Raw genomic sequence first — 230,686 nt, 5'->3', positions numbered from 1 at the left:
GACCCGGCTCAACCCGCTGATGCGGATCTCGCAGCACTTCGAGGAAGCGCTGCGCGCCCACCACAAGGGCCTGCCCAAGCAGGAGATCAAGGCCCGCGCGCTGACCGCGCTGCGCGGCATGGGCATCCCCGAGAGCCGCTACAGCAGCTACCCGCACGAGTTCTCCGGCGGTATGCGGCAGCGCATCATGATCGCGCTCGCCCTGGTGCTGCGGCCCGCGTTCATCGTCGCCGACGAGCCCACCACCGCCCTCGACGTGCTGGTCGAGGCGCAGATCATCAAGATCCTCGCCGATCTGCGGAAGAACTTCGACACCTCGCTGGTGCTCATCACCCACAACCTCGGTATCGTCGCCGAGGCGTGCGACCGGGTCGCGGTGATGTACGCGGGCCACATCGTGGAGCAGGGCGACGCCCGCGAGGTCTTCGCCCACCCGCAGCACCCGTACACCAAGGAACTGCTCCGCTCCACCATCTCGCTGGCCACCACGGGACTGCACTTCATCCCCGGCAGCCCCCCCGACCTGGTGGAACCCCCCGAGGGCTGCCGCTTCCACCCGCGCTGCCCGGTCGCGATGCGCGGCTGCGCCACGGTGGAGCCGCCCGAGGTGCTGCTGCCGACCGGCGTGGTCAGCGCCTGCTGGCATCAGGCGCTCGAGGCGGAACCGTCGCTGGTGGACGAGCTGGGACCCGACGGGCGTGAACCGCTCGCCGCTGTAGAGGAGATCAGCGTTGCTGACGAAGCCTGACATCGAACCGTCCGGCGAGCACGAGGGCGCCCCGGTGGGCGACGCGCTCGTCGAGGCCGCGGGGCTCGAAGTGCACTTCGGCCTGCGCGGCGGCCTGCTCGGCCGCCTCTCCGGCCGCGCGGCCGGCGCGGTCCGCGCCGTCGACGGCATCGACCTCACCGTGCGCAAGGGCGAAGTGCTCGGCCTGGTCGGCGAGTCCGGCTCGGGCAAGACCACCCTGGGCCGCACCCTGATCGGCCTGACCAGGGCCACCGGCGGCACCGTCCGCTACCGCGGGCAGGACATCACCGAGCTCGGCGAGCGCGCCCTGCGCCCGCTGCGCCGCCAGCTCCAGATGGTCTTCCAGGACCCGCACGCCTCGCTCAACCCGGCGATGGACATCCGCACCGCCGTCGGCCACCCGCTGCGCATCCACAACCTCGTGGCCGACGAGCAGGAGTACGAGGCCAAGGTCGTGGACGCGCTGGAGCGGGTCGGCCTGACCCCGCCGGAGCGCTACCTCGGCAAGTTCCCCGGCGACCTGTCCGGCGGCCAGAAGCAGCGGGCCGTGCTGGCACGGGCGATCATCGCGGAGCCCGACCTGCTGGTCGCCGACGAGCCGATCTCCATGCTGGACATGAGCGTCCGCGCCAAGATCCTCCAGCTGATGCTGGACCTCAAGCGCGACCTCGACCTGACCTACGTGTACGTCACCCACGACCTGGCCAGCGCGAAGTTCTTCTGCGACACCATCGCGATCATGTACCTCGGCCGGATCGTGGAGTACGGGCCCACCGAGCAGGTCTTCGCCGACCCGCAGCACCCGTACACCGAGGCGCTGCTGGCCGCGATCCCCGAGCCCGACCCGGAGCGCGCGCTGCCCCGCGAACTGCCGCGCGGCGAGATCCCCGACGCGGCCAGGCCGCCGATGGGCTGCGCCTTCCACCCCCGCTGCCCGGTCGCCGTGGCCGAGTGCGGCTGGGAGGCCCGTGACCTGCGGACGCTGCTGGAGAACCGCTGGCTGGAGCTCGCCCCCGAGGCGTCAGCCCGGGAGAAATCGCTCTTCGCGGACGTCGAGTCGCTTGCCGCCGCGGACTTGACGACCGTCGCAATCGCACCCGGCCGAGGCCACTCTCCCGAAGATGTGTTGGAATACCTCCGGCACCTGCGCGAGGAAGCATCGGAAGCCGAACCGCGTGAACCGTTCTGGCGCGGGGTGGTCACGATGCATGCCGAAAACGGCCGGGCCGTGGTGGAGTTCGCGCCGCCGCGGGATCCGCGCCTCAGCCTGATCCCGGCCACCGGCGTGCAAGTGGCCTGCCACCTGCGCGAGCCCGTCGCGAGCGCCACCGGAACATGAGCAGGAACAAGAGGAGAACGACGACGATGAACCGCAAGCTTCTGGTGCTGCCCGCCCTGCTGGGCGTGATGACACCCCTGCTCACCGGGTGCGGCGGTTCCGGCGGGGGGAGCGGCGGCGGCAAGGCCATCGTCGTCGGCACCACCGACAGCATCGAGCTGACGAAGGACAACCCTGCGCCGCTCGACCCCGCCACCTCGTACGACAGCGCCACCTGGAACATCTTCTACAACACCTTCCAGATGCTGCTGACCTACCAGCGGGGCAGCACCACCCCGAGCCCGGACGCGGCCAAGGACTGCCACTACACGGACGTCAGCGTGCTGACGTACCAGTGCACGATGCGGGAGGACCAGAAGTTCTCCAACGGCGACCCGATGACCGCGCAGGACGTGAAGTTCTCGATCGACCGGATGCAGAAGATCAACTGGCCGACCGGTCCCGCCTCGCTGATATCCGGCGTCAAGTCGGTGGAGGCGCCGGACGAGAAGACGGTGGTCTTCCACCTCAAGGCGCCGGACGCGACCTTCCCCGCCAAGCTCGCCACGCCGGCCGCCGCGATCGTCGACCACAAGGTCTACGCGGCGGAGAAGCCCTACAACGGCTTCCACCTGGTCGGCTCGGGCCCGTACACGCTGGACTCCTTCGTGGAGGCCAAGCAGGGCGAGTTCTCCAAGAACGCGCACTACGGCGGCACGCTGAAGGTCAACAACAGCGCGATCGAGCTCAAGCTGTTCGCCGACTCGAACAAGATGGAGTCCGCGCTGCGGGCCGGCAGCATCGACGTGATGGCCCGCACCCTGAGCCCGGACCAGATCGGCAAGCTGCTCGGCAGCACCGACCCCAACGTCAAGCTCACCGAGTCCCCCGGCGGCGAGGCGCGCTACCTGTTCCTCAACACCGAGTCGCCGACGCTCAAGACCCTCGCGGTCCGCAAGGCGATGGCCCAGCTCATCGACCGGCAGGCCATCACACGCGACGTCTACAAGCGCACGGCCGACCCGCTGTACTCGATCATCCCGCAGGGCATCACCACGCACACCAACTCCTTCTACAACAAGTACAGGGACCCCTCGATCCCGCAGGCCAAGTCCTTCCTGCGCGACGCCGACATCACCGGCAAGGTCGCGGTGACCATCAACTTCCGCCGTGACACCGGCGGCACGATGAACCAGGCCGAGGCCCAGGAGATCGCCAGGCAGCTCAACGCGAGCGGGCTGTTCAACGCCACGACCAAGGACGAGCAGTGGAACACCTTCCTGAAGAAGGCGTCCCAGCGCGAGTACGACGTCTTCGCCATCAGCTGGCTGCCGGACTTCCCTGACCCGGACAACTACATCGCGCCCTTCTTCGACAAGGACAACTTCCTCAACCTGGCCTACGCCAACAAGACGATCCAGAACACCCTGCTGCCGGCCACCCGCAAGCAGGCCGAACGCGGCGCGACCACCACGGACTTCACCAAGGCGCAGAACCTGATCGCCGACGACGTCCCGATGCTGCCGCTGTGGCAGGGCAAGCAGTACATCGCCGCCCGCGCCGACATCACCGGTGTCGAGTGGGCGCTGAACTCCTCCACCACCACGCAGTTCTGGGAGCTGGGCCGCGGCAAGAGCTGACCGCGGCGCCGTGTGGGCCGCCGGCACCGGCGGGTGGACGAGGGAGAACGTCGAGGATGTTGCGCAAGCTGTTCGCGGTGCCGGCCGTCATCGGCCTCGCCGCCCCGCTGCTGCTGGCCGGATGCGACTCCGGCAGCGGCGGCGGGGACGCCGGCAGGGCCCTGGTGGTCGGCACCACGGACACCGTCAGCGCCTCGGCGCGCAACCCCGCCCCGCTGGACCCGGCGGCCGGCTACGACGTCGGCAGCTGGACCGTGCTGGGCAACACCTACCAGACGCTGGTCAGGCTGCCCCGCACCGGAACCGACCCGCAGCCCGACGCGGCCCGGGAGTGCGGTTTCACCGACACCCTCGGCGAGCAGTACCGCTGCACGCTGCGCAGCGGCCTGACCTTCTCCGACGGCCACCCGCTGACCTCGCGCGACGTGAAGTTCTCGGTCGACCGGATGCTGGCGATCGACGAGCCGGGCGGGCCCGCGGCGCTGCTCGCGGACATCGACAAGGTCGAGACCCCCGACGCCGGCACGGTGGTCTTCCACCTCAAGGACCCCGACGCGACCTTCCCGCTCAAGCTGACCACCCCGGCCGCCGCGATCGTCGACAGCAGGCAGTACGCGGCGGACAAGCTGCACCCCGGTTACCGGGTGGCCGGCTCCGGCCCGTACACCCTGGAGTCGCTCGTCCCCGGCGACCGGGCCGTGCTGGTGGCCAACCCGCGCTACAAGGGCTCGGCCACGCTGCACAACAGCCGGGTGGAGCTGCGGTTCTTCCCCTCGTCCGCGGCGATGGAGAAGGCACTCAAGGCCGGCACCATCGACGTGATGAGCCGGACCATGGCCCCCGGGCAGATCAGCCGCTACAGCCAGGACGCCGATCCGCACGTGAAGCTGACCGAGGCCGCGGGCACCGAGACCGGTCTCCTGGTCTTCGACCTCGCCGACCCGGTCGCGGGGCAGCTCGCCGTCCGGCGGGCCGCCGCCGCGCTGGTGGACCGCCAGGCGCTCATCAGGGACGTCTACAAGCGCACGGCGGACGCGTTGTACTCCGTCGTGCCGCAGGGCATCACAGGGCACACCAACGCCTTCTACGACCCCGCGCTGCCGGACTCCCGGCGCGCCCGGCAACTGGTCACCGCCGCACACCTCACCACACCGGTGCCGCTGACCCTCAGCTACAGCACCGGCCACTACGGCGAGGCCACCGCCGCGGAGTTCGCCGCGCTCAAGCGGCAGCTGGAGAACGGCGGCGTCTTCCGGGTCGACCTCCAGGGGGTGCCCGACTGGAACACCTACCGGGCCGGCTACGAGGCGCACCGCTACCAGGTCTACGGCCTCGGCTGGTTCCCCGACTTCCCCGACCCCGACAACTACCTGGCACCCTTCTTCGGCCCCGGCGGCGCCCTCGGCCCGGCCGCCACCACCCCGCAGCTCCAGCAGCTGATCGCCGACGGCAGGCAGCAGCCGAAGCGCGCCGACGCGGTGGCGCCCCTCCAGCAGGCGCAGCGGATCATCGCCGAAGGCGCCGCGGTGCTGCCGCTGTGGCAGGGCAAGCAGTACCTGGCCGCCCGGGACGGCATCAGCGGCGCCGAGTGGGCCCTGAACGCCTCGTCCGTCACCCAGTTCTGGGAGCTGGGCCGCGGCCCGGCCGACTGACCCGGGGTCCGTCCCGCGGATCCCGGCGGATCAGCCCGCCCCTGGGCGCACCAGGCCGCTCTCGTACGCGTACACCGCGGCCTGCACCCGGTCGCGCAGCCCCAGCTTGGTCAGCACGTGCCCGACATGCGTCTTCACGGTGGTCTCCGAGACGAACAGCTCGGCGGCGATCTCCGCGTTGGACAGGCCGCGGGCCACCAGCTTGAGCACCTCGACCTCGCGCTCGGTCAGCGCGTGCAGCGGCTGCGGCACCGACTCGTCGCCCGACGGCAGCCGGCCGGCGTACTTGTCCAGCAGCCGCCGGGTGATGCTCGGCGCGAGCATCGCCTCGCCCGCGGCCACCACCCTGATCGCCTGCACCAGCTCCGCCGCCGGCGCGTCCTTGAGCAGGAAGCCGCTGGCACCGGCCCGCAGTGCCTCGATCACGTACTCGTCGAGGTCGAAGGTGGTCAGCACCAGCACCTTCGCGGGCCCCGAGCGGTCGGGGCCGGTGATCTGCCGGGTGGCCTCCACCCCGTCCATCCGCGGCATCCGGATGTCCATCAGCACCACATCGGGCTGCAGCGCCCGCACCTGGTCCAGCGCCTGCTGGCCGTCCCCGGCCTCACCGACCACCACGAGGTCGGGCTCGGCCTCCAGGATCATCCGGAAACCGGTACGCAGCAGGGGCTGATCGTCCACAAGCAGGACGCGGATCGCCACGGGTACTCCTCCGTCTTCGCTAGACCGGGCCATTCTCGCCCACGAGGGACGGCGCGCCCGCCGTCGCCCCCAGCGGGTAGGGCGGCGGAGTCCCGCCGAACTCCGGGCAGAAGGCCTGGTGGTCGCACCAGCCGCACAGCGGTGTGCGGCGCGGCCGCCAGTCGCCGCTGACGGTCGCCGCCCTGATCGCCTCCCACAGGGCCAGCAGCTTGCGCTCGGTCCGCAGCAGGTCGGCCTGTGTCGGGTCGTACGTCAGCACGTCGCCGCTGCCCAGATAGACCAGCTGGAGCCGCCGCGGCACCACCCCGCGCAGCCGCCACAGCACCAGCGCGTAGAAGGACATCTGGAACATCGGCTCGTCCGCGTACTCCGGGCGCGGGGCCTTGCCCGTCTTGTAGTCCACCACCCGCAGATCGCCGGTGGCGGGCGCCACGTCCAGCCGGTCGACGTAGCCGCGCAACGTCAGCCCGGACTCCAGCACGGTCTCCACGTACAGCTCGCGCTCGGCCGGTTCGAGGCGCGTCGGGTCCTCCAGGGTGAACCAGCGGTCCACCAGCGCGCGGGCGCTGTCCAGCCACTCGGCGAGCGCGCCGGGGTCCGCCGAGTCGAACAGCACGGACAGCTCGGGGCGGGCGGCCAGCAGCCGCTCCCACTCGCCCGGCACCAGATCCCTGGCCCGCCCGGCGGTACGGTCGGCGGCCGGGACGTCGAAAAGTCGTTCGAGGACGGCGTGCACCACGGTGCCGCGGGTGGCGGCCGGCGTCGGCTTCTCCGGCAGCCGGTCGATCACCCGCAGCCGGTACAGCAGCGGGCAGCGCATGAAGTCGGCCGCGCGCGACGGCGACAACGACGACGGCGGGCGCGGCGGAATGCTCTCGATGCTGGTCCCCATGGGGGACGACCCTACGGCCTGGCACCGACAAGCCGGTGCCCGTCGGGCGTAACGGCGCAATAGCATGGCAGCAGAGGCCTCGACCCGTGAGAGCGGTGAGGGGCCCGGATCCGAACGAGGGGAAGCAGTGAGCGAGAGCGGTCGGCCGCCGTCCCGGAAGAGCGACGCCCCTGCCCAGAACGGCGCCCCCGGCAAGTCTCCGCGAGGGCCCGGCGGCGGAATCCTGATGGGCCGCTTCTTCGGCGTGCCCATCTACGTGGCGCCCAGCTGGTTCCTGGTGGCGGCCCTGATCACCTGGGTCTTCGGCGACCAGCTCGACACCGTCCTGCCCGAGCTCGGCGGGGTGCGCTACCTGGTGTCGCTGTTCTTCGCGGTGGCCTTCTACGGCTCGGTGCTGATCCACGAGCTGGCCCACACGGTGGCCGCGCTGCGCTTCAAGCTGCCCGTGCGGCGGATCCAGCTGCAGTTCTTCGGCGGCGTCTCGGAGATCGAGAAGGAGTCCGACACACCGGGCAGGGAGTTCATGCTGGCCTTCGTCGGGCCGCTGCTCTCGCTGGTGCTCGCCGGGGTCTTCTTCGGCGGGATGCAGCTCGTGGAGTCCGGCACGGTGCCGGGGGTGCTGCTTGCCGGACTCATGATCAGCAACCTGATCGTTGCGATCTTCAACTTCCTGCCCGGCCTGCCGCTGGACGGCGGCCGGATGCTGCGGGCCGTGGTCTGGAAGATCAGCGGCAAGGCGATGACCGGCACGGTGGCCGCGGCCTGGGTCGGCCGCGGGCTCGCGCTCGCCGTGCTCATCGGGCTGCCGATGCTGTCCTACGCCCGCAACGGCGACGACGGCGGCACCGGCTTCGACTCGCTCACCGACGCGCTGCTCGCCGCGATCCTGGCGGCCATCATCTGGACCGGCGCGGGCAACAGCCTGCGGATGGCCAGGCTGCGCGAGCGGCTGCCCGACCTGCGCGCCCGCACCCTGACCCGCAGGGCGGTCCCCGTCTCCTCCGACACCCCGCTGTCCGAGGCGCTGCGACGGGCCCACGAAGCCGGCGCCAGGGCGCTGGTCGTCGTCGACGGCCGCGGCGACCCCACGGCGCTGGTGCGCGAATCCTCGATCGTCACCGTCCCCGAGCACCGGCGTCCCTGGGTCGCGGTCAGCGGCCTCGCCCAGGACCTCACCCCCGGCATGCGGGTCTCCGCGGAACTCGCCGGCGAAGCCCTGCTCGACACCCTCAAGGCCACCCCGTCCACCGAATACCTGGTGGTCGAGCCCACCGGCGAGATCTACGGCGTCCTGGCCACCGCCGACGTCGAGAAGGCCTTCCTCGCGGCGATGTCACGGCCGTCTTGATCTTCGGGGCGCTCGGTTCGCCTCCGGGGTGCTTGAGGCGGTGTCGACGGTCGATCGTGCTCGGTCGCTCGTTCCTCGCGACCTCCGCGCGTTCTCCCTTTCGACACCACCCGCACCCCTTCGGCTCACTCGGCCCGCACGCCTGCGGCTCGGTCGCCGACCTTCGGGGGTTCGGTGGGGGGCGGGCTTGCCGGTCAGGGGTGGGCGGAAAGCCCGATAAGGTGATCCCCATGTCCGAACCGACCGGTGCCGCCCGCCGACGCGGGCCCTTCAAAGTCGGGGACCAGGTCCAGCTCACCGACCCCAAGGGACGCCACTACACCTTCACGCTCGAAGCCGGGAAGCAGTTCCACACCCACAAGGGTGCCTTCCCGCATGACGAGCTGATCGGTGCTCCCGAGGGCAGCGTGGTCCGAACCACGGGAAACGTCGCCTATCTCGCGCTGCGCCCGCTGCTCCCCGACTACGTCCTGTCCATGCCCCGCGGGGCCGCCGTGGTCTACCCCAAGGACGCGGGGCAGATCCTGGCGATGGCCGACATCTTCGCCGGCGCCCGCGTGGTCGAGGCCGGCGTCGGCTCCGGGTCGCTGAGCAGCTTCCTGCTGCGGGCGATCGGCGACCACGGGATGCTGCACAGCTACGAGCGCCGCGCGGACTTCGCCGAGATCGCCACCCAGAACGTCGAGCGCTACTTCGGCGGCCCGCACCCCGCGTGGCAGCTCACGGTCGGCGACCTCCAGGACCACCTCTCGGACACCGACGTGGACCGCGTCATCCTGGACATGCTGGCCCCCTGGGAGTGCCTGGAGCCGGTCTCCAAGGCCCTGGTGCCCGGCGGCATCCTGTGCGCCTACGTGGCCACCACGACGCAGCTGGCGCGGACCGTCGAGGCGATCAGGGAGCACGGCAGCTTCAACGAGCCGGCCGCCTGGGAGACCATGGTCCGCACCTGGCACGTGGAGGGCCTCGCGGTCCGGCCCGACCATCGGATGATCGGCCACACCGGCTTCCTGCTCACCGCCCGCCGGCTCGCCGACGGCGTCGAACCGCCGCTGCGCCGCCGCCGGCCCGCGAAGGGCGCCTACGGCGAGGACTACACGGGACCCGGCAGCTCCAGCGGCGGCGGCTCGGCCGCCGACCGCCAGGAGTCGGGCGCGTAGTTTCGGCCAACTTCGCCTCGCCGCCGCCGGTTTGTCCGCTTCCGACAAACCGGCGGCGGCTTTTTCACCGGCGCGGCCGGGCGCTCCCGCGGCTCGGCGGCCCCCGGAGTTCCCACCGGGTGTGACGTATGGCACCATGCTGGCCACCCCCGCAGAACGATCCCAGGAGTCAGGCGAGTGCAGCCGTCCGCAGGCCAGGACCTCCCGCACACCCACACCCGCGGCATCCACTGGATCAGTACGGCCGCCGCACTGGGCGCCGTGGTGGCCGCCATAGCCCTCGTCCCGACCGCCGACGCCTCGCCGGGCAGGCCCGCGGCCGCGGCCAATGCGCCCGCCGCTCCCGCGGCCGCGGCCAAGACCCCCGGCGCTCCGGTCACACCTCCCGACCCGGCCGCCGCGACATACCCGCTGAACTGCCCGGACGGCGAGAAGACCGATGTGGTCGACAAGGTCTCGGGCGACCTCGACGGCGACGGCCGGCCCGAGACCGCCGTGGTGGTGCGCTGCCACTCCGACACCGGCACCCCGCCCAGCGGGGTGTACATCCTGTCCGCGCCAGGGAAGGCCGGCGGCGCCCCCGTGATCGCGGTGACGCTGGTCAGGCCCGAGGACAACCGGCAGATCAGCGGCTTCCGGCTGGAGGGCCGCACCGTCAGGGCCACCGTGCTGGGCTTCTCGTCCGACAGCGTCCCGCAGTGCTGCCCCGACATGAGCCGGGGCTACTCCTGGGAGTGGCGCGACGACCGCTACGTGGCGATCCCCGGGCCCGCAGCCAACACCGTCTGACCGGCGTACGCCGAGCGCGCGGCCGTCACCGTGCGCTCACTCCGCGTCGGGGCCGTACACCTCGACGCGGTCGGCGGAGCGCCGGACATGGATGCAGTCGCCGGGACACTCCTTGGCCGAATCCACCACATCCCGCAGCAGGGCCACCGGCACGGGTACGGTGGCACCAGGGGCCTGTCGCAGCTCGTCGTCGTCGCCCTTCACATAGGCGAGGCCGTCGATGTCCAGCTCGAAGACCTCCGGTGCGTACTGCACGCAGATCCCGTCGCCCGTGCACAGGTCCTGGTCGATCCAGACCTCGAGCGCTTCGGCCGTTTCGTTGCTCACGGAAACTCATCCCTGCCGTTGGTCGTTCGGGAAGCAACCGCCCTGTCCGGCTGTTGACCGAATCGACGATACAACCGGCGGCTTTCCGGGCGTGCTCGGTGGGTATCCCAGTGGCGGAGGGACGTACGCAAGGGTGAAGATCGGACACACCGCGATCGTCTTTGTGATCTAGGGGTTTCAACCCCCACCGGCCCAGGTAGGGTCTGGAAACGTCCAGCTCCCCTTGGAGGAGGTGAGGACCGTGGCGGCCCACGACGACGACATCAACCGTGGCGGCCGACCCGCTCGTGGTTCGGAAGACCCCATGAGCCAGGTCGCCTTTCTTGAGCAGGAGATCGCCGTCCTGCGACGCAAGCTCGCCGACTCTCCGCGTCACACGAGGATTCTCGAAGAGCGGATCGTCGAGCTGCAGACCAACCTGTCCGGCGTGTCCGCGCAGAACGAAAGGCTGGCGAGCACCCTTCGCGAGGCCCGCGACCAGATCGTGGCCCTCAAGGAGGAGGTCGACCGGCTCGCGCAGCCACCGGCGGGCTTCGGCGTTTTCCTGCAGGCCAATGACGACGGCACGGCGGACATCTTCACCGGCGGGCGCAAGCTCAGGGTGAACGTCAGCCCGTCGGTCGACCTCGACGAGCTCAGGCGCGGACAGGAGCTGATGCTCAACGAAGCGCTCAATGTGGTCGAGGCGATGGAGTTCGAGAGGGTCGGCGACATCGTCACCCTCAAGGAGATCCTGGAGGACGGCGAGCGGGCCCTGGTGATCGGGCACACCGACGAGGAGCGGGTGGTCCGCCTTGCGGAACCGCTGCTCGACGGCACCCTGCGCACCGGCGACGCCCTGCTGCTCGAACCGCGCTCCGGGTACGTCTACGAACGGGTGCCCAAGAGCGAGGTCGAGGAGCTCGTCCTCGAAGAGGTCCCCGACATCGACTACCGCCAGATCGGCGGCCTCGGCAATCAGATCGAGCAGATCCGCGACGCGGTGGAGCTGCCCTACCTGCACGCCGACCTCTTCAAGGAATACGAACTGCGCCCGCCCAAGGGCGTCCTGCTCTATGGCCCGCCCGGATGCGGCAAGACGCTCATCGCCAAGGCGGTCGCCAACTCGCTGGCCAAGAAGGTCGCCGAGGTCACCGGGCAGCCGCAGGGCAAGAGCTACTTCCTGAACATCAAGGGACCCGAGCTGCTGAACAAGTACGTCGGCGAGACCGAGCGGCAGATCCGCCTGGTCTTCCAGCGTGCCCGGGAGAAGGCGAGCGAGGGCACCCCCGTCATCGTCTTCTTCGACGAGATGGAATCGCTCTTCCGCACCCGCGGCAGCGGCGTCAGCTCGGACGTGGAGAACACCATCGTCCCGCAGCTGCTCGCCGAGATCGACGGTGTGGAGGGCCTGGAGAACGTCATCGTGATCGGCGCCTCCAACCGCGAGGACATGATCGACCCGGCGATCCTGCGCCCGGGCCGGCTGGACGTGAAGATCAAGATCGAGCGTCCTGACGCCGAGGCGGCCAAGGACATCTTCTCGAAGTACCTGGTCGACACGCTCCCGCTGCACGGCGAGGACCTGGCGGAGCACGGCGGGTCGAAGGCGGCCACCGTGGACGCCATGATCCAGTCCGTGGTCGAGCGGATGTACTCCGAGACCGAGGAGAACCGCTTCCTGGAGGTCACCTACGCCAACGGTGACAAGGAGGTCCTGTACTTCAAGGACTTCAACTCCGGAGCGATGATCCAGAACATCGTGGACCGGGCCAAGAAGATGGCGATCAAGGCCTTCCTCGACCACGAGCAGCGCGGCATGCGCGTCTCCCACCTGCTCGCGGCATGCGTCGACGAGTTCAAGGAGAACGAGGACCTGCCGAACACCACCAACCCCGACGACTGGGCCCGAATCTCCGGTAAGAAGGGCGAGCGGATCGTGTTCATCCGCACCCTGGTGACCGGAAAGCAGGGCGCGGACACGGGACGCTCCATCGACACCGTGGCGAACACCGGACAGTATCTGTAAGCACTACCCTCCGGCTGCGGGTCCCGACAGCGGGTACCCGCAGCCGGTGTGTTTTCCGGCCCGCACGGGCCGGAGCCGGGCAAGGAGGGCCGCATGACCGTACGGCGAGTAATGGGCATCGAGACGGAGTACGGGATCTCCGTCCCCGGTCACCCGAACGCCAATGCCATGCTCACCTCGTCCCAGATCGTCAACGCCTACGCGGCGGCGATGCACCGGGCGCGGCGCGCCCGCTGGGACTTCGAGGAGGAGAACCCGCTGCGGGACGCCCGCGGCTTCGATCTCGCGCGGGACGCGGCGGACTCCACCCAGCTCACGGACGAGGACATCGGCCTGGCCAACGTGATCCTCACCAACGGTGCCCGGCTCTACGTGGACCACGCCCATCCGGAGTACTCGTCGCCCGAGATCACCAATCCGCGGGACGCGGTGCTGTGGGACAAGGCCGGCGAGCGGATCATGGCCGAGGCCGCGCTGCGCGCCGCCCAGCTGCCCGGCGCCCAGCCGATCCACCTGTACAAGAACAACACCGACAACAAGGGCGCCTCCTACGGCACCCATGAGAACTACCTGATGAAGCGCGAGACGCCGTTCTCCGACATCGTCAGGCACCTCACGCCCTTCTTCGTGTCCCGCCAGGTGGTCACCGGCGCGGGCCGGGTCGGGATCGGCCAGGACGGCCACGAGCACGGCTTCCAGCTCAGCCAGCGGGCGGACTACTTCGAGGTCGAGGTCGGCCTGGAGACCACCCTCAAGCGGCCCATCATCAACACCCGCGACGAACCGCACTCCGACGCGGAGAAGTACCGCAGGCTGCACGTGATCATCGGCGACGCCAACCTCTCGGAGATCTCCACCTACCTCAAGCTCGGCACCACCGCCCTGGTGCTGTCGATGATCGAGGACGGCTTCATCAAGGTGGACCTGGCGGTGGACCAGCCGGTCCGCACCCTGCACGACGTCTCGCACGACCCGTCCCTGCAACGCCTGGTCACGCTGCGCAACGGCCGCACGCTGACCGCCGTACAGCTCCAGATGGAGTACTTCGAGCTGGCCCGCAAGTACACCGAGGAGCGCTACGGCTCCGACGCGGACCCGCAGACCCGGGATGTGCTGGCCCGCTGGGAGGACGTGCTCAACCGGCTGGAGAGCGATCCGATGAGCCTGTCGGGCGAGCTGGACTGGGTCGCCAAGCTGGAGGTCCTGGAGGGCTACCGGCGCCGCGACAACCTGGGCTGGGACGCCGCACGGCTCCAGCTGGTCGACCTGCAGTACGCCGATGTGCGGCCCGACAAGGGCCTCTACAACCGCCTGGTGGCCCGCGGGCGCATCCAGCGGCTGCTGGAGGAGCCGGAGACCCTCAGGGCGGTCACCAAGCCCCCTGAGGACACCAGGGCGTACTTCCGCGGCCGCTGTCTCGAACAGTACGCGGACGACGTCGCCGCCGCCTCCTGGGACTCGGTCATCTTCGACCTGCCGGGTCGTGACTCGCTGCAACGGGTCCCCACGCTCGAACCGCTGCGCGGCACCCGCAACCACGTCAAGGAGCTGCTGGACCGCTGCCGCACGGCCGAAGACCTGGTTCGCATCCTGTCGGGCGGCTGAAACGGGCCAGAACCGGGAATCAACGGGGTAGCACTCGGACGTTGACGTATTCGAGAGCCGGGGACGGGCCCTGCTTGTAGGGTCGATCTTGTAGGACACGCAACCGAGCGGGGTGAGGGACATGGCAACCAAGGACACCGACGGCGGGCAGCAGAAGGCGACGCGTTCCACGGACGAGGTCGAGGAGGTCCAGCAGGACGCCCAGGCCGCCGAAGACCTCAAGGAACGCCACGAGAAGCTCTCGGACGACGTGGACTCCGTCCTCGACGAGATCGACGACGTCCTCGAGGAGAACGCGGAGGACTTCGTGCGCTCATTCGTCCAAAAGGGCGGACAGTAGCCGCTCTCACCCCGCCCCGCGGCCGGTATCCGGTCCGCGGGGCGGATGGATTTCCGGACCGGACCGGCGGGTAGGGTCCGTAACGACCTCAAGATCGTGTGGAAGGACTCGCGTGGAAGCCAACTCTCGCAGCACAGGGCGTCTGCCGGCCGCCTTCCTGACGCCCGGCTCGTCGTCTTTCCTCGACTTCCTCGGCGATCACTCGCCTGAGCTGCTGCCGGGCAACCGGGCGCTGCCGCCGCTCAAGGGCGCCGTCGAGCTGCCGCACGGCACCACGATCGTGTCCGCGACCTTCGACGGCGGCGTCATCCTGGCCGGCGACCGGCGGGCCACGATGGGCAACATCATCGCGCAGCGCGACATGGAGAAGGTCTTCCCGGCCGACGAGTACTCGGCGGTCGGCATCGCCGGCACCGCGGGCCTCGCGGTCGAGATGGTCAAGCTCTTCCAGCTGGAGCTGGAGCACTACGAGAAGATCGAGGGCGCCACCCTCTCCCTCGAAGGCAAGGCCAACCGGCTGTCCACGATGATCAGGGGCAACCTCAGCATGGCCCTCCAGGGCCTCGCCGTCGTCCCGATCTTCGCCGGATACGACACCGACCGGGAGAAGGGCCGGATCTTCTCCTACGACGTCACCGGCGGCCGCAGCGAGGAGACGGGCTTCGCGGCCACCGGCTCCGGCTCGGTCTTCGCCCGCGGCACCCTCAAGAAGCTCTACCGCAAGGACCTGACGGAGCGGCAGCTGGCCACCGCGGTGGTCCAGGCGCTCTACGACGCGGCGGACGAGGACTCGGCCACCGGCGGCCCCGACATCGCCAGGCGGGTCTTCCCGCTCATCACGGTGATGACCGAGGAGGGCTTCCGCCGGCTCCCGGACGCCGAGGTGTCCGCGATCGCCCGCGAGGTCATCGACGCGCGGCTCGAACGCCCCGACGGGCCCCAGGCCCAGGTGCTGTGACCCCCGGTCAGCCGACCCACCTCCGCCCTGTCCCAGCGCCGACTGCAGAAAGGCACGGTTAGCCGGTGTCCACGCCCTTTTATGTCTCACCCCAGCAGGCCATGGCGGACCGCGCCGAATACGCCCGCAAGGGCATCGCGCGGGGCCGCAGCGTCGTGGTGATCCAGTACACCGACGGCATCGTCTTCGTCGCCGAGAACCCGTCCCGTGCGCTGCACAAGGTCAGCGAGATCTACGACCGGATCGCCTTCGCCGCGGTCGGCAAGTACAACGAGTTCGAGAACCTGCGCATCGGCGGTGTGCGCTACGCCGACCTGCGCGGATACACCTACGACCGGGACGACGTGACGGCCCGCGGGCTCGCCAACGTCTACGCCCAGACGCTGGGCACCATCTTCTCCAGCGTGGGCGAGAAGCCCTACGAGGTGGAGCTGATCGTCGCCGAGGTGGGCTCCGCCCCCGAGGACGACCAGATCTACCGGCTGCCGCACGACGGCTCCATCGTCGACGAGCACGGGGCGGTCGCCGTCGGCGGCAACTCCGACCAGATCGGCAGCTACCTCGACCAGCGGCACCGGGACGGCATGACGCTGGCGGAGGCGCTGGCGCTGGCGGTGGAGTCCCTGAGCCGCGACAACAACGGCAGCGACCGCCAGCTGACGGCCGAGCAGCTGGAGGTCGCGGTCCTGGACCGCACGAGGCCGCAGCAGCGCAAGTTCAAGCGGATCCTCGGGCGCCAGCTCACCCGGCTCCTCGAGGCGGAGAGCGCCGCCACCACCACCACGGACGACCCCTCAGACGAGGAGGAGTAGCCCCGGCCCCGCTCCGCGCCTGGGCCCGCCCCCGCGCGGTCCGCAGTCGCCCGGCTCCGCCCCCGGCGCTTCGCCGGGGTGCGGCTCCGGGCAGCGCGGGGGCAGCCCTCAGGGCGCGGGCGCGGTCGACGCGCGGGGCACCAGGGTGAGCGGGAGCTCCACCGGTGGCGCGGGCCGGCCCGCGAGCAGCGCGAGCAGGGCCGTCATCCCGTGCTCGCCGATGGACTCGGCGGGCAGCCGGACCGTCGTGAGCTCCGGATCGAGCGCGGTCGCAAGCGACAGGTCGTCGAAGCCGGACACGGACACGTCGTCCGGCACCCGCAGGCCCAGCGCACGGGCGCCCTTGCACGCACCGGCCGCCAGGATGTCGTCGTCGCACAGCAGGGCCGTCGGCCGCGGCCCCGGCGCGCTCAGGGCCCTCACCGCGGCGTCCCTGCCGGCGGTGACGTGCAGCGCGGACACGAACCGCCCGGGCGCCGGCAGCCCCGCGGCGGCGAGTTCGGCGGCGACCGCGTCCGTGCGGACCCGGAAGGTCCAGGCGTCCACGTCCGACGCGATGTGCGCGATGCGCCGGTGGCCGAGTGCCACCAGGTGCCGGGTGATCCGGCGCATCCCGTCCGCGACCGCGAGATTGACCGTGGGCGGCCCGCCGGGCACGCCGGGGTCGCTGTCCAGCATCACCAGCGGCAGCCCGCCGTCGCCGATGCCGGTGAGCGCGTCGGCGGCCATGGACGAGGCGATGACCCCGTCGATCGCGGCGCGCGCGGAGCCGAAGGGGTCGCGGGCCGGGCCGACACCGGCGGGCGAGGGGTAGAGGACGACCCCGAAGCCGTGCTCGTCGGCCACCCGGGCGGCGCCGGCGTAGACCCGGGCGAAGTACTCGTGGGTGAGGGCGGGGACGACCAGCAGCGCGGTCCTGGTCGCGCCGAGCCGCAGGCTGCGGGCGGCCAGGTTCGGCCGGTAGCCGAGCCCGCCGGCCGCGTCGCGCACGGCCTGCGCGGTCCGCTCCGAGACCCGGCCGTGCCACTTCCCGCCGAGCACGAGCGACACGGTCGCCTGCGACACCCCGGCGACGCGTGCCACGTCCCGCGAGGTGGGCCGCGGGCCGGGCGCCCCCCGGCGTGCGCCGGACCGCCGGTCCGCCTCGGCGTCGTGCACCCTGTGCCGCCTTCCTGCGCCTTTTGCCGTGGCCCGCGGGTGGACCGCGCGGCTGGCGCCATGGTACGTATGGGGACCGCACGTTATACGTAACACTACTGCGAGTGGAAGGGGCGGCATGGCCACCGGCTACGCGGACCTGCTGCGTACTCCCCATGTCGGCAGGCTGCTCGGCGGCACCCTGCTCGGGCGGCTGCCCAACGCCATGGCCGCGCTCGCGATCGTGCTCTTCCTGCGCTCACAGGGCGCCGGCTACGGCCTGGCCGGCGCGCTGTCCGCGGTCTACGGCTGCTCCGTCGCCGTCGGGCAGCCGCTGCTCGGCCGGGCGGTGGACCGGCGCGGCCAGCCGCGGGTGATGGCGGGCGCGGCCCTGCTGTCGGCCGCCGGCTTCGCCCTGCTCGCCGCCACCGGCCCCGGGCCGCTGCCGCTGGCGACGGCCGCGGTCGCCCTCGCGGGAGTGGCCACCCCGCCGCTGGAGGGCGGCCTGCGGGCGCTGTGGCCCGACGTGCTGGGCGGCGGGGACCGGGTGCAGCGGGCGTACGCGCTGGACGCCGCCGCCCAGGAGGTGCTGTTCACGCTCGGCCCGCTGCTGGTGACGCTCATCGTCGCGGCCGCCTCCCAGGCGGCCGCGGTGATGGTCACCGGGCTGCTGGGCCTGGCCGGGACCCTGGTGGTGGTCACCGCGGCGCCCTCGCGCCGCTGGCGCGCGGCGGAGCGCGAGGCGCACTGGCTCGGCGCACTGCGCTCGGCGGGCCTTGCGGTACTGCTCGGCGCCTTCTTCTTCGTCGGCATCGCGCTGGGCGCGCTCTCGCTCGCCGCGGTGGCCTACGGCGACGCGCACGGCGGCGGACCCGTGGCCGCGTACGTCCTGGCGGCCAACGGGGTGGGCGCGCTGGCCGGCGGGCTCGGCTACGGCGCCAGGAACTGGCCCGGTACCCCCGAGGGGCGGCTGCGGGCGCTGGGCGTGGCGCTCGCGGTCTGCTACCCGCCGCTCGCGCTCGTCCCCGGCGTGCCCTGGATGCTGGTCCTCGCCGCCCTGTCGGGCCTCTTCCTGGCGCCGGCACTGGCCTGCGGCTTCCTGGTGGTCGACCGGCACGCCCCGGCCGGCACGGTGACCGAGGCCTTCTCCTGGGTGGTGACCTCGGTCGGCGTCGGCGCCGCCCTGGGCACCGCGGCCGCCGGGGTGGCCGCTGCGCACGGCGGGGCGGCGGGCGGATTCGGCGTCGCGGGGGGCGGCATGGCGGTCGCCACGGCCGTACTGCTCGTGACCGGCCGATTCCTGACGGCGCCAAACCTCGAAACCCGGCAGGAAAAAGATCCAAACCGTGCCGTCGAACCCCGTTTCAGCACCACGCATCAGGCGTAATGTTCAGACATGGACCGCCGCATTTTCGGGCTGGAGAACGAGTACGGCGTCACATGCACGTTCAGGGGACAGCGGCGTCTGTCCCCTGACGAGGTGGCGCGGTACCTCTTCCGCCGTGTCGTGTCATGGGGCCGGAGCAGCAATGTTTTCCTCCGCAATGGCGCCCGCCTCTATCTCGACGTGGGCTCGCACCCGGAGTACGCCACTCCCGAGTGCGACAACGTCACCGAACTCGTCACGCACGACAAGGCCGGCGAACGCATCCTCGAAGGCCTTCTGGTCGACGCGGAACGCCGGCTGCACGAAGAGGGCATCGCCGGGGATGTGTACCTGTTCAAGAACAACACCGACTCGGCGGGCAACTCCTACGGATGCCACGAGAATTACCTGGTGGCAAGGCACGGGGAATTCTCCCGCCTCGCGGACATCCTCATTCCCTTCCTCGTCACCCGGCAGCTGCTGTGCGGCGCGGGCAAGGTCCTCCAGACCCCGCGTGGCGCCGTCTTCTGCGTGAGCCAGCGCGCCGAGCACATCTGGGAGGGCGTCAGCTCGGCCACCACCCGCTCCCGGCCGATCATCAACACCAGGGACGAGCCGCACGCCGACGCCGAGCGCTACCGCAGGCTGCACGTCATCGTCGGCGACTCCAACATGTCCGAGACCACCATGCTGCTCAAGGTCGGCGCCACCGACCTGGTGCTGCGGATGATCGAGGCCGGCACGGTGATGCGCGACCTCACCCTGGAGAATCCGATCAGGGCCATCCGCGAGGTCAGCCACGACATCACCGGGCGCCGCAAGGTCCGGCTGGCCTCGGGCCGCGAGGCGTCCGCCCTGGACATCCAGCAGGAGTACTACTCCAAGGCCGTCGAGTTCTGTGAGCGCCGCGGCATCCGCAGCGGAGTCATCGAGCAGGTGCTCGAGCTGTGGGGCCGCACCCTGGAGTCGATCGGCAGCGGCGACCTGGCCAGGATCGGCACCGAGATCGACTGGGTCATGAAGTACCAGCTGATCGAGCGCTACCGGAATCGCGACAACATCACCATGTCGCACCCCCGGGTCGCGCAGATAGACCTCGCCTACCACGACATCCACCGCCGCCGGGGCCTGTACTACCTGCTGGAGCGCAAGGGCCAGGCGGCCAGGATCTGCAACGACCTCAAGATCTTCGAGGCGAAGTCCGTGCCCCCGCAGACCACCAGGGCGCGGCTGCGCGGCGACTTCATCCGCCGGGCCCAGGAGCAGCGCCGCGACTTCACCGTCGACTGGGTGCATCTCAAGCTCAACGACCAGGCGCAGCGCACCGTGCTGTGCAAGGACCCGTTCCGCTCGGTGGACGACCGGGTGGAGAAACTGATCGCCGGGATGTAGCCCCGAGCGTCACAGCGAACCCACAGGCCCCGTGCGGAACTCGTACGGGGCCTGCGGCACGCCGTAGGGTGTGGGCGGTATCAAGACACCTCCGACCCCGACCCCGACCCGAACCGAGGGAATCCGTGCGCCGACGCTCCGCATTGCTCGCCGTGCCCGCGCTCATGCTCACCGCCGCCGGCTGCGGCAAGGACACCAAGAAGAGCGATTCAGCGGCCTCCAAGTCCTCCTCGCCCTCGGACTCGCCGAGCGCCTCGGCGAGCGCGACGCCCAGCGCGACGCCCACCCCCAAGATCGTCAGCGGACCGCTGCCGGCGATCACCAAGGGAACCGCCTTCAACACCAAGCCGACCATCGCCAAGGGCACCGGCACCCCCTCCACCGACCTCGCCGTCAAGACGCTGATCCCCGGCAAGGGTGCGGCTGTCGCTTCGGGTGACTACGTTCAGGTGAACTACCTGGGCCAGGTATGGAGCACCGCGAAGGTGTTCGACACGTCGTTCGGCAAGACCCCGTACACCACCCAGATCGGCGTGCAGAAGGTCATCCCGGGCTGGGACCAGGGGCTCGTCGGCGCCAAGGCCGACAGCCGGGTGATGCTGGGCATCCCGCCGGCCCTCGGCTACGGCACCACCGGCAACGCCCAGGCGGGCATCAAGGGCACCGACACGCTGGTCTTCTCCGTCGACGTGCTCAAGGTCTACACCGGCAAGGACTCGGCCAAGGGCAAGGTCGTGCCGCAGACCGACGCGAGCCTGCCCAAGGTCGGCACCAACACCGACGGCAAGGCCCCGACGATCACCGTGCCCAAGAGCAAGGCGCCCACCAAGCTGGTGTCCGACTACGTGCTGGAGGGCGACGGCGCCGTCGTCAAGGCCAGCGACACCCTGCTGGTGCAGTACAAGGGCGTGCTGTGGGACGGCGGCAAGGACTTCGACTCCAGCTACTCCCGCAACCAGCTCACCGACTTCCCGCTGGCCAGCGTCATCCCCGGTTGGACGCAGGGCCTGACCGGCAAGAAGGTCGGCAGCCGGGTGATGCTGGTGACCCCGCCGGCCCTGGCCTACAAGGACCAGGCCAACGGGCCGGTCCCGGCGAACGCCACGCTGGTCTTCTCCGTGGACATCATCGCGACTCTGTAAGACTGTCCCGGTTGCCCGCAACCGTACAAGGAGCATCGAAGTGAGCATCGACAAGCCCGAGATCGACTTCCCGGGCGGCGAACCGCCGAAGGACCTGGAGATCAAGGAAATCTGGGAGGGCGACGGGCCGGTCGCCAAGGCCGGGGACGCCGTCTCCGTCCACTACGTCGGCGTGGCCTTCTCCTCAGGCGAGGAGTTCGACGCGAGCTGGAACCGCGGCGCGCCGCTGAAGTTCGAGCTGGGCGCCGGCCAGGTCATCGCCGGCTGGGACCAGGGCATCCAGGGCATGAAGGTCGGCGGCCGCCGCCAGCTGATCATCCCGGCCCACCTCGCCTACGGCGACCGCGGGGCCGGCGGCGCCATCAAGCCGGGCGAGACGCTGATCTTCGTCTGCGACCTGGTCGCCGTCTGACGGTGTCCGCTCGCCTCCGGGCGGGTGGACCCGGCGTCGACGGTCGACCGGGCCCGGTCCCTCGTTCCCCGGGACCTCCGCGCGTTCTGCCCGTCGACACCGGTGCGCCCTTCGGCTCGCTCACCCCGTGAGCCGGGCCCGCTGGAGCCCCGGCCGTCAGGCCGGGGCTCCTCGGCTTTTGTGCTGGCCGCAGGTAGCGGTACCGTCAGCGATCAGGGCTTGAAGTGAAGGGGGTGGCATGGCGATCGCCAAGGCCGAGCGGCTGATGAATCTCGCGCTGTGCCTGATGAACACCCGGCGCCCGGTCAGCAAGCGCGAGCTGCGCGCCTCCATCGAGGCCTACCACGAGGTCACCTCGGACGACTCCTTCAACCGGATGTTCGAGCGCGACAAGGACGACCTGCGCGAGCTGGGCCTGGTCATCGACACCGTGGAGAACCTGGACGGCGAGTTCGGCTACCTCGCCCGGCGCGACCGCAACCGGCTGCCCGACATCGCCCTGGACCCCGAGGAGGCCGCGGCGCTCGCGCTGGCCGCGAAGGTCTGGCAGCAGGCCAGGCTCGCCGAGGCCGCCAGCGGCGCGCTCCAGAAGCTGCGGGCCGCGGGAGTGCCGTACGAGGACACCCACAGCGCCCTGGAACCGCGGATCCCCACCCCGGAGCCGGCCTTCGAGGCACTGATGCTGGCCACCCGCGAGCGGCGGGCCGTCGCCTTCGACTACCGCAAGGCCAACGCGGTGCGCCCGGAGCCGCGGCAGGTCGAGCCGTGGGCGCTGGAGTGCTGGCGCGGCCACTGGTATCTGGCCGGCTACGACCGGGACCGCGGCGCGGTCCGGGTCTTCCGGCTGTCCCGGATCAGCGGCCGGGTCAAGGCGCGCGGCGCCTTCACCGCCGAGGTGCCCGCGCACGTGGACGTGCGGGAGACCGTGGCGCGCTGGGCCGGCGAGGGCGCCACCACCACCGCCACGATCCGGCTGCGCCGCGACAGCGGCTACCCGCTGCGGGCCAGAGCGGTGGACACCACCCCGGTCGACGCCGACTGGGACGAGCTGGAGGTGCCCTACGGGCACGGTCTCGACGCCTGGCTGGCCGAGTTCGGCCCCGACGTGGTCGTGATGGCACCGGACGAGCTGCGTACCGAGGTGCTCGACCGGCTGCGCGCGGTGGCCAAGGGCTGAGCTGATGGCGGCGAGGAACGGGGGAGCGGACCCCATGGGCGGGCAGGACGGCAGGCGGGACACCGTATGAGCAACGCGATCGACCAGACCCGCAGGATGCTGTCGCTGGTCACCTATCTGCGCGAGCGGCCGGGCGCCCGGGTCAGCGAGGTGGCGCGGGCCTTCGGGGTCAGCGAGGCCGAGCTGATCGGCGACCTCAACGTGCTGCCGCTGTGCGGCACCAGCTTCCGCGGCGGCGACCTGCTCGACATCGACACCGACGGCGAGCGCATCTGGTGGCACAACCCCGGCACCGCGGACGACGTGGCCCAGCCGCTGCGGCTGGCCGCCGACGAGGCCACCGCGCTGCTGGTCGCCGCCCGCGCGGTGGCGAACCTGCCGGGACTGCGGGACAGCGACCGGCAGGCCCTGCTGCGGGCGGGCACCAAGCTGGAGGCGGCGGCAGGCGAGGCGGCGGGCGCCAGCGCCCAGCTGTCGGTGACCTTCGAGTCCGAGGGCAGCGTCTTCGCGACCGTCGACCGGGCCATCACCGAGCGGCGCCGGCTGTGGATGCGCTACTACTCGCCGGCCCGCGACGCGCTGACCGAGCGCGAGGTGGACCCGATCCGGCTGTTCGCGGTCGGCCACACCTACGTCGAGGGCTGGTGCCGGCTCTCGGAGGACCGGCGGACCTTCCGGCTCGACCGGGTCGCCGAGATCCGGCTGCTCGACGAGCCGTCGGACCCGCCGCGGATCGAGCCGCGCGACCTGTCGCAGGGCCTGGTGCAGCCGGCGGGCGACGACCCCGAGGTGGTCATCGAGGTGGGTCCCGGCGGCCGCTGGGTCGCGGAGTATTACCCGCACGACAGCGCCGAGGAACTGCCCGACGGCGGACTGCGGATCACCCTGCGCACCCCCGACCCCGGTTCGCTGCGCCGGCTGGCGCTGCGGCTGGGGCGCGACGGCAGGATCGTGTCGCCCGCCGCGCTGGCCGGTGACGCGCGCGACGCGGCCGTACTCGCCCTGGCCGGCTATGGGGAGTGAAGGACGGACGATGACGGCGACCTGCCCACCGCCCGTTCCGGGCCCGATCGTCTTCCGGGCCGGCTGCCCGCACTGCAGGACCAGCTTCGAACTGGGGGCGGACGACCTGCGGCTGGCCATCGGCGGCAGCGCGCGGACCACCTTCTACTCCTTCACCTGTCCCGAGTGCGGTGAGGCGGTGCGCAAGCCGGCGGGGGAGCGGATCGTGGAGCTGCTGACGGTCGGCGGCGTCCGTACGATGCGGTTGCAGCGGTAGGCTGCCGGTCCATGTGGTGGCTTTTTGTCAGTGTCGGCCTGGCGGCGGCGGGACTCGCGGTGCTCGCGGTGTTCGCGGCCCGGGTCTTCTCCGCGGTCGGTGAACTGTCCGCCCAGGTGGCCGCGGGCAGCGAGGCGCTGGCCGCCGCGGGGGAGCGGTTGCAGCGGGCCGCGGACCCGCTCGCCAGGCAGGCCGGCGAGATCGCCCGCCGTTGAGCCTGCCGCCCGAACCCAGGTGAAGGTACGCTGATCCGACGACCCGACGAGGCCCGGCACTACCAGAAGCGGACCGAGGCGGGTCCGCAACCTGGTGGATCCCGGCCCATATTCCGGCGTTCACCGGTGCACGCTACGATCACATGCGTGTGCGACGGTCGAAAACGTCCGACCACCGGCCGCCGCAGACGTACCGCACGGACCACGCCGCCCCCCGGTGAGAAGGTAGACCCATCATGCTCGGCAACCTCAAGCCCCTTGAGCTCGTCCTGATCCTTCTCGTCGTCATCCTGCTCTTCGGCGCCAAGAAGCTGCCCGACATGGCCAGGTCGCTCGGCAAGTCGGCCCGCATCCTCAAGAGCGAGGCCAAGGCGATGAAGAACGACGACCCGACCCCGCCGGCCAAGCAGGACACCGCCGCGCAGGAGCAGGCGCCGGCCCGTACGATCCAGGCAGCCCCCGGCGACACCGCCAGCGCCCGCCCGGTCGCCGAGGATCACCGCACCACCACCGGCTGACCGGCCGACCAGGTGCCGGCGGCCCGCCGGTACCGCAGGCCCGAGGGACACGACCAAGCCGAGACACGCTGCCGACGGCTGCCCGCACGAGACGAGGACGTGGGTGCTCAAGACTGCCCGCAAGCAGGAGAAGGACCCCGAAGGGCGGATGCCGCTCGCGGACCACCTGCGAGAGCTGCGCAACCGGCTGTTCAAGTCGGTGCTGGCGATCATCGTCATCACCATCGTGGCAGCGCTCTTCTACAAGCAGATCATCCATGTGCTGCAGCAGCGGATCCCCGACAACGTCCTCTGCCGCGACGGCAGCTCGTCCGACACGACGAAGACCCAGGCCTGTGCCCAGATGACCGTCAGCGGTCTGATGGGCGGCTTCTCCATCGCGCTGAAGGTCTCGCTGATGGCCGGCGTGGTCGGCGCGTCCCCGATCTGGCTCTACCAGCTGTGGGGCTTCCTCGCGCCCGGCCTGCACAAGAACGAGAAGCGCTACACCCTCGCCTTCGTCGGCGCCGGTGTGCCGCTCTTCCTCGGCGGCGCCGTGCTGGCGTACGAGATCCTGCCGCAGACCGCCAGGATCATGATCGGCTTCGTGCCGGACAAGACCACCAACCTGCTGCCGCTCGACGACTTCCTCGACCTCGTCGTCCGCATGATCATCGTCTTCGGGCTCGCCTTCGAACTGCCACTGGTCCTGGTGCTGCTGAACTTCACCGGCCTGGTCAGCGGCAAGCGCATGCTCGGATGGTGGCGCGGCATGGTGATAGGCATCACCGTCTTCGCCGCGGTCGCCACGCCCACCGGCGACCCGCTGACCATGACCCTGCTGGCCGCACCCATCGTGCTGCTGTACTTCATGGCGATGGGCATCTGCTTCTTCAACGACTCCCGCCGGGCCCGCCGCCGCGCCGCCGACCCGGACTTCGGGCTCGACCCGGACGAGGCCTCCAGCCTCGACCACATCCCCGAGCAGATCGACGCCGAGTCCGCCCCCGACGACGGGCGCGGCGACGACTACGACGACGCGACCTGACGCACGCCGCCCCCGTGAACCGCGACATCACCCTCCTGGTCAACCCCACCTCAGGCCGCGGCCGGGGTGCGCTCGCCGCCAGGCCCGCCGCCGGCACCCTGCGCGCGGCCGGCTTCACGGTGCACACCGTGGTCGGCACCGACGCCGCGGACGCGCTGGAGCGGGCACGCAAGGCCGTGGACGGCGGCACCGGCGCGCTCGTGGCGGTCGGCGGCGACGGGATGGTCTCGCTCGCCCTGCAGGCCGTCGCCGGCACCCCCACCCCGCTCGGCGTCGTCGCGGCCGGCACCGGCAACGACTTCGCCCGGGTCAGCGGCCTGCCGGTACGCGACCCCGCCGCGGCGGGCACCGCCATCGCCGAGGCGCTGCTGGACGGCCGCAGCCGGCAGCTCGACCTCGGCAGGGTCGGCGAGCGCTGGTTCGGCACAGTCCTGGCCTCCGGCTTCGACTCCCGGGTCAACGACCGCGGCAACCGCATGCGCTGGCCCAAGGGCCGCTTCAGGTACGACGTGGCGATGCTCGCCGAGCTGGCCGCGCTGCGCCCGATCCGCTACCGGGTGCGGTTCGACGACGCCCCCGAGCGGGAGCTCGACGCCACCCTCATCGCGGTCGGCAACGGCTCCTCCTACGGCGGCGGCATGCGGATGTGCGCCGACGCCGAGATGGACGACGGGCTCTTCGACGTCTGCGTGGTCGGCCCGTGCTCCCGCCGCACCCTGCTGCGGGTCTTCCCGCTGGTCTACAGCGGCTCCCACCCCCGGCACCCGGTGGTCACCGTGCACCGGGCCGCCCGGGTCCGGCTGGTCGCCGAGGACGTGACCGCGTACGCCGACGGCGAGCGGATCGGCCCGCTGCCGGTGGAGGCCGAGACCGTGCCGGGCGCGCTGCGGCTGCTGGTCTGAGCCGGGCCGCCCGGCAACCCTGCCCCCCGAAGAAACAAAGATCACGCGGTGTGTCGGTGCCGCCGGGTAGGCTCATGAGCGAGATGACAGAAGAGATGTCGCCAGCCGAGCGCTACGCCGCCAGCCGTCGCCGCGCCGCAGAGAACGCCACCGCACTCGCCCAGTTCCGCGAGCTGTACGAGTTCGGCCTCGACCCGTTCCAGATCGAGGCCTGCCAGGCGCTGGAGGCCGGCAGCGGTGTTCTCGTCGCCGCCCCGACCGGCTCGGGCAAGACCATCGTCGGCGAGTTCGCCGTCCACCTCGCCCTCGCAGAGGGCCGCAAGTGCTTCTACACCACGCCCATCAAGGCCCTGTCCAACCAGAAGTACAACGACCTGGCCAAGCGGTACGGCGCCGAGAAGGTCGGCCTGCTCACCGGTGACAACAGCGTCAACGGCGACGCGCCGGTGATCGTCATGACCACCGAAGTGCTGCGCAACATGCTCTACGCCGGCTCCGCCGCCCTCGACGGCCTCGGCTACGTGGTCATGGACGAGGTGCACTACCTCTCCGACCGCTTCCGCGGCGCCGTCTGGGAAGAGGTGATCATCCACCTCCCGCCGTCCGTCACCCTGGTCTCGCTGTCCGCGACCGTCTCCAACGCCGAGGAGTTCGGCGACTGGCTGGACACCGTGCGCGGCGACACCCGGGTGATCGTCTCCGAGCACCGCCCCGTACCGCTGTGGCAGCACGTGCTGGCCGGCCGCCGGATGTACGACCTGTTCGAGGAGAAGGCCGCCGCGGCCGCCGACCGCGGCCGCCGCGAGGTCAACGCCGACCTCGAACGGCTCGCCCGGATGGAGAACCAGCGCAGCTACCACCCGCGCGCCAAACGCGGCAAGGAAGCCGACCGCGAGCGGGAGCGCAGGGCCCGCAGCCGGGTCTGGACGCCCAGCCGCGCCGAGGTCATCGACCGGTTGGACTCCGAGGGCCTGCTGCCCGCCATCACCTTCATCTTCAGCCGGGCCGGCTGCGAGGCCGCCGTCCAGCAGTGCCTCTACGCCGGGCTGCGGCTCAACAGCGACGAGGCCCGCGCCCGGGTCCGCGCCATCGTCGAGGAGCGCACCCGCGCCATCCCCGACGAGGACCTGCACGTCCTGGGCTACTTCGAATGGCTGGAGGGCCTGGAGCGCGGTATCGCCGCCCACCATGCCGGAATGCTGCCGGCCTTCAAGGAGGTCGTCGAGGAGCTGTTCGTCAAGGGCCTGGTCAAGGCGGTCTTCGCGACCGAGACCCTGGCACTCGGCATCAACATGCCGGCCCGCTCCGTGGTGCTGGAGAAGCTGGTCAAGTGGAACGGCGAGACCCACGCCGACATCACCCCTGGCGAGTACACCCAGCTCACCGGACGCGCCGGGCGGCGCGGCATCGACGTCGAGGGCCACGCCGTGGTGCTGTGGCAGCGCGGCTTCGACCCGGGCGCCGTCGCGGGCCTGGCCGGCACCCGTACGTATCCGCTGCGCTCGTCCTTCAAGCCGTCGTACAACATGGCGGTCAACCTGGTCGGCCAGTTCGGCCGGCACCGCTCACGCGAGCTGCTGGAGACGTCCTTCGCGCAGTTCCAGGCCGACCGCTCGGTCGTCGGCATCTCCAAGCAGGTGCAGCGCAACGAGGAGGGCCTCGACGGCTACCAGGAGTCGATGACCTGCCACCTCGGCGACTTCGACGAGTACATGCGGCTGCGCAGGGAGCTCAAGGACCGCGAGGCCGACCTGTCACGGCAGGGCGCCGTGCTGCGCAGGGCCGCGGTCTCCGACGCCCTGGAGAAGCTCAAGCCGGGCGACATCATCCACGTGCCCGCAGGCAAGTACGCCGGCCTCGCGCTGGTGCTCGAACCCGGGGTGCCGGCCGGGCGCGCCGCCGGGCACCACCTGCGTGGCGGCGAATACCACGACGGCCCCCGCCCGCTGGTCCTCACCGCGGAACGCCAGGTCAAGCGGCTGGCCCAGCTGGACTTCCCGGTGCCGGTCGAGGCGCTCGACCGGATGCGCATCCCCAAGACGTTCAACCCGCGCAGCCCGCAGTCCCGGCGCGACCTCGCCTCGGCGATGCGCACCAAGGCGGGCACCGCGGGCTGGGCGGCACCCGCGAGGCACCGCAAGGAGCGGTCGGCGGCCGCCGACGACACCGAGATCTCCCGGCTGCGCAGCGCCATCCGCGCCCACCCCTGCCACGGCTGCGACGACCGCGAGGACCACGCCCGCTGGGCGGAGCGCTACCACCGGCTGCGCCGCGACACCCAGCAGCTGGAACGCCGTATCGAGGGCCGCACCAACACCATCGCCAGGACCTTCGACCGGGTCTGCGCCGTCCTGACCGAGCTGGACTACCTCACGGGCGACGAGGTCACCCCCGAGGGCCGCAGGCTGGCCCGGCTCTACGGCGAGCTGGACCTGCTGGCCAGCGAGTGCCTGCGCGACGGGGTGTGGGACGGTCTCGGCCCCGCCGAGCTCGCCGCCTGCGCCTCGGCGCTGGTCTACGAGTCCCGGCAGGCGGACGACTCGGCCGCCCCCAAGCTGCCCAGCGGCAACGCACGGGCGGCGCTGGGCGAGATGATCAGGATCTGGGGCCGGCTCGACGCCCTGGAGGAGGACCACAAGATCAACCAGACCGAGGGGGTCGGCCAGCGCGAACCCGATCTCGGCTTCGCGTGGCCCGCCTACCGCTGGGCTTCGGGGCACCCGCTGGACGCGGTCCTCACCGACGCCGACATGCCGGCCGGAGACTTCGTGCGCTGGTGCAAGCAGCTCATCGACGTCCTCGGCCAGATCGGCAACGCCGCACCCGACGCCAGCCCCGTCCGGCGCAACGCCCGTAAGGCCGTGGACGGGCTGCTGCGGGGCGTCGTGGCGTATTCGTCGGTGGGGTGAGGCGCGCCTTCCCCGGTGGGGGCGGCGCGCGCCCCGGCCGCCCCCGTCAGCTCAGGCGGGTGCAGGTGAAGGAGCCGTCGAGGGTGACCACGCCCCCCGTGCCGCCGTAGCTCTGGGCGATCTGCAAGCCCCGCACCGTCACCGTCCAGGTGCTGCCGCTCTTGCTCGCGGTCACCTCTCCGGACTTGGACGTCCGCCCCGAGTAGGACTTCCCGTCCGGGGTGTTGAACAGGCCCACCTGCACCGGGCTGTCGGCGGTGGTCGCGATGAACGACGGGAAGATCTGCTTCTTGGACAGGACGTCGGGCGTGGTCACGCCGATCACCTTGCCGCCCTTGACCTCGCAGGCGACCCCGCCGGTGAAGTCGGCGCCGCCGGTGGCGTCACCGGTGAAGTCCAGGTGCCCGACCTTCTTGCCGGCGGGCTTGCCTGGCGACGCGGAGGTGCTGCCCGGCGCGCTGCTCGCCCCGCCGGTCGCTGAATCGCCGCTCGTGGCGGGAGCGGACGCCGTGGACTTCGCGTCGTCGGCCTTCTTGTCCGAGGACGAGCAGCCGGAGATCGCGGTGGCGGCCAGTGCGGCGGCGAGTGCGCCTGTGGTGACCATGGTGCGGTGGCGCATGTGGCCGTGGTCCTCTCCCCGTGGGTCTGTGGTGCGGCACAGTGTACGTACCGCCGCCACGAACCCCCCGTTTCAGGTGCGGTCGCGGCCCAGGTAGCCGCGCCAGCCGCCGTGGGCGGTGATGTCCCTCGCACCGGCGAGCGCGGCCGGCTCGCACAGGAAGCCGGTCACGGCGCTGCCGTCGCGCAGCGCCACGCTGCCCAGCGCCATCGGTCGGGGGAGCGCGGCCAGCAGCGCACCGAGCGCGGCGGGCGCCAGCTCCCACACCTCCGCCTCGATCGCCGCCCCGCCCTCCGCGACCCGCACAAGACCCGGTTTCTGCGGCACCGTGTCCAGGGCGTGCAGCCGGTATTCGGGCGCCGTCGTGGTCGTCTCCGCGAGCCGGGCGCCGAGCGCGAGCAGTTGCGGATTCAGCGGCTGCCCCGACAGGTGCGCGCCCACCACCGCCAGCCGCAGCGGCGGGTCGAGCAGTGCGGCGATCTCCGCGACGCGCTCGTCGCTGCCCGCCGCCCCGAGCAGCATCACGCCGAACGGGCGGCCCGCCACCTCGCCCGCCGGCACCGCCACCGCGCACAGGTCCAGCAGGTTCGCCGAGTTCGTGAAGCGGCCCAGCCGGGTGTTGGCCCCCACCGGGTCGGCGGCGACCTCGGCCAGTGCCGGGTGGCCGGGCGCGGTCGGCAGCAGCAGGGCGTCGGCGTCGGCCAGCTCCGCCACCGCCCGCTCCCGCAGCGCCGCCAGCCGCTCGCGGTCCGCGAACAGGCGGTGCGCCGGCAGCTCGCGGGCCGCCCGGATGATACGGGCCACGGTCGGGTCCAGGTCCGGGCCGCCGCGGTCCACGAAGTCGCCCACGGCGGTGTAGCGCTCGGCGACGAAGGCGCCGTCGTAGAGCAGCGCCGCCGCCTCGCCGAAAGCTGCCAGGTCGATCGTCCTCAGCTCCGCGCCCGCCCCGGCGAGCCGTTCCGCGGCGGCCTCGTACGCTTCCGCCCAGCCGTCGTCCAGCTCGCCCAGCTGCGCCACCGGTGCGACGGCGATCCGCCAGGGCCCCGGGCGCCTGGGCGGCGCCACCGGGCAGGCCAGCAGCGCGAGGACCCTGCGGGCCTCGGGCAGGGTGCGGGCGAAGACGCTCACGCAGTCCAGGCTCGCGCACGCCGGGACCACGCCCTCGGTCGACACCAGGCCGCGGGTCGGCTTGAGCCCGACGATCCCGTTGAACGCCGCGGGGACCCGGCCGGAGCCGGCCGTGTCCGTGCCCAGCGCCACGTCCACCAGGCCGAGTGCCACGGCGACCGCGGAGCCGGAGCTGGAGCCGCCGGCGACCCGGTCGGGCACGAGGGCGCTCGCGACCTCGCCGTAGGGGCTCCTGGTGCCGACCAGGCCGGTGGCGAACTGGTCCATGTTCGTCGAGCCCAGCACGATCGCGCCCGCCGCGCGCAGCGCCGCCACCGCCGGGGCGTCGGCGGCGGGCTCGTACCCGTACGAGGGGCAGCCCGCGGTCGTCGGCAGCCCCGCGACGTCGATGTTGCCCTTGACGCCGAGCAGGGTCCCCGCCAGCGGCAGCGGCTCGCCGGCCGCGACCCGCTCGTCGACCTTCCGCGCCTCGGCGTCGACCTCCTCCCGCGGCCGCAGCCCGATCCACACCTCAGGGCGCCCGATCCGGGCGATCCCCTCGTACGCCGCGGCGACGCGGCGCTGTGCTCCACCCATGTCCTCCGGTCCTTTCCTCACTCGTGGGGCCGGCGCCCTCTGGGGCGGCAGATCCGCCCGCGGCCCGGCGGGGGCCTGTCGCGCGGTTCCCCGCGCCCTTGGCGGCAGGCCCATCCTGGTGCGTCCACGGCGCAGCCGCCCGGCTGCCGGGCCCGCGGTTCCCCGGGCCCGTGACAACGCTCACCCGTTCCCGGCGGCGCTCCACCCGAGGGTGCGGGGGAGGCGCGCACCCGGCCGGTACGGGGCACGTCGGACTTCCCCGCGCACCGCGGGGTGGTCATCCCGTGGGGGCGAGGGTGAGCAGCACCGTGCCGGGGGAGACCTGGTCGCCGGGGGTGACGTGGACCGAGGCGACGCGGCCCGCCATCGGCGCCGCCACCGGGGACTCCATCTTCATCGCCTCCAGGGTGAGCAGGTGCTGGCCCGCGGCCACCGCGTCCCCCGGCCGGACGGCCAGCCGCCAGACCCCGGCGGCGAACTCCGCCTCGACGGCGCACCCGCCTGCCGGCACCGGCACCGTCTCGGGTGCGGCGCCCGGCGCCACCACCGCTTCGGCCCTTGCGAACTCCCCGGCCTCCTCCCAGGCGGCGCGCTCCGCGCCGAAGGCGGCGGCCTGCCGCTGCCGGAAGGCGGCGATGGGCTCCGCGTTCTCCGCGAGGAACCGCTGATGCGCGGCCAGTGCGAACTCGCCCTCCTCCACCCGGAGCCGCAGCCGGCCCGCGGCCATGTCGGCCCGCAGGTCGAGGAGTTCCTCGGCGCCGACCGGATACCACTTGATCCGGTCGAAGAAGCGCAGCAGCCACGGCCGGCTGCGCTCTCGCCCCGACCAGACCTGCACCGTACGGCCGACGAACTGGTAGCCCCCAGGCCCTTCCATGCCGTAGATGCAGAGGTAGGCGCCGCCGATGCCGACGGAATTCTCCGCGGTCCAGGTGCGGGCCGGGTTGTACTTCGTGGTGACGAGCCGGTGCCGCGGGTCGAGCGGGGTGGCGACGGGCGCGCCGAGGTAGACGTCGCCGAGGCCGAGTACGAGGTATTCCGCGTCGAAGACCGTCCGGTAGACGTCCTCGACGGAGTCGAGCCCGTTGATGCGGCGGATGAACTCGATGTTCCACGGGCACCAGGGCGCGTCGTCCCTGACGCCCGCCATGTAGCGGGCGATGGCCTCACGGGTGGCCGGGTCGTCCCAGGACAGCGGCAGGTGGACGGTGCGGCTCGGCACCACCAGGCGATCGGTCGGCGGAAGCAGGTCCTCGGCCTCGCGGACCAGGTCCAGCAGCTTGGCGGTCGGCAGCTCCGCCGGGTCGACGTGGATCTGGAGGGAGCGGATGCCGGGGGTGAGGTCGACGACGCCTGGCAGCCGCTGCGCGGCGAGGTGTTCTGCGAGCGCGTGCACCCGCATCCGCAGCGCGAGGTCGAGCTGCATCGGCCCGTACTCGACCAGCAGGTTGTCGTCCCCGCTGCGGCGGTACGTCACGGCGGGCCGGGCCTCGGTGGCCTCCGCGCGGCCCAGCACGCCCCCGTCGCCCAGGACGGGCCGGCTCGGCACGGGGGCCGCCGCGGGGGCGGAACGCAGCGCCGCCGCGGCGTCCTCGGTGACGGGCACGAAGCGCACGGTGTCGCCGGGGCGCAGCTGGCCCAGCTTCCAGCGCTGCCCGGTCACGATGGTCGCCGGGCAGACGAAGCCGCCCAGCGAGGGGCCGTCGGGGCCGAGCAGGACCGGCATGTCGCCGGTGTAGTCGACGGCGCCGACGGAGTAGGGGGTGTCGTGGATGTTGGACGGGTGCAGGCCCGCCTCGCCGCCGTCGCCGCGGGCCCAGCGCGGTTTGGGGCCGACCAGCCGTACACCGGTGCGGGCGGAGTTGAAGTGGACGCTCCACGCGGCCGCGTAGAAGTCCGCGATGTCCTGCTCGGTGAAGAACTCCGGCGCCGCGTGCGGGCCTTCGACCGCGCCGATCGCCCACTCGGTGCCGATCGTCGGGCGCCGCCCGGCCGGTTCGGGCCTGCCGCAGGCGGTGGTGGCGCCGCCGTGCAGGACGTCCGCGGCCCGCAGCGCCCGCCCGCCGTGGCCGCCGAATCTGCCGAGGGTGAAGGTGGCGGTGCTGCCGAGGTATTCGGGCACGTCGAGGCCGCCGGCCAGCAGCACGTACGTCCGCAGCCCGGCCTCCTGCGGCGCCCCGATGTCGAGCACCGCGCCGGCCGGCACCGTCACCGGCTCCCACTGCGGCACCGGCCGCCCGTCCACGGTGACCGGCGCGGGCGCGCCGGTGACGCAGACAGTGGTGGCGTGGCTGAAGCGCAACGCCGGGCCCTGCAGGGTGCATTCGAGCCCGGGGGCGCCAGGGTCGTTGCCGAGGGCGTCGTTGCCGAGCCGGAAGGACAGGTCGTCCATCGGCCCGCACGGCGGTACCCCGACGTGCCAGTACCCGGTCCTGCCCGGCCAGTCCTGGACGGTGGTCATGGTGCCGGCGCGGACCACGTCGATGCGCCGCGAGTCGTCGGTGACCCGGTCCAGGGTGGCGGTGCTGTGCGTCGCCGCCCGCAGGTCGGGGTCGGTGAGGGCGGCCCGCAGCAGCCCGAGGTTGGTCTCGATGCCGTCGATCCGCGTCGCGTCCAGCGCGTCGGCGAGCCGCGCCAGCGCCTCTTCCCGGTCGGCGCCGTGCGCGATCACCTTGGCGAGCATCGGGTCGTAGGACGTGGTGACCTCGGTGCCGCTCTCGACCCAGGTGTCGACGCGCACACCGGGCGGGAAGGCGACCCGGGTGAGCACCCCGGCGCTCGGCCGGTGCCCGCGGGCCGGGTCCTCCGCGTAGATCCGGGCCTCTACGGCGTGCCCCGCGGGACGCGGTGCCTCCGCGGGAACCGCGCCGTCCCTGGCGAGCCGCAGCATCCATTCGACCAGGTCGACGCCGTGGGTCTCCTCGGTGACCGGATGCTCCACCTGCAACCGGGTGTTGACCTCCAGGAAGTACGCCTCGCCGCGCTCCGCGTCGTGGACGAACTCCACGGTGCCCGCCGAGCGGTAGCCGACCGACGCGCACAATGCCCGCGCGCTGTCCGCGAGTTGCTGTCGCACGGCACCCGGAAGCTCCGGCGCGGGAGCCTCCTCAAGCACCTTCTGGTGCCGCCGCTGGAGCGAGCAGTCGCGGTCGCCGAGGGTCACCACCCGGCCGTGCCCGTCGCCGAAGACCTGCACCTCGACATGGCGGGCGCGTTCCACCAGCCGTTCGAGGAAGACGCCGGAGGAGGAGAATCCGGCGGCGGCGGCCCGCTGCACCGGCTCCCAGGCCGCGGCCAGTTCCGCGGCGGAGCGGCAGGCGCGCATCCCGATGCCGCCACCGCCGCCGGTGGCCTTGAGCATCACCGGGTAGCCGAGCCCTTCGGCCGCCGCCAGCGCCGCGTCCAGGTCGGGCAGCAGCCCGGTGCCGGGCAGCAGCGGCACGCCGGCCGCCTCGGCGGCGGCCCGTGCGGTGTGCTTGGCGCCGAAGACGTCGAGGTGCCGGGGCTCGGGGCCGACGAAGGCGAGGCCCGCGGCCTCGCATCGGCGTGCGAAGTCCGCGTCCTCGGAGAGGAATCCGTACCCGGGGTGGATCGCGCCGGCGCCGGTCCGCTCCGCGGCCGCCAGGACCGCGTCGACGTCCAGGTAGCTGGACTTGGCGGGCGCGGGACCCAACCGCACCGCGGTGTCGGCGAGTCGTACGTGCGGGGCGGCGCGGTCGGGGTCGGAGAAGACCGCGACGGTTCGCAGGCCCATCCGCCCGGCGGTGCGGATGATCCGGGCGGCGATCTCGCCCCGGTTGGCGACCAGCAGCGTGTCGAAGGTCATCCGCTGGCCTCCGTCCGCGCGGGCCCGGTGACCGTCATGAGAACGGGGGTCGGGTCGAAGCCGTTGCAGGGGTTGTTGATCTGCGGGCAGTTGGAGACCAGCACCAGGACGTCGGTCTCGGCCCGCAGCACCACCTCGAGGCCGGGCGCGGAGTGCCCGTCCACGATGCCGAGGGTGCCGTCGTCCTCGACGGGTACGTTCATGTACCAGTTGATGTTGCTCACCAGGTCCCGCTTGCCGAGCCCCCAGCGGGCTCCCTCGGCCAGGAAGTTGTCGACACACGCGTGCTGGGACCAGGTGTGGTGGCCGTACCGCAGGGTGTTGGACTCCTTGGAGCAGGCACCGGCGATGGTGTCGTGGCCGCCGCAGCCGTCGGCGACGACGGTCATCAGGGCGGTGTGCTCCTCGGACAGCAGCACGCTGCCGGTGGTCAGGAAGATGTTGCCCTGGTGCTGGATCGTCTCGGGCGCGCTGTAGCGGACGGCGGTGTCGTGGGCGTCGTAGACCAGGAAGTCCACCGCCTGGTTGCCGTGCAGGTCGGTGATGGTGAGCAGGCCGCCGGCCGGGACCACCGCCGACCAGGGTGCGCGTGCGGGTACGGTCACGGCGCTCATCACAGCCCCCTCGCGGTCAGGTGCTCGGCGGTGTTCTCGAACGCCCTGCGGCCCTCGGGGGCGGCGTCCCACAGCGGGTCGCCGGGGCCGGTGGGCGCCCCGGCCCTGGCCCGTACCTCCAGCGGACCGCACACGTAGCGCGGGCGCGGGTCCAGCGGGTGCGGCACGTTCGCCAGCAGGACGGTCAGCGGCTGCTCGGCGCGCAGGGTCACCGCGGTGCCCGGCCCCGCCGATCCGACGAACTCCACCGAGCCGTCGGGGTCGACCCTCACGCCCTGGAAGAAGGACAGCGAGGGCGGCAGGTCGCGCGGGCCCAACCCGTGCTTGGCCGCGGCCAGTTTGAACAGCTCGCGTCCCGCAGGGGTGCCGCCGTGCGGCGAACCGTCGCCGTAGCGTGCGGTGTTGCGGGCCGCCGAGGACGTACCGCACAGCGTGTCGTGCCGGCCGCTGGTGTCGGCGACCAGCGAGGCCAGCACCCGGCCCTGGTCGGACAGCAGCAGCCGGCCGGCCCCGAGGTAGGCGTTCCACTGGACCTTCACCGTGTCGGCGACGTTGAGCCGCTCCCACGGCCGGCCCTCGGCGAACAGCAGCAGATGCGCGCACGCGGTGCCGGTCGGGTCGGCGAGCCGCAGCTCCGTGCCGCGGGCCAGCACCTTGTGCGTGTAGTTGCCGCCCGCCACCGTCTCGGCCCAGACCAGCCCTTCGGGCGCGGGCACCAGCGGCATCGCCGCCGCACGCTTGCCGTCCTGCGCCCGGGCGTGGTCCCGGGCGCCGTACGTCGTCCCTGTCGCCACGGTGCTGCACCTCCGTCACGTATTTCTGTCGTTTGACAGAAATTAGAGGTCGACGGATTCCGGCCGATTGCCCGGGTGTTGCGCCCGGGTTACCGGCCGCTCACCGCCCGCGGCCGGTGCGGGCGCGGACGGGCGCTGTGCGACGATCACGAGGTGAGTACCAGCGGACGGCGCGTCGGACGGCCCAGGGCGCAGCAGCGGCCCGACAGCGGGATGACGGCCAGGCAGGAACTCCTCGCGGCCGCGGCGGAACTCTTCACCACCCTCGGCTACACCGCGACCACCACCCGGGCCGTCGCCGAACGCGCCGGCATGCGGCAGGCGTCGATGTACCACTACGTCGGCGGCAAGGAGGACCTGCTCGCCGAGCTGCTCGAGGGGACCGTCACACCGTCCCTCGCGCTGGCGCGGGCGCTGCTCGCCGACGGGTCGAGGACCGCGGAGCAGCGGCTGTGGGAGCTGTGCCGCTCCGACGTCGAACTGCTGTGCGCGGGACCGTACAACCTGGGCGCGCTCTACCTCCTGCCGGAGGTGCGGGCCGAGCGCTTCGCGCCCTTCAGGGACGCACGCGCCGACCTCAGGTCCGCGTACGCCGCGCTGCTGGCCGCCACTTCGGCCGGGTCCGCGCTCCCGGCGGCGGAACTCGCCGTCCGCGCCGACCTGCTCTTCGCCCTCATCGAGGGCGTCATCCTCGCCCCCCGCCGCCCCACTCCCGGCTTCGCCGCCGCCACCGCCGACGCGGCACTGCGGGTGGCGGGGGTCTGACCCCGGGGCGGGCACCTGTCATGACGTCCCACGCGCGGGGTGGGGACGTCTCGTGCGGCCGGCTCGGCACGGGGCGCCGCGGTCCCGGGCCGGGTTGCGGGGGTGGGCACCGTGAGGTCCGGCCCATGGGGTCCCGGGTCCGGGAGAGGACGCGGGACCCCGTGGGCAGGCCGCAGGTGTGGGTGGGTCGAGGGGCGCGGGTGTATCCGGGGGGCCGTGGCGGGAGGCTACGGCGTCGGTGCGGGGACCGCGGGTGCGGGCGCCGCACCGGCGGTCGTCTTGTGCCCCCGCCGGGAGCGCAGGGCGCGCCAGGTGGCGCCCACGGCGAGTGCGGCCGCAAGGAAGAGCAGCGTGAACCACTGGAAGTACCAGTGCGTGCCCGAGGGGTCGTAGACCGCGGCCCGCGGCCAGGCGAGGTTGACCGTCATGGCCAGCCCGTAGAGCAGGGCTGCCGCGTTGACCGGGACGCCCCAGCGGCCCAGCGAGAAGACGGGGTCGCCGGACTCGTCGGTGGCGGGTGGCAGGGGCGCGCGCAGCCGGCGCAGCAGCAGGGGGCCGGTGACCATCGAGTACGCGAGGTAGAGCATCACGATGCACGTGGTGCCGATGGCCAGCCACGCCTCGGGCGACGTGAAGGCGATCAGCAGCAGCGCGGCCGACAGCACCCCCACCACCAGGGCCGGGGCGGCCGGCTGGCCGGTGCGCGGGGAGACCCGGGACAGGGCGGGGGAGAAGGGCAGCGCGCGGTCGCGGGCCATCGAGAAGAGCATCCTGGTGGCGGACGTCTGGATGGCCAGGGTGGCGACCGCGACGGCCAGTGCGACGTCGCAGAGCAGCACGCGGCCGAGGCCGCCGCCGAGCCGGCTGGTGAGCACGTAGGACAGCCCGTCGGTGCCGAGCCTGCCGTCCGTGAGGCTGGGCGCGGCCAGCAGTGCGGCCAGGACCAGCAGCGACGCGAGCAGTCCGGCCGCGGTCAGCGCGGTGAGGATCGTGCGCGGGGCGACCCGGCGCGGGTGCCGGGTCTCCTCGCTCATCTCGCCCGCGCTGTCGAAGCCGATCATGACGTAGGCCGCGGCGAACGAGCCGACCAGCAGGGCGGAGCCGCCGCCCCCGGTGTGCACGGTGACCGAGGGGGAGCGGTCGGCGTGGGTGAGCAGCAGCACGACGATGAGGACGGCGCCGGCGATCTCGGCGGTCACGCCGATCCTGTTGACCAGCGACATGACCTTGTTGTCCAGCAGGTTGACCGCCGTGGTGAGCACCAGCAGCGCGATGCCGAGCAGTGCCGCGTTGGCCGCGCCGTCCGAGGACACCGGCGAGGGGTCGGTGCCGATCAGCTGGAAGCCTGACCAGACCGCGGGCAGCACCACCTGGAGGGCGAGCGCCGCGGCGGCGACCACCACGATCTGCCCGAGCACCATGATCCAGCCCGCGTACCAGCCGAAGACGGCGTTGCTCAGCCGGCTGGACCACTGGTAGACGGCGCCGGATATCGGGTAGCGGGCGGCGAGTTCGGCGAAGCACGCGGCGACGAGCAGCTGGCCGATCAGCACCGCGGGCCAGGTCCAGAAGAAGCGCGGGCCGCCGAAGGAGTAGCCGAAGGCGAAGAACTGGAAGACCGTGGTCAGCACGGAGATGAAGGAGAAGCCGGCCGCGAAGGACGCGTAGCGGCCGAGGCTGCGGTGCAGTTCCTGGCGGTAGCCGAAGTCCGCGAGGGCCGCTGTGTCCTCGCGGTCCTGGTTGTCCGGCGGTTGCGTACGGGCGTCGGATGGTGCGGTGGCGGTCATGGGCCGGCCCCCTTGGTCAGGTATTCCTGTCGATCGACAGAAATTAGGGAGCCGGTGTTTCGGCTGAATGACGCGGCCATGTCGGGCACGGGCCGAAGTGCTCACGCGGCCCCCGCCGGCCCGAGGGTCCGTCAGGGGGTGTGGTGCGGGGGCCCGGGAGCCGGCGACGGCTGCCGCCGCACCGGCTCGGGATTGCCGCTGAATTCGCGATACATCGCGGTTGCCCATTCCGCGGAATTCGCGATATGTTCGGCCGCGGATATACGGGAACGAGGAATGTCAGGGGGTGGGTCGGACGGCCGGTCGGCGCAAGCTCTCGAACCCGCTGGCCCTGGCGGTCATGGTGCTGCTCGGTGAACGCCCGATGCACCCCTACGAGATCGCCCGGGTGCTGCGGCAGCGCGGCAAGGAACACAGCATCAAGATCAACTACGGCTCGCTCTACACCGTGGTGCAGAACCTCGAGAAGCACGGCTTCGTGACCGTCGCCGGCGTCCAGCGGCAGGGCAACCGCCCCGAGCGCACCCTCTACGGCCTCACCGACGATGGCCGCATCGAGATGCACGACGGGCTCGCCGACCTGGTCGCCGTACCCGTACCCGAGTACCCGGCGTTCGAGGCGGGGCTCTCGCTCATCGAGGCGCTGCACCCGGACGAGGCGGTGGAGCTGCTCACCGAAAGGGCCGCGGCCCAGGAGGTCCAGGCCGCCGCCCTGCGCGGGGTCCTGGCCAAGCTCGGCGCGGAAGTACCGCGGCTGTTCCTGATCGAGACCGACTACAAGGCCCGCATGCTCGAAGCGCAGGCGGCCTGGATCCGCGACCTGCTCGCCGAGATCGCCGCGGGCACCCTGTCGGGCATCGGCGAGTGGCGCGGCTGGCACGAGACCGGGAACGTGCCCGAGGGGTGGTCGGAACTGGAGGACCAGTTCCGCGACTTCGACGCGGCGGAGGTGCGGGCAGAAGAGCCCGGCAGGCAGCCGGCCGCAGCGCGCAGCGGGCCCGACGGCCTCGCGGCGGAAGGGGAGCGGCCCGACGGCACCGGCTGACCCGACCGAAAAGAACCCGGCCCCGCTGCGGCAACAGCGGAGGCCGGGACACGAACCACCGACCGGACACCCGCGGGCAGCGGACGTCGGGCGATCGGGGTGCGGCACATCCACGATAGCCCGGCTCCTCCCGCAGGCGCTCCGGTGATCCGGCACACCCAGAACGCAACCGGAGGATCACCCATGACCACCGCAGAGCCCGCCGTCGTGGCGGACGGGCTGACCAAGACCTACCCCGGCGGGGTGCGAGCCCTCGACGGCATGGGCGTCACCGTCGCCGCGGGCACCGTCTTCGGCCTGCTCGGCCCGAACGGCGCAGGCAAGTCCACCACCGTCAAGATCCTCACCACCCTGGCCCGCCCCGACTCGGGCACCGCGCTGGTCGCCGGGCACGACGCGTTGCGCCACCCTGACCGGGTCCGCCGCGCGATCGGCGTCGTCGCCCAGAAGTCCGGCGCCGACCCGGTCGCGACCGGCCGGGAGAACCTGCTGCTCCAGGGGCGGCTCTACGGCGGCCGCGGCGCCGCACTCGGCAGGCGCGCCGACGAACTGCTCGACCGCTTCGACCTGTCGGCGGCCGGCGGCCGGCTGGTGCGTACGTACTCCGGCGGCATGCAGCGCCGCCTCGACGTGGCGCTCGGCCTGATGCACCGCCCGCAGGTGCTGTTCCTCGACGAGCCGACGACCGGGCTCGACCCGGAGGCGCGCACCGCGATGTGGGACGAGATATCCCGGCTGGCCGGCGACGAGGGCCTGACGATCCTGCTCACCACGCACTACCTGGAGGAGGCCGACCGGCTCGCCGAGCGGATCGCGATCGTCGACCGCGGGCGGGTGGTCGCCGAGGGCACACCCGACGAGCTCAAGGGCGAACTGCGCGGCGACGCCGTCCACGTGGAGCTGCGCGACACCCCCGGCGAGATCGACGCCCATCTGCTGGCCACCGCGCTGCGCGAGTTCGCCGCGGTGCGCGAGGTGACGGTGGACGGCAGGCGGCTCAGCGCCCGCGCGGACGACGGACCGGCCGCGGTACCGCAGGTGCTGACCGTGCTGGAGCAGCAGGGCGCCACGGTGGCGTCCGTCACGGTGGCCCGGCCGTCGCTCGACGACGTCTACCTGCGCTACGCGGGCCGCAGGTTCGCCGAGGCGGACACCGACCCGGCCGGCGCGGGCGCGGGTGGCGCGGGCGCGAAGGACGCGGTCACCGCGGGCAATGCGGGAGGGACCCGATGAGCGCAGAAACCCTGTACCAGACCTGGTACATGACGCAGCGCCAGCTGCTGGCGATCCTGCGCCAGCCGGTCTTCCTGGTCGTCACGCTGGTCCAACCGGTGATCTGGCTCTTCCTGTTCGGCTCGCTCTTCCGCAAGGTGGTCGAACTGCCGGGCTTCGGCGCCGGGTCGTACCTCGACTACCTGGTACCCGGTGTCGTCGTGATGAGCGCGGTGTCCTCCAACATGTGGGCGGGCATGGGCACGTTGGAGGAGATCGAGCGCGGCACCCTCAACCGCTTCCTGACCACTCCGGTCAGCCGTGCCGCCCTGATGAACGCCAACGTGGTGCAGCAGGGATTCAGCACGGCGGCCCAGTCGGTGCTGATCGTGCTGCTCGGCAAGCTCGGCGGCGCCGACTACCCGGGCGGGATCACCGGGCTGCTGGTGCTGCTGGTGGCTTCCGTGCTGCTCGGCACGGTGTTCGGGGCGAGCTCGAACGCGGTCGGCATGCTGGTCAGGCAGCGGGAGAGCATCATCGGGATCAACTCCTTCCTGCTGCTGCCGCTGACCTTCCTGTCCTCGGCCTTCATGGCACCCGGCCTGATGCCCTCCTGGATGCGGCACGTCGCCGACTTCAACCCGGTCAACTGGGCACTGGTCGCGGGCCGTTCCGCGATGGCGCAGGACCCGGACTGGGGTGACGTGCTCGGCCGCGGCGGCGCGCTGCTTGCGCTCGCGGTGGCCGCGGTGTGGCTGTCCACCCGGACCTTCCGCTCCTACCAGCAGTCCGTCTGAGCACCGCGGCAGCGCGCGGCCGGTCACCGTCCTTCCCGAGGTGACCGGCCGCGGTGCGTCCGTGGCGGGCTGGGCCGCCCCCGCGGCGGCGGGCTACGGCCGGCCGCCGGCCTCCTGCTCCCTTTCCACCTCGGCGTTCCACTCACGCTTGGACGACTGCCAGCCGTCCTCGTCGGCGCCCCGCCGCCAGTAGCCCGACACCGAGAGCCGTTCGCGCGCGATACCGCGGTCCAGCCGGACGAAGCGGCGCAGTTCCTTGACGAAGCCCGCTTCGCCGTGCACGAAGACCTGGACGTCGCCGGGCGGGAAGTCCAACCCGGTGACGGCGGCCACCAGTGCCTCGCCGACCGGCCGGTCGCCCCGGTGCAGCCAGACCACCTCGACGTCACCGGGGACCTGGAGCTTCTGCTCCTCGGCGGGGCCCGCGACCTCGACGAAGACCTTCGCCACCGCGCCGGGCGGCAGCTGCTCCACGGCCGCGGCGACGGCGGGCAGCGCGCTCTCGTCGCCGGCCAGCAGGTGCCAGTCCGCCGCCGGGTCGGGGGCGTACCCGCCGCCCGGGCCCATGAAGGAGATGCCGTCGCCGGGCCGCGCGGCCGCCGCCCACGGCCCTGCCACACCCTCGTCGCCGTGGTGGACGAAGTCCACGGTCAGCTCGCCGGTCGCGGCGTCCCACGCCCGCACCGTGTACGTACGGGTCCGCGGCCACTGGTCGCGCGGCAGGTCGCGGCGCACCGCCTCGAGGTCGAAAGGCTCGGGGTAGACCACGCCCTCGGGCGGGAAGAGCAGCTTGACGTAGTGGTCGGTGTACGCCCCGATCTCCGGCGGATCGGCGGGGTCGACCGCCAGCACCACCCTGATCATGTGCGGGGTCAGCCGCTCGGTGTGCACCACGGTGGCATGCCGGGGCCTGCGGGGCCTGCGTGCCGGTCGCTCGTCGGTGTCCGCCATGAATGAGCCCCGCTCTCTGCCGCAGAAATCCCGTGCGGCTGTCCGTGCTGCCGTGCGTCTCATCAAATCGTACTTAGGTAAGCCTAATCGACAGCCGCGATGCCACCGATTTACTTCGCTTCACAACTTGAAGGCTGCGCGACCCCTTGACGGCCCTCGGGTGTCATCGCTTCCATACAGTTACCAATGGGAGCGCTCCCACAAGCCTCCTGACATTCCGTCACACCACGAACTGAAGCGTTCCATCCCCCCACCGAGAGGAAGCGCACCGTGGTTCCCAATCCGGACGTCCGAAGTCCGCAGAGAAGCATGAGCCGGCTGCGGGTGGTGCTCGCCGCCGTCGTCGCGGCGGCGATGCTCGCGCTGCTGTCGATCGCCGGGCAGACCCACGCCACCGCGGCCGCGCCCGCCGCGGACGCCGGCACCGGCTACTGGCACACCAGCGGCCGGCAGATCCTGGACTCCGGCAACCAGCCGGTGCGTATCGCGGGCATCAACTGGTTCGGCTTCGAGACCAGCAACGACGTGGTGCACGGCCTCTGGTCGCGCGACTACAAGAGCATGATCGACCAGATGAAGACGCTGGGCTACAACACCATCCGGCTGCCTTACAGCGACGACATCTTCAAGCCGGGCACGATGCCCAACAGCATCAACTTCTACAACATGAACACCGACCTCCAGGGCCTCAACTCCCTGCAGGTCATGGACAAGATCGTCAACTACGCGGGCTCGATCGGCCTGCGGGTCATCCTCGACCGGCACCGCCCCGACGCCGGCGGCCAGTCCGCGCTCTGGTACACCAGCACCGTCCCCGAGACGACCTGGATCACCAACCTCAAGGCGCTGGCGACCCGTTACCAGGGCAACACGGCCGTCGTCGGCATCGACCTGCACAACGAGCCGCACGACCCCGCCTGCTGGGGCTGCGGCGACACCACGGTCGACTGGCGGCTCGCGGCCCAGCGGGCGGGCAACGCGATCCTCGGGATCAACCCCAGCCTGCTGATCTTCGTCGAGGGCATCCAGACCTTCAACGGCACCTCGGGATGGTGGGGCGGCAACCTGATGGGCGCCGGGCAGTACCCGGTGCAGCTCAACGTGGCCAACCGGGTGGTCTACTCGGCCCATGACTACGCCACCAGCGTGGCGCAGCAGACCTGGTTCACCGACCCGAGCTTCCCGGCGAACATGTCGGCGATCTGGGACAAGTACTGGGGCTACCTGTTCAAGCAGAACATCGCCCCCGTGTGGGTGGGCGAGTTCGGCACCACGCTCCAGTCCACCGTGGACCAGCAGTGGCTCAAGGCGCTGGTCAGCTACATGCTGCCGACCGCGGGCAACGGCGGCAACAGCTTCAGCTGGACCTTCTGGTCGTGGAACCCGGACTCCGGTGACACCGGGGGCATCCTCAAGGACGACTGGCAGACCGTCGACACCGTCAAGGACGGCTACCTGAGCAGCATCAAGGCCCCGACCTTCGGCGGCTCCTCGGGCAGCACGAACGGCGGTACCTCGAGCGGCACTTCGACGGGCACCTCCACGGGTACGAGCACCGGTACGTCGACGGGTACGAGCACCGGCACCTCGACGGGTACGTCCTCCGGTACATCGTCCGGCACCTCCACGGGTACGAGCACCGGCACCTCGACCGGTACGAGCACCGGGACCTCGACGGGCACGTCCAGCGGCACCACCGGTGGCACCGGCGGGAACCACGGCTGCACCGCCGCCCTGCACGTGGACAACCAGTGGGACGCCGGCTTCACCGCCACCGTCACCGTGACCAACTCCGGCACCGCGGCGACCTCCGGCTGGAAGGTGGCCTGGACCTGGCCCGGGAACCAGAAGGAGACCAGCGGCTGGAGCGCGACCATCACCCAGACCGGTGCCTCGGTCACCGCCGTGAACCTGGCCTACAACGGGGTGATCGCCCCCGCGGCCTCGACCAGTTTCGGCTTCCAGGGCACCTCCTCCGGGACGGTCGGCGCACCGACGCTGACCTGCACCGCGAGCTGACCCGTCCGCCCGGTTCCCTCGCGGTACGACGCCGGCGGGCTCCCTTCGGGGGGCCCGCCGGCGGCCGTGTGAATGACCTCGTGCAAACCCCTAGGCATACCGACTGGTCGGTACTAGCCTCTGCACACTCCGTCACTCCACCCGGTTTTCCCGTACCTCCAGGAGGAGCCGCATGTCCGCCACACCGACGTCGTTCGACGCCAACAGACCCGGACCACAGGCCACGGGCGGCGACACCCGTACCGTGTTGCAGCGGCTCTACCGCCGCGACCTGGCCGCGTACCCGGCCACCGGGCCCCGGATGGCGTATCTGGCCATCGTGGTGGTCACCACGGTCGTGCTCTACTACATGCTCTACATCCAGTACGCGGTCGCCACGTCGATCATCACCCACTTCGACATGACCTACCGCTACTTCGTGTGGGTCTCGGTGATCGGCAACGCGGTGGGCGCCTTCGCCTCCCTGGTGGCCGGGCTCGCGGACCGCTGGGGCCGGGCCAACATGGTGGTCTACGGGCTGCTGATCGCCTCGCTGCTGGTCTTCTTCGGGCTGCCGAACGCCGGCGGCAAGGCCACGTATCTCGTGCTGTTCGCACTGGTCAGCATCGTCGAGGGCATCGTGCTCGTCGCCACACCCGCGCTGATCAGGGACTTCTCGCCACAGCTCGGCCGGGCCACCGCGATGGGCGCCTGGACGATGGGACCGGTCGTCGGCAGCCTGGTCGTCACCACCGTCACCAGCCAGACCCTGGACACCTCCAGCTGGCAGGACGAGCTGCGCTACTCCGCGATCGCCGGCCTGGTCGTCTTCGTGATCGCCATCTTCGCGCTGCGCGAGCTCTCGCCCGGCCTGCGCGACCAGATCATGGTCACCCTGCGGGACCGCGCCCTGGTCGAGGCGCGCGCCAAGGGCATCGACCCGCAGGCCGCCAGGCGCGGCGAGTGGCGGCAGATGCTGCGCCTCGACATCGCGGGATCGGGTCTGGCCATCGCCCTGTTCCTGCTGCTGTACTTCGCCGCCGTCGGCAACTTCGTCGTCTACTTCGCCACCACCTACGGCTACAGCGAGCAGCGGGCCAACGCCGTCGCCAACTGGTACTGGGCGGCCAACGCCATCGCCCTGGTCGTGGTGGGCCTGCTGTCGGACCGGCTCAAGGTGCGCAAGCCGTTCATGATCATCGGAGCCGTCGGCTCCATCGTGATGACCGCGATCTTCGCCACCCGGGCGACCCATCCGACCACCGACTACTACACCTTCGCCTGGCTCTTCGTCGGCATCGGCGTCTTCAGCGGAGTGGCCTACGGGCCGTGGATGGCCGGCTTCACCGAGACGGTGGAGAAGCACAACCCGGCCGCCACGGCGACCGGCCTCGCGGTGTGGGGCTGGACGATCCGCATCGTCGTGGCGGTCTCGTCCGCGCTCATCCCGGTGCTGGTCACCTCGGTGACGCCGCTGGTCGACCACGGACCGCAGGTCACCGCCGCGCAGGCGCAGGCCGCACCGGCGCTCGCCATCGTCGGCGCCCACCCCGACATCTTCGCCGAGCTGGGCAAGTTCCCGCCGGGCAAGGCGCCCGCCGACGTCATGGCCCGCGCCGTGCAGGAGGTCGGCCCCGCCGACCTCGCCACCGTGCAGAAGGCGCAGCCGCAGCTGGCGGTGCTCCAGAAGTACGGCACCAAGGTGCAGAAGGCCGCACACGACGGGCCGGGCCAGTGGCGCACCTGGTGGTGGATCTGCGTCGGCGGCCAGGTGCTCTTCCTGCCCTTCGTCTTCCTGATGGCCGGACGCTGGAGCCCGTCCCGCGCCCGGGAGGACGCTGCCCTCCACCAGGCGGCGGTCGACCGCGAACTGGCCTCCCTCACCTGAGGACCCGCCGGTGTCCCCGGCGGGTGCGCGGGGTCGGGCACCCGGCGGGGACACGAGGGCGACCCGGCGCACGCCGATCCCCTCCGTTTCGCGCCGCACGCCGATCCGCCGCGGACGACGGGAAGGCCCCCGGCGCAGGTCCGGGGCCTTCCCCGGCGGTGGCCTCCCGTGCGGTTCCGCACCCGGGCCGGACTCCGGGGGCGGAGCCGGGGGTGGGGTCGGGAGGGGCGTAGCCAGGAACCGGCCGTCCCGTGGCGCCCCAGCCGCTACAGTGCGGCGACATGACCGAACGTCCGTTTGAGGCCTTGGGGTTGAGCCCGGACGCCGACCGGGCGTACTCGCTCCTGGTGTCCACCCGCGGCGTCGCCCCGGCCGAACTGGCAGGTCAGATGGGCGTGTCGGCGGAACGCGCGCAGGCCGCCTGCGGCGAGCTGGCGGCGCGCGGCCTGGCCCGCCGCGGCCGGGACGGGCGGTGGTACCCGGTGCCGCCGCACGCCGGTTTCCGGCCACTGCTGTCGCGCGCGCAGGAACAGCTGCGCGCGGGACGGGAGTTACTCGACCGGCTCGACGTGGAATACCAGCGGGTCCACCAGGGCCACCGCGCCGACGAGGTGGTCCAGGTGGTGGCCGGCCGGGCCGCGATCCGGCGCCGGATCGAGGACGTCAGGGGCACGGCCCGCAAGGAGGTCGCCTCCTTCGTGCCGGGCTCCGCGGTGGCGCCGCGGGAGACGGTGCCCGGCGGGGTCCGCCGCCGGGTGGTGTTCGAGCGCGCCGGGCTCGAGGCGGCCGGGGCGTTCGGGCCGCCGGGAGATCCGCTGATGTCGGCGAGGGTGGCCGGCCGGCTGCCGGCCCGCCTCGACATCGCCGACCGCGAGGTCGCCCTGCTGCCGCCGGCCGCGGAGGACGCCGCCGACCCGGTGATGCTGGTGGTGCTGCCCGGCCCGCTGCTCGACGCGCTGACCGCGCTGTTCGACGCGGTCTGGGCGGGTGGCGTCCCGCTGGTGCGCCGCCCGGAGGCCCAGCAGCCGCGCAGCGCCCTGCGCTCGCGGATCCTGGCGATGCTGGTGAGCGGCAGCACCGACGCGGCGATGGCCCGCTCGCTCGGGGTCGCGGTGCGCACGGTGCAGCGGCACGTCGCCGCGATGCAGCGCGAGGCGGGCGTCGACAACCGCATCCAGCTGGTGTGGCACGCGGCCCGGCACGGCTGGCTGGACGACCAGCCCGGCGGCCACCCCGAGGGGAACGCGCGCCGGCCGTCCGGATGACGGGAAGGCGACTCCGCCCAGCGGGACCCGCGATGTCAGGTATTCGTCAAGGGTTTGACGAATCCTTGGTGCATGTGTGGCACAGGTATACGCCAGCGGTCTGATCGACCGTGACCAACCGCGACGGCCGCCGCCGCGGCGCGGTCCCACCCGCCCCAGGGAGAACCCCTTGCGCATACCCGTTCCCAGACGCAGCCGCCGCACCGCCGGTGTGGTGGCGTCTCTCGCCTCGGCCGCCCTCGCCGTGGTGGGCCTGCAACTTCCCGCCGCCGCACCGGCGTCCGCCGCGCCGTCCCACCGGCCGGACGTCGTACGCCAGTGCGCGGACGCCAAGCCGGGGGAGTTCTCCTGCTTCGCGCTGCGCAGGACCGACGTGCCGGCCAGGGCGGGCGTCCAGCCGCACGCCGCCACCCCCGACGGCTTCGGCGCGACCGATCTGCAGAGCGCGTACGCGCTGCCGCCCGACGGCGGCGCGGGCCAGACCGTCGCCATCGTGGACGCCTACGACGACCCGACGGCGGAGGCGGACCTGGCGGTCTACCGCCAGCAGTACGGGCTGCCGGAGTGCACCACCGCCAACGGCTGCTTCAGCAAGGTCAGCCAGCGCGGCGGCAGCGACCTCCCCGACCCCGACCCCGACTGGGCGGGCGAGATCTCGCTCGACCTCGACATGGTGTCGGCGGCCGCGCCCAACGCGCACATCCTGCTGGTCGAGGCGGACTCGGCGTTCTTCGACGACCTGGGCGCCTCGGTGGACCAGGCGGTCGCGCTGGGCGCGAAGTACGTCTCCAACTCCTACGGCACTGGCTACGACAGCACTCCCGGCAGCGGTGAGGACCCGTCAGAGGCCAGCAGCATGGACCCGTACTACAACCACCCGGGCGTCGCGGTCGTCGCGTCGAGCGGTGACGACGGCTTCGGGGTGAGCTACCCCGCCGTCTCGCCGTACGTCACGGCCGTCGGCGGCACCGCGCTCGCCAGGGACCCGGGCACCGCCCGCGGCTGGCGCGAGTCGGTGTGGAACAACTCGCACGGCGCCCCGGGCTCCGGCTGCTCGCTCTACGAGCCCAAGCCCGCCTTCCAGACCGACAGCGTCTGCGACATGCGCGGTGAGGCCGACGTCGCGGCGGTCTCCGACCCGGTCACCGGCGTCGCGGTCTACCAGACCTACGGCAACGACGGCTGGGCGGTCTACGGCGGCACCAGCGCCGCCTCCCCGCTGATCGCGGGCGTCTACGCGTCGGCCGGCACCCCCGGCGAGGGCACCTACCCCAACGCCTACCCGTACGCCAAGCCCGGATCGCTCAACGACGTGACCGCGGGCGACAACGGCTCCTGCACCCCCGACGCCCTGTGCACCGCGGGACCCGGCTGGGACGGCCCCACCGGTCTTGGCACGCCCAACGGCCTCGCCGCCTTCACCAGCGGCCCGCACGGCGTCTTCACCGGCACCGTCACCGACCGGGCCACCGGCGCGCCGATCGCCGGCGCCACCGTCAAGGCCGGAGACCACAGCGCGACCACCGGCGCCGACGGCACCTACAAGCTCGACGTGCCCCCGGGCAGTTACGACCTGACGGCCGCCGCGTACGGCTACTCCACCGGCAGCGCGAGCGGCGTCGACCTCGCCGACGGCGCCACCGTCACGGAGTCCTTCGCCCTCGACGCGGTGCCCACCAGGACCGTCTCCGGGCGGGTCAACGACGGTTCGGGACACGGCTGGCCGCTCTACGCCACGATCACCGCCGACGGCGTGCCCGGCGGACCGGTCTTCACCGACCCCGCCACCGGCGCCTACACCCTGACGCTGCCGCAGAACGCCTCCTACACGCTGCACATCGCCGCCAACTACCCCGGATACCAGGCGGTGAGCAAGGCGGTGCAGGTCGGGTCGGCCGACCAGACCCTCAACGTGGCCGTGCCGGTGGACAGTTCCTCCACCGAGGCACCCGGCTACGCGGTGAACCTGGACGGCGCCACCGAGCCCTTCACCTCCACCACCGCCCCGCCGGCCGGCTGGAGCGTCGCCGACGCCGACGGCACCACCGGCGGCTGGACCTTCGACGACCCGGGCAGCCGGGGCAACCGCACAGGCGGCAGCGGCGGCTTCGCCATCATCGACAGCGACGACATCGGGCAGGACCTGGACCAGGACACCTCCCTGCTCTCGCCGTCCTACGACCTGAGCGGCGACACCGCGCCGATCCTCGGCTTCGACACCGACTACAAGTCGTTCTCCAACTCCACCGCGGACGTGGACGTCTCAGGCGACGGCGGCGCCACCTGGTCCACGGTGTGGGAGAAGACCACCACCACGGTGGCCGGAGCCCACGTCGAGATCCCGCTGAGCGGCTACGCGGGCAAGAGCGACGTACGGCTGCGCTTCCACTACACCGGCAGCTGGGCCTACTGGTGGCAGCTGGACAACATCTTCGTCGGCAAGCGCACCTACGACCCGGTGCCCGGCGGCCTGGTGGTCGGCAACGTCACGGACGCCAACACCAAGGCGGGGGTCAACGGCGCCACCGTCACCAGCACCGACCGGCCCGCCGACCACACCACCACCAGCGCCACCCCGGACGACCCGAACCTGGGCGACGGCTTCTACTGGACCTTCTCCCACCTGACAGGCAAGCACCCGATCAGCGCGGCGGCCTCGCACTACACCGGTGCGTCCGCCATCGCGAACATCCCGCCGGACGGCGTCGTCGCGCGCAACCTCGCCCTCAAGGCCGGCCGGCTCAAGGTCACCCCGGCCTCGATCGACAAGACGGTCGCCTGGGGCAAGAGCACGTCCCAGACCCTGACGGTCAAGAACACCGGCACCGCGCCGGCCACCCTGACCCTGGGCGAGACCCCGGGCGGCGTCGTGGTCGCGAAGGCCGGCGCCCCGCTCAACCTGGTCAAGGGCCGCTACTCGCCGCTGTCGCTGGCCGCGCATGGTGCGAAGGCCGGTGCCACCTCCAAGGCCGCCACCGCCGCCCCGAACGCCGCGGGCGACGCCTGGCAGCCGGTGCCCGACCTGCCGGTCCCGGTCGGCGACAACGCGGTCGTCAGCTACCAGGGCACCGTCTACTCGGTGTTCGGCTACACCGGTCTCGACGACACCAGCGACATGTACGCGTACAGCGCGGACAGCGGCGCCTGGACGAAGCTCGCCTCCGCCGCCGACACCCGTGAGGCACCCGCGCACGGCGTCATCAACGGCAAGATCTACGCGTCGGGCGGCTGGGGCGCGAGCGGCAACCCCGACGCCAAGCTCGAGATCTACGACATCGCCACCAACGCGTGGAGCACCGGGGCCAGTTCGCCCAAGCCCTACGCGGGCGCGGGCTCCGCGGTGCTGAACGGCAAGCTGTACTCGGTCGGCGGGTGCACCGCCGACGCGTGCGGTGTCACCGACGTGACGGCGTACGACCCCGCCACCAACACCTGGTCCACGGCGGCCGCCTACCCCGAGGACGTCGCCTGGGAGTCCTGCGGCGCCGTCAGCGGCAAGCTCTACTGCGCCGGCGGCACCACCGACGCGGGCAGCATCACCCACGGCTACGTCTACGACCCGGCGGCCGACGCCTGGTCGCCGATCGCCGACCAGCCCACCGACGCCTGGGGCGCGGCCTACACCTCCGCCAACGGGCTGCTGCTGGTCAAGGGCGGCGCCGTCAACGCGGGCGCGGCCCTGACCAACCAGACCTGGGCCTACCAGCCCGACGACAACACCTGGACGGCCCTGCCGAACTCCACCGCCTCGCTCTACCGCGGCGGCGGCTCCACCGGCTTCTACGCCGTCGGCGGCCTCGCCGGCCAGGTCCCCGCGAAGACCGCGGAGGTCCTGCCGGGCTACGACCAGGCCGACAGCGCCGACGTCAGCTGGCTGAGCGAGAGCGCGGACACGGTCACCGTGCAGCCCGGTGCCAGCGCGACCGTGACGGTCACGCTCGACGCGTCCGCGCCGGACATCAGCCAGCCCGGCACGTACACCGCAGGGCTCGCCCTCGCCTCCGACACGCCTTACCCGCTCGCGCCGGTGGGTGTCTCGCTCACCGTCAAGCCGCCTGCCACCTGGGGCAAGATCACCGGCACGGTGTCCTCCGGCGGTGCGCCGCTCAGCGGCGCGACCGTGCAGATCAACACCTGGGCGACCCACTACACCCTCAAGACCGCCAAGGACGGCACCTACGCGCTCTGGCTCGACGTCAGGAACAACCCCCTCCAGCTGATCGTGGCCAAGGACGGCTACCAGCCGACCACGACGACGATCCGCATCGTCAAGGGGGTGACGACCACCGCGAACTTCAGCCTCCTGAAGGACTGACCGCCGGCCGGGGGAGGGGCCGGACCGCGCGTCCGGCCCCTCCCCCCCGCATCCGGCCCGGGGCCGGGCGGCAGGCCAGGACCGACCGCAGAGCGGAAGCACGCGGGCGACCTCGGCGGATGCCCTCAGAGCTCGTGGTCCCTGGCCAGCTCCTCCCAGCGGATGGCGCGAAGCGCGGGATCGGCATCCGTGCCCGACGGCACGTCAGGGAGGGGCTGGAACCAGGCCACGGCGAGAGCCGAGCGGTGCAGCACCGGGTCGAGTCCGGGGTCGACCGCCGTCGAGACGAAGAGACCGATGCAGGCCACCGCGGGCAGCACCTCGACAGGGCCGAAGGCGCCGCCGCTCTGGTCCGGGTACTCGCGGGAGGGCGGCACGAGATGGAACGGCGCGGAGGGAAAGGCCCGTTCGGCCATCCGGCCCAGGCCTGTGACCCGCATGTCGTTGATGCGTTTGTAGGGGTAGCCCTCCAGAAGTCCCCTGTAGGTCGAGGACATCCGCAGTTCTGCGAGTTCGATCGAGAGACCGGACGAGAGGACCAGGTGGCTCAGCGGCATGCCCAGACCCTATGCGCATGATCCTTTTCCGGCGCGCCGCCCCCCGGAACTGCCGGTTCCGCTCGGCGACCGGTGACGGCGTGACCGCGGGCGGGCGCGGGACGCGGGTGCGAACCGGCCGCGGGCGGGTCCCGCCGCGGGTGGGAGACCGCGGTACCCGACCGCGAGGAGCACCCCCTGGCGGGCTCAGCGCCGGAGGCGGTTCAGGGTCGCGGAGAGTTCCGCGTCGAGGATGTGCTCGGCCTCTCCCGCCGCGCCGGAGGCGATGGCCGAGACCAGCGCCGCGTGCGCCGCGTCCCCCGTGGCGGGGTCGGCCTCGCGCAGGCCGAGCAGGTCGACGAGGTCGACCAGGGCCTCCCGCAGCGCCGGGGCGAACTCGGCGAAGAGGTCGGTGAGCACGGGATTGCGGGCCGCGGCCACGATGGCCGAGTGCAGCGCGATGTCGGCGTCGACGAAGGCCGCGTCGTCAGCCGCAGCGGCGAGCCGTCGCGCGGCGAGCGCGGCGACCATCGCCTCGATGTCGGCGTCGGTGCGCCGCTCCGCGGCGAGCCGCGCCGCCTGCACCTCGATCATCGCCCGCACCTCGTAGACCTCGGCGACGGCCGCCCGCCGCAGCCTGGTCCCGAAGTCCTCGTGCGGCTCTGTGGAGACCACGAAGACCCCCGCGCCCTGCCGGGACTTGACCAGTCCGGCCTCGGCGAGTGCCCGCACCGCCTCGCGTACGGTCGACCGCCCGACGCCGAGTGACGCGGCGAGCGCGGTCTCGCCGGGCAGCTTGGTGCCCACCGGCCACTGCCCGCCGAGGATCTGCTCGCGCAGATGCTCGGTGGCCTGTTCGACCAGCGGGCTGGGCCGCAGTGAACCGAGCGCCATGGGGAGCTCACCTCTCAGGTTGTCTGAGGACTTGATCACCGTTAGTCTACCCGGCATGACGCAGCGGGGTCTCCTTCTCGGATGCCGTGGCGGGGCCTGAAGCGACCGGCACCCCGCCACGGGGTTCGGTGCTGCCGGTCGTCCCGGCACGCACCCAGGAACGGACGCACCCCATGACCACCTCACCCGAGGCCACCGCCTTCCCCACCCTGCGCAGCCCGCGCGGCCCGGTGCCGCCCGCCGCGCCGCCGTGGAACCCGCAGCGCGGCAGCGCGATGCCGTCGCACCGCTACCGGCCCGCCCACGAGCGGGTCGGGATCCCCGCCGTGAACGCCAGGAGGTGGCCGTCGCGGCGGATCGAGCAGGCACCCCTGTGGGTGCCGGTCGACCTGCGGGACGGCAACCAGGCGCTGGCGGAACCCATGGACCCGGCCCGCAAGCGCCGGATGTTCGACCTGCTGATCGCGATGGGCTACAAGGAGATCGAGGTCGGCTACCCCTCCGCCAGCCGCACCGACTTCGACTTCGTACGCCATCTGGCCGACAGCGGCGCCGTCCCCGACGACGTGACGGTCGTGGTCTTCACCGCGGCCCGCGCCGACCTCATCGAGACCACCTTCGCCTCGATCCGCGGCCTGACCCGGGTCGTCGTGCACCTGTACACCGCGACGGCCCCGGTGTGGCGGGAGGTCGTGATCGGCCGCGACCGGCGCGAACTGCGCGCGCTGATCGAGGAGTCGGCCACGCAGATGGCCCGGCTGGCCGCAGGGCGGCCAGGTGTGCGTTTCGAGTTCTCGCCCGAGGTCTTCAACATGACGGAGCCCGACTACGTCCTGGAGGTCTGCAACGGGCTCACCGGGCTGTGGGACGCCTCGCCCGACCGGCCGGTGATCCACAACCTGCCGGCCACCGTGGAGATCGCCACCCCGAACGTCTACGCCGACCAGATCGAGTACATGCACCACCACCTGGACCGCAGGGACGCGGTGATCCTGTCCGTGCACCCGCACAACGACCGCGGTACGGGCGTCGCCTGCGCCGAACTCGCCGTGCTGGCCGGTGCCCAGCGCGTCGAGGGCTGCCTGTTCGGCAACGGTGAACGCACCGGCAACGTCGACCTGGTGACGCTCGCGCTCAACCTGCACACCCAGGGAGTCGACCCGATGGTCGACTTCTCCGACATCGACGAGATCCGCCGCACCGTCGAGCACTGCAACCGGCTGCCGGTCCCCGGCCGCCACCCGTACGCCGGCGACCTGGTGCACACCGCCTACTCCGGCACCCACCAGGACGCCATCAAGAAGGGCTTCGACCGGCACGCCCGGCTGGCCGCGGAGGCGGGCCTGCCCGCCGGGGAACTGCCCTGGGCGGTGCCCTACCTGCCGATCGACCCCGCCGACATCGGCCGCGACTACGAGGCGGTGATCCGGGTCAACAGCCAGTCGGGCAAGGGCGGTGTCGGCTATCTGCTGGCCACCCACCACGGCCTGGACCTGCCGGCCCCGCTGCGCGCGGACTTCTCCCGCATCGTGCAGCGCGCCGCCGACGACAGCGGCGCGGAGATCACCGCCAAGGAGCTGTGGGAGCTGTTCGAGGAGGCCTATCTCGCCCCGGCCGACGGCCCGTTGGCCGTCTCCGACTGGCGCACCGCGCAAACCGCCCCCGGCGTCCACGACTTCGGCGGGGTGCTGCGCGGAGCCGGCCGCCCGCCCGTCGAGGTGCGCGGCACGGGCAACGGCCCGCTGTCGGCGCTGGCCGCCGCACTGTCAGGCGCCGGCATCGAGGTGGACATCCTCGACTACGCCGAGCACGCCACCGGTTCCGGTCCCGACAGCCCCGCGGTCGCCTACGCCCGCTGCCGGGTCGGTGGCAGTGTCCGGTGGGGAGCGGGGCGCGACACCTCGGTGCTGACCGCCTCGGTACGCGCGGTGCTCGCGGCCGTCAACCGGTGCTGAGGGGTCAGGGCCGGTAGACCTTGCCCGGCTCCGGCGCTGCGGGTGCGAGGAGTTCCGGCACCGTCACGAAGGTGTAGCCCTCCGCCCGCAGCGCGTCGATGATGCCGGGGACGGCCGGGACCGTCCCCTTGTAGAGGTCGTGCAGCAGGATGATGCCGTCCCGGCTCGCGTCCTTGAGTATCCGCTTGTGTATCAGGGCCGAGTCGGTGGTGGCGTAGTCGCTCGCGGTGTCGCTCCACAGCACCTGCGCCAGGCCCAGCTCCTTGCACACCGCGGAGACCTTCTTGTCGGTGCGCCCCTGCGGCGGCCGCATGAGGGTGGGCCGCTTGCCGGTCAGCCGCTCCACCTCGGAGTCGAGGTGGTCGAGCTCGGTGCGGATCTCGGCGGGCTTGAGGTCGGTCAGCCGGCGGTGGGTCCAGGTGTGGTTGCCCAGCACGTTGCCGTTCTGCCCCATCTGCCGCACCAGGTCGGGGTACTTGTCGACATGGTTGTGGCCGAGCAGGAAGAAGGTCACCCGTACCTTCTTCTGCGCCAGCACCTTCAGCAGCGCCGGGGTGTGCTCGCTCGGCCCGGCGTCGAAGGTCAGGGCTATGCACTTGGCCTTGCGGCAGTCCACCGCCCCGGCAGGCAGCGCCGCCTTGCCGCCGGCGCCCCCCTTGCCGTCGGTGTCCGCCGCCTTATACGCCGCCTCGCGCGCGCTCTTCGGCGACTGCGCGTCGTAGGTGGCGCAGCCGGTCAGCGAGAAGGCGAGGGCCGCCGCCGCGAGTCCCGCGGTCAACGCGGTCCGCCGGACCGTACGGGGCGTTTTCGGCATGGCGGGTCCTCCGGGGGTTGGTGCCTGGCTGTGTGAACGCTGTGCGCCGTGGGGCGCGGGTGGTCACTCTACACACCCGCTATACATGATGCGTATAGCGGGTGAGCAGCACCGGGACCCGGAGCTTTCGGGACGGAACACCGCCGGGCAGCAGACACCTGGCGGCCGCGCGCCGTCAGTGCGGGGGCGTCAGCCCGCGGAGGCGAGGGCGTCGACCAGGCGGGAGAGCGAGCCGCCGAGACCCCAGCGGGCGGCCAGCGACCGCAGCTCGCCGGGGGAGGCGGGGGTGCGGGGGAGCGCGGGGTCGAAGACCGGCAGCGGGACGTCCTTCGCGACGGCGACCACCGTCGGCGCGACGTCGAGGTAGTCCGCCGCCGCGGCGATGTTGCGCCGCCGGGCTGGTGTGAGGCGCGAGAAGGGGTCGGCGGCGGCCGCCCGCACCCCGGCGAGGTCGCCGTACTCCGTCACCAGCTGCGCCGCCGTCTTCTCGCCGATGCCCTTCACACCGGGGAGGCCGTCGCTCGGGTCGCCCCGCAGCGCGGCGAAGTCGGCGTACTGGCCGGCCCTGACGCCGTACCGCTCCCCGATGGCGGCCTCGTCGATCACGTCGCAGTCCCCGACGCCCTTGCGCGGATACAGCACCCGCACCCCGCGGGTGTCGTCCACCAGCTGGAAGAGGTCGCGGTCGCCGGTGACGATCGCGACCGGCCCGGGGGCGGCGGACGCCAGGGTGCCGATGACGTCGTCCGCCTCGTAACCGGGCACCCCGACCCTGGCGATGCCGATCGCGTCGAGCACCGCCTCGATCACCGGCACCTGCGGGGACAGCGTGTCGGGCACCTCCTCGGTGCCCTCGGCCTCGTCGGCGACGCGGTGCGATTTGTACGACGGGATGAGGTCCACCCGCCACTGCGGGCGCCAGTCCGCGTCCATGCACGCGACGAGCCCGCCGGGGGAGTGGTCGGTGACCAGCCGGCTGATGAAGTCCAGCAGCCCGCGGACCGCGTTGACCGGGGTGCCGTCGGGCGCCTTCACCGAGTCGGGCACGCCGAAATACGCGCGGAAGTACAGGCTCGCCGTGTCGAGCAGCAGCAGCTTGCCGCCGGGGTTCTGGTCGGTCACCGCGCCAGCATCGCACGCACCACCGACAGCCGGCCGTACGGTGGGCCGATGGCTCACCTGAACCGGGGGCGCGGCTGCGCCGTACGCCGTGTCGTGTCGCTCGTGCCCTCGCTCACCGAGGCGGTCGCCCTGACAGCGCCCGGGCTGCTGGTCGGGGCCACCGACTGGTGCAGCCACCCGGCGGACCTGGACGTGGCGCGGATCGGCGGCACCAAGAACCCGGACGTGGCCGCGGTCACCGCGCTCGCCCCCGACCTGGTGGTCGCCAACGAGGAGGAGAACCGCCCCGCCGACCTCGACGCGCTGCGCGCCGCCGGCGTGCGCGTGCTGGTCACGGAAGTGCGGTCGCTGCCGCAGGCGTTCGCCGAGCTGGACCGGGTGCTCACCGGGGGCTGCGGCCTGGACCGCCCCGGCTGGCTGGACGCGGCCGAGGCCGCCTGGCGGGACGTGGCGGTGCCGACGCGCACGCTGCGCGCGGTGGTGCCGATCTGGCGGCGCCCCTGGATGGTGCTCGGCCGCGACACCTTCGCGGGCGATCTGCTCGGCAGGCTCGGCGTGCTCAACACCCACGCCGGGCACACCGAGCGCTACCCCCGCATCCCGCTGCCCGCGCTGCGGGCCGCCCGCCCCGACCTGGTGGTGCTCCCCGACGAGCCCTACCGCTTCAGCGCGGGCGACGGCCCCGAGGCCTTCCCCGGAGTGCCCGCCGCCCTGGTCAGCGGGCGCCACCTGACCTGGTACGGACCCTCGCTCACCGAGGCGCCCGCCTCACTGTCCCGGGCGCTGGCCGCGGCGGCCGCGGGCTGAGCGGCAGGCGCCGGCAGCCCGCCCGCCAGCAAGCCCCTGACGGTGCCCGTCGCCGCGGCGGCCCAGGCGGCGACCAGGACGGCGTAGAGGGCCGCCGCCAGCCATGCCGCCGCATGCAGCCCGGTGTGCCGGGCCAGCGAGGCGGCGCCGGTCGCGCAGGTGCCGACGGGGAAGGTGAAGGCCCACCAGGTCATCGAGAACCGCATCCCCCGGCGGGCCGCCCGCCCCACCATGGCCGCGGCCAGCGCCAGCCACAGCAGCGCGAAGCCCATGACCGGCACACCGTAGAGGACGGCGACTCCGCGCAGCGCCGTCGCGTACGGCGGCGCGACCGCGTACGGTGCCGCGTCCGCGAGCGCGCCGACCGCCGTCGTGGACTGGCCCAGCGGCCCGAGCACCAGGAAGAGCGCCGGGGTCAGCGCCACCGGCAGCGGCCCGTGGCGCAGCAGCCGCCCCCACACCAGCGGCAGCATCATCAGCGTGGCCAGCAGGCTCAGGCCGAACATCGCGTAGCAGCCGAGGAGCAGCGCCTCGCGTGCCTGCCTGCCGCCCACCGCCAGCCGCGGCACCAGGGCGGGCCCGAGGGCGGCGGCGACCATCGGTGCGACCACCGGCAGCAGCCACACGGGCGAGGCGTCCGCGGTGGCGATCCGGTGCCGGGTGACCATCAGATACGACACCGCCACCGCCACCAGCAGCGCGCTCGCGGTGCCCGCAGTCCACAGCGCCGCGTCCGCGATCACCGCCGCCCGCTCGCCGACCACCCGCGGCCCCAGGGTCAGCGCGCCCGAGCCGACCGAGAGCAGGGCCATCGGCATGCAGCCGTGGAAGGGCGCGACCGCCGGGTCGAGCAACTGCCGCCGCGCCTCGTCGGGGTACCGGGCCCAGTGCGCCGCGCGGACCGCGAGCAGCAGCACCAGCAGCGCGGCCGCCAGCACCCAGATCCCGGTGCACACCTCCGGCAGCCATCCGGGGCGCCCGGGGACCACCGCCCCGGCGTTCGCCACGATCGCCGTCCCCATGACGCCGGCGTACCAGTTCGGCCCGACGTGCCGGAGGGCCTCGGTACGCACGCGGATCCCGGCCGCGACAGCAGTGGTCATGCCCTCCACGATCGGCGGGGCCGCGGCCCGCCGGTAGCACCCGCCGGGCTATCGGGTCATAAGCTTGCCTTATGACCAGCACCGGCCCCGCCGCAGGCGACGAGCCCGCCCCGCCCGGCGAGGGCACCGCCCCGGGCGGTCCCGCCGGGCGCGCCCGCGGGACGGGGCACGGCGGCGGGCCGCTGGCGGGACGCGTGCCGGACCTCGCGGCCATGGAGCTGCTGGTCGCCGTCGCGCGGCTGGGAAGCCTGGGGCGGGCCGCACGGGAACTGGGCATCAGCCAGCCGGCCGCCAGCGGGCGGCTGCGCGGGCTCGAACGGCGGCTCGGGGTGGCACTGGTCCGGCGTTCGCCGGGCGGGTCGGCACTGACGGATTCCGGCGCGCTGGTCACCGAGTGGGCGCGCCGGGTGCTGGAGGCCGCGGAGGACTTCGACGCCGGGGCCCGGGCGCTGCGCGGGCGGCGGGACTCGCGGCTGCGGGTCGCGGCCAGCATGACGGTCGCCGAATACCTGCTGCCCGGCTGGCTGACCGCGCTGCACGGGCGGCACCCCGGCACCGCGGTGTCGCTGGCCGCGGGCAATTCCGTGGTCGTCGCCCGGCAGGTCGCCGCGGGAGAGGCCGACCTCGGCTTCGTCGAGGGCCTCGACGTGCCCGCGGCCCTCGACGCCGCCGTGATCGGGCACGACAGGCTGCTGGTCGTCGTCGCCCCCCGGCACCCCTGGGCGGCCCGCCGCCGGCCGCTGCCCGCCGCGGAGCTGGCCGCCACCCCGCTGCTGCTGCGCGAGGAGGGCTCCGGCACCCGGCAGGTGCTGGACGCGGGCCTCGCCGTGCACGGCGGGCCGGCCCTGCCGCTGCTGGAACTCGCCTCCACCACCGCCGTCAAGACCGCTGCCGTCGGCGGCGCGGGACCCGCCGTCCTGAGCGAACTCGCCGTCGCGGACGAACTGTCCGCCCACCGGCTGGTCGAGGTGCCGGTGGCAGGGCTCGACCTGCGCCGGGAGCTGCGCGCCGTGTGGCCGTCGGGGCACCGGCCGGCAGGGCCGGCCCGCGATCTCCTCGCCCTGACCCGCAATCCCGCGCCCCGCGGCCAGCCGTTCCGCGCATGAGCGCCGCCGCCCGCTTACGGGATTCTCATGCTGGGGCCATAGGGTGACCGCCGTGACGACGACGACCCCGCCCGGCTGGTATCCAGAACCCGGGCACACAGGCAACGGCCCGGCGATGGAACGCTGGTGGGACGGTTCCGCGTGGACGGAGTACACCAGGACCGCGCCGGCGCCGGCGGCCCCGCAGGCGTACCCCGGATACGGCCAGCCGGCCGACCAGATATACGGCGGATACCCCGGCTACCCCGCGGACGGCTCACCGGGCGGCGGCGGGAAGCGCACCGGGACCGTGGTGATCGCACTGGCCGCCTCGCTGGTCCTGATAGCCGCGATCATCGCGGGTGTGTTCATCCTGGGCAAGGACGACGACAAGAGCGACGCGAAGTCCACGCCGACGCCCACCCACACCGGCGGCCGGATACCAGCACCCGCACCGCAGCCGTCCGAGGGCGACAGCGGCGGCGGCGACGACCAGTCGCCGCGCAACGACGGCAAGTCCGCCATCGACGCCTACGACGCGATCAGCCTGCCGGTGCCCGACGGCTGGAAGGGCACCTCGGGGTCGACCGGTGCAGGCCTGACGACCGGCTCCTACGCCTGCCCCGGCACCGGCGGCGGGACCTGCTCGCTCGGCGGGGTGTCGTCGATGCCGGCCATCGGCGTGGAGATCACCGCCACCTCCGCGGAGGACGCGGCCAAGCAGGACATCGCGCAGAACGCCTCGCAGTCCTACAGCAAGGACACCTACGGCGTGACCACCTCGCACCAGCAGATCAAGGCCGGCTCCGTGACCGTGGCGGGGCAGAAGGGCTACCTGGTGCGCTGGAAGGTCGTCACCAAGTCCGGCACCAGCGGATACGTCGAGTCGCTGGCCTTCCCCTCCCCGACCACCAAGCAGATGGTCCTGGTCCGCTTCGGCTTCGACATCGCCGACAAGGCGCCGGGCGTCGACGTGATCGACCAGATCACCCAGGGCATCAAGTCCGACACCAGCCAGGGCAGCGGCGGCACCGGGGGCACCGGCACCGGCGTCTGACCCCCGCCGACGCCCCGACCGCGGCGGCGGCCGGGCCTTCCCCTGCCATCGTCACAGGAAGGTCTTGCCCTCGCCGCGGTAGGTCGGCGCCACGGCAGTCACCGTGTCGCCGTCGATCAGGTGCAGTTCGGCGAACCGCTCGCACATCTCCCCGGCCTTCGCGTGCCGGAACCACACCTTGTCGCCGATCAGCAGATCGTCCGCGGGCGATCCCAGCAGCGGGGTCTGCACCTCGCCCGCGCCCTCCTGCGGGTCGTAGCGCAGCCCCTCGGGCAGATACGGCACCGGCAGCCGGTCGCGCCCCGGCGCGCCGGACGCCGGGTAGCCGCCGCCGAGCACCGTGACCACGCCCACGCCGGGGCGGCGCACCACCGGCTGCGCGAAAAGCGCGGCAGGACGGCCGCTGAAGGACGTGTAGTTGTCGAAGAGCCGCGGCAGGTAGAGCCCGGAGCCCGCCGCGATCTCGGTGACCGCGGGCTCCGCCGCGGTGGTCTGCACGCTGCCGGTGCCGCCGCCGTTCACGAACTCCAGGCCCGGCTCGACCGCCCGCACGGCCCGTACCGCCTCGGCGCGCCGCGCCGCCAGCTCCCTGCGTGCCCCCGACTGCATCAGGCGTATGGCCAGGGACCGCATCGGACGGCCGGGCACCGCGTCGCCGACGCCGGCGATGTGGCCTTCGTACGCCATGACGCCGACCAGCCGGAAGCCCGGCCGGGTGGTGACCGTACGGGCCAGCGCCGCCAGCGGCTCCGGGTCGTGCAGCGAGGAGCGCAGCGCGCCGACCCGCAGCCGTCCCGCCAGCTTGCGCAGGCTGGTGTCGAGTTCGAGGCAGACCTTGACGGTCTCGCTGCCCGCCCCGCGGGCCGCGTCGATCAGGTCGAGCTGCGCCACGTCGTCCACCATCACCGTGACCGCCGCGGCGAGCTTGGGGTCGGCGGCCAGCTCCGCGTAGCCGCTGCGGTCCGCCGAGGGGTAGGCCAGCAGGACGTCCGTGAAGCCGGCTCTGGCCAGCCACAGCGACTCGGCGAGCGTGAAGGACATCAGGCCGCTGAAGCCCTCGTGCTCCAGGGCGCGTTCCAGCAGGGCCCGGCAGCGGACGGACTTGGTCGCGATCCGGATCGGCTTGCCCGCCGCCCGCCGCGCCAGATCGGCGGCGTTGGCGTCGAAGGCCTCCAGGTCCACGACGGCCAGCGGGGCGTCGAGGTGGGCGGTGGCCCGGTCGTACCGGGTGCGGTCGGCTGCGCGCTCTGACATGGCCGCAGCTTGCCAGAACCCGGCTACTGAGCGGTAGGCCTGCGGGCCGCGGCCCGCAGGAACCGCAGGCCCCGAGAACCCCGTAGAGTGACGCCGAAGCCGCGCAGGCGGCAGGCACAGGTCGCACAAGGGGGCGCCGGGTGAGTACCGGAGTGGACAACGGAGAACCTCCGGCGTCTCCGTTCCCCACCCTCCACCCGCGCACCCCGCAGCAGGACCCGCAAGACCGGGGCCAGGACCGTACGACCCCGCCGCCGCCGCGCCACCGGCCCGTCCCCCCGCCGCCCAACCCGGCGACCCGGCTGCCCGGTCCTTCCGACCCCGACCCCGAGGCCGACGGGCCGCCCCGCACGCCCGCGCCACCCTCGGTGCCCGCACCGGCCGCGGCGCCTGACGCGGGTGCGGTGCCCCCGGGCCCGTTCGAGCCCGGTGGGGTGCCGCCGCGCCCCGCCGCCCCGCCGCCGCAGACCCCGCCGCCGGGTAATGCCACGCCCCCGCCGCCGACCCGCACGGCCCCGCCGCCGCGGGCCGCCGCGCCGTCGCCCGCACCGAGGGCGACGCCTCCGCCGCCGCGGGCCGAGGCACGGGTGGCCCCGCCGGTGTCGGACGTCCCGCCCATACCGCCGCCGCCCGTTCAGCCGCCGCGGAGGGTGACGGTCACGCCGCCGCCCGTCGCCGCCCCGCCGCCGCCCCGGGTGCCTCCGGCCCCGGCTGCCGAGCCCGCTCAGGCCGCCCCCGCACCGCCGCCGCCCCGGGTGCCTCCGGCCCCGGCTGCCGAGCCCGCTCAGGCCGCCCCCGCACCGCCGCCACCCGTCGCGCCCGCGCCCTTCACGACGGCGGCGCAGGGCGGCCCGCGGCGCACCCGCGCCGCCAGGGGGGCCGCGGCCCTGTGCGTCGTGCTCGGGCTCGGCCTCATCGGCGGCGCCATCGCGGGGGCCGTGATCGACCACGGCCCGCACGCGGCACCGTCGGCCGCCCCGGGGAGCGCCGCCGAGTTCGGCCGGGCCCGCCAGGTGTGGCACAGCGCACCCGTCGACACGCTCTTCCCGCGGACGGTGAACGGCAAGGGTGCGGGCCCTGGCGGCTCCGACCGGGTCTGGATCCGGGTGGGCGTCGCGGCGCCCGGCGGATGCGCGGGCGCGTTCGACCCGCTGCTCGACCAGGTGCTCGCGCCCACCGGCTGCCTGCGGCTGCTGCGGGCGACCTACGTCGACTCCACGTCGAGCACCGTCACCACGGTCGGCCTGCTGGTCACGGCGGCGGACCCGGCCGGCATGCGGGCGCTCGGCCGGCGCTGGACCGGCGAACACCTCGGCGACCGTACCGATCTGATACCCCGTCCCGTGGCCTTCCCCGGCACCCCCGCGGCCCGCTTCGGCGCCGCGCAGCGCGGCAGCTGGGATGTGCAGGTCTCCGCCGACCTGCCCTTCGTCGTCTACGCGGTGAGCGGCTTCGCCGACGGCCGCGCCGTGCAGAGCCCGCAGCCCGCCTCCCTGGCCACGGCCGCCGGCGCCACCACCGCTCCCGCCCAGGCCGGCCTCGGCCACGACGCCACCGGGCTCGCCAAGGCCGTCCACGACCGGCTCACCGCCACCGTCGAGGCCGAACTGCACCCCACCGCCACCGCCTCGACCCCGGCCGCCGGGACGGAGAAGCACCGGTGACCGCCGCGAGCAGGCGGCCCCGGCAGGACCCGGCAGAGTCCGCGGCCGTCGCACACCGCACGGTCCCGGGGACGGAGAAGACCCACCGATGAACCCCCGCACCACCCGGCTGCTCCGGCCGGTCGCAGTCGTCGCGGCCGCCGCCGCGGTCCTCGCCCTCGGCAGCGGGCCCGCCGCGGCGGACACCATCAGGGACCGGCAGTGGGCGCTGTCCGCACTGCACGCGCAGACGGCCTGGCAGACCACCAGGGGCGCCGGCGTGACCGTCGCCGTGCTCGACACGGGAGTCGACGCCACCCACCCCGACCTCACCGGCCAGGTGCTGGCGGGCAAGGACCTGGTCGGCTTCGGCGCCGCCCATGGCGACCCGGCATGGGCCAACCACGGCACCGGCATGGCCGCGATCATCGCCGGGCACGGCCACGGCAGCGGCGGCGGCAAGGGCGTGCTCGGGATCGCCCCCAGGGCCAAGATCCTCCCGGTGCGGGTCATCCTGGAGGAGAAGGACCCGCAGCGCGACAAGGCCAGGAAGAGCCGCGGCGGCGCGCTGCCCGAGGGCATCCGCTGGGCCGTCGACCACGGCGCCGACGTCATCAACCTCTCCCTCGGCGACGACAGCGCGACCGCCGCGCCCGTCGCGGCCGAGGCCGACGCCATCCGGTACGCCCTCGGCAAGGGCGTCGTCGTGGTCGCCTCTGCGGGCAACAGCGGTGACAAGGCCGACCGTTCGTCCTACCCGGCCGCCTATCCCGGTGTGATCGCGGTGGCCGCGGTGAACCAGAGCGGCGGCCACCCCGCCTTCTCCACCCACCGCTGGTACGCCTCCGTCGCGGCGCCCGGGGAGGACATCGTGATGGCCGACCCCGACCGCAAGTACTACGACGGCGTGGGCACCAGCGCCGCCTCCGCCTACGTCTCGGGCGCCGTCGCGCTGCTCAGGTCCGCCCATCCGGATCTGAGCCCGCTGCAGATCAAGCAGGTGCTCCAGGAGACCACCCGGCACAAACCCAAGGGCGGCAGGAGCGATGAGCTGGGCACCGGCGAGATCGACCCCGCCGCCGCGCTGACCGCCGCGGCCCGGCTCGAGCCGGGCCCGCCGGTGCCGACCGCGGCGGCCTACCCGCACCGCTACTTCGGTTCGGGACCCGATCCCGCGCCCGTCCCGGCCGCCGGGTCGAGCGTCCTGGGCAACGGCGTCGCCGCCGCCTTCGGCGCGGTCGGCGCGGTGCTGGTCGCGCTGGCCGCGCTGCTCTGGTTCCGGCCGCGCCGCCCGGCCGCCGCGGCGGCCGCCGACGTACCGCCGCCGGATAGGCTGCCGGAGTGGCGCTGAAGAACATCCCCGATTCCGGTTACGCCGACGACGACGGCTCCGCGGCCCCCGCGCTGACCGGGGCCCTCGCCGCGTGGGCCGCCGACCGCGGCCGAGAGGACGCGGTGATCGAGGCGCTGCACACCGCACGCCTGCTGGTCCCGGTGGTCGCCGTACTGGGCGAGGCGGAGACCGGCGAGGACGGGCTGCGCCGGGACAAGAGCAGCGACATGGCGGTGCCGACCATCCAGGCGCCGGACGGGCGGCGGGCGCTGCCCGCGTTCACCTCGACCGCCGCGCTGGCCCGCTGGCGGCAGGACGCGCGGCCGGTGGCCGTACCCCTGCACCAGGCGCTCAGGGCACTCGCGCAGGAGGGTGCCGACACCCTGCTGATCGACCTGGCGGGACCCGTCCCGTACGAGCTGACGGGCTCCGCGCTGCGGGCCGCCGCCCTCGGCCCCGGCCGCGGTGAACCGATGGAGGACCCCGACGTCCGCGCCGCCCTGCGGGCCGCGGTGGCGGCCGAGCCGGGCGTGGTGCGGGCCCACCTGACGCCCGGCAAGGACAGCGACGGCACCCTCGGCCTGGTGCTGGCCCCCGGCGCGGACGCCGAGCGGACCGGCCGGGCGCTCGCCGCCGCCCTCGCCGCGGACGACACGCTGCGGGCCGGGTTGCGCCGGGGCATCGACCTCGCCCTGCTGCCGCCGGACGCCACGCTGCCGGGGGAACCGCTCTTCACCCGCTGACCGGAGACCTCCCGTGGTGCGGAGGGCCCGGAGGACCGCCATGTCCATTCTGTGTGGCTTATGCCCGAGATGTGCGTTTCACCCGGTAGGCCGACAATACGAGGCAGGCAAGCGATCATCCTCGTGGAGGTCCGGATGGACATGCGAAAGATCACCGAGAATCGGACGCCCGCGGACGAGCGGGCGTTCATCTGTGAATTCCTCGGCACGCTGGTACTGGTCTTCTTCGCGGTCGGCGCGGCCGTGCTGTCCGGGCAGTTCATCGGCACGCTGGGCATCGCGCTCGGATTCGGCCTGATCCTGCTGGCCATCGCCTACGCCGTGGGCCCGATCTCCGGCAGCCACGTGAACCCGGCGGTCACCCTGGGCATGCTGGTCGCGCGCCGGATCTCGGTCCGCACCGCCGTCGAGTACTGGGTCGCGCAGTTCCTGGGCGCCATCGTGGGCGCCGCCCTGCTGCTGCTGGTCGCCAAGCAGGTGCCGGGACTGCGGACGCACGGCGCGTTCGGTACGAACGGCTACGGCACCCGCTCGGCGATCGGCGTGAACATCTTCGGCGCCTTCGTGGCCGAGCTGATCATGACTTTCCTGCTGGTCTACGTGGTGCTCGCGGTCACCCACCGGATCGCGGTGGTCGGCTTCGCGGGGCTGCCCATCGGCATGGTGCTCGTCGTGATCCACCTGATCGGCATCCCGCTGACCGGCACCGGGGTGAATCCCGCCCGCAGCCTGGGCCCGGCGCTCTTCGCGGGCAGCCCCGCGCTGACGCAGGTGTGGCTCTTCCTGGTCGCGCCCCTGGTCGGCGCCGTGCTCGCCGCGCTGGCCCATGAGGTCACCCACCCGGCCCTCGCCGCGATCCAGGCGGCCAGGGCCGCTGCGGCCGAGTCGGAGACGGCCGCCAGGGCCGTCGGCGAGGAGGGCTGACGCGCGTGGACGAGCCGAGTCGAGGAGGAGCGGCCGCCGCCGCGGCCGGCCGGGGGCGGTGCGCCCGCCGGGGGCGGCGGTCAGCCGAAGACCGGGCCCGTGTACTTCTCGCCGGGTCCCTGCCCCGGCTCGTCCGGCACCACGGACGCCTCGCGGAAGGCGAGTTGCAGCGACTTCAGCCCGTCGCGCAGGGGCGCCGCGTGATAGGTGCTGATCTCGCCCGCGCTCGCGGTGACCAGGCCGGCCAGTGCCTGGATGAGCTTGCGGGCCTCGTCGAGGTCCTTGTGATGCGCGCCCTCCTCGGCCAGGCCGAGGTTCACCGCCGCCGCGCTCATCAGGTGCACGGCCACCGTGGTGATCACCTCGACGGCGGGCACGTCCGCGATGTCGCGGGTCAGGTCGTCGAAGCCGGGGGCAGATGCGTCGCTCATGCCGCCACGATATGCCCCGTCCGGCCGATTACGGTGTCCGGCCCTGCGCTGGTATGCTTGGTTAACGACCGGTCGGGCACCAGTGTGTCCGACCACCAAGTGGAGGCTCCGATCTCCCACCTGGTCGGCCGGAAGGCCGACGGGTTCCGGTCAGACGGCAAGCATCGGCATGGCGCCGATGGGACCCCGTCCGATGCGCCCCGCGGAATAACGCGGCGGTGCTCCCGGTTGTGAGGAGCCCCGCCTGTGTCCCGTACGGGGCGTTTTCTGCGCCCAGGGTACGGGTCGGTCGGACGAAGACAGACTCATGCGCGGCTGTCGGCCAGTCAGTCGCGTGGTGCAACCGAGGAGGCCCCATCAGCGCCGAGCCCCGCATCAACGACCGGATTCGCGTTCCCGAGGTGCGACTTGTCGGTCCCAGTGGCGAGCAGGTCGGCATCGTGCCGCTTGCGAAGGCCCTGGAGCTTGCGCAGGAGTACGACCTCGACCTGGTCGAGGTAGCGGCGAACGCACGTCCGCCCGTGTGCAAGCTCATGGATTACGGGAAGTTCAAGTACGAGTCGGCCATGAAGGCCCGTGAGGCGCGCAAGAACCAGGCGCACACGGTCATCAAGGAGATGAAGCTCCGGCCGAAGATCGACCCGCACGACTACGACACCAAAAAGGGTCACGTCGTCCGGTTCCTCAAGCAGGGCGACAAGGTCAAGATCACGATCATGTTCCGTGGTCGCGAGCAGTCCCGGCCGGAGCTCGGCTACCGGCTGCTGCAGCGGCTCGCGGAGGACGTCCAGGAGCTCGGCTTCATCGAGTCGAACCCCAAGCAGGACGGCCGGAACATGATCATGGTCCTCGGTCCGCACAAGAAGAAGACCGAGGCCATGGCCGAGGCCCGCGAGGCGCAGGCCGCCCGCAAGGCGAGCCGCCAGGGCGACGCGTCGGCGGACGCGGATGCCGACGTGGACGTGGACGCGGACGAGCAGGTCGAGGCCCCGGCCGACGCCGGCTGAGACGAAGGACATCCCGGAGCCCCCGGCCCCGGGTCGGTAATGCAGAACTGACGCTCTCCGTGCGCCCTCGGGCGGACGGGAGGGCCAGCGACGAGGAGACTACGGCGCCATGCCGAAGAACAAGACGCACAGTGGTGCGAGCAAGCGCTTCAAGATCACCGGCTCCGGCAAGGTGCTGCGCGAGCGCGCCGGCAAGCGCCACCTGCTCGAGCACAAGCCGTCCAGCAAGACGCGCGCCCTGACCGGCACGGTCGAGGTGGCCAAGCCCGACGCCAAGAAGATCAAGAAGCTGCTCGGCAAGTGACGGCCGTGCCCCGGCCGGGGTGCACCGTCCCGGGTCGGGAGTCCATTCGCTTTCGGGCCGCGTGAGTACGACCGCGGTCCCCTAGAAGGAGTTATCAAGTGGCACGCGTCAAGCGGGCAGTCAACGCCCAGAAGAAGCGCCGGGCGATCCTGGAGCAGGCCAGCGGTTACCGCGGGCAGCGTTCGCGCCTGTACCGCAAGGCCAAGGAGCAGGTCACCCACTCCCTGGTCTACAACTACAACGACCGCAAGAAGCGCAAGGGCGACTTCCGTCAGCTGTGGATCCAGCGCATCAACGCCGCTGCCCGCGCCAACGGCATCACCTACAACCGCTTCATCCAGGGCCTCAAGGCCGCCAACGTCGAGGTCGACCGCAAGATCCTCGCCGAGCTGGCCGTCAACGACGCCAACGCCTTCGCGGCGCTGGTCGAGGTCGCGCAGAAGGCGCTGCCCGCGGATGTGAACGCCCCGAAGGCGGCGTGACCCTGCGCGCTGAGCGCAGTGCGGTCCACCGGACCCGCGGGCTGTCGTGACGCCCGCGGGTCCTTCGTTTGTCCGCCCGTTCGTCCGCCGCGGCGGACAGACCCTGGAGCAGGCACCCTGATGGGCACCACCCCCGAGCTGACCTCGCTGCGTTCCGCGCGGGTCACCGCCGCGCACCGGCTGGCCCGGCGCAGCTTCCGCGGCAAGGAGCGGCGCTTCCTGGCCGAGGGCCCGCAGGCCGTACGGGAGGCCGTCGCGCACCCCGGGGGCCCCGCGGGGCGCACCCTCGTCGAGCTGTACGCCACCCCGGAGGCCGCCGAGCGGCACGCGGACCTGGTCGCGGCGGCCCGCGCCGCGGGCGCGACCGTACTGACCGCGACCCCCGAGGTCATGGCCGAGATCTCCGACACCGTCACCCCGCAGGGTGTCGTCGGCCTGTGCCGCTTCCTCGACACGCCCTTCACCGAGGTCCTGCGCGCCCGGCCCCGGCTGGTCGCCGTACTGGCGCACGTCCGCGACCCCGGAAACGCCGGCACCGTCCTGCGCTGCGCCGACGCGGCGGGAGCCGACGCGGTGGTGCTGACCGACGCCTCGGTCGACCTGTACAACCCCAAGGCGGTACGCGCCTCGGCCGGCAGCCTCTTCCACCTGCCGGTCGCGGTCGGGGTGCCGGTGCACGACGCGGTCGCCGGGCTGCGGTCCGCCGGCGTACGCGTGCTGGCCGCCGACGGGGCGGGCCTGCGGGACCTGGACGCGGAGCTGGACGAGGGCACCATGAAGGGCCCCACCGCCTGGATCTTCGGCAACGAGGCCTGGGGCCTGCCCGCGGAGACCAGGGCGCTCGCCGACGAGGTGGTGCGCGTCCCCATTCACGGGCGCGCGGAAAGCCTCAATCTCGCTACCGCCGCCGCAGTGTGCCTCTATGCCTCCGCTCGTGAGCAGCGTGCGCCCGGAGGGTGCCGCAGCGTGACCTCCAGCTAGTAAGGTGGCGGGCCCGGGGGGACCCTGAAAGGGGGTGGCGCGGATGGGTGTCACGGCGCGAAGGAACGGCGCGCACAGCGCGGTGACGATCCTGCCCGCCGACCCGCAGGAGCCACCCGAGCCTGAAGAGGACCCGCCCGCAGAGCCGCACCCCGCCGCGGCGGACTGGTGCGGCCTGCACCCCGACGACCTGCCCGACGGGCTGCTGGTCGCCGACCACACCGGCCGGGTGGTCTGCTTCAACGCCGCCGCCGTACGGATCACCGCGCTCGACCCGCGGGACGTGCTGGGACTGCCGGTCGAGCAGGCCCTGCCGCTCGAAGACCTCGAAGGCCGCCGCTGGTGGCCGCTCACCGACCCCTACGGCGGCCTGGCGATCCGGGCCGGCCAGCCCGAGCGCAACCTGCTGCTGCCCGGCGGCCGCGAGGTGCTGGTCGCCGCCCGCTACGTCCGCGAGCGGCCCACAGGACCGGTCCGCCGCCTCGTGGTCACCCTGCGCGGCACCGACGCCCGGCGGCGTACCGAACGCAGCCACGCGGAGCTGATCGCCACCGTCGCCCACGAACTGCGCTCGCCGCTCACCTCGGTCAAGGGCTTCACCGCGACGCTGCTCGCGAAGTGGGAGCGCTTCACCGACGACCAGAAGAAGCTGATGCTGGAGACCGTCGACGCCGACGCCAACCGCGTCACCCGGCTGATCGCCGAACTCCTGGACATCTCCCGCATCGACTCAGGCAGGCTCGAAGTGCGCCGCCAGCCGGTCGACCTGGCCGCGGCCGTGCAGCGGCACGTCGACGCGCATGTCGCGGCCGGCCAGCGGGCCGACCGGTTCAGCGTACGGGTCGGGCAGCCGCTGCCCGCGCTGTGGGCGGACCCCGACAAGGTCGACCAGGTGCTCGGCAACCTGCTGGAAAACGCGGTGCGCCACGGCGAGGGGACTGTCACCATCGAGGTGGGGCCCTCGTCCGCGGCCGACGACGGCCGGCCCGCCGGCACGGCGGTCACCGTGAGCGACGAGGGGCCAGGCATCCCGGAGGAGTCCATGAGCCGCGTATTCACCCGCTTCTGGCGGGGCAGCAAGCGTGGCGGCACGGGCCTGGGCCTCTACATCGTCAAGGGCATCGTCGAGGCGCACGGCGGCACCATCGCCGTGGGCAGGGCCGCGGGCGGCGGCGCCGAATTCCGCTTCACCCTGCCCGTCGGGGTGCCCGCGTTCCTGGCCTGAGACCGCGCCCGGGACCCGCGGCGGGCCCCCAGGGAACCGGCGAAAACCGCCGGTCCCCGCGGCGCCAGTAGACTCGTGCCCTGGCATGTGTCCGGTCGGGCAGAGCCTCCACCGGAATGTCGGCACGCGAGGCGCCCCCAACATCATCCATTTCGGAACGGGAAGAGATGTCGGCACCGAATAAGTCGTACGACCCTGTCGAGGTCGAGGCGCTCAAGCCCGACGCGATCGAGCGGATGCGCACCGACGCACTCGCCGCCATCGCGGCCGCCGGCGACCTCGAAGCGCTCACCCATGTGAAGACCGCGCACACCGGCGGCAGCTCGCCGCTGGCGCTCGCCAACCGCGAGATCGGCGCACTGCCGCCGCAGGCCAAGGCCGAGGCGGGCAAGCGGGTGGGGCAGGCCCGCGGCGCGGTCAACCAGGCCCTTGCCGCCCGGCAGGCGGAACTGGAGGCCGAGCGTGACGCGCGGGTGCTGGTCGAGGAGGCCGTCGACGTCACCCTGCCCTACGACCGCCGCCCGCCCGGCGCCCGGCACCCGCTCACCACGCTGTCCGAGCGGATCGAGGACATCTTCGTGGCCATGGGCTACGAGGTCGCCGAGGGCCCCGAGGTCGAGGCCGAGTGGTTCAACTTCGACGCGCTGAACTTCCCGCCCGACCACCCCGCCCGCGAGACCCAGGACACCTTCTTCGTCGCGGGCCCCGCCGCCACCTCCGGGGACGGGGGTTCAGCGGGAGAGTCGGGGGTCGTGCTGCGCACCCACACCTCACCGGTGCAGATCCGCGCCCTGCTGGAGCGCGAGCTGCCGGTGTACGTGATCGCGCCGGGCCGCGTCTACCGCTCCGACGAGCTGGACGCCACCCACACCCCCGTCTTCGCGCAGGTCGAGCTGCTCGCCGTGGACGAGGGCCTGACCATGGCCGACCTCAAGGGCACCCTCGACCACATGGTGGTCTCGCTGTTCGGCGAGGGCATGACCACCCGGCTGCGCCCGAACCACTTCCCCTTCACCGAGCCGTCCGCCGAGATGGACATGCTCTGCTACGTGTGCCGCGGCGACTCCGTCGGGAATCCCGACCGCCCCTGCCGCACCTGCTCCTCCGAGGGCTGGATCGAGCTCGGCGGCTGCGGTGTCGTCAACCCCAGGGTGCTCACCGCCTGCGGTGTCGACCCGGAGAAGTACAGCGGCTTCGCGTTCGGCTTCGGCATCGAGCGGATGCTGATGTTCCGCCACAACGTCGAGGACATGCGAGACATCGTCGAGGGTGACGTGCGCTTCACCCTCCCGTTCGGGATGGAGATCTGATGCGGGTCCCGCTTTCTTGGCTGCGGGAGTACGTCGACCTGCCCGCCGGAGTCACCGGCCGCGACGTCCAGGCCAAGCTCATTTCCGCCGGCCTGGAGGTCGAGGCCGTCGAGCAGCTCGGCGCCGGCCTCTCGGGCCCGCTGGTCGTCGGCCAGGTACTGACCATCGAGGAGCTGGAGGGCTTCAAGAAGCCGATCCGCTTCTGCACCGTCGACGTCGCGGACGCCAACGGCACCGGCGCTCCGCAGGAGATCGTCTGCGGCGCGAGCAACTTCGCCGTCGGCGACAAGGTCGTGGTGGTCCTGCCCGGCGGTGTGCTGCCCGGCGACTTCCGGATCTCCGCCCGCAAGACCTACGGCCGCACCTCGCACGGCATGATCTGCTCCGCCCAGGAGCTGGGCATGGGCGACGACCACGACGGCATCATCGTCCTGCCGCCCGGCTCCGAGACCGGCGCCGACGCGATCGAGCTGCTGGAACTGGTCGACGAGGTGCTGGACATCGCGGTCACCCCGGACCGGGGCTACTGCCTGTCGCTGCGCGGTGTCGCCCGCGAGGCCGCCATCGCCTACGGGGTGCCGCTGCGCGACCCCGCCCTCCTCGACGTCCCCGCCCACAACGGCGAGGGCTACCCGGTGCGGATCGCCGACCCGGACGGCTGCGACCGTTTCACCGCCCGCACCGTCACCGGCCTCGACCCCGAGGCGCAGTCCCCGATCTGGCTCCGGCGGCGCCTGCAGAAGGTCGGGGTGCGCCCGATCTCGCTGACCGTCGACGTCACCAACTACGTGATGTTCGAACTGGGCCAGCCGCTGCACGCCTACGACCGGTCCCGGATCGACGGTCCCATCGGCGTACGCCGTGCGCAGCCCGGCGAGAAGCTGACCACCCTGGACGGTGTGAAGCGGGTCCTCGCCGCCGATGACCTGGTCATCACCGACGACAGCGGGGCGATCGGCCTGGCCGGCGTCATGGGCGGTGCCCACACCGAGATCGCCGACGGCGGCTCCACCGACGTCGTGATCGAGGCCGCGCACTTCGCGCCGATCCCGATCGCGCGCACCTCGCGCCGGCACAAGCTCGGCTCCGAGGCGTCCCGCCGCTTCGAGCGCGGCACCGACCCGCTCACCACCTCCGCCGCCGCCCAGCGCGCCGTCGACCTGCTCGTCGGCCTCGCCGGCGGCACCGCGGAGCCGGGTGTCACCGAGATCGCCGCACCGTCGCAGCCGCGCACCATCGCCATGCCCGCCGACCACCCGGACCGGGTCGCCGGCACCGAGTACGGCCGCGAGACCGTCGTCCGCCGCCTCCAGGAGATCGGCTGCGACGTCCTGGGCAGCGACGACCTGACGGTCACCGTGCCGTCCTGGCGCCCCGACCTGTCGTACCCCAACGACCTCGCGGAAGAGGTCATCAGGCTCGAAGGCTACGAGAACCTGCCGTCGACCCTGCCGCAGCCGCCCGCGGGCCGCGGCCTGACCGAATCCCAGCTGCTGCGCCGCCGGGTCGGCAGGGCACTGGCAGGCGCCGGCTACGTCGAAGCGCCCAGCTACCCCTTCCTCGGGGCGGAGTCCTTCGACCGGATGGGCCTCGACGAGGACGACGAGCGCCGCCGCACGGTGCGGCTGGCCAACCCGCTCGACGACGGCGAGCCGGCGCTGCGCACCACGCTGCTGCCGGGGCTGCTCGGCACGCTGCGCCGCAATGCGGGGCGCGGTGCGCACGACCTCGCGCTGTTCGAGTCGGGCCTGGTCTTCCTGCCGGCGGGCGAGCAGGTCCTGCCGCCGCGGCTGCCAGTCGACCGGCGGCCCACCGACGAGGAGATCGCCGCCCTCCAGGCCGCGCTCCCCGACCAGCCGCTGCGCGTCGGCGCGGTGCTGGCCGGTGCCCGCGAGCTCCCCGGCTGGTGGGGCGCGGGCCACCCCGCGAGCTGGGCGGACGCGATCGAGGCCGCGAGGACCGTCGCCCGCGAGGCAGGCGTCGCCCTCACCGTGAAGGCCGGGCACCACGCGCCCTTCCACCCGGGGCGGTGCGCCGTCCTGCTCGCAGGCGAGCAGGTCGTCGGCCACGCCGGCGAACTCCACCCCCGGGTCACCAAGGCCTTCGGGGTGCCCGAGCGGACCAGCGCGATGGAGATCGACCTCGACCTGGTCGAGCGGGTCGGCGGCGAGCGGCCCGGTGGGCCGCGGGTCTCGACCTTCCCCGTCGCCACGCAGGATGTCGCGCTCGTGGTCGCCGCCGATGTCCCGGCGGCGGACGTGGAGGCGGCGCTCCGCGACGGGGCGGGTGAGCTGCTCGAATCGGTGCGCCTGTTCGACATCTTCACCGGCCCGCAGATCGGCGAGGGCCGCAAGTCCCTGGCCTACGCGCTGCGTTTCCGGGCGAAGGACCGCACGCTGACCGCGGACGAGGCGTCCGCGGCGCGCGACTCGGCCGTCGCCTCGGCGGCGAGCCGTACGAACGCCGCCCTCCGCGCCTGACCCGGCCCCGGGGGGAGGAGGCGCCCCTGCCTCCTCCCCCCGGCCCGGCTTCCCGGCCGCGCCCCGCCGCGTCCATCCCCGCCGGGCGTCTGCGCTCTCGTCGGCGGTGACGCGTTCGGCCTCAGCGGCAGAGGGCCGCGTTCCCGGCCACTGTCGTGCGGGTGCGCCCTCGCGGGCGCTGACGTGCGTGGCCTCTGGACCAGGGGGCGGCCTTCCCGGCCGTGCCGTGCACGTGGGCTCTTACGGCCGCCCGCGCGCCCGGCCTGCGCGGCAGTAGCGGCCGACGTACCCGCGGCGGGAGTGTGCGCCTGCCGACATACCCGCGGCGGGAGTGTGCGCCGGGAGGCGGGTCCGCGAGGTCCTGCGGGGGCACCCGGGTGTTCGGCCACCACGTGCCGGCAGGCGCATACGCATCCCCCGGGGCGACTCCTCAACCGACGGCGGGCATGTTCGCTCGATCGGGTGAGCCCGGGGGAACGGGCCGGGCGTGGCGGCGGGACAGCGGCAAGAATCGGGGGGACGCGAAGAGCCGCAAGGGGGAGCCGGCTGCATGAGCCTGATGCGAACCATCCGCGGCCTGCGCCGCGCGCCGTGGGCGCCGCTTTCGGCGGTCTGGGTCGCGGCGATGAGCGTCCTGACGTGGCAGGTGCCGCACGGCACCGATGTGCTGCCCGCCCTCGCGGTGACCCCGGCCCTGAGCGCCGCCTCCGGTGCGCACCGCCGCGCCGTGCTCGCCAGCGGCACCCTCGCGCTCGCCGCCCTCGGCACCGACCTCGCCGACGACTCCGTCGACATGTCGGGACCTGCGGCCGGTGCCGCCTGCACGGTCCTGGCCGTGATAGCCGTCGGCGTGTGGACGGCGGCCCGCCGTAGTGAGATGTCCGCCGAGCTGGATCGCACCCGGGAGATCGCGGTGGCGGCCCAGCACGTCCTGCTGCGTCCGCTGCCGCGCCGGGTCGGCCATGTCGCGGTGGCCGGCGAGTATCTGTCCGCCAGTCACGGCGCGCGGGTCGGCGGTGACTTCTACGAGGTGCTGGCCACCCCGTTCGGCGTGCGCGCGCTGATCGGGGACGCGCGCGGCCACGGCCTGCCGGTGATCGGTCTGGTCGCCGCGCTGCTGGGCAGCTTCCGGGAGGCCGCGCACCACGAGGCCGAGCTGACCGGGGTGGTGCACCGGCTCGACGGTGCGATGCACCGCCACCTGGGCGACCACCCCCGGGGGGAGGACGCGGCCGCGGAGGAGTTCGCTACCGTCCAGCTGGTGCAGCTCGCCGAGGACGGCGGGCTGCTCGCCGTCAACTGCGGCCACCCGCAGCCGTATCTGCTGGGGCCGCGGACCCACCCGCTCGCGCTGGGCGAACCGCTGCCCCCGCTGGGCCTGTTCGACCCGCTGCGTACCGAGGTCACCGTGTCGCGGAGCCGGCTCGCCCCGGGGGAGGGGCTGCTGCTCTACACCGACGGCGTCCCTGACGCCCGGGACGGCACCGGCCGCTTCTTCCCGCTGCCCGACGCGCTGGCCGCGCTGGCGGCCACCCGCGTCCGCGGCTCCGACGTGCCCGCCCTGCTGCGGGCCGAGATCGTCCACCACACCGGCGGCCGGTCCGCCGACGACATCGCCCTCCTCGCGCTGTCGCACGAGGGCTGCACCCGTTTCCCGCGCTCCCGCGCGACCGCGCTGTCGGCCCCGTAGCGCTGCGACCCGAAAGGCCCACCGGCCAAGCCTTCCCGGTCGCAGCGCTGGAGCCCCATGGGCCCCGAGGCGCCCAGCGCTACGGTGCTGCCGGCGCGCTCCGGGGACGTCGGTGGTAGCCGGGCGCCTCGCCGGCGAGGATGTTCTTGCGGTAGATCCCGTGCCGCAACTCGCCTTCATAGCCTTCGAGTTCCGGCATCCCCATGGCCCGCGCCACCGCGAGCTCCGCCTCGACGTCGTAGGGCACCCGGACGAACTGCAGCGAGAAGGGCCCGTCGTCCGGGGAGTCGTAGACCCCCTCCACGATGACGTAGACCGGGGTCGGGTCGTCCAGGCTGTTGCCGACGCTGCCCGTGTTGAACAGGGTCCTGCGCTCCCGGTCGACCTCGTAGTAGGCGTCGTGGGTGTCGCCGTAGCCGACCACGGACGGCAGCGGGCCGTCCCCGGTGGCCGGGGTGTTGCCGAACATCTCCAGGAACTCGGCCTCCTCGTGGTCGAAGCGCACCCGCCGGTGCACGGACGTGGGGGAGGCGTGGAAGAGCCGCACCCGGCGGCCGCTGACCAGGAAGTCGTGGCTGAAGGGCAGCCCGCGCAGCCACGCGCCCTGCCCGTCGGAGAGCTGGGCCAGCCACCAGGCCATGGCCTCGCTGTCGTAGTCCCGGTCGGGGTCGGGCAGGAAGTCGTCCCAGTTCCCGAGGATGTTCACTTCGCAGCGCGCACGGCAGATGTCCACCACCTCCTTTCCTCGCGGTCCTTTGCCCACGTAGTCGCCGAGGTTGAATATCCGGGTGATCCCGCGGGCGTCGATGTCGTCGAGGACGGCTTCGAGCGCCGTCAGGTTTCCGTGGACGTCGGAGATCAGAGCGATGCGTTCGAGGTCTTGGCGCATGGGGGGCATCCTTGCATTCGGGGGCCAGGCACGGCTGCGTCACCCGGCTGCCGCCGTACCTGTGGCCGCAGGCGCCGATCCGGGCGACGGTGGCGGGGAGTGCGCGACACGCGTGCCGCTGGTCGTCCGAAGAGGAGTACGGACGTGGCCGAACAGCCAGCAGGCGAGGCCGCAGGGCAGCAGGCGGCGCCGCGGACCGGCCCGCGTCCCGCGGCCCGTCCGCCCACGCCGCCCGGGGTGCCGACCGTCGTGGTGGACGGCCTGCACGTGGTCTACCGGATCCACCTGTCGGGAACGGGCCACGGCAGCGCCACGCTGGCGCTGCGCCGCATGCTGCTGCGACGGGGCTCGCCCACCGTGCAGACCGTGCACGCGGTCAAGGGGGTGAGCTTCACCGCCTACCGCGGCGAGGCCATCGGCATCATCGGCTCCAACGGTTCCGGCAAGACCACGCTGCTCAAGGCCATCGCGGGCCTGCTCCCACCGGACGGCGGCCGGGTCTACACCGACGGCCAGCCGTCGCTGCTGGGCGTGAACGCGGCGCTGATGAACGACCTGACCGGCGCCACCAACGTGGTACTCGGCGGCCTGGCGATGGGGATGTCGCAGGAGGAGGTCAAGGAGCGCTACCAGGGGATCGTGGACTTCTCCGGCATCGACGACAAGGGCGATTTCGTCTCGCTGCCGATGCGCACGTACTCCTCGGGAATGGCCGCCCGGCTGCGGTTCTCCATCGCGGCGGCCAAGAACCACGACGTGCTGATGATCGACGAGGCACTGGCCACCGGCGACCGGGCCTTCCAGCGCAGGTCCGAGGAGCGGATCCGCGAGCTGCGCAAGGAGGCCGGCACGGTCTTCCTGGTCAGCCACAACAACACCTCCATCCGCGACACCTGCGACCGGGTGCTGTGGCTGGAGAAGGGCGAGCTGCTGATGGACGGCCCGACCGACACCGTCATCAAGGCCTACGAGGCGCACAGCGGCGGCGACTGAGCCCGGCACGCAGCGGTCAGCGCCGGGCCGGGCGGCACGGTGTGCGCGCCGGCGCCGTGCCGGTGCCCGTCGGCGGTCAGTACGGGTAGAAGCCCGCGCCCGACTTGCGGCCGAGCCGTCCGGCGTCCACCATCCGCTGGAGGATCGGCGGGGCCGCGTACAGCGGCTCCTTGTACTCCGAGTACATCGAGTCGGCGATGGCGGCGATGGTGTCCAGGCCGATCAGGTCGGACAGCTTGAGCGGGCCCATCGGGTGGGCGCAGCCCATCTCCATGCCGTTGTCGATGTCCTCGCGGGTCGCGATGCCCGACTCGAACATCCGGATCGCGGAGAGCAGGTACGGCACCAGCAGGGCGTTCACCACGAAGCCCGAGCGGTCCTGGGCCCGGATCGCATGCTTGCCCAGCACCTCCGTGACGAGGTGTTCCACTCGCTTGAGGGTGTCACTGCCGGTGGTGAGCGCCGGGATCAGCTCGACCAGGGCCTGCACGGGCGCGGGGTTGAAGAAGTGGATGCCCAGCACATGGTCGGGGCGCGAGGTCGCCACCGCCAGCCTGACCAGCGGGATCGACGAGGTGTTCGACGCCAGGATCGCGTCCTCGCGGGCCACCACCTGGTCAAGCACCCGGAAGATGTCGGTCTTGACCTGCTCGTTCTCCACCACGGCCTCGATGACCAGATCCCGGTCGGCGAACTCGCCCAGATCCGTGGTGAAGCTCAGCCGGCCGAGCGTCTCGTCCCGCTGCTCCGCGGTGATCTTGCCGCGCTCCGCCGCCTTGTCGAGGGAGTGGGTGAGCCGGGCCCGGCCCAGCTCGAGCGCCTCGCCCGTGGTCTCGGCGACCCGGACGTCCAAGCCCGCCTTCGCACACACCTCTGCGATCCCGGAACCCATCTGCCCCGCGCCGACCACTCCGACACGCTCGATGTCACTCACTCGACCAGCCCTCCGCGCAGCGTCACGTTTACCGGACAGACGTTACCGGTGTCAGGACCGGGCGCCGCGGGTGGCACCGGCACAGGGCCGGTGCCACCCGCGGCGTACGAGGCCTCGCGGGGCTGTGCGGGGGCTGCGGTCAGACCTTCTTGCAGGTCGTACCGTTCAGCGTGAAGGCGGCGGGCACCGCGGGCGTCCCGCTCGACACGCCGCCGAAGCCGAAGACGGCATTGCCGCCCGCCGGGATCGAGGTCGCCCAGCTCGGCGCGGTCACCGTGACGGCCGCCCCGCTCTGGGTGTAGTCCGCACTCCACAGCGAGCTGATGGTCTCGCCCGCGGTGAACGACCAGCCCAGCTTCCAGTTGCCGATCGCGGAGCCGCCGGTGTTGTTGACCGTGACGGAGACCTGGAAGCCGCCGGGCCACTGGTTGGTGATGGCGTACCCGACCGTGCAGGTCCCGGTCGGCGATGACGTCGGGGGAGTGGTCGGCGGGGTTGTGGGCGGTGTGGTCGGAGGAGTCGTCGGAGGTGTGGTGGGCGGAGTGGTGGGCGGAGTCGTCGGAGGTGTGGTCGGCGGGGTCGTGCCGCCGGAGCTGTCCGAGGTGTCGCCGTAGATGATGCCGCGGCCGTTGGTCGCGATGTACACCCGGCCGTAGACCCGCGGGTCGCCGGTGATGGCGCTGTTGGTCACGCCGTACTGGTGGGCGTTGTCGTTGATCCGCACCCAGTTCGCGCCCGCGTCGGTGGAGCGGAAGATGCCGCGGACGCCGCCGATCTTCGCGCTGGTGTAGAGCGCCTGGTAGGAGGCGTTGGGCGCGGCCTTGCCGAAGCCGATGGTGTCGGCCTCCTGCACGTTGGACAGCTTGGTGAAGGACGCCCCGGAGTTGGTGGAGTGCCACAGCCCGTAAGTGCTGCCGCTGCCGCCCACGACCCACACGTCGCCCTCGGTGCCGGGCAGCGCCTTGAGCTTGCCGCTCTCCGTCGGCAGCCCGGTGGCCGCCGTGGCGGCGAAGGTCGCGCCGCCGTCGGTGCTCACGTAGAACCTGCCGCCCGACAGGCCGTAGAACTTCTTCGGGTTCACCCGGTCGGAGCCGATCGCCGCGCCGGTGGGGATGCCGCTGGAGGCGGACCAGGAGTTGCCGAAGCCGACCGAGTACTCGACCCCGGTGCCGGCCGGGCTCCACAGGAAGCGGCTGCCGTCGGCCGCCGCGGCGACCGTGCCGCCGGTCGCGCCCGACGGGTCGCTGCCCGCGAACCAGTTGGCACCGTCGTCGGTGGAGAACGCCACATGCGCGCCGGTGTCCGCGTTGCCGACCCTGACCATGGTGTTCGCGCTGGTGGCCGCGAAGTCCACGCTCGTGGTGGTGGTGAAGTTGGGCTGGGTGAACATCATCGCCGGCACGGTGGTGAGGTCGGTGTGCCGGAAGCCGCCGATGTCACCGAGCGCGCTGATCAGCGGAGCGCCGGTCGGCGGGCTGACCAGGTCCTGGACGGAGGTCTCCTCCAGGCCCTTGGCGTTGGGCTTGACGGTGAACTTCGCGCCGGTGTCCCAGTTGGTGAGGTTGTCGGTGCCGTAGACCGTGGCGCCGGTGCCGTACCACATGCGGTTGGAGTTGAACGGGTCGATCTCCAGCGACTCGGTCATCCAGCCGAGCTTGGGGGTCTCCTCCGGCGGCGCCGGGTTGGCGCCCCAACTCAGCCACGGCGAGGCGGAGACGTCCATGGTGTAGCGGTCGCTGCGGGTGGGGTAGCTCGGGGTGTCCCAGGCCCGCGTCCAGCTGGTGCCGCTGTTGGTGCTGCGGAATATCTGGGTGTCGGCCCACCAGGAGCTGTAGCCGGTGACCATGACGGTGCCCGGGTGCTGCCGGTCGACGCTCAGGCCGCTGTAGCCGAAGTAGGTGTCGGCGTCCGACATCGGGCTGACGTTGGTCCAGGTGCCGGTCGCGGTCGCGTACCGCCACACCTGGCCCTTGGCGCCGTCGTACGGGCCGCCGGTGTCACTGGTGGCGATGTAGAGGTAGCCGTTCACCGAGTCCAGGACGCCCTTGTGGGCGATGTAGCCGGTGGGCTGGCCGGCCAGCCTGGACCAGCTGGCGCCGCCGTCGGTCGAGCGGTAGACGGTGTTGGCCTTGTCGGCCACGCCCACGTAGATGGTCTGCGTGGTGGCGCCCTTGGTGCCGGTGCGCGGGTCGAAGGTCACCCACACGTCGCCCTGGTTGTCGCTCTGGTAGCCGGTGCTGTCGGAGGCGTCGGCGATGTAGTTGCCCACGTTGGGGAAGGAGGTGACCTTCGCCCAGGTGACCCCCGAGTCGGTGCTGCGCCACAGCCCGTTGCCGCTGGGCGCCGCGAAGTACAGCACGCTGTCCTTGTTCGGGTCGATGGCGAGCCGCTCGCCCATGCCGCGCCCCGGCATGTTGCCGCCGAGTTTGAACGGCAGCGCGGTCGCCGACCAGGTCGCGCCGCGGTCGGACGAGCGCAGGATGGACCCGTTGTTGGGGTCCCATGAGTTGGTGTACATGCCGACGGCCGCGTACACCTTGTCCGGGGCGAGCGCGTCGGTGGCCAGGCTGACCACGCCGTTCTTGTTCCAGTCGGTCCAGCCCGCGGAGTCCAGCAGCGGGATCCAGGACTTCGTCGACTCGTTCCAGCGGTAGGCGCCGCCGATGTCCGTCCTGGCGTAGGCGAGGTTCTTCTCCGACTGGTTGAAGATGATGCCGGGGACGAAGCCGCCGCCGCCGATCTGCACGTTCTTCCAGCTGTACGTGTCGGCGACGGCCGCGGGCGCGGCGGCCGCGCCCGCGGCGGGGGAGCTCGTGGCGGCGGCCGTGGCGGAGGCCACGGTGACGGCTCCGCCGATCAGGGACAGGGCCGCGACGAGCGCGGCGAGGGGTCTGCGAAGCATGGGGGACGTCCTTGAAGTGGGGGTCGGACGGCTTGGCATGGGAGGTGTGGGAGCGCTCCCATGAGAGGTCCGATGATAGCGCTTGCATGGGCGGTCGAGAAGGGGCTGCAACGGTCGAGCGCGGGCCGCCCGCTCTCCCGCCCTCTCGGATGAGCAGAGCCCTTCACCCGGGGGTGCGCAACGCGCCCAGCGCCGTGTCAGCCTGGGCCGGACCGGAGCCCGCGTATCGACGAGTGCGGTCGGACTTCCCATGTCGGCCGGTGGAGCTGATCGTTGTACACGATGACATCCGCGTGGTCGGTCGGGCGGGCTGTGCCGAAGTAGAGCTGCTGGGCGGGGATGTAGCGGTCGCGCCAAGACCGTTCGATCTCCGCGGCGTCAGCGGTGTCGGCGGGGGACCCGGACAGCGCCGCGTCGCGGTCCTTGGCGCGATCCACCGTCCGCTCGAAGGAAACGGACACGAAGACGCGCAGGTCCCACCGGTCGACGAGTTCCGGGCGCAGGAGGAAGACCCCGTCGAAGAGCAGTACGGCGTCCGCGGGGGCGGTCGCGGCCGGCGCGCATGACGGGGTGTCGGTGTCCGCGTCGTGGACCGTGTGCCGGAACCTCAGGTCTCCGCCTGGGCCCAGCGGATCGAGCAGGACCCGGCACAGCGCGGCGCGGTCGTGGGCGTCGAAGTAGCAGCCCTCGGCCGAATACCGGCCGCGCGCGTAGCGCTCTGCGCGGGGGCGGAGGAAGTCGTCGATGCTCGCGCGGATGACGACGCGGTCCTGCGCGCGCAGGGCGACGGCGAGTTCGTCGGCCAGCGTGGTCTTGCCGGAGGCGGGGGGCCCGTCGACGGCGACCCGCAACGGGTGCGCGGTACTGACGGATCCGATCGCCTCGACGAGCCGGCTGACGAGCTCGCCACGGGTGCCCTGGTCCATTGCCGCCCTTCCCCCCGGTGCCTTGGTTCAACACCGTACGTCAGGTCGCGATCGCGGTCGCAGGCTCGTGTCCGACGAGGACGCCTCGTCCGAGGAGTGCTCCGGCGTGGACAGGTGTGGGAAGGCCGGAACGCGGCGCCCGGCCTCCGGCCTCCGGCCTCCGGTCGACGCCGGAGGGCGGAGGCCGTGGGAGGGGCGGCGGGTGTGCCGCGGGTGGGTCGGCTCAGGTGAGGGTGTTCAGCATCGCTTCTTCGACGTGGTCGGCGGCGTTGCGGTGGCCCATGGCGTTGGGGTGCACGAAGGACAGCTGGTCGGGAAGGGTGATGAAGCCTTCGACCCACTTGGCGTCGTCGCAGACGCTGTGGTCCCGCGACGAGGTGTAGAGGTCGACGAAGCGGGCGGCGTCCTGCGTGCCGGTGGAGTCCTCGATGGCCTTGTTGAGGGGTTCAAGGACGTCCTGGCGCAGCCAGGCCAGGTCGCCCTGGGTGATCGTGCCGAATTTCGTCAGGTCGCCGAAGCCGCACTTGGCCGCGTCCCGGGGGATGACCGTGGGGTAGCCGACGGCGAGGATCTTCGCCTGTGGGGCGCGCTTGTGGAGCACGGCGAGCATCCGGTCGTATTCATGGCGCACCGTCTTCAGCCGGGCCGGGACGTCGGCGGCCAGGGCGTCCTTGCACGGGGTGCCCTTGCCCTCGTTCTCACCGCCCAGCTGCGCGCACTTGGTGAGGAAGTCGGCGAAGCCGAGGGAGTTTCCGCCCACGCCGACGGTGATGACGTCGGTGTCCGCACCCACTGCCTCGGACTGCGGGGGCACCGGGGGGAAGGGGTAGTCCGGGTCCTCCGAGAGGGGCGGCAGGTGACGGCCGATCGGATTCTGGGGTGTGTCGGTGACGTTCTCGACGGTGGCGGCGCCGCAGCTGACGTTGGTCAGTTCGAACAGGCCGCCGAGATCGCGGTCGATGACCTGGGGGTAGGACCGGTCGGTGCGCTCGCAGCCGTCGCGCGGGACTTCGAAGGTGTTGCCCGCGGCGTGGATGACCCCGGCGGTGTAGGAGTCACCCAGAGCGACCCACTGCTTCTCCGCGGCCGCGGCGCCTGGTTGGGCACCGACGATCTGTGCGGGGGCGAGCGCGCCGGCGGCGAGTGCCGCGGCCGAGCCGAGCAGGGCCAGGCGAGTACGAAAACGTGCCACGGTTTCTCCAGGTATGTGGTGCTGGTGTAGCTTTGATCGTACACGGAGAGTGACCAAAAATGGAAAGCCAATTACGGAGAGTTTCCTTGCTGGGTGTCGTGACGTGCAGGACCACCGGGACCCGGAGCAGGGCCCGGTGACGCTGCCTTCGGCCGAGGCGGGGCGCCGCGTAAGGGGGCATGGTTGCGGGCAGGGATGGACGGGGCTCAGGCCCGGCCGGTGACGCACGCTCAGGAGGCAGACATGGAACGGCTCTCACGGAGAACCCTCACCGCGGCGGCAGCCGGTGTGGCCGCTGCGGCGGCGCTGCCGGGGGTGGCGCAGGCCGCCGCCGGGCCGGCCACGGGGGCCGGCCACCGCGGACGGCACCCGCACCGCGGGGAGCTGCGCGGCATGTGGATCGCGACGGTGGCCAACACCGACTGGCCGTCCGCGCCGGGCCTGGCACCCGAGGTCCAGCGCCAGGAGCTGCTCGACCTGCTCGACCTGGCGGTGCGGCGGCGGCTGAACGCCGTGATGTTCCAGGTGCGCCCCACCGCCGACGCGTTCTGGCCGTCCCCCTACGAGCCGTGGGCCGCGTATCTGACCGGGACCCAGGGGCGCGACCCCGGCTGGGACCCGCTGGGCACCGCCGTCCGCGAGGCGCACCGCCGAGGGCTCGAACTCCACGCCTGGTTCAACCCCTACCGGGTGTCCAACAGCGCCGACCCCGCCCTGCTCGCGCCCACCCACCCGGCGCGGCTGCACCCGGAGTGGACGGTCGCCTACGGCGGCAAGCTCTACTACAACCCGGGCCTGCCCGAGGTCCGCCGCTTCGTGCAGGACGCGATGCTGGACGCGGTCCGCCGCTACCCGATCGACGCGGTGCACTGGGACGACTACTTCTACCCCTACCCGGTCGCGGGCCAGGTCTTCGACGACGACGACGCCTACGCCCGCTACGGCGCCGGCTTCCAGGACCGTGACGCGTGGCGGCGGCACAACACCGACCTGCTCGTGCGCGAGACCGCGATCCGCATCAAGGCCATCCGCCCGCAAACCCAGTTCGGCATCAGCCCCTTCGGCGTCTGGCGCAACGCCGCCACCGACCCGCTCGGCTCGGCCACCACCGCGGGCGTCCAGACCTACGACGACCTGCACGCCGACACCCGCGGCTGGGTCCGCAAGGAGTGGATCGACTACATCGTGCCGCAGGTGTACTGGAACATCGGCTTCGCCGCAGCCGACTACGCGGTCCTCGTGCCGTGGTGGTCGGACGTGGTCCGGGGCACGAACGTGAGGCTGTACATCGGGGAGGCACTGTACAAGGTGGGCGTCGCCGGCCAGCCCGCGGCCTGGCAGGACCAGGCCGAGCTGTCCCGCCACCTGACCTTCGACGCGGACCACCCGGAGGTCCGCGGCAACGTCTACTTCTCCGCCACCCAGGTCGCCGCCGACCCGCTCGGCGCGATGAGCCGGGTGGTCGCCGACCACTACCCCACCCGGGTGCGCACGCCTGCCGGATAATCCCGTCGAACGCGCGATCGGGCGGCTGCTACGGTCGTGCGGTGGCGAAACTGAACCAGATCATCGCGGTCGAGAAGGGCGTCAAGGCCAAGGCGCAGCAGGAGTTGACGGCGGCTCAGCACGACCTCCAGAAGCCGGCGCTGCTGTCGGGCATATCCAGGACCTACCAGCCCAAGGACGAGGAGGGCGAGCAGCTGCCGCCCGAGTCGACCCGGGTGCAGGTCCAGGCGGAGGGCGCGCTGCGGGCCACCGTGACGGCGCTGACCCGGCTGTTCGACGTGACCGCCACCAAGGACTGGGCGAACTGCGAGGCTCGCGCGGACGTCACCGTCGACGGCCGGGTGGTCGTCGCGGCGGTGCCGGTGTCGTATCTGCTGTTCCTGGAGAAGCAGCTCACCGAGCTGCACGCCTTCGTACGCCGGCTGCCGGTGCTCGACGGCGCCGAGTCGTGGACGCTCGACCCGTCCACCGACGCGTGGAAGACCGAACCGGTGCGCACCATCAGGACCAGGAAGGTGCCGCGCAACCATGTGAAGGCCGAGGCGACGGAGAACCACCCGGCCCAGGTGGAGGTCTACTACGAGGACGTGCCGGTCGGCTACTGGACCACCGTGAAGTTCTCCGGCGCGCTGCCGGCCCGCCGGGTCAACGAACTGCTGTCCAGGATCGAGAAGCTGCAGCAGGCGGTGAAGTTCGCTCGCGAGGAGGCGAACGGCGCCGAGGTCACCGACCAGCGCGTCGGGGACGCCGTCCTCGGGTATCTGTTCGGCAGCTGATCCCACCCCCAAGACCCCCCTCGGCCTGTGTGCCGAGGGGTGCGCGAGGAGCGCGAAGCTGAAACTGAAGTTCGTCGTGAGCGACGTCGATTCGCCGTCAATCCCAGACTCTTGCTCCAGGCTCAGCATTCGCCGCCGCTCGCCGTACCGACCGGCCACGGTCCGGGTCGTCAGGTGCCGGTTCGACTCCGGTCCGCCGCTCTCACTCCTGCGGCGGTAGTTCAATGGCAGAACGCGACGACATGACGATTGAACCGTGGGCACGACAGGTGCGGTGAGGCCTTCGGCGGCATCTCAGGGACCCGGAGGATGGACAAAACCTCCGGGTCCCGCTCCTTCCCCTGCGGCGGGCGGCGAGGACGCGGTCCCGCAGGGCCTACGCTGAGGGGATCATGCACCGATTCAGTACGCCCTGGGGCGATCTCGACCTGACCCGCTACCCGGCCGAGCCCCGTGACCAGCTGCGGGCGTGGGACGCGGCCGACGACTACCTGCTGCGCCACCTGGCCGAGTCCGAAGCCGCCGGGAGCGGACCCGCGAAGAACGGCACGACCGTGGTGCTCGGCGACCGCTGGGGCGCCCTGGCCACCGCGCTCGCCGACCGGCACCCGGTGCAGGTCTCGGACTCCTTCCTCGGACAGCAGGCGACGCGCGCGAACCTGCGACGGATCGGCGCCGAGGACCGGGTGCGGCTGCTGTCCACGAGGGACGCCCCGCCGGAGCGGGTCGACCTGCTGCTGGTCAGGGTGCCCAAGAGCCTGGCGCTGCTGGAGGACCAGCTGCACGCGCTGGCCCCGGCCGTCCACCGGGACACCGTCGTGGTCGGCGCGGGCATGGTCACCGAGATCCACACCTCGACCCTCGCCCTTTTCGAACGGATCCTCGGCCCGACGGTCACCTCGCTTGCCGTCCGCAAGGCCCGGCTCATCCACTGCACGCCCGACCCCGAGCTGCCGCGTACCGCCGGCCCCTGGCCGCTGCGCTACGCCCTGCCGGAGGGCATCGGGCCGATGTCGGGGCGTACGGTCACCAACCACGCCGGCATCTTCTGCGCCGACCGGCTCGACCTCGGCACCCGCATGCTGCTGGCCAACCTGCCGCACCGGCAGGGCCCCGACCGGGTGATCGACCTGGGCTGCGGCAACGGCGTCGTCGGCACCGCGGCCGCGGTCGCCAACCCCGAGTCCGACGTGCTCTTCACCGACGAGTCCCACCAGGCGGTCGCCTCCGCCGAGGCGACCTTCAGGGAGAACGCCGATCCGGCCACGCGCGCGGAGTTCCTGGTCGCCGACGCGGCGACCGGCGTGCCCGCGGGCAGTGCCGACCTGGTACTGAACAACCCGCCCTTCCACTCACACCGCGCGACCAGCGACAGCAGCGCGCGGTGGATGTTCGCGACCGCACGGGCGGCGCTGCGCCCCGGCGGCGAGCTGTGGGTGGTGGGCAACCGCCACCTCGGCTACCACGTACGGCTGCGGCGGCTGTTCGGGAACTGCGACGTGGTGGCGTCGGACCCGAAGTTCGTGGTGCTGCGCGCGGTCAGGCAGGCGCCCAAGGCGCACTGAGGCCGGTGGTCCCGCGGCGGCCGCGGGGCCGGGTCACGAGGCCTCGACGGCCGCCTTGATCCGCCCGGCGAAGGCGTCGGCGTCCCTGCGGGCGGCCAGCAGGGCGAGGCCCACCAGGAGCTTGCCCGCGCCGTGGCCCTCCAGGTGGTTGAAGATGGTCACCCGGGTGCCGCCGCCGGGCAGCGCCTCCAGGTCGTAGCCGCCCTCCTTGGCCGTCACGGTGTTCCTGGACAGCTCGGTCCAGCGGATCCGCGTCGGCTGCACGAACTCGGTGATCCGGAACTCGCGCCTGGTCGTCATCCCCGCGTCCTTGACGGTGCTCGCGTAGACCGTGCCGACCGCGGTGGGACCGTCCGTCGTCTTGGTGATCTCCTGCACCCGGGGGCTGAACTTCGGGTCGTTGGTGCCGTCCGCGAGGAACGCGAACACCTCCTCGATGGGTCGGTCGATCTCGACGGTTCCCTCGAACTTGCCGGCCATGGCTCCTCCTGTGTGCGCCTCGTCTGGCGTGCGGGCATCGTCGCAGAACCGGCAGGGCACCGGTGGCAGACTCGCGAGACGGGCCGCGCTTCGTACCGGAGCAGCGCCGCCGCAGGACCCCGCCCGGCGGCCCGGCCACCGCCGTCGGGACGGCGCGCGGCGGCTCCGCCGGGCCGTACCCGGTGCGGCCGTCGCCGTCAGCCCGCCGCCGGCCGGACCCGGTCACCGGGCGGCCGCGCGGCGAGCACGATGCCCGCGGCCACGGTGCACGCGGTGGCCAGTCCTGCCAGCGGTACTGCGAGGTGTCCCGCGGGGGTGCAGGCGAGTACGGCCGCAGCGCCGGCCGGCAGCACCAGGTTCTGGGCGATCCCGCGCTTGAAGTGGCGGGCGTGCACCGCCCACACCGAGAGCAGGAAGACGGCCGTCGGAATGGTGGCGCAGGCCGCCGCGGCCTGCGCCGAGAGATCCGCGTGGTGGGTGACCTGCTCGACCGCCACCTCGATCCCCGCACCGATCGCCGCGGCGGAGCCCAGCACCGCGTAGTGGCCGTACCCCCAGACGAACGCCTGCCTGTTGGAGGTCAGGTGCCGGTGGATGGGGACGGCGAAGTAGCTCCAGAAGGCGGCGAAGACGATCAGCAGCCCGCCGGCCGCGATCGGCAGCAGCAGGTCCAGCGCCGTCGACTCGTCGAGCGCGGTCTGGACGGCGACCGTGGCCGCCGAGATCGACTCGCCCAGCACGATGATGGTGAACAGGCCGAACCGCTCGGCGATGTGGTGCGGATGCCAGGACGTGCCGTGGTCGCGTTCCGCGACGGTCGGCACGGCCAGCTCGACCGCGACCAGCACCAGGAAGCCGCCGGTCCAGAAGGAACCCGGCATCAGCAGCAGCCCCACCCAGGCGAGCTGCACCAAGAGGAGGCCGGCGACGTAGCGCAGCGCGACCCGGCGTGCCGCCCCGCTCTCCCCGCGCGAGGCCCGCAGCCACTGGCAGGTCTGCGCGAGCCGCATGATCAGGTAGCCGACGACGGCGACCGCGTAGTCCGCGTCGTCGAAGGCGCGCGGGACGCCGGCGGCCAGCACCAGCACACCGGACATCTGCACCAGGGTCATGACCCGGTAGAGGATGTCGTCGACGTCGTAGGCGGAGGCGAACCAGGTGAAGTTCATCCAGGCCCACCAGATGGCGAAGAAGATCAGCAGATAGCCGGTGATCCCGTGCCCCTGCTCGCCCTCGGTGAGCGCGTGCACCAGCTTCGACCCCGCCTGCGCGACGGCCACCACGAAGCACAGGTCGAACAGCAGCTCGAGCGGTGTCGACGCCCGGTGCGGCTCGGTCCTGCTGCGCGGCCTCATCGGCACCCGGGTGACGACCTCCCTGCCGTGGCCCGCTCCCGCCGGGGTGGTCGTCTCGTCCATCGGCCTTGCGGCTCCTTCGCTCCAGAGCCGGTCCGCGCCCTGCACGCGGTTCGGCGTCGCACGATTCTTGCCGAGATCGCCACGGACATCCCGCAGGGTGCGCGGTCCGGCAAGATTCCCTGGTGCGGCCCCTGTCCGGCAGGGGAAGGAGGCTCACCGCGGTTCGGGACGATCCGGGACCGCCGGGACATCCGCCGGGACATCGGTATCGCCATGCGTCGTTCGACGGGCGGGCCGGCTCCGCGCGGTGTGCCCGACGACAGCGACGGCGGTGACGACCGCGGCGACGCGGATCACGTTCCAGGTCGTGGAGAACGTCGTCCCCTGCGTGTCGGCCTCCGTGCCCAGCCGCTGCGTGGCCTCGAAGAAGGCGATCAGCGGAACGAGCAGGCGGAAGGGAAGGCCGCCCACTCCGGGAGTCCGCGCGATGTTCCCCACGATTCCCAGGGGCGCGCCGAAGACGAAGGCCGCCATGCCCCACACGAGGATCTTCCCCCCGCTGGAGGCGCCGGATTCCATTCCGGCCGGCACGGAGGCGGCGGGCACCGCTCCGGCCGGAATGGCGGGATACATGTCCTTGAAGAGGTAGTAGGTGACCACGCCGATGGCCAGTCCCGAGGACGCCAGCAATGCCGACTTCACGGTGGACCGGTGGAGGAAGCCCACCATGAACGCGTAGCAGGCCCACGGCCAGCCGCTGGAGAAGACGATGCTCACGGCGACGGAGACGGGATCGTCCCATTTCCCTGCGACGGGGCCCACCAGGCCGAGCGGCAGACCCGCCCCGAGGGACAGGACGGCCGGTACGACGCGAGCACGCGGACTGTTCTGCATGCCGGTTGTCATACCAGGTGCCGCTCCGGGAAGGAGGTCCGCGGTGGCCTGTGGCCGCGGCCCGGTGGCCGGAGCCGGGGGACCGACCCCAGGCGGATCCGGTATTCGGGGGCGGATGGCACCGGAGAGATCTTTGCATAAAAGTGCGGCTCGCCGTATAGTCATGCCATCGATGAGGAGGGTTCCGATGGCGGTGCGTGCGGCGGTTGCCGGGGCGAGCGGGTATGCGGGCGGTGAGGTGCTGCGGCTGCTGGCCGGGCACCCCGAGGTCGAGATCGGGGCGCTGACGGCGAACTCCAGTGCGGGGCAGCCGCTCGGCGCGGTCCAGCCGCACCTGCTTCCGCTGGCCGACCGGGTGCTCCAGCCCACCACGGCCGAGGTGCTGGCCGGACACGACGTGGTCTTCCTCGCCCTGCCGCACGGGCAGTCCGCAGCCGTCGCGGAACAGCTCGGCGACGACGTCCTCGTGGTCGACATGGGTGCCGACTTCCGGCTCGCGGACGCGGCGGACTGGGAGCGCTTCTACGGCTCGCCGCACGCCGGCACCTGGCCCTACGGGCTTCCCGAGCTGCCCGGCGCGCGCACCGCGCTGGCCGGGACCCGGCGGATCGCGGTGCCCGGCTGCTACCCGACCGCCGTGTCGCTCGCGCTGGTTCCCGCCTACGCCGCCGCGCTCGCCGAGCCCGAGGCGGTCATCGTGGCCGCGTCCGGCACATCGGGCGCGGGCAAGTCCGTCAAGCCGCACCTGCTCGGCTCCGAGGTCATGGGGTCGATGACCCCGTACGGCGTCGGCGGCGGCCACCGGCACACCCCCGAGATGATCCAGAACCTCAGCGCGGCGGCCGGCACCAGGGTCGGCGTGTCCTTCACCCCGACCCTGGCGCCGATGTCCCGCGGCATCCTGGCCACCTGCACCGCCCAGGCCCGTCCCGGCGTCACCGCGGCCGACGTCCGCGCGGCCTACGAGAAGGCGTACGCGGACGAGCCGTTCGTGCGGCTGCTGCCCGAGGGCCGGTGGCCCGCCACGGCGTCGGTCCACGGCTCCAACGCCGTGCACCTCCAGGTGGCCTACGACCAGGACGCGCGGCGGATCATCGCGATCAGCGCCATCGACAACCTGACCAAGGGCACCGCGGGCGGCGCGGTGCAGAGCATGAACATCGCCCTCGGACTGCCCGAAGGCACGGGACTCTCCACGATCGGGGTCGCTCCTTGAGCGACGCGTGCGAGGCCTCAGGGCAGCAGACGACAGTGAGAGCCGCGGCTTCGTGCCGGGCGGGCACCGGCAGGGGAACCTCCCGTGCGGCGGCCCAGGCGGAGAACAGGAGACAAAGATGAGCGTGACGGCAGCGAAGGGATTCCAGGCGGCGGGCATCGCCGCGGGGATCAAGGCGAACGGCAACCCGGACCTGGCCCTGGTGGTCAACACCGGCCCGCGCCGCGCCGCCGCGGGCGTCTTCACCTCCAACCGCGTGAAGGCCGCGCCCGTGCTCTGGTCCGAGCAGGTGCTCAGGGGCGGCGCGGTCACCGCCGTCGTCCTCAACTCCGGTGGCGCCAACGCCTGTACCGGACCGCAGGGCTTCCAGGACACCCACGCCACCGCGGAGAAGGCGGCCGAGGTGCTGGGTCACAGCGCGGGCGAGATCGCGGTGGCCTCCACCGGTCTGATCGGCCTGCTGCTGCCGATGGACAAGCTGCTGCCCGGCATCGGGAAGGCCGCGGCCGAGCTGTCGGAGGACGGCGGCGAGAAGGCCGCCATCGCCATCAAGACCACCGACACCGTGCACAAGACCGCGGTGGTGCGCGACCCGGCGGGCTGGACGGTCGGCGGCATGGCCAAGGGCGCGGGCATGCTCGCCCCGGGCCTCGCCACGATGCTCGTGGTGCTCACCACCGACGCCGACGCGGACCCCGCGACCCTGGACAAGGCGCTGCGGGACGCCACCCGGGTGACCTTCGACCGGGCCGACTCCGACGGCTGCATGTCGACCAACGACACCGTGCTGCTGCTGGCCTCCGGCGCGTCCGGCGTCACCCCCGCCCACGACGACCTCGCCGACGCGGTCCGCACCGTCTGCGCCGACCTGACCAGGCAGCTGATCGGGGACGCCGAGGGCGCCAGCAAGGACATCAGGATCGAGGTCGTGAACGCGGCGAGCGAGCAGGAGGCGGTCGACGTCGGCCGCACCATCTCCCGCAGCAACCTGCTCAAGTGCGCGATCCACGGCGAGGACCCCAACTGGGGCCGGGTGCTGTCCGCGATCGGCACCACCTCGGCCGTCTTCGAGCCGGACCGGCTCAGCGTCGCCATCAACGGCGTGTGGGTGTGCAGGAACGGCTCGGTCGGCGACGACCGCGACCTGGTCGACATGCGCTTCCGGGAGGTCGTGATCACCGCGGACCTGGCAGCGGGCGACGCCTCGGCGGTGATCTGGACCAACGACCTCACCGCCGACTACGTCCACGAGAACAGCGCGTACAGCTCATGACGGCGCGCAAGCACTCCGCCCTGCCCAAGGCGCAGGTGCTCATCGAGGCGCTGCCCTGGCTGACCCGGCACAACGGCCGGGTCGTGGTGATCAAGTTCGGCGGCAACGCGATGGTCGACGAGGACCTGAAGGCCGCCTTCGCCCAGGACGTGGTCTTCCTGCGGCAGGCCGGCCTCAAGCCGGTCGTCGTGCACGGCGGCGGCCCGCAGATCAACGCGCAGCTCGACCGGCACGGCCTGGTCAGCGAGTTCAAGGCCGGGCTGCGGGTCACCACGCCCGAGGCGATGGACGTCGTCCGCATGGTGCTGGCCGGGCAGGTGCAGCGCGAACTGGTCGGGCTGCTCAACCAGCACGGACCGCTCGCGGTCGGCCTGACAGGCGAGGACGCGCACACCATCACCGCGGTCAAGCACTTCCCGACGATCGACGGCGAGTCCGTGGACATAGGCCGGGTCGGCGAGATCACGGCCATCGACACCGGCGCGATCGAGGCGCTGCTCGCCGACGGGCGCATCCCGGTGGTCTCCTCGATCGCCAGGGCCGCAGACGACGGGCACATCTACAACGTCAACGCCGACACCGCGGCCGCCGCGCTGGCCGCCGCACTCGGCGCCGAGACCCTCATGGTGCTCACCGACGTCGAGGGCCTGTACGAGGACTGGCCCAACAGCGACGACGTGATCAGCCGGCTCACCGCCACCGAGCTGGAGAAGCTGCTGCCCGACCTGTCCAGCGGCATGGTCCCGAAGATGCGCGGCTGCCTGCACGCGGTACGCAACGGCGTGAACACCGCCCGCGTCATCGACGGCCGGGTCCAGCACTCGATCCTGCTGGAGATCTTCACCGACGAGGGCATCGGCACCATGGTCGTCCCCGACGACCCGCAGCCGCCCGCGGCGGAACACCTACCGGAACAGGCCCACGCAGAAGGGGGAGCACGGTGACCACCACCACGGACACGACCGGCAACGAGGTGCTGGCCGGCCGCTGGCAGGCCGCGCTGATGGACAACTACGGCCGGCCCCGGCTGCCCCTGGTGCGCGGCGAGGGCGCGAAGTTCTGGGACGCCGACGGCAAGGTCTACCTGGACTTCCTCGGCGGGATCGCGGTCAACTCGCTCGGCACCGGGCATCCCGCGGTGGTCGAGGCGGTGAGCCGGCAGGTCGGCAGCCTCGGGCACGTCTCCAACCTCTTCATGGCCGAGCCGCCGATCGCGGTCGCCGAGCGGCTGCTCCAGCTCTTCGGGCGCCCCGGCCGGGTCTACTTCAGCAATTCGGGTGCGGAGGCCAACGAGGCCGCCTTCAAGCTCGGCCGGCTCACCGGACGCACCCGGATGGTCGCCACCGACGGCGCCTTCCACGGCCGGACGATGGGCTCGCTCGCGCTGACCGGCCAGCCGAAGAAGAGGGAGGCGTTCGCGCCGCTGCCCGGCGACGTCGTCCATGTGCCGTTCGGCGACGCGGACGCGCTGCGGGCGGTGGTGGACACCGACACCGCGCTGGTGATCATCGAGCCGATCCAGGGCGAGAACGGCGTGATCGTGCCACCGGCCGGCTATCTGCAAGCCGCCCGGGAGATCACCGCGGCCACCGGCACCCTGCTGGTGCTCGACGAGGTCCAGACCGGCGTCGGCCGGACGGGGCACTGGTTCGAGTGCCTGGCCCAGGGCGTGGAGCCGGATGTCGTGACGCTGGCCAAGGGGCTGGGCGGCGGGCTGCCGATCGGGGCAACCGTCGCCTTCGGGGCCGCCGCCGACCTGTTCACCCCCGGTGCGCACGGCTCGACCTTCGGCGGCAACCCGGTCGCGTGCGCCGCGGCGCTGGCCGTGCTGGACACCATCGCGGCCGACGGGCTGCTCGACCACGTCAAGCGGCAGGGCGAGAAGCTGCGGGACGGTATCGAGGCGCTGCGCCACCCGCTGGTCGATCATGTGCGCGGTGCGGGCCTGCTGATCGGTATCGTGCTCACCGAGCCGCTTTCCGCACCGATCCAGCAGGCGGCTCAGGACGCCGGACTCCTGGTGAACTCCGCCGTGCCGAACACGGTACGGCTCGCGCCGCCGCTCGTCGTCGGCGACGACGACACGGACGCGTTCCTCCGGGTGCTTCCCGGCGTCCTCGACCAGGTGTGGCAGGCGAACCAGCAGAACCGGGCAGCCCGGGGCACCGCCGGAGTCCGGGGGACAGACGGAGAATGACGCGACGATGAGCGAGGCGCAGCAGCACGGCGGCGGCCAGGCCGTACCGCAGACCCGTACGGCCAGGCACCGCAGGATCGTGGACATCCTCGGCAAGCAGCCGGTGCGGTCCCAGAGCCAGCTCGCCAAGCTGCTCGCCGACGACGGGCTGAGCGTCACCCAGGCGACGCTCAGCCGCGACCTGGACGAGCTGGGCGCGGTCAAGATCCGCACCAACGACGGCGAGCTGATCTACGCCGTCCCGTCCGAGGGCGGCTTCCGCACCCCGCAGGCGCCGCTCGGCGAGTCGGTCAAGGAGGAGCGGATGCGGCGGCTCGCCGCCGAGCTGCTGATCTCCGCCGAGGCCTCGGCCAACCTGGTGGTGGTCCGCACCCCGCCGGGCGCCGCGCAGTTCCTCGCCTCGGCCGTCGACACCGCCGAGGTCCACGACATCCTCGGCACCATCGCCGGTGACGACACCGTCGTACTGATCAGCCGGGACCCCGCCGGCGGCCAGAAGCTCGCCGACCATCTGCTGCGCCTGGCCCAGGGCGAGGTCTAGATCCCGTCCGCCGGTCGGGCCGCGCGCCGGCATTCCGCGCTCCGCCGTACTGCCGCAGGACACGCCGGCCTGCGGCTTTGACGAACCATACGGTGGAGTGCATACTTATACCAGTCAGCGTATGCATCGTAAGGAGAGACCCGTGACCGAGCGCGTCGTACTCGCCTATTCAGGCGGCCTTGACACCTCCGTCGCCATCGGCTGGATCGCCGAGGAGACCGGCGCCGAAGTCATCGCGGTCGCCGTGGACGTCGGCCAGGGCGGCGAGGACCTGGACATCATCCGCAAGCGCGCCATCGCGTGCGGCGCCGTCGAGGCCGAGGTCGCGGACGCCAAGGACGAATTCGCCGAGGAGTACTGCCTGCCGGCGATCCGGGCCAACGCGCTCTACATGGACCGCTACCCGCTGGTGTCCGCGCTGTCCCGGCCCACCATCGTCAAGCACCTGGTGGCGGCCGCCCGCAAGCACGGCGCCGACATCGTCGCCCACGGCTGCACCGGCAAGGGCAACGACCAGGTCCGCTTCGAGGCCGGCATCTCCTCGCTCGCCCCCGAGCTGCGCTGCATCGCCCCGGTCCGCGACTACGCGATGACCCGGGACAAGGCCATCGCCTTCTGCGAGGCCAACAACCTGCCGATCGCCACCACCAAGAAGTCGCCGTACTCGATCGACCAGAACGTCTTCGGGCGGGCAGTCGAGACCGGCTTCCTCGAGGACATCTGGAACGCGCCGATCGAGGACGTCTACGAGTACACGCAGAACCCGGCCACCCCGCGGGAGGCCGACGAGGTCGTCATCAGCTTCCGCAAGGGCGTGCCGGTGGCCGTCGACGGCCACGAGGTCACCGTCCTGGAGGCGATCCAGCAGCTCAACGCCCGGGCGGGCGCCCAGGGCATCGGCCGGATCGACATGGTCGAGGACCGGCTGGTCGGCATCAAGTCCCGGGAGATCTACGAGGCGCCCGGCGCCATCGCGCTGATCACCGCCCACCAGGAGCTGGAGAACGTCACCGTCGAGCGGGAACTCGCCCGCTACAAGCGGCAGGTCGAGCAGCGCTGGGGCGAGCTGGTCTACGACGGCCTGTGGTTCTCACCGCTCAAGCGGGCGCTCGACGGCTTCATCACCGAGGCCAACGAGCACGTCACCGGAGACGTCCGGATGGTCATGCACGGCGGCCGGGCGGTCGTCAACGGCCGGAGGTCCGGCGAGTCGCTGTACGACTTCAACCTCGCCACCTACGACACCGGCGACACCTTCGACCAGTCGCTGTCCAAGGGCTTCATCGAGATCTTCGGCATGTCCAGCAAGATCGCGGCCAAGAGGGACCTGGCCCAGTGAGCGGGCAGCAGCAGGGAGCCAAGCTCTGGGGCGGCCGGTTCGCCGACGGTCCGTCCGCCGCCCTGGAGAGGCTGTCCGCCTCCGTCCACTTCGACTTCCGCCTCGCGCCCTACGACATCGCCGGGTCCAGGGCGCACGCCCGGGCCCTCCACCGGGCCGGGCTGCTGACCGCCGACGAGCTCGACCGGATGATCGCCGGGCTCGACACGCTCGAAGCCGACGTCGCCGCGGGCGACTTCACCGGCACCATCGCCGACGAGGACGTCCACACCGCGCTGGAACGCGGCCTGGTGGAGCGCCTCGGCGCCGAGCTGGGCGGCAAGCTGCGGGCCGGCCGGTCGCGCAACGACCAGATCGCCACCCTCTTCCGGATGTACCTGCGCGACCAGGCCCGGATGGTCGGCGGCCTGATCGCCGACCTCCAGGACGCGCTGGTCGGCCTCGCCGAGGCGCACCCGAACGCCGCGATGCCGGGCAGGACCCATCTACAGCACGCACAGCCGGTGCTGTTCGCGCACCACATGCTGGCGCACGTCCAGTCGCTGTCCCGCGACGCGGAGCGGCTGCGCCAGTGGGACGAGCGCACCGCGGTGTCGCCCTACGGCTCCGGCGCGCTCGCCGGGTCCTCGCTCGGCCTCGACCCCGAGGCCGTCGCCCGCGACCTGGGCTTCGGGCGCGGCTCGGTCGGCAATTCCATCGACGGCACCGCCTCGCGCGACTTCGTGGCCGAGTTCGTCTTCATCACCGCGATGATCGGCGTCAACCTCTCCCGGATCGCGGAAGAGGTCATCCTCTGGAACACGAAGGAATTCTCCTTCGTGACCCTGCACGACGGCTTCTCCACCGGCTCGTCGATCATGCCGCAGAAGAAGAACCCCGACATCGCCGAGCTGGCCCGCGGCAAGTCAGGGCGGCTGATCGGCAACCTCACCGGGCTGATGGCCACCCTCAAGGCGCTGCCGCTGGCCTACAACCGGGACCTCCAGGAGGACAAGGAGCCGGTCTTCGACTCCTGCGAGCAGCTGGAGGTGCTGCTCCCGGCGTTCACCGGGATGATGGCCACCCTCACGGTCCACACCGAGCGGATGGCGGAACTGGCCCCGGCCGGCTTCTCGCTCGCCACCGACATCGCCGAGTGGCTGGTCAGGCAGGGCGTGCCCTTCCGGGTGGCGCACGAGGTCGCGGGGGAGTGCGTCAAGGTCTGCGAGACCGAGGGCATCGAGCTGCACGAGCTGACCGACGAGCAGTTCGCCAAGATCTCCCCGCACCTGACGCCAGAGGTCCGCGGCGTGCTCGACGTGCAGGGCGCGCTGGCGTCCCGCAGCGGGCGCGGCGGTACCGCGCCGAGCGCGGTCGCCGTACAGCTCGCCGAGGTCAAGGCGGACCTGGCGGTCCAGCACGAGTGGGCGCGGGCCGGGAAGTAGCGGCAGGCGCGGCGCCGGGGGGCTTCAGTCCCGGTAGACGGCGGGAGGCGGCCCGAAGGTGGCGCCGTCTCCCAGCCAGTCCTGCGCCAGCTTCTTCAGCGAGCCGTCCTGCCGCATCCGCTCCAGGACCCCGTTGACGAACCGCACGAAGTCGATCTGCCGCGGTTGCATGGCGATGCCGTGCGGCTCCGCGGTGAAGCGCGGCCCGATCAGCTTGGTGTTCGGGTCCTGCCGCTCGAGACCGATCAGGATGGTGTCGTCGGTGGACACCGCGTCCACCTGGCCCAGCTGCATCAGCATCAGGCAGTCCGTCCAGTCCTTGACGCCGACCGCGACCACCGGGTGCTTCCTCAGCCCTTCGAGCGTGTCGATGGAGGTCGTGCCCGCGGCCGCGCACACCTTCCTGCCGCCCAGGTCGTCGATGGACTTCGCGGTCGAATTCCTGGGGACCAGCACCCGCTGGCCGGCGTCCATGTAGTCGCTGGAGAAGGCGACGCTCCGCCAGCGCTCGCAGGTGATCGTCATCGAGTCGATCACGATGTCGACCGGGTTTTCCTGCAGCAGCACCGGGATGCGCTGGGCCGAGGTGATGGTGCGGAACTGGATGCGGTCGGGGCTGCCGAACAGCGCGGTCGAGATGCGCTTCAGCAGCTCGATCTCGTAGCCGTCGAGGCGGCCGGTGAGCGGGTCGCGGTAGCCGAACAGGTACGAGTTCTGGTCCACCCCGGCGATCAGCCGGCCGCGGGCGACGATCGCGGCCATCGTCGATCCCGCGGGCATCCGCCCGGGCGCCGGCAGCGCCCCTGCGGGCCGAAAGCTTTCCGGGGTCGCGCCGCACGCCTTGCCGTCAGCCGGCCGGGCGGTGGCCGGCGGCTGCCCCGTCGCGGCGGTGGCGGCTCGAGTCGGCCGCGGCGGCCTGTCGCCGCCGGCGGAGGTGCAGCCCGCAAGCAGCAGCGCCGCCGTCAGGCCCGCCACCGCCCCGTACCGTAACCGACCGCGCATCTCGGGCCCCCTGACGCCGGATCTCGTCCCCGTGCATCGGACGACGCGCGGGAAGCCCCGCCGGTTCCTCCGTGCCGGCCGGGCCCGGGACCGCCGGGCGTGCCGTCAGGCTGCTTCCTTCGCCTTGGTCGCGTAGATGTCCACGTACTCCTGGCCGCCGAGCCGCATGACCTCGCTCATCACCTCGTCGGTGACGGCGCGCAGCACGTAGCGGTCACGGTCCATGCCCTCGTAGCGGGAGAAGTCCAGCGGGCGGCCGAAGCGGATGGTGACCGGGGCGATTCGCAGCATGCCGGAGCCGCCGGGCTGCACCTTGTCGGTGCCGACCATCGCGAACGGCACCACGGGGGCGCCCGTCATCAGGGTCAGCCGTGCGACACCGGTGCGGCCGCGGTAGAGGCGGCCGTCGGGCGAGCGGGTGCCCTCGGGGTAGATGCCGAAGATCCGGCCCTCCTCCAGCACCCGGCTGCCGGTCATCAGCGCCGCCACCCCGCCGCGGGCGCCGTCCCGGTCCACCGGGATCATGCCGCAGGTGGTGAAGAACCACGCCATGAGCCGGCCCTTGACGCCCTTGCCCGTGACGTATTCGTCCTTGCCGATGAAGTACACCTGCCGCTCCACCACCAGGGACAGGAACAGCGAGTCGACGAAGGTGACGTGATTGCCCGCCACGATCACCGGCCCGTCCCCTGGGATGTTCGCGAGGCCCTCGACCCGGGGGCGGTACAGGACACGCATCAGCAGTCCGAGAATCGCCTTGAGCACGCTGCGGGACAACGCATTCCTCCGGTTCACGCGGTGGGGGCGGCCGGGCCTACCGGTCCGTACGTACACGAGGACGATACTTCCTCCCCCGCGGCTTCGCCCGCGAGGTACCCCCAGGGGCTTCCCGCACGGCGGGTCCACGCGGGCGCATCCGGTGTCGGCATGTGTTCGGTACGTGTTCCGGCTGCCGTCGGGCGGAGGCAAGCTCCTCGCGGCACGATGCGCGCATGACGGATGACCAGCACAAGACCGGCCCCGGCAGGCGGACCCTGCTGTCCGCGGCGGCTCTCGGCGCGGGCGGCGCGGTGATAGGCACCGCCGGTGCGGCCCAGGCGCAGTCCCCGGGCGACGGCGGCCCGGCCAGGGGACACGGCGGCGCGCCCGCGCTGCCGGTGCCGACCATCGTCGGCCACCGCGGCAGCGCGGGCTACCGCCCTGAGCACACCTTCGGATCGTACGAGTACGCGCTGGCGATCGGCGCGGACGTCGTCGAGCAGGACGTCGTACCGACCAGGGACGGGCACCTGGTGTGCCGCCACGAGCCCGAGATCGGCGGCACCACCGACGTCGCCGACCACCCCGAGTTCGCGAACCGCAGGACCACCAAGACCATCGACGGCACCGCCACCACGGGATGGTTCACGCAGGACTTCACCCTCGCGGAGCTCAAGCGGCTGCGCGCCGTCGAGCGGTTGCCCGCGGTCCGCCCGCACAACGCGATCTACGACGGCCGCTGGGACATCCCCACCTTCGCCGAGGTGCTGGCCTGGGCGGACAAGGAGGGCCGCAAGCGCGGCAAGCCGGTCTGGCTGCACACCGAGACCAAGCACCCCACCTACTTCCGCGGCATCGGCCTGCCGCTGGAGGAGCGGCTGGTGGCGCTGCTCAAGCCGTACGGCAGGCACCGCTCCGACGCCCCGCAGTTCCTCCAGTCCTTCGAGGCGCAGAGCCTGCGGCGGCTCGGCGCGCTCGGCGCGGGCGCGGCGAAGATCTTCCTGCTCAACGGACTGACCTCGCAGCCCTGGGACTTCGTGGTCTCCGGCGACAAGCGGACGGTCGCCGACCTGGTCACCCCGGCGGGCCTGCGCTGGATCGCCGGCTTCGCGCAGGGCATCGGCCCGACCACCGATGTGATCATCCCGCGCGACGCGTCGGGCAGGCTCCTGGAGCCCACCGCCGTGGTCAGGGACGCGCACCGGGCAGGCCTGGTGCTGCACCCCTTCACCGGGCGCAACGAGAACCAGTTCCTGCCGGCCGACTTCCAGGTCGGCACCGACCCGAACGCCTACGGCGATCCGCTGGCCGCCTTCAGGACCTGGTTCGCCACCGGTATCGACGGCCTGTTCACGGACAACGCCGACACCGCGGTGCTGGCCCGCGAGGACTACTGGGCCTCGTGAAGCGGACGGTCCCCGTCCACTCCATGGGGTGAATCGGGCCGCGCCGGGCAACCGCCCGGCGCGGCCCGCGCGTACCGCCGGGTATGCACGAGCCCATGGACACCGCCGCCCTGCCCGCAGCTCCGCCCGCCCTCCCGCTCGCAGGACCGCCCGTCACGCTGCCGGCCGGTTACGCCAGGCTGCTGGCGGCCGAGGCCGCCGCCTACGCGCCGCCCGGCACCGGGATCGAGGCCGCCGACCTCGAACAGGCCGTGTGGCTGCGGCTGCTGGAGCGCGATGTGCCGCCACCGGAACCCGTCGCCTGGATGCGGGCGGCGATCCGCGCGGAGGCGCTCGGCGCGGAGGTACGGCGGCGCTTCGAGCGGCCGTACGCCGACCAGGACGCGGGACCGCCGCCGCGGGCCGCGCATCGCACGGGGGAGGTGGAGGAGCAGGTCATCGCCGCCGACGCGCGCCGGGAGGTGCTGGCCGCGGTCCGCGCGCTGCCGGGCCGCTGCCCGCAGCTCGTCCTGGCCCTGATGTCCGGCTCCGACCCGACATACCGTGAAATCTCCCGGGAGTTGGGAATCTCACAGGGCAGCCTGGGCCCGCTGCGCTCGCGGTGCCTCGGCTGTCTGCGATCCGTGCTGAATTCGAGGGTTGGATCCCCGGTGGGACGGGGTAATGCACGGTAAACAGTCAGCGGCAGTGGGCACCCTTGGCACGCCGGGACGGGTCTGCGACGGGTAGCGCCCAGGCACTACCCAGCCGGAATGTTTGTGCGATCATCGGCGCCACGGAGGCGGCGCACACCCGCACCAACTCCGGTCAGGCACACGTCTCGGGCGCCCACCTCACCCTCAAACTGCCCGGACGGATTCGAAGGGGAGGCCTGCGCGCATGGGCATGAGCGTGACCATCTCTACGGCGGAGTCGAGCGACGCCGAGAAGATCCTGAAACTCCAATACCTCTGCTATCAGAGCGAGGCCGAGCTGTACGGCGACTACAGCATCGAACCGCTGACCCAGACTCTGGACCACCTGCGCGCCGAACTCTCCGAGGGCTGCGTGCTGGTGGCGCGCCTCGGCGAGGAGGTCGTCGGCTCGGTCCGCGGCGTCGTCGACGACGACGGCACCGCCAGGATCGGCAAGCTGATCGTGCATCCGCGCCTCCAGCGGCACGGCCTCGGCGGGCGGCTGCTCAGCGCCGTCGAGGACCGGCTCGCCGCCGAGGCGGAGGCCAAGCGGTACCGGCTGTTCACCGGCCACCGCAGCGAGGTCAACCTGCGGATGTACCGCAAGCTCGGTTACGAGCAGGTCGGCGCCGCGAAGCCGGTCAGCCGCAGGCTGAGCCTGGTCACCATGGAGAAGTCCGCGGAGACGGCGGGTTACGCCGCCACCGCCTGAGCCTCACGGCCGGGGCGCGGCACCGTCCGGGGTGCCGCTCTCCGGCCGTCCGGCCCTGCGCACCCACAGCAGGCCCATCACCGGGAGCACCAGCGGCAGGAAGACGTAGCCGTAGCCGAAGTCCGACCAGACGGTCTGATCGGGGAAGGCCGAGGAGTCGGCCACGGTCAGCACGCCGACCGCGATCACCCCGAGCAGCTCAGCCGAGCAGGACACCAGCGCGACCTTGCGGGCCTGCTCACCGCCCCGCCACAGGGCGACGGTGATCACCGCGTAGACGATGCCGGCCGCGAGCGACAGCACGTAGGCCAGAGGCGCGTCGCCGAACTTGGTGCTGATCTGCACGATCGAGCGGGACAGCGCGGCCACCGTGAAGACACCGTAGAACCACAGCAGCAGCCGCCCGGGTCCCTGCCCGAGCCGCTGCCCGCCGGCTCCGGCCGGGCCGGCCTCGGCGGGTGCCGCCGGTGTCCGCCCCTGCGCCATCGCCTTGTCCTCCGTGCCGTCCTCGCTGCCGACCGCGGTGCGGTCGGTGGTGCTGTCCTCAGCCATGTCCGGCTCCCCAGATGTCGTGCAGCCGCAGTTCGAGCACGGCCAGGATCACGCCTGCGGCCGCCACGATCGCCGAGCCCCAGCGGCTGCGTTCGGCCAGCGACATGAAGGCCGCCGCCGGGATGGTGCAGACCGCGCCGATCAGATAGCCGAGGAAGACGGCCACCCCCTGCTCGGGCCGGTCGCCGTGCCCGAGCTGGACCAGCGAGACCACCAGCTGCACCAGGGCGGCGAGCGTGACCACCGCCATGCCGGCGAAGTGCCGGTCGTTGGTCGGCTCGTCACGATACGCGGCGAGGCCGCACCACGCCGCGAGCAGCAGCGCTGTGACCGTGACCGTGAGGGAGACCGCGACGAGCATGCGCCGACTTTATTACGGACCCGCCGGCCGCCCGACTCCCACCCCCGTCCCGGGCCGCCCGCGCTGCCGCGGCCGCCCGCCGCGAGGTCACCATTGCGGCGTTGTGTCCGCATCATGAACAGACCGCCCGGATTTCGGAACCGGGCAGGATGTCTGGTTTACTGGGATCCATGACCACGACGAACTGCCGCAGCCGCGCGACCGAGGCGATCACGCCCGGTGTTCGTCGAATGTGTCGAATGTGTGCCTGACCTGAGGCCCTGAGCGGCGCGTCGACACCGACCGCCGCGCCCCGCGTCACCCCCCGGTGCAGCGCCGCGCCGCGCCGCCGGAAACCCGAAGCGCCGTGCGGGCAGACCTGTGCCGCGCTTCCCCCCAGCACACCCCCTGTGCGGTGGTATGTCCACCGCGCGCCCGACCATGATGGACACACCTGTGATCACCACCACCGACCTGCGCAAGGTATACCGCTCCCGTGACCGCGAGGTCACCGCACTGGACGGGGTCGACCTGTCGGTGCGCGAAGGCGAGGTCTACGGCGTCGTCGGCCGCAGCGGCGCCGGCAAGAGCACCCTGATCCGCTGCGTCAACCTGCTGGAGCGCCCCACCTCGGGCACCGTCGAGGTGGCCGGGCGCGACCTGACCGCGCTGGCCGGCCGCTCCGACCGCGCGCCCGCCGCACTGCGCGCCGCCCGCGCCGGCATCGGCATGGTCTTCCAGCACTTCAACCTGCTGTCCTCGCGCACCGTCCAGGACAACGTCGAACTCCCGCTGGAGATCCTTGGCACATCCGGCCGCGAGCGCACCCGCAAGGCCCGTGAACTCCTCGACCTGGTCGGCCTGTCCGACAAGGCCCGCGCGTATCCCGCGCAGCTGTCCGGCGGCCAGAAGCAGCGGGTCGGCATCGCCCGCGCCCTGGCCGGCGAGCCCAAGGTGCTGCTCTCCGACGAGGCCACCTCGGCACTCGACCCGGAGACCACCCGCTCCGTGCTGGAACTGCTCCGCGACCTCAACCGGCAGCTCGGCCTCACCGTGCTGCTCATCACCCACGAGATGGACGTCGTCAAGGCGGTCTGCGACTCGGCGGCCCTCATGAAAGGCGGACGCGTGGTGGAATCAGGCACCGTGGCGGAACTGCTCGCCACCCCCGGCTCCGAGCTCGCCGACCAGCTCTTCCCTGTCGGCGGCACGGCCTCGGGACCCGACCGCACGGTCGTCGACCTCACCTTCCACGGCGAGAGCGCGACCCGCCCGGTGATCTCCCAGCTGGCCCGCACCTACAACGTGGACGTGTCCATCCTGGGTGCCGCCATGGAGACCTATGACGGCCGGCAGATCGGCCGGATGCGGATCGAACTGCCCGGCCGCTTCGAGGACAACGTCGTACCGATCGGCTTCCTGCGCGAGCAGGGCCTCCAGGTCGACATCGCCGCGACCCCCGAACCCCCGCAGGCTGCGGGACCGGAAGCCGCGGAAGCCGCGGAAGGCGCGCACGCCGCCGAGGCCGTGCGCGAGTCCGCGGCGGTGACCAAGTGACCTGGTCCGAGATGCACCCGCTGCTCAGCCAGGCATGTACCGACACGCTGCGGATGGTCGGCTGGTCCACCGCGGTCACCATCGCCGTCGGCCTGCCGCTCGGCGTGCTGCTCGTCCTCACCGACCGCGGCGGGCTGCTGCGCAGCCTCGCGGTGAACCGGGTGCTCGGCGTCGTGGTGAACCTCGGCAGGTCGCTGCCGTTCGTGATCCTCATGATCGCGCTGCTGTCCTTCACCCGCGCGATCGTCGGCACCACCATCGGCTGGCAGGCCGCCGTCGTCCCGCTGTCGGTCGGAGCGATCCCCTTCTTCGCCCGGCTCGTCGAGACCTCGCTGCGCGAGGTCGACCGCGGCCTGGTCGAGGCCGTCCAGTCGATGGGCGGCAGCACCTGGACCGTCGTGCGCAAGGTGCTGCTCCCCGAGTCGCTGCCCTCGCTGATCGCCGGCGCCACCACCACCGTCATCGCGCTCATCGGCTACTCCGCGATGGCCGGCGTGGTCGGCGGCGGCGGGCTCGGCGACCTGGCGCTGCGCTACGGCTACCAGCGCTTCGAGACCGGCTTCATGTGGGTGATCGTCGCCGTCCTCGTGGTGCTGGTCACCCTCGTCCAGCTGGCCGGCGACCTCACCGCGAGGACCGTCGCCCGGCGCGGCCGCGCCGGCTCCGCGCCCCGGCTGCGGCTGCTGCGCTCCGCGGCGGACCCCGCACCCACGTCCGGCTGAGCCCCCCGACCACCAACCGCCCCACAGAAGAACAGCACCACCGGCACACGCAACAGCAGAAAGAGGCACTTTTCGTGCGTAGCACCATCAAGATCACCGCGACCGCCGTCGTCGCAGGAGCCCTCGCGCTCGGCCTGTCCGCCTGCGGCTCCTCCGGCTCCGACGCAGGCACGTCCGCGGGCAAGGACGGCGCCTCCGCCCAGGACGCTTCCGCCCCGCTGGTCGTCGCCGCCAGCCCCACCCCGCACGCCCAGATCCTGGACTACGTCCGCGACCACCTGGCCAAGAGCGCGGGACTCGACCTCCAGGTCAAGGAGTTCTCCGACTACGTCCTGCCCAACACCGCCACCGAGCAGGGCCAGGTCGACGCGAACTTCTTCCAGCACAAGCCCTACCTGGACGACTTCAACAAGAAGAACGGCACCCACCTGGCGGCCGTGGCTGACGTCGAACTCGAACCGCTCGGCGTCTACTCGCACAAGATCACCGCACTGTCCGGCCTCGAGGACGGCGCGAGCGTCGCGGTGCCCAACGACACCACCAACGAGGCCCGCGCGCTCGACCTGCTCGCCGCCAACGGCCTGATCAAGCTGAAGCCGGACACCGCGCAGACCGCGACCCCCGCCGACATCACCTCCAACCCCAGGCACCTGGAGTTCAAGGAGCTGGAGGCCGCCCAGCTGCCCCGCTCGCTGGGCGACGTGGACGCCGGTGTGATCAACGGCAACTACGCCATCGAGGGCGGCCTCGACCCCGTCAAGGACGCCCTGGTGACCGAGAAGGCCCAGGACAACCCCTACGCCAACATCCTCGTGGTCAAGCAGGGCCAGGAGAACGACCCCAGGGTGCGCAAGCTCGTCGAGCTGCTCCACTCCACCCAGGTCGAGCAGTACATCAAGGACACCTTCAAGGGCGCGGTGATCCCCGCCTTCGGCACCCCCGCCGCCTGACGGGCACGGCCCGCGGCCCCGGCCGCGGGCCCTCAGCCGCGCCGCACCCAGTAGACGTCAGTGGTGTACGGCATCTCCACCGCACCGCTGACCCGGGTCGCGTCGTGCGCCCCGAGCACCGCCTCCACCTCGGCGCGCACCCGCGCCTGCGCGTCCGGCTCCAGCACCGCGATGTGGCTGGAGGACATCATCCGCTCCACCACGTCGGCCACCGTCGTCGTGTAGGGGTTGGGCCAGTGCCGCTCCGACACCTCGCCCCAGCCCGCCGCCCGCGCCTCGAACGCCTTGCGCCAGCCGCCGCCGGGACCGGCGTCGCCCAGCGCGGACGTCAGCGGCGGGCTCGGCAGGTCGCGCGGCGCCAGCCGGAAGTAGATGTCCTGGAAGTCCCGCACCCAGGGCACCGATGTGTCGTAGGTGTTCCACACCAGCGCCAGCGTCCCGGCCGGCCGCAGCAGCCGCTCCACCTCGGCCAGCGCCGCCCGCTCGTCGAACCAGTGCCAGGACTGCGCCGCCACCACGGCGTCGGCGCAGCCGTCGGGCAGCCCCGTCGCCTCGGCCGTGCCCGCGTTCACCGCCACGCCAGGCAGCAGTTCCGCCAGCGTCTCGCGCATCTCCCTGACCGGCTCCACCGCCAGCACCTCCGCGCCGGTCAGCGCCAGCAGCCGGGTGAACTTGCCGGTCCCCGCGCCGAGATCGACCACCGTACGGCCGGCTTCGAGCGGCAGCGCGTCGGCGAGCGCGGCGACCGCGGCGAGCGGGTAGGAGGGCCGGGAGCGCTCATAGACCCCCGCGGCCCGCTGGTAACCGACTCCTGCTGCGTGGTGCACCGTCACGCGGGCTGACGGTAGCAGGATCGGATGACGTCCACGGATACCCGCCCTGACCGGCATCCGCCCTACTCTGGAAGGGCGTTCGCCGCTCCGTCCGCCGCCGGCCCCTCGCGGCGACCCTGCCCGGCGGATGCCGCGCCCGATGCTGCATGCTGTGCAATCCACCCATGCCCTGGTTACGGAGCAGTGAATGACCTCCACCTTTCCGGACATCTCACTCAGTACGGAGCGGCTGGTGCTGCGCCCGTACGACGAGGCCGACATCCCCGAGCTCGTGGAGATGATGAACGACGACCTGGTGACCGCGTGGACCGGCGTGCCGCAGCCGTACACCGAGCTGTCCGCCAGGGAGTTCGTCACCGCCACGGCGCCGGGGGAGCGGACCGAGGGCCGGGGCCTGGTGCTCGCCGTCACCGAATTCCTCACGCAGCGACTGGTCGGCACCGTCCATCTGCACCGCACCGACTGGCGGATCCGCGCGACCGAGGTCGGCTACCTGACCGCCTCGTGGGCCCGCGGCGAGGGCTACGCCAGCGAGTCGGTGCTCGCCGTCGTCCGCTGGCTGTTCGGCACCCAGGGCTTCGAGCGGGTCGAACTGCGCACCGCCGCGGACAACACCGCCTCCCAGCAGGTCGCGCAGAAGATCGGCTGCATCAGCGAAGGCGTGCTGCGCAACGCCGGCATCATCCGCAGCAGGCCCGAGGACGAACCGCACGGCCGCTGGGCCGAGACCCGCACCGACCTGCTGGTGTGGAGCCTGCTCCCCGAGGACCTGGACGACGCGGACGACGCCGGCGACCCGAGCGGTCACGGTTCGGCGGGCGAGGGCTATGAGACCGGTTACACCGCATACCCCGACTACGCCGACTACTCCGCCTCCGCCCAGCGCCGCTGACCCGCGCGCACCGCCGCCCGGAGCGCGTCCGTACATACGTGCCGACTCGGCACACCGTCGTACACGCTGCCGGGTTAGGGTTCTCACCCGGGCATCCCCTCCGCCTCGCCGCGAGGGCTCCACCCGTACCCCAGCGACCCACGGCATGGAGGCAGACGACGATGGCCGACCGGGTCACCGTGATCGGATGGGACGGCTCGCCGCCGTCCGCCGCCGCCCGCGCCGCGCTTGACGCCGCCACCCTGGTGGCAGGCACCCGCCATCATCTGGCCCTGCCGTACGTGCCCGCGCAGGCGGAGCACATCGTGCTCGGCAGCATCGACATAGCCGCCCGCAGGATCGCCGGGCACCGCGGCACCGCCGTGGTACTCGCGGACGGCGACCCGGGCTTCTTCGGCGTGGTCCGCGCGCTGCGCGACCCGGAACACGGCCTGGAGCTCGAGGTCATCCCCGGCGTCTCCGCCGTCGCCCGCGCCTTCGCCGCCGCCGGCATGCCGTGGGACGACGCCCGCGTGGTCGTCGCCACCAGCCGCACCCTGCGCCGCGCGGTCAACGTCTGCCGCTCCTACCCGAAGGTCGCCGTGCTCACCGCACCCGGCGCGGGTCCCGCGGAAGTCGCCCTGCTGCTCACCGGGGTGCACCGCACCTTCGTCATCTGCGAGGCACTCGGCACCGAGCAGGAGCAGATCAGCGTACTGACCTCCGACAAGGTCGCCGACCACATCTGGCGCGACCCCAACGTCGTCCTCGTCGTCGGCGGCAACACCTCCGCGCTTCCCGGCATCGCCGGTCTCGGCGCCGCCCCGCTGCCCTTGCCCGGTTCGCCCGCCGCCCGGCCGGGCGGCGGCGGCTGGATCGCCGGCCGCGACCCCGGCTTCCCCGGACCCGTACGCGGCTGGGCACTTCCCGCCGCGGACTACGGCGGCCGGGTGCCGGCCCATCTGCGCGCGGTCCAACTCGCCAGGCTCGGCCCGCGTACCGGCGACCTGCTGTGGGACATCGGCGCCGCCGACGGCGCCGTCGCCGTCGAAGCGGCCCGCTTCGGCGCCGCGGTCATCGCCGTCGACCGGGACTCCGACGCCTGCGACTGGATCGCCGCCACCGGCCGGCGCAGCGGGGTCCAACTCCAGGTCGTGCACGGCACCGCGCCGCAGGTCCTCGAAGACCTGCCGGAGCCCGACGTGGTGCGGATCGGCTGCGCCGACCCCGCCGTGGTCGCCGCCTGCGCCGCCCGCCGTCCCGAACGGATAGTCGCCTCGGCGGCCACCAGGGACACCGCGGAGGCCGTCGACAGGGCGCTCGTGGAAGGCGGTTACACCGTCGAACGCATGTTGCTCCAGTCCGTCGCGCTGGACGACGGATGGGACGAGCGGGACCGCTCGACGGACTTCGTCCTGTGCGGTACCCGACACTGACCTGTTCATGATCAAAGACCCGTCCGCCGCGACGTTTGCGCCGGTCGCGGCGCTGTCGGGCCGCCCCGTGTGAGATACGTCCCGAGGTGCGGACTTCGGCACGGCCGCCCGCGCCCCGGGGGGTAGGCTGACGGATCGTTGTGCCGTCGTCGTGCGTTGACGGGGTGTCGAGACTTCCGGCGTCCCAGCGGGCGACGTGCCGCATCCCATGCACGCTCGTTGGAGTCTGCGGGGGTTGGGTTGCGCGCGGTGCAGCGGTGGAAGGAGCGAAACCGATGGGCGAGGGGCACGCATGACGGACACCGGTCAGATCCCCGGCGAGGGGCTGCCGGAGAACGCGGTCGGTGACGCGGCTCCGCAGCCGCACACCGACGCACTCGGCGCACCGCAGCCGGCCGCTCCCGGTTGGGGCACGGAGCCGCCCGCGGAGCACGGCGCTCCCGCCTACACCTACCTCGACCAGCCCGCTGCCCCCGGCGCCGGGCTCGACGAGGACGACGACGTCCTGCTCATGCCGGGCCCGCAGGGCACCTGGAGCGACCCGCAGCCGGTGCCGCCGCAGCCGTCCCCCGTCGCCGAGGAGGCCGGTCCCGACTACGGCACCGCGCCGGGAGTTGACGCACCGTCGCCGGTCCCCGCCGCGGTGCGCCGCCCGCTGCACATGGGTCCGCCGGTCCACGACACCCCCAGCGGCGGCGTCTCCGTACGCTCGCTCGCCGACCGCGGCCCCGCCAGGGGCGGTGCCCCCGTCCCGCCGCCGGTACGCCTCCAGGGCGGCCCGCCCACCGCGGGTCCCGAATACCTCGACGTACCCCAGGACGACGTCCACGGCATCCCCGCCCAGCAGACAGGCGAGCCGTCCGCCGACCCGGCGGTCCCGCCCCACGGCAGCGCGTGGCCCGCCGCGCAGACCCCCTCCCAGCAGTCGCTGATCCCGCACGCGGACAGCGTGATCCCGTCCCAGCGGGCACCCGAGCCGATCCTGGCCTTCCCCCCCGCCGAACCCACGCCCCCCGCCGACGGGCAGGCGGCTTACGAGGCCGGGCCCGACGCCTCGGCCGACCTGCGGCCGCCGGACGCGGGTACGCCCGCTCCCGCCGCGGAGCCGCCCGCCCAGGACCCGGCAGCCGAAGCCCCGCTGCCGTCCGAGGCGGACCACGCGGGCGAGCCTGCGGCCCCCGCCCTCCTGGCCGCCGCCCCGGCGCCCCTGCCCTCCGTCACCGAGGACACCGGCTACGACCCGCACCCCGCGGGAAGCGCGACCGCGGCCCCCGGGCTGCCCGTCCCCGCCGAGCCTGCCCACGCCGCCGCCCCCGCCGGGCCGCACGCCGACCCGGCGGCGCCCGCGGCAGGCAAACCGGCGGAGATCGGCACGCCCGCACCCGGCATCGAGCCGGCCGCGCCGGTCAGCGGCAGGTCCGCGTCGATCGGCCTCGACCTGGCGGCCGCGCCGACGGGCCCCGCCTTCGACGGCGCCTACCCGGCCGAGCCCCTGCCCGGCGACGGCGTCTTCGTCTCCACGACCGGCACGGCCGACCTGGCGTCGCTCGTGGCCGCCGCGGGCAACGACCAGGTGCCCGCCGCCGGTTCCGGCGCTCCTGTGGCACCTCCCGCGCAGGACGACCCCGGTGCGGCACCCGCCGGAGACGCCACGGCGGCGAGCGCGGACAGCGCGGCACCGGCGCACGACGGCGGCCCCGCGGAACCCGCGGCCGCCGATGTGAGCCGGGCCGAGGCCCCCGCCCCCGCGGGCGAAGGACACGTACCGCCCATGCCCGACGCGGGCGACAGCGGCAGCCCGCTGCCGGCGCAACCCGCCCCGGCCGCCGCCCCTGCCGGGTCGGGTGACCAGGACGGATCTCCCGCGCCCGTGGCGCAGAGCGCGCCGCCCGTGGCGGCCGAAGCGGCAGCGGCCGAAGCCGTCGACGCGGTCGTGCCCAAGGGCCGTGCCGTGAAGCGCGCGAGCCGCGCACACGCCGCGGCACCGCAGCCGGCCGAGGACGGCACCGAGGCCGTACCCGCGGCGCCGGGGGCCGAGGCGGAACCCGCCCCGACCGGCCGCAGGGCCGCCCGCAGGGCCGAGGCACGGGCCGCGGAGGCCGGCCCCGCCGAGGCCGCCGAGGCCTACGAGCCCGCCGTGAGGGACGCGGTGCACCGGGTCATCCGGGAGCGCCGCGACATCCGCAACGGCTTCCGGTCCGACCCGATCCCGCACGACGTGCTGCTGCGCGTCCTGGAAGCGGCGCACACCGCGCCGAGCGTCGGCCACTCGCAGCCGTGGGACTTCGTCGTCATCCGCTCCGAGAAGACCCGCGAGAAGATGCACGAGCTGGCCATGGCCCAGCGCGAGGCGTACGCCAAGTCGCTGCCCAAGGGCCGCGCCCGGCAGTTCCGCGAGCTCAAGATCGAGGCGATCCTCGACACCCCCGTGAACATCGTGGTGACCGCCGACCCGACCCGCGGCGGCCGGCACACCCTCGGCCGGCACACCCAGCCGCAGATGGCGCCCTACTCGTCCGCGCTCGCGGTGGAGAACCTGTGGCTCGCCGCCCGCGCCGAAGGGCTCGGCGTCGGCTGGGTCAGCTTCTTCGACGAGCGCCAGATGGTGGCCGAACTCGGCCTGCCCGAGCACCTGGAGGTCGTCGCCTACCTGTGCGTCGGGTATGTCGACGAATTCCCCGAAGAGCCCGAGCTGATGCAGGCCGGCTGGTCCCAGCGCCGCCCGCTGTCCTGGGTGGTGCACGACGAGGAGTACGGCAACCGGGCGCTGCCCGGCGAGGAGCCGCACGACCTGCTGGAGGAGACGCTCCGCGGCATCCGCCCGCTGGACGCCAAGGCGCTCGGCGAGGCGTGGGAGCGGCAGAAGCGGATGACCAAGCCGGCCGGTGCGCTGGGCATGCTGGAGATCATCTCCGCACAGCTCAGCGGCCTGTCCCGGCAGTGCCCGCCGCCCATCCCCGAGCCCGCGGCCGTGGCCATCTTCGCCGGCGACCACGGGGTGCACGCCCAGGGCGTCACCGCGTGGCCGCAGGAGGTCACCGCGCAGATGGTCGCCAACTTCCTGGGCGGCGGGGCGGTGTGCAACGCCTTCGCCAACCAGGTCGGCGCGGAGGTCTGTGTGATCGACGTCGGTGTGGCGTCGGAATTGCCCAGCACTCCCGGCCTGCTGCCGCGCAAGGTCCGCCCCGGCACCGCGGACTTCACCGCGGGCCCCGCGATGACCAGGGAAGAGGCGCTGCGCGCCATCGAGGTCGGCATCGAGACCGCCCGCGACCTGGTGGCCGCGGGCAACAAGGCGCTGCTCACCGGTGAGATGGGCATCGCCAACACCACCACCTCGGCCGCGCTGATCGCCGTCTACACCGGGGCCGACCCCGCCGAGGTCACCGGTCGCGGCACCGGCATCAACGACGAGATGCACGCCAGGAAGGTGGATGTCGTCCGGCGCGCGCTCGACCTGCACCGGCCGGATCCTGACGACCCGATCGCGGTGCTCACCGCGATCGGCGGGCTCGAACACGCCGCCATGGTCGGGCTGCTGCTCGGCGCGGCCGCGCTCCGCACCCCGGTCATCCTCGACGGCGTCAGCGCCGGCGCGGCGGCGCTGGTCGCCCGCGCCATCGCCCCCGAGGTGCTGGCCGCCTGCATCGCCGGGCACCGCAGCGCCGAGCCGGGCCATGTCGCGGCCCTCACCACGCTCGGCCTGCGCCCCCTGGTCGACCTGGACCTGCGCCTGGGCGAGGGGACGGGGGCGCTTCTCGCCCTTCCCCTGGTCCAGAGCGCGGCCCGGGTGATGCATGAGGTCGCCACGTTCGACGCGGCGGGTGTCACGGAGAAGTCCTAGCCTCCGCCAGGCCACGTCCGGGCCGCACGGTGCCGTGCGCCCCGGACGCGCGCCTCGGCCCGGCCCGCGGTGCGCGCCTTCCCGGCGCCGCCGCGGGCAGGCACGCCCGCCCACCCGCGGCGAGCGTGGACCGCGGACGCCGGCAGCACGGGGCGCCCCCCGACGGCGCGGGGCGCTCACCGGGGGGAACGTAAGATCGAGACCTGAGCATTGGCGAGCGTGAGGGAGCCCGAGCCGGATGGATCGGATGGACGACGCCCCGGCGTACCCGGTGGGCCTGCGGCTGCGCGGCCGCCGGGTCGTGGTGATCGGCGGCGGCCAGGTGGCCCAGCGCCGGCTGCCCGCGCTGCTCGCCGCCGGTGCCGACATCCTCGTGGTGTCGCCCTCGGCGACCGCCTCGGTCGAGGCCATGGCGGACGCCGGCGAGCTGCGCTGGGAGCGCAGGGCCTACCGCTCGGGCGACCTGGCGGACGCCTGGTACGCCCTGGTGGCCACCACCGACCCGGCCGCGAACTCCGCCGCCTCCGCGGAAGCGGAAGCGCGCCGCGTGTGGTGCGTCCGCAGCGACGACGCCGACGCGGCGACCGCGTGGACGCCCGCCACCGGCCGTACCGAGGGCGTGACCGTCGCGGTGCTGACCGGGCGCGATCCGCGCCGCTCCGCCGCGGTGCGTGACGCGGTCGTCGAGGGGCTGCGGGACGGCAGCCTTGCCGCGCCGCAGCACCGGGCGCGTACCGCGGGCGTCGCGCTGGTCGGCGGCGGTCCGGGCGACCCCGACCTGATCACCGTACGCGGGCGCCGGCTGCTCGCCGAGGCCGACGTGGTGATCGCCGACCGGCTCGGCCCGCGCGATCTGCTGGGCGAACTCCCGCCGCACGTCGAGGTGATCGACGCGGCCAAGATCCCGTACGGCCGGGCGATGGCCCAGGAGGCCATCAACGCCGCGCTGATCGAGCACGCCAGGGCGGGCAAGGCCGTGGTGCGGCTCAAGGGCGGCGACCCGTACGTCTTCGGCCGCGGCATGGAGGAGGCAGAGGCGCTGGCGGCGGCGGGCATCCCGGTGACCGTCGTGCCGGGGATCTCCAGTTCCATCAGCGTGCCGGGCGCCGCGGGCATCCCCGTCACCCACCGGGGCGTCGCCCACGAGTTCACCGTGGTCAGCGGCCATGTCGCGCCCGACGACGAGCGCTCCCTCGTCGACTGGTCCGCGCTGGCCCGGCTGCGCGGCACCCTCGTGCTGCTGATGGCCGTCGAGCGGATCGGCGCCATCGCGGACACCCTGGTCGCGGGCGGCCGCCCGGCCGGCACCCCCGTCGCGGTGATCCAGGAGGGCACCACCGCGGCGCAGCGCCGGGTGGACGCCACCCTGGCGACGGTGGCCCGCACAGTCGCCGACGAGGGCGTACGCCCGCCGGCGGTCATCGTCATCGGCGACGTGGTGACCGTGGGCCGTTCGGGCGCGGGCGGCCCGGCCCGTGGCTGAACCGGTCGCGGTCGTCGACCCGGACGACCCGCGGCTGCACGACTACACCGCGCTCACCGACGTCGAGCTGCGCCGTCGCCGCGAACCGGCCGAGGGCCTCTTCATCGCCGAGGGGCAGAAGGTCGTCAGGCGCGCGCTGAGGGCCGGTTACGCGATGCGCTCGATGCTGCTCACCGAGAAGTGGGTGGAGGCGCTGCGCGATGTGATCGACGAGGCGCCCGCACCCGTCTACGTCGTCAGCGACGAGCTGGCCGAGCGCGTCACCGGCTACCACGTGCACCGCGGCGCGCTCGCCGCGATGCAGCGCAAGGCGCTGCCGGACCCGGCGGAGGTCCTGGCCGGCGCCCGCCGGGTGGTGATCATGGAGGCGGTCAACGACCACACCAACATCGGTGCGATCTTCCGCAGCGCCGCGGCCCTCGGCATGGACGCCGTCCTGCTGTCGCCGGACTGCGCGGACCCGCTCTACCGGCGCTCGGTGAAGGTCTCGATGGGCGCGGTCTTCTCGGTGCCCTACGCCCGGCTCTCCGCCTGGCCGCGCGACCTGTACGGGACGGTGAAGGACGCGGGCTTCCGGCTGCTGGCGCTCACCCCGGCGGCGGAGGCCACCGCGCTGCCGGACCTGGCCGTGGGCGAACTCCCGCGGCTGGCCGTGCTGCTGGGCGCCGAGGGCCCGGGGCTGACGCCCAAGGCACTCGCCGCCGCCGACACCCTGGTCCGCATCCCGATGTCGCACGACATCGATTCGCTGAACGTGGGCGCGGCGGCGGCCGTCGCCTTCTACGCGGTCGCCGCGGGCAGCGGCGCCGCCCAGGACGGCGGCTAGGCCCGCTGTCCCGGGACAGCACCGGCCCGTTCGCCCGGGAGCGCACCGGCTCCCCGTCCGCCCGGGACAGCACCGGCCCGTGCGCCCGGCCGGGATGGCCCGTTCGCCCGGCCGGGATGGCCCGTGCGCCTGGCCGGGATGGCCGGTGCGCCTGGCCGGGACGCGGTGTCCCGGGTCGGATCTTCCGGGCCGAGCAGCGGGATCGGCTGCCGGAAGCCCTGCCTGGACGGCCTCACGACGAGGCCGGGACCAGCGGGGACGTACGGCAGCCGGCCGCGCGGGCCCTCAGCCGGCGGGCGGCAGGCCCACCGGGACCGCCAGCGCGCTGCGGTGCCGTCCGGGTGTGCCGAGCGCGATCTCGTCGGCCTTGGCACGCTTGAGATACAGGTGCACCGGGTGCTCCCACGTCATCCCGATGCCGCCGTGCAACTGGACCGCCTCCTCCGCCGCGTGCACCGCCACGGGTGACACGTACGCCTGCGCGACGGCCACCGACAGCGCCGCCTCCGCGGCCGCCCCGGCATCCGGCGACGAGGCCAGGCAGGCCAGCGCACCGGCCGCGTTGCGTGCCGCGGCCCGCGCCGAGACCACCTCGAGCCACAGGTCGGCCAGCCGGTGCTTGAGCGCCTGGAACGAACCCACGACCCGGCCGAACTGCCGCCGCTGCCCGAGGTAACGGACCGTCTCGTCCAGGCACCACTGGGCCACGCCCAGCTGCTCGGAGGCCAGCAGTCCGGCCCCGGTCAGCAGCGCCGAGTGCACCGCGGCCGCCGCGGCGTCCCCTGTGGCGAGCAGCCGTCCGGCCGCACCGTCCAGGGTCACGTCGGCCAGCGGCCGGGTCAGGTCGAAGGACACCGGACGCGCCGACTCGGCCTGCGCCGCCGCCACTTCGTAGAGCCCCGGGCCCCCCGGGCCGAGGGCGGGGACGACCAGCACGTCGGCGGTGAGCGCGTCCGCGACGCTGGTGACGCTTCCCGTCAGCCGCCCGCCGGCGTCCGCCCGTACGCCCGGCGGGAAACCGCCGCCGGGCGCCGCCGACAGCGGCACCGCAAGCGCGGCCGTGGCCTCGCCCGCCGCGAGCCGGCCGAGCAGCGCGGCCGTCGCCTGGTCCGCGGTGTCGCAGCCCAGCAGCGCGGTGGTCGCCTGCACCGCGCTGCCGAGGAACGGCACGGGGGCGACCGCGCCGCCCAGCTCCTCCATCACCACGGCCGCCTCCCGCGCCGACGCGCCCTGGCCGCCCAGTGCCTCGGGCACCAGCAGCCCGGCGAGGCCGAGTTCGACGGCGAGCACCCGCCACAGCGCGGGGTCGTACGGTTCCGCGGTCTCGATCCGGCCCAGCACCGCGGCGGGCCCGCAGCGGTCGGCGAGCACCGCGCGGACCGCGGCCCGCAGGTCGTCCTCCACGTCGGAGTAGAGCAGGTCCGAAATGGCGGGGGAGTGCGGGGGAGTGCTCATCGGGGCAGGTCCTTCCAGGCGGCGTCCTTGTCGTTGCGTGCTTCTGCGGGCAGCCCGAGCACCCGCTCGGCCACGATGTTGCGCAGGATCTCGGACGTGCCGCCCTCGATCGAGTTGCCCTTCGCCCGCAAGTATCGGTAGCCCGCGTCGCGGCCGTAGAAGTCCACGCTTTCGGGGCGGACCATCGTCCAGTCGCCGTACCGCAGCCCCTGCTCGCCGAGCATCTCCACTTCGAGCCCGCTGAGCTGCTGGTTGAGCCGGGCAAGCGACAGCTTCAGACCTGAGCCCTCGGGCCCCGGCGTGCCCGCCGTGAGCTGCTGGCGCACCCGCTCCGCCGTCAGCCGGGCGACCTCCGACTCCACCCACAGCCGCAGCAGCCGGTCGTGCAGTTCTGGGGTGCGCACCTCCGGGCGGTCCCGCCAGGTCGCGGCCACGGTGCCGATCATGCCGCTCTCGCGCGGCACGGAGGCGCCGCCGCCGATCGCGACCCGCTCGTTCATCAAAGTGCCCTGGGCCACCCGCCAGCCGTCGCCGACCGCGCCCAGCCGGTGGGTGTCCGGGATCCTGACGCCGGTCAGGAAGACCTCGTTGAACTCCGCCTCACCGGTGATCTGCCGCAGCGGCCTGACCTCCACGCCGGGGTCGGTCATGTCGCAGACGAAGTAGGTGATGCCACGGTGCTTGGGCACGTCCGGGTCGGTACGGGCGATGAGGATGGCCCAGCGCGCGTTGTGGGCGCTCGACGTCCACACCTTCTGGCCGTCCACGACCCAGTCGTCGCCGTCGCGCACCGCCCGGGTCCGCAGCCCGGCCAGGTCGGAGCCGGCGCCCGGCTCGCTGAACAGCTGGCACCACACCTCCTCACCGGTCCACAGCGGCCGCAGGAAGCGGGCCTTCTGCTCGGCGGTGCCGTGCGCCAGGATCGTGGGCGCGGCCATGCCGAGGCCGATGCCGATGCGGCGCGGGTCGTTGTCCGGCGCCGCCACCGCCTCCAACTCCTCGGTCACCACAGCCTGGAGGGCGCGGGGCGCGTCGAGGCCCCCGAGCCCCACAGGAAAGTGCACCCATGCCAGCCCGGCGTCGAAGCGGGCCCGCAGGAATTCCCCCGGCTCCGTCCTTCCCGGGTCCCATTCCGCGAGCAGCGCCCGCACCCGCCCGCGCACCTCCGCCGCGCCCACGCTTCCCATACCCGCGCCCTCTCTCTGCCGAGACCTAAGCAAGCGCTTGTTAACTTACCGACCCCGCCTTCCCGCCGCCACCCCCCACCGGGTGTCCCTGGCAGCGAACCTGCCGATTCCGACGCGACCGTCCGCCCCGAGCGCGGCCCCCCGTACGCGGATGACGCGCCGCTCCTGCCTACCGTTGCCCCATGGCGCTACGTGCTCACCTTGACCGCTTCAACCAGCGGCACCCCTGGAGTCACAACGACCACTACGGCCCCTGGATCGCCGGCCGAGTGGCCGGGTCCGGAGCCCGGCACGTCCTCGACGTCGGATGCGGCGCCGGGAATCTCGCCGCGCTCATGCGCCGCAGGGCTGTCACCGTCACCGCGCTCGAACCCGACCCTCGGATGGCCCGCGCCGCAACGGAGCGCTTCGCCGACGACCCCAAGGTGACCATCGTCGAAGCCGGGTTCGCCGGACGCGACCCGCAGCGGCGCTTCGACGCCATCACCCTGGTCGCTGTCCTGCACCACCTGCCGCTGGTGCCCACGCTGCGGGAGCTGCACGGCTGTCTCGCTCCGGGAGGGCGCCTCGTGGTCGTCGGCTGCCACCGCGAGACCGGGCGGATCGATCTGCTCGTCTCACTGCTGTCCGTGCTCCTGAACCCGGTCATCGGGCTGATCAGACATCCGGCCCGCGCCACTGCGCCGCCCTTGCACATGAGGGCCCCCACCGCCGATCCGCAGGAGACCCTGGACGAGATCCGGGCCGCCGCCGCGCGGGAGTTGCCAGGCGCCCGGATCCGGCGCCGCCTTTTCTGGCGGTACAGCCTGGTCTACGACGTACCCGCCGAGCCCGGGGCCCGTGGCATCGCCACCCCCCACCCCCGATAGGTCCGCATCCGGCCGGAGCCGCACCACCCTCCCCGAGCTCACCGGCCTCCGGCGGGTCCGGGCGTTGGAGCATGACCCTCTCCTGCCGCCCGGCGTTCGGTGTTCGGCGTGAGGGGACGATTCGGGGGTGTCCCCGCAGGTCTGCGCGCGTTTCCCGCTGGTGCGTTCGGGAAGAGCCGGGGCGCGCAGGCCGGGGAGATGCCCCCGGAGCGGCACCGCCCCTGGACCTCCGGCGGGCCCGGGGTTGGAGCATCGCACCTCCCACCGCCGCCGGTGAGTCGGCACGTCGCAGGCGCGGCACCGACCCGAACGGACCCCGACCCGCGCCGGGCGCATGTGCCGTCGCGGCAGAGCGGCGACCGGAGGGGAGTCGGGGCTCAGGGGCCCTCGGGTCCCGGGGCCAGCGGGGCCGTGGAGGGCGCGGCGGGGGCGCCCGTGCCCCGGGAGAAGCGGTGGCAGCCCTGCACGGCCGCGATGCAGATCGCCGCGAGCAGCGTGACGATCACGAAGACCACCAGCCGCTGCCGCAGCAGCCGCCTTCCGGGCGCGGGAGCGGTCGGCCTGCGCCCCCCGCCCGTTCGGACCGGCGTTCGGGCCGGCGGCACCGAGGGGGTGCGGGAGGTGCTTCGCCCACCACCGGTCCCGGTGCCTTCCGGCCCCTGCGGGCTGCGCCGGGTCCGCTGCTGCGCGTACTCCTCGGCCCGTCGCCCGACGGGCCGTTCCGGGCGCGGGCCTGCCGCCTTCGGCAGGGCCTCGCGCCGCGGCGCCCCGATCCCGCGGGCCTCGCGGGCCGCGATCTCGGCGAGCCGCTCGGAGAGCTGGACGGTGCTCGGCCGCTCCTCGGGATCCTTGGCGAGGCACGCGTGGACGAGCGGCGCCAGCACGTCCGGCACTCCGGCCAGGTCGGGTTCCTCGTGCACCACCCGGTAGAGCATGACCTCGGAACTCCCCTGCCCGAAGGGCGAGTCCGCGGTCGCGGCGTACGCCAGGGTGGCACCGAAGGCGAAGACGTCGGTGGCAGGGGTGACCGCCGCGCCCCGTACCTGCTCGGGCGCGAGGAAGCCGGGCGAGCCGACCGCCGTGCCCACGTGGGTCAGGGTGCTGGCCCCGGTGGCCCAGGCGATGCCGAAGTCGATGATCCGCGGGCCCTTGGGCGACAGCAGGATGTTCGAGGGCTTGAGGTCGCGGTGCACGACCCCGGCCTCGTGCACCGCGACGAGGCCTTCGGCGAGTGCGGCCCCGATCGAGGCGACCTCGGCGGCGGCCAGCACACCGTGCTCGGCGACCTTGTCGTGCAGCGAGGGCCCGGGTACGTACTGCGTGGCGAACCAGGGGCGCTCGGCCTCCAGGTCGGCGGCCACGAGCCGGGCGGTGCAGCCGCCGCGGATCCGGCGCGCGGCCGAGACCTCGCGGGCGAACCGCGACCTGAACTCCTGGTCCTCCGCCAGCTCGGGCCTGATCACCTTGAGCGCCACCCGCTGGCCGCGCTTGTCCGCGCCGAGGTAGACCACGCCCATGCCGCCCGCGCCGAGCCGCCGGTGCAGCCGGAACGCGCCGACGACCCGCGGATCCTCGCGCCGGAGCCGCATCATCGCCATCAACGTTCCCCTACCTCCGGTGGGCGATACCCCACTGCTGCTTCCGGTGCCTGCACCGACGGCCGGGTCGGCCGCCCACAGCTTACGGACTCAAGTCCCGCCGCGCGGTGAAGGCCCGCAGGCGACGGGCCGTGAATTGTCAGTGCCCGGTGGGATCCTGGAGATGTGGCGAGGGGCCCGTCCGACGGGCTGTCACTACCGCGCCCCGATCCGCCAACGGTCCGTCTGCCAAAGGGGAATGACGCCGTGAAAGGTGATCGAGTGGAAATAGTCGTCGACGCGGGGGACACCACCCGCACCTATGAAGTGATAGCCACCAGGGCCGGCCGCAGGGTGGAGTCCGCCGTCCGCCGCGGGGTGGTGGAAGTGAGTGAAGTCACCCGCAGCGGCACCGTCGTGCGCACCGCCCGGTTCATGGCCAACCGGGTGCTCGCCCTGGTCGAACAGCCCGTCCCGCGCGACGACGACCAGGCGGGGCGGACCCCTGCGACTCAGGGATGACCCTGGCCCCCGGGGCGGTGGCGTCCACCCAGGGGAGTATCCGCGACCGCCGTCGTCATCCTCCGGGAGGCCTGCAAAGGGGTACCAGGGCCTGACGACCGGGGGCGGCGGCGCGCCTAACGTTGAGATCAAGCGGCGGGCGGAAGCACTCGTCCCCCGAGGTCAAGCGCCCGCCGCCCCGACAACTGCACATCGCGACCGACCACACGCAGACCTCAGGGAGAGGCAGATGGCGAGCATGGCGAACACGGTGACCCGCACCGCACGAGCCATGCGCGGCGAGCGGCGGACCGGCACCCGGCATCCGCTGGTGGCGGCGGCCATGGTGCTGCCGCTGGCCGCCCTGCTCGCCTATCTCTTCGGTGGAGTGGATGCGGTGGTCACACAGGCGTCGTCCGTGGCCGGCCTGATGGGGCGCTGAGAGGCGTGCCAGGCCTGGAAGAGCGGTCCGGGCCAGGGACTCACCGGTAGAACCCCGTGGGGACGGGGGTACGGCGGACGACTGCGCTTGCCCGGGCATCACCGATGCCCGGGCATTGCGCTGTCCGGACCCTGTCAGCCCGCTCGGAGGGCCGCTCGGCCGCCGGGATGCTTGACTGGCCCGATGACGACCACGGGGGAGCAGTCCGGCACTCAGGCGAGCGGCGCGATCCGTATCGACCCGCAGGCGGCGCGCCGCAGCGTCCGCGCACCGGTCGATGACGCCCTGGTCACCGCGCTGGCCTCCGCCGCGGCCGCGGCGGCCCGCCGCGCCCCCAAGGGCGACAGGCCCGAGAAGGCGGCGGACCCGGCCGCCGCCCACGCAGTGCCCACCGTGCCCGCGGCCACCACCGTGCTGGCCGACCGGCCCGACGGCACGGTGGTGCGGGTCGGCGCCGTCGTCGCGAAGGCCCACGCGCCCGGCACCGACGCCGCCGCGCTCGCCGTGCGGGTCGCGGTGGCCGGCCACCCGCTGCTCCGCGGTGTCCTGCTGGCCCCGCTGCCGCCGCCCGCCGCGGCGGACCCGGGAGCGGCCGGCCACCCGGATGGCGCAGCCGGCCAGGACGCCGGGGCGGTGCGCGGCCGCCAGGTCACGGCATGGCCCTACGGAGTGCCGGTCGACCGGCACGACCCGGCCGCCGCGCCCTGGGCCGAGGCGGCCGTGCTGCTGGCCCGCCTGCACACGGTGCCCGCGGCCGCGCTGCCGGGCCCGCTGCCGCCGATGCGCGGCCCCGCCAAGGCCGCACTGGCCGTCGCCCGGCTGCGCGGCGTCGCCGACTCGGCCGCGGCCCGTACCGTGCGCCGGGCGTGGCGGCGGCTGCCCGCCTGGGCCAGGGACGAGGCCCGGCATCCGGGACCCGCCGCCCTCTGCCACGGGGACCTGCACCTGGGGCAGCTGGTGCGGCACCCCGCGCCGGATGGCGACTGGCTGCTGATCGACGTGGACGACCTGGGCACGGGACCGGCCGCCTGGGACCTGGCACGACCCGCCATGTGGTTCGCCGCGGGCCTGCTGGCACCGGACGCCTGGGCGCTCTTCCTGGCCGCCTACCGGGCGGCCGGCGGCCCCGCCGTACCGGAGAGCGGCGACCCTTGGGGACAACTCGACGTACCCGCACGGGCGTTGGCCGTGCAGACCGCGGCGATCGGGGTGGCCAAGGCGGCCCGTGACGGCCGTGAACTCGACGAGGCGGAGTCCGAACTCGTCGCCACCTGCGCCCGGATCGCCCAACTAGAGTGAACTCATCTGCCAACGCGAGGAGATGAGGCGACGATGGTCTGCCCCAAGTGTCACGGCCACATGCAGACGTACAACCGCAGTGGTGTCCAGATCGAGCAGTGCGGCAACTGCCGCGGCATCTTTCTCGACTACGGCGAGCTTGAGGCGCTGACCCAGCTCGAAGGCAAGTGGACCCAGCCGGGCCCGCCGCCCCAGGCGTACCCCGCGCCGCCCGTCCAGCAGGGCTACCCGCAGCCCCCCGCCCCGGCCTGGGGCGCCCCCCAGCAGTACGGCCACGGGCACGGGCACGGCCACAAGCACCACAAGCACGGCTTCGGGCACATGCTGTTCTCGTCCTGAACCCGGACACGACCGAGGGCCGGAAGCGGGAGGCTTCCGGCCCTCGGTCATGTGTGCGTGGACGATACTGGGATTGAACCAGTGACCTCTTCCGTGTCAGGGAAGCGCTCTCCCGCTGAGCTAATCGTCCTCGGGCGGCGCCGGGGCGCCGGTGATGCGTGCGCGATACTGGGATTGAACCAGTGACCTCTTCCGTGTCAGGGAAGCGCTCTCCCGCTGAGCTAATCGCGCGGGCGTCCTGCTCAGGACCCGGTGGGATCCAGTGGACGATACTGGGATTGAACCAGTGACCTCTTCCGTGTCAGGGAAGCGCTCTCCCGCTGAGCTAATCGTCCTTGGAGGTGGAGACGGGATTTGAACCCGTGTAGACGGCTTTGCAGGCCGTTGCCTCGCCTCTCGGCCACTCCACCAACACAGCGGGGGCCCCGGGAGGATCCCCCACGTCGAGCGGACGACGAGATTCGAACTCGCGACCCTCACCTTGGCAAGGTGATGCTCTACCAACTGAGCCACGTCCGCAGGTCTCCCTCGTAGCAAGTACGGGGGCGACGCGTTGAACTCTAGCGGATTCCGGGGCCAGCTCAAAAATCGGTTTCCGCAGCGTGCCGGGCCTGTGGCGGCCGCCGATCGCCAGGGGAGCGCGCCCCACCCCCCGTGACCTGCCACGCCCGAGGCCCGCCCGGCGGTCCGCGGCGGACCGCCCCGGCAGCGCTGCGAGGTGCCCGCGGCCGCCGCCCCGCGCCCACCGGGGGTTCACAGGGCAGCCCGTAGACTCGGCTCCTGCCCGCTCCAGTCCACCAGGGAAGCACCGTGCGCGATCTCGCCCCCATGGCCCGCTTCGGCTCTCTGGTCGCCTCCGACCTGCGGGAGGTCACCGCGGATCCCGGCGCGCTGGACTCCGGCGGTTTCTGGGCGGTCGCGGTGGACTTCGAGGGCCGTACCGTCTGCGCCCGCTTCGGCGACGTACGACGTACGCCCGCGTCCGCCGCGGACACCGCGGCCAGGGCGGCCGGGTGGCGCGGCCCCGACCGGGCCGCCTGGACCACCTCGATGGACCGGCGGGCCTACGAGGCGGGCGTCCGCGCGATCCGCGAGCGCATCGCGGCCGGCGAGGTCTACCAGGTCAACCTCTGCCGGATGCTGACCGCCCCGCTGCCCGTCACGGCCGGCGGTCCGCGGCCCGACATCGACGCGCTCGGCGCGGTCCTCGCCCTCGGCAATCCCGCGCCCTACGCAGGAACGATCCGGCTGCCCGCGCACGGCGTCGAGGTCGCCACCGCTTCACCCGAACTCTTCCTGAGCCGCCACGGCGGCACCGTCGAGTCCGGCCCGATCAAGGGCACCGCACGCACCGCCGACGGCTTCCTGCCCAAGGACACCGCGGAGAACGTGATGATCGTCGACCTGGTGCGCAACGACCTCGGCCGGGTCTGCGCCACCGGGTCCGTCACCGTGCCCGCGCTGTGCGCGGTCGAGGCGCACCCCGGCCTGGTCCACCTGGTCTCCACCGTCCGCGGCGAGCTGCGCCCCGGCGCCGGCTGGCCGGAACTGCTCGCCGCCGCCTTCCCTCCCGGCTCGGTCACCGGCGCGCCCAAGTCCAGCGCCCTGCGCATCATCGGCGAGCTGGAGACCGCCCCGCGCGGCCCCTACTGCGGCGCCGTCGGCTGGGTCGACGCCGACCGCGGCACCGCCGCCCTGGCCGTCGGCATCCGCACCTTCCGGATCGACCGGGACACCGCGGGCCGCCCCGAACTGCGGTTCGGCACCGGCGCCGGCATCACCTGGGGCTCCGACCCCACGGGTGAATGGTCGGAGACGGAACTCAAGGCCGAGCGGCTGCTGGAGGTAGCGTCGGGAGTACACGAGGCAAGTGGAAGGACACTGCGGTGAAGATCTGGGTGGACGGCGGACTGCGGGAGACCGCGGACGCCACGGTGTCGGTGCTCGACCACGGGCTGACCGTCGGCGACGGCGTCTTCGAGACGCTCAAGACCACGCGGGGTGAGGCCTTCGCGCTCACCCGGCACCTCAGGCGGCTGGCCCGGTCCGCCCGCGGCCTGGGCCTGCCGGAGCCCGACCAGGACGAGGTGGCCCGCGCCTGCGCGGCGGTGCTCGCCGCGAACCCGCTGCCGCACGGGCGGCTCAGGATCACCTACACCGGCGGCATCTCACCGCTCGGCTCCGACCGCGGCGACGCCGGCGCGACCCTGGTGGTGGCGCTCGCCCCGGCCGTCCCAGGCCCCGGGCCCACCGCGATCGTCACCGTCCCGTGGACCCGCAACGAGCGCGGGGCGCTCACCGGCCTGAAGACCACCTCGTACGGCGAGAACGTCGTCGCGCTGGCCCGCGCCCGGGAACAGGGCGCCACCGAGGCGGTCTTCGCCAACACCACCGGGCGGCTGTGCGAGGGAACCGGCTCCAACGTCTTCGTGGTCCTCGGCGGCCGGCTGCTCACCCCGCCGCTGTCGTCCGGCTGCCTGGCCGGCATCACCCGCGAACTGGTCATCGAGTGGGCGGGCGCGACGGAGGAGGACCTGCCGTTCGAGGCGCTGGCCGAGGCCGAGGAAGTCTTCGTCACCTCCTCGCTGCGCGACGTGCAGCCCGTGCACCGGGTCGACGCCCGCGAACTGCCCGGCGCCCCCGGCCCGGTGACCGCCAAGGCCATGGAGGTCTTCGCCGAGCGGTCGGCGCAGGACGACAACCCGTAGCCGTACGGGCCCGGGACCGTACACTCGACCGCACCCCGCCGACGGCGCGGCGGGTGGCGAACCGGGAGCGCGACGCATGACGACGACCCTGAGACCGGCGGGACCCGAACAGCGCGAGCGGGACGGCGCGAGGTCGAGGGACTACACCGTCTGCGTCAACGGCCGCCCGGTCGGCGGCGTGCGGATCGGCGCGGAGCCGCGCGGCGGGCCCGGCCGTATCGACGCGCTCGCCATCGACGAGCCCGACCGGCGGCGCGGCCGCGGTACGGTCGCGGCGCTCGCCGCGGAAGAGGTGCTGCGGCAGTGGGGGTGCACCCGGGCGCTGGTCTCGGTGCCCGACGAGGCGGAGTACGCGCTGCGGATGGGTGTGGCGCTCGGCTACACCGAGACCAACCGCACCCTGCACAAGGACCTGCCCCCGGGCGCCGACATCGCGGAGCCGCCGCCAGGCGAGGCGCTGCGGGCCCTGACCGTGCGGGACAGCGCGGACTGGCTGGCGCGCCAGCGGGCCGGGTTCGTCGCCTCCCTCACCGAGGCCGGGGCGCCGGCCGAGCAGGCCGAGTCGCACGCGGAGACCTCGTACGCCCTGGCCTTCCCCGGCGGCACCCCGGCCCCCGGCAGCGAGCTCTACGCCCTCGACTACGACGGTGTCACGGTGGGGCGCCTGTGGCTGCACACCTCCCCCGGGCCCGGCTGGGTCCAGGCGGTCGAGGTCGACCCGGCCCACCGCGGCCGGGGCCACGGCCGCACGCTGATGCTCGCCGCCGAGGCGCGGTGCCGCGCGGCGGGCGCCGCGTCGATCGGCCTGAACGTCTTCACCACGAACACCGTGGCGATCCGGCTCTACACCTCACTCGGCTACCGGCCGACCCTGCACCAGCTCTGGAAGCCGCTCTAGCGAGGCGACCCGAGGAGGCCGTCGGCAAGCGACTCGATGCGGGCGCGGAGGCCGTCCTGGGAGCGGCCGCCGTCGAGGCGTTCACCGGCGATGACATAGGTGGGCGTGCCGGTCACGCCGATCGCCTTGCCCTCCGCCTGGTCGGAGTCGACGACGAGCAGATGGCGCCCGTCGATCAGCGCTGTGTCGAACTCCTCGGCGTCGAGGCCGAGTTCGCGGGCGATGTCGACGAGCAGCGGCTCACCGGCCTGGGCCAGGTCCTCGGCCCTGGCGAGCACCGCCTCGGCGTACTCCCAGCCGCGGCCCTGCGCGTAGGCCTCCTCGTACGCCTGCGCCGCCGCGAGGGCGTGGGCGTGCTTGTCGAGCGGGAAGTGCCGCAGCTGGATGTCGAGCGCGTCGCCGTACCGCTCGCGCAGCGCCCGCAGGTCGTCCAGCGCGGTGCGGCAGTCGGGGCACTGCAACTCGCACCAGACCTCGAGGACGGCGCGGCGCTCGGCCGGGGGAGGGGGAAGATCCATGGGGCCAGTCTCCCACTCGGGGAGGAGGCGCCCCGGAGATCCCCCTGAACCTCGCAGTCGGCCATGGCCATCCGCCCCCGGTACGGGGCACGATGGGGAGGACCGACCGACGGGAGCCGCAGGATGCTGACCACGACGCTATGTGCCGCCCTGTCCGCGGGCGGCCTGGCCATCGCGATGCTGACCGCCTACCGGCGGCGGTTCCTCGCGGCCACCAGGATCGCCGCGATCTCCCTGGTGCCGGTGGGCCTCGCCATGGCCGGTCTGGTCACGCTGGGCCGCAAGGTCGGTACGGCCACCGGTCACTGGGCCGCGGACCTGGTCTTCAAGCCGACCGTGTGGACGGGCTTCGGCGTACTCGGCGTCGCCGCGCTGCTCTACGGCGTCACCCGGCTGATCTCGGCCCGCCTTCCGGCGGGGGAGGGCCGCGCCCCGGCCGCGGTGCCCGGCGCCTCCACCCCGGCGATACCGGCCGGCCGGCCGGCGGCCGCCAGGCGCAGGGGCGGCTCCGACAGTGGCCTGTCCGACTTCGCGGACGTCGAGGAGATCCTCAAGCGCCGCGGTATCTGAACCCCCGGCCCCGGGTGCGGGTGGCAGGCCACGCGGCCCGCTCAGGCGTACGACTCCCGGACCGATGTCCACGATCCGGATGTTCCCTGTCCGGATCGCGGAAGATCCCCTGGGAGTCCGCGTGTTGGGCCACGGGCACCCCCGCACTGAGCGAAGATCATCGTGTGCTGCCCACCACCGGCGACCGTGTCGCCGCTGAGCGGCCGGACCGTGCCGGACCGACCGCCTCCGACGTCCTCCCCGCTCCGCGCTCCGCGCCCACCGCTCTCGCCGGTCCTCCCTCCCGGGTCACCGGCTCCACGGTGCCGCTGAAGGTCTTCGCCACCGAGGAGTGCCCCCCGCTGGCCCCGGGGGTCGGGGGCGAGCCGAAAGGCTGCCTCTACGCCCTCTCCCAGCCGCCGCTGATGCTGTTCCTGCTGGTGATCGGCGGCCTGCTGGGCCTTGGCGCCGCGTACGACCTGCTGTTCCTCTGACGCGTCGCGCTCGGGCCGTCGCGGACGTGGCCGTCGCGCTCGGGCCCTGCGCGGTCGGACCGGTCCCCTTCGGCGCGGGGCGGGTCAGGACGCGGCGACCTCGTCGGTGCGTGCGTCGGCCTCGCCAGCCTCCCGGCGCCTGGCCCGGTAGGCGGCGACGTGCAGCCGGTTGCCGCACGTGCGGCTGTCGCAGTAGCGGCGGGACCGGTTCCTCGACAGGTCCACGAAGGCGTAGCGGCAGTCCGGCGCGTCGCAGCGCCGCAGCCGCTCCCGCTCGCCCGCCGTGATCAGGAAGGCCAGGGCCATCCCGCAGTCGGCGGCGAGGTGGTCCGACAGCGAGGCGCCCGGTGCGAAGTAGTGCACGTGCCAGTCGTAGCCGTCGTGGTCGGTGAGCCGCGGTGTGGTGCCCGCCTCGGCGATCATCGCGTTGAGCATCGTGGCGGCGGTCGCGTCGTCGGTGGTGGCGAAGACCTCGGTGAAGCGGCCGCGTACGGCCTGCACCGCGGTGATGTCGTGCCGGTCGAGCCGGCCGATCTCGCTCACCTTGTTGCGCTCCACGAAGGCGCGCAGGTCCGCGACCTCGGCGAGCGTCTCGCGGCCCGCGATCGGCGGCGCGGTGTTGATCAGATCGACCACACTGTCGAGGGCGCACCTGGTGTCATGGTTGATCAGCACGGAACGCTCCCTGCCGGCGTCGTCGATCGGCTGCGTTCCGGTGACTCTAGCGCGCGAGAGCCGCCGCCGTGGGGGTGCGGGTCCCATGGCGGCGGCTCTCGTTCCTGCGGTGTCAGGCGGCCGGGCACTGCCCTGTGCTGCCTTGGGTGTCCGGGCTGTCCCCCCGAGTAGGACGGCCGCGAACGGTCGGTGACCGGGCTCAGCTCTCCGCGAGGATGTGGGAGAGCTCGGTGTCGAGGTCGAAGTGGCGATGCTCGGTGCCCGGCGGTACCGCGGCGTCCGTCCGCTTCAGGAAGGACTCCAGGGCCCGTGCCGGGGCTTCGAGCAGGGCTTCGCCCTCGGGGGAGCTGAGGGCGATGCACACGACGCCTTGACCGTGGCTGCGAGACGGCCAGACTCTGACGTCTCCGGTGCCGGTGGGCCGGTGCAGACCCTCGGCGAGCAGGTCGCGGGCGAAGACCCATTCGACCGTCTCTTCGGCTCCGGTGTGGAAGGTGGCGTGCACGGCATACGGATCGGCCGTGTCGTACCGCAAGCCTGCGGGTACAGGCAGTGAGGATTCGCTCGACACAACGAGGCGCAGGTGCAGCTCGCAGCTGACCGTGGTGTTCATAAGCGCCAGGGCCTTTCGCTCAGTGTGCGCTCGGGGATTCGCACGTCGGCGAAATCGACATGCCACCTGCGAGGACGTTGTAAACCCCTCTGAGAAGTTTGTGCGGCTTCTGGTACCTCGTACGGGCTAGTCGCGAGAAGGGCGGAACGGCCATTTCGGTGATCGCCCCAAAGTCCGGTACGTTGGCATATATGATCGCGGAGAGTGACGAGACCGACCAAGCTGTGGCCAGTGATTCCAGGCTCGGCTCACGGGCCCCTGCCTTCGTGCGGCGATCCCGCCCGCTGCACATGGTCTGGCGGGTCGGAATCTTCGTGGTCGGCCTGGCGGTGATCGCCGGCGGGGTGATCCTGCTGCCGCTGCCGGGACCCGGCTGGCTGATCATCTTCGCCGGCATGGCGATCTGGGGCACCGAGTTCGTCTGGGCGCAGAAGGTGCTGCGCTGGACCCGCCGCAAGGTCGCCGACGCCGCCAGGTCCGCCCTCGACCCCCGGGTCAGACGGCGCAACCTGCTGATCACCACGGCGGTGGTGCTCGTGGCGGCCGGCCTGGCGTCCTGGTACCTGGCGAGCTTCGGCTTCACGCCGCCATGGCGGGCGGGCTGACCCGGCGGGACGGCCGGGCTGGTCGGGGGGCCCGCCCGGGTGCGGTAAAGTAGTCCGCACGCCGGGGCGATTAGCTCAGCGGGAGAGCACTTCGTTCACACCGAAGGGGTCACTGGTTCGATCCCAGTATCGCCCACCCGGACCGAGGGTCCCGGAAACCGTGCAGACGGTCTCCGGGACCCTCGGCGTTTCCCGGCCTCCCGGTGTTTCCCCGGTCCTCGGCGTTTCCCGCCGCCCGGCCGTCCGCGGCGCGCACACTGGGCGCATGGACTGGAGTCACTACCGATTCCGCAGCACCTGGCACCTCGACGCGGCACCCGACACGGTCTACCGGGTGCTGGAGCGCCCGGACTTCTACCCCCGGTGGTGGCCGCAGATCCGCGAGGTCCGGCAGACCGGGGACGACACGGGAGTACTCCGCTTCCGCTCCGTCCTGCCCTACGACCTGGTGGTCACCGCCCGCTCCACCCGGCAGGACCCGGAGCGCCGGATACTCCAAGTCGCCATGACGGGCGACCTGGAGGGCTGGGTCCGCTGGACGGTCGCCGCGAACGGTCCTGGCACCCGGCTGCTGTTCGAGCAGGAGGTCGTGGTCCGCAAGCCGCTGATGCGGCGTCTCGCCGTCCCCGGCCGCCCGTTCTTCGTCGCCAACCACGCGCTGATGATGCGCGGCGGCCGTATCGGACTGCTGGCCCGGCTCGCCGCGGGCGACCCGGGCGATCTCGTTTGAACGGCGGCCGCGTTCGCCTGTAAGGTTCCACTCGTCCCGGGCGATTAGCTCAGCGGGAGAGCACTTCGTTCACACCGAAGGGGTCACTGGTTCGATCCCAGTATCGCCCACAAGCGAGAGAGCCGGACCTGTCCGCAGGAAGCGCGGACAGGTCCGGCTCTCTCCTTTTTGCGCGGCTTCGCCACCCGCGCCCCGTGCGGGGCGGCCCCTGCGCCGTTCACGGGCGGCTGCGGGGTGTCAGACGGCCTCCGTCTCCGACTCCGCCGCGGCCTGCTCGATATGGGCGCGTACCCGCTGCTCCGGCAGCCGGGAGCGCAGGGCCAGCAGGTAGACCACCGCGGCCAGCGCGAGGTTGACCACGAAGCCCCAGCCGAGGCCGATCCAGCCGCGGCCGCCGTCGTAGTCGCCGGCCCAGCTGGCCAGGGCCAGCCCGCCGAGCCAGGGCAGCACCCAGGTCGCGCCCGCCTTCCAGTCCAGCTGCGGGCTCGTGCCCCTGGCGGTCAGTTCGAGGACCGCGAGCAGGACGAATCCGATGCCGATGGTCGCGAACAGCTTCCAGTTGGTGTTCCAGCCCGCCCAGTAGACGATCAGGTTCGCCGAGTACAGCCCGAGGAAGGGGATCACGTCGCCGCCGGGCACCCGGAACGGCCGCTCGTGGTCGGGCATCTGGCGGCGCATCGCGGCCAGCACCACCGGTCCCGAGCCGAAGGACAGCACCGTGGCCGAGGTGATGAAGCCGACGAGCTGCTGCCAGCTGGGGAAGGGCAGGAAGACCACGAGGCCGAGCACGAAGGTCACCACCAGGCTGACCAGCGGCGCACCCTTCGGGGTGGTCTTCGACAGGACCCGGGGCGCGTTCCCGTTGCGCGCCATGGCGTAGGAGATGCGGGCGGTGACCGTCGTGTAGACCAGGCCGGTGTCGGCCGGGGAGATCACCGCGTCGACGTAGAGCAGGTACGCGAGCCAGCCGAGGCCGATGGCACTGGAGATGGCCGCGAGCGGGCCGAAGTCGTCGGTGAACTCCAGGTTCAGCCAGCCGCCGGAGGACGCCAGGTCGTGTCCTGGCACCGCCCCGAGGAAGGCGACCTCCAGCAGGATGTAGATCGCCGCGGTGAGCAGCACCGAGCCGATGATCGCGAACGGCACGTTCCGCCGCGGGTTGTCCGTCTCGCCCGCCAGCTCCACCGCCTGCCGGAAGCCGAGGAAGGAGAAGGTGATGCCGGCCGTCGAGATGGCGGTGAACACGCCCTTGGCGCCGCCGGGTGCGAAGCCCCCGTACTGCTTGGCGCCGAAGTTGTGGCCGTGGAAGGCGGTGAAGAGGAAGGCCGCGATCACCAGCAGGATGATCGCCAGCTTCCACCACACCAGCACGTTGTTGACGCGCGCGAACCAGCGGATGCCGAAGTAGTTCAGTGTGACGAAGAACGCCATCGCCACCACCGCGACCGCGTACCCCAGGCCGGTCAGTGTGTACGCCCCCGACGCGTGGTGGTCGGTGAAGTGCGCCCACCGGGTGGCGTACTGGAGTGCGCCCTCCACCTCGATCGGTGCCACGGTGGCCGCGGCCACCCAGGTGATCCATCCCATGGTGTAGCTGGCGAAAGAGCCGAACGACAGGTGCGGGAATCGCACCACCCCGCCGGACACCGGGAACATCGTCCCCAGTTCGGCGAAGCACAGGCCTATCAGCAGGATCATCACCGCCGCGATGGCCCAGGAGAAGACCGACGCGGGGCCGGCGATCTTCGCCGCGTTGAGCGCGCCGAACAGCCAGCCGGAGCCGATGATCGACCCGACGCCCGCGAACAGCAGGCTCACCAGGCCCATGTCCCTGCGCAGCTTGGGCGGTCCCTCCGGCGGGCCGTCCGAGGACCTCTCCCTGGGTCCGGAAACCGTGGTCATGCGCGCCGCCCCTTCCGCCGTGCCGCAGGCCGCGGGCCTCACGGCCCGTGACCGCCTTCACTTGGGCGGCCTGCCCGGAGATCGGCAGGACATGCTCAGGGGCGGCGGACGCGTGTCACTCCTGGACGGGGATGGTCGCCGTCTCCAGGAAGAACTGGTCGATGCTGCGCACCGACTGGAGGAAGTCGTCGAGATTGACCGGTTTGGTCACATATGCGTTGGCGTGCCGCTGGTAGGCCGCGCTCACGTCGTCCGGAGTCGCCGATGTGGTGAGCACCACAACAGGGATGGTGCACAGGTCGGCGTCCTCCTTGAGCACCGCGAGCAGTTCCCGGCCGTTCATCCGCGGCATGTTGAGGTCGAGCACGATGAGGTCGGGACGCGGCTGCTCGGCGTCCCGCAGGTACTCCAGCGCCTCGATGCCGTCGTCGGCCCGGCCGATGGCGCGGGCCACGCCGCCTTCGGTGAGGGCCTCCTCGATCAGCAGGGCGTCGGCGGGGTCGTCCTCGACGAGGAGCACGTTGTACGCGCGTCGGGGGGCGAGGGCATTCACAGCGGTGCTCCTGGTGTTCTGGTCGGGGATCGGGCGGGATGAGGGCTGCGCGGTGAAGACCAGGCCCGGCCAGCGCCGCCGGGCCCCCTGTCGGGTGATTCCCCAGGCCCGTCCGAGATCGGGGTAGCCCGCGCCGCCGAGTGCGGCGGCCGAGGCGGCCTCCGCGGCGCGTTTCTCGGCCGCGTGCAGGATGTAGGACAGTGCCTGGAGCCGGGCCAGCGCTTTGGCGGGCCCTCCGTGCGGCGCTCTCGTACCCGGTGCCGCGATGCCGTGTCCCGCCCTGGTGGCAGGGCTGTCATCGCCGTACAGCGCCTCGGTGGCAAGCCGGTCCGCGAGATCCTCCACTGCCCTTTCGGCGAGTGAGACGAGCTCGTTGTGGCCGAGATGGAGGACGGGCAGCTTGCCGGGCACACCAGGACTATAGGCAGGCGCCCGATCGCCTGACAACCAGAGTTGTCTTACGGATACGATGGCGCCGCCGCTGACCGCTGTGGGTCGTCGCCGGGCACGTCCCGCGACTCGGCAGGCGATGTACGAGGGGTGAGGCGGATGACGGTGACGACCGAGGAACGTGCAGGACAGAGCGACGCCGGGCAGCAGGAGCCGCGGGCGGAGACCCGGCCGACGGACCGGTGGACCACCAAGCGCTGGCTGTCGACGGGTGCGGCCGTGGCGCTGGCGCTGCTGCTGGTGCTGGGAGTCGCCGGCGGCTGGGCGCTGAACCGCGCCTCCGGGCTGTCGGCCACGGTGACCGACAGGGACACCCCCGCGCTGATCGCGGCGGTCCGGCTGGAAGCCGCCCTGACCGACCAGGAGACCGGTGTCCGCGGCTACGGGCTGACCGGCCAGACCACCTTCCTCGCCCCGTACCGCGCCGGCGTCGACAGCCAGCGCGCGTACACCGACCAGGTGCGGTCGCTGGTGGGTGGCAACAAGACGGCCATCGCGAACCTGGACGCCGTCACCGAGCGGGCGAAGGCCTGGCAGCAGTTGATCGCCCTTCCGGTCTCCGCGGCGCCGCCCGGCGCCCCCGTGGCCCTGGCCGCGCAGCGCGCGGACGAGGGCAAGCGCGCCTTCGACAGCGTGCGCAGCGCGACCAGGACCCTCCAGCAGACGCTCGCGAGCCACCGCGACCACACGCGCCACGAGCTGAGCGTGGCGGGACAGCTCCGCGACCGGCTGTTCCTGCTGATCGCGGCGGTGATCCTGGCCCTGACCGTGGCGGTCTTCGTCGGGCTGCGCCGCGGTGTCACCCGGCCCCTCGAACAGCTTTCCGCGGACGCCCGCATGGTCGCCGACGGTTCCTTCGAGCATCCGGTGGGCCTGACAGGACCGGCCGACCTGCGCCGGCTCGCCGCCGACGTGGAACTGATGCGCGGCCGGCTGGCCCATGAACTCGCCTTCACCGACACGGCGCGGCAGCAGCTGGCCGAGCAGGCCACCGAGCTGCGCCGGTCCAACGAGGAGCTGGAGCAGTTCGCCTACGTCGCCTCGCACGACCTCCAGGAGCCGCTGCGGAAGGTCGCGAGCTTCTGCCAGCTGCTGCAGCGCCGCTACGCCGACCAGCTCGACGACCGCGCGGGGCAGTACATCGGCTACGCCGTCGACGGCGCGAACCGCATGCAGACCCTGATCAACGACCTGCTGTCCTTCTCCCGGGTGGGCCGGCTGCACACCGAGACCTCCGCGGTGGACCTGGAGGCGCTGTTCACCAGGACAGCGGACGCGCTGAGCATCGCCATCGAGGAATCGGGCACGGAGCTGAGCCACGACCCGCTGCCCGAGGTGACGGGGGACCCGACACAGCTGGGCGTGCTGATGCAGAATCTGCTGTCGAACGCGGTCAAGTTCCGCAGTCCCGAGCGCCCGGCGCAGGTCAAGGTCACGGCCGGCTACCAGGACGACGGCATGTGGCACTTCGCGGTCACCGACAACGGCATCGGGATCAACAAGGAGTTCGCAGAGCAGGTCTTCGTCATCTTCCAGCGGCTGCACACCCGCGAGACCTATCCCGGAAACGGCATCGGCCTGGCGCTGTGCAAGAAGATCGTCGAGTTCCACGGCGGAGCCATCGCCGTCGACACCGACCACCGCCCCGGTACGCGCGTCACCTTCACCCTGCCGGGACCCGCACCGGTCCCGGTTCCCGTCGCAGCTGAGAAGAGCCAGGAGTGACGCAGGCAGAACCCGGTACGGCCACGGTGCCGGCCGGCGGCAGGTTCCGAATCCTGCTGATCGAGGATGACCCGGGCGACGCCCTGCTGGTCGAGGAGTATCTCGCCGACTCCACGCTGGACGTCGACATGACCTGGGTGCAGAACCTCGCCGACGGACTGGCCGCGGCGGCCCGCAGCACCCCGGACTGCGTGCTGCTCGACCTGCACCTGCCCGACGCCATGGGCATCGGCGCGGTGAGCCGGATGCAGGCCGCGTCGCCCGCCGCGGCCGTCATCGTGCTGACCGGACTCGCCGAGGACCGGGCGGGGCCCGAGGCCGTCGCCTCCGGCGCCCAGGACTACCTGGTCAAGGGGTCGGTCAGCGGCGAGCTGCTGGACCGCGCGGTCCGCTACGCCGTCCACCGCAAGCAGGCCGAGCACACCGCCGCCGAGCTGCGCGTCAACCAGCAGCGCGCGCAGGAGAACCAGCGCCTGGAGCGCGGGCTGCTGCCGGTGCCGATGCTCTCCGCGAACGCGCCCGTCGCTCCGACCTCGTGCTACCTGCCCGGCCGCCAGGGCGCGCTGCTCGGCGGGGACTTCCTGGACGTCGTGGAGACCGCGGACGGCACCGTCCACGCCGTCATCGGCGACGTCAGCGGCCACGGGCCCGACGAGGCCGCGATCGGGGTGTGCCTGCGCATCGCCTGGCGCACGTTGATACTCGGCGGCCACAGGGACGCGGAACTCCTCGGCCTGATGGAGCGGATCCTGGTCGCGGAGCGCACCTACTCCGCGATGTTCGCCACCGTCGCGACGCTGTCCATCGACCCGGCGGTCGGCTGCGCCGACGTCACGCTCGCCGGGCACGACGCCCCGCTGCTGATCGAGAACGGGCTCGCCGCCTCCGTCGAGGCGCGGCCGGGCATAGCGCTCGGCCTGCTTCCCGGCGCCGACGACTGGTCCACCACCAGGGTCAAGCTCCCGCAGGCAGGGGCGCTATTGCTGCACACCGACGGCCTGATCGAGGGCCATGCGGGCCACGGCAACGAGCGGCTCGGGACGGAGGGCCTGATCCGGGTGATCGAGACCGCACCGGCCCCGCGCGACCAGGAGCTGATCGACCACCTCACCGCGGTCACCCGCCGCCTCGACAGCGGGCGCCACCTCGACGACGTCGCCGTGCTCCTGCTGAGCTGGGGCTCCGCCGGCGGCGGGCCGGGCGGCCGGTCCCAGGAGCGCGTCCCGCTGCCCAGGCCCAGCTGAGGACCGCGGCACCGCAGGTCGCGGGAGGGTCCCCGGGCCCCGGCGGCGGGGCGGCCCGCCGCCGGGTTTTCCACAGGCCCGGCCGCGGGCTTCGCGGGGAGCTCTCCCGGCTCGGTACGATTCAACGGTGCGGCGAGCGCTCGCCGCACGGTCCCGTACGACCTCAGTCAGGAGCAGACCGGTGTCAGACCTCCGTGTGATCATCAAACGCGATTCCGCCGAACCGGAAGAGCGGACGGTCACGACGGGCACGACCGCGGCCGAGCTGTTCCAGGGGGAGCGTTCGGTGATCGCCGCCCGTGTCGGCGGCGAGCTCAAGGACCTCGCGTATGCCGTGGCCGAGGGCGACCAGGTCGAGCCGGTGGACATCACCAGCGAGGACGGGCTGAACATCCTGCGGCACTCCACCGCCCACGTCATGGCGCAGGCCGTGCAGGAGCTGCACCCCGACGCGAAGCTCGGCATCGGCCCGCCGGTCAAGGACGGCTTCTACTACGACTTCGACGTCGACAAGCCCTTCCACCCCGATGACCTCAAGGCCATCGAGAAGAAGATGCAGGAGATCCAGAAGCGCGGCCAGCGCTTCTCCCGCCGGGTCGTCACCGAGGACGAGGCCCGCCAGGAGCTGGCCGACGAGCCGTACAAGCTGGAGCTGATCGGCCTCAAGGGGTCCTCCGCGGCCGGTGAGGACGGCGCCGACGTCGAGGTGGGCGCCGGTGAGCTGACCATCTACGACAATCTGGACGCGAAGACCGGCGAGCTGTGCTGGAAGGACCTGTGCCGCGGCCCGCACCTGCCCAGCACCCGGAACATCCCGGCGTTCAAGCTGATGCGCAATGCGGCGGCCTACTGGCGCGGCAGCGAGAAGAATCCGATGCTCCAGCGCATCTACGGCACCGCGTGGCCCACCAAGGAAGAGCTCAAGGCGCACCTGGACTTCCTCGAGGAGGCCGCCAAGCGCGACCACCGCAAGCTCGGCTCCGAGCTCGACCTGTTCTCCATCCCCGAGCAGATCGGCTCGGGCCTCGCGGTCTTCCACCCCAGGGGCGGCATCGTCCGCCGGGTGATGGAGGACTACTCGCGCCGCAGGCACGAGGAGGAGGGGTACGAGTTCGTCTACACCCCGCACGCCACCAAGGGCACGCTGTTCGAGATCTCCGGGCACCTGGACTGGTACGCCGACGGCATGTACCCGCCCATGCAGCTGGACGAGGGCACGGACTACTACCTCAAGCCCATGAACTGCCCGATGCACAACCTGATCTTCGACGCGCGCGGCCGCTCCTACCGGGAGCTGCCGATGCGGCTCTTCGAGTTCGGCACGGTCTACCGCTACGAGAAGTCCGGCGTGGTGCACGGCCTGACCCGCGCCCGCGGCTTCACCCAGGACGACGCGCACATCTACTGCACCAGGGAGCAGATGGCCGACGAGCTGGACTCGACGCTGACCTTCGTGCTCAACCTGCTGCGGGACTACGGACTCACCGACTTCTACCTCGAACTGTCCACCAAGGACCCGGAGAAGTACGTCGGCTCGGACGAGGCGTGGGCGGAGGCCACCGAGACCCTGCGCGGGGTCGCCGAGAAGCAGGGCCTCCCGCTGGTCCCCGACCCGGGCGGCGCCGCCTTCTACGGGCCGAAGATCTCCGTCCAGACCAGGGACGCCATCGGCCGCAGCTGGCAGATGTCGACCATCCAGCTGGACTTCAACCTTCCCGAGCGCTTCGACCTCGAATACACCGCGCCCGACGGCTCCCGGCAGCGCCCCGTCATGATCCACCGGGCGCTGTTCGGCTCGATCGAGCGCTTCTTCGCGGTGCTGCTCGAGCACTACGCGGGCGCCTTCCCCGCGTGGCTGGCCCCGGTGCAGGCGGTCGGCATCCCGATCGGTGACGCCCATGTGCCGTATCTCCAGGAGTTCGCAGGAGAGGCGAAGCGCAAGGGGCTGCGGGTCGAGGTGGACGCGTCCTCTGACCGTATGCAGAAGAAGATCCGCACGCACCAGAAGCTGAAGGTGCCGTTCATGATCATCGTCGGCGACGAGGACATGACCAACGGCACGGTCTCCTTCCGCTACCGCGACGGCACCCAGGAGAACGGCATCCCCCGCGACCAGGCGCTGGCCAAGCTGGTCGACGTGGTGGAGCGCCGGGTCCAGGTCTGACCGCAGGCACAGGACAGCTGCCCCCTGGCCTCAGCGGCCAGGGGGCAGCTCGCCCTCGCGGGCGAAGACCTGGTAGAGCCAGGAGGAGAAGGAGCCGGTCACCGCGCCCAGCAGCGCCAGGCCCATCAGCATCAGGAAGGCCGCGATCACCCGGCCCGCCGGTGTGACCGGGGTGACGTCCCCGTAGCCGACCGTGGTCAGCGTCTCGCAGGTCCACCACACCGCGTCGCCGAAGGTGACGATGGTGGCCCCGGGGGCGTCCCGCTCCTGCTGGTAGACCGCCAGCGCCCCGGAGAAGCCGATCAGCAGCGCCGTCATGCCCGCGTAGGCGATCACCCGCCCGTAGAGGGTCATCCGCGGCTGCTCGTGGCGCCGCTGCATCACCTGGTAGATCTGCACCGCCCGCAGCGGTCGCAGCAGCGGGAGCAGCAGCACGACCGTGTCCAGCAGGTGGCTGACGACGTAGCGCGGGCCGAAGCGCCGGCCGCTGAGGCGCAGCCGCGCCGCGTAGTCCACGGCGAAGACCGCCCAGGCGAAGCCGATCACCGCCAGCAGCGCGGTGTGCGCGGCCGGCGGCAGGCCGGGGGCGAGCACATGGACCGCGTAGGCGCCGAGGAAGAGCAGGCCCATGAGGAACAGCGGGATCTCGCTGCGGTTCTCCCACCGGGCCAGCCGCCCGCCGTCGTCGTCCATCCGGCCAGGATCCCGGTACCTGCCCGGCAGCGGGCCCGGCGACACGCGCCGCGGGGGCGAAGTCCTATGCTGATCGGCATGACGAGTGAGCCGCAGCAGGGGCAGGGAGCGGGGGTACCGGACGCGTTCCAGCGGCTGTGGACCCCGCACCGTATGGCGTACATCCAGGGCGAGAACAAGCCCACGGGCCCCGGCGCCGGCGACGGGTGTCCCTTCTGCCAGATCCCGGCCGAGTCCGACGAGGACGGCCTGGTCATCAGCCGCGGCGAGCACGTCTACGTGGTGCTGAACCTGTACCCGTACAACAGCGGCCACCTGATGGTGGTCCCGTACCGGCACGTCGCGGACTACACAGAACTCGACGCGGCGGAGACGGTGGAGCTGGCCGAGCTGACCAAGCGGGCGATGACCGCGCTGCGGGCGGCCTCCGCGGCGCAGGGCTTCAACATCGGGATGAACCAGGGGGCGGTGGCCGGCGCCGGGATCGCCGCGCACCTGCACCAGCACGTGGTGCCGCGCTGGGGCGGCGACGTGAACTTCATGCCGGTGGTCGGGCACACCAAGGTGCTGCCCCAACTGCTCGCCGACACCCGCAAGATGCTCGCGGAGGCCTGGCCGCGCTAGTGCGTGCGCGGCGCCGCGAGCCGGTCGATCCGCCGGTCCCGGCGCCGGCCGTAGGCACGGCCCCGGTGGTCGTCCCCGGGGCCGCCGCCGGTGGGGCGCTCACGCGTCGTACGCGTCGGCCTTCTTGGGCTCGGCGCCCTGGACGAGCCCGCTGAGCAGCAGCGAGCGGTTGGTGAAGTGCGAGGTGTCCACGCCGTTCTCCGCCATGACCTGGATCGCGGCGGAGTGCACCGCCCGCAGCACCGGGGTCGCCGTGCGCAGCGCGTCGTCGGCCATGAAGCGGTGCTGCCAGGGCTTGTCGACCCAGGTGTGCCGCAGCCCGAACGGCTCGGGCAGCGTCAGGGTGCCGCCGAAGTGGTCCAGGATCGGCGGGAACCAGGTCAGCGGCGCCCGGGCGGCGAGCCTGACGACCTCGCCTGAGTCGATCAGCGGCAGCTGCACGGTCCTGGTCTCCCAGAACTTCACCGGCTTGCTGACCGTCTTCTCCTTGGCCGGCGGCCCGTCGGTGAACAGCGAGTTGATCGGGCCGAGCGCGTGCGCGGTGACGTCGACCCGCAGGGTGTGCGCGAGCACCGTGACGGTGACCATGAGCGTGATGACCAGGTTGCCCTCCCAGAGGGTGAACTGGATGCCCAGGTAGTGCCGGTTGCCCTTGCCGAACTGCTGGGTGTTGCAGATCCGCTGGATCTCGAAGTCCTTGACGGAGAAGGCGTCGACCTCGGGTCCCGTGGGGCGGACGATCTTCTTGGCGCCCTCGCCTATCGGCGCCACCACCCAGTGCCGTATCGACGGCTTGGTGAAGCCGCCGGTGTGCAGCGGTCCGCGCTCCAGCATGCGCAGCTTGTCGTGGATCGCACGGATCACGTCCCAGCTGCGGAAGGGGTTGATGTCGGTGATGCCCTCGGCCGGGATCAGCTCCTCCGCCATGTGCCAGCTGCCCCAGCGGGTGCCCATGCCGAGTATTCCCTTGGGGCCCGCGTAGAAGACCACATTGCTGCTCTGCTCGGCCGACAGCTTCGCCAGCGACTGCCGCAGCGTCTCCGCCCGCAGCTGGTTGGGGTTGCGGGGGACCGCCTCGGGGATCTTGGCGCCGACCGCGGTTCCGGCCACCAGGCCGCCCCACCGGTCGCGCAGGTCCTTCGCGGTGCGCTCGCAGATCCGCTTGGCCCAATACCAGCCGATGACCGGGGCGATCATCATCACCCGGAAGTACTGCTGCCAGAAGCCGGAGAAGGGCGGCCTGATCGCGAACAGCACCGCGAGCACCGCCATGACGGCGAGGACGGCGCCGCCCAGTGCCCCGTAGCGGTTGCCGCCCGCCTTGAGGGTGGCGAGCGACCTGCGCAGCTGGAAGGCGCCGAGCCAGAGCAGCACACCGGGCAGGAAGAGCAGCCCGAAGGCGGCCATGAGGGCGGTCAGCCGGGTGTCGCGCTCCTGCCGGATGCGGTTGGCGGCGAGGCAGTGCTCGACGACCGTCTGCGGTTCGACGCCGAAGGACTGGACGAGCTCCTTGCGGGCTCCGCCGAGCATCCGGACCTGGACCGCGCGGGAGAAGGCCTCGCCGAGGTTCGGCTCGAACAGCGAGAGCCGGGGCGCCTTGACCGACGCGTCGTCGTTGATGTCGACCAGTGCCTTGACCGGGGAGTCGCGGTAGGCCGCGGACGCCAGGGCCTGTGTCGCGCCCGTCTCGCCGTCGGTGCCCGTCAGCGGGATCTGCGCTCCCGGGCTGAAATCGAACCCGTCCGTCACCGAAGCCCCCCAGTCCCGCCGTTACGCCCGCCAGCACGCGGCTCCGACCGGCCCATTCCCCGCCGGAGCACGCATCACACGTTCGGAGCAGTCACCAGATTAGCGGCGCGACGGCCCGCGGTGTGCCCGCGAGCCGCCGAACGGCCGGTTGCCGTCAGGTCATCAGGCCCGCGCCGCCTCCTCCTGCTGCCGCATCCTGGCCGCCAGCGCGGCGGGCATCGGCTCATGTCTGGCGTAGTGCCGGCTGAAACGCCCGGTGCCGTGCGACAGCGAGCGCAGATCGACCGCGTAGCGCCCGATCTCGATCTCCGGGACGTCCGCGCGCACCACCGTGCGCCCCGGGCCCGCGGGTTCCGTGCCGAGGACCCGGCCGCGGCGGCCCGACAGGTCGCTCATCACCGGGCCCACATACGCGTCGGGCACCGTCACCCCCACCTCGGCGACCGGTTCCAGCAGATGGATGCGGCAGGCGGCGGCCGCCTCGCGCAGCGCCAGCGCACCCGCGGTCTGGAAGGCCGCGTCCGAGGAGTCGACCGAGTGCGCCTTCCCGTCGGACAGCGTCACCCTGATGTCCACCACGGGGAAGCCCAGCACGACCCCGCGGGCGGCCTGGGCGCGCACGCCCTTCTCCACCGATGGGATGAACTGCCGCGGCACCGCACCGCCGATGACCTTGTCCACGAACTCGACGCCCGAACCCACCGGCAGCGGCTCCACCTCGATGTCGCAGATCGCGAACTGCCCATGTCCGCCCGACTGCTTGACGTGCCGCCCGCGCGCGGCGGCCGCCTCGCCGAAAGTCTCGCGCAGCGACACCCGGTACGGCACCGCGTCGACCTGCACGCCGTAACGGGTCCGCAGGCGTTCCAGGGCCACGTCCGCGTGCGCCTCGCCCAGGCACCACAGTACGACCTGACGGGTCGCCGGGTTCTGCTCGAGACGCATCGTCGGGTCCTCGGCGACCAGCCGGGACAGGCCCTGGGACAGCTTGTCCTCGTCGGCCTTGCTGTGCGCCTCGATCGCGATGGGCAGCAGCGGGTCGGGCATCTGCCACGGCTCCATCAGCAGCGGCCGGTCCTTGCCCGAGAGGGTGTCGCCGGTCTCGGCGCGGCTCAGTTTCGCCACGCACACCAGGTCGCCCGCCACCGCGGACGGCACCGGGCGCTGGTGCTTGCCGAACGGCGAGGACAGCGCCCCGACCCGTTCGTCCACGTCGTGGTCCTCGTGCCCGCGGTCCTCCATGCCGTGCCCCGAGACGTGCACGGTGTCGTCGGGGCGCAGCGTGCCGGAGAAGACCCGCACCAGGCTGATCCGCCCCACGTACGGGTCGGAGGAGGTCTTCACCACCTCCGCGGCCAGCGGCCCCTCCGGGTCGCAGGACAGCGTCGTGCGCCCGCCGTCCAGGGTGGTGACCGGCGGCACCGCCCGCTCCAGCGGGGTGGGGAAGCCCCCGGTGATCAGTTCGAGCAGCTCCACGGTGCCGATGCCCTGCCGGGCGCCGTCGGCGGCGGGGGCCGCGGCCAGCACCGGGTGGAAGGTGCCGCGGGCGACGGCCCGTTCCAGATCGGTGACCAGCGTGGCGACGTCGATGTCCGCACCGGCGAGGTAGCGGTCCATCAGCGTCTCGTCCTCGCTCTCGGCGATGATCCCCTCGATCAGCCGGTTGCGCGCCTCGGTGAGCAGCGGCAGCAGCTCGGGGCCGGGCTCGTGCTCGACCCGTTCGCCCGAGGAGTAGTCGTGCACCCGCTGCGACAGCAGCCCGGCCAGACCGGTGACGGGGGCGTGGCCGTCCGGCCCCTCGGGGCCGTGCACCGGCAGGTGGAGCGGCAGCACCGCGTCGGGGTCGTCGCCGCCCAGCTCGCGGGCGAACTGCGCCGCGGTCTCCTCGAAGCCGGCCCGCGCCGACTCCAGGTGCGTGACGACCACCGCCCGCGGCATGCCGACCGCGGCGCACTCGTCCCACACGATGCGGGTCGCGCCGCCGATGCCCTCGCCGTCCTGCGCGGCCGAGACCACGAAGAGGGCCGCGTCCGCCGCGCGCAGACCGGCCCGCAGTTCCCCGACGAAATCGGCGTAGCCGGGGGTGTCCAGCACATTGATCTTGATGCCGCCCCACTCGACCGGCACCAGTGTCAGCTGCACCGAGCGCTGCTGCCGCTGCTCCATCTCGTCGTGGTCGGAGACCGAGCCGCCGTCCTCGACCCGGCCCGCCCTGTTCACCGCGCCGGTGGTCAGCGCCAGCGCCTCCACCAGCGTCGTCTTCCCTGCTCCGCTGTGGCCGACCAGCACCACATTGCGCACCTTCTCGGGGCGGTCGGCCGTCGGTGCCCTTCCGGCGGCCCCTGGTTGTCCGTCTCTCCTGTCGGCTGCACCCACGTGCACTCGCCTCCCGGGTCCTGCCCGCATGGGGTCCGCGCCCTCGTCGGGGGCGCGCGCCAGGGACGCCACGGGAGACCGCGTACAGGCGAGGCGGCCTCGACGACGCCCGCGGTCTTTCGACCTTCCCACGACCGTCAGGTCGCGTCCATACGTCGTACCGCGGGCGGACGGCCCGGTCTGCTGTTCGGGCGCCCGCGGCGGCCAGGGCGATGCCTCGCGCGGCGACCGTGCGGCGGCTGGCTACGATGGGCCATCCGGCGGCGGCCCCGAGGCCGCCGCGATCACATCCTCCGACCCGTCGGGAAGGCCATGCTGAACAAGTACGCGCGTGCGTTCTTCACGCGTGTTCTCACGCCGTTCGCCGCGTTTCTGCTGCGCAAGGGGGTCAGCCCGGACACGGTGACCCTGATCGGCACCGCGGGAGTGATGGCAGGTGCGCTGGTCTTCTACCCCAGGGGCGAGTTCTTCTGGGGCACCGTCGTCATCACCCTGTTCGTGTTCTCCGACCTGGTCGACGGCAACATGGCCCGGCAGGCCGGCGTCTCCAGCCGCTGGGGCGCGTTCCTCGACTCGACCCTCGACCGCGTCGCCGACGCCGGGATCTTCGCCGGCCTCGCCATGTGGTACGCGGGCAAGGGCGACAACCTCGCGCTGTGCGCGGTGACCATCTTCTGCCTGGCCAGCGGCCAGGTCGTGTCGTACACCAAGGCGCGCGGCGAGGCGATCGGCCTGCCGGTCGACGTCAACGGCCTGGTCGAGCGGGCCGAGCGGCTGGTGATCACCCTGACGCTGTGCGGCTTCTCCGGGCTGCACAAGTTCGGTGTGCCCGGCATCCAGTACCTGCTGCCGATCGCCCTGTGGGCGGTCGCGGCCGGCAGCCTGGTCACCCTCATCCAGCGGGTGGTGACCGTACGCCGGGAGTCCGCGGAGGCGGACGCGGCGCTGGCCGACCAGGGGAGCAACGTGTGAACGGTGGGGGCACCTCCCGGACCACCGGGCTCAAGGAGAGCCTGATCGACGGGCTCTACGGGGCCGGCTGGGGCGCGGTCAAGACGCTGCCGGAACCCGCGGCCAGAGCCCTCGGCCGCACCGTCGCCGACGCGGCCTGGCGGCGGCGCGGCAAGGGCGTGCTGCGCCTGGAGTCCAACCTGGCCCGGGTGGTGCCGGACGCGGACGAGGCGCGGCTGCGCGAGCTGTCCAGGGCCGGCATGCGCTCCTACCTGCGGTACTGGATGGAGTCCTTCCGGCTGCCCGCCTGGAGCAAGGACCGGGTCCGCGGCGGCTTCGACCCGGCCGACGTGCACTACCTGACCGGCGGCCTCGCGGCCGGCAGCGGGGTGATCCTGGCGCTGCCGCACATGGCCAACTGGGACCTCGCGGGGGCCTGGGTCACCACCAAGCTGGAGACCCCGTTCGCCACCGTCGCCGAACGCCTCAAGCCCGAGACGCTCTACGACCGCTTCGTCGCCTACCGCGAGGGCCTCGGCATGGAGGTGCTGCCCCACAACGGCGGCAGCGCCTTCGGCACCCTGGCCCGCCGGCTGCGCGACGGCGGCCTGGTCTGCCTGGTCGCCGACCGCGACCTGTCCTCGTCAGGCGTCGAGGTGGACTTCTTCGGCGAGAAGACCCGCATGCCCGCGGGACCCGCGCTGCTCGCCCAGCAGACCGGCGCGCTGCTGCTGCCGGTCACGCTCTGGTACGACGACTCCCCGGTGATGCAGGGCAGGGTGCACCCCCCGGTCGCCGTCCCGGAAAGCGGCGACCGCGCGCACCGCACCGCGGTGATGACCCAGGCACTCGCCGACGCGTACGCCTCCGGGATCGCCGAGCACCCGCAGGACTGGCACATGCTGCAACGGCTCTGGCTCGCCGACCTGGCCCCGGCGGCAGGCGCGGGCCCTGCGCCGGCGGCCGGCGGCGGAACGGGGAAAGCGTGAGGATCGGGATCGTCTGCCCGTACTCCTGGGACGTCCCCGGCGGCGTCCAGTTCCACATCAGGGACCTCGCCGAGCACCTGATCGCGCTCGGCCACCACGTCTCCGTCCTGGCGCCCGCCGACGACGAGACCCCGCTGCCGCCCTACGTGGTCTCGGCCGGGCGCGCGGTCCCCGTGCCCTACAACGGCTCGGTGGCCCGGCTGAACTTCGGCTTCCTGTCCGCGGCCCGGGTCAGGCGCTGGCTGCACGACGGCGGCTTCGACGTCGTCCACATCCACGAGCCCACCTCACCCTCGCTCGGACTGCTCGCCTGCTGGGCCGCCCAGGGCCCGATCGTGGCCACCTTCCACACCTCCAACCCGCGCTCGCGGGCGATGATCGCCGCCTATCCGATCCTCCAGCCCGCGCTGGAGAAGATCAGGGCGCGCATCGCGGTCAGCGAGTACGCCAGGCGCACCCTGGTCGAGCACCTGGGCGGCGACGCGGTCGTCATCCCCAACGGCGTCGACGTCGATTTCTTCGCCGGAGCCGAGCCGCGCCCGCAGTGGCAGGGCGACACCATCGGCTTCATGGGCCGCATCGACGAGCCCCGCAAGGGCCTGCCGGTGCTGATGCGGGCCCTGCCGGCGATCCTCGCCGAGCGCCCGCAGACCCGGCTGCTGGTCGCGGGCCGCGGCGACGCCGAGGAGGCCGTCGCCACGCTGCCCGAGCAGATGCGCGGCCGGGTGGAGTTCCTCGGCATGGTCAGCGACGAGGACAAGGCCCGGCTGCTGCGCAGCGTCGACCTGTACGTGGCGCCCAACACCGGCGGCGAGTCCTTCGGGATCATCCTGGTCGAGGCGATGTCGGCCGGTGCGCCCGTGCTGGCCAGCGACCTGGACGCCTTCGCGCAGGTGCTCGCCCAGGGCGAGGCGGGCGAGCTGTTCGCCAACGAGGACGCCGACGCGCTGGCCGCCGCCGCCCTGCGGCTGCTCGCCGACCCCGAGCGCCGCAGCGGCCTGAGCGCCAGGGGCAGCGCGCACGTACGGCGCTTCGACTGGTCGTCCGTCGGTGCGGACATCCTGTCGGTCTACGAGACCGTCGCCGACGGCGCCGCGCACGTGGCCGCCGACGAACGCACCAGGCTGCGCGGCTTCTTCGGCCCCGCACGCCGGTAGCCTTGCCGCCCGTGACCACCATCATCTGGGTCGCGGTGGCGCTCGTCGCCGTCGGCCTGTACCTGAGCTGGACCGCGGGGCGCCTGGACCGGCTGCACGCCCGTATCGACGCGGCACGCGCCGCCCTGGACGCCCAGCTGCTGCGCCGGGCTTCGGTCGCCCAGGAGCTGGCGACCGCGGGGGTGCTCGACCCGGCCGCGTCGATCGTGCTGTACGAGTCCGCGCACGCCGCCCGGCAGGCGGAGCCCGAGCAGCGGGAGGTGGCGGAGAGCGAGCTGAGCCAGGCGCTGCGGGCGGTCTTCCCCGACCATGAGGCGGTCGGCGAGGTCAGCGGGGCGCCCGGGGGGACCGCGGCGATCGGCGAGCTGACCCAGGCGGTGCGGCGGGTGCCGATGGCCAGGCGCTTCCACAACGACGCGGTCCGCGCCGCACGCGCGGTCCGCGAGCACCGGGTGGTGCGCTGGCTGCGGCTGGCCGGGCACGCGCCCTTCCCACTGGCCTTCGAGATGGACGACGAACCGCCGATGCCGCTGACCACCGAGGGCGCGGGCGCGCGCTGACGGACGCGCCGGCCGGCCGCGCGCACCGCGCGAAACCGGACACCGGCGGGAGCCACCCGCGGCGAATTGGCTCTTTTCCGCCACCCGCCGGCATCCGACCATGGCAGTGGCCCTGGTGGTAAGCCGGGGCAACCAGTGCCGTTTCCCCAGCGAGTGAGGTCACCGTGTCCACCACACCGTCCACCGCCAGCAGCCCCGAGACCGGCACCGCGCGCGTCAAGCGCGGCATGGCCGAGCAGCTCAAGGGCGGCGTGATCATGGACGTCGTCACACCGGAGCAGGCCAGGATCGCCGAGGACGCCGGGGCCGTCGCCGTCATGGCGCTGGAGCGGGTCCCCGCCGACATCCGCAAGCACGGCGGCGTGGCCCGGATGTCCGACCCCGACATGATCGACGGCATCATCGCCGCCGTGTCCATCCCGGTGATGGCCAAGTCCAGGATCGGCCACGTCGTCGAGGCCCAAGTGCTCCAGGCGCTCGGCGTCGACTACATCGACGAGTCCGAGGTGCTGACCCCGGCCGACGAGGTGAACCACTCCGACAAGTGGGCCTTCACCACCCCCTTCGTCTGCGGCGCCACCAACCTCGGCGAGGCACTGCGCCGGATCGCCGAGGGCGCGGCGATGATCCGCTCCAAGGGCGAGGCCGGCACCGGCAACGTCGTGGAGGCGGTCCGCCACCTGCGCCAGATCAAGGGCGAGATCGCCCGCCTCAAGGGCCTGGACAACAACGAGCTGTACGCCGCCGCCAAGGACCTGCGCGCCCCCTACGAGCTGGTCAAGGAGGTCGCCGAGCTGGGCAAGCTGCCCGTCGTGCTGTTCTCCGCCGGCGGTGTCGCCACCCCCGCGGACGCCGCGCTGATGCGCCAGCTCGGTGCCGAGGGCGTCTTCGTCGGCTCCGGCATCTTCAAGTCCGGCGACCCGGCCAAGCGCGCCGCGGCCATCGTCCGCGCCACCACCTTCTTCGACGACCCGAAGGTCATCGCGGACGCCTCCCGCAACCTGGGCGAGGCCATGGTCGGCATCAACATCGACACCCTCCCCGAATCCGAGCACTACGCCAACCGCGGCTGGTAAGCACCCATGAGCCGTCCCACCATCGGCGTGCTCGCCCTCCAGGGCGACGTGCGCGAACACCTCACGGCGCTGGCCGCGGCGGACGCCGCGGCCGGCCCGGTCCGCAGGCCCGAGGAGCTGGCGGCGCTCGACGGCCTGGTCATACCCGGCGGTGAGTCCACCACCATCTCCAAGCTGGCCGTGCTCTTCGGGGTGATGGAGCCGCTGCGGGCCGCCATACGCGCCGGGCTGCCGGTCTACGGCAGCTGCGCCGGGCTGATCATGCTCGCCGACAAGATCCTCGACCCGCGCTCGGGGCAGGAGACCTTCGGCGGTATCGACATGATCGTGCGCCGCAACGCCTTCGGGCGGCAGAACGAGTCCTTCGAGGCGTCCGTCGAGGTGGCGGGCGTCGAGGGCGGCCCCGTCGAGGGCGTCTTCATCAGGGCGCCCTGGGTCGAGTCGGTCGGCGCGCAGGCCCGGGTGCTCGCCGAGTACGGCGGCCACATCGTCGCCGTCCGGCAGGGCAACGTGATGGCCACGTCCTTCCATCCCGAGCTGACCGGCGACCACCGGGTGCATGAACTCTTCGTGGCCGCCGTGCGCGCCGCGGGCTGATCGGATCCCGGTAGGATCGTTGGCGCGACGAAGAACAGCACTGGGTGACGCGAAGGAGACTGTCGGATGTCCGGCCACTCTAAATGGGCTACGACGAAGCACAAGAAGGCCGTGATCGATGCCAAGCGCGGCAAGCTCTTCGCGAAGCTGATCAAGAACATCGAGGTGGCGGCCAGGACCGGCGGAGCCGACCCCGACGGCAACCCGACGCTTTTCGACGCGATCCAGAAGGCGAAGAAGAGCTCGGTCCCCAACAAGAACATCGACAGCGCGGTCAAGCGCGGTGCCGGTCTCGAGGCGGGCGGCGCCGACTACCAGACGATCATGTACGAGGGCTACGGCCCCAACGGTGTCGCGGTGCTGATCGAGTGCCTGACCGACAACCGCAACCGCGCAGCCTCCGACGTCCGCGTCGCCATGACCCGCAACGGCGGCTCGATGGCCGACCCGGGCTCGGTGTCCTACCTGTTCAACCGCAAGGGCGTGGTGATCGTCCCCAAGGGCGAGCTGGGCGAGGACGACGTGCTCGGCGCGGTCCTCGACGCCGGCGCCGAGGAGGTCAACGACCTCGGCGAGTCCTACGAGGTGATCAGCGAGGCCACCGACCTGGTGCCGGTGCGCAAGGCGCTCCAGGACGCGGGCATCGACTACGACTCCGCCGACGCCAACTTCCTGCCCACCATGCAGGTCGAACTGGACGAGGACGGCGCCCGCAAGATCTTCAAGCTGATCGACGCGCTGGAGGACAGCGACGACGTGCAGAACGTCTTCGCCAACTTCGACGTCTCCGACGAGGTCATGGAGAAGGTCGACGCCTGACGGCCGGTCATCTCGCCGTACGAGGGCGGGCCGGCGGGACATCCCCGCCGCGCCCGCCCTCGTTGTCGGTGCGACCGGCTAATCTCCAGGTGAGACCGGACGGCAGTGCGAAAGCTGCGGGACAGCGGTGCGAGGAAGGGGGCGCGGTGCGGGTGCTCGGCGTTGACCCGGGGCTGACCCGGTGCGGTATCGGCGTGGTGGACGGCACCGCGGGACGGCCGCTGACGATGGCCGGCGTCGGCGTCGTCAGGACCCCGGCCGACGCGCCGATCGGCGACCGGCTGGTGCTGATCGAGCAGGGCATAGAGGCCTGGCTCGACGAGCACCGGCCCGAGGCGGTCGCCGTGGAGCGGGTGTTCAGCCAGCACAACGTGCGCACCGTGATGGGCACCGCCCAGGCCAGCGCGGTCGCCATCCTCTGCGCCGCCCGCCGCGGACTGCCTGTCCACCTGCACACCCCCAGTGAGGTCAAGGCCGCCGTCACCGGCAGCGGCCGGGCCGACAAGGCGCAGGTCGGCGCGATGGTCACCCGGCTGCTGCGGCTGGACGCGCCGCCGAAGCCGGCGGACGCCGCCGACGCCTTGGCGCTGGCCATCTGCCACATCTGGCGCGGCCCGGCGACCGACCGGCTCCGGCAGGCCGTCGCCGCCCAGACCGCGGCCAAGGCCGCCGCGCAGGCCGGGGCGGCCCGCGCCGCCGCGGCCCGTCCCGCGCCCGCCGCCCGCACCGCCGCCGTACCCAACCGGGAGTCCGCCACGTGATCGCCTTCGTCAGCGGCCAGGTCGCCGCACTCGCCCCCGACACCGCCGTCATCGAGGTCGGCGGGGTCGGCATGGCGGTGCAGTGCGCGCCGAACACCCTGGCCGCGCTGCGGGTCGGCCGGCCCGCCCGGCTGTCCACCTCCCTCGTGGTCAGGGAGGACTCGCTCACCCTCTACGGCTTCGCGGACGACGACGAGCGGCAGGTGTTCGAGCTGCTCCAGACGGTGAGCGGGGTCGGCCCAAGGCTCGCCCAGACGATGCTGGCCGTGCACGCGCCCGACGCGCTGCGGACCGCGGTCGCCGCCGGTGACGAGAAGGCGCTCACCGCCGTCCCCGGCATCGGCAAGAAGGGCGCCCAGCGGCTGCTGCTCGAGCTCAAGGACCGGCTCGGCGCGCCGCAGGGTCCCGGCGGTCCCGCGGTCGGCACCCCCGCCGGCGCGTCCTGGCGCGAGCAGCTGCACGCGGCGCTGCTCGGCCTCGGCTACGCGACCCGGGAGGCCGACGAGGCCGTCGCCGCCGTGGCCCCGCAGGCCGAGGCGGCCGCGGAGCCGAATGTCGGCGCCCTGCTGCGCAGCGCCCTCCAGTCGCTCAACCGCACCCGCTGACCGGCGGGCCGCCGCCCCGCGGTCCCGCCGACCGCCACGCCGACCGCCACCGCTGACCCGAGAGACCATCCATGAACTGGGACGACGCCGCAGAAGCCGCACCCGACCGCCTGGTCGGCGCCGCGGCGGACAGCGAGGAACAGGCCGTCGAGGCCGCGCTGCGGCCGAAGGACCTCGGCGAGTTCGTCGGCCAGGAGCGGGTCCGCGAACAGCTCGGCCTGGTGCTCCAGGCCGCACGCAAGCGCGGCGGCACCGCCGACCACGTGCTGCTCTCCGGCGCCCCCGGCCTGGGCAAGACGACCCTGTCGATGATCATCGCGGCCGAGATGGGCGTCCCCATCAGGATCACCTCGGGGCCCGCCATCCAGCACGCGGGCGACCTCGCCGCGATCCTGTCCTCGCTCGCGGAGGGCGAGGTGCTCTTCCTCGACGAGATCCACCGGATGTCCCGGCCGGCCGAGGAGATGCTCTACATGGCCATGGAGGACTTCAGGGTCGACGTGATCGTCGGCAAGGGCCCGGGTGCCACCGCGATCCCGCTGGAGCTGCCGCCCTTCACCTTGGTCGGCGCCACCACCAGGGCCGGACTGCTGCCCCCGCCGCTGCGGGACCGCTTCGGCTTCACCGGCCACATGGAGTTCTACGCCCCGGCCGAACTGGAAAGGGTGATCCACCGTTCGGCCGGGCTGCTGGACGTGACGATCGACGCCGAGGGCGCCGCCGAGATCGCCGGCCGCTCCCGCGGCACCCCCCGTATCGCCAACCGGCTGCTGCGCAGGGTCAGGGACTATGCGCAGGTCAGGGCGGACGGGCAGATCACCAGGGAGACCGCGGCCAAGGCCCTGGAGGTCTACGAGGTCGACGCCAGGGGCCTCGACCGGCTGGACCGGGCGGTGCTGCGTGCGCTTCTGACCCTTTTTGGCGGCGGTCCTGTGGGTTTGTCCACACTTGCCGTCGCAGTGGGGGAGGAGCGTGAGACGGTGGAGGAGGTCGCAGAGCCGTTCCTGGTACGGGAGGGGCTGCTGGCCCGGACCCCGCGGGGCCGGGTGGCCACCGGCGCGGCATGGACGCACCTGGGTCTGGTGCCCCCGCAGCACAGCGGGGGAGCCGGGGCCGGGACGGGACCGGGACAGACCGGGTTGTTCGGTCCGTGATGCGGATGGACTCGTCGGTTCAGGAACCTCGGTGCCATGCTTGGCGTTGTTCCAGCGGCGAGCCAGCGCTTAGACTCCGCCGACGCCCTTCCTCCGGATCGGCACTCACATCCCGAAACCCAGGCCAGTCCCGCTGGCCGTGCGAAGGAACGTCCAGACCGTGAATCCCCTGATCTTCATCTTCATCATCCTCATCGGCGGCATGCTGCTCATGACCAGGTCGGCCAAGAACAAGCAGCGCCAGGCCCTGGAGATGCGCAACAAGATGGAGCCGGGCACCGGCATCCGCACCATCGGCGGTATGTACGCCGTGGTGAAGGAGGTCAACGAGGAGACGGTCCTGCTGGAGCTCACGGACGGTGTGCACGCGCACTTCACCAAGGGCGCCATCTCCGCCGTGCTCAGCGAGCAGGAGTTCAACCGGATCGTGCACGGCATCGAGCCGGAGGAGCCCGAGGACGGCACGGACGAGCACGGTGAGGACACCGCCGACGCATCCGGCCACACCGGCGAGGACTCCGTCGACCCGGCCACCGGGGAGACCGCGGCGACGGACGAGCACCACGCCGAGGTCTCGGGTGAGGACCGTGTGGAGCTGAAGAAGACCGAGGACGGGCCGGGGCTGGGCGGCTCCGACTCCACCAAGTAAGGGTCCGGTTCGCGCAACACTCGTCACCACCCGTGAGCGCGCAGGCTCAGGTGCGGTAGGACAGGGAGAAACAAGAAGGTGGCAGCAGCCAAGAAGGGCCGCAGGTCCTCGGGGAGTCAGGGATACCCCGAGCGCGCTCTGGCCGTGATCCTCATCGCCCTGGTGGCGATGACCGGGGGCATCTTTCTCTCCGGCGACACCACACCGCGGCTGGGCATCGACCTGGCGGGTGGCGTCAGCATCACGCTGACCGCCAAGCCCAACCAGGGCAGTGCGGTGACCAAGTCGAACATGGACACCGCGGTCAGCATCATCAACAACCGTGTCAACGGTCTTGGCGTCTCCGAGGCGGAGGTGCAGACCGAGGGATCGAAGAACATCATCGTCAACATCCCGAAGGGCACCAACGCCGACCAGGCGGAGAAGCAGGTCGGCACCACGGCCCAGCTCTTCTTCCGGCAGGTGCTCGCGGCGGCCCCGAGCGGGCCCTCGGCCCCGGCCACCCCGACCCCGTCGGGCAGCGCCACTCCTTCGGGCACCGCCACCCGGTCCGGCAAGCCGTCGACGACTCCCAGCGGCACGGCGACCCCGAAGTCCACCGCCTCCGGCACGCCCTCCGCCAGCTCCAGCGCGCAGGGCCGCGCCGTGACCGGCGCGCTGACCTCCGGCGTGGGCAAGGCGCCGACCCCGCTGCCCACCAGCCCGGCGCCCACCGCCCCGAGCACGACCGACCCGGGCGCCGCCGCGGGCAGCGCCGACGTGTCCATCCCGGCGAACCTGCAGAGCACCTACGACGCGCTGGACTGCTCCAACGCCAAGCAGCGTGCCGCGATCACCGAGGGTGCCAAGCCCGCCGAGAAGGTCATCGCCTGCGGCCAGGAGGGCGGCCAGTGGTCGAAGTACGTCCTCGGCCCGTCCCTCATCGACGGCAAGCGCATCTCGGGCGCCAACGCCTCCTTCGACACCCAGCAGGGCAACGGCTGGGTGGTGAACCTGACCTTCGACTCCAAGGGAGCCGGCCAGTTCACCACGGTCACCGGCGACCTGGCCAAGCAGGCCGACCCGAACAACCGCTTCGCCATCGACCTCGACGGCAACGTGCAGTCGGCCCCCTCGGTGCACGAGGCCCTGCCCGGCGGCAGCGCCCAGATCTCCGGCGCCTTCAAGCAGAACGAGGCCGAGGACCTGGCCAACGTGCTGAAGTACGGCTCGCTGCCGCTGGCCTTCGAGACCTCCGACCGCACCACGGTCTCCGCCGCACTCGGCGGTGAGCAGCTGCGCGGCGGCCTGATCGCCGGCGCCGTCGGCCTGGCGCTCGTCGTGATCTACATGTTCGCCTACTACCGCGGCCTGAGCTTCGTGGCGATCCTGAGCCTCATGATCTCGGCCGCGCTCACGTACACGATCATGTGCCTGCTCGGGCGTGCCATCGGCTTCGCGCTGAACCTCCCGGCGGTCGCCGGTGCGATCGTGGCCATCGGTATCACCGCGGACTCCTTCATCGTGTTCTTCGAACGCATAAGAGACGAGTTGCGCGAGGGCCGGTCGCTCCAGCCGGCCGTGGCCCGCGGCTGGCCGCGTGCCCGGCGCACCATCCTGGTGTCGGACTTCGTGTCCTTCCTGGCCGCCGCGGTGCTCTACGTGGTGACCGTCGGCAAGGTCCGCGGGTTCGCGTTCACGCTCGGCCTGACGACCCTGCTCGACGTCGCCGTGGTCTTCCTGTTCACCATGCCGCTGATGACGATCCTTGCCCGCCGGCCGTTCTTCGCCCAGGGCCACAAGTGGTCCGGTCTCGACCCGAAGAGCCTCGGAGTCAAGGCGCCGCTGCGCCGCGTCCGCCGCACCCACAGCTCCGAGACGAAGGAAGCCTGATGTCCAAGCTCGGCACTCTCGGTCACCGGCTGCACCGAGGCGAGATCAGTTACGACTTCGTGGGCAAGCGCCGGCTCTGGTACGGCGTCTCGATCCTGATCACCGTCGCCGCGGTCATCGGCCTCGCGGTGAACGGGCTCAAGCTCGGCATCGAGTTCTCCGGCGGCGCGGTCTTCACCACGCCCAAGACGTCGATCTCGGTGGCGGACGCGCAGGACAGGATCGCGGGCGACACCGCGGGCCACCACGCCACCATCCAGAAGCTGGGCAACGGCGGCCTGCGCATCCAGGTCAGCGACATCTCGACGGAGACCTCGAAGAGCGTCCAGCAGAAGATCGGCGACGACCTCAAGATCACCCCGACGAAGATCGACGCCGAGATCGTCGGCCCCAGCTGGGGCAAGGAGATCTCGCAGAAGGCCCTCAAGGGCCTGATCATCTTCCTGGTGCTGGTGGTCGTCTACCTGGCCATCGCCTTCGAGTGGCGGATGGCGGCGGCCGCGCTGGTCGCGCTGCTGCACGACATCACGATCACCACCGGCGTCTACGCGATCGTCGGTTTCGAGGTCACCCCCGGCACGGTGATCGGCCTGCTCACGATCCTCGGTTACTCCCTCTACGACACCGTCGTCGTCTTCGACGGTCTCAAGGAAGCCACCAGGGGCATCACCAAGCAGAACCAGCGCACCTACAGCGAGTTCGCCAACCGCAGCCTCAACGGCACCCTGGTGCGGTCGATCAACACCACCGTGGTGGCGCTGCTGCCGGTCGCCGCGCTGCTGTTCATCGGCGGCGGCCTGCTCGGCGCCGGGGTGCTCAACGACATCGCGCTCGCCCTGTTCGTCGGCCTCACCGCCGGTGCCTACTCCTCGATCTTCATCGCGACCCCGATCGTGGCGGACCTCAAGGAGCGCGAGCCGCAGATGCGCGCACTGCACAAGCGGGTGCTCGCCAAGCGGGCGTCCGACGCGCAGAAGGCCAAGGAGGCCGAGGCCCGCGGCGAGGACCCGGAGGCCGCCGACGACCTCGCCGAGGCCAGGGACGACGACGAGGAGGCCACCGCCTCGGCGGCGGCCGGTGTGGTCGCCCCCCGCTCGCAGGGCGGCGCCACGCGGAGCCCGCGCACCCAGCCGGGCAGCCGCGGCAGCCGCGGCCGGAACCGCCCCTCCGGGAAGCGGCGCTGAGTCGCACACGGTCACATGAGGTGCGCGTGAGCCGCCCGGGTCGCCACGACCGGGCGGCTCACGCGTGCCGCCCGAGGGACAATGCGGGGGACAAGCCCATCAGGAAGCCGAGGAAGACAGCGCGATGACCACTACGGATACCGCGTCCGCCGAGCTGCGGGAACTGCTGCTCGCCCACATCAGGGACGTACAGGACTACCCGGAGCCAGGTGTGGTGTTCAAGGACATCACCCCGCTGCTGGCCGACCCGGCCGCCTTCGGCGCCCTGACGGACGCGCTGGCCGCCCTGTGCGCCGAGCGCGGCGCCACCAAGGTCGTCGGCCTCGAGGCGCGCGGCTTCATCCTTGCCGCCCCGGCCGCCACTCGCGCGGGCCTCGGCTTCGTCCCGGTGCGCAAGGCCGGCAAGCTGCCGGGCGACACCCACGGGCAGTCGTACGAGCTGGAGTACGGCACCGCCGAGATCGAGGTGCACACCGACGCCTTCGCCCCCGGCGACCGGGTGCTGGTGATCGACGACGTGCTGGCCACCGGCGGCACAGCGGAAGCATGCCTGGAGCTGATCCGCCGGTGCGGCGCCGAGGTCGCGGGCCTGGCGGTACTGCTGGAGCTGGGCTTCCTCGGCGGCCGGCAGCGGCTGCTGCCCAGCCTGGGCGGCACCCCGCTGGACTCGCTGATCACCATCTGACCCCGCGGGCCCGCCGGCCGCCCCCAGCGGCCCCCGCGGCCGCACGGGGCGACGTGCGGCTTCCCGGCTCCGGCAGGGGCCCCGCGGCCGCCCGCGCGCGCCACAGGCGCCCCCGCGGCACCGCTGGGCCCCTGCCGGGGGCGCCCGAGGGCTCCGCGCGCCCGGGCGTCCGCGCAGGTCGATACCATGGAAGTTCTACCCCGCGTGAGGAGTGCTCTTGCCAGACCAGGCCCAGCCACTCGACGCCGCGGGCGGTACCGAACCTGCCGCACGCGGGACAGACACGCCCGCGGAGACCGCCACCGCGGAGACCGCGTCCAAGGCCACCGCACCCGCCGTCCGGCCGGTGCGCACCCCGGGCAGCGTCGCGCCGACGCGCCCCGGTGCCTCCTCCAGCCGGGTCCGCGCCCGGCTGGCCCGGCTCGGCGTGCAGCGCTCCAGTGCGTACAACCCGGTACTCGAACCGCTGCTGCGCGTCGTGCGGGGCAACGACCCCAAGGGCGACAGCGCGCAGCTTCGGCAGATCGAGAGCGCCTACCAGGTCGCGGAACGCTGGCACCGCGGCCAGAAGCGCAAGAGCGGCGACCCCTACATCACCCACCCGCTGGCCGTCACCACCATCCTGGCCGAGCTCGGCATGGACCCGGCCACCTTGATGGCCGGTCTGCTGCACGACACCGTGGAGGACACCGAATACGGCCTCGACCAGCTGCGCAGGGACTTCGGCGACCAGGTGGCACTGCTGGTCGACGGCGTCACCAAGCTGGACAAGGTCAAGTTCGGCGAGGCCGCGCAGGCCGAGACGGTCCGCAAGATGGTCGTCGCCATGGCCAAGGACCCCAGGGTGCTGGTCATCAAGCTCGCCGACCGGCTGCACAATATGCGCACGATGCGCTACCTCAAGCGGGACAAGCAGGAGAAGAAGGCCCGCGAGACCCTGGAGATCTACGCCCCGCTGGCCCACCGGCTGGGCATGAACACCATCAAGTGGGAGCTGGAGGACCTGGCCTTCGCCATCCTCTACCCCAAGATGTACGACGAGATCGTCCGGCTGGTCGCCGAGCGCGCCCCCAAGCGGGACGAGTACCTGGCCGTCGTCACCGACCAGGTCCAGCAGGACCTGCGGGCCGCCAGGATCAAGGCGACCGTCACCGGACGCCCGAAGCACTACTACAGCGTCTACCAGAAGATGATCGTCCGCGGCCGGGACTTCGCGGAGATCTACGACCTGGTCGGCATCCGGGTGCTGGTCGACACGGTCAGGGACTGCTACGCGGCGCTCGGCACGATCCACGCGCGATGGAATCCGGTCCCCGGCCGGTTCAAGGACTACATCGCGATGCCGAAGTTCAACATGTACCAGTCGCTGCACACCACCGTGATCGGCCCCAGCGGCAAGCCGGTCGAGCTGCAGATCCGCACCTTCGACATGCACCGCCGCGCCGAGTACGGCATCGCCGCGCACTGGAAGTACAAGCAGGAGGCCGTCGCAGGGGCGTCCAAGGTGCGCACCGACAGCCCGCGCTCGGACAAGAAGGACGACGCGGTCAACGACATGGCGTGGCTGCGCCAGCTGCTCGACTGGCAGAAGGAGACCGAGGACCCGGGCGAGTTCCTGGAGTCGCTGCGCTTCGACCTGTCGCAGAGCGAGGTCTTCGTCTTCACACCCAAGGGCGACGTCATAGCGCTGCCGGCCGGCGCCACCCCGGTGGACTTCGCCTACGCGGTGCACACCGAGGTGGGGCACCGCACGATAGGCGCCCGGGTCAACGGGCGTCTCGTACCGCTGGAGTCCACCCTGGACAACGGCGACCTGGTCGAGGTGTTCACCTCCAAGGCGGCCGGCGCGGGACCGTCGAGGGACTGGCTCGGCTTCGTCAAGTCGCCGCGGGCGCGCAACAAGATCCGCGCCTGGTTCTCCAAGGAGCGCCGCGAGGAGGCCGTCGAGCACGGCAAGGACGCCATCGCGCGGGCCATGCGCAAGCAGAACCTGCCGATCCAGCGGGTGCTGACCGGTGACTCGCTGGTCACCCTCGCGCACGAGATGCGCTATCCCGACATCTCCGCGCTGTACGCGGCGATCGGCGAGGGCCACATCACCGCGCAGTCCGTGGTGCAGAAGCTCGTCGACGCGCTGGGCGGCGAGGAGGGCGCGACCGAGGACGTCGAGGAGATCACCGCCCCGACGCCCGGCCGCAGCAAGCGCCGTGCCAACGCCGACCCGGGCGTCGTGGTCAAGGGCGCGAGCGACGTGTGGGTCAAGCTGTCGCGGTGCTGCACCCCGGTGCCGGGCGACCCGATCATCGGCTTCGTGACCCGCGGCAACGGGGTGTCGGTGCACCGCGCCGACTGCGTCAACGTCGACTCGCTGTCGCAGCAGCCCGAGCGGATCATCGACGTCGAGTGGGCGCCCACCCAGTCCTCGGTCTTCCTGGTCGCCATCCAGGTGGAGGCGCTGGACCGCTCCCGGCTGCTGTCCGACGTCACCCGGGTGCTCTCCGACCAGCACGTCAACATCCTGTCGGCGGCCGTCCAGACCTCCCGCGACCGGGTCGCCACCTCCCGCTTCACCTTCGAGATGGGCGACCCCAAGCACCTCGGCCACGTCCTGAAGGCCGTCCGGGGCGTCGAGGGCGTCTACGACGTCTACCGCGTCACCTCGGGCCGCCAGCGCTGAGGCGCACAGCGGCGGAAAAGCGGACGGCCCCGGCACGCGAGTGCCGGGGCCGTCCGTCCGTGCGCGGGGTCTAGCCGCCGAACTCCTGGAGTCCCTTGAGCGCCTGGTCGAGCAGCGCCTGCCGGCCCTCGAGTTCGGCCGCGAGCTTGTCGGCCCTCGCCGTGTTGCCCGCGGAGCGCGCCGCGTCGACCTGGTCGCGGAGCTTGTCGACGGCCGCCTGCAGCTGCCCGGTCAGGCCCGCGGCCCTGGCCCGGACCTCCGGGTTGGTGCGCCGCCACTCGGCTTCCTCGGAGTCGGCCAGCGCCCGCTCCACGGTGTGCATCCGGCCCTCGATGCGCGGCCGGGCGTCCCGCGGCACATGGCCGATGGCCTCCCAGCGCTCGTTGATGGCCCTGAAGGCCGCACGCGCCGCCTTGAGGTCCGTCACCGGCAGCAGCTTCTCGGCCTCGACGACCAACTGCTCCTTGGCCGCGAGGTTGTCGCGCTGCTCACCGTCCCGCTCGGCGAACACCTCGGTGCGGGCGGCGAAGAAGACGTCCTGGGCTCCGCGGAAACGATTCCACAGATCGTCCTCGGCCTCGCGCTGCGCGCGCCCGGCCGCCTTCCAGTCCGTCATCAACTCCCGGTAGCGGGCTGCGGTCGGCCCCCAGTCCGTCGAACCCGACAGCGCCTGAGCCTCGGTGACCAGCTTCTCCTTGGTCCGCCGCGCCTCCTCGCGCTGCGCGTCGAGCGACGCGAAGTGCGCCTTGCGGCGCTTGGAGAACACCGAGCGGGCGTGGCTGAAGCGGTGCCACAACTCGTCGTCCGCCTTGCGGTCCAGACGCGGCAGGCCCTTCCAGGTGTCCACCAGCGCCCGCAGCCGCTCGCCCGCGGTGCGCCACTGCTCGCTCTCGGCCAGCTGCTCGGCCTCGGTGACCAGTTGCTCCTTGGCGGCCTTGGCCTCCTCGCTCTGCTTGGCCTTGGCCGCCCGGCGCTCCTCGCGCCGCGAGTCCACCAGCGCGACCAGCGCGTCGAGCCGCACGCCCAGCGCCGCGAGATCGCCCACCGCGTGGGCCTCGGTCACCGAGGTCCGCAGGTGCTCGATCGCGGCCAGCGCGTCCTTCGGGGCGAGGTCGGTGGTCTGCACCCGCCGTTCCAGCAGGCCGATCTCCACGACCAGCCCCTCGTACTTGCGCTCGAAGTAGGCCAGTGCCTCCGCGGGTGAACCCGCCTGCCAGGAACCGACCTCCTTCTCCCCGTCGGCCGTTCGCACGTACACGGTCCCCGTCTCATCGACGCGGCCCCACGGGTCGCTGCTCACAGCGCCTCCTCCACGTGATGCCCTGCCGGCGGGCAGCTGACAGGCATCGTCCACAGTGTCTCTCCGGCCGGGCTGTGCGCACTGACCGGTCCAACGCCAACATAGGCGACCATCGCCCCGGCTGTCCGCATCCGATGCGGGGGGAATCAGGATTTGGTGACGGTCGCCTTGTTGATCACGGCGGTCGCGTTCGGTGCGCCGTCGCCCTGGCCGCCGCTGTTCTCACCGGCGGCCGCGATCTTGTCCAGCACCTTGAGGCCGTCGGCGCTCATCGTCCCGAACGGAGTGTAGTTGGGCTGCAGCGGGCTGTCCTTGTAGACCAGGAAGAACTGGCTGCCGCCGGTGTTCGGGCCGCTGTTGGCCATCGCCACGGTGCCGGCCGGGTAGGTGACCACACCGCTGGCGTCCGCCTTGCCGAGGCCCGTCAGGTTCTCGTCGGGGATCGTGTAGCCGGGCCCGCCGCTGCCCTGCGCGGTCGGGTCGCCGCACTGGAGCACGTAGATGCCGGTGGTGGTCAGCCGGTGGCAGCGCGTGTGGTCGAAGAAGCCCTTGTCCGCGAGGAACTTGAACGAATTCACCGTGGCCGGCGCCTTCGCCGCGTCGAGCTGGATCGGGATGGTGCCGCACGTCGTCTGGAGCGTGAAGGTGTACTTCGCGCCCTTGTCGATCGCCATGGCGGGCGCCTTCTTCCACGACGCCGTCCCCGGGTTGCCCGCGGCCGGCTTCTCGCAGGGGTCGGGCACCTGCGTGGGCGCGGTCGTCGCGGACGCCGACGCGCTCGGGGCGGCCGCCGCGGCGTCGTCCTTCTTCTTCGAGCTGCCGTCGAAGGCGCCGACGGCCCACGCGGTGCCGCCCGCGGCGACCACCACCGCGACCACCAGGGCGATCAACGCGTTGCGGCGGCGCGCCTTGCGGTGGTGATCCACCCTGCGCGACTGCTGCCGCTCGAACTTCTCCCGGGCGAGCTGCCGCCGCCGCTGATCCTTGGTGACCACTTCGCCGTCTCCCGGTCGCTCGTGTCGTCTGCCGTGTGATGCCTTTGGTGCGGTCTCTCATCCGCCCCGCGGGGTATTGTGCCGCAGGCCGTGTGAGCTGTGCGTTCACTGTGCGTCCGCCATGCGCTCGCGAGTCGAGGACACGGGTGCGCCAAATCTTCGCGTCCTGCGACGTGTCCAGTCCAGTCCGCAAACACGCCGATACGCGCCCGATACGAGTTCGCGACCGCGATGTGCTCGCCGGTAGGCTCGTGAACTGCCGAACACCGCTCGCGGACGACAGAAGGACGAACGTGCTCATTGCCGGGTTCCCCGCCGGGGCCTGGGGGACCAATTGTTATGTGGTCGCCCCCGCCGCGGGTGAGGAGTGCGTGATCGTCGACCCGGGTCACCTCGCGACCCAGGGCGTCGAGGACACGCTCGCCAAGCACCGTCTCAAGCCGGTCGCCGTCGTCCTCAGCCACGGCCACATCGACCATGTCGCCTCGGTGGTCCCGGTCTGCGGAGCGCACGACGTGCCGGCCTGGATCCACCCCGAGGACCGCTACATGCTCGGCGACCCCGAGAAGGCCCTCGGCCGCAGCATCGGGCAGCCGCTGATGGGCGAGCTGACCATCGGCGAGCCCGACGACCTGCGGGAGCTGACCGACGGCGGCACCCTGACGCTGGCCGGCCTGGAGTTCTCCGTCGCGCACGCGCCCGGCCATACCAGGGGGTCGGTGACCTTCCGGCTGCCGGAGGCCGCGGACGTCCCGTCCGTGCTGTTCTCCGGCGACCTGCTGTTCGCCGGCTCCGTCGGACGCACCGACCTGCCCGGTGGCTCCATGCCCGAGCTGTACGAGTCGCTGGCCCGCGTGTGCCTGCCGCTCGACGACTCCACCGTGGTGCTGTCGGGACACGGACCCCAGACCACCATCGGCCGCGAGCGCGCCGCCAACCCCTATCTGGGGGAGGCGGCCCGCGGCCCAGGAGCCCCGCACCCGGCGGCTCCGCGACGAGGATTGTGACGACTGCTGACGTGAGCACGTTCCAGGCCCCCAAGGGCACCTACGACCTGCTGCCGCCCGACTCCGCGACCTATCTCGCGGTACGCGAGGCGATCGCGGCACCGGCCCGCCGCGCGGGCTACGGCTATGTCGAGACCCCGGGTTTCGAGACCGTCGAGCTGTTCTCCCGCGGGGTCGGCGAGTCCACCGACATCGTGACCAAGGAGATGTACACCCTCACCACCAAGGGCGGCACCCGGCTCGCGCTGCGCCCCGAGGGAACCGCCTCGGTGCTGCGCGCCGCCCTGGAGGCCAACCTGCACAAGGCCGGCAACCTGCCGGTGAAGCTCTGGTATTCGGGCTCGTACTACCGCTACGAGCGCCCGCAGGCCGGCCGCTACCGGCACTTCTCGCAGGTCGGTGCCGAGGCGATCGGCGCCGAGGACCCGCTGCTCGACGCCGAGTTGATCATCATGGCCGACGAGGCGTACCGCGGGCTGGGCCTGCGCGGCTACCGGCTGCTGCTGAACTCGCTCGGCGACGGGGAGTGCCGCCCGGCCTACCGGACCGCGCTGCAGGACTTCCTGCGCGGCCTGGACCTCGACGAGGACACCCGGCGGCGGATCGAGATCAACCCGCTGCGGGTGCTGGACGACAAGCGCGAGTCGGTGCAGCGTCAACTCGGCGGCGCGCCGCTCATCGGCGATCACCTGTGCGAGGCGTGCAAGGCCTACCACGAGCAGGTGCGCGAGCTGCTGACCGCGGCCGGGGTGGCGTACGAGGACGACCCGCGGCTGGTGCGCGGCCTGGACTACTACACCCGCACCACCTTCGAGTTCGTGCACGACGCGCTCGGCTCGCAGTCCGCGGTCGGCGGCGGCGGGCGCTACGACGGCCTGTCGGAGATGATCGGCGGCCCGTCGCTGCCGTCGGTGGGCTGGGCGCTCGGCGTGGACCGCACGGTGCTCGCGCTCAAGGCGGAGGGCGTGGACCTGGCGCTTCCCGCGGCCACCGACGTCTACGCGGTGCCGATCGGCGAGGAGGCCAGGCGGGCGCTGTTCACCGCGGTCACCGCGCTGCGCAGGGCCGGGGTCGCGGCGGACTTCGCGTACGGCGGCAAGGGCATGAAGAACGCGATGAAGTCCGCGAACCGCTCCGGCGCCCGTTTCGCGCTGGTGGCCGGCGAACGGGACCTCGCCGAGGGCGTCGTCCAGCTCAAGGACCTCGAAAGCGGCGAGCAGGGTCCGGTACCGCTCGACGGGATCGTGGCCGCCGTCAAGGAGCGGCTGGCGTAAACCGCTCGTCCGTGTACCAGGGTGGCGCAGGCTTATTCCCTCCTGACCGCCCTGGTGCACAATGAATGGTGCCCGCCCACCACGGACCTAGAGATCGGCGACCATGACGACTTCCGCCTTGGACGAGACGCGAACGGACGGCGAGAGCGAGCAGCGCGCGGCCGACGGCATCGCGGCGGGCAAGCCCTTCACCTGGCTTCTGCTGATCTCCGGCGCGCTGGGTCTGCTGGCCTCCTTCATCATCACCGATGACAAGTTCCGGCTGCTCCAGGCGAAGATCGACGGCAAGACGCTGCACCTGTCGTGCAGTCTGAATCCGGTCATCTCCTGCGGCGACGTCATGCAGAGCAGCCAGGCCCACGTCTTCGGGTTCCAGAACCCGATCATCGGCCTGGTCGGCTTCCCGGTGCTGATGACCCTGGCCATGGGCATGTTCGCCGGTGCCCGCTACCGCGCCTGGTTCTGGTACGGCCTGCAGGCCGGCGGCCTGTTCGGTGTGTGCTTCATCTCGTGGCTGCAGTACCAGACGATCTACAACATCAACGCGGTCTGCCTGTGGTGCTGCCTGGCCTGGATCGTCACCATCGCGACCTTCTGGTACACGGCGGTGCACAACATCAAGCACGGCCTGATCAAGGTCCCGGCCAAGGCCCGCGCGCTGGTGCTGGAATTCCACTGGGTCGTGCCGGTGCTGTGGTACGGCGTGATCGCCATGCTGATCCTGGTGCACTTCTGGTACTACTGGAAGACCGTCATCTGACCGTCGTCCGGCGCGTGACGGCGGCCCCGCAGACCGCCCCGGCGATCGTTCCGTCGGCCGCCCCCGGCGGGCGGCCGACGCGCCTGTCGTACCGGTGACCTACGCTGCAAGGCGTGGAGCCAGACCTTTTCACCGCCGCAGCCGAGGAACGCAGGGAGCGCGACCCCGGCGCCAGCCCGCTCGCCGTGAGGATGCGCCCGCGCGTCCTCGACGAGGTCGTCGGGCAGCAGCACCTGCTGCGGCCCGGCTCCCCGCTGCGCAGGCTGGTGGGGGAGAGCGGCTCGGGGCCCGCGGGCCCTTCCTCGGTGATCCTGTGGGGGCCGCCGGGCACCGGCAAGACGACCCTTGCGTACGTGGTCAGCAAGGCCACCAACAAGCGCTTCGTGGAACTCTCCGCGATCACCGCGGGCGTCAAGGAGGTCCGCACGGTCATCGAGAGCGCCAAGCGCCAGTCCGGCGGCTTCCAGCGCGAGACCGTGCTCTTCCTCGACGAGATCCACCGCTTCAGCAAGGCCCAGCAGGACTCGCTGCTGCCCGCGGTGGAGAACCGCTGGGTCACCCTGATCGCGGCCACCACGGAGAATCCGTACTTCTCGGTGATTTCCCCGCTGCTGTCCCGTTCGCTGCTGCTCACCCTCGAACCGCTCACCGACGACGACCTGCGCGGGGTGCTGCACCGCGCGCTGGGCGACGAGCGGGGCCTCGCGGGGGCGGTGAGCCTGCCGCAGGACGCCGAGGAGCACCTGCTGCGGATCGCCGGGGGCGACGCCCGCCGCGCGCTGACCGCGCTCGAGGCGGGCGCGGGCTCGGCGCTGGCCAAGAGCGAGGACACCATCACGCTGGCCACCCTCGAAGAGGCCGTCGACCGGGCCGCGGTGACCTACGACCGGGACGGCGACCAGCACTACGACGTCGCCAGCGCGCTGATCAAGTCCATTCGCGGCTCCGACGTGGACGCGGCGCTGCACTACCTGGCCCGGATGATCGAGGCAGGCGAGGACCCGCGCTTCATCGCCCGCCGGCTGATGATCTCGGCCAGCGAGGACATCGGGCTCGCCGACTCCACCGCTCTGCCGACCGCTGTCGCCGCCGCCCAGGCGGTGGCGATGATCGGCTTCCCCGAGGCCTCGCTGATCCTCTCGCACGCCACGATCGCCCTCGCGCTGGCCCCGAAGTCCAACGCGGCGACCACCGCGATCGGCGCCGCGCTCGCGGACGTGCGGACGGGCAAGGCGGGCCCGGTGCCCATGCACCTGCGCGACGGGCACTACAAGGGTGCGGCCAAGCTCGGCCACGCCCAGGGCTATGTCTACCCGCACGATGTGCCCGGCGCGGTGGCCGCCCAGCAGTACCTCCCGCAGGAGCTGACCGGCCGCCGCTACTACGAGCCGACCCGCTACGGCGGTGAGGCCCGCTATGCCGACGTGCTGGACTGGGTGCGCGAACGGCTGGCGGGCAGGGGCGACTAGGGGGTCGCCTGAAGCCCCGGCCCGCCTGACGGGCGGCCGGCTCAGTCCTCGCGTGCCGCTGCGAACAGGTCGCGCATCGCCCGCTGCGCCCCGTCCCACCCGGCCACCGGTGCGGGGAAGTCGAAGCGGGCGTCGAAACCGCCGTCGTCGCTGCTGAAGCGCACCCGCAGCCCGAAGCGGTCGAGGGCGACCGGGACCGCGCCGCTGGTGCACCGGCCGGCGCCCGACACCAGGGTGCAGAGCATGGCCACTTCGTCGGCGTGCGCGGCCGCCAGGTGCTGGAGGATCTCCGTCTCGTGGGCCGCCAGCGGATCGGCCGCGGCGTCCGCGAACTCGTCCGGATCCACCTGGGCGGCACCCCACAGGTCGTCCAGTGAGATCTCGCCGACTTCGAGGCGCAGGAGTTCGGCACCCGCCTCGAAGGAGCCCCCGGGCACCGCGGTCAGCCAGCCGGCGACCAGGGCCCTGCCGCGGATCCGGTGCGGCACCGAGACCGGGGCCACGTCAGTGATCTCCAGCACAGCGGCGGCCTCGTCGCCGGCTGCGGCCCGCACCGCGCGTACCGCGGGTGAATCGCGCGGGAACAGCAGGAAGACGTCTCCCGCCGGTCCCACGGAGTGCCGCAGCGGCACCAGCGGGGCGGTGGGAGCCGGTGCCAGACCCGGAATGACCAGGGCGGGGGACGAGTTACCCTCGATCAGAGTGCGCGCGCGTTCCGCGGCCGAGGGCTGCCGGGGCGCTTGCTCAGCTTCGGGACGCGGCTGACCGTGCGATGACAGCTCCGACTGCTCCTGCGGATCGGTGAGGTCGGGTACGGGGTTCCCGGGTCGAATCATGCGCACTCCTCAGTTAAGGTAAGCCTTACCTAATTTACACGGAGGTTCGACGCACGTGAATCAGTCGCGTCCCAAGGTCAAGAAGTCCAGGGCGCTGGGCATCGCGCTCACCCCGAAGGCGGTCAAGTACTTCGAGGCCCGCCCGTACCCGCCGGGTGAGCACGGCCGTGGTCGCAAGCAGAACAGCGACTACAAGACCCGTCTGCTGGAGAAGCAGCGGCTGCGCGCGCAGTACGACATCAGCGAGCGGCAGATGCAGCGTGCCTACGACCGGGCCAAGAAGGCGTCCGGCCTGCGCACCGGCGAGGCACTGATCATCGAGCTCGAACGCCGCCTCGACGCCCTCGTGCTGCGCTCGGGACTGGCCCGCACCATCTACCAGTCCCGGCAGATGGTCGTGCACGGCCACATCGAGGTCAACGGCCGCAAGGTCGACAAGCCGTCCTTCCGGGTCCGCCCCGACGACGTCGTCCAGGTCCGCGAGCGCTCGCGCGAGAAGACCCCGTTCCTGGTCGCCCGCGAAGGCGGCTGGGCCGGCGACGGCGAGTCCCCGCGCTACCTCCAGGTCAACCTGGGCGCGCTGGCCTTCCGCCTGGACCGCGACCCGAACCGCAAGGAGATCCCGGTGATCTGCGACGAGCAGCTGGTCGTCGAGTACTACGCCCGCTGACCTCCGCGCGCCGCACCATCAGCCCGCCGCCTCAGGAGAGGCGGCGGGCTCGTGCGTCCTCGCCGCCGGCGTCCGCACCGCGGCCCGCTGCTCGCGCTGCGGGGCGCGCGGCCGGTTCAGCGCCCGCCGCACCGCCGCGTCCAGGCCGAGCCGCCCGCCCTCGGCCAGCGCCGTGGCGTACGCCGTCTCGCCCAGCGCCGCCCGCACCCGCTGCTCGCACACCGAGTGCGGGGCGTTGAAGTACCGCGAGCCGAAAAGCCGCAGGCCCACCGACTCCCACAGCCGGGCCGCCGCGCCCTGGAGCACCGCCGCCTCGGACGGCGCGCCCTCGCCCTCGGTGATCAGCGCCAGCAGTTCGAGCGAGAGCACGGTGCCCACCAGGTCGTCGAAGGCGTGGTCGACGGACAGCGACTCCTCGGCCAGCCGCCTGGCCCGCTCCGGCTCCCCCTCCAGCCAGGCAGCGTACGCCAGCACGTACAGCGCGTACGCCAGCGTCCAGCGCTCGCCGTGGTCCCGGCAGATGTCCCTGACCTCCTCGGCCAGCCGCACCGCCTGCTCCACGTCGCCCTGGAAGGCCACCGACATCGCCAGCTCGACCTGCGCCATCAGCACGTTGCTGTTCAGCTCGCCGATCGCCCGGTACCGCAGCAGCGCGTCGTCGATGAGCCGCTCGGCGCGCGGCATGTCGTCGGACACCAGCGCCAGGCAGCCGAGCCGGTGCAGCGCGTACGCCTCCGCCACCGCGTTGCCCGACGCGCGCGCCTGGTCGCGGCACTCCTGGAGCACCGCGAGCGCCGCCGCCGAGTCGCCCTGGAGCAGCGCCACATAGCCGTAGACCCACATCACCTTCGCCCGCGCCTCCGACTGCCCGGCCGGCACGTCCAGTGCCCGGCCCAGCCAGTGCCTGCCCTCCGCGAGCCGCCCGCAGCCGACCCAGCAGAACCACAGGGTGCCCGCCAGGTACTGGCCGACCGCGGGATCCTCCGGCGGCTCGCCCGGCATGCCGTCGAGGCTGAACTCCAGCGCCAGCCGCAGGTTCGGCAGATCCGCCGCCACGCGGGCCGCGACCTCCGCCTGCCGCGGGCTGAACCAGTCCAGCTCGCACCAGGTGGCCAGCCCCAGATACCAGTCGCGGTGCCTGCGCCTGACCCTGGCCTCCTCGCCCAGCGCCGCCAGCCACCCGGCCCCGTACTCGCGGACGCTGTCCAGCATCCGGTAGCGCGCGGGCCCGTCCCCGCCGTCCTCCCGCCGGCTCAGCACCGACTGGGCGACCAGCGCGGCGACCGCCTCCACCACCTCGTCCTCGGCGAGCCCCGACCCCGCGCAGACGTACTCGGCGGCCTCCAGGTCGAACCGGCCGGCGAAGACCGAAAGCCGCGCCCACAGCAGCCGTTCGGCGGGAGTGCACAGCTCGTGGCTCCAGCCGATCGCGGTGCGCAGCGCCCGGTGCCGCACCGGCGCGCTCGGGTCGCCGCCGGTCAGCAGCCGGAATCGGTCGTCGAGGCGTTCGAGCACCTGCTCCACCGAGAGCGCCCGCAGCCGTACCGCGGCCAGTTCGAGCGCCAGCGGCAGGCCGTCGAGCCGCGCGCAGAGCTCGGCCACCGTCGCGGAGTTCGCGGGCGTCACGGCGAAGCCGGGCAGCACCGCGGCCGCCCGCTCGCTGAACAGCTGCACCGCGTCCGACGCCGCGGGCAGCGGGTCGAGCGGCAGCAGCCGCTCGCCGGTGATGCCCAGCGCCCTGCGGCCCACCGCGAGCACCCGCAGCCCGGGTGCCCGGCGCAGCAGGTCGGCCGCGAGGCCCGCGCACGGCTCGGCGAGCCGGTCGAAGCCGTCGAGCACCAGCAGCAGTTCGCGGTCGGCCAGGTGCTCGGTCAGCGCGTCCCGCGGCGGCCTGTTCGTGTGGTCGGGCAGCCGCAGCGCCTCCGCGACCGTGTGCTCCACCAGTTCCCCGCCGCGCAGGCCTGTCAGCTCCACGAGCCAGACGCCGTCGCGGAAACGGTCCTTCAGCTGCCCGGCGGCACGCAGGGCGAGCCGGGTCTTGCCGACCCCGCCGGCCCCGGTGACCGTTGCCAGCCGCGAACCGGTCACCATTCCCGTCAACCGGTCGAGTTCCGACGCCCTGCCGACAAAACCGGTCAGCTCGGACGGGAGGTTACCCGCAGTCTCCATGATGCACGGAGCGTACTTGACCGCTCGCGCTACGTACAGCGGGCGCGGGCCCCTCGCACCCCCGGGGCACGCCGGGGCCGCCGCGGGGAATGCGGTACGGGCGGAACGTCGCGGCGCGATAAGGTCGGAAGTCAATCGGCCTGGTGACGAGAGGGAGCGCGGCAAGGTGTCCGGTGGAGAAGTGGCCGGCGTGGCCGGCCTCGTCGTGGCGGTGTTCTGGGCGATCCTCGTGTCGTTCCTCGCCGTCGCGCTCGCACGGCTGGCCGGCACGCTGCGGCGCACCACGGAGATGGTCGCGAGCATCACCGAGCAGGCAGTGCCGCTGCTCGGCGAGGCCTCCGACGCGCTGCGCTCCGCGCACGCCCAGCTGGACCGGGTCGACACCATCACCGCGGACGTCGCCGAGGTGACGGCCAACGCCTCCGCGCTGGCCGGCACCGTCGCCAGCACCTTCGGCGGCCCGCTGGTCAAGGTCGCCGCCTTCGGATACGGGGTGCGGCGCGCGGTCGGCCTCCAGGCCGGCGGCGCCGGCAAGGTGCTGCCCACGGCCCGCCGCGGCCGCCGCCGCAACCGCTCGAAGGACTGAGGCCCATGTTCCGCCGTACGTTCTGGTTCGTGACCGGTGCCGCCACCGGAGTGTGGGCCACCACCAAGGTCAACCGCGCGCTGCGCCGGCTCAGCCCCGAGAGCCTGGCCGCGACCGCGGCGGACCGGGCGCTGGAGACCGGCGCCCGGCTGCGCACCTTCGCCCACGACGTCAAGGCGGGCATGGCGCAACGCGAAGTGGAACTCCACGACGCCCTGGGGCTGACCGGCGCGGACGACACCCGCAGGCCCGCACCGCTGGAATTGGACAACGACCTCCCGGCACCGCGCCGGGGCATTGCGTACAACGCGTACGACCGGAAGGACGATCACTGATGGAGTCGGCAGAAATCCGCCGCCGCTGGCTGCGCTTCTACGAGGAGCGCGGGCACACCGTTGTGCCGTCGGCGTCCCTCATCGCCGACGACCCCACGCTGCTGCTGGTCCCGGCGGGCATGGTCCCCTTCAAGCCGTACTTCCTCGGCGAGGTCAAGCCGCCCTTCGTGCGCGCCACCAGCGTCCAGAAGTGCGTGCGCACCCCTGACATCGAAGAGGTCGGCAAGACCACCCGGCACGGCACCTTCTTCCAGATGTGCGGCAACTTCTCCTTCGGCGACTACTTCAAGGAAGGCGCCATCCGCTACGCCTGGGAGCTGCTCACCACGCCCCAGGACAAGGGCGGTTACGGCCTGGAGCCGGAGAAGCTCTGGATCACCGTCTACGAGCAGGACGACGAGGCCGAGCAGATCTGGCGCGACGTGATCGGCGTGCCCGCCGAGCGCATCCAGCGGCTCGGCATGGGCCCCAACTTCTGGTCCATGGGCGTGCCCGGCCCCTGCGGCCCCTGCTCGGAGATCAACTACGACCGCGGCCCCGAGTTCGGCGCCGAGGGCGGCCCCGCCGTCAACGACGAGCGCTACGTGGAGATCTGGAACCTGGTCTTCATGCAGTACGAGCGCGGTCCGGGGGAGGGCAAGGAGGACTTCCCGATCCTCGGCGACCTGCCCGCCAAGAACATCGACACCGGCCTCGGCCTCGAACGCCTCGCGATGATCCTGCAGGGCGTGCAGAACATGTACGAGACCGACACCCTGCGGGTCGTCATCGACAAGGCCACCGAGCTCACCGGCGTGCGCTACGGGCAGGCCCACGACACCGACGTGGCCCTGCGGGTGGTCGCCGACCACATGCGCACCTCCATGATGCTGATCGGTGACGGCGTCACCCCCGGCAACGAGGGGCGCGGCTACGTGCTGCGCCGGATCATGCGCCGCGCCATCCGCAACATGCGGCTGCTCGGCGCGCACGACCCGGTCGCCGCCGAACTCATCGACGTGGTGCTCAAGTCGATGGGCGAGCAGTATCCGGAACTCCTCACCGACCGCAAGCGGATCGAGACCGTGGCACTGGCCGAGGAGGCCGCCTTCCTCAAGACGCTCAGGGCCGGCACCAACATCCTCGACACCGCCGTCACCGAGACCAAGTCCGCCGGCGGCACCGTGCTGTCCGGCGACCAGGCCTTCCTGCTCCACGACACCTGGGGCTTCCCGATCGACCTCACCCTGGAGATGGCCTCGGAACAGGGCCTGTCCGTGGACGAGGACGGCTTCCGGCGGCTCATGAAGGAGCAGCGCGACCGCGCCAAGGCCGACGCCCGCGCCAAGAAGACCGGCCACGCCGACCTGTCCGCCTACCGCGAGGTGGCCGACCGCTCCGGCAGCACCGTCTTCACCGGCTACGCCGACAACCAGAACGAGGCCACCGTCGTCGGCCTGCTCGTCGACGGCCTGCCCGCGCCCGCCGCCACCGAGGGCGACGAGGTCGAGGTCGTCCTGGACCGCACCCCCTTCTACGCCGAGGGCGGCGGCCAGCTCGCCGACACCGGCCGGATCAGGGTCGAGGGCGGCGCCGTCGTCGAGGTCCGTGACGTCCAGCAGCCGGTGCCCGGCGTCAGCGTGCACAAGGGAGTCGTCCAGGTCGGCGAGGTCACCCTGGGCGCCGCCGTGCTCGCCCAGATCGACCTGGTGCGCCGCCGGGCCATCGCCCGCGCCCACAGCGCCACCCACCTCACCCACCAGGCGCTGCGCGACGCGCTGGGCCCGACCGCCGCCCAGGCCGGTTCGGAGAACTCGCCCGGCCGCTTCCGCTTCGACTTCGGCTCGCCGACCGCCGTCCCCGGCACCGTGCTGACCGACGTCGAGCAGAAGATCAACGAGGTGCTGGCCCGCGAACTCGACGTCACCGCCGAGGTGCTGCCGATCGCCGAGGCCAAACGGCAGGGCGCCATCGCCGAGTTCGGCGAGAAGTACGGCGAGCACGTCCGCGTCGTCACCATCGGCGACTTCTCCAAGGAGCTGTGCGGCGGCACCCACGTGCACAACACCGCACAGCTCGGCCTGGTCAAGCTGCTCGGCGAGTCCTCGATCGGCTCCGGCGTGCGCCGGGTCGAGGCCCTGGTCGGCGTGGACGCCTACAACTTCCTGGCCCGCGAGCACACGGTCGTCGCCCAGCTGACCGAACTGGTCAAGGGCCGCCCGGAGGAGCTGCCCGACAAGATCTCCGGCATGCTCGCCAAGCTCAAGGACGCCGAGAAGGAGATCGAGCGCTTCCGGGCCGAGAAGGTGCTGCAGGCCGCCGCGGGCCTCGCCGAGACCGCCCAGGACGTCAAGGGCGTGGCCCTGGTCACCGGTTCCGTGCCGGAGGGCACCGGCGCCGACGACCTGCGCCGGCTGGTGCTCGACGTACGGCAGCGCGTCAGCGGCGGCCGCCCGGCCGTCGTGGCGCTGTTCACGGTCGCGGGCGGCCGCCCGCTGACCGTGGTCGCCACCAACGAGGCCGCTCGCGAGCGCGGCATCAAGGCCGGCGAACTGGTCCGTACCGCCGCCAAGGCACTCGGCGGGGGCGGTGGCGGCAAGGACGACGTCGCCCAGGGCGGCGGCCAGAACCCGGCCGCAGTACCGGAAGCCGTCGAGGCCGTGCAGCGCCTCGTCACCGAGAAGGCCTGACCGTGCGGGACGCGGCGGACGACGGGGACGCCGGGACCGGCCGGCCCGCCATGCGGCGCGGCCGGCGGCTCGGCGTCGACGTCGGCGACGCCAGGATCGGGGTCGCCTCCTGCGACCCCGACGGGATCCTCGCGACGCCGGTCGAGACGGTGCCGGGGCGTGACGTCCCCGCGGCCCTGCGCAGGCTCGCCGAGATCGTCGCCGAGTACGAGCCGATCGAGGTGGTCGTCGGGCTGCCGCGGTCGCTCAACGGCACCGAGGGGCCGGCCGCGGCCAAGGTGCGGACCTTCGCGCGCAGTGTGGCGAAAATCATCACACCGGTGCCGGTGCGCCTGGTGGACGAGCGGATGACGACCGTCACGGCGACGCAGGGGCTGCGCGCCTCGGGCGTACGGTCGAAGAAGGGACGCTCCGTGATCGACCAGGCAGCGGCCGTCATCATTCTCCAGAGCGCGCTGGAGACCGAACGGGTGTCGGGTAAAGCTCCCGGGGAGAGCGTCCAATCATTCATCTGATCGCGATACGGTAACGTTCCGCGCGACACGGCGGCGCCTTCTGGCGCCGCCCGTTTCGCAAGGTCGGCAGACCCGACGCCGACCGCGTACCAAGGGGACCGATGACTGACTATGGCCGGGGCTCCGGCTCCGAACCGTGGCACCCGGACGACCCGCTGTTCGGCGATGCGTACGACCGGGGCCAGGGGTACCAGCAGCAGCCGCCGCAGCAGCAGGGCGGCGAGTGGCAGGACCCGTACGCCAGCGGTCAGCATCAGCAGCAGTACCCGCAGCACAACACGGGCCAGTACCCCCAGCAGGAGCAGCAGTACCAGCAGCAGTACCCGCAGCAGCCGCAGCAGAACACCGGCCAGTACCCGCATCAGCAGCAGTACCCGCAGCAGGGCGGCTACCAGGGCTACGACACGGGATCGCACCAGACGTACGACACCGGGTCGCACCAGACCGGCGGCTACGGCAACCAGGACCCGTACGGCGGTCAGCAGCAGGACCCCTACGGCGGCCAGCAGCAGCCCGGCTACTACGGCCAGGGCGGCTACCAGCAGCAGCCCCAGCAGCAGCAGCCCCAGCAACAGCAGCAGCAGCAGTACCGCCAGCAGCCCCAGCAGCCGGGCCCCGGCCTCCAGCAGCCGCAGGGCGTCCAGCCGGGCCAGCAGCAGCAGCCGGGCCAGCCCGTGCCCGGCCAGCCGGCGCGGCCCCAGCAACCGGGCCCCGGCGCCCGGCCGCAGGAGCCCGGCGCCCGCCCGATGCGCACCGCCCCCGCCAACACCGGCGAGTGGGGCACGGACGACGAGGCCGACCCGCGCGAGCACGCCTTCTTCGCGGGCCGCGACGACGACGATGACGACGACGTCCCGACGGGCAGCAGCGACGCCGGCGGCGGCCGGCGGGCCGGCAAGAGCCAGCCCAAAGGCGGCAAGAAGCGCCGCAGCGGCTGCGCCTGCCTGACGGTGCTCCTGGTGCTCGGCGGCGGCCTCAGCGGCGCCGTCTACTACGGCTACGGCGTCTACCAGGACCACTTCGGCCCGGCCCCCGACTACTCGGGCAACGGCACCCCCTCGGTGCTGGTCGAGATCCCCAAGGGCTCGACCCTGACCACCATGGGCAACCTGCTCAAGAAGGCCGGCGTCGTGAAGAGCGTCGACGCCTTCACCGCCGCGGCCCGCAAGAACCCCAAGGGCCAGACCATCCAGGCCGGCGTCTACGCCCTCAACAGGAACATGTCCGCCGCCGCCGCGGTCACGATGATGCTCGACCCGAAGTCGCAGAACGCGATGATCGTCAGCGAGGGCATGCGCGACAAGCAGATCTACGCCCTCATCGACCAGCGGCTCAAGCTCAAGCCCGGCACCACAGAGGGCGTCGCCCGCGCCAAGGTGAAGAGCCTCGGCCTGCCCGACTGGGCCGACACCAGCAAGAACGTCAAGGACCCGCTGGAGGGCTTCCTCTTCCCGTCCCGCTACAGCGTGGCCGCCGGGATGAAGCCGGAGGACCTGCTCAAGCAGATGGTCGGCCAGGCCAAGGAGGAGTTCGCGCAGTTCGACCTCGCGGGCGAGGCCAAGAAGGAGGGTCTGAGCAGCCCGTACCAGCTGCTCACCGTCGCCAGCCTGGTGCAGGCCGAGGGCAAGACCGACGACGACTTCCGCAAGATGGCCAAGGTCATCTACGACCGGCTGCTGCCGAGCAACAAGCAGCAGACCAACTTCCTGCTGCAGTTCGACTCGACGTACAACTACATCAAGAACACCAGCCAGACGAAGATCGCGACCAAGGACGTCCAGTCGCTCAAGGACACCTACAACACCTACCGGAACAAGGGCCTGACCCCGGGACCGATCGGCAACCCCGGCGTCAACGCGCTCAAGGCCGCGATGAACCCGGACCCGGGGCCCTGGTACTTCTTCATCTCGCTGGACGGCAAGACCACCCAGTTCACCGAGACGCTGGCAGAGTTCAACAAGATCAAGACCCAGTAGCCCCCGGCGGCGGCAGGTAGGAAAGACGTCAGTGGACACCACAGCACCACCCCCGGGCGCCCGCCGTGCCGCCGTGCTCGGCTCGCCCATCGCGCACTCGCTGTCCCCGGTCCTGCACCGGGCCGCGTACGCCGCCATGGGCCTGGACGGCTGGCGCTACGACCGCTTCGAGGTCGACGAATCCGCGCTGCCCGGCTTCCTCGACGGCCTCGACCCGGCGGAGTGGGCGGGGCTGTCGCTGACCATGCCGCTGAAGCGGGCCGTGATCCCGCTGCTCGACACCGTCAGCGACACCGCCGCCTCCGTGGAGGCCGTCAACACCGTGGTGTTCGGCGCGGACGGCCGCCGCAGCGGCGAGAACACCGACATCCCCGGCATGCTCGCGGCGCTGCGCGAACGCGGCATCACCTCGGTGCCGTCGGCCGCGGTCCTGGGCGCCGGCGCCACCGCGTCCTCCGCGCTGGCGGCGCTCGCCCGCATCTGCACCGGCGAGGTGACCGCCTACGTGCGCGGCCCGGCGCGCGCCGCCGAGATGCGGGAGTGGGGGGCCCGCCTCGGCGTGACCGTACGCACCGCCGACTGGGCCGACGCCGCCAAGGCGCTCGCCGAGCCGCTGGTCGTCGCCACCACCCCGGCAGGCGCCGCAGACCACCTCGCGGACGCCGTCCCCGACCGTCCGGGCGCCCTCTTCGACGTGCTCTACCACCCGTGGCCGACAGCGCTCGCCGCCGCCTGGTCCGAGCGGGGTGCCCCGGTGGTCGGCGGCCTCGACCTGCTGGTGCACCAGGCCGTGCTCCAGGTCGAGCTGTACACGGGGCACCGCCCGGTACCGCCGGCCGCGATGCGCGCGGCGGGCGAGGCGGCGCTCGGCGCGCACTGACCGCGGCCCCGTCGCACCGGTGTCCCGGTGTCCCGCACCCTGGACGCGGGTCCTGGCGGCCGGGTGAAACGTGGGAGGATCGGGGCGACGGACGGTTGGGCGTTTTTCGAGGGAGCACCGTTGAGCAGGTTGCGCTGGCTGACCGCGGGGGAGTCGCACGGACCCGCACTCGTCGCGACGCTGGAGGGGCTGCCCTCCGGAGTGCCCGTCACCACCGAGATGGTGGCCGAAGCGCTGGCCCGGCGGCGGCTCGGCTACGGCCGCGGCGCGCGGATGAAGTTCGAGCGCGACGAGGTGACCTTCCTCGGCGGTGTACGCCACGGCCTGACCATGGGCAGCCCGGTGGCCGTGATGGTCGGCAACACCGAGTGGCCCAAGTGGGAGCAGGTCATGGCCGCCGACCCGGTCGACCCCGACATCCTCGCGGGCCTCGCACGCAACGCCCCGCTGACCCGGCCCCGTCCCGGCCACGCCGACCTGGCCGGCATGCAGAAGTACGACCTGGACGAGGCCCGTCCGGTGCTGGAGCGCGCCAGTGCCCGCGAGACCGCCGCCCGGGTCGCGCTCGGCGCCGTCGCCCGCTCCTACCTCAAGGAGACGGCCGGCATCGAGATCGTCTCCCACGTGGTGGAGCTGGCCGGCGCCAAGGCCCCCTACGGCGTCCTGCCGGTGCCGGCCGACGAGGCCAGGCTCGACGCCGACCCGGTGCGCTGCCTCGACGCCGACGCGAGCGAGGCGATGGTCGCCGAGATCGACCAGGCCCACAAGGACGGCGACACCCTCGGCGGGGTCGTCGAGGTCCTCGCCTACGGCGTGCCGGTCGGCCTCGGCTCGCACGTCCACTGGGACCGCAGGCTCGACTCCCGGCTCGCCGGGGCGCTGATGGGCATCCAGGCGATCAAGGGCGTCGAGGTCGGCGACGGCTTCGGCCTCGCCCGCGTCCCCGGCTCCCAGGCGCACGACGAGATCCTGCCGGGACCCGACGGGGTCCGCCGCGCCTCGGGGCGCTCCGGCGGCACCGAGGGCGGCATGAGCACCGGCGAACTGCTCAGGGTCCGCGCGGCGATGAAGCCCATCGCCACCGTCCCGCGCGCGCTGGCCACCATCGACGTCGTCACCGGCGAGGCCGCGCAGGCCCACCACCAGCGCTCCGACGTGTGCGCGGTGCCCGCCGCGGGGATCGTCGCCGAGGCCATGGTCGCCCTGGTCCTGGCCGACGCGGTCGCCGAGAAGTTCGGCGGCGACTCCGTCGCGCAGACCCGGCGCAGCGTCCGCGGCTACCTCGACAACCTGGTCGTACGGTGAGCGCCCCCGCGGGGCCGCCCGCGGTCGTCCTCGTCGGGCCGCCGGGAGCGGGCAAGAGCACCGTCGGCCGGATCCTGGCCGCCCGGCTCGGCGTCGGCTACCGGGACACCGACGCCGACATCGAGGCCACCGCGGGCCGGCCCATCCCCGAGATCTTCATCGACCAGGGCGAGCCCCACTTCCGCGAGCTGGAGCGCGCCGCCGTGCGCGACGCGCTGGCCGGCCACGGCGGTGTGCTCTCGCTCGGCGGCGGCGCGATCATGGACGAGGGCACCAGGGCGCTGCTCGCCGGACTGCCGGTGGTCTTCCTCGACGTCGGCCTGCACGCCGCCGTCCACCGCGTCGGCCTGGACGCGCCCCGCCCGCTGCTCGCCGTGAACCCGCGGCAGAGCTGGCGCGAGCTGATGGAGGCGCGCCGCCCCCTCTACACCGAAGTCGCAAGGGCCGTCGTCGGCACCGACGACGGCACACCGGAGGACGTGGCCGAAGCCGTCCTCGACGCACTCCAGTTGAAGGACGCATGAGCAGCGAGAACCCGTCCAGGACCGCGCCCCCCGTCCGCATCACCGTCGCGGGCAGCGCGGGCACCGACGCCTACGATGTGCTGGTCGGCCACCAACTCCTCGGCGAGCTGCCCGGGTTGATCGGCAGCAGGGCTGGGGGTCCCCCCGCCGCAGGCAGGGGGCGGGTCGCCGTGCTGCACCCCGAGGCGCTGGCCGGGACCGGCGAGGCGGTACGCGAGGACCTCGCAGAGCAGGGCTACGAGGCCATCGCCATCCAGCTGCCCAACGCGGAAGAGGCCAAGACCGCCGAGGTCGCCGCCTACTGCTGGAAGGCGCTCGGCCAGACCGGCTTCACCCGCACCGACGTCATCGTCGGTGTCGGCGGCGGCGCCACCACCGACCTGGCCGGCTTCGTCGCCGCGACCTGGCTGCGCGGAGTGCGCTGGATCGCCGTCCCCACCACCGTCCTCGGCATGGTCGACGCCGCCGTCGGCGGCAAGACCGGCATCAACACCGCGGAGGGCAAGAACCTGGTCGGCGCCTTCCACCCGCCCGCCGGGGTGCTCTGCGACCTCGCCGCACTCGACTCGCTCGCCACCAACGACTACGTCAGCGGGCTCGCCGAGATCATCAAGGCCGGCTTCATCTCCGACCCGGCGATCCTCGACCTGGTCGAGGCCGACCCGCAGGGCGCCCGCAGCCCGCGGTACGCGCACACCGCCGAGCTGATCGAGCGGGCCATCCGGGTCAAGGCCGCGGTCGTCTCCAGCGACCTCAAGGAGTCCGGGCTGCGGGAGATCCTCAACTACGGCCACACGCTGGCGCACGCGATCGAGAAGAACGAGCGCTACAACTGGCGGCACGGCGCCGCCGTCTCCGTCGGCATGGTCTTCGCCGCCGAGCTCGGCCGGCTCGCCGGCCGCCTCGACGAAGCCACCGCCGACCGGCACCGCGCCGTGCTCGGCGCGGTCGGCCTGCCGCTCACCTACCGCGGCGACCAGTGGCCCCGGCTGCTGGAGACCATGAAGGTCGACAAGAAGTCCCGCGGCGACCTGCTGCGCTTCATCGTCCTCGACGGCCTGGCCAAGCCCACCGTGCTGGAGGGCCCTGACCCGGCGGTGCTGCTCGCCGCATACGGGGAGGTCTCCGAGTGAACCGCCAGGTCCTGGTGCTCAACGGCCCCAACCTCGGCCGCCTCGGCTCCCGCGAGCCCGACGTCTACGGTTCCACCTCCTACGCCGGGCTCGTCGAGGAGTGCCGCAAGACCGGCGCCGAGCTCGGCTTCGACGTCGAGGTCCGCGAGACCAACGACGAGGGCGAGCTCATCGGCTGGCTGCACGAGGCCGCCGACGGGCGCATCCCCGTCGTCCTCAACCCCGGCGCCTTCACCCACTACTCCTACGGGCTGCGGGACGCCGCGGCGCAGCGCACGGCGCCGCTGATCGAGGTCCACATCTCCAACCCCTACGCCCGCGAGGTGTTCCGCCACACCTCGGTCATCGCGGCGGTGGCGTCGGGCACGATCGCCGGCTTCGGCCTGGCCTCCTACCGGCTGGCCCTGCGGGCCCTGGCCGAGCCGGCCGCGTAGGGCGGGTCCGCGAGGTTTCGTCCCGGGCGCGCCCGGAAAAGCCGCGGGCACCCGGAAGGATTCCCGGGCGTTCACCAAAGGACATCCGGGGACGGTACCGTTCCATGTCAAACGCGCGGCAGCGCACACCGCACGAGATGGAGTCGGCCGACATGCAGCACGCTGTGGGGGCGCCGCAGCCCGGCGGGGGGCCGACGCCGCCCGCCGTAAGCGTCACCGGGCACTTCCCGCTGCCCGCGGCGGCCCCCGTGCATCTGCCGGTGCCGGACGGCAGCGGCTCGCTGTCCGGCGGCGCGCACGGCCCGGTGGCCGTCCTGCTGATCGGCGCGGCCGGTGCGGGCAAGACGACGATCGCCCGGCACTGGGCGGACAACCGCGGTGCCCCGACCGCGCACATCAGCCTCGACGACGTCCGCGAATGGGTGAGGGCCGGGTTCGCCGACCCGCAGGCGGGGTGGAACGAGCACTCGGAGGCGCAGTACCGCCTCGCCCGCCGCACCTGCGGCTTCGCCGCACGCAACTTCCTGGCCAACGGCGTGTCCTGCATCATCGACGACGCCGTCTTCCCCGACCGCCCCGCGGTCGGCCTCGGCGGCTGGAAGCGCCACGTCGGTCCCGGACTGCTCCCGGTGGTGCTGCTCCCCGGCCTGGACATCGTGCTGACCCGCAATGCCGAGCGCACCGGCAACCGGCGGCTCTCCGACGAGGAGGTCGCCCGCATCCACGGGCGGATGGCCGGCTGGTACGGGTCCGGCCTCCCCATCATCGACAACTCCCAGCTCGACGTCACCGCCGCGGCCGCCGCCCTCGACCGCGTGGTGGCCCGCAGCATCCAGGGGCCCCCGGTCTGGTAGCCGCACGCCGGCCGTACGCCGTCCTGCCGGCGGCGGTCCCACCGGCAGGACGGCGCCCCGCGCGAGACTCCGGGGATGTCATGCGCCCGGCGGAAAGGGCCGGACCGGCAGGCGGCCACCTTCGGAGGGCGAAAAGGGGCGGCGTGGGAGTGGGCGCCATAAGCTCACGACATGGCCGAGGTGCATGCGACCCGCAGGGACCGGCTGCGCGAGCGCTGCGCGGCGGCAGGGCTGGGTGCCGCGCTGGTGACGCGACCGGCGAACGTACGGTATCTGGCCGGCTGCGCGCCCCCCGGCTCCGCCCTGCTCGTCGGCCCCGGCGCCGAGGACATCCTGGTGCATCTGCGGCCGCCCCCGGACGACCGGAAGGACACCGACCCCGACGATCTCCGCTCGACCGTGCTGCCGTCCCCCGACGGCGACGCGGCGGTGGCCGCGGCCACCCTCGCGCGGGAGCGGCACGCGGAGTCGCTCGCCGTGGAGGAGCACCACCTCACCGTGGCCCGCCACCGCGCCATCGGCTCGGTCGCGGACGCCCTCCCGCTCTGCGACCTCGGCGGCGCCGTCGAGCAGCTGCGCCTGGTCAAGGACGAGCACGAGATCGCCGCACTGCGGATAGCCGCTGAGATCGCCGACCAGGCGCTCGGCGAGCTGCTCGAGTCGATCCTGGTCGGCCGCACGGAGCGGCACCTCGCGCTGGAGCTGGAGCGGCGCCTGGTCGACCACGGCGCCGACAGTGCCGCCTTCCCCACCTCGGTGGGCACAGGACCGCACTCAGGCACCGCCCGCCATGTGCCGACGGACCGCCGGGTCGAGGAGGGCGACTTCCTGACCGTGAGGCTCGGCGCCTGCTACCGCGGCTACCGCTGCGAGGTGGGCCGGACCTTCGTGATCGGTACCGCTCCGGCGGGCTGGCAGATCGATCTGTACGACCTGGTGTTCAACGCCCAGCGGGCCGGCCGGGAGGCCCTGGCACCCGGTGTGGCCTGCCGGGACGTCGACCGGGCCACCCGGCAGCCGCTGCTCGCCGCGGGCCACGGGGACGGTGTCGCACAGTGGTCGGGACACGGTGTCGGCCTGGAAATCGACGAGGACCCTCAGTTGTCACCTGCGGCCATGGGTAAACTGGACGCTTGCGTGCCGGTCACCGTCGAACCGGGGGTCCACCTTCCGGGCCGCGGCGGCGTCCGCATCGACGACACGCTCGTCGTACGCCCCCTGGCGGACGGCGGGCCCGAGCTACTCACCATCACGACCAAGGAACTCCTCGCCCTGTGACGGGCGCGGGTCTCCGCGGTCCCCGAAGCAGCACTCTCAGGAGATTCCGCAACCGTGGCCACCACGAACGACCTCAAGAACGGCCTCGTGCTCAAGCTCGACAGCGGCCAGCTCTGGACCGTAGTCGAGTTCCAGCACGTCAAGCCCGGCAAGGGCCCCGCCTTCGTGCGCACCAAGCTGAAGCACGTGCTCTCCGGGAAGGTCGTCGACAAGACCTTCAACGCGGGTGTGAAGGTCGAGACCGCCAACGTCGACAAGCGCGGCATGCAGTTCTCCTACAAGGACGGCGCCGACTTCGTCTTCATGGACACCGAGACCTACGACCAGATCACGGTCACCCCCGAGGTCGTCGGCGACGCCGCCAACTACCTGCTCGAGGGCTTCGAGGCCGTCGTCGCGATGTACGAGGGCGCGCCGCTGTACATCGAGCTGCCCGCCTCGGTCGAGCTGGTCATCGAGTACACCGAGCCCGGCGTGCAGGGCGACCGCTCCACCGGCGGCTCCAAGCCGGCGCGGCTGGAGACGGGCTACGAGATCGGCGTCCCGCTGTTCATCACCACGGGTGAAAAGGTGAAGGTCGACACCCGCACGGGCGACTACCTCGGCCGGGTGAACAGCTAACCGTGGCTGCCCGGAACAAGGCCCGCAAGCGCGCCTTCCAGATCCTCTTCGAGGCGGAACAGCGGGGTGCAGACCCGGTGACCGTCATGGCGGACTGGATCCGGCTCGCCCGGACCGACGACCGGCAGCCGCCGGTCACCGAGTACACGATGCAGCTGGTCGAGGGGTACACGGCGCACGCCGAGCCGATCGACGACCTGCTGTCCACGCACGCGGTGGGCTGGACGCTGGACCGCATGCCGGTCGTGGACCGCAGCCTGCTGCGGCTCGGGGCGTACGAGCTGATCTGGGAGGACGACGTCCCGGACGCGGTGGTGCTGGACGAGGCGGTGCAGCTCGCCAAGGAGTTCTCCACCGAGGAGTCCCCGTCGTTCGTGAACGGCCTGCTCGGCCGGCTGCTGGAACTCAAGCCGACCCTGCCGCGCTGAGGGCGGTCCCCAGGACACGTCCCCAGGCCGCGCCGTACTGCCTCCGACCAGGCCCGACAGCAGAAGTTGAACAATATTCTGCTTCGGGCCTGGTGTCTGCCGCGGGTCCTGGCCTAGATTCCGCCGCATGAGTGAAGCGGCGGCGCCCGGCGGCGACGACACCATCCTGGCCCGGCTCGGTGAGCTGCGGGCCGCCGACCTGCCGGTGCACGGCGGCCGCACCATGGCGTACGTCTACGACTCCGGGCTCGCCGGACTCGACGAGCTGGCCGCCCGCGCGCACGCCGCCTTCGCGGGCGTCAACGGCCTGGACATGACCGCCTTCCCCAGCGTCGTCACGCTGGAGAACGACATCGTCCGGCAGGCCGCGCGGCTGCTCGGCGGCGGCCCCGGCACCGCGGGCACCTTCACCAGCGGCGGCACGGAGAGCTGCCTGCTCGCCGTGCTCACCGCCCGCGAGCACGCCGCGAGGACCCGCGGGGTCACCGCGCCCGAGATCGTGCTGCCGCAGACCGCGCACGCCGCCTTCCACAAGGCCGCGGCCCTCTTCGGGCTGACCGCGGTCACCGTCCCCGTCGACCCCCGCACCTTCCGGGCGCGGCCGGGAGACGTCGCCGCCGCCCTCACTCCGCGCACCGCCCTGGTGGTGGCCTCCGCACCCTCCTACGCGCACGGCGTCGTCGACCCGGTCCGGGAGATCGCGGCGGCCGCCGCCGAGCGGGACGTGCTGTGCCACGTCGACGCGTGCATCGGCGGCTGGTACCTCGGTCACCGCAGGCTCGCCGACGGCATCGCGCCGCCACCGCCCTTCGACCTCGCGGTACCGGGCGTCAGCTCGCTGTCGGTGGACCTGCACAAGTACGGCTACACCCCCAAGGGCGCCTCCGTCCTGCTCTTCCGGGACGCCGAGCTGCGCAGGCACGGCTGGTTCGCGCACGCCTCCTGGCCCGGCTACCCCGTGGTCAACGCCACCCTCCAGGGCACCAAGTCCGCGGGACCGCTCGCCGCCGCCTGGGCGGTGCTGCACAGGGTCGGCACCGCCGGCTACGTCGAGCTGGCCCGGCGGGTGCACCAGGCGACCCGGCTGCTGGTGGACGGCATCGGCCGGATCGACGGGCTGCGGGTGCTCGGCGAGCCCGGCGCCTCGCTGGTGGCGGTAGCCGCCGACGCCCCGGCGGTCGACCCCTTCGTCGTCGCCGACGAGATGCGGACACGCGGCTGGTACCTCCAGCCGCAGCCCGCCTTCGCCGGCTCGCCCGCCAACCTCCACCTGACGGTGACCGCCGCGGTCGCCGACCCGGCCAGGATCGCGGACCTGCTCGCCGAACTCGCCGCCGCGGTCGACCGGGCGCGCGCCCTCGGCCCGGCCACCGCCGACCCCGGCATCGCGGAGGTCGCCGCGGCCCTCGATCCCGACACCCTCGGCCCGGCCGAGGTCGCACTCGCCCTGGAGGTCGCGGGGGTCGGCGCCGACGGCGCCCTCCCGCAGCGGATGGCGCCGGTGCTGGCCGTACTCCAGTCGCTGCCCGCACCCCTGACGGAGCGTCTGCTGCCCGAGGTGGTCTCCCGCCTCTACGCCGGCTGACCGCGCCCCGCGGCGGAAAACCGGCTGCCCCGGCCGGCGCTGTCCGCTACGCTCTGGCCTGGAATCGCGCGCCGGGGACTTCGGGTCCGTGCGGCGCGCGCATCGACGAGTGAGGGGAGCCGGCCGTGCGCGAGCGCACCGCTGCTGTCGTCCCCCCGTCGCGGCACAAGGTGATCCTGGTGTCTTCGCGCCTCCGGCGCCGGCTGCGCGGCCGGCCCCGGACCCCCTGACGCATCCCGCCCCACCCGACCGCAGGCCTGTCCGCCTGCGGCCAGGGGCCCGGTGTGCACGGGGAATCGCGCCCGCCCTCTTCCCTGATCACCCGAAAGGCCCAGGGCCGTGCGCAGCACCCACGACCGCCAGACCGCCACCCCGCTCGCCGCCGTCCGCAACATCGGCATCCTCGCCCACGTGGACGCGGGCAAGACCACCGTCACCGAGCGGGTCCTCTACCTCACCGGCGCCACCCACAAGCGCGGTGAGGTCCACGACGGCACGACCGTCACCGACTTCGACCAGCAGGAGCGCGACCGTGGCATCACCATCTTTGCGGCAGCCGTCAGCTGTGCCTGGGACGGCCACCGGATCAACCTGATCGACACGCCGGGGCACGTCGACTTCGCCGACGAGGTGGAGCGCTCGCTGCGGGTGCTCGACGGCGCCGTCGCGGTCTTCGGCGCCGTCGCGGGCGTCGAACCGCAGAGCGAGTCGGTGTGGCGCCAGGCCGACAGGTACGGCGTCCCGCGGATCGCCTTCGTCAACAAGCTGGACCGGGCGGGCGCCGACCTCGACACCGCGGTCGACTCCATCCGGCGGCGGCTGCACACCGTACCGCTGGTGGTGCAGCTGCCGATCGGGCGCGAGGACGGCTTCACCGGCGTGGTCGACCTGATCGGGATGCGCGCGCTCGTCTGGGCCGACGGCGCCGACGCGTACGCCGAGGGCGACGTGCCGGACGACCTGCTGGCCGAGGCGCGGCGCCGCCGCCGGCTGCTGGAGGAGGCGGTGGCCGAACTGCACCCGGCCGTGCTCGAGGAGTTCTGCTCGGGCACGCCGGTCACCGCGGCGACGCTGTCCGCGGCGCTGCGCGACCTCACCCGCGGCGGCGAGGCCGTGGTGGTGCTGTGCGGCTCGGCCTACCGCAACCGCGGTGTCGAGCCGCTGCTGGACGCCGTCACCGCCTACCTGCCGTCGCCGCTGGACGTCCCGGCGGTGAGCGGCATGGCGGGCGACCTGCCCGCCGAGCGGCCCGCCGACCCGGCGGCGCCCTTCGCCGGGCTGGTGTTCAAGGTCAGTGCGACCGCCACCGGGCGGCTGACGTACCTGCGGATCTACTCGGGAACGCTGCGGAAGGGGGACACCGTGCTGGACGCGGGCAGGCGCGGGAACGAACGGATCGGCCGCATCCTGCGGGTCCAAGCCGACCGGCACGCGGAGCTCGACCAGGCCGTCGCCGGCGACATCGTCGCCGTCGTCGGGCCCAAGGCCGCACGCGCCGGTGCCACGCTGTGCGCGCCGGGCGCCCCGCTGGTCCTGGAGCCGCCGACGGTGGCGGAGCCGGTGGTCTCCGTGGCGGTCGAGGCCGGCCGCAACGCCGACACCGAGCGGCTGGTCGCCGCACTGGCACGGCTGGTCGAGGAGGACCCGTCGCTCGCGGTGCGCACCGACCGGGAGACCGGCCAGCTGGTGCTGGCCGGCATGGGCGAGCTGCACCTGGAGGTCGCGGTGGAGAAGATCCGCCGCGCCCACGGGCTGGAGGTCGCCGTCGGCCGCCCGCAGGTCGCCTACCGGGAGACCGTGCTGCGCGGGGTGACCGGGCATGTCCACCGGCACGTCAAGCAGGACGGCGGGGCCGGGCAGTTCGCGCACGTCGTGATCGACGTGGCACCGCATGCCGCTGCCGCGGGGGAGGAGGAGTTCGTGTTCGCGTCCACCGTGACCGGCGGGCGGGTGCCGCGCGAGTACGTGCGGGCGGTCGAGGCGGGCTGCCGGGACGCACTGGTCGAGGGACCGCTCGGCGGCCACCCGGTGACCGGGGTGCGGGTCACGCTGACCGACGGTGCCACCCATCCGAAGGACTCCTCGGAGATGGCCTTCCGCACGGCCGGCCGCTTCGCCCTCCAGGAGGCGCTGCGGGCGGGCACGATGCAGCTGCTGGAGCCGGTCGTCGAGGTCACGGCGACCGTGCCGGAGTCTTGCGTCGGCGGCGTGCTGGGCGATCTCGCGGCCCGCCGCGGCCGGGTGTCGGGTTCGGTCGCCCAGGCGGGCGGCACGGTCGTCTCGGCGACGGTGCCGCTGGCCGAGCTGTTCGGCTACGCAGGGGCCCTGCGCAGCCGGACGCAGGGCCGCGGGGTCTTCACCGCACACCCCCGCGGCTACGCCCCGGCCCCGCCCCGCTGAACGGGCGTGCCCCCTCTCCCTCCGGCCGGGGGAGGGGGCGCCCCTTCGCGCCCTGGGTCCGCGACCGCCGGCGGCTCCGGGCGGAAAAAGGGCCGCCCGGGGCGGCACCCCGGGCCTACGGGGGCGCCGCCCCGGGCGGCGGGACGTTTCTGCAAGTGTGCGGACAAAGCCGGGCGCTAGCCCTCTTCGTGCTGGACCGCCCGCCTGGCGTCGGCGTCGAGCACACCCCAGCCGATGAGCTGCTCGGTGAGGACCGACGGCGACTGGTCGTAGATCACGGCGAGGGTACGGAGATCGTCCTGCCGGATCGACAGCACCTTGCCGTTGTAGTCGCCGCGCTGGCTCTGGATGGTGGCCGCGTAGCGCTGCAGCGGCCCGGCCTTCTCCGGCGGGACCTGGGAAAGGCGCTCGAGGTCGAGCACGAGCTTCGGCGGCGGCTCTGCGGCCCCGCCGGGAGTCGTACCCGGCAGCAGTTCCTGCACGGGCACGCCGTAGAAATCGGCGAGCTCGGCGAGGCGCTGCACGGTCACGGCACGGTCGCCGCGCTCGTACGACCCCACGACCACTGCCTTCCAGCGGCCCTGGGACTTCTCCTCGACACCGTGCAGAGAAAGGCCCTGCTGCGTGCGGATGGCGCGGAGCTTGGCTCCGAGCTGTTTGGCGTAATCGCTGGACATATGGCTCCCCGGACGGAAACTCGGTGACTCACTGTGAGGTTACGCAGCGTAATCCGTGCTAGTCAAGCCGAAAGGGTCCGACCGGTCCCTGACCTGGGCGGTCTGCGGCACCTGATACCGTGAAGCCGTACCCAAGACGTCCTTTAACGCCCGTCCCGTGAGGCGGGGAAGGAGGTCCCCGGCCCATGGTCGAAGACCGCACGACAGCAGAATCGCAGGACCGCCCGGTGCTCGAAGCACCCGACATCGCCCGCGTCCTGACCCGCATCGCCCACGAGATCGTCGAACGCGCCAAGGGCGCCGACGACGTGGTGCTGCTCGGAATCCCCACCCGAGGGGTCTTCCTGGCCCGCCGGCTGGCCGGCAAGCTCGCCGAGATCACCGGCCGCGAGGCCGCCGTCGGCTCGCTCGACACCACCATGTACCGCGACGACCTGCGGCTGCACCCGCCGCGGGCGCTGGCGACGACCGACATCCCCGGCGACGGCATCGACGGCCGGCTGGTCGTCCTGGTCGACGACGTGCTCTTCTCCGGCCGCACCATCAGGGCCGCCCTCGACGCGCTCAACGACATCGGCCGCCCCCGCGCGGTGCAGCTCGCCGTCCTGGTCGACCGCGGCCACCGCGAGCTGCCGATCAGGGCCGACTACGTCGGCAAGAACCTCCCGACCTCGCAGCGCGAGACCGTCAAGGTCCTGCTCACCGAGAACGACGGACGCGACAGCGTCCTGCTCGGCCAGCGGGATCCCGGCGCGCGCGCCGGCACGGCAGCGGACGACTAGCCCGGCCCCGGCAGGACCCCGCACGGGGTCCTGCGCCGCCGCATGCCCTCCGCCCGCCCCGCCAGGCCCCAGCACCCCCCGGAGACCCCGATGAAGCGCCACCTGATCTCGGCCGCCGACCTCACCCGTGACGACGCCCTGCTGATCCTCGACACCGCGGAGGAGATGGCCCGCGTCGCCGACCGGCCGATCAAGAAACTGCCCACCCTGCGCGGCCGCACCGTCGTCAACCTGTTCTTCGAGGACTCGACGAGGACCCGCATCTCCTTCGAGGCGGCGGCCAAGCGGCTGTCCGCCGACGTGATCAACTTCTCCGCCAAGGGCTCCTCGGTCTCCAAGGGCGAGTCCCTGAAGGACACCGCGCTGACCCTGGAGGCGATGGGCGCCGACGCCGTCGTCATCAGGCACCACTCCTCCGGCGCCCCGCACCGGCTGGCCACCTCCGAGTGGATCAACGCCTCCGTCGTCAACGCGGGCGACGGCACCCACGAGCACCCCACCCAGGCGCTGCTCGACGCCTTCACCATGCGCCGCCACCTCTCGGGCGTCGGCCGCGACCTGGACGGCCGCCGGGTCACCGTCGTCGGCGACATCCTGCACAGCAGGGTCGCCCGCTCCAACGTCCTGCTGCTGACCACCCTCGGCGCCAGGGTCACCCTGGTGGCCCCGCCCACGCTGCTGCCGATCGGCGTCGAGCAGTGGCCCTGCGAGGTGTCGTACGACCTCGACGCCGTGCTCGCCAAGTCCGACGCGGTGATGATGCTGAGGGTGCAGCGCGAGCGGATGAACGCCGCCTACTTCCCCACCGAGCGCGAGTACGCCCGCCGCTACGGCCTCGACGGCCAGCGGATGGCGGTACTGCCCGAGCACGCCATCGTCATGCACCCCGGCCCGATGAACCGCGGCATGGAGATCACCGCGGAGGTCGCCGACTCCCCGCGCTGCACCGCGGTCGAGCAGGTCGCCAACGGCGTCAGCACCCGGATGGCGGTGCTCTACCTGCTGCTCGGCGGCTCGGAGCCGGCCATCAGCACCGACCGATCCGACAGCGCCCGCACCGAGGAGAGCAAGTAATCATGAGCGACACCCTGATCCGCGGGGCGAAGATCCTCGGCGGCGAAGCCCAGGACGTGCTGATCGGCGGCGGGACCGTGACCGCGGTGGGCACAGGCCTCGAAGCGCCCGGCGCCACGGTCGTGGAGGCCGCCGGCCACATCCTGCTGCCCGGCCTCGTCGACCTGCACACCCATCTGCGCGAGCCCGGCCGCGAGGACTCCGAGACCGTGCTCACCGGCACCCGCGCCGCCGCGGCCGGCGGCTTCACCGCCGTGCACGCGATGGCCAACACCTTCCCGGTCGCCGACACCGCGGGCGTCGTCGAGCAGGTCTGGCGGCTCGGCCGCGAGTCCGGCTACTGCGACGTCCAGCCGGTCGGCGCCGTCACCGTCGGACTGGAGGGCAGGCAGCTCGCGGAGCTCGGCGCGATGGCCGACTCGGCCGCCCAGGTGCGGGTCTTCTCCGACGACGGCAAGTGCGTGGACGACGCCGTCATCATGCGCAGGGCCCTGGAGTACGTGAAGGCCTTCGACGGGGTCGTCGCCCAGCACGCCCAGGAGCCGCGGCTCACCGAGGGCGCCCAGATGAACGAGGGCACCGTCTCCGGCGAGCTGGGCCTGACCGGATGGCCCGCGGTCGCCGAGGAGTCGGTCATCGCCCGCGACGTGCTGCTCGCCGCGCACGTCGGCTCCCGGGTGCACATCTGCCACCTGTCCACCGCCGGCTCCGTCGAGATCGTCCGCTGGGCCAAGTCCAAGGGCTGGGACGTCACCGCCGAGGTCACCCCGCACCACCTGCTGCTGACCGACGAGCTGGTCCGCTCCTACGACCCGGTCTACAAGGTCAACCCGCCGCTGCGCACCGAGGCCGACGTCATCGCGCTGCGCGAGGCGCTCGCCGACGGGACCATCGACTGCGTCGCCACCGACCACGCCCCGCACCCGCACGAGGACAAGGACTGCGAGTGGGCCGCGGCCGCCATGGGAATGGTGGGCCTGGAGACCGCGCTGTCCGTGGTCCAGCACACCATGGTCGACACCGGCCTGCTGGACTGGGCGGGCGTCGCCGACCGGATGTCCGCCCGCCCCGCCGCCATCGGCAGGCTCGCCGGGCACGGCCGCCCGATCGCCGCCGGCGAGCCCGCGAATCTGGTGCTGCTCGATCCCGCATACCGTGGAGTCGTCAATCCCGCGGGCTTCGCCTCCCGCAGCCGCAACACCCCCTACGCGGGCCGCGAGCTGCCGGGCCGCGTCGTCGCCACCTTCCTGCGGGGCCACGCGACGGTCATGGACGGGAAGCTCACATGACACCTCGGACACAGCTCGCAGCCGCGCTCGCCGCAGCACAGGACGGCGGGAAGCACTCGGCGAAGGTCACCGACTGGACCGACAGGATCGGCTGGATCGTCGGCCTGCTGCTGGTCGTCGGCCTGGTCTACTGGCTGATGCGGCAGGGCTGGCAGTGGCGCCGCACCCTCCAGGGCGGCCTGCCCGCCCTCCCGCAGGCCCCCGAGGCCGCGGGCCCCGCCCTGCTCACGGCGGACGGCCGCTACCACGGCAGCACCACCGCGGGGCAGTGGCTCGACCGGATCGTCGCCCACGGCCTCGGCGTCCGCAGCAGGGCCGAGCTGACCCTCACCGAGCAGGGCCTCGACGTGGACCGCACCGGCGCCCCCGGCTTCTTCGTGCCCGTCGCCGCCCTGCGCGGCGCACGGCTGGACAAGGGCATCGCGGGGAAGGTGCTCACCGAGGGCGGCCTGCTGGTCGTCACGTGGGAGCACGGCGGCACCCTCATCGACTCCGGCTTCCGGTCCGACCGGGCCGCCGACCACCCCGCGTGGGTCGAGCAGATCAACCGGCTCAGTGGCGACAGCGTCGTCGCCTTCACCGGCACCAGGCCGGGCACAAGGCAACACGAGAAGGAAGGCGCACAATGACGACCTCCACCCGGGCGGCCACGACGCCCGCCGTACTCGTCCTGGAGGACGGCCGCTCCTTCCGCGGCCGCGCCTACGGAGCGGTGGGGGAGACCTTCGGCGAGGCGGTCTTCTCCACCGGCATGACCGGCTACCAGGAGACGCTGACCGACCCCTCGTACCACCGGCAGGTGGTCGTCATGACCGCCCCGCACGTCGGCAACACCGGCGTCAACGACGAGGACCCCGAGTCCTCGCGCATCTGGGTCGCGGGCTACGTCGTACGCGACCCCGCGCGCGTCCCGTCCAACTGGCGCTCCCGGCGCTCCCTCGACGACGAACTCGCCGCGCAGGGCGTCGTCGGCATCAGCGGCATCGACACCCGCGCGCTGACCCGGCACCTGCGCGAACGCGGCGCCATGCGGGTCGGCATCTTCTCCGGCGACGCGCTCGCCGACGAGGACGCCCTGCTCACCCGGGTCCTGCAGGCCCCCGAGATGACCGGCGCCGACCTGTCCGCCGAGGTCGCCACCGAGCAGCCGTACGTCGTCCCCGCCATCGGCACCAAACGCTTCACCGTCGCCGCCCTCGACCTCGGCATCAAGGGCATGACTCCGCGCCGGATGGCGGAGCGCGGCATCGAGGTGCACGTCCTGCCCGCGACCGCGACCGTCGAGGACGTCTACGCGGTCGCCCCGGACGGCGTCTTCCTGTCCAACGGCCCCGGCGACCCCGCCACCGCCGACCTCAGCGTCATCCAGGAGGTGCTGGCGCGCAGCACCCCGCTGTTCGGGATCTGCTTCGGCAACCAGCTGCTGGGCCGGGCGCTCGGCTTCGGCACCTACAAGCTCAAGTACGGCCACCGCGGCATCAACCAGCCCGTGCAGGACCGCAGCACCGGCAAGGTCGAGGTCACCGCGCACAACCACGGCTTCGCCGTCGACGCCCCGCTCGACCGCGTCAGCGACACCCCCTACGGGCGCGCCGAGGTCAGCCACGTCTGCCTCAACGACCAGGTGGTGGAGGGGCTGCGGCTGCTCGACCGGCCCGCCTTCAGCGTGCAGTACCACCCCGAGGCCGCCGCGGGCCCGCACGACGCCGCGTACCTGTTCGACCGCTTCATCGAGCTCATGGAGGCCCAGCGTGCCTAAGCGCACCGACATCCGGTCCGTTCTGGTCATCGGCTCGGGTCCGATCGTCATCGGCCAGGCCGCCGAGTTCGACTACTCCGGCACCCAGGCCTGCCGGGTGCTGAAGTCCGAGGGCCTGCGGGTCGTCCTGGTCAACTCCAACCCGGCCACGATCATGACCGACCCGGAGATCGCCGACGCCACCTACGTCGAGCCCATCACCCCCGAGTACGTCGCCAAGATCATCGCCAAGGAGCGCCCCGACGCGCTGCTTCCCACCCTCGGCGGCCAGACCGCGCTGAACACTGCGATCTCGCTGCACGAGGACGGCACCCTGGCCGAATACGGCGTCGAGCTGATCGGCGCCAACGTCGAGGCCATCAACAAGGGCGAGGACCGCGAGCTGTTCAAGGGCGTGGTCGAGGCCGTCAAGGCGAAGATCGGCCACGGCGAGTCCGCCCGCTCGGTGATCTGCCACTCCATGGACGACGTGCTGGCCGGCGTCGACACCCTCGGCGGCTACCCCGTCGTGGTCCGCCCCTCCTTCACCATGGGCGGCGCCGGCTCCGGCTTCGCCCACGACGAGGAGGAGCTGCGCCGTATCGCGGGCCAGGGCCTGACCCTCTCACCGACCACCGAGGTGCTGCTCGAAGAGTCCATCCTCGGCTGGAAGGAGTACGAGCTGGAGCTGATGCGCGACAAGCACGACAACGTCGTGGTCGTCTGCTCCATCGAGAACTTCGACCCGATGGGCGTCCACACCGGCGACTCCATCACCGTCGCGCCCGCGATGACGCTCACCGACCGCGAGTACCAGAGGCTGCGCGACATCGGCATCGCGGTGATCCGCGAGGTCGGCGTCGACACCGGCGGCTGCAACATCCAGTTCGCCGTCAACCCCGACGACGGCCGGATCATCGTCATCGAGATGAACCCCCGGGTGTCCCGCTCCTCGGCGCTGGCGTCCAAGGCCACCGGCTTCCCGATCGCCAAGATCGCCGCCCGGCTCGCCGTGGGCTACACGCTCGACGAGATCCCCAACGACATCACCGCGAAGACCCCGGCGTCCTTCGAGCCCACCCTCGACTACGTGGTCGTGAAGGTGCCGCGCTTCGCCTTCGAGAAGTTCCCCGCCGCCGACGCGACCCTCACCACCACCATGAAGTCCGTCGGCGAGGCGATGGCCATCGGCCGCAACTTCACCGAGGCGCTGAACAAGGCGCTGCGCTCGCTGGAGAAGAAGGGCTCGCAGTTCGACTTCGTCAGCCCGGTCGGCGACAAGGCCGGACTGCTGGCACTGGCCGCCGTCCCCACCGACGGCCGGATCAACACCGTGATGTCCGCGATCAGGGCCGGCGCGACCCAGGAGGAGGTCTTCACCGCCACCAGGATCGACCCGTGGTTCGTCGACCAGCTCTTCCTGATCCACGAGCACGCCGAGGCGCTGGCCGCCGCCGACCGGCTCGAACCCGAACTGCTCGCCGACGCCAAGCGGCACGGCTTCTCCGACGCCCAGATCGCCGGCATCAGGGGCCTGCGCGAGGAGGTCGTCCGCGAGGTGCGGCACGCGCTCGGCATCCGCCCGGTCTACAAGACCGTCGACACCTGCGCCGCCGAGTTCGCCGCCGACACCCCGTACTTCTACTCCTCCTACGACGAGGAGAGCGAGGTCGCGCCCCGCGGCAAGCCCGCCGTGATCATCCTCGGCTCGGGACCCAACCGGATCGGCCAGGGCATCGAGTTCGACTACTCCTGCGTGCACGCCTCCTTCGCGCTGCACGACGCCGGGTACGAGACCGTGATGGTCAACTGCAACCCCGAGACCGTCTCCACCGACTACGACACCTCCGACCGGCTCTACTTCGAGCCGCTCACCCTGGAGGACGTGCTGGAGATCGTGCACGCCGAGACCCTGGCGGGACCCGTCGCGGGCGTCATCGTGCAGCTCGGCGGCCAGACCCCGCTCGGCCTCGCCCAGGCGCTCAAGGACAACGGCGTGCCCGTCGTCGGCACCTCGCCCGAGGCCATCCACCTCGCCGAGGACCGCGGCGCCTTCGGCCGGGTGCTGGCCGAGGCCGGACTGCCCGCGCCCAAGCACGGCACCGCCACCTCCTTCCCCGGCGCCAAGGCCATCGCCGACGAGATCGGCTACCCGGTGCTGGTGCGGCCCTCGTACGTGCTCGGCGGCCGCGGCATGGAGATCGTCTACGACGAGACCCGTCTGGCGTCCTACATCGCCGAGTCCACCGAGATCGGTGCCGACCGCCCGGTCCTGGTCGACCGCTTCCTCGACGACGCCATCGAGATCGACGTGGACGCCCTCTTCGACGGCCAGGAGCTCTACCTCGGCGGCGTCATGGAGCACATCGAGGAAGCCGGCATCCACTCCGGCGACTCCGCCTGCGCGCTGCCGCCCATCACGCTGGGCGGCCACGACATCAAGCGGCTGCGCGCCTCCACCGAGGCCATCGCCCGCGGTGTCGGGGTCCAGGGCCTGATCAACATCCAGTTCGCGCTGGCCGGTGACATCCTCTACGTGCTGGAGGCCAACCCGCGCGCCTCCCGCACGGTGCCCTTCACCTCCAAGGCGACCGCGGTGCCGCTCGCCAAGGCCGCGGCCCGCATCTCGCTCGGCGCGACCGTCGCGGAACTGCGCGCCGAGGGCATGCTGCCCGCCACCGGCGACGGCGGGACCCTGCCGCTGGACGCACCGATCTCCGTCAAGGAGGCCGTGCTGCCCTGGAGCCGCTTCCGCGACGTCCAGGGCCGCGGGGTCGACACCATCCTCGGCCCCGAGATGCGCTCCACCGGCGAGGTCATGGGCATAGACGCCGTCTTCGGCACCGCCTACGCCAAGTCGCAGGCCGCCGCGTACGGGGCGCTGCCCACCAAGGGGCGCGCCTTCGTCTCGGTCGCCAACCGCGACAAGCGCGCGCTGATCTTCCCGGCCCGCGCGCTGATCGAGCACGGCTTCGAGATCCTGGCCACCTCGGGCACCGCGGAGGTACTGCGCCGCAACGGGATCCCGGCGCGGGTCGTGCGCAAGCAGTCGGAAGGGGTCGGGCCCGCCGGGGAGCCGACCGTGGTGACCCTCATCCACGAGGGCGAGGTCGACCTGATCGTCAACACCCCCTTCGGCACCGGGGGCAGGCTCGACGGCTACGACATCCGTACGGCCGCCGTGGCCCGCGGCGTCCCCTGCCTGACCACGGTCCAGGCGCTGGCGGCGGCGGTGCAGGGCATCGATGCCCTGACCTCCGGCGGTATCGGGGTGTGCTCCCTGCAGGAGCATGCTGCCCGGCTGACCGCCAGCCGCGCGGAGTAGCGCAACCGGGCGGAGCGGCCGTGCCGTTCCGCCTGCGGCAGGGGGGCCTCGGGATGGGGTTCGCGGCCGCGGAGCGGCGGCGGGCGGTCGGTGCCCCGCGGCCGGGTCGGTGGCCGCGAGGGCCGGGCCCTCCGGCGCGGGCAGCCGGCGGCTCGCGGGGCGGCCCGGTCGGCTACGGACCGCCGGCCGGGCCGCCCGGCTCCGCGCAGCTCTGCCCGCGGGGCTTTGCCTCGGGGCGGACCCTGCCGGTGCCCCGGCGAACGCGGGGGATGGAAACCGGTGGGAAGCCGGAAGGCACGAGACAAGGCGAGGGCATGTACGAGCTGTTTTTCCGGCTGGTCTTCCGGAGGATGGACGCCGAGAAGGCACACCACCTGGCCTTCAGGTGGATCCGGGTCGCCGCCCGGGTCCCCGGGGTGCGGGCGCTGGTGAGAGCCGTGGCTGCCCCGCGGCGGGCAGCCTTGCGGATCGTCGCCTTCGGGCGGGAGATGAGCGGCCCCTTCGGCCTCGCCGCCGGCTTCGACAAGAACGCCGTCGCGATCGACGGCATGTCCATGCTCGGCTTCGACCATGTCGAGATCGGCACCGTCACCGCGCAGCCGCAGCCGGGCAACCCGGCCCCGCGGCTCTTCCGGCTGGTGGAGGACCGCGCGCTGATCAACCGCATGGGGTTCAACAACGACGGGTCCGCCGCGGTGGCCGCCCGCCTCGGCGCGCGCCGTACCGTCTTCCCGACCACCGTCGGCGTCAACATCGGCAAGACGAAGGTCGTCCCCGAGGACGAAGCCGTACAGGACTACGTCGCCTCGGCCGAGCGGCTCGCCCGGTACGCCGACTACCTGGTCGTCAACGTGTCCTCCCCGAACACCCCGGGGCTGCGCAACCTCCAGGCCACCGCGGCCCTGCGGCCGCTGCTCGCGGCCGTGCGCGAGGCCGCCGACCGCACGGTCACCGAGCGCCGGGTGCCGCTGCTGGTCAAGATCGCGCCCGACCTCGCGGACGGCGACGTGGACGCGGTCGCGGACCTCGCCGTGGAGCTGGGGCTCGACGGCATCATCGCCACCAACACCACGATCGCCCGCGACGGCCTCGGCCTGACCGCGGACCCGGCGAGGACCGCGGAGACCGGCGGCCTGTCGGGCGCGCCCCTGAAGGACCGCTCGCTGGAGGTGCTGCGGCGGCTGTACGCCAGGGTCGGCGACCGGATCACCCTGGTCGGCGTCGGCGGGGTGGAGGACGCCGAGGACGCCTGGCAGCGCATCCTGGCTGGTGCCACCCTCGTACAGGGCTACAGCGCCTTCATCTACCGCGGGCCCTTCTGGATGCGCGCGGTCCACAAGGGCCTCGCCGCCCGGCTGGCGGCGAGCCCGTACGCCACCCTCGCCGACGCCGTCGGCGCCGACACCAGGAAGGCCACCTCATGACGACCGAGCACCCGGAGCCCTTCGGCGCGCGGCTGCGCCGCGCCATGGACACCCGCGGGCAGCTGTGCGTGGGCATCGACCCGCATGCCTCGCTGCTGGCCGACTGGGGCCTCGGCGACGGCGTCGCGGGCCTGGAGCGCTTCACCATGACCGTGGTGGAGGCGCTGGGGGAGCAGGTCGCGGTCTTCAAGCCGCAGTCCGCGTTCTTCGAGCGCTTCGGCTCGCGCGGCGTCGCCGTCCTGGAGCGTGCGGTGGCCCAGGCGCGGCAGGCGGGCGCGCTGGTGCTGATGGACGCCAAGCGCGGCGACATCGGCTCGACGATGGCCGCGTACGCCGCCACGTACCTCGACAAGGACTCGCCGCTGTTCAGCGACGCCCTCACCGTCAGCCCCTACCTCGGCTTCGGCTCGCTGCGCCCCGCGCTCGACGCGGCGCGGATCTCGGGCGCCGGCGTCTTCGTGCTGGCCCTGACCTCGAATCCGGAGGGCGCCCAGGTGCAGCGTGCCAGGGCAGCCGACGGCCGGCAGGTGGCGCAGCTGATGCTCGACGACATCAGGGCGGAGAACGCCGGCGCGGACCCGCTGGGCTCGGTCGGCGCAGTCGTCGGCGCGACCCTCGGCGAGGCCGGCGCGGGCCTGGCGGTCAACGGTCCGCTGCTGGCCCCCGGCGTCGGCGCCCAGGGCGCGACGCCCGCCGACCTTCCCGGCGTCTTCGGCGATGTGCTCGGCAATGTGCTGCCGAGCGTGAGCCGCGGGGTGCTCAGGCACGGTCCCGACCCGCGCGCGCTGCGCGAGGCGGCGCTCCGATACGCCGACGACGTGCGAAGGGCCTTCGGCGGGGGCTGAAGCGATCTTCCGAAGGCCGGAAGGGCGGGGCAATAGTGCGGTAATACCCTCCGGTAATACGGTCGAATACCGAACCGAAAAAGGGCCGCTTTCAACCACCTGCGGGATTGGGCCTGCGAGCTGTTCCGCTTTGTCCCAAATATCCCCTCGGATCAAGGCTGACCAGGACTTTTCGACTGTTCTCGCTGACTTGAGCCGTCCGGACCGCTAGTCTCCGACAGGAGCGCGCAGTTCACCCGCGCGGCTCTTCGTTCCGCAGGTGCGGGGCGAGTGTGTTTCACACGGTCCATATCCGATTGCTCTACATCCGAGGTGACGTAGGCGTGGCTCTTCCGCCCCTTACCCCCGAACAGCGCGCTGCCGCGCTCGAAAAGGCCGCCGCGGCTCGCCGGGAGCGCGCCGAGGTCAAGAACCGGCTCAAGCACTCCGGCGCCTCCCTGCACGAGGTCATCAAGCAAGGCCAGGAGAACGACGTCATCGGCAAGATGAAGGTCTCCGCCCTGCTCGAGTCCCTTCCCGGTGTCGGGAAAGTGCGCGCCAAGCAGATCATGGAACGGCTCGGCATCTCCGAGAGCCGGCGAGTGCGCGGTCTTGGCTCGAACCAGATCGCGTCCCTGGAGCGCGAGTTCGGCGGTACGCCCGCCTGAGGTCCCGGCACGTCCGGGAACCAGGGATAATCGCTCCATGAGCTCTGCAGTCTCCCGGGGGGCCACCCGCCCCCTCGCTTCGCAGGGGGCCGCCCCGGCCCCCCCGGTCAGACGTCCGCGGCTGACCGTGCTCTCCGGCCCCTCGGGGGTCGGCAAGAGCACGGTCGTCGCCCATCTGCGCACGGTGTACCCCGAGGTATGGCTCTCGGTGTCGGCGACCACCCGCAAGCCGCGCCCCGGCGAACAGCACGGTGTGCAGTATTTCTTCGTCGACGACGACGAGTTCGACAAACTCGTCGCCAACGGCGAACTGCTGGAGTGGGCCGAATTCGCCGGCAACCGCTACGGCACGCCCCGCCGTGCGGTACTCGACAAGCTCAGCGCCGGGGAACCCGTGCTGCTGGAGATCGACCTCCAGGGCGCCCGGCTGGTCCGCGAGTCGATGCCCGACGCGCATCTGGTCTTCCTCGCCCCGCCCAGCTGGGACGAGCTGGTGCGCCGGCTCACCGGCCGCGGCACCGAGTCGCCCGAGGTGATCGAGCGGCGGCTGGCCGCGGCCCGGATCGAGCTGGCGGCCGAGTCCGAGTTCGACCGGACCCTCGTCAACACCTCCGTCGAGGACGTGGCGCGTGAGCTGCTAGCCTTGATGGAGATTGTCTGAACCATCTGTGTTCGTCCTTGCCGGCGCGGTCCTGGCCGGCATCATCCAATCAGTAGGGGTAGGTAGAGCGTGTCCTCTTCCATCACCACGCCCGAGGGCATCATCAACCCGCCGATCGATGAGCTGCTCGAAGCCACCGACTCGAAGTACAGCCTGGTGATCTACGCGGCCAAGCGCGCCCGCCAGATCAACGCGTACTACTCCCAGCTCGGTGAGGGCCTGCTGGAGTACGTCGGCCCCCTGGTGGACACCCACGTCCACGAGAAGCCGCTCTCGATCGCGCTGCGCGAGATCAACGCGGGTCTGCTGACCTCCGAGGCCGTGGAGGCCCCCGCGCACTGAGCCCCGCGCTCGTACGACATCCCGTACGGCACTTCGTACGGCATCACACCACAGGCCCGGCGGCGCGACCGCCGGGCCTGTGGTGTGTCATGGGACGAGCGGTTCCTTCGACACCGGCGGGAGAGACGATGACGCGCGAGGCTGACGGCGGGCACGTGGCGCAGGGCAGGCCACGGGTGGTGCTCGGGGTGGGCGGCGGCATCGCCGCGTACAAGGCCTGCGAGCTGCTGCGCCGGCTCACCGAGTCGGGACACGACGTCACGGTGGTGCCCACCGACTCGGCGCTGCACTTCGTCGGCGAGGCCACCTGGTCCGCGCTGTCCGGCCACCCCGTCTCCACCCGGGTCTGGGACGGTGTCCACGAGGTGCCGCACGTCAGGATCGGGCAGCACGCCGACCTGGTGGTCGTCGCGCCCGCCACCGCCGACCTGCTCGCCAGGGCCGCGCACGGCCTGGCCGACGACCTGCTCACCAACACCCTGCTCACGGCCCGCTGCCCGGTGGTCTTCGCCCCGGCCATGCACACCGAGATGTGGGAGCACCCCGCGACCCAGGAGAACGTCGCCACCCTGCGGCGCCGCGGCGCCGTGGTGGTCGAGCCCGCGGTGGGCCGGCTCACCGGTGTCGACACCGGCAAGGGCAGGCTGCCCGACCCGGCCGAGATCCACGAGGTGTGCCGCCGGGTCATGGCCCGCGGGGACCAACCGCGGGACCTGGCGGGACGCCATGTGGTGATCAGCGCGGGCGGCACCCGGGAGCCCCTCGACCCGGTCCGCTTCCTCGGCAACCGCTCATCGGGCAAGCAGGGCTACGCGCTGGCCCGTACCGCGGTGGCCCGCGGCGCCCGGGTGACCCTGGTCGCCGCCAACACCTCGCTGCCCGACCCGGCGGGCGCCGACGTGCTGCCGGTGGGCACCGCGGCCCAGATGCGCGAGGCCGTGCTTGCGGCCGCCGCCGACGCCGACGCGGTCGTGATGGCCGCCGCGGTGGCCGATTTCCGCCCCGCGGCCTACGTCACCGGCAAGATCAAGAAGAAGGACGGCGAGGAGCCCGCCCCGCTGGCCCTGACCCGCAACGCCGACATCCTCGCCGAGCTGTCGGCCGACCGGCCGCGCGCCGGCCAGGTGGTCGTCGGCTTCGCCGCCGAGACCGACGACGCGCTCGCCAACGGCCGCAGGAAGCTCGCCCGCAAGGGCTGCGACCTGCTGGTGGTCAACGAGGTGGGGGAGCACCGCGCCTTCGGCAGCGAGGACAACGAGGCGGTGGTGCTCGGCGCGGACGGCAGCGAGACCGGGGTGCCGTACGGGCCCAAGGAGGCGCTCGCCGACACGGTGTGGGACCTGGTCGCGGCCAGGCTTCCGGCAGGCGCAGAACGGAAATCCCCCGGTCGGGCGTAACGAAACGGGCAAATCACCCTATAGGGTACTTCTGCGGGTCCGATCGTCGTACCACGGGACCCGCCGGGGCGGGAGTCGGCATATCCAAGGAACGAGATGCCGTGTCCGCCCGCGCGACGCGACCGATAAACTGGCCGCGGAGTGCCGGGCGCAGCCCTGTGCACTCCGCCAAGATTCAGCCAGCAGCCGCTGCAACCCCAGGGAGCGATGTGTCCCGCCGCCTCTTCACCTCGGAGTCCGTCACCGAGGGCCACCCAGACAAGATCGCTGACCAGATCAGCGACACGATCCTCGACGCACTCCTGACGGCCGACCCCGCATCCCGGGTCGCCGTGGAGACGATGATCACCACCGGCCAGGTGCATATCGCGGGCGAGGTGACGACCACCGCGTACGCGGACATCGCCACCCTGGTGCGCAACAAGATCCTCGACATCGGCTACGACTCGTCCAAGAAGGGCTTCGACGGCGCCTCCTGCGGCGTCTCGGTGTCCATCGGCGCACAGTCCCCCGACATCGCCCAGGGCGTCGACACCGCCTACGAGAAGCGGGTCGAGGGCGCCGAGACCGACGACGAGCTCGACAAGCAGGGCGCGGGCGACCAGGGCCTGATGTTCGGCTACGCGTCCGACGAGACGCCCGAGCTGATGCCGCTGCCGATCACCCTGGCCCACCGGCTCTCCAGGCGCCTCACCGAGGTCCGCAAGAACGGCACCATCCCGTATCTGCGCCCCGACGGGAAGACCCAGGTCACCATCGAGTACGACGGCGACAAGGCGGTCCGGCTCGACACCGTCGTGGTCTCCTCGCAGCACGCCTCGGACATCGACCTGGAGTCGCTGCTCGCACCCGACATCCGCGAGTTCGTGGTCGAGGTCGAGCTCAAGGCACTCCTCGACGACGGCATCAAGCTCGACACCGAGGGCTACAAGCTGCTGGTCAACCCCACCGGCCGGTTCGAGATCGGCGGCCCGATGGGTGACGCGGGCCTGACCGGCCGGAAGATCATCATCGACACCTACGGCGGCATGGCCCGCCACGGCGGCGGTGCCTTCTCCGGCAAGGACCCGTCCAAGGTCGACCGCTCCGCCGCCTACGCCATGCGCTGGGTCGCCAAGAACGTCGTCGCCGCCGGGCTCGCCGCCCGCTGCGAGGTCCAGGTGGCCTACGCCATCGGCAAGGCCGAGCCCGTCGGTCTCTTCGTCGAGACGTTCGGCACGGAGAACGTCGACGTCGAGAAGATCGAGCAGGCCATCGGCCAGGTCTTCGACCTGCGCCCGGCCGCGATCATCCGCGACCTCGACCTGCTGCGGCCGATCTACGCCCAGACCGCCGCCTACGGCCACTTCGGCCGCGAGCTGCCCGACTTCACCTGGGAGCGCACCGACCGCGTCGACGCGCTCCGCACCGCCGCGGGCATCTGAGACAGCCCCTGGCCCCGCACGCCGTTCCCCGCCCCCGACCGGCCCGCCCCTCGCGAGAGGGGGGCTCTCGGCGGCGCGGGGAACCGCGTCCGGCCGCCCTGGCACCGGCAGGCCGCGCGGTGCCAGGGCGGCCGGTGACGGACCCGGGGTTGTCGGACGGGTCTGTAAGAATCGGACGGTGAGCGACGAAGACCCCCCTGCGGCCGAGCAGCTCGCTCTGATCCGCGCCACCGCGCGCAAAGCCAAGCCGCGGACCTGGCGCGGAGCGCCCCTGGCCGAAGGGCTGCCCGTCGCCCGCGTCCTGGTGGACAAGGGGCTGCTCCACCTCGACCAGTTCTTCGACTACGCGGTCCCGGCCGCGATGGACGCCGACGCCCGGCCGGGCGTCAGGGTCCGCGTCCGGTTCGGCGCCCGGGTCGTCAAGGGACGCCGTGAAGGCGGCACCCTCCATGACGGCTTCATCGTCGAGCGCCGCGCGGAGAGCGACTACGCGGGCCCGCTCGCCCCGCTGGCCCAGGTGCTGTCCGCCGAAGTCGTCCTGCCCCCGGCGCTGCTCGCCCTGTGCCGCCAGGTCGCCGACCGCTACGCGGGCGCCCTCGCCGACGTCGTCCAGCTCGCGGTGCCGCCCCGGATGGCCCGCGCCGAGCGCGACCCCTCGCCCGAGCCGCTGCCCGCGCCCACCGCCCCAGAACCAGGCAGCTGGACGCGCTACGCCACCGGACCCGGCTACCTCCAGGCCCTCGCCCGCGGCGACACCCCCCGGGCCGTGTGGCTCGCCCTGCCGGGGCCGCACTGGCCCGCGGAACTGGCCCGGGCCATGGCCGCCACCCTCGCCTCGGGGCGCGGCGCCCTCGCCGTACTGCCCGACGGGCGCTCCGTGGCCCGGGCGGACGCCGCCCTGACCGACCTGCTCGGCGACGGCCACCACGTCATGCTCACCGCCGACGCGGGGCCCGAGGAGCGCTACCGCCGCTGGCTCGCGGTCAGCCGCGGCGCGGTCCGCGCGGTCGTCGGCACCCGGGCGGCGATGTTCGCACCCGTCGCCGACCTCGGCCTCGTCGCCCTCTGGGACGACGGCGACTCCAGCCACGCGGAACCGCACGCCCCGCAGCCGCACGCCAGGGACGTGCTGCTGCTGCGGGCCGCCGAGGAACGCACCGCCTTCCTGCTCGGCGGCCTCACCGGCACCGTCGAGGGGGCCCAGCTCGTGGACAGCGGCTGGGCGCTGCCGCTGGCCGCCGCCCGCGAGGAGGTACGTGCCGCGGCCCCGCTGATCCGTACCGTCGGCGACGCCGACCAGGCAAGGGACGCCGCCGCCCGAGCCGCCCGGCTGCCGTCGCTCGCCTGGCAGGTCACCCGCGACGCCCTCGCCCACGGCCCGGTCCTCGTCCAGGTGCCCAGGCGCGGTTACGTGCCGAGGCTCGCCTGCGACTCCTGCCGTGCGGCGGCCAGATGTGCCGCCTGCGCGGGCCCGCTTGAGCTGCGGGAGCAGGGCGGCACACCCTCCTGCGGCTGGTGCGGCCGGCCCGCGGCGGACTGGCACTGCCAGGAGTGCGGCGGGTTCCGGCTGCGGGCCCAGGTGGTGGGTGCCCGGCGCACCGCGGAGGAGCTGGGCCGGGCCTTTCCCCGGGTGCCGGTGCGGACCTCGGGGCGCGACACCGTGCTGGCCTCGGTCGGCTCCGCCCCCGCGCTCGTCATCGCCACACCCGGCGCGGAGCCGGTGGCGGACGGCCCCGGCTACGCCGCCGCGCTGCTGCTCGACGGCTGGGCCCTGCTCAGCAGGCCGGACCTGCGAGCCGGCGAGGAGGCGCTGCGCCGCTGGGCGGCGGCCGCGGCGCTGGTGCGTCCCGCGGGGGAGGGCGGCACCGTGCTGGTGCTCGCGGAACCGACGCTGCGGCCGGTGCAGGCGCTGGTGCGCTGGGACCCGGCGGGGCACGCCGTGCGGGAGCTGGCCGAGCGGGCGGAGCTGCGCTTTCCGCCGGTGTCGCGGATGGCGTCCGTCAGCGGTCCCGCGGCCGCGGTGGCGGAGCTGCTCGCGCTGGTACGGCTGCCGCCGGGTACGGATCAGCTCGGCCCCGTCCCGACGCCGTCCGGCGGGGAGCGCCTGCTCCTGCGGGTGCCGCCGGGAAACGGGACGGCGCTGGCCGCGGCGCTCAAGACCGGCCAGGTCGCCCGGGCGGCGCGCGGCGGCGGCGACCCGGTCGCCGTCCGCCTGGACCCGACGGACATCGGCTGACGGCTGTCCCATGGTGCCTGGCGGATCGGCGTGCGGCGGCAGACGCGGTGCATCGCAAGACGGTGGGGGCACCTCCGTGATCGTCCCCTCGGGCCTGGTCCTGCCGCCGGCGTCCGCCGCGTCGCGCGGCCCGGTCTCGTCTCCTGGCCGACCGGCCGCCCGCGGGAGGTGTTCAGCCGTTGCGCGGGCTGGGCAGCACGGGATCCGCGGGCATCGAGCGGGCCGCCGGCACCGTGGGCGCCGAGGGGATCGGCTCCTCCTCGGAGGCGACCGGGGGCGCCGCCGGCCGCCGGCCGCCGTAGCGGCGGTGCACCGCCTGCTTGGTCACCCCGAGCGCGGAGCCCACCGCGTCCCACGAGAAGCCGAGGGAGCGGTCGAACTCGACCGCGGCCGTGACCAGCGTCTCGACACTGTCCCGCAGCTCCTGCGCGAGCCGCACGGTGGGCGCGGGAGCGCGGCCGTAGACCACGAAGCCGGCCGTGGGGCCGCTGCGCCGCGGCCGGTACACATTGCCCAGCTGTGCGGTGAGGGTCCGCAGCGCATCCACCTGCCGGCGGACTTTCTCGATGTCCCGCACCAGCAGGTGCAGACTTGCCCGCGCCTGGGCGTCAGGGGTTGCGTGGTCGGGCATCGACAGGCCTCTCCAACCGACGGTGACATGGGTCAAACTCTCTTGACCAACGCGCCACCGGCCCTCGGAGTCACGCCCCGGGGGCGTGCGGGTGGGTGTGCACCCCCTGGCGCGGGCCGAACTAGAATCGGCAGTCGTCCCCCGTCCGGCAGGAGAAACGCCACGTGACCGTCAAGCCCATCCGCCTGTTCGGCGACCCGGTGCTGCGCACGGCGGCGCTGCCGGTCACGACGTTCGACGCGGAATTGCGCACCCTGGTCAGGGACTTGACCGAGACGATGCAGGCCGCCCCGGGCGCGGGTCTCGCCGCGCCGCAACTGGGGGTGTCGCTGCGGGTGTTCACGTACTTCGTGGACGGCGAGCTCGGGCATCTGATCAACCCGGACCTCACGCTGACCGAGGAGGAGCAGGATGGCCCCGAGGGCTGCCTGTCGCTGCCGGGCCTGATCTACGACTGCCGGCGGGCGTACGGCGTCGTCGCCCGCGGAGTCGACATGTACGGCGAGCCGGTCACGGTCGAGGGGACGCAGCGGCTCGCCCGCTGCATCCAGCACGAGACCGACCACCTGGACGGCATCATCTTCGTCGACCGGCTCGACCCCGAGCAGCGGGCCGCCGCCATGCTGGCGATCCGCGAGGCCGAGTGGGCGGGGGAGCCCGCGCCGCAGGTCAGGATCTCCCCGCACGGCACGTCGGGCCGTGCGCTGTGACACCGTCGATCCGAGAGGCACACCCCGCACGATGAAGCTCGTCTTCGCCGGCACCCCCGAGGTCGCCGTACCCGCGCTCGACGCCCTGATCGCCTCGGGACGGCACGAGGTCGCCGCCGTCGTGACCCGGCCCGACGCCACGGCCGGCCGCGGGCGCAGGCTCGTCGCCAGCCCCGTCGCCGAACGGGCGGCGGCCGCCGGGATCGAGGTGCTCAAACCGGTCAGGCCGCGCGACGAGGACTTCCTCGACCGGCTGCGGGAGATCGCCCCCGACTGCTGCCCCGTCGTCGCCTACGGTGCGCTGCTGCCGAAGGTCGCGCTCGACGTGCCCGCCCGCGGATGGGTCAACCTGCACTTCTCGCTGCTGCCCGCCTGGCGGGGCGCCGCACCGGTGCAGCACTCGGTGATGGCCGGTGACGAGGTCACCGGCGCGTCGACCTTCCTGATCGAGCAGGGGCTCGACTCCGGGCCGGTCTACGGCGTCGTCACCGAGGAGATCAGGGCCGCGGACACCAGCGGCGACCTGCTCGGGCGGCTCGCGGTCAGCGGGGCCGGGCTGCTGGTGGCCACCATGGACGGGATCGAGGACGGGCGGCTCACCGCGAGGGAGCAGCCCGCCGAGGGGATCACCGTCGCGCCCAAGATCACCGTCGAGGACGCGGCCGTCGACTGGAATGCGCCCGCGCTGCGCGTCGACCGGCTCATCAGGGGCTGCACCCCGGCCCCCGGCGCCTGGACCCTGATCGGCGGTGAGCGCCTCAAGCTCGGCCCCGTCGTGCCGGTGCCCGACCGGACCGACCTGGCCCCCGGCGAGCTGTCGGTGGGGAAGAACGCGGTGCACGTCGGCACCGGCAGCCACGCGGTGCTGCTGGGCGAGGTGCAGGCGCAGGGCAAGAAGCGGATGGCCGCCGCCGACTGGTCCCGCGGCACCCACCTGCCGGCCGGCACGGTGCTGGGGCATTAGGCCCGAGCCCACGACGTAGGCTGGCGAGGGGTTCGAGGACGAGGATGCGGAGCACATTGAACGCGAAAGACCGGCAGCGCCGCCCGCAGGGCACACCGTATCGGCGCCCGCAGAAGGACCCGGTGCGGGTGCTCGCGTTCGAGGCGCTGCGGGCCGTCGACGAGCGGGACGCGTACGCGAACCTCGTCCTGCCGGGGCTGCTGCGGGCCGCGGAGCGCGAGGCGGCGGACAAGGGCCGCGAGTTCGACCGGCGCGACGCGGCGCTCGCCACGGAGCTCGTCTACGGGACGCTGCGGCACCAGGGGACGTACGACGCGGTGCTCGCCGCCTGCGTGGACCGGCCGCTGCGCGAGGTCGACCCGCCGGTCCTGGACGTGCTGGCGCTCGGCGCGCACCAGTTGCTCGCGACCAGGATCCCCCCGCATGCGGCGGTCTCGGCGACCGTCGACCTGGCGCGTGTGGTGCTGGGGGAGGGCCGGGCGCGCTTCGTCAACGCCGTGCTGCGCCGGGTGGCGGCACAGGACCTGGACGGCTGGCTCCAGCAGGTGGCGCCGCCGTACGAGGAGGACGCGGAACGGCATCTCGCCGTCGTCCACTCGCACCCGCGCTGGGTCGTCTCCGCGCTGTGGGACGCGCTCGGCGGCGGGCGGGCCGGCATCGAGGACCTGCTGGCCGCCGACAATGAACGGCCCGAGGTCACCCTCGTCGCCCGGCCCGGCAGGGCGACCGCGGCGGAGCTCGCCGCCTCGCTGCCGGACGGCGCGACCGAGCCGGGCCGCTGGTCGCCGTACGCGGTGCGCCTCGCCGAGGGCGGCGACCCGGCCGCGGTGCCCGCGGTACGGGAGGGCCGGGCCGGCGTCCAGGACGAGGGCAGCCAGCTGGTGGCCGCGGCGCTGGCCGCGGTGCCGGTCGAGGGCCGCGACGAGCGGTGGCTCGACGGGTGCGCGGGACCCGGCGGCAAGGCCGCGCTGCTGGCCGGCCTCGCGGCCGGCCGCGGCGCCGTGCTGGTCGCCGCGGAGAAGCAGCCGCACCGGGCGAGGCTGGTGGCCCGCTCGCTGGCCGGCAACCCCGGCCCCTACCAGGTGGTCGTGGCCGACGGCACCCACCCGGCCTGGGCGCCGGGATCCTTCGACCGGGTGCTCGTCGATGTGCCCTGCACGGGCCTGGGGGCACTGCGCCGCCGGCCCGAGGCGCGGTGGCGGCGCCGCGAGGAGGAGGTGAAGGGCTTCGCGCCCCTGCAGCGGGGGCTGCTCGCCGAGGCGGTACGCGCGGTGCGGGTGGGCGGCGTCGTCGGCTACGCCACGTGCTCGCCGCACGGGGCCGAGACAAGGGCCGTCGTGGAGGACGTACTCGCCCGTACGGAGGGGGTCGAGTGGGTCGACGCGCGCCCCTTCATGGCTGGCGTCCCGGCCCTCGGTGACGGCCCCGACATCCAGCTCTGGCCCCACCTCCACGGCACCGACGCGATGTACCTGGCCCTCCTCCGCCGCACCGGCTGAACCCCCGGGGGGCCCGCGAGGGTTGACCCCCGGCGGCGGGAGAGCCGCCCCCGACGACGGGGGCACGCTCGTCCCCCGCCGCCGGGGACCGGGCTAACGCCCGGCGCGAGCCAACCGGCTGGGAAGCCAGACCCGGTCCCCCAGGTCCAGGGTGATCGCGGACACCAGCACCGACCGCACGACGAACGTGTCGAGCAGCACCCCGAAGGCCACGGCGAAGCCGATCTCGGCGAAGCCGACGACCGGCAGGGTGCCGAGTACGGCGAAGGTGCCGGCGAGCACCAGGCCGGCCGAGGTGATGACGCCGCCGGTGGCGGCGAGCCCGGTGAGCACCCCCTCCCGGGTGCCGAGCTCCACGCTCTCCTCCCGGATCCGGGTCATCAGGAAGATGTTGTAGTCGATGCCGAGGGCGACCAGGAAGACGAAGACGAAGAGCGGGAAGGCGGTGTCCTCACCGGCGTAGCCGAAGACGTGCCGGAAGACGATCGAGCTGACGCCGAGCGCCGCCGCGAAGGACAGCACCACCGTGCCGATCAGTATCAGCGGCGCGACCAGCGCCCGCAGCAGCACCGCCAGGATGAGCAGCACCACCAGCAGGATCAGCGGGATCAGCAGCTTGTTGTCCCGGGTGGACGCGCGGGCGGTGTCCTTCTGGACCGCGGTGCCGCCGCCGACCTTGGCGTCGGCGCCCTTGATCTTGTGCAGGGTGCTGCGCGCCCGGTCCACGGTGTTGCCCGCAGCCTTGCTGTCCGGCCGGTCGGTGAGGGTGGCCTCCAGGTAGACCAGGCCGTTTTTCTGCGCGGTGACCCCCGGCGGTGTGCCGACGGAGGCGGGCACGACACCGGGGACCGAGCGGAGGGCGGACGTCACCTGGGCCGCGGAGCCCGCGTCGGCGACGACGACCATCGGCTGGCCGCCGCCGGCCTGGAAGTAGCGGTCCTGGACGCGCTGTCCGACGACGGAGTCGGGCGTGTTGGTGAAGGTGTCCGCGCCGGCGAGACCGTCCGCCTTGAGGGAGAACAGGCCGAAGGCGAGGGCGCCGAGGATGACCACGGTCGTCACCCACACGGTGCGCGGCCGGCGGTTGATCCGCTGCCCGATCCGCGCCCACACCCCGGTGCGGGTCGGCTCATCGGTGCCGACGTGCGGGACGACCGGCCAGAAGACCCAGCGGCCGACGATGACCAGCAGCGCGGGGAAGAGCGTGACCATCGAGATCAGCGCCACCGCGACACCGATCGCGGCAACGGGGCCGAGGCCGGAGGTGGAGTTCATGTCGGCGGCCAGCAGGCACAGCATGCTCAGCGCGACGGTGGCGGCGCTGGCGATGACCGCGGGCCCCGCCCGGTGCATGGCGAGCGCCATCGCCTCGTGCCGGTCCTCGTGGCGGCGCAGCTCCTCCCGGTAGCGGGCCACCAGCAGCAGCGCGTAGTCCGTACCCGCGCCGAAGACCAGCACGGTGAGGATGCCCGCGCTCTGGCCGTTGACGACCAGGCCCGCGTGCCTGGCCAGCAGGTAGATCAGCGCCTCCGCGGTGAAGAGGGCCGCGACCACGGAGAGCACCGGCAGCAGGAGCAGGCTGAGGCTGCGGTAGGTGATCAGCAGGATCACCACGACGACCCCGAGCGCGGCGTAGAGCAGGGTGCCGTCGATACCGGCGAAGGCCTTGCTGGAGTCGGCGGCGTAACCGCCGGGTCCTGTGATGTTGACCTGGAGCCCGCCGGCGTCCTTCTTCGCGGTGGCCCGCAGGTCGTCCACCGCGTCCTGGAGCGAGGTCCAGCCGCTCTCGTCGACGGTGATCGGCACGATCACCTGCGCGGCGCGGGGCGAGTTCTTCCGGTCCAGCTGGGGTCCGGCGGCGCGGCTGCCGACGATGCCGTGCGCGGTCATCGCGCGCATCGCGTCGGTGTTCCTGCCGATCGTGGTGACGTCGGCCGGGGTGAGCCCGCCGGAGCGGGTGAAGACGATCACCGCCGGGGCGGATTCGGGGACGAAGTCCTTCTGGAGCTGCACCACCTTCGTCGACTCCGCCTTGCCCGGCAGCCAGCTCGCGGCGTCGTTCTTCTCGGCGTCCATGAGCTTCTGCGCCAGCGGCGCGAGCGCCACCAGCACGATCAGCCACAGGACCAGAACGACCCACTTGCTGCGCCGCCCGCACACCAGGTGTGCCATTCGTCCAGCGTTGCCCGCCATCTGCGAGATCCCCCATGGTCCGCTCGGTGGTGGCCCCCGTGCTCCCCGTACCTGTTCGGGCAGCGGCCAGGGAACAGCATGGCACCCGTGTTCGGTTCGCGCGCGGAGGCTCCGGGATGCGTGTGCCGCTGATCGTCCGGCGCATCGCGCGGGGCGGGACCGGGTTTTCCCGCGGGTCGGTGATCTGGTTTGCTGGGGCGTATGAGTGTGCAGATCAGCCCCAGCATCCTTGCCGCGGACTTCGCCAGGCTCGCCGAGGAGGCGAAGGCCGTCGAGGGCGCGGACTGGCTCCATGTCGACGTGATGGACAACCATTTCGTGCCCAACCTGACGCTGGGTCTGCCGGTGGTGGAGTCGCTGCGGAAGGCGACAGGAACCCCGCTCGACTGCCACTTGATGATCGAGAACCCGGACCGCTGGGCGCCGGCGTACGTCGAGGCGGGTGCCTCTTCCGTGACCTTCCACGCCGAGGCGGCCGCCGCCCCGGTCCGCATCGCCCGGGAGATCCGCGCCAAGGGGGCCCGCGCCTCGATGGCGCTCAGGCCCGCGACACCGATCGAGCCGTACGAGGACCTGCTGCCGGAACTCGACATGCTGCTGATCATGACGATCGAGCCGGGCTTCGGCGGCCAGGCGTTCATGGACATCATGCTGCCGAAGATCCGCCGCACCCGGGCGCTGATCGACAGGCACGGCCTCGAGCTGTGGCTCCAGGTGGACGGCGGGGTGTCGGCCGAGACCATCGAGCGCTGCGCGGAGGCCGGCGCGGACAACTTCGTGGCCGGCACCGCGGTCTACGGCGCGGACGACCCGGCGGCGGCGGTACGCGCGCTGCGCGAGCAGGCCGCCGCGGTCCACGGCCACTGACCGCGGGCCCGGGGCTACGCGCCCGTAACCCCCGGCGTCTGCGAGGATGAACGCGGAGCCGATCAGCTGGGCAACTGGGGAGAACCGACGTGAGCACAGGTCGCACGCACGTGCGCATGGGCCCCGGAGAGATGGTCCAGGCAGCGGCGATGGCACGTCGCTTCTACCTTGAGGGCAAGTCCAAGATCCAGATCGCCGAGGAGTTCGGGGTCAGCCGTTTCAAGGTGGCCCGGGTGCTGGAGACCGCGCTCGAACGCGACCTGGTCAGGATCGAGATCCGGGTCCCCGCCGAGCTGGACGCCGAGCGCTCCGACGCCCTGCGCGCGCACTACGGCCTGCGGCACGCCGTCGTCGTGCAGACCCCGTCCGACCAGGCCGACGCGCCGGACCCGGAGAACCTGGGCGCGGTGGCCGCGGGCCTGCTCGGTGAACTGGTCACCGACGGCGACGTCCTCGGCCTTGCCTGGGGCCGCTCCATCATCACCATGGCCAACGCCCTCGACCGGCTCGCCCCCTGCACCGTCGTCCAGCTCACCGGCGTCTACGACGTGGGCACCACGGAGCGCGGCTCGGTCGAGGCGGTGCGGACCGCGGCGGCCGTCTCCGGCGGCGAGGCGCACCCGCTGTACGCACCGATGGTCCTCGCGGACCCGGCCACCGCGGCCGCGCTGCGCGCGCAGAGCGGTATCGCCGCGGCGATGGGCTATTTCGACAAGGTGACCGTCGCGGTGGTCTCGGTCGGCTCGTGGGAGGCGGGGGTCTCCACCGTCCACGACGCGCTCACCGACGCGGAGCGCGAGCACTACGCGGGGCTCGGGGTGGCCGCCGAGATGTCCTCCCACCTGTTCGACTCGGCCGGCCGCCGGGTGGGCCGCGACCTCGGCGAGCGCTGCATCACCATCGAGGCGGACCGGCTGCGCCGCATCCCCGAGGTGCTGGCCATCGCGGGCGGGACGCGCAAGGCCGCAGCGATCGACGCGGTGCTGCGCTCGGGGCTGGTCACCAGCCTGGTCACCGACACCGCGGCGGCCGAGCAGCTGCTGCGCTCCACGACGGCCGCCCCCCGCCCGGCCCTGGACCGCGCGGACCCCGACGGGTCCTGAGCGCCCCGCGGAGCCCGGGCGCGCTGCCGCGCCGCGGGTGATCGGCTGTGGCAGCATCGGCGCATGCTCGTGCTCGACCTGACCGGTGTCGACGACCGGCAGGCGTTCATGGATCGGTGCTCCGCCGACCTGGGCCTGCCGGAATGGTTCGGCCGCAACTGGGACGCCCTCGCCGACTGCCTCACCGATCTGTCGTGGTGGCCGGCCGAGTCCGGCGGGCGCCGGCTGCATGTCCGCGGCTGGCGGGATTTCGCGTCGGCGCTGCCGCGCGAGTGGCGGATCGTGAAGGACATCCTGCGGGACGCCGAACTCTTCTGGCGGGACACCGACACCGAGCTGACGGTGGTCCTGGAGGAATGAACAGCCGGCGGTGGCCAAGAGCGGGACGTTCATCCGTAGGCACCGCAGGTCCGCCCGTGCAAATATGAAGTACGTGCGTTTCCTCAATGATGTTCAGCCTCCGTACGACCTGACGTACGACGACGTGTTCATGGTGCCGAGCCGCAGCGCGGTCGGCTCCCGCCAGGGGGTGGACCTCAGGTCCCCCGACGGGACAGGCACCACCATCCCGCTGGTGGTGGCCAACATGACCGCCATCGCCGGCCGCCGCATGGCCGAGACCGTGGCCCGCAGAGGCGGCCTGGTCGTCATCCCGCAGGACATTCCGATCGACGTCGTCGCCGATGTCGTCGCCTACGTCAAGCAGCGCCATCTGGTGCTGGACACCCCGATCACGCTGGCCCCCGGCCAGACCGTCGCCGACGCGCTGTCCCTGCTGCCCAAGCGGGCGCACGGCGCCGGCGTGGTGGTCGAGGACGGCCGCCCGGTCGGTGTGGTCACCGAGTCCGACCTGACCGGCGTGGACCGCTTCACGCAGCTGTCCGAGGTGATGTCCGCCGACCTGCTGGTGCTGGCCGCCGACATCGACCCGCGGGACGCCTTCAACCGGCTGGAGGACGCGCACCGCAAGCTCGCCCCCGCGGTGTACGCCGACGGCCGGCTGGCCGGCATCCTCACCCGTACGGCCGCGCTGCGCGCCACGCTCTACGAGCCCGCGGTCGACGCCGAGGGCCGGCTGCGGATCGCCGCCGCCGTCGGCATCAACGGCGACGTGGCGGGCAAGGCCGCCCAGCTGTTCAAGGCCGGGGTGGACACCCTGGTGGTGGACACCGCGCACGGCCACCAGGAGTCGATGATCGCCGCGGTCCGCGCGGTCCGCGACCTGGACCCCGCGGTGCCGCTGGTCGCGGGCAACGTGGTGGCGGCGGAGGGCGTGCGCGACCTGGTCGAGGCGGGCGCCGACATCGTCAAGGTCGGAGTGGGCCCTGGCGCGATGTGCACCACCCGGATGATGACCGGGGTGGGCCGCCCGCAGTTCTCCGCCGTGCTCGAATGCGCCGCGGAGGCCCGAAAGTACGGCAAGCACGTGTGGGCGGACGGCGGTGTGCGGCACCCGCGCGACGTCGCGATGGCGCTGGCGGCCGGCGCGTCCAACGTGATGATCGGCTCCTGGTTCGCCGGCACGTACGAGTCCCCCGGCGATCTCCAGCAGGCCGCGGACGGGCGGCTGTACAAGGAGTCCTTCGGGATGGCGTCGGCCCGCGCGGTCCGCAACCGCACCAGCGACGAGTCGGCTTACGACAGGGCCCGCAAGGGGCTCTTCGAGGAGGGCATCTCCACCTCGCGGATGTTCCTCGACCCGGTGCGGCCGGGCGTGGAGGACCTGATCGACTCGATCATCGCGGGGGTGCGCAGCTCGTGCACGTACGCGGGTGCCGGGTCGCTCGCCGAGTTCGAGCGCAATGCGATCGTCGGCATCCAGAGCGCCGCGGGATACGCCGAGGGCAAGCCCTTGCACGCCAGCTGGCAGTAGCCGGAGGTAGCGTCGGGGCTCGTGCCGCTGAACGAACTCGACGAACGCATCGTCCACGCCCTGGCCGTCGACGCCCGCCGCTCCTACGCCGACATCGGCGGCGAGGTGGGCCTGTCCGCGCCCGCCGTCAAACGCCGGGTCGACCGGCTGCTGGCGGCGGGGGCGATCACCGGCTTCACCGTACGGGTCGACCCCGCCGCGCTCGGCTGGCAGACCGAGGCGCTGGTGGAGCTGTACTGCCGCCACAACACCTCGCCCGCCGACATCAGGCGCGGCCTGTCCCGCTACCCCGAGGTGGCGTCCGCCTCGACGGTGACCGGCGAGGCGGACGCGGTGGTGCAGGTCTTCGCCGCCGACGTGCGGCACTTCGAGCAGGTGCTCGAACGCATCGCGGGCGAGCCGTTCGTGACCCGTACGAAGTCGGTGCTGGTCCTCTCGCCGCTGCTGCGCCGCTACGGCGCCGGCAGCCCCGAGTGATCCGACCTGCGGTTTTACCGAGCCGTGGCGAGGTTTGGGTTTTTTGTCCGACTTCCTAGGTTTTGTCGGAACCTCCCGGGTAATCCGTTCATTGACCGTTCCCAGGTCACGGCAGCCCCGAGGAGGCGACATGATCACGCGCGAACAGATACCCCAGGTGGTGGGCCATCCGGTCCATGACGCCGAAGGCAAGAAGGTCGGCGATGCCAAGCACATGTACCTGGACGACAGCTCCGGAAACCCCGAGTGGGTGACGGTCAAGACCGGGTTCTTCGGCAGCAACGAGACCTTCGTGCCCACCCGTTCCGCGCGGCTGGTCCAGGACCATCTGGAGGTGCCGTACCCCAAGGAGAAGATCAAGGGCGCGCCCAACGTGGACATCGACTCCGGTGGCCACCTGTCGGTCGAGGAGGAGCAGCACCTCTACCGCTACTACGGCCTGGAGAGGACCGGCGGCAAGGACATGTCCGCCGAGAAGTCCGCGGGCGCGGCCGGAGCAGCGGGTGCGGCAGGGGCTGCGGCGGGCGCCGGCACCGCGCGGGGCGCGAAGTCCGGCGAGGGCGGCGGCGAGGGGACCGGCATGGACAAGTCCGCCGCCGGTACGGGTACCGGCGCCGGCTCCGGTGCCGCCTACGCGGCCGGCCGCACCGGCTCCGCGGAACGCCTGGGCGCGGGCGACATGGAGTCCGAGGGCGAGGCGATGACCCGCTCCGAGGAGGAGATGCACGTCAAGGTCGAACGCCATGCCTCGGGGAAGGCCAGGCTGCACAAGTACGTCGAGGTCGAGGAGGTCGAGCAGACCGTGCCGCTGCGGCACGAGGAGGTCACCCTCGAACGCGAGCCGCTCAGCGCGTCCGACCGCGAGGCGATGCGCTCCGGCGCGGAGATCAGCGAGGCGGACCAGTACATGACGCTGCACGAGGAGAGCCCCGTGGTGGAGACGGAGGTCGTCGCCAAGGAGCGGGTGCGGATGCACGTCGAGGAGCACGTCGAGCAGAAGAAGGTGCACGGGCGGGTCCGCAAGGAGCGGATCGAGGCGGACATGGAGGGGCCGAGCGATGCGGTCCCGGGCGGGGACACCCCGACCCGTGGCGGTCGGCCCGACCGCTGACCCCCATCGCGTGCAGCGGCGCCCGGCCCTCCTCCCGGAGGCTCCCGGGCGCCGCGCCTTTGCTCCGCCGCCCCCGCCCCGATCCGGGCGGGGGCGTTCGCCTGCTCGGCAGGCGGGTAGCCCCGGGTGCCCGGCGGGGCATCCGGCCGTCCGCGACCGCATGGGCGCAACGAATCGCCGGGAAAGCCGGACAAGACGCAACGGATCACCATGTGAGGCGCAATGTTCCGGCCTTCCGCCCGCGCGGCGCGGCGATTACCGTCGGATCAGTCCCCGAAACAGCGCGCTGACCAGCAGAAAGAGGCCTCCTTGCGGATCGCGATAGCCCAGGGAATCGCCCCGGGAACCGACGCCCTGGACGCCGCTGCGGCGGAAGCGGCCGAACGCGGCGCCCGGCTGCTGCTCACGCCCGAGCTGTCGCTGACCGGATACGCCGGCGGCCTGCGCGGCGCCCCGCCCGTGGCGGGAGCCGAGGAGATCGCCGCCCGGCACCGCGTCGCCCTGGTCATCGGCGGTCCCGAGCGGGAGGGCGGCGCCGTCTTCAACACCGCCCGCCTCATCGGCCCGGACGGCGCCGTCCTGGCCTCCTACCGCAAGACGCACCTCTACGGAGAGCAGGAGCGCGCCGCCTTCGCCCCTGGCGCGGAGCCCGTCGTGCAGGCCGACCTCGACGGCCTCAGGATCGGCCTGCTGATCTGCTACGACGTGGAATTCCCCGAAGCCGTCAGGACGCACGCCCTGGCCGGCACCGAACTGCTTGCGGTCCCCACCGCGCTGATGCGGCCCTACGAGTTCGTCCCTCGGGTCCTGATACCGGCACGGGCGTACGAGAATGGCCTGCACATCGCCTACGCGAACCGCTGCGGCCCCGAGGGCGAGCACGACTTCGCCGGGCTGAGCTGCCTGGCGGGCCCCGACGGGGAGGTGCGGGCCCGCGCTGGGGCGGGCCCGGAACTGCTGCTCGCCGACGTCGACCCCGCACGCAACGCCGCGGCGCGGGCCGCCACGCCCTATCTGGCCGACCGCCGCCCCGACCTCTACCGCACCATCGCCAGGAGCACCCGCACATGACGTCCGTGCCCACCGCCGTCCACGACGAGCAGCACATCGCGGCGCAGGCCGAACCGCCCATCACCATGTTCGGCCCCGACTTCCCCTACGCCTACGACGACTTCCTCGCGCACCCCGCGGGCCTCGGCGCCGTGCCCCCCACCGAGCACGGCACCGAGGTCGCGGTGATCGGCGGCGGCCTGTCCGGCATCGTGACGGCGTACGAGCTGCTCAAGATGGGCCTGCGGCCGGTCGTCTACGAGGCCGACCGGATCGGTGGCCGGCTGCGTACGGTCGGCTTCGACGGGTGCGACCCGGGACTGACCGCCGAGCTGGGCGCGATGCGCTTCCCGCCGTCATCCACCGCCTTCCAGCACTACGTGGACCTGGTCGGCCTGGCCACCAGGCCGTTCCCCAACCCGCTGGCGCCCTGCACCCCCTCCACGGTGGTCGACCTCAAGGGGGAGTCGCACTACGCAACCTCCGTGGAAGACCTGCCAGAGGTCTACCACCAGGTCATGCACGCCTGGAACGCCTGCCTCGAGGACGGCGCCGACTTCTCCGCGATGCAGCGGGCACTGCGCGAGCGCGACGTGCCCGAGATCCGCCGGATCTGGTCGGCACTGGTCGAGAAGCTCGACAACCAGACCTTCTACGGCTTCCTCTGCGACTCACCGGCCTTCAAGTCCTTCCGGCACCGGGAGATCTTCGGGCAGGTCGGGTTCGGCACCGGCGGCTGGGACACCGACTTCCCCAACTCCATCCTGGAGATCCTGCGGGTCGTGTACACCGGCGCCGACGACGACCACCGCGGCATCGTCGGCGGCAGCCAGCAGCTGCCGCAGCGGCTGTGGGAGCGGGCCCCGGGCAAGGCCGTGCACTGGCCGCGCGGCACCTCGCTTGCCTCGCTGCACGGCGGCGAGCCGCGACCCGCGGTCACCGGGCTGCACCGCACCGCGGGCAACCGGATCACCGTCACCGACGCCACCGGCGACATCCGCTCGTACAAGGCGGCCGTCTTCACCGCGCAGTCCTGGCTGCTGCTGTCGAAGATCTCCTGCGACGACGCGCTCTTCCCGATCGACCACTGGACGGCGATGGAGCGCACCCACTACATGGAGTCCAGCAAGCTCTTCGTGCCGGTCGACCGGCCCTTCTGGCTCGACGAGGACCCGCGCACAGGCCGCGACACCATGTCGATGACGCTCACTGACCGGATGACCCGCGGCACCTACCTGCTCGACGAGGGCCCCGACCGGCCGGCCGCGATCTGCCTGTCCTACACCTGGTGCGACGACAGCCTGAAATGGCTGCCGCTGAGCGCGCACGAGCGGATGGAGGTCATGCTCAAGTCGCTCGGCGAGATCTACCCGGGCGTCGACATCAGGAAGCACATCATCGGCAACCCGGTGACGGTGTCATGGGAGAACGAGCCGTGGTTCATGGGCGCGTTCAAGGCCAACCTGCCCGGCCACTACCGCTACCAGCGGCGGCTGTTCACCCACTTCATGCAGGACGCGCTGCCCGCCGACCGGCGGGGCCTCTTCCTCGCGGGCGACGACATCTCCTGGACCGCGGGATGGGCCGAGGGCGCCGTGCAGACGGCGCTCAACGCGGTGTGGGGCGTCATGCACCACCTCGGCGGCGGCACCGACCCGCTGAACCCGGGGCCCGGCGACCGCTACGACGAGATCGCGCCCGTGGTGCTTCCCGAGGACTGACACCCGCCGCCGACCGGCGTCAGCAGCAGCCGCCCGATCAGGCCGACGCCCGCGTCCAGCCGGCTCACGCACTCGCCGTAGGCGTCCTCGGTGCCACGCAGCGCCCACAGCAGCCGGGCCGCCGACCAGGCGGCGTCCCTGGCCCTGGCCAGCGACCACGACCCGACCAGGTGCGTCAGCGGGTCGGCCGCCTCCAGCAGGTCGGGGCCGGGCATCAGCAGCTCCCTGACCTCCACCTCGATCGCGGTCAGCGCCTCGCCCACCCGGTCGAAGTCCCCTTCCAGGTCCTGCAGCCCGCGGCCGGTCGCCCGGCAGGTGTCCACCACCGCCAGCGGCAGGTCATGGCCCACATGGGCGTTGATCCCCGCCATCGCGAACTGGAGCGGCCGGATGCCGGTGTGGGCCCGCAGCCGCAGCAGCGGCCGCCAGCACGCGGGCGGGCGGCGGCCCGCCGCGTCGTCACGCACCGCGGCCAGATACCGCCCCGCGAACCGTACGGCCAGTTCTGCGGCCGCCTCCCGGTCCGCGAAGCCCCCGGCGGCCAGCCGCCGCCGCACCTCCTCGGTCACCGCGATGTACACCCGGTTGAACACCGCGACCCCGTCGTCGTGCGGCAGCCCCGTGTGCACCCCCCGCATCCGGTCGAGCACCGCACCCACGTCCGTCGTCATGCGCCCAGTCTTCCGGGGCGCGCCGGGTGCCCTGCGCGGCACGCCGGGCAGTGCGTCCGGATCAGGGGACCGGTACGCCCTGGATAGCCGGGCGCCGGCGACGCATGCTTGAAGGGTGGACCGACCAGAACTCGCCGATTTCCTGCGCCGCAGCCGCGACCGGCTGAACCCCGCCGATGTGGGCCTCGGCGGCGGTGCCAGGCGCCGCACCCCGGGCCTGCGCCGGGAGGAGGTGGCCCAGCTCGCCGGCATGTCCGTGGACTACTACACCCGGCTGGAGCAGGCCCGCGGCCCGCACCCGTCCCGGCAGATGCTCGGCGCGCTCGCCCGCGCGCTGCGGCTGACCGCCGACGAGCGCGACCACCTCTTCCACCTGGTGGGCGAGGAACCGCCGCGGGACACCACCGGCAGCGACCACGTACGCCCCGGCCTGCTGCTCGTCCTGGACCGGCTGCACGACACTCCCGCCCAGGTGGTCAGCGACATCGGCGACGTCCTGGTGCAGAACGCGATGGCCTCCGCCCTGCTCGGCGACGTCTCGACGCGCTCGCCCGAGATGCGCAACATCGCGCGCCGGGCCTTCACAGAACCCGGCGCCATGGACATCTTCCCGCCCGAGGACCACGAGACGCTGTCCCGCAGCCACGTCGCCCACCTGCGCGCGGTGCTCGCCGGCCGCCCCGACGACCCGCGCGCCGCCGGCCTGGTCGCGGAACTGCGGGCGGCCAGCGAGCTCTTCGATCGGCTGTGGGCCGAGCACGAGGTCGCGGTGCGCCGCTCCGACACCAAGCGCTTCCGCCACCCGGTGGTGGGCGACATGGAGTTGGACTGCGAGGTGCTGCTCAGCCCGGGGCGCGACCAGCGGCTGATCGTCTACACCGCCCGCCCCGGCACCGAGGCCTACGAGCGGCTGCAACTGCTGCGGGTGGTCGGCCTGCAGGACCTGACGGTCGGTTGACCGGCCGAGCGGGGTGGTCCCGACTCCCCTCAGGAGTAAGGGAGATGTCGGCGCGCCTGTGCCATGGCGTAATCCCGCGGAATGAATTGCCCGTTCCGGGCTCCCCGGTTGGCAGGACGCGCCGGTAACGTGGTGTCCGGTTCGGCGGGCGCGATTCCCCCGTGCGCGTCCGCCGGACTTCTGACCTGCCGCGATGTGACCACCCCAGCGGCACAGCCGCGCCCTGAGCCGACCGCGTGACCCGGCGGGCGCCTGCGGCTCGGCCGCCGGTGCCGCCCGCCTCCCCGCCCCTACGGTGAGGACGTCCCGCACCGTCGGCGGGCGGCGAGGAGCGTGGTCCATGGTGCGCGGTGTGGGCTGGACGGTGCACGGCGACGGCCGCAGCCCGGCACCGGGTGCGGTGGTCCGCCCCGACGAGCGGCTCAGCTGGGGCAGGACCCTCGGCCTCGGCGCCCAGCACGTGGTGGCGATGTTCGGCGCCACCTTCGTCGCCCCCGTCCTGATGGGCCTCGACCCGAACCTCGCCGTCCTGATGTCCGGCGTGGCGACCGTGCTCTTCCTGCTCGCCACGGGCGGCCGCGTGCCCAGCTACCTCGGCAGCAGCCTGGCCTTCGTCGGCGTGGCGGGCACCGTCCGCGCCCAGGGCGGCGACAGCGCCACCCTCACCGGGGCGCTGCTGGTGGTCGGAGCGGTGCTGCTCGGCTGCGGCCTGGCGGTCAGGGCACTCGGCCCGCGCATCGTGCACGCCGTACTGCCGCCCGCGGTGACCGGCGCCGTGGTGCTGCTGATCGGCTTCAACCTCGCCCCGGTCGCCACCGGGACCTACTGGCCGCAGGACCAGTGGACGGCACTGCTCACCCTGCTCTTCACCGGCTTCGCCCTGGTGGCGCTGCGCGGCTTCTGGGGCCGGATCGCGATCTTCCTCGGACTGCTCTTCGGCTACGGGATCTCCTGGCTCTTCGACCGGGTCTTCGGCCGGATCGGCGTCAGGCACACACCCGCGGGAGACACCGGCGGCCACTGGCGGCTCGACCTGCACGAGGTGGGCGGCGCCCCCTGGATCGGCTGGCCGAGCACCCACGCGCCCGCCTTCGACGGCTCCGCCGTCCTGGTCGCGCTTCCGGTGGTGATCGTGCTCATCGCCGAGAACGCCGGACACGTCAAGGCGGTGGGGGAGATGACGGGCCGCCGGCTCGACTCGGTCCTGGGCACCGCCATCGCCGCCGACGGCGGCACGACCGTCCTGGCCACCGCCTTCGGCGGACCCGCCACCACCACCTACGCGGAGAACATCGGCGTGATGGCCGCCACCCGGATCTACTCCACCGCCGCCTACTGGGCCGCGGCGGCCTTCGCGATCCTCTTCGGCCTGTGCCCCAAGTTCGGCGCCGTCATCGCGGCGATCCCCGGCGGGGTGCTCGGCGGCATCACGGTGATCCTCTACGGCATGATCGGCCTGCTCGGCGCCAGGATCTGGGTGGAGAACCGCGTCGACCTCGGCAATCCGCTGAACCTGGTGCCGATCGCCGGCGGCGTCGTGGCCGGCATCGGCAACGTGACGCTGCGGATCACGGACAGCTTCTCGCTGAGCGGCATCGCGCTGGGCACGATCCTCGTGCTGGCCGGCTACCACGCCGCGCGCCTGGTCGCCCCCGCCGAGCCGCGCCCCGAGGGGACGCCGGGCGACGGGTGACACCGGACCGGCTCCCACTCCGGTCGGGGCCACCCGCCTCCCGGCGGTTCTGGGGTCCGCCGTGCGGATCTCCGTGGCGTCCGGGGGGAGATCCACGACGGACCTAGTCGGCGGCGACGCGGGCCGGTGCGGGCGAGCCCGCCACCTTCACCGCGGCCGGCCTGACGACGCCCGCCCCCAGCACCAGCCCCAGCGTCAGCGCCGTGACCAGGCCGAAGGACACCGTCAGCGAACTGGCGCCGGCGATCCCGCCGATGGCGGCGGGAGCGATGAGCCCCGAGGTGTACGTGACGGTCGCGACACCCGCGATCGCCTGACTCGGATTCGGCCCGCTGCGCCCGGCCGCCGCGAAGCACAGCGGCACCACCACCGATATACCCACTCCGATCAACGCGAAGCCGGCGATGGCCGGGGCCGGCGCATGCGAGAGCACCACCAGCAGGCCGCCGGCGGTGGCGACCACCCCGCCGGTCCTGATCGCCGATACCGCGCCCAGCCGGCGCACCGCGAAGTCGCCGAGCAGCCGGGCGGTGGCCATCGTGCAGGAGAAGGCGGTGTACGCCAGCGCCGCGACCGCGGGGGAGGCGTTGGCGATGTCCCGCAGGTAGACCGCGCACCAGTCGGCGCTGCCGCCCTCGGCGAAGACCCCGCAGAAGCCGATCGCGCCGATCACCAGTGCCGTACGCGGCGGCAGCGCGAACCTCGGCGGCGCGTCCTCGTCCGCAGCCGGGTGCAGGTCGGGCACCCGGGCGCACACCAGGACGGCGGTCACCACCAGGACACCCGCCACCACTCCCAGGTGGACCCGGCCGTCGAGCCCCGCGTGCGCGGCCGGTACGCCGATCGCGGCGCCCGTCAGGGTGCCCGCGCTCCACATCCCGTGCAGCCCCGACATGATCGACTTGCCCTTGTGCTCCTCGACGGCCACTCCGAGGGCGTTCATCACCACATCCGCCATACCCGCGCTGCCGCCGAAGACCAGCAGCGACAGGCACAGCCACGGCAGCCCCGGCGCCAGCGCGGGCAGTGCCAGCGCCGCGCACCACAGGCCGAGCAGCAGCCGCAGCGCGGTCCGCGACCCGAGCTTGTGCATCAGCCGGCCCGCCAGCGGCATCGTCAGCATGGACCCGACCGCGGGGCACACCAGCGCGATGCCCAACGCGCCCGCGCTGAGCCCGAGATGGTCCTTGATCCACGGAATCCGGGTGGCGAAGGTGCCCTGCACCGCGCCGTGCACGGCGAAGGCCGTGGCGATCGCCAGATGGGCGGTGCGGACCTGGGCGGGCGACCACTTGGTCCCGGGAGCACTCGTCGTCATGGGGCGTAAACTATCAGGAAGCCTGCCTGAAAGTTAAGACGCTTACGGCCACCGGTCTGGAAGGATCGCCCGCATGACCGCCACCCGTGCGCTACCCGGCAGGAACGCGTCACCGCGTACGGCCAGGGCCATCAACGACCGGCTCGCCCTGCGCCTGCTCCAGGAGGAAGGGCCGCTCACCGCCGCGCAGTTGAAGGAACTCACCGGCATGTCCCGGCCCAGCGTCGCGGACCTGGTCGAACGCCTCCAGGACTCCGGCCTCATCGAGGTCGTCGGCGAATCCGGCGCCGCACGGCGCGGGCCCAACGCCCGGGTCTACGGCATCGTCGCCGACCGTGCGCACGTCGCCGGGCTCGACGTGCGCATCGACAGCATCGGCGTCGAGATCGCCGACCTCCTCGGGCGCACCCTCGCCACGGCCGAACTGGCCGTCCCGGCCGGAGCCGACCCGTCCGAGACCATCAGGAGCGGCGTCGACCTGCTCCTCGGCGTGGCCGGCCCGGTACCACTGCACACCGTCGCCTTCGGCGCGCCCGGCCTGATCAACCCGGCCACCGGGCGGCTCAGCACCACAGGCGAACTGCCCGCCTGGCACGGCGACTTCGTCGACGAGGTGGGCCGGCGGCTCGGGGTGCCGGTCCTGCTGGAGAACGAGGTCAACCTCGCCGCCATTGCCGAGCAGCGCTCCGGGGGAGCGGCGGCCGACGACACCTTCGTGCTGCTCTGGATCGGCGGCGGGGTCGGCGCCGCCCTCGTCCTCGAAGGGCGGCTGCGGCGGGGCAACTCCGGCGGAGCAGGGGAGGTCGGCTTCCTGCCGATCTCCGACACCGGCCGGCTTCCGACGTCCACGAACTGCGACGACGGCTTCCACGGGCTCGCCGGCAGCCGGGCCGTCTGCGCGCTGGCCCGCACCCACAAAATTCCCGTCGCCGGGTGCGACGCGGCGGCTGCCGCGGCCGCCGTGCTGGACGGCACCCCGCCCTTCCTCGACGAACTCGCCGAGCGGATCGCCGTCGGCGCGGCGGCGGTCTGCGCCGTGCTCGACCCCGGCCGGCTGGTCCTCGCCGGCGAGGTCGGCGCCGCCGGCGGGACCGACCTCGCGGACCGCGTCGCCGCCAGACTGGCCCGGCTCTCCCCGCTCAGGACCGAAGTCCGCCCCACCGCGGTGCCGTCCGGGCCCATCCTCAGGGGCGCCGTGATCACCGCCATGGACTCCGCCCAGGACGCCCTCTTCCCTCCCGCACCCTGAGGTCGCCTCCGGCGCTGGGTGCCCGCTGCGAGGGTGCCCTCGGGGGCGTCTGGCATTGCATCCCTCTGCCCCTGGCTCGCCCCTGCGGTGTGGGCGGCCTCCGGCGCTGGGTGCCTGCTGTGGGGGTGTCCCCGGGGGTGTGGCATTGCATCCCCTGTGCCGCCGGTTTCCCCCCGGCGTGAGGTCGCCTCCGGCGCTGGGTGCCTGCTGTGGGGGTGTCCCCGGGGGTGTGTGGCATTGCACCCCCTGCCACCGGCCCTGAACGACCGATCACGCCCGATTCCCGCGCCCGGGTGTTTCCCGGCGGCGGGTGGTCGGTGGCGGATCGTGCCGGAGGGGACGATCCGGGGGTGTCCCCGCAGGTCTGCGCGCGATTGCCGCTGGGACGTTCGGGAAGTGCCGTGGCGCGCAGGCCGAGGAGATACTCCCGGAGTGGCACCGACCCCACCCCCTGGACCAGGCGCCCCCGCTGGACCCGCGCCGGGGTGTTCCCCCGGCGGGTGGTCGGTGGCGGGTCCGGCCGGAGGGGATGATCCGGGGGTGTCCCCGCAGGTCTGCGCGCGATTGCCGCTGGGACGTTCGTGGAGTCCTGTGGCGCGCAGGCCGAGGAGATACCCCCGGAGTGGCACCGACCCCACCCCCTGGACCAGGCGCCCCCGCCCGACCTGCACCGGGGCGTTCCCCGGCGGGCGGTCGGTGGCGGATCGTGCCGGAGGGGACGATCCGGGGGTGTCCCCGCAGGTCTGCGCGCGATTGCCGCTGGGACGTTCGGGAAGTGCTGAGGCGCGCAGGCCGAGGAGATACCCCCGGAGTGGCACCGACCCCACGCCCCCGGGGGCAGGCGCCCCCGCTGGACCCGCACCGGGGTGTTCCCGGCGGCGGGTGGTCGGTGGCGGATCGTGCCGGAGGGGACGATCCGGGGGTGTCCCCGCAGGTCTGCGCGTGATTGCCGCTGGGACGTTCGGGAAGGGCTGTGGCGCGCAGGCCGAGGAGATACCCCCGGAGTGGCCCCGACCCCACCCCCGGGGGCAGGCGCCCCCGCCCGACCTGCACCGAGGTGTTCCCGGCGGCGGGTGGTCGGTGGCGGATCGTGCCGGAGGGGACGATCCGGGGGTGTCCCCGCAGGTCTGCGCGTGATTGCCGCTGGGACGT

The 230,686-nt window shown here is 72.8% G+C and carries 200 protein-coding genes, 7 tRNA genes and 1 pseudogene (1 of these 208 running past the window's edge); 152 read left to right on the top strand and 56 right to left on the bottom strand.

Annotation, left to right across the window (positions count from 1 at the left end):
* The 4 genes in view from ACGFMP_RS11760 to ACGFMP_RS11745 are tightly spaced (at most 56 nt apart) and all read left to right on the top strand, a layout consistent with a single transcriptional unit that may run on beyond the window.
* Positions 1–748: the 3' portion of an ABC transporter ATP-binding protein gene (locus ACGFMP_RS11760; protein ID WP_393671932.1), read on the top strand. 314 nt of this gene lie to the left of the window's left edge; the window shows 748 of its 1,062 coding nt (coding positions 315–1,062); its start codon lies off the left edge, out of view; the stop codon is at positions 746–748.
* Positions 732–2,087 (top strand): ABC transporter ATP-binding protein, encoded by a 1,356-nt coding sequence (locus ACGFMP_RS11755; protein ID WP_393671931.1) that lies wholly within the window; start codon positions 732–734, stop codon positions 2,085–2,087. Before ACGFMP_RS11760 ends, ACGFMP_RS11755 begins: the two co-directional genes overlap by 17 nt.
* Before the next feature lie 26 nt (positions 2,088–2,113).
* Entirely contained in the window at positions 2,114–3,706 is a 1,593-nt protein-coding gene (locus ACGFMP_RS11750) for an ABC transporter substrate-binding protein (RefSeq protein ID WP_393671929.1), read from the top strand.
* Between the two features lie 56 nt (positions 3,707–3,762).
* Positions 3,763–5,358 carry an ABC transporter substrate-binding protein gene (locus ACGFMP_RS11745; protein ID WP_393671928.1) on the top strand — a complete coding sequence of 532 codons (1,596 nt, stop codon included), beginning with the start codon at positions 3,763–3,765 and terminating at the stop codon, positions 5,356–5,358.
* 30 nt (positions 5,359–5,388) lie between these two features.
* Here the strand turns inward: ACGFMP_RS11745 and ACGFMP_RS11740 are convergent, their stop codons facing one another.
* A complete protein-coding gene (locus ACGFMP_RS11740; RefSeq protein WP_393671926.1) occupies positions 5,389–6,060 on the bottom strand; it encodes a response regulator in 672 nt (223 codons plus the stop codon).
* Positions 6,061–6,079: 19 nt separating this feature from the next.
* Positions 6,080–6,952, bottom strand: coding sequence for a RecB family exonuclease (locus tag ACGFMP_RS11735; RefSeq protein ID WP_393671924.1), 873 nt, complete (start codon positions 6,950–6,952; stop codon positions 6,080–6,082).
* Positions 6,953–7,079: 127 nt separating this feature from the next.
* On the opposite strand from ACGFMP_RS11735, the gene ACGFMP_RS11730 reads away from it, so the two are divergent.
* From ACGFMP_RS11730 to ACGFMP_RS11720, 3 genes are all read left to right on the top strand, one after another.
* A complete protein-coding gene (locus ACGFMP_RS11730) occupies positions 7,080–8,300 on the top strand; it encodes a site-2 protease family protein (RefSeq protein ID WP_393671923.1) in 1,221 nt (406 codons plus the stop codon).
* A 230-nt stretch (positions 8,301–8,530) separates the two neighbouring features.
* The gene (locus ACGFMP_RS11725) at positions 8,531–9,460 is read left to right on the top strand and encodes a tRNA (adenine-N1)-methyltransferase (RefSeq protein WP_393671922.1); all 930 of its coding nucleotides are present in this window, start codon (positions 8,531–8,533) and stop codon (positions 9,458–9,460) included.
* Between the two features lie 177 nt (positions 9,461–9,637).
* Positions 9,638–10,249 (top strand): hypothetical protein, encoded by a 612-nt coding sequence (locus tag ACGFMP_RS11720; RefSeq protein ID WP_393671920.1) that lies wholly within the window; start codon positions 9,638–9,640, stop codon positions 10,247–10,249.
* A gap of 36 nt (positions 10,250–10,285) precedes the next feature.
* Here ACGFMP_RS11720 and ACGFMP_RS11715 read toward each other — a convergent pair whose 3' ends face one another.
* On the bottom strand, positions 10,286–10,576 hold the full coding sequence (locus tag ACGFMP_RS11715) for a ferredoxin (RefSeq protein ID WP_393671919.1): 291 nt from the start codon (positions 10,574–10,576) through the stop codon (positions 10,286–10,288).
* Positions 10,577–10,817: 241 nt separating this feature from the next.
* Here ACGFMP_RS11715 and arc point away from each other — a divergent pair, with 241 nt between their 5' ends.
* The 5 genes from arc to prcA all read left to right on the top strand — a co-directional run bounded on the left by arc (position 10,818) and on the right by prcA (position 16,299).
* Entirely contained in the window at positions 10,818–12,584 is a 1,767-nt protein-coding gene (arc, locus tag ACGFMP_RS11710) for a proteasome ATPase (protein WP_393671918.1), read from the top strand.
* A 93-nt stretch (positions 12,585–12,677) separates the two neighbouring features.
* On the top strand, positions 12,678–14,189 hold the full coding sequence (gene dop / locus ACGFMP_RS11705; RefSeq protein ID WP_393671916.1) for a depupylase/deamidase Dop: 1,512 nt from the start codon (positions 12,678–12,680) through the stop codon (positions 14,187–14,189).
* Positions 14,190–14,310: 121 nt separating this feature from the next.
* Positions 14,311–14,529, top strand: a complete 219-nt coding sequence (locus ACGFMP_RS11700; protein WP_033178213.1) for a ubiquitin-like protein Pup — start codon at positions 14,311–14,313, stop codon at positions 14,527–14,529.
* 112 nt (positions 14,530–14,641) lie between these two features.
* Positions 14,642–15,487: a proteasome subunit beta gene (gene prcB, locus ACGFMP_RS11695; protein WP_393671914.1), complete on the top strand. Its 846-nt coding sequence runs from the start codon at positions 14,642–14,644 to the stop codon at positions 15,485–15,487.
* A gap of 65 nt (positions 15,488–15,552) precedes the next feature.
* Positions 15,553–16,299, top strand: coding sequence for a proteasome subunit alpha (prcA, locus tag ACGFMP_RS11690; protein WP_393671912.1), 747 nt, complete (start codon positions 15,553–15,555; stop codon positions 16,297–16,299).
* 108 nt (positions 16,300–16,407) lie between these two features.
* Here prcA and ACGFMP_RS11685 read toward each other — a convergent pair whose 3' ends face one another.
* Positions 16,408–17,382 (bottom strand): LacI family DNA-binding transcriptional regulator, encoded by a 975-nt coding sequence (locus ACGFMP_RS11685; protein WP_393671911.1) that lies wholly within the window; start codon positions 17,380–17,382, stop codon positions 16,408–16,410.
* A gap of 193 nt (positions 17,383–17,575) precedes the next feature.
* Here ACGFMP_RS11685 and ACGFMP_RS11680 point away from each other — a divergent pair, with 193 nt between their 5' ends.
* The 12 genes from ACGFMP_RS11680 (at position 17,576) to ACGFMP_RS11625 (ending at position 29,775) form a co-directional block, all read left to right on the top strand.
* Positions 17,576–18,823 carry an MFS transporter gene (locus ACGFMP_RS11680; RefSeq protein ID WP_393671910.1) on the top strand — a complete coding sequence of 416 codons (1,248 nt, stop codon included), beginning with the start codon at positions 17,576–17,578 and terminating at the stop codon, positions 18,821–18,823.
* Between the two features lie 9 nt (positions 18,824–18,832).
* Positions 18,833–20,194 (top strand): Pup--protein ligase, encoded by a 1,362-nt coding sequence (gene pafA, locus ACGFMP_RS11675; protein WP_393671909.1) that lies wholly within the window; start codon positions 18,833–18,835, stop codon positions 20,192–20,194.
* Between the two features lie 125 nt (positions 20,195–20,319).
* Positions 20,320–21,336: an FKBP-type peptidyl-prolyl cis-trans isomerase gene (locus ACGFMP_RS11670; protein ID WP_393671908.1), complete on the top strand. Its 1,017-nt coding sequence runs from the start codon at positions 20,320–20,322 to the stop codon at positions 21,334–21,336.
* 40 nt (positions 21,337–21,376) lie between these two features.
* Positions 21,377–21,748: an FKBP-type peptidyl-prolyl cis-trans isomerase gene (locus ACGFMP_RS11665; protein ID WP_393671906.1), complete on the top strand. Its 372-nt coding sequence runs from the start codon at positions 21,377–21,379 to the stop codon at positions 21,746–21,748.
* A 238-nt stretch (positions 21,749–21,986) separates the two neighbouring features.
* On the top strand, positions 21,987–22,925 hold the full coding sequence (locus tag ACGFMP_RS11660) for a helix-turn-helix transcriptional regulator (RefSeq protein ID WP_393671905.1): 939 nt from the start codon (positions 21,987–21,989) through the stop codon (positions 22,923–22,925).
* Between the two features lie 66 nt (positions 22,926–22,991).
* Positions 22,992–23,948, top strand: a complete 957-nt coding sequence (locus tag ACGFMP_RS11655; protein ID WP_393671904.1) for a helix-turn-helix transcriptional regulator — start codon at positions 22,992–22,994, stop codon at positions 23,946–23,948.
* The gene (locus tag ACGFMP_RS11650) at positions 23,938–24,204 is read left to right on the top strand and encodes a hypothetical protein (RefSeq protein WP_393671903.1); all 267 of its coding nucleotides are present in this window, start codon (positions 23,938–23,940) and stop codon (positions 24,202–24,204) included. Before ACGFMP_RS11655 ends, ACGFMP_RS11650 begins: the two co-directional genes overlap by 11 nt.
* Positions 24,205–24,215: 11 nt before the next feature.
* Positions 24,216–24,419, top strand: coding sequence for a hypothetical protein (locus ACGFMP_RS11645; RefSeq protein ID WP_393671902.1), 204 nt, complete (start codon positions 24,216–24,218; stop codon positions 24,417–24,419).
* A gap of 236 nt (positions 24,420–24,655) precedes the next feature.
* Positions 24,656–24,937 (top strand): Sec-independent protein translocase subunit TatA, encoded by a 282-nt coding sequence (tatA, locus tag ACGFMP_RS11640; protein ID WP_393671901.1) that lies wholly within the window; start codon positions 24,656–24,658, stop codon positions 24,935–24,937.
* Between the two features lie 103 nt (positions 24,938–25,040).
* The gene (gene tatC / locus ACGFMP_RS11635) at positions 25,041–25,964 is read left to right on the top strand and encodes a twin-arginine translocase subunit TatC (protein WP_393671900.1); all 924 of its coding nucleotides are present in this window, start codon (positions 25,041–25,043) and stop codon (positions 25,962–25,964) included.
* A 14-nt stretch (positions 25,965–25,978) separates the two neighbouring features.
* Positions 25,979–26,866 (top strand): diacylglycerol kinase, encoded by an 888-nt coding sequence (locus ACGFMP_RS11630; protein ID WP_393671899.1) that lies wholly within the window; start codon positions 25,979–25,981, stop codon positions 26,864–26,866.
* Between the two features lie 83 nt (positions 26,867–26,949).
* Positions 26,950–29,775, top strand: coding sequence for a DEAD/DEAH box helicase (locus tag ACGFMP_RS11625; RefSeq protein WP_393672152.1), 2,826 nt, complete (start codon positions 26,950–26,952; stop codon positions 29,773–29,775).
* A 46-nt stretch (positions 29,776–29,821) separates the two neighbouring features.
* Here ACGFMP_RS11625 and ACGFMP_RS11620 read toward each other — a convergent pair whose 3' ends face one another.
* From ACGFMP_RS11620 to ACGFMP_RS11600, 5 genes are all read right to left on the bottom strand, one after another.
* Positions 29,822–30,394: a hypothetical protein gene (locus tag ACGFMP_RS11620; protein WP_393671898.1), complete on the bottom strand. Its 573-nt coding sequence runs from the start codon at positions 30,392–30,394 to the stop codon at positions 29,822–29,824.
* Positions 30,395–30,466: 72 nt separating this feature from the next.
* Entirely contained in the window at positions 30,467–32,098 is a 1,632-nt protein-coding gene (locus tag ACGFMP_RS11615) for an allophanate hydrolase (RefSeq protein ID WP_393671897.1), read from the bottom strand.
* 277 nt (positions 32,099–32,375) lie between these two features.
* Complete coding sequence (gene uca / locus ACGFMP_RS11610; protein WP_393671896.1) at positions 32,376–35,924, bottom strand: urea carboxylase; 3,549 nt, start codon at positions 35,922–35,924, stop codon at positions 32,376–32,378.
* Complete coding sequence (locus ACGFMP_RS11605; RefSeq protein ID WP_393671895.1) at positions 35,921–36,538, bottom strand: urea amidolyase associated protein UAAP2; 618 nt, start codon at positions 36,536–36,538, stop codon at positions 35,921–35,923. Before ACGFMP_RS11605 ends, uca begins: the two co-directional genes overlap by 4 nt.
* Positions 36,538–37,332 carry an urea amidolyase associated protein UAAP1 gene (locus ACGFMP_RS11600; RefSeq protein ID WP_393671893.1) on the bottom strand — a complete coding sequence of 265 codons (795 nt, stop codon included), beginning with the start codon at positions 37,330–37,332 and terminating at the stop codon, positions 36,538–36,540. The genes ACGFMP_RS11605 and ACGFMP_RS11600 overlap by 1 nt, the downstream gene beginning before the upstream one ends.
* A 213-nt stretch (positions 37,333–37,545) precedes the next feature.
* Between ACGFMP_RS11600 and ACGFMP_RS11595 the strand changes: the two genes are divergently transcribed.
* Complete coding sequence (locus tag ACGFMP_RS11595; protein WP_393672151.1) at positions 37,546–38,097, top strand: TetR/AcrR family transcriptional regulator; 552 nt, start codon at positions 37,546–37,548, stop codon at positions 38,095–38,097.
* 227 nt (positions 38,098–38,324) lie between these two features.
* On the opposite strand, the gene ACGFMP_RS11590 is transcribed toward ACGFMP_RS11595, so the two are convergent.
* Positions 38,325–39,884, bottom strand: a complete 1,560-nt coding sequence (locus ACGFMP_RS11590) for an amino acid permease (RefSeq protein WP_393671892.1) — start codon at positions 39,882–39,884, stop codon at positions 38,325–38,327.
* A gap of 340 nt (positions 39,885–40,224) precedes the next feature.
* Between ACGFMP_RS11590 and ACGFMP_RS11585 the strand changes: the two genes are divergently transcribed.
* From ACGFMP_RS11585 to ACGFMP_RS11575, 3 genes are all read left to right on the top strand, one after another.
* Positions 40,225–40,929: a PadR family transcriptional regulator gene (locus tag ACGFMP_RS11585; RefSeq protein ID WP_393672150.1), complete on the top strand. Its 705-nt coding sequence runs from the start codon at positions 40,225–40,227 to the stop codon at positions 40,927–40,929.
* 183 nt (positions 40,930–41,112) lie between these two features.
* Positions 41,113–42,162, top strand: coding sequence for an ATP-binding cassette domain-containing protein (locus ACGFMP_RS11580; RefSeq protein WP_393671891.1), 1,050 nt, complete (start codon positions 41,113–41,115; stop codon positions 42,160–42,162).
* On the top strand, positions 42,159–42,938 hold the full coding sequence (locus ACGFMP_RS11575; protein ID WP_393671889.1) for an ABC transporter permease: 780 nt from the start codon (positions 42,159–42,161) through the stop codon (positions 42,936–42,938). Before ACGFMP_RS11580 ends, ACGFMP_RS11575 begins: the two co-directional genes overlap by 4 nt.
* Positions 42,939–43,031: 93 nt before the next feature.
* Here ACGFMP_RS11575 and ACGFMP_RS11570 read toward each other — a convergent pair whose 3' ends face one another.
* Positions 43,032–43,889, bottom strand: a complete 858-nt coding sequence (locus tag ACGFMP_RS11570) for a siderophore-interacting protein (RefSeq protein WP_393671888.1) — start codon at positions 43,887–43,889, stop codon at positions 43,032–43,034.
* Between the two features lie 309 nt (positions 43,890–44,198).
* Here ACGFMP_RS11570 and ACGFMP_RS11565 point away from each other — a divergent pair, with 309 nt between their 5' ends.
* The 4 genes from ACGFMP_RS11565 (at position 44,199) to ACGFMP_RS11550 (ending at position 53,355) form a co-directional block, all read left to right on the top strand.
* A complete protein-coding gene (locus tag ACGFMP_RS11565; RefSeq protein ID WP_393671886.1) occupies positions 44,199–45,908 on the top strand; it encodes a cellulase family glycosylhydrolase in 1,710 nt (569 codons plus the stop codon).
* A 172-nt stretch (positions 45,909–46,080) separates the two neighbouring features.
* Entirely contained in the window at positions 46,081–47,775 is a 1,695-nt protein-coding gene (locus tag ACGFMP_RS11560; RefSeq protein ID WP_393671885.1) for an MFS transporter, read from the top strand.
* A 281-nt stretch (positions 47,776–48,056) separates the two neighbouring features.
* A complete protein-coding gene (locus ACGFMP_RS11555; RefSeq protein WP_393671884.1) occupies positions 48,057–49,040 on the top strand; it encodes a LuxR C-terminal-related transcriptional regulator in 984 nt (327 codons plus the stop codon).
* 169 nt (positions 49,041–49,209) lie between these two features.
* Entirely contained in the window at positions 49,210–53,355 is a 4,146-nt protein-coding gene (locus ACGFMP_RS11550) for a carboxypeptidase regulatory-like domain-containing protein (protein WP_393671883.1), read from the top strand.
* Positions 53,356–53,480: 125 nt separating this feature from the next.
* On the opposite strand, the gene ACGFMP_RS11545 is transcribed toward ACGFMP_RS11550, so the two are convergent.
* Together ACGFMP_RS11545 and ACGFMP_RS11540 are read right to left on the bottom strand one after the other, a co-directional pair.
* Positions 53,481–53,912 carry a hypothetical protein gene (locus tag ACGFMP_RS11545; RefSeq protein WP_393671881.1) on the bottom strand — a complete coding sequence of 144 codons (432 nt, stop codon included), beginning with the start codon at positions 53,910–53,912 and terminating at the stop codon, positions 53,481–53,483.
* A 186-nt stretch (positions 53,913–54,098) separates the two neighbouring features.
* On the bottom strand, positions 54,099–54,785 hold the full coding sequence (locus tag ACGFMP_RS11540) for a FadR/GntR family transcriptional regulator (protein ID WP_393671880.1): 687 nt from the start codon (positions 54,783–54,785) through the stop codon (positions 54,099–54,101).
* Between the two features lie 173 nt (positions 54,786–54,958).
* Between ACGFMP_RS11540 and leuA the strand changes: the two genes are divergently transcribed.
* Positions 54,959–56,740 (top strand): 2-isopropylmalate synthase, encoded by a 1,782-nt coding sequence (leuA, locus tag ACGFMP_RS11535; protein ID WP_393671879.1) that lies wholly within the window; start codon positions 54,959–54,961, stop codon positions 56,738–56,740.
* Positions 56,741–56,744: 4 nt separating this feature from the next.
* Here leuA and ACGFMP_RS11530 read toward each other — a convergent pair whose 3' ends face one another.
* A complete protein-coding gene (locus tag ACGFMP_RS11530; RefSeq protein WP_393671878.1) occupies positions 56,745–57,554 on the bottom strand; it encodes a polysaccharide deacetylase family protein in 810 nt (269 codons plus the stop codon).
* Positions 57,555–57,743: 189 nt separating this feature from the next.
* Positions 57,744–58,646, bottom strand: coding sequence for a 5'-3' exonuclease H3TH domain-containing protein (locus ACGFMP_RS11525; RefSeq protein WP_393672149.1), 903 nt, complete (start codon positions 58,644–58,646; stop codon positions 57,744–57,746).
* 78 nt (positions 58,647–58,724) lie between these two features.
* On the opposite strand from ACGFMP_RS11525, the gene ACGFMP_RS11520 reads away from it, so the two are divergent.
* A complete protein-coding gene (locus ACGFMP_RS11520; protein ID WP_393671877.1) occupies positions 58,725–59,483 on the top strand; it encodes a helical backbone metal receptor in 759 nt (252 codons plus the stop codon).
* Here ACGFMP_RS11520 and ACGFMP_RS11515 read toward each other — a convergent pair.
* Positions 59,453–60,586: pseudogene (locus ACGFMP_RS11515) on the bottom strand (TDT family transporter); the annotation flags it as partial. The gene ACGFMP_RS11520 and the pseudogene ACGFMP_RS11515 sit on opposite strands and share 31 nt — an antisense overlap.
* A 212-nt stretch (positions 60,587–60,798) precedes the next feature.
* On the opposite strand from ACGFMP_RS11515, the gene ACGFMP_RS11510 reads away from it, so the two are divergent.
* Positions 60,799–61,692: a LysR family transcriptional regulator gene (locus ACGFMP_RS11510; RefSeq protein ID WP_393672148.1), complete on the top strand. Its 894-nt coding sequence runs from the start codon at positions 60,799–60,801 to the stop codon at positions 61,690–61,692.
* 52 nt (positions 61,693–61,744) lie between these two features.
* A complete protein-coding gene (locus tag ACGFMP_RS11505) occupies positions 61,745–62,728 on the top strand; it encodes a DUF2510 domain-containing protein (protein WP_393671876.1) in 984 nt (327 codons plus the stop codon).
* A 51-nt stretch (positions 62,729–62,779) separates the two neighbouring features.
* Here the strand turns inward: ACGFMP_RS11505 and ACGFMP_RS11500 are convergent, their stop codons facing one another.
* The gene (locus tag ACGFMP_RS11500) at positions 62,780–63,982 is read right to left on the bottom strand and encodes an amino acid deaminase/aldolase (RefSeq protein WP_393671874.1); all 1,203 of its coding nucleotides are present in this window, start codon (positions 63,980–63,982) and stop codon (positions 62,780–62,782) included.
* Between the two features lie 896 nt (positions 63,983–64,878).
* On the opposite strand from ACGFMP_RS11500, the gene ACGFMP_RS11495 reads away from it, so the two are divergent.
* From ACGFMP_RS11495 to ACGFMP_RS11480, 4 genes are all read left to right on the top strand, one after another.
* Entirely contained in the window at positions 64,879–65,646 is a 768-nt protein-coding gene (locus ACGFMP_RS11495; protein WP_393671873.1) for a hypothetical protein, read from the top strand.
* Positions 65,647–65,734: 88 nt separating this feature from the next.
* Positions 65,735–66,976, top strand: a complete 1,242-nt coding sequence (gene mycP / locus ACGFMP_RS11490; protein ID WP_393671872.1) for a type VII secretion-associated serine protease mycosin — start codon at positions 65,735–65,737, stop codon at positions 66,974–66,976.
* A complete protein-coding gene (locus ACGFMP_RS11485) occupies positions 66,967–67,701 on the top strand; it encodes an SseB family protein (RefSeq protein WP_393671870.1) in 735 nt (244 codons plus the stop codon). The genes mycP and ACGFMP_RS11485 overlap by 10 nt, the downstream gene beginning before the upstream one ends.
* Before the next feature lie 135 nt (positions 67,702–67,836).
* Positions 67,837–68,625, top strand: a complete 789-nt coding sequence (locus tag ACGFMP_RS11480; protein ID WP_393671868.1) for an MIP family channel protein — start codon at positions 67,837–67,839, stop codon at positions 68,623–68,625.
* Between the two features lie 80 nt (positions 68,626–68,705).
* Here ACGFMP_RS11480 and ACGFMP_RS11475 read toward each other — a convergent pair whose 3' ends face one another.
* The gene (locus ACGFMP_RS11475; protein WP_393671867.1) at positions 68,706–69,056 is read right to left on the bottom strand and encodes a DUF1844 domain-containing protein; all 351 of its coding nucleotides are present in this window, start codon (positions 69,054–69,056) and stop codon (positions 68,706–68,708) included.
* 356 nt (positions 69,057–69,412) lie between these two features.
* Here ACGFMP_RS11475 and infC point away from each other — a divergent pair, with 356 nt between their 5' ends.
* The 8 genes from infC to ACGFMP_RS11435 all read left to right on the top strand — a co-directional run bounded on the left by infC (position 69,413) and on the right by ACGFMP_RS11435 (position 78,535).
* Positions 69,413–70,063, top strand: coding sequence for a translation initiation factor IF-3 (gene infC, locus ACGFMP_RS11470; RefSeq protein ID WP_393672146.1), 651 nt, complete (start codon positions 69,413–69,415; stop codon positions 70,061–70,063).
* 109 nt (positions 70,064–70,172) lie between these two features.
* Positions 70,173–70,367, top strand: a complete 195-nt coding sequence (gene rpmI / locus ACGFMP_RS11465) for a 50S ribosomal protein L35 (protein WP_033178181.1) — start codon at positions 70,173–70,175, stop codon at positions 70,365–70,367.
* Positions 70,368–70,465: 98 nt separating this feature from the next.
* Complete coding sequence (gene rplT, locus ACGFMP_RS11460) at positions 70,466–70,849, top strand: 50S ribosomal protein L20 (RefSeq protein ID WP_033178180.1); 384 nt, start codon at positions 70,466–70,468, stop codon at positions 70,847–70,849.
* Between the two features lie 120 nt (positions 70,850–70,969).
* A complete protein-coding gene (locus ACGFMP_RS11455; protein WP_393671865.1) occupies positions 70,970–71,830 on the top strand; it encodes a TrmH family RNA methyltransferase in 861 nt (286 codons plus the stop codon).
* A gap of 43 nt (positions 71,831–71,873) precedes the next feature.
* Positions 71,874–73,055, top strand: a complete 1,182-nt coding sequence (locus ACGFMP_RS11450) for an ATP-binding protein (protein ID WP_393671864.1) — start codon at positions 71,874–71,876, stop codon at positions 73,053–73,055.
* A gap of 167 nt (positions 73,056–73,222) precedes the next feature.
* The gene (pheS, locus tag ACGFMP_RS11445) at positions 73,223–74,365 is read left to right on the top strand and encodes a phenylalanine--tRNA ligase subunit alpha (RefSeq protein WP_393671863.1); all 1,143 of its coding nucleotides are present in this window, start codon (positions 73,223–73,225) and stop codon (positions 74,363–74,365) included.
* Positions 74,365–76,845: a phenylalanine--tRNA ligase subunit beta gene (gene pheT, locus ACGFMP_RS11440; RefSeq protein WP_393671861.1), complete on the top strand. Its 2,481-nt coding sequence runs from the start codon at positions 74,365–74,367 to the stop codon at positions 76,843–76,845. Before pheS ends, pheT begins: the two co-directional genes overlap by 1 nt.
* A 550-nt stretch (positions 76,846–77,395) precedes the next feature.
* Positions 77,396–78,535, top strand: a complete 1,140-nt coding sequence (locus ACGFMP_RS11435) for a PP2C family protein-serine/threonine phosphatase (RefSeq protein ID WP_393671860.1) — start codon at positions 77,396–77,398, stop codon at positions 78,533–78,535.
* 79 nt (positions 78,536–78,614) lie between these two features.
* Here ACGFMP_RS11435 and ACGFMP_RS11430 read toward each other — a convergent pair whose 3' ends face one another.
* Positions 78,615–79,424: a metallophosphoesterase family protein gene (locus ACGFMP_RS11430; protein WP_393671859.1), complete on the bottom strand. Its 810-nt coding sequence runs from the start codon at positions 79,422–79,424 to the stop codon at positions 78,615–78,617.
* Positions 79,425–79,568: 144 nt separating this feature from the next.
* Between ACGFMP_RS11430 and ACGFMP_RS11425 the strand changes: the two genes are divergently transcribed.
* Positions 79,569–80,417, top strand: coding sequence for an ABC transporter ATP-binding protein (locus ACGFMP_RS11425; RefSeq protein WP_393671857.1), 849 nt, complete (start codon positions 79,569–79,571; stop codon positions 80,415–80,417).
* A gap of 76 nt (positions 80,418–80,493) precedes the next feature.
* On the opposite strand, the gene ACGFMP_RS11420 is transcribed toward ACGFMP_RS11425, so the two are convergent.
* From ACGFMP_RS11420 to ACGFMP_RS11405, 4 genes are all read right to left on the bottom strand, one after another.
* Positions 80,494–81,351: a 3-hydroxybutyryl-CoA dehydrogenase gene (locus ACGFMP_RS11420; RefSeq protein ID WP_393671856.1), complete on the bottom strand. Its 858-nt coding sequence runs from the start codon at positions 81,349–81,351 to the stop codon at positions 80,494–80,496.
* A gap of 139 nt (positions 81,352–81,490) precedes the next feature.
* A complete protein-coding gene (locus ACGFMP_RS11415) occupies positions 81,491–84,253 on the bottom strand; it encodes a cellulose binding domain-containing protein (protein WP_393671855.1) in 2,763 nt (920 codons plus the stop codon).
* A gap of 197 nt (positions 84,254–84,450) precedes the next feature.
* Complete coding sequence (locus tag ACGFMP_RS11410) at positions 84,451–85,179, bottom strand: cytidylate kinase family protein (protein WP_393671853.1); 729 nt, start codon at positions 85,177–85,179, stop codon at positions 84,451–84,453.
* 223 nt (positions 85,180–85,402) lie between these two features.
* Positions 85,403–86,371 (bottom strand): SGNH/GDSL hydrolase family protein, encoded by a 969-nt coding sequence (locus ACGFMP_RS11405; protein WP_393671852.1) that lies wholly within the window; start codon positions 86,369–86,371, stop codon positions 85,403–85,405.
* Between the two features lie 243 nt (positions 86,372–86,614).
* Here ACGFMP_RS11405 and ACGFMP_RS11400 point away from each other — a divergent pair, with 243 nt between their 5' ends.
* The 3 genes from ACGFMP_RS11400 (at position 86,615) to ACGFMP_RS11390 (ending at position 90,218) form a co-directional block, all read left to right on the top strand.
* Complete coding sequence (locus tag ACGFMP_RS11400; RefSeq protein ID WP_393671851.1) at positions 86,615–87,877, top strand: glycoside hydrolase family 10 protein; 1,263 nt, start codon at positions 86,615–86,617, stop codon at positions 87,875–87,877.
* A gap of 41 nt (positions 87,878–87,918) precedes the next feature.
* On the top strand, positions 87,919–88,653 hold the full coding sequence (locus ACGFMP_RS11395) for a hypothetical protein (RefSeq protein ID WP_393671850.1): 735 nt from the start codon (positions 87,919–87,921) through the stop codon (positions 88,651–88,653).
* A gap of 392 nt (positions 88,654–89,045) precedes the next feature.
* On the top strand, positions 89,046–90,218 hold the full coding sequence (locus ACGFMP_RS11390; RefSeq protein WP_393671849.1) for a methyltransferase: 1,173 nt from the start codon (positions 89,046–89,048) through the stop codon (positions 90,216–90,218).
* A 33-nt stretch (positions 90,219–90,251) separates the two neighbouring features.
* Here the strand turns inward: ACGFMP_RS11390 and ACGFMP_RS11385 are convergent, their stop codons facing one another.
* The 3 genes from ACGFMP_RS11385 to ACGFMP_RS11375 form a co-directional block, all read right to left on the bottom strand.
* Positions 90,252–90,698, bottom strand: a complete 447-nt coding sequence (locus ACGFMP_RS11385; RefSeq protein WP_393671848.1) for an SRPBCC family protein — start codon at positions 90,696–90,698, stop codon at positions 90,252–90,254.
* A gap of 197 nt (positions 90,699–90,895) precedes the next feature.
* Complete coding sequence (locus tag ACGFMP_RS11380) at positions 90,896–92,116, bottom strand: low temperature requirement protein A (RefSeq protein ID WP_393671847.1); 1,221 nt, start codon at positions 92,114–92,116, stop codon at positions 90,896–90,898.
* 153 nt (positions 92,117–92,269) lie between these two features.
* Complete coding sequence (locus tag ACGFMP_RS11375) at positions 92,270–92,950, bottom strand: hypothetical protein (RefSeq protein ID WP_393671846.1); 681 nt, start codon at positions 92,948–92,950, stop codon at positions 92,270–92,272.
* 187 nt (positions 92,951–93,137) lie between these two features.
* On the opposite strand from ACGFMP_RS11375, the gene argC reads away from it, so the two are divergent.
* The 7 genes from argC (at position 93,138) to argH (ending at position 100,940) form a co-directional block, all read left to right on the top strand.
* The gene (gene argC, locus ACGFMP_RS11370; protein ID WP_393671845.1) at positions 93,138–94,166 is read left to right on the top strand and encodes an N-acetyl-gamma-glutamyl-phosphate reductase; all 1,029 of its coding nucleotides are present in this window, start codon (positions 93,138–93,140) and stop codon (positions 94,164–94,166) included.
* A gap of 118 nt (positions 94,167–94,284) precedes the next feature.
* A complete protein-coding gene (gene argJ, locus ACGFMP_RS11365; RefSeq protein ID WP_393671844.1) occupies positions 94,285–95,439 on the top strand; it encodes a bifunctional glutamate N-acetyltransferase/amino-acid acetyltransferase ArgJ in 1,155 nt (384 codons plus the stop codon).
* Entirely contained in the window at positions 95,436–96,383 is a 948-nt protein-coding gene (argB, locus tag ACGFMP_RS11360; RefSeq protein ID WP_393671843.1) for an acetylglutamate kinase, read from the top strand. Before argJ ends, argB begins: the two co-directional genes overlap by 4 nt.
* The gene (locus ACGFMP_RS11355) at positions 96,380–97,636 is read left to right on the top strand and encodes an acetylornithine transaminase (RefSeq protein ID WP_393671841.1); all 1,257 of its coding nucleotides are present in this window, start codon (positions 96,380–96,382) and stop codon (positions 97,634–97,636) included. The genes argB and ACGFMP_RS11355 overlap by 4 nt, the downstream gene beginning before the upstream one ends.
* A 7-nt stretch (positions 97,637–97,643) precedes the next feature.
* Entirely contained in the window at positions 97,644–98,177 is a 534-nt protein-coding gene (locus tag ACGFMP_RS11350) for an arginine repressor (protein WP_393671840.1), read from the top strand.
* 142 nt (positions 98,178–98,319) lie between these two features.
* The gene (locus ACGFMP_RS11345; protein WP_393671839.1) at positions 98,320–99,516 is read left to right on the top strand and encodes an argininosuccinate synthase; all 1,197 of its coding nucleotides are present in this window, start codon (positions 98,320–98,322) and stop codon (positions 99,514–99,516) included.
* The gene (gene argH, locus ACGFMP_RS11340; protein WP_393671838.1) at positions 99,513–100,940 is read left to right on the top strand and encodes an argininosuccinate lyase; all 1,428 of its coding nucleotides are present in this window, start codon (positions 99,513–99,515) and stop codon (positions 100,938–100,940) included. Before ACGFMP_RS11345 ends, argH begins: the two co-directional genes overlap by 4 nt.
* Before the next feature lie 24 nt (positions 100,941–100,964).
* Here argH and ACGFMP_RS11335 read toward each other — a convergent pair whose 3' ends face one another.
* Positions 100,965–101,702 carry a glutamate ABC transporter substrate-binding protein gene (locus ACGFMP_RS11335; RefSeq protein WP_393671837.1) on the bottom strand — a complete coding sequence of 246 codons (738 nt, stop codon included), beginning with the start codon at positions 101,700–101,702 and terminating at the stop codon, positions 100,965–100,967.
* A gap of 345 nt (positions 101,703–102,047) precedes the next feature.
* A complete protein-coding gene (locus tag ACGFMP_RS11330) occupies positions 102,048–102,719 on the bottom strand; it encodes a lysophospholipid acyltransferase family protein (protein WP_393671836.1) in 672 nt (223 codons plus the stop codon).
* 215 nt (positions 102,720–102,934) lie between these two features.
* Here ACGFMP_RS11330 and ACGFMP_RS11325 point away from each other — a divergent pair, with 215 nt between their 5' ends.
* The 3 genes from ACGFMP_RS11325 (at position 102,935) to ACGFMP_RS11315 (ending at position 105,493) form a co-directional block, all read left to right on the top strand.
* Positions 102,935–104,107, top strand: coding sequence for a glycerophosphodiester phosphodiesterase (locus ACGFMP_RS11325; protein WP_393671835.1), 1,173 nt, complete (start codon positions 102,935–102,937; stop codon positions 104,105–104,107).
* A 95-nt stretch (positions 104,108–104,202) separates the two neighbouring features.
* Positions 104,203–104,781, top strand: coding sequence for an RNA polymerase sigma factor (locus tag ACGFMP_RS11320; protein WP_393671834.1), 579 nt, complete (start codon positions 104,203–104,205; stop codon positions 104,779–104,781).
* Positions 104,782–104,986: 205 nt separating this feature from the next.
* Positions 104,987–105,493 (top strand): GNAT family N-acetyltransferase, encoded by a 507-nt coding sequence (locus ACGFMP_RS11315; protein WP_393671833.1) that lies wholly within the window; start codon positions 104,987–104,989, stop codon positions 105,491–105,493.
* Positions 105,494–105,496: 3 nt separating this feature from the next.
* Here ACGFMP_RS11315 and ACGFMP_RS11310 read toward each other — a convergent pair whose 3' ends face one another.
* Positions 105,497–105,979 (bottom strand): hypothetical protein, encoded by a 483-nt coding sequence (locus ACGFMP_RS11310; protein ID WP_393672145.1) that lies wholly within the window; start codon positions 105,977–105,979, stop codon positions 105,497–105,499.
* Between the two features lie 58 nt (positions 105,980–106,037).
* Positions 106,038–106,406: a hypothetical protein gene (locus tag ACGFMP_RS11305; RefSeq protein ID WP_393671832.1), complete on the bottom strand. Its 369-nt coding sequence runs from the start codon at positions 106,404–106,406 to the stop codon at positions 106,038–106,040.
* A 435-nt stretch (positions 106,407–106,841) separates the two neighbouring features.
* Here ACGFMP_RS11305 and ACGFMP_RS11300 point away from each other — a divergent pair, with 435 nt between their 5' ends.
* The 3 genes from ACGFMP_RS11300 (at position 106,842) to ACGFMP_RS11290 (ending at position 109,614) form a co-directional block, all read left to right on the top strand.
* Complete coding sequence (locus tag ACGFMP_RS11300; protein WP_393671830.1) at positions 106,842–107,942, top strand: methionine ABC transporter ATP-binding protein; 1,101 nt, start codon at positions 106,842–106,844, stop codon at positions 107,940–107,942.
* Entirely contained in the window at positions 107,939–108,664 is a 726-nt protein-coding gene (locus ACGFMP_RS11295; RefSeq protein WP_393671829.1) for a methionine ABC transporter permease, read from the top strand. Before ACGFMP_RS11300 ends, ACGFMP_RS11295 begins: the two co-directional genes overlap by 4 nt.
* Before the next feature lie 74 nt (positions 108,665–108,738).
* Entirely contained in the window at positions 108,739–109,614 is an 876-nt protein-coding gene (locus ACGFMP_RS11290) for a MetQ/NlpA family ABC transporter substrate-binding protein (protein WP_393671828.1), read from the top strand.
* 32 nt (positions 109,615–109,646) lie between these two features.
* Here ACGFMP_RS11290 and ACGFMP_RS11285 read toward each other — a convergent pair whose 3' ends face one another.
* On the bottom strand, positions 109,647–110,447 hold the full coding sequence (locus ACGFMP_RS11285) for a methyltransferase domain-containing protein (protein WP_393671826.1): 801 nt from the start codon (positions 110,445–110,447) through the stop codon (positions 109,647–109,649).
* 187 nt (positions 110,448–110,634) lie between these two features.
* Between ACGFMP_RS11285 and ACGFMP_RS11280 the strand changes: the two genes are divergently transcribed.
* The 5 genes from ACGFMP_RS11280 to ACGFMP_RS11260 all read left to right on the top strand — a co-directional run bounded on the left by ACGFMP_RS11280 (position 110,635) and on the right by ACGFMP_RS11260 (position 118,907).
* On the top strand, positions 110,635–111,339 hold the full coding sequence (locus ACGFMP_RS11280; RefSeq protein ID WP_393671825.1) for a GNAT family N-acetyltransferase: 705 nt from the start codon (positions 110,635–110,637) through the stop codon (positions 111,337–111,339).
* A 161-nt stretch (positions 111,340–111,500) separates the two neighbouring features.
* Positions 111,501–112,754 carry a precorrin-6y C5,15-methyltransferase (decarboxylating) subunit CbiE gene (gene cbiE / locus ACGFMP_RS11275; protein ID WP_393671824.1) on the top strand — a complete coding sequence of 418 codons (1,254 nt, stop codon included), beginning with the start codon at positions 111,501–111,503 and terminating at the stop codon, positions 112,752–112,754.
* A 292-nt stretch (positions 112,755–113,046) separates the two neighbouring features.
* Positions 113,047–116,598, top strand: a complete 3,552-nt coding sequence (gene cobT, locus ACGFMP_RS11270; RefSeq protein ID WP_393671823.1) for a nicotinate-nucleotide--dimethylbenzimidazole phosphoribosyltransferase — start codon at positions 113,047–113,049, stop codon at positions 116,596–116,598.
* 238 nt (positions 116,599–116,836) lie between these two features.
* Positions 116,837–118,081 (top strand): uroporphyrinogen-III C-methyltransferase, encoded by a 1,245-nt coding sequence (cobA, locus tag ACGFMP_RS11265; protein WP_393671822.1) that lies wholly within the window; start codon positions 116,837–116,839, stop codon positions 118,079–118,081.
* Entirely contained in the window at positions 118,074–118,907 is an 834-nt protein-coding gene (locus ACGFMP_RS11260; RefSeq protein ID WP_393671820.1) for a TrmH family RNA methyltransferase, read from the top strand. Before cobA ends, ACGFMP_RS11260 begins: the two co-directional genes overlap by 8 nt.
* 285 nt (positions 118,908–119,192) lie before the next feature.
* Here ACGFMP_RS11260 and ACGFMP_RS11255 read toward each other — a convergent pair whose 3' ends face one another.
* Positions 119,193–120,362 carry an acyl-CoA dehydrogenase family protein gene (locus tag ACGFMP_RS11255; RefSeq protein WP_393671818.1) on the bottom strand — a complete coding sequence of 390 codons (1,170 nt, stop codon included), beginning with the start codon at positions 120,360–120,362 and terminating at the stop codon, positions 119,193–119,195.
* On the bottom strand, positions 120,359–121,549 hold the full coding sequence (locus ACGFMP_RS11250; protein ID WP_393671817.1) for an acyl-CoA dehydrogenase family protein: 1,191 nt from the start codon (positions 121,547–121,549) through the stop codon (positions 120,359–120,361). Before ACGFMP_RS11250 ends, ACGFMP_RS11255 begins: the two co-directional genes overlap by 4 nt.
* Before the next feature lie 182 nt (positions 121,550–121,731).
* Between ACGFMP_RS11250 and ACGFMP_RS11245 the strand changes: the two genes are divergently transcribed.
* Complete coding sequence (locus ACGFMP_RS11245) at positions 121,732–122,418, top strand: class I SAM-dependent methyltransferase (RefSeq protein WP_393671815.1); 687 nt, start codon at positions 121,732–121,734, stop codon at positions 122,416–122,418.
* 377 nt (positions 122,419–122,795) lie between these two features.
* On the opposite strand, the gene ACGFMP_RS11240 is transcribed toward ACGFMP_RS11245, so the two are convergent.
* The gene (locus ACGFMP_RS11240; protein WP_393671814.1) at positions 122,796–124,016 is read right to left on the bottom strand and encodes a serine/threonine-protein kinase; all 1,221 of its coding nucleotides are present in this window, start codon (positions 124,014–124,016) and stop codon (positions 122,796–122,798) included.
* Positions 124,017–124,262: 246 nt separating this feature from the next.
* Between ACGFMP_RS11240 and ACGFMP_RS11235 the strand changes: the two genes are divergently transcribed.
* The 4 genes from ACGFMP_RS11235 to ACGFMP_RS11220 all read left to right on the top strand — a co-directional run bounded on the left by ACGFMP_RS11235 (position 124,263) and on the right by ACGFMP_RS11220 (position 126,576).
* Positions 124,263–124,517: a hypothetical protein gene (locus ACGFMP_RS11235; RefSeq protein ID WP_393671813.1), complete on the top strand. Its 255-nt coding sequence runs from the start codon at positions 124,263–124,265 to the stop codon at positions 124,515–124,517.
* A 238-nt stretch (positions 124,518–124,755) separates the two neighbouring features.
* Positions 124,756–124,938, top strand: coding sequence for a hypothetical protein (locus ACGFMP_RS11230; RefSeq protein ID WP_393672143.1), 183 nt, complete (start codon positions 124,756–124,758; stop codon positions 124,936–124,938).
* A 183-nt stretch (positions 124,939–125,121) separates the two neighbouring features.
* On the top strand, positions 125,122–126,237 hold the full coding sequence (locus tag ACGFMP_RS11225; protein ID WP_393671812.1) for a phosphotransferase family protein: 1,116 nt from the start codon (positions 125,122–125,124) through the stop codon (positions 126,235–126,237).
* Positions 126,238–126,270: 33 nt separating this feature from the next.
* A complete protein-coding gene (locus tag ACGFMP_RS11220) occupies positions 126,271–126,576 on the top strand; it encodes a zf-TFIIB domain-containing protein (RefSeq protein WP_393671811.1) in 306 nt (101 codons plus the stop codon).
* A 58-nt stretch (positions 126,577–126,634) separates the two neighbouring features.
* On the opposite strand, the gene ACGFMP_RS11215 is transcribed toward ACGFMP_RS11220, so the two are convergent.
* The 5 genes from ACGFMP_RS11215 to ACGFMP_RS11195 all read right to left on the bottom strand — a co-directional run bounded on the left by ACGFMP_RS11215 (position 126,635) and on the right by ACGFMP_RS11195 (position 127,095).
* Positions 126,635–126,706, bottom strand: a tRNA-Val gene (locus tag ACGFMP_RS11215).
* A 29-nt stretch (positions 126,707–126,735) separates the two neighbouring features.
* Positions 126,736–126,807, bottom strand: a tRNA-Val gene (locus tag ACGFMP_RS11210).
* Positions 126,808–126,839: 32 nt separating this feature from the next.
* Positions 126,840–126,911 (bottom strand) — tRNA-Val (locus ACGFMP_RS11205).
* Between the two features lies 1 nt (position 126,912).
* Positions 126,913–126,986 (bottom strand) — tRNA-Cys (locus ACGFMP_RS11200).
* A 36-nt stretch (positions 126,987–127,022) separates the two neighbouring features.
* Positions 127,023–127,095, bottom strand: a tRNA-Gly gene (locus ACGFMP_RS11195).
* Between the two features lie 291 nt (positions 127,096–127,386).
* On the opposite strand from ACGFMP_RS11195, the gene ACGFMP_RS11190 reads away from it, so the two are divergent.
* The 3 genes from ACGFMP_RS11190 to ACGFMP_RS11180 all read left to right on the top strand — a co-directional run bounded on the left by ACGFMP_RS11190 (position 127,387) and on the right by ACGFMP_RS11180 (position 130,182).
* Positions 127,387–128,466: a chorismate-binding protein gene (locus ACGFMP_RS11190; protein ID WP_393671810.1), complete on the top strand. Its 1,080-nt coding sequence runs from the start codon at positions 127,387–127,389 to the stop codon at positions 128,464–128,466.
* Entirely contained in the window at positions 128,463–129,284 is an 822-nt protein-coding gene (locus tag ACGFMP_RS11185; protein WP_393671809.1) for an aminotransferase class IV, read from the top strand. The genes ACGFMP_RS11190 and ACGFMP_RS11185 overlap by 4 nt, the downstream gene beginning before the upstream one ends.
* Before the next feature lie 76 nt (positions 129,285–129,360).
* Positions 129,361–130,182, top strand: a complete 822-nt coding sequence (locus ACGFMP_RS11180; RefSeq protein ID WP_393671808.1) for a GNAT family N-acetyltransferase — start codon at positions 129,361–129,363, stop codon at positions 130,180–130,182.
* Here the strand turns inward: ACGFMP_RS11180 and ACGFMP_RS11175 are convergent.
* Complete coding sequence (locus ACGFMP_RS11175) at positions 130,179–130,700, bottom strand: DsbA family protein (protein WP_393671807.1); 522 nt, start codon at positions 130,698–130,700, stop codon at positions 130,179–130,181. The two genes, ACGFMP_RS11180 and ACGFMP_RS11175, sit on opposite strands and share 4 nt — an antisense overlap.
* A 123-nt stretch (positions 130,701–130,823) precedes the next feature.
* Here ACGFMP_RS11175 and ACGFMP_RS11170 point away from each other — a divergent pair, with 123 nt between their 5' ends.
* Together ACGFMP_RS11170 and ACGFMP_RS11165 are read left to right on the top strand one after the other, a co-directional pair.
* Positions 130,824–131,270, top strand: a complete 447-nt coding sequence (locus ACGFMP_RS11170; RefSeq protein WP_393671806.1) for a hypothetical protein — start codon at positions 130,824–130,826, stop codon at positions 131,268–131,270.
* A 164-nt stretch (positions 131,271–131,434) separates the two neighbouring features.
* Positions 131,435–131,743 carry a hypothetical protein gene (locus ACGFMP_RS11165; RefSeq protein WP_393671805.1) on the top strand — a complete coding sequence of 103 codons (309 nt, stop codon included), beginning with the start codon at positions 131,435–131,437 and terminating at the stop codon, positions 131,741–131,743.
* 84 nt (positions 131,744–131,827) lie between these two features.
* On the opposite strand, the gene ACGFMP_RS11160 is transcribed toward ACGFMP_RS11165, so the two are convergent.
* Together ACGFMP_RS11160 and ACGFMP_RS11155 are read right to left on the bottom strand one after the other, a co-directional pair.
* Positions 131,828–132,418, bottom strand: a complete 591-nt coding sequence (locus tag ACGFMP_RS11160) for a CGNR zinc finger domain-containing protein (protein WP_393671804.1) — start codon at positions 132,416–132,418, stop codon at positions 131,828–131,830.
* Between the two features lie 199 nt (positions 132,419–132,617).
* On the bottom strand, positions 132,618–133,031 hold the full coding sequence (locus tag ACGFMP_RS11155; protein WP_003959770.1) for an SsgA family sporulation/cell division regulator: 414 nt from the start codon (positions 133,029–133,031) through the stop codon (positions 132,618–132,620).
* Between the two features lie 191 nt (positions 133,032–133,222).
* On the opposite strand from ACGFMP_RS11155, the gene ACGFMP_RS11150 reads away from it, so the two are divergent.
* From ACGFMP_RS11150 to ACGFMP_RS11135, 4 genes are all read left to right on the top strand, one after another.
* Entirely contained in the window at positions 133,223–133,636 is a 414-nt protein-coding gene (locus tag ACGFMP_RS11150; protein WP_393671803.1) for a TIGR02611 family protein, read from the top strand.
* Positions 133,637–133,700: 64 nt separating this feature from the next.
* Positions 133,701–133,772, top strand: a tRNA-Val gene (locus ACGFMP_RS11145).
* A gap of 129 nt (positions 133,773–133,901) precedes the next feature.
* A complete protein-coding gene (locus ACGFMP_RS11140) occupies positions 133,902–134,366 on the top strand; it encodes an SRPBCC family protein (RefSeq protein WP_393671802.1) in 465 nt (154 codons plus the stop codon).
* 38 nt (positions 134,367–134,404) lie between these two features.
* A tRNA-Val gene (locus tag ACGFMP_RS11135) sits at positions 134,405–134,476 on the top strand.
* 127 nt (positions 134,477–134,603) lie between these two features.
* Here ACGFMP_RS11135 and ACGFMP_RS11130 read toward each other — a convergent pair.
* Both ACGFMP_RS11130 and ACGFMP_RS11125 read right to left on the bottom strand, forming a co-directional pair.
* The gene (locus tag ACGFMP_RS11130) at positions 134,604–136,268 is read right to left on the bottom strand and encodes an APC family permease (RefSeq protein ID WP_393671801.1); all 1,665 of its coding nucleotides are present in this window, start codon (positions 136,266–136,268) and stop codon (positions 134,604–134,606) included.
* A gap of 115 nt (positions 136,269–136,383) precedes the next feature.
* On the bottom strand, positions 136,384–137,232 hold the full coding sequence (locus ACGFMP_RS11125) for a response regulator (RefSeq protein WP_393671800.1): 849 nt from the start codon (positions 137,230–137,232) through the stop codon (positions 136,384–136,386).
* 138 nt (positions 137,233–137,370) lie between these two features.
* On the opposite strand from ACGFMP_RS11125, the gene ACGFMP_RS11120 reads away from it, so the two are divergent.
* The 3 genes from ACGFMP_RS11120 to thrS all read left to right on the top strand — a co-directional run bounded on the left by ACGFMP_RS11120 (position 137,371) and on the right by thrS (position 142,404).
* Positions 137,371–138,996 (top strand): ATP-binding protein, encoded by a 1,626-nt coding sequence (locus ACGFMP_RS11120; protein WP_393671799.1) that lies wholly within the window; start codon positions 137,371–137,373, stop codon positions 138,994–138,996.
* Entirely contained in the window at positions 138,993–140,240 is a 1,248-nt protein-coding gene (locus ACGFMP_RS11115) for a PP2C family protein-serine/threonine phosphatase (RefSeq protein WP_393671798.1), read from the top strand. Before ACGFMP_RS11120 ends, ACGFMP_RS11115 begins: the two co-directional genes overlap by 4 nt.
* A gap of 181 nt (positions 140,241–140,421) precedes the next feature.
* Positions 140,422–142,404: a threonine--tRNA ligase gene (gene thrS / locus ACGFMP_RS11110; protein WP_393671797.1), complete on the top strand. Its 1,983-nt coding sequence runs from the start codon at positions 140,422–140,424 to the stop codon at positions 142,402–142,404.
* 30 nt (positions 142,405–142,434) lie between these two features.
* Here thrS and ACGFMP_RS11105 read toward each other — a convergent pair whose 3' ends face one another.
* Positions 142,435–143,097: a potassium channel family protein gene (locus ACGFMP_RS11105; protein ID WP_393671796.1), complete on the bottom strand. Its 663-nt coding sequence runs from the start codon at positions 143,095–143,097 to the stop codon at positions 142,435–142,437.
* A 66-nt stretch (positions 143,098–143,163) separates the two neighbouring features.
* Between ACGFMP_RS11105 and ACGFMP_RS11100 the strand changes: the two genes are divergently transcribed.
* A complete protein-coding gene (locus ACGFMP_RS11100) occupies positions 143,164–143,721 on the top strand; it encodes an HIT family protein (RefSeq protein ID WP_393671795.1) in 558 nt (185 codons plus the stop codon).
* 99 nt (positions 143,722–143,820) lie between these two features.
* Here the strand turns inward: ACGFMP_RS11100 and ACGFMP_RS11095 are convergent, their stop codons facing one another.
* Positions 143,821–145,470, bottom strand: a complete 1,650-nt coding sequence (locus ACGFMP_RS11095; protein WP_393671794.1) for a hypothetical protein — start codon at positions 145,468–145,470, stop codon at positions 143,821–143,823.
* A 162-nt stretch (positions 145,471–145,632) separates the two neighbouring features.
* A complete protein-coding gene (locus tag ACGFMP_RS11090; RefSeq protein ID WP_393672142.1) occupies positions 145,633–147,876 on the bottom strand; it encodes an elongation factor G-like protein EF-G2 in 2,244 nt (747 codons plus the stop codon).
* A 282-nt stretch (positions 147,877–148,158) separates the two neighbouring features.
* Between ACGFMP_RS11090 and pgsA the strand changes: the two genes are divergently transcribed.
* From pgsA to ACGFMP_RS11015, 15 genes are all read left to right on the top strand, one after another.
* Positions 148,159–148,818, top strand: a complete 660-nt coding sequence (pgsA, locus tag ACGFMP_RS11085; protein WP_393671793.1) for a phosphatidylinositol phosphate synthase — start codon at positions 148,159–148,161, stop codon at positions 148,816–148,818.
* On the top strand, positions 148,815–149,786 hold the full coding sequence (locus ACGFMP_RS11080) for a phosphatidylinositol mannoside acyltransferase (RefSeq protein WP_393671792.1): 972 nt from the start codon (positions 148,815–148,817) through the stop codon (positions 149,784–149,786). Before pgsA ends, ACGFMP_RS11080 begins: the two co-directional genes overlap by 4 nt.
* The gene (locus ACGFMP_RS11075; RefSeq protein ID WP_393671791.1) at positions 149,783–150,943 is read left to right on the top strand and encodes a glycosyltransferase family 4 protein; all 1,161 of its coding nucleotides are present in this window, start codon (positions 149,783–149,785) and stop codon (positions 150,941–150,943) included. The genes ACGFMP_RS11080 and ACGFMP_RS11075 overlap by 4 nt, the downstream gene beginning before the upstream one ends.
* A 2-nt stretch (positions 150,944–150,945) precedes the next feature.
* The gene (locus ACGFMP_RS11070) at positions 150,946–151,503 is read left to right on the top strand and encodes a hypothetical protein (RefSeq protein WP_393671790.1); all 558 of its coding nucleotides are present in this window, start codon (positions 150,946–150,948) and stop codon (positions 151,501–151,503) included.
* Between the two features lie 164 nt (positions 151,504–151,667).
* Positions 151,668–152,579, top strand: coding sequence for a pyridoxal 5'-phosphate synthase lyase subunit PdxS (gene pdxS / locus ACGFMP_RS11065; protein WP_073499859.1), 912 nt, complete (start codon positions 151,668–151,670; stop codon positions 152,577–152,579).
* Positions 152,580–152,585: 6 nt separating this feature from the next.
* Positions 152,586–153,176 (top strand): pyridoxal 5'-phosphate synthase glutaminase subunit PdxT, encoded by a 591-nt coding sequence (gene pdxT, locus ACGFMP_RS11060; protein ID WP_393671789.1) that lies wholly within the window; start codon positions 152,586–152,588, stop codon positions 153,174–153,176.
* Between the two features lie 66 nt (positions 153,177–153,242).
* Positions 153,243–153,995 (top strand): YebC/PmpR family DNA-binding transcriptional regulator, encoded by a 753-nt coding sequence (locus tag ACGFMP_RS11055; RefSeq protein WP_033174553.1) that lies wholly within the window; start codon positions 153,243–153,245, stop codon positions 153,993–153,995.
* Between the two features lie 146 nt (positions 153,996–154,141).
* Positions 154,142–154,756 (top strand): crossover junction endodeoxyribonuclease RuvC, encoded by a 615-nt coding sequence (ruvC, locus tag ACGFMP_RS11050; protein ID WP_393671788.1) that lies wholly within the window; start codon positions 154,142–154,144, stop codon positions 154,754–154,756.
* Entirely contained in the window at positions 154,753–155,361 is a 609-nt protein-coding gene (ruvA, locus tag ACGFMP_RS11045; protein ID WP_393671787.1) for a Holliday junction branch migration protein RuvA, read from the top strand. Before ruvC ends, ruvA begins: the two co-directional genes overlap by 4 nt.
* Before the next feature lie 71 nt (positions 155,362–155,432).
* On the top strand, positions 155,433–156,515 hold the full coding sequence (gene ruvB, locus ACGFMP_RS11040) for a Holliday junction branch migration DNA helicase RuvB (RefSeq protein WP_393671786.1): 1,083 nt from the start codon (positions 155,433–155,435) through the stop codon (positions 156,513–156,515).
* 160 nt (positions 156,516–156,675) lie between these two features.
* Positions 156,676–157,164, top strand: a complete 489-nt coding sequence (yajC, locus tag ACGFMP_RS11035) for a preprotein translocase subunit YajC (protein ID WP_393671785.1) — start codon at positions 156,676–156,678, stop codon at positions 157,162–157,164.
* A 78-nt stretch (positions 157,165–157,242) separates the two neighbouring features.
* Entirely contained in the window at positions 157,243–159,036 is a 1,794-nt protein-coding gene (secD, locus tag ACGFMP_RS11030; protein WP_393671784.1) for a protein translocase subunit SecD, read from the top strand.
* A complete protein-coding gene (gene secF, locus ACGFMP_RS11025; RefSeq protein ID WP_393671783.1) occupies positions 159,036–160,220 on the top strand; it encodes a protein translocase subunit SecF in 1,185 nt (394 codons plus the stop codon). Before secD ends, secF begins: the two co-directional genes overlap by 1 nt.
* A 124-nt stretch (positions 160,221–160,344) precedes the next feature.
* Complete coding sequence (locus tag ACGFMP_RS11020; protein ID WP_393671782.1) at positions 160,345–160,905, top strand: adenine phosphoribosyltransferase; 561 nt, start codon at positions 160,345–160,347, stop codon at positions 160,903–160,905.
* 217 nt (positions 160,906–161,122) lie between these two features.
* Entirely contained in the window at positions 161,123–163,582 is a 2,460-nt protein-coding gene (locus ACGFMP_RS11015) for a RelA/SpoT family protein (protein WP_393671780.1), read from the top strand.
* A gap of 70 nt (positions 163,583–163,652) precedes the next feature.
* Here ACGFMP_RS11015 and ACGFMP_RS11010 read toward each other — a convergent pair whose 3' ends face one another.
* Entirely contained in the window at positions 163,653–164,882 is a 1,230-nt protein-coding gene (locus ACGFMP_RS11010) for a DUF349 domain-containing protein (protein ID WP_393671779.1), read from the bottom strand.
* 146 nt (positions 164,883–165,028) lie between these two features.
* Positions 165,029–165,877, bottom strand: coding sequence for a peptidylprolyl isomerase (locus ACGFMP_RS11005; protein WP_393671777.1), 849 nt, complete (start codon positions 165,875–165,877; stop codon positions 165,029–165,031).
* Between the two features lie 293 nt (positions 165,878–166,170).
* Here ACGFMP_RS11005 and ACGFMP_RS11000 point away from each other — a divergent pair, with 293 nt between their 5' ends.
* The 4 genes from ACGFMP_RS11000 (at position 166,171) to ACGFMP_RS10985 (ending at position 170,387) form a co-directional block, all read left to right on the top strand.
* Positions 166,171–166,884: an MBL fold metallo-hydrolase gene (locus ACGFMP_RS11000; RefSeq protein ID WP_393671775.1), complete on the top strand. Its 714-nt coding sequence runs from the start codon at positions 166,171–166,173 to the stop codon at positions 166,882–166,884.
* Between the two features lie 11 nt (positions 166,885–166,895).
* Positions 166,896–168,158: a histidine--tRNA ligase gene (hisS, locus tag ACGFMP_RS10995; RefSeq protein WP_393671773.1), complete on the top strand. Its 1,263-nt coding sequence runs from the start codon at positions 166,896–166,898 to the stop codon at positions 168,156–168,158.
* Positions 168,159–168,261: 103 nt separating this feature from the next.
* Complete coding sequence (locus ACGFMP_RS10990; protein ID WP_393671772.1) at positions 168,262–168,918, top strand: vitamin K epoxide reductase family protein; 657 nt, start codon at positions 168,262–168,264, stop codon at positions 168,916–168,918.
* 113 nt (positions 168,919–169,031) lie between these two features.
* Positions 169,032–170,387, top strand: a complete 1,356-nt coding sequence (locus ACGFMP_RS10985) for a replication-associated recombination protein A (RefSeq protein WP_393671771.1) — start codon at positions 169,032–169,034, stop codon at positions 170,385–170,387.
* Between the two features lie 41 nt (positions 170,388–170,428).
* Here ACGFMP_RS10985 and ACGFMP_RS10980 read toward each other — a convergent pair whose 3' ends face one another.
* A complete protein-coding gene (locus ACGFMP_RS10980) occupies positions 170,429–171,223 on the bottom strand; it encodes a DUF2470 domain-containing protein (protein WP_393671770.1) in 795 nt (264 codons plus the stop codon).
* A 55-nt stretch (positions 171,224–171,278) separates the two neighbouring features.
* Here ACGFMP_RS10980 and rpsD point away from each other — a divergent pair, with 55 nt between their 5' ends.
* The gene (gene rpsD, locus ACGFMP_RS10975) at positions 171,279–171,893 is read left to right on the top strand and encodes a 30S ribosomal protein S4 (RefSeq protein ID WP_393671769.1); all 615 of its coding nucleotides are present in this window, start codon (positions 171,279–171,281) and stop codon (positions 171,891–171,893) included.
* Positions 171,894–171,911: 18 nt separating this feature from the next.
* Here the strand turns inward: rpsD and ACGFMP_RS10970 are convergent, their stop codons facing one another.
* Complete coding sequence (locus tag ACGFMP_RS10970; protein ID WP_393671768.1) at positions 171,912–174,062, bottom strand: ATP-binding protein; 2,151 nt, start codon at positions 174,060–174,062, stop codon at positions 171,912–171,914.
* A gap of 166 nt (positions 174,063–174,228) precedes the next feature.
* Between ACGFMP_RS10970 and ACGFMP_RS10965 the strand changes: the two genes are divergently transcribed.
* The 16 genes from ACGFMP_RS10965 (at position 174,229) to fusA (ending at position 191,585) form a co-directional block, all read left to right on the top strand.
* Positions 174,229–174,648: a DUF948 domain-containing protein gene (locus ACGFMP_RS10965; RefSeq protein ID WP_393671767.1), complete on the top strand. Its 420-nt coding sequence runs from the start codon at positions 174,229–174,231 to the stop codon at positions 174,646–174,648.
* Between the two features lie 5 nt (positions 174,649–174,653).
* Positions 174,654–174,983 carry a DUF6167 family protein gene (locus tag ACGFMP_RS10960; protein ID WP_393671766.1) on the top strand — a complete coding sequence of 110 codons (330 nt, stop codon included), beginning with the start codon at positions 174,654–174,656 and terminating at the stop codon, positions 174,981–174,983.
* Positions 174,983–177,652: an alanine--tRNA ligase gene (gene alaS / locus ACGFMP_RS10955; protein WP_393671765.1), complete on the top strand. Its 2,670-nt coding sequence runs from the start codon at positions 174,983–174,985 to the stop codon at positions 177,650–177,652. The genes ACGFMP_RS10960 and alaS overlap by 1 nt, the downstream gene beginning before the upstream one ends.
* A 50-nt stretch (positions 177,653–177,702) precedes the next feature.
* Entirely contained in the window at positions 177,703–178,167 is a 465-nt protein-coding gene (ruvX, locus tag ACGFMP_RS10950) for a Holliday junction resolvase RuvX (protein ID WP_393672141.1), read from the top strand.
* A gap of 101 nt (positions 178,168–178,268) precedes the next feature.
* Positions 178,269–180,143: an endolytic transglycosylase MltG gene (gene mltG / locus ACGFMP_RS10945; RefSeq protein ID WP_393671764.1), complete on the top strand. Its 1,875-nt coding sequence runs from the start codon at positions 178,269–178,271 to the stop codon at positions 180,141–180,143.
* A gap of 31 nt (positions 180,144–180,174) precedes the next feature.
* Positions 180,175–181,023, top strand: a complete 849-nt coding sequence (locus ACGFMP_RS10940) for a shikimate dehydrogenase (RefSeq protein WP_393671763.1) — start codon at positions 180,175–180,177, stop codon at positions 181,021–181,023.
* A 120-nt stretch (positions 181,024–181,143) separates the two neighbouring features.
* Positions 181,144–182,328 (top strand): chorismate synthase, encoded by a 1,185-nt coding sequence (aroC, locus tag ACGFMP_RS10935; protein ID WP_393671762.1) that lies wholly within the window; start codon positions 181,144–181,146, stop codon positions 182,326–182,328.
* Positions 182,325–182,852 (top strand): shikimate kinase, encoded by a 528-nt coding sequence (locus ACGFMP_RS10930; protein ID WP_393671760.1) that lies wholly within the window; start codon positions 182,325–182,327, stop codon positions 182,850–182,852. Before aroC ends, ACGFMP_RS10930 begins: the two co-directional genes overlap by 4 nt.
* On the top strand, positions 182,849–183,985 hold the full coding sequence (aroB, locus tag ACGFMP_RS10925) for a 3-dehydroquinate synthase (RefSeq protein WP_393671759.1): 1,137 nt from the start codon (positions 182,849–182,851) through the stop codon (positions 183,983–183,985). Before ACGFMP_RS10930 ends, aroB begins: the two co-directional genes overlap by 4 nt.
* Complete coding sequence (gene aroQ, locus ACGFMP_RS10920) at positions 183,982–184,419, top strand: type II 3-dehydroquinate dehydratase (protein WP_393671758.1); 438 nt, start codon at positions 183,982–183,984, stop codon at positions 184,417–184,419. The genes aroB and aroQ overlap by 4 nt, the downstream gene beginning before the upstream one ends.
* 104 nt (positions 184,420–184,523) lie before the next feature.
* The gene (locus ACGFMP_RS10915; RefSeq protein ID WP_393671756.1) at positions 184,524–185,273 is read left to right on the top strand and encodes an AAA family ATPase; all 750 of its coding nucleotides are present in this window, start codon (positions 184,524–184,526) and stop codon (positions 185,271–185,273) included.
* Between the two features lie 171 nt (positions 185,274–185,444).
* A complete protein-coding gene (locus tag ACGFMP_RS10910) occupies positions 185,445–186,551 on the top strand; it encodes a M24 family metallopeptidase (RefSeq protein WP_393671755.1) in 1,107 nt (368 codons plus the stop codon).
* A 54-nt stretch (positions 186,552–186,605) separates the two neighbouring features.
* A complete protein-coding gene (efp, locus tag ACGFMP_RS10905) occupies positions 186,606–187,172 on the top strand; it encodes an elongation factor P (RefSeq protein ID WP_393671754.1) in 567 nt (188 codons plus the stop codon).
* 2 nt (positions 187,173–187,174) lie between these two features.
* Complete coding sequence (gene nusB / locus ACGFMP_RS10900) at positions 187,175–187,600, top strand: transcription antitermination factor NusB (RefSeq protein WP_393671753.1); 426 nt, start codon at positions 187,175–187,177, stop codon at positions 187,598–187,600.
* Between the two features lie 127 nt (positions 187,601–187,727).
* Positions 187,728–189,185 carry a pyridoxal phosphate-dependent decarboxylase family protein gene (locus ACGFMP_RS10895; RefSeq protein ID WP_393671752.1) on the top strand — a complete coding sequence of 486 codons (1,458 nt, stop codon included), beginning with the start codon at positions 187,728–187,730 and terminating at the stop codon, positions 189,183–189,185.
* Positions 189,186–189,524: 339 nt separating this feature from the next.
* The gene (gene fusA / locus ACGFMP_RS10890) at positions 189,525–191,585 is read left to right on the top strand and encodes an elongation factor G (protein ID WP_393671751.1); all 2,061 of its coding nucleotides are present in this window, start codon (positions 189,525–189,527) and stop codon (positions 191,583–191,585) included.
* A gap of 176 nt (positions 191,586–191,761) precedes the next feature.
* On the opposite strand, the gene bldD is transcribed toward fusA, so the two are convergent.
* The gene (gene bldD, locus ACGFMP_RS10885) at positions 191,762–192,262 is read right to left on the bottom strand and encodes a transcriptional regulator BldD (protein ID WP_033174517.1); all 501 of its coding nucleotides are present in this window, start codon (positions 192,260–192,262) and stop codon (positions 191,762–191,764) included.
* 185 nt (positions 192,263–192,447) lie between these two features.
* Here bldD and pyrR point away from each other — a divergent pair, with 185 nt between their 5' ends.
* From pyrR to ACGFMP_RS10815, 14 genes are all read left to right on the top strand, one after another.
* Positions 192,448–193,044, top strand: a complete 597-nt coding sequence (pyrR, locus tag ACGFMP_RS10880; protein WP_393671750.1) for a bifunctional pyr operon transcriptional regulator/uracil phosphoribosyltransferase PyrR — start codon at positions 192,448–192,450, stop codon at positions 193,042–193,044.
* Positions 193,045–193,134: 90 nt separating this feature from the next.
* Positions 193,135–194,118: an aspartate carbamoyltransferase catalytic subunit gene (locus tag ACGFMP_RS10875; protein ID WP_393671749.1), complete on the top strand. Its 984-nt coding sequence runs from the start codon at positions 193,135–193,137 to the stop codon at positions 194,116–194,118.
* A 2-nt stretch (positions 194,119–194,120) separates the two neighbouring features.
* Complete coding sequence (locus tag ACGFMP_RS10870) at positions 194,121–195,407, top strand: dihydroorotase (protein WP_393671748.1); 1,287 nt, start codon at positions 194,121–194,123, stop codon at positions 195,405–195,407.
* Positions 195,404–196,036 (top strand): hypothetical protein, encoded by a 633-nt coding sequence (locus ACGFMP_RS10865; protein ID WP_393671747.1) that lies wholly within the window; start codon positions 195,404–195,406, stop codon positions 196,034–196,036. Before ACGFMP_RS10870 ends, ACGFMP_RS10865 begins: the two co-directional genes overlap by 4 nt.
* On the top strand, positions 196,033–197,166 hold the full coding sequence (gene carA, locus ACGFMP_RS10860) for a glutamine-hydrolyzing carbamoyl-phosphate synthase small subunit (protein ID WP_393671746.1): 1,134 nt from the start codon (positions 196,033–196,035) through the stop codon (positions 197,164–197,166). The genes ACGFMP_RS10865 and carA overlap by 4 nt, the downstream gene beginning before the upstream one ends.
* Positions 197,159–200,470, top strand: coding sequence for a carbamoyl-phosphate synthase large subunit (gene carB, locus ACGFMP_RS10855; protein WP_393671745.1), 3,312 nt, complete (start codon positions 197,159–197,161; stop codon positions 200,468–200,470). Before carA ends, carB begins: the two co-directional genes overlap by 8 nt.
* Positions 200,471–200,784: 314 nt before the next feature.
* Entirely contained in the window at positions 200,785–201,894 is a 1,110-nt protein-coding gene (locus tag ACGFMP_RS10850; RefSeq protein ID WP_393671744.1) for a quinone-dependent dihydroorotate dehydrogenase, read from the top strand.
* Entirely contained in the window at positions 201,891–202,739 is an 849-nt protein-coding gene (gene pyrF / locus ACGFMP_RS10845) for an orotidine-5'-phosphate decarboxylase (RefSeq protein WP_393671743.1), read from the top strand. Before ACGFMP_RS10850 ends, pyrF begins: the two co-directional genes overlap by 4 nt.
* Before the next feature lie 323 nt (positions 202,740–203,062).
* Positions 203,063–203,386: an integration host factor gene (locus tag ACGFMP_RS10840; RefSeq protein ID WP_073502779.1), complete on the top strand. Its 324-nt coding sequence runs from the start codon at positions 203,063–203,065 to the stop codon at positions 203,384–203,386.
* A 37-nt stretch (positions 203,387–203,423) separates the two neighbouring features.
* On the top strand, positions 203,424–204,047 hold the full coding sequence (gmk, locus tag ACGFMP_RS10835) for a guanylate kinase (protein WP_393671741.1): 624 nt from the start codon (positions 203,424–203,426) through the stop codon (positions 204,045–204,047).
* A 69-nt stretch (positions 204,048–204,116) separates the two neighbouring features.
* Positions 204,117–204,389, top strand: coding sequence for a DNA-directed RNA polymerase subunit omega (rpoZ, locus tag ACGFMP_RS10830; RefSeq protein WP_033174507.1), 273 nt, complete (start codon positions 204,117–204,119; stop codon positions 204,387–204,389).
* Positions 204,390–204,517: 128 nt separating this feature from the next.
* The gene (gene coaBC, locus ACGFMP_RS10825; RefSeq protein ID WP_393671740.1) at positions 204,518–205,786 is read left to right on the top strand and encodes a bifunctional phosphopantothenoylcysteine decarboxylase/phosphopantothenate--cysteine ligase CoaBC; all 1,269 of its coding nucleotides are present in this window, start codon (positions 204,518–204,520) and stop codon (positions 205,784–205,786) included.
* A 209-nt stretch (positions 205,787–205,995) separates the two neighbouring features.
* Positions 205,996–207,210 (top strand): methionine adenosyltransferase, encoded by a 1,215-nt coding sequence (metK, locus tag ACGFMP_RS10820; protein ID WP_393671738.1) that lies wholly within the window; start codon positions 205,996–205,998, stop codon positions 207,208–207,210.
* A 178-nt stretch (positions 207,211–207,388) separates the two neighbouring features.
* Positions 207,389–209,446 carry a primosomal protein N' gene (locus tag ACGFMP_RS10815; protein ID WP_393671736.1) on the top strand — a complete coding sequence of 686 codons (2,058 nt, stop codon included), beginning with the start codon at positions 207,389–207,391 and terminating at the stop codon, positions 209,444–209,446.
* Positions 209,447–209,618: 172 nt separating this feature from the next.
* On the opposite strand, the gene ACGFMP_RS10810 is transcribed toward ACGFMP_RS10815, so the two are convergent.
* Entirely contained in the window at positions 209,619–210,077 is a 459-nt protein-coding gene (locus tag ACGFMP_RS10810; protein ID WP_393671735.1) for a hypothetical protein, read from the bottom strand.
* Between the two features lie 164 nt (positions 210,078–210,241).
* Here ACGFMP_RS10810 and def point away from each other — a divergent pair, with 164 nt between their 5' ends.
* The 3 genes from def to ACGFMP_RS10795 are packed head-to-tail and all read left to right on the top strand — an operon-like array spanning position 210,242 to position 213,250.
* A complete protein-coding gene (def, locus tag ACGFMP_RS10805; protein ID WP_393671733.1) occupies positions 210,242–210,787 on the top strand; it encodes a peptide deformylase in 546 nt (181 codons plus the stop codon).
* A gap of 31 nt (positions 210,788–210,818) precedes the next feature.
* Positions 210,819–211,751, top strand: coding sequence for a methionyl-tRNA formyltransferase (gene fmt / locus ACGFMP_RS10800; protein WP_393671732.1), 933 nt, complete (start codon positions 210,819–210,821; stop codon positions 211,749–211,751).
* Between the two features lie 44 nt (positions 211,752–211,795).
* Positions 211,796–213,250: an RsmB/NOP family class I SAM-dependent RNA methyltransferase gene (locus ACGFMP_RS10795; RefSeq protein ID WP_393671730.1), complete on the top strand. Its 1,455-nt coding sequence runs from the start codon at positions 211,796–211,798 to the stop codon at positions 213,248–213,250.
* Positions 213,251–213,343: 93 nt separating this feature from the next.
* Here the strand turns inward: ACGFMP_RS10795 and ACGFMP_RS10790 are convergent, their stop codons facing one another.
* The gene (locus tag ACGFMP_RS10790; RefSeq protein ID WP_393671729.1) at positions 213,344–215,443 is read right to left on the bottom strand and encodes an MMPL family transporter; all 2,100 of its coding nucleotides are present in this window, start codon (positions 215,441–215,443) and stop codon (positions 213,344–213,346) included.
* 201 nt (positions 215,444–215,644) lie between these two features.
* Here ACGFMP_RS10790 and rpe point away from each other — a divergent pair, with 201 nt between their 5' ends.
* From rpe to ACGFMP_RS10750, 8 genes are all read left to right on the top strand, one after another.
* Positions 215,645–216,310, top strand: coding sequence for a ribulose-phosphate 3-epimerase (rpe, locus tag ACGFMP_RS10785; protein ID WP_393671727.1), 666 nt, complete (start codon positions 215,645–215,647; stop codon positions 216,308–216,310).
* An 89-nt stretch (positions 216,311–216,399) separates the two neighbouring features.
* Positions 216,400–217,413, top strand: coding sequence for a sugar-binding transcriptional regulator (locus tag ACGFMP_RS10780; protein ID WP_393671725.1), 1,014 nt, complete (start codon positions 216,400–216,402; stop codon positions 217,411–217,413).
* A 63-nt stretch (positions 217,414–217,476) separates the two neighbouring features.
* Positions 217,477–217,773 (top strand): barstar family protein, encoded by a 297-nt coding sequence (locus ACGFMP_RS10775; RefSeq protein WP_393671724.1) that lies wholly within the window; start codon positions 217,477–217,479, stop codon positions 217,771–217,773.
* Between the two features lie 64 nt (positions 217,774–217,837).
* Entirely contained in the window at positions 217,838–219,286 is a 1,449-nt protein-coding gene (locus tag ACGFMP_RS10770; RefSeq protein WP_393671723.1) for a GuaB1 family IMP dehydrogenase-related protein, read from the top strand.
* A gap of 21 nt (positions 219,287–219,307) precedes the next feature.
* Complete coding sequence (locus ACGFMP_RS10765) at positions 219,308–219,763, top strand: Lrp/AsnC family transcriptional regulator (protein ID WP_393671722.1); 456 nt, start codon at positions 219,308–219,310, stop codon at positions 219,761–219,763.
* Positions 219,764–219,893: 130 nt separating this feature from the next.
* A complete protein-coding gene (locus tag ACGFMP_RS10760) occupies positions 219,894–220,874 on the top strand; it encodes a DUF2382 domain-containing protein (protein WP_393671721.1) in 981 nt (326 codons plus the stop codon).
* A 309-nt stretch (positions 220,875–221,183) separates the two neighbouring features.
* Positions 221,184–221,945 (top strand): carbon-nitrogen hydrolase family protein, encoded by a 762-nt coding sequence (locus tag ACGFMP_RS10755; RefSeq protein ID WP_393671719.1) that lies wholly within the window; start codon positions 221,184–221,186, stop codon positions 221,943–221,945.
* Positions 221,942–223,645: a flavin monoamine oxidase family protein gene (locus ACGFMP_RS10750; RefSeq protein ID WP_393671718.1), complete on the top strand. Its 1,704-nt coding sequence runs from the start codon at positions 221,942–221,944 to the stop codon at positions 223,643–223,645. The genes ACGFMP_RS10755 and ACGFMP_RS10750 overlap by 4 nt, the downstream gene beginning before the upstream one ends.
* Here the strand turns inward: ACGFMP_RS10750 and ACGFMP_RS10745 are convergent.
* Positions 223,606–224,316 carry a DUF5995 family protein gene (locus tag ACGFMP_RS10745; RefSeq protein ID WP_393671717.1) on the bottom strand — a complete coding sequence of 237 codons (711 nt, stop codon included), beginning with the start codon at positions 224,314–224,316 and terminating at the stop codon, positions 223,606–223,608. The two genes, ACGFMP_RS10750 and ACGFMP_RS10745, sit on opposite strands and share 40 nt — an antisense overlap.
* A 115-nt stretch (positions 224,317–224,431) precedes the next feature.
* Here ACGFMP_RS10745 and ACGFMP_RS10740 point away from each other — a divergent pair, with 115 nt between their 5' ends.
* Together ACGFMP_RS10740 and ACGFMP_RS10735 are read left to right on the top strand one after the other, a co-directional pair.
* Positions 224,432–225,274 carry a helix-turn-helix transcriptional regulator gene (locus tag ACGFMP_RS10740; protein WP_393671716.1) on the top strand — a complete coding sequence of 281 codons (843 nt, stop codon included), beginning with the start codon at positions 224,432–224,434 and terminating at the stop codon, positions 225,272–225,274.
* Positions 225,275–225,614: 340 nt separating this feature from the next.
* Positions 225,615–226,967: a uracil-xanthine permease family protein gene (locus tag ACGFMP_RS10735; protein ID WP_393671715.1), complete on the top strand. Its 1,353-nt coding sequence runs from the start codon at positions 225,615–225,617 to the stop codon at positions 226,965–226,967.
* Positions 226,968–227,070: 103 nt separating this feature from the next.
* Here the strand turns inward: ACGFMP_RS10735 and ACGFMP_RS10730 are convergent, their stop codons facing one another.
* Positions 227,071–228,285 carry an MFS transporter gene (locus ACGFMP_RS10730; protein ID WP_393671713.1) on the bottom strand — a complete coding sequence of 405 codons (1,215 nt, stop codon included), beginning with the start codon at positions 228,283–228,285 and terminating at the stop codon, positions 227,071–227,073.
* A gap of 73 nt (positions 228,286–228,358) precedes the next feature.
* Here ACGFMP_RS10730 and ACGFMP_RS10725 point away from each other — a divergent pair, with 73 nt between their 5' ends.
* Positions 228,359–229,534 carry an ROK family protein gene (locus ACGFMP_RS10725; RefSeq protein ID WP_393671711.1) on the top strand — a complete coding sequence of 392 codons (1,176 nt, stop codon included), beginning with the start codon at positions 228,359–228,361 and terminating at the stop codon, positions 229,532–229,534.
* Positions 229,535–230,686: the final 1,152 nt, after the last annotated feature.

This window comes from Streptomyces sp. NPDC049040, assembly GCF_043197715.1.
GTDB lineage: Bacteria > Actinomycetota > Actinomycetes > Streptomycetales > Streptomycetaceae > Actinacidiphila.
This window is presented reverse-complemented; position numbering and strand designations above follow the sequence as displayed.

Excerpts from the sequence above, each read along its gene's own strand:
- ACGFMP_RS11750 (WP_393671929.1), top strand. The coding sequence starts at position 2,114 with ATGAACCGCAAGCTTCTGGTGCTGCCCGCCCTGCTGGGCGTGATGACA.
- ACGFMP_RS11745 (WP_393671928.1), top strand. The coding sequence starts at position 3,763 with ATGTTGCGCAAGCTGTTCGCGGTGCCGGCCGTCATCGGCCTCGCCGCC.
- ACGFMP_RS11735 (WP_393671924.1), bottom strand. The coding sequence starts at position 6,952 with ATGGGGACCAGCATCGAGAGCATTCCGCCGCGCCCGCCGTCGTCGTTG.
- ACGFMP_RS11725 (WP_393671922.1), top strand. The coding sequence starts at position 8,531 with ATGTCCGAACCGACCGGTGCCGCCCGCCGACGCGGGCCCTTCAAAGTC.
- dop (WP_393671916.1), top strand. The coding sequence starts at position 12,678 with ATGACCGTACGGCGAGTAATGGGCATCGAGACGGAGTACGGGATCTCC.
- ACGFMP_RS11700 (WP_033178213.1), top strand. The coding sequence starts at position 14,311 with ATGGCAACCAAGGACACCGACGGCGGGCAGCAGAAGGCGACGCGTTCC.
- ACGFMP_RS11680 (WP_393671910.1), top strand. The coding sequence starts at position 17,576 with ATGGCCACCGGCTACGCGGACCTGCTGCGTACTCCCCATGTCGGCAGG.
- pafA (WP_393671909.1), top strand. The coding sequence starts at position 18,833 with ATGGACCGCCGCATTTTCGGGCTGGAGAACGAGTACGGCGTCACATGC.
- ACGFMP_RS11660 (WP_393671905.1), top strand. The coding sequence starts at position 21,987 with ATGGCGATCGCCAAGGCCGAGCGGCTGATGAATCTCGCGCTGTGCCTG.
- ACGFMP_RS11655 (WP_393671904.1), top strand. The coding sequence starts at position 22,992 with ATGAGCAACGCGATCGACCAGACCCGCAGGATGCTGTCGCTGGTCACC.
- ACGFMP_RS11650 (WP_393671903.1), top strand. The coding sequence starts at position 23,938 with ATGGGGAGTGAAGGACGGACGATGACGGCGACCTGCCCACCGCCCGTT.
- ACGFMP_RS11645 (WP_393671902.1), top strand. The coding sequence starts at position 24,216 with ATGTGGTGGCTTTTTGTCAGTGTCGGCCTGGCGGCGGCGGGACTCGCG.
- tatA (WP_393671901.1), top strand. The coding sequence starts at position 24,656 with ATGCTCGGCAACCTCAAGCCCCTTGAGCTCGTCCTGATCCTTCTCGTC.
- ACGFMP_RS11625 (WP_393672152.1), top strand. The coding sequence starts at position 26,950 with ATGACAGAAGAGATGTCGCCAGCCGAGCGCTACGCCGCCAGCCGTCGC.
- ACGFMP_RS11620 (WP_393671898.1), bottom strand. The coding sequence starts at position 30,394 with ATGCGCCACCGCACCATGGTCACCACAGGCGCACTCGCCGCCGCACTG.
- ACGFMP_RS11615 (WP_393671897.1), bottom strand. The coding sequence starts at position 32,098 with ATGGGTGGAGCACAGCGCCGCGTCGCCGCGGCGTACGAGGGGATCGCC.
- uca (WP_393671896.1), bottom strand. The coding sequence starts at position 35,924 with ATGACCTTCGACACGCTGCTGGTCGCCAACCGGGGCGAGATCGCCGCC.
- ACGFMP_RS11605 (WP_393671895.1), bottom strand. The coding sequence starts at position 36,538 with ATGAGCGCCGTGACCGTACCCGCACGCGCACCCTGGTCGGCGGTGGTC.
- ACGFMP_RS11595 (WP_393672151.1), top strand. The coding sequence starts at position 37,546 with ATGACGGCCAGGCAGGAACTCCTCGCGGCCGCGGCGGAACTCTTCACC.
- ACGFMP_RS11590 (WP_393671892.1), bottom strand. The coding sequence starts at position 39,884 with ATGACCGCCACCGCACCATCCGACGCCCGTACGCAACCGCCGGACAAC.
- ACGFMP_RS11585 (WP_393672150.1), top strand. The coding sequence starts at position 40,225 with ATGGTGCTGCTCGGTGAACGCCCGATGCACCCCTACGAGATCGCCCGG.
- ACGFMP_RS11580 (WP_393671891.1), top strand. The coding sequence starts at position 41,113 with ATGACCACCGCAGAGCCCGCCGTCGTGGCGGACGGGCTGACCAAGACC.
- ACGFMP_RS11575 (WP_393671889.1), top strand. The coding sequence starts at position 42,159 with ATGAGCGCAGAAACCCTGTACCAGACCTGGTACATGACGCAGCGCCAG.
- ACGFMP_RS11570 (WP_393671888.1), bottom strand. The coding sequence starts at position 43,889 with ATGGCGGACACCGACGAGCGACCGGCACGCAGGCCCCGCAGGCCCCGG.
- ACGFMP_RS11565 (WP_393671886.1), top strand. The coding sequence starts at position 44,199 with ATGAGCCGGCTGCGGGTGGTGCTCGCCGCCGTCGTCGCGGCGGCGATG.
- ACGFMP_RS11560 (WP_393671885.1), top strand. The coding sequence starts at position 46,081 with ATGTCCGCCACACCGACGTCGTTCGACGCCAACAGACCCGGACCACAG.
- ACGFMP_RS11555 (WP_393671884.1), top strand. The coding sequence starts at position 48,057 with ATGACCGAACGTCCGTTTGAGGCCTTGGGGTTGAGCCCGGACGCCGAC.
- ACGFMP_RS11545 (WP_393671881.1), bottom strand. The coding sequence starts at position 53,912 with ATGCCGCTGAGCCACCTGGTCCTCTCGTCCGGTCTCTCGATCGAACTC.
- ACGFMP_RS11540 (WP_393671880.1), bottom strand. The coding sequence starts at position 54,785 with ATGGCGCTCGGTTCACTGCGGCCCAGCCCGCTGGTCGAACAGGCCACC.
- leuA (WP_393671879.1), top strand. The coding sequence starts at position 54,959 with ATGACCACCTCACCCGAGGCCACCGCCTTCCCCACCCTGCGCAGCCCG.
- ACGFMP_RS11530 (WP_393671878.1), bottom strand. The coding sequence starts at position 57,554 with ATGCCGAAAACGCCCCGTACGGTCCGGCGGACCGCGTTGACCGCGGGA.
- ACGFMP_RS11520 (WP_393671877.1), top strand. The coding sequence starts at position 58,725 with ATGGCTCACCTGAACCGGGGGCGCGGCTGCGCCGTACGCCGTGTCGTG.
- ACGFMP_RS11510 (WP_393672148.1), top strand. The coding sequence starts at position 60,799 with ATGGAGCTGCTGGTCGCCGTCGCGCGGCTGGGAAGCCTGGGGCGGGCC.
- ACGFMP_RS11500 (WP_393671874.1), bottom strand. The coding sequence starts at position 63,982 with ATGTCAGAGCGCGCAGCCGACCGCACCCGGTACGACCGGGCCACCGCC.
- mycP (WP_393671872.1), top strand. The coding sequence starts at position 65,735 with ATGAACCCCCGCACCACCCGGCTGCTCCGGCCGGTCGCAGTCGTCGCG.
- ACGFMP_RS11480 (WP_393671868.1), top strand. The coding sequence starts at position 67,837 with ATGGACATGCGAAAGATCACCGAGAATCGGACGCCCGCGGACGAGCGG.
- ACGFMP_RS11475 (WP_393671867.1), bottom strand. The coding sequence starts at position 69,056 with ATGAGCGACGCATCTGCCCCCGGCTTCGACGACCTGACCCGCGACATC.
- rpmI (WP_033178181.1), top strand. The coding sequence starts at position 70,173 with ATGCCGAAGAACAAGACGCACAGTGGTGCGAGCAAGCGCTTCAAGATC.
- ACGFMP_RS11455 (WP_393671865.1), top strand. The coding sequence starts at position 70,970 with ATGGGCACCACCCCCGAGCTGACCTCGCTGCGTTCCGCGCGGGTCACC.
- ACGFMP_RS11450 (WP_393671864.1), top strand. The coding sequence starts at position 71,874 with ATGGGTGTCACGGCGCGAAGGAACGGCGCGCACAGCGCGGTGACGATC.
- pheS (WP_393671863.1), top strand. The coding sequence starts at position 73,223 with ATGTCGGCACCGAATAAGTCGTACGACCCTGTCGAGGTCGAGGCGCTC.
- pheT (WP_393671861.1), top strand. The coding sequence starts at position 74,365 with ATGCGGGTCCCGCTTTCTTGGCTGCGGGAGTACGTCGACCTGCCCGCC.
- ACGFMP_RS11435 (WP_393671860.1), top strand. The coding sequence starts at position 77,396 with ATGAGCCTGATGCGAACCATCCGCGGCCTGCGCCGCGCGCCGTGGGCG.
- ACGFMP_RS11430 (WP_393671859.1), bottom strand. The coding sequence starts at position 79,424 with ATGCGCCAAGACCTCGAACGCATCGCTCTGATCTCCGACGTCCACGGA.
- ACGFMP_RS11415 (WP_393671855.1), bottom strand. The coding sequence starts at position 84,253 with ATGCTTCGCAGACCCCTCGCCGCGCTCGTCGCGGCCCTGTCCCTGATC.
- ACGFMP_RS11410 (WP_393671853.1), bottom strand. The coding sequence starts at position 85,179 with ATGGACCAGGGCACCCGTGGCGAGCTCGTCAGCCGGCTCGTCGAGGCG.
- ACGFMP_RS11400 (WP_393671851.1), top strand. The coding sequence starts at position 86,615 with ATGGAACGGCTCTCACGGAGAACCCTCACCGCGGCGGCAGCCGGTGTG.
- ACGFMP_RS11390 (WP_393671849.1), top strand. The coding sequence starts at position 89,046 with ATGCACCGATTCAGTACGCCCTGGGGCGATCTCGACCTGACCCGCTAC.
- ACGFMP_RS11385 (WP_393671848.1), bottom strand. The coding sequence starts at position 90,698 with ATGGCCGGCAAGTTCGAGGGAACCGTCGAGATCGACCGACCCATCGAG.
- ACGFMP_RS11380 (WP_393671847.1), bottom strand. The coding sequence starts at position 92,116 with ATGGACGAGACGACCACCCCGGCGGGAGCGGGCCACGGCAGGGAGGTC.
- ACGFMP_RS11375 (WP_393671846.1), bottom strand. The coding sequence starts at position 92,950 with ATGCAGAACAGTCCGCGTGCTCGCGTCGTACCGGCCGTCCTGTCCCTC.
- argC (WP_393671845.1), top strand. The coding sequence starts at position 93,138 with ATGGCGGTGCGTGCGGCGGTTGCCGGGGCGAGCGGGTATGCGGGCGGT.
- argJ (WP_393671844.1), top strand. The coding sequence starts at position 94,285 with ATGAGCGTGACGGCAGCGAAGGGATTCCAGGCGGCGGGCATCGCCGCG.
- argB (WP_393671843.1), top strand. The coding sequence starts at position 95,436 with ATGACGGCGCGCAAGCACTCCGCCCTGCCCAAGGCGCAGGTGCTCATC.
- ACGFMP_RS11350 (WP_393671840.1), top strand. The coding sequence starts at position 97,644 with ATGAGCGAGGCGCAGCAGCACGGCGGCGGCCAGGCCGTACCGCAGACC.
- ACGFMP_RS11335 (WP_393671837.1), bottom strand. The coding sequence starts at position 101,702 with ATGGCCGCGATCGTCGCCCGCGGCCGGCTGATCGCCGGGGTGGACCAG.
- ACGFMP_RS11325 (WP_393671835.1), top strand. The coding sequence starts at position 102,935 with ATGACGGATGACCAGCACAAGACCGGCCCCGGCAGGCGGACCCTGCTG.
- ACGFMP_RS11320 (WP_393671834.1), top strand. The coding sequence starts at position 104,203 with ATGGACACCGCCGCCCTGCCCGCAGCTCCGCCCGCCCTCCCGCTCGCA.
- ACGFMP_RS11315 (WP_393671833.1), top strand. The coding sequence starts at position 104,987 with ATGGGCATGAGCGTGACCATCTCTACGGCGGAGTCGAGCGACGCCGAG.
- ACGFMP_RS11310 (WP_393672145.1), bottom strand. The coding sequence starts at position 105,979 with ATGGCGCAGGGGCGGACACCGGCGGCACCCGCCGAGGCCGGCCCGGCC.
- ACGFMP_RS11305 (WP_393671832.1), bottom strand. The coding sequence starts at position 106,406 with ATGCTCGTCGCGGTCTCCCTCACGGTCACGGTCACAGCGCTGCTGCTC.
- ACGFMP_RS11280 (WP_393671825.1), top strand. The coding sequence starts at position 110,635 with ATGACCTCCACCTTTCCGGACATCTCACTCAGTACGGAGCGGCTGGTG.
- cbiE (WP_393671824.1), top strand. The coding sequence starts at position 111,501 with ATGGCCGACCGGGTCACCGTGATCGGATGGGACGGCTCGCCGCCGTCC.
- cobT (WP_393671823.1), top strand. The coding sequence starts at position 113,047 with ATGACGGACACCGGTCAGATCCCCGGCGAGGGGCTGCCGGAGAACGCG.
- cobA (WP_393671822.1), top strand. The coding sequence starts at position 116,837 with ATGGATCGGATGGACGACGCCCCGGCGTACCCGGTGGGCCTGCGGCTG.
- ACGFMP_RS11255 (WP_393671818.1), bottom strand. The coding sequence starts at position 120,362 with ATGAGCACTCCCCCGCACTCCCCCGCCATTTCGGACCTGCTCTACTCC.
- ACGFMP_RS11250 (WP_393671817.1), bottom strand. The coding sequence starts at position 121,549 with ATGGGAAGCGTGGGCGCGGCGGAGGTGCGCGGGCGGGTGCGGGCGCTG.
- ACGFMP_RS11245 (WP_393671815.1), top strand. The coding sequence starts at position 121,732 with ATGGCGCTACGTGCTCACCTTGACCGCTTCAACCAGCGGCACCCCTGG.
- ACGFMP_RS11240 (WP_393671814.1), bottom strand. The coding sequence starts at position 124,016 with ATGGCGATGATGCGGCTCCGGCGCGAGGATCCGCGGGTCGTCGGCGCG.
- ACGFMP_RS11230 (WP_393672143.1), top strand. The coding sequence starts at position 124,756 with ATGGCGAACACGGTGACCCGCACCGCACGAGCCATGCGCGGCGAGCGG.
- ACGFMP_RS11225 (WP_393671812.1), top strand. The coding sequence starts at position 125,122 with ATGACGACCACGGGGGAGCAGTCCGGCACTCAGGCGAGCGGCGCGATC.
- ACGFMP_RS11220 (WP_393671811.1), top strand. The coding sequence starts at position 126,271 with ATGGTCTGCCCCAAGTGTCACGGCCACATGCAGACGTACAACCGCAGT.
- ACGFMP_RS11180 (WP_393671808.1), top strand. The coding sequence starts at position 129,361 with ATGACGACGACCCTGAGACCGGCGGGACCCGAACAGCGCGAGCGGGAC.
- ACGFMP_RS11175 (WP_393671807.1), bottom strand. The coding sequence starts at position 130,700 with ATGGATCTTCCCCCTCCCCCGGCCGAGCGCCGCGCCGTCCTCGAGGTC.
- ACGFMP_RS11170 (WP_393671806.1), top strand. The coding sequence starts at position 130,824 with ATGCTGACCACGACGCTATGTGCCGCCCTGTCCGCGGGCGGCCTGGCC.
- ACGFMP_RS11155 (WP_003959770.1), bottom strand. The coding sequence starts at position 133,031 with ATGAACACCACGGTCAGCTGCGAGCTGCACCTGCGCCTCGTTGTGTCG.
- ACGFMP_RS11150 (WP_393671803.1), top strand. The coding sequence starts at position 133,223 with ATGATCGCGGAGAGTGACGAGACCGACCAAGCTGTGGCCAGTGATTCC.
- ACGFMP_RS11140 (WP_393671802.1), top strand. The coding sequence starts at position 133,902 with ATGGACTGGAGTCACTACCGATTCCGCAGCACCTGGCACCTCGACGCG.
- ACGFMP_RS11130 (WP_393671801.1), bottom strand. The coding sequence starts at position 136,268 with ATGACCACGGTTTCCGGACCCAGGGAGAGGTCCTCGGACGGCCCGCCG.
- ACGFMP_RS11120 (WP_393671799.1), top strand. The coding sequence starts at position 137,371 with ATGACGGTGACGACCGAGGAACGTGCAGGACAGAGCGACGCCGGGCAG.
- ACGFMP_RS11105 (WP_393671796.1), bottom strand. The coding sequence starts at position 143,097 with ATGGACGACGACGGCGGGCGGCTGGCCCGGTGGGAGAACCGCAGCGAG.
- ACGFMP_RS11100 (WP_393671795.1), top strand. The coding sequence starts at position 143,164 with ATGCTGATCGGCATGACGAGTGAGCCGCAGCAGGGGCAGGGAGCGGGG.
- ACGFMP_RS11090 (WP_393672142.1), bottom strand. The coding sequence starts at position 147,876 with ATGCGGGCAGGACCCGGGAGGCGAGTGCACGTGGGTGCAGCCGACAGG.
- pgsA (WP_393671793.1), top strand. The coding sequence starts at position 148,159 with ATGCTGAACAAGTACGCGCGTGCGTTCTTCACGCGTGTTCTCACGCCG.
- pdxT (WP_393671789.1), top strand. The coding sequence starts at position 152,586 with ATGAGCCGTCCCACCATCGGCGTGCTCGCCCTCCAGGGCGACGTGCGC.
- ACGFMP_RS11055 (WP_033174553.1), top strand. The coding sequence starts at position 153,243 with ATGTCCGGCCACTCTAAATGGGCTACGACGAAGCACAAGAAGGCCGTG.
- ruvB (WP_393671786.1), top strand. The coding sequence starts at position 155,433 with ATGAACTGGGACGACGCCGCAGAAGCCGCACCCGACCGCCTGGTCGGC.
- secF (WP_393671783.1), top strand. The coding sequence starts at position 159,036 with ATGTCCAAGCTCGGCACTCTCGGTCACCGGCTGCACCGAGGCGAGATC.
- ACGFMP_RS11020 (WP_393671782.1), top strand. The coding sequence starts at position 160,345 with ATGACCACTACGGATACCGCGTCCGCCGAGCTGCGGGAACTGCTGCTC.
- ACGFMP_RS10990 (WP_393671772.1), top strand. The coding sequence starts at position 168,262 with ATGACGACTTCCGCCTTGGACGAGACGCGAACGGACGGCGAGAGCGAG.
- ACGFMP_RS10980 (WP_393671770.1), bottom strand. The coding sequence starts at position 171,223 with ATGATTCGACCCGGGAACCCCGTACCCGACCTCACCGATCCGCAGGAG.
- ACGFMP_RS10970 (WP_393671768.1), bottom strand. The coding sequence starts at position 174,062 with ATGGAGACTGCGGGTAACCTCCCGTCCGAGCTGACCGGTTTTGTCGGC.
- ACGFMP_RS10960 (WP_393671766.1), top strand. The coding sequence starts at position 174,654 with ATGTTCCGCCGTACGTTCTGGTTCGTGACCGGTGCCGCCACCGGAGTG.
- alaS (WP_393671765.1), top strand. The coding sequence starts at position 174,983 with ATGGAGTCGGCAGAAATCCGCCGCCGCTGGCTGCGCTTCTACGAGGAG.
- ruvX (WP_393672141.1), top strand. The coding sequence starts at position 177,703 with ATGCGGCGCGGCCGGCGGCTCGGCGTCGACGTCGGCGACGCCAGGATC.
- mltG (WP_393671764.1), top strand. The coding sequence starts at position 178,269 with ATGACTGACTATGGCCGGGGCTCCGGCTCCGAACCGTGGCACCCGGAC.
- aroB (WP_393671759.1), top strand. The coding sequence starts at position 182,849 with ATGAGCAGCGAGAACCCGTCCAGGACCGCGCCCCCCGTCCGCATCACC.
- ACGFMP_RS10915 (WP_393671756.1), top strand. The coding sequence starts at position 184,524 with ATGTCAAACGCGCGGCAGCGCACACCGCACGAGATGGAGTCGGCCGAC.
- ACGFMP_RS10910 (WP_393671755.1), top strand. The coding sequence starts at position 185,445 with ATGGCCGAGGTGCATGCGACCCGCAGGGACCGGCTGCGCGAGCGCTGC.
- ACGFMP_RS10895 (WP_393671752.1), top strand. The coding sequence starts at position 187,728 with ATGAGTGAAGCGGCGGCGCCCGGCGGCGACGACACCATCCTGGCCCGG.
- bldD (WP_033174517.1), bottom strand. The coding sequence starts at position 192,262 with ATGTCCAGCGATTACGCCAAACAGCTCGGAGCCAAGCTCCGCGCCATC.
- pyrR (WP_393671750.1), top strand. The coding sequence starts at position 192,448 with ATGGTCGAAGACCGCACGACAGCAGAATCGCAGGACCGCCCGGTGCTC.
- ACGFMP_RS10875 (WP_393671749.1), top strand. The coding sequence starts at position 193,135 with ATGAAGCGCCACCTGATCTCGGCCGCCGACCTCACCCGTGACGACGCC.
- ACGFMP_RS10870 (WP_393671748.1), top strand. The coding sequence starts at position 194,121 with ATGAGCGACACCCTGATCCGCGGGGCGAAGATCCTCGGCGGCGAAGCC.
- ACGFMP_RS10865 (WP_393671747.1), top strand. The coding sequence starts at position 195,404 with ATGACACCTCGGACACAGCTCGCAGCCGCGCTCGCCGCAGCACAGGAC.
- carA (WP_393671746.1), top strand. The coding sequence starts at position 196,033 with ATGACGACCTCCACCCGGGCGGCCACGACGCCCGCCGTACTCGTCCTG.
- ACGFMP_RS10850 (WP_393671744.1), top strand. The coding sequence starts at position 200,785 with ATGTACGAGCTGTTTTTCCGGCTGGTCTTCCGGAGGATGGACGCCGAG.
- pyrF (WP_393671743.1), top strand. The coding sequence starts at position 201,891 with ATGACGACCGAGCACCCGGAGCCCTTCGGCGCGCGGCTGCGCCGCGCC.
- gmk (WP_393671741.1), top strand. The coding sequence starts at position 203,424 with ATGAGCTCTGCAGTCTCCCGGGGGGCCACCCGCCCCCTCGCTTCGCAG.
- coaBC (WP_393671740.1), top strand. The coding sequence starts at position 204,518 with ATGACGCGCGAGGCTGACGGCGGGCACGTGGCGCAGGGCAGGCCACGG.
- ACGFMP_RS10810 (WP_393671735.1), bottom strand. The coding sequence starts at position 210,077 with ATGCCCGACCACGCAACCCCTGACGCCCAGGCGCGGGCAAGTCTGCAC.
- fmt (WP_393671732.1), top strand. The coding sequence starts at position 210,819 with ATGAAGCTCGTCTTCGCCGGCACCCCCGAGGTCGCCGTACCCGCGCTC.
- ACGFMP_RS10795 (WP_393671730.1), top strand. The coding sequence starts at position 211,796 with ATGCGGAGCACATTGAACGCGAAAGACCGGCAGCGCCGCCCGCAGGGC.
- ACGFMP_RS10790 (WP_393671729.1), bottom strand. The coding sequence starts at position 215,443 with ATGGCGGGCAACGCTGGACGAATGGCACACCTGGTGTGCGGGCGGCGC.
- rpe (WP_393671727.1), top strand. The coding sequence starts at position 215,645 with ATGAGTGTGCAGATCAGCCCCAGCATCCTTGCCGCGGACTTCGCCAGG.
- ACGFMP_RS10775 (WP_393671724.1), top strand. The coding sequence starts at position 217,477 with ATGCTCGTGCTCGACCTGACCGGTGTCGACGACCGGCAGGCGTTCATG.
- ACGFMP_RS10770 (WP_393671723.1), top strand. The coding sequence starts at position 217,838 with ATGAAGTACGTGCGTTTCCTCAATGATGTTCAGCCTCCGTACGACCTG.
- ACGFMP_RS10760 (WP_393671721.1), top strand. The coding sequence starts at position 219,894 with ATGATCACGCGCGAACAGATACCCCAGGTGGTGGGCCATCCGGTCCAT.
- ACGFMP_RS10750 (WP_393671718.1), top strand. The coding sequence starts at position 221,942 with ATGACGTCCGTGCCCACCGCCGTCCACGACGAGCAGCACATCGCGGCG.
- ACGFMP_RS10745 (WP_393671717.1), bottom strand. The coding sequence starts at position 224,316 with ATGACGACGGACGTGGGTGCGGTGCTCGACCGGATGCGGGGGGTGCAC.
- ACGFMP_RS10735 (WP_393671715.1), top strand. The coding sequence starts at position 225,615 with ATGGTGCGCGGTGTGGGCTGGACGGTGCACGGCGACGGCCGCAGCCCG.
- ACGFMP_RS10730 (WP_393671713.1), bottom strand. The coding sequence starts at position 228,285 with ATGACGACGAGTGCTCCCGGGACCAAGTGGTCGCCCGCCCAGGTCCGC.
- ACGFMP_RS10725 (WP_393671711.1), top strand. The coding sequence starts at position 228,359 with ATGACCGCCACCCGTGCGCTACCCGGCAGGAACGCGTCACCGCGTACG.